This is a genomic window from Nocardia sp. NPDC055053, assembly GCF_053608285.1.
Genome location: NZ_JBSGVD010000004.1, coordinates 1 through 230,686, shown reverse-complemented (window position 1 = coordinate 230,686; position 230,686 = coordinate 1). Strand labels below are relative to the sequence as shown.

At 68.1% G+C, this 230,686-nt stretch carries 193 protein-coding genes and 3 pseudogenes (1 of these 196 cut by a window edge); 88 read left to right on the top strand and 108 right to left on the bottom strand.

Translation table 11 applies throughout. The features are described 5' to 3' along the window. The 4 genes in view from ACWF82_RS06285 to ACWF82_RS06270 are tightly spaced (at most 34 nt apart) and all read left to right on the top strand, a layout consistent with a single transcriptional unit that may run on beyond the window. Positions 1–619 carry the 3' portion of a hypothetical protein gene (locus ACWF82_RS06285; protein WP_452498536.1) on the top strand. The gene continues 482 nt to the left of window position 1, outside the view, so only the last 619 of its 1,101 coding nucleotides appear in the window; its start codon lies beyond the left edge, outside the window; it ends in the stop codon at positions 617–619. Positions 620–634: 15 nt separating this feature from the next. After that, the gene (locus ACWF82_RS06280) at positions 635–1,195 is read left to right on the top strand and encodes an ester cyclase (RefSeq protein WP_452498534.1); all 561 of its coding nucleotides are present in this window, start codon (positions 635–637) and stop codon (positions 1,193–1,195) included. A 34-nt stretch (positions 1,196–1,229) separates the two neighbouring features. Next, complete coding sequence (locus ACWF82_RS06275) at positions 1,230–2,822, top strand: zinc-binding dehydrogenase (protein WP_452498533.1); 1,593 nt, start codon at positions 1,230–1,232, stop codon at positions 2,820–2,822. After that, the gene (locus tag ACWF82_RS06270) at positions 2,819–3,613 is read left to right on the top strand and encodes an MBL fold metallo-hydrolase (RefSeq protein ID WP_452498531.1); all 795 of its coding nucleotides are present in this window, start codon (positions 2,819–2,821) and stop codon (positions 3,611–3,613) included. The genes ACWF82_RS06275 and ACWF82_RS06270 overlap by 4 nt, the downstream gene beginning before the upstream one ends. A gap of 36 nt (positions 3,614–3,649) precedes the next feature. Here the strand turns inward: ACWF82_RS06270 and ACWF82_RS06265 are convergent, their stop codons facing one another. Further along, complete coding sequence (locus ACWF82_RS06265; RefSeq protein WP_452498529.1) at positions 3,650–3,883, bottom strand: hypothetical protein; 234 nt, start codon at positions 3,881–3,883, stop codon at positions 3,650–3,652. Positions 3,884–4,241: 358 nt separating this feature from the next. Beyond that, positions 4,242–5,075, bottom strand: a complete 834-nt coding sequence (locus ACWF82_RS06260; protein WP_452498527.1) for a WD40 repeat domain-containing protein — start codon at positions 5,073–5,075, stop codon at positions 4,242–4,244. Positions 5,076–5,128: 53 nt separating this feature from the next. Between ACWF82_RS06260 and ACWF82_RS06255 the strand changes: the two genes are divergently transcribed. Beyond that, positions 5,129–5,833: a PAS and ANTAR domain-containing protein gene (locus tag ACWF82_RS06255; protein WP_452498525.1), complete on the top strand. Its 705-nt coding sequence runs from the start codon at positions 5,129–5,131 to the stop codon at positions 5,831–5,833. 172 nt (positions 5,834–6,005) lie between these two features. On the opposite strand, the gene ACWF82_RS06250 is transcribed toward ACWF82_RS06255, so the two are convergent. The 3 genes from ACWF82_RS06250 to ACWF82_RS06240 all read right to left on the bottom strand — a co-directional run bounded on the left by ACWF82_RS06250 (position 6,006) and on the right by ACWF82_RS06240 (position 7,204). Beyond that, positions 6,006–6,341, bottom strand: coding sequence for a DUF3618 domain-containing protein (locus tag ACWF82_RS06250; protein ID WP_452498523.1), 336 nt, complete (start codon positions 6,339–6,341; stop codon positions 6,006–6,008). Then, positions 6,274–6,756, bottom strand: coding sequence for a phage holin family protein (locus tag ACWF82_RS06245; protein WP_452498521.1), 483 nt, complete (start codon positions 6,754–6,756; stop codon positions 6,274–6,276). Before ACWF82_RS06245 ends, ACWF82_RS06250 begins: the two co-directional genes overlap by 68 nt. Positions 6,757–6,871: 115 nt before the next feature. Then, positions 6,872–7,204 carry a hypothetical protein gene (locus ACWF82_RS06240; protein ID WP_452498519.1) on the bottom strand — a complete coding sequence of 111 codons (333 nt, stop codon included), beginning with the start codon at positions 7,202–7,204 and terminating at the stop codon, positions 6,872–6,874. Positions 7,205–7,694: 490 nt separating this feature from the next. Here ACWF82_RS06240 and ACWF82_RS06235 point away from each other — a divergent pair, with 490 nt between their 5' ends. Both ACWF82_RS06235 and katG read left to right on the top strand, forming a co-directional pair. After that, a complete protein-coding gene (locus ACWF82_RS06235; RefSeq protein ID WP_452498517.1) occupies positions 7,695–8,066 on the top strand; it encodes a Fur family transcriptional regulator in 372 nt (123 codons plus the stop codon). A gap of 31 nt (positions 8,067–8,097) precedes the next feature. Beyond that, the gene (gene katG, locus ACWF82_RS06230) at positions 8,098–10,353 is read left to right on the top strand and encodes a catalase/peroxidase HPI (RefSeq protein ID WP_452498515.1); all 2,256 of its coding nucleotides are present in this window, start codon (positions 8,098–8,100) and stop codon (positions 10,351–10,353) included. Between the two features lie 248 nt (positions 10,354–10,601). On the opposite strand, the gene ACWF82_RS06225 is transcribed toward katG, so the two are convergent. Beyond that, a complete protein-coding gene (locus ACWF82_RS06225; protein WP_452498513.1) occupies positions 10,602–10,823 on the bottom strand; it encodes a hypothetical protein in 222 nt (73 codons plus the stop codon). After that, a complete protein-coding gene (locus ACWF82_RS06220; RefSeq protein ID WP_452498511.1) occupies positions 10,820–11,041 on the bottom strand; it encodes a hypothetical protein in 222 nt (73 codons plus the stop codon). Before ACWF82_RS06220 ends, ACWF82_RS06225 begins: the two co-directional genes overlap by 4 nt. A 175-nt stretch (positions 11,042–11,216) precedes the next feature. Here ACWF82_RS06220 and ACWF82_RS06215 point away from each other — a divergent pair, with 175 nt between their 5' ends. Then, positions 11,217–11,534: a plasmid stabilization protein gene (locus tag ACWF82_RS06215; protein ID WP_452498509.1), complete on the top strand. Its 318-nt coding sequence runs from the start codon at positions 11,217–11,219 to the stop codon at positions 11,532–11,534. Between the two features lie 316 nt (positions 11,535–11,850). On the opposite strand, the pseudogene ACWF82_RS06210 reads toward ACWF82_RS06215, so the two are convergent. Next, positions 11,851–12,303: pseudogene (locus tag ACWF82_RS06210) on the bottom strand (SDR family oxidoreductase); the annotation flags it as partial. A gap of 430 nt (positions 12,304–12,733) precedes the next feature. Between ACWF82_RS06210 and ACWF82_RS06205 the strand changes: the two are divergent. Together ACWF82_RS06205 and ligD are read left to right on the top strand one after the other, a co-directional pair. Continuing rightward, a complete protein-coding gene (locus tag ACWF82_RS06205) occupies positions 12,734–13,204 on the top strand; it encodes an STAS domain-containing protein (protein ID WP_452498508.1) in 471 nt (156 codons plus the stop codon). A 321-nt stretch (positions 13,205–13,525) separates the two neighbouring features. Further along, a complete protein-coding gene (gene ligD, locus ACWF82_RS06200; protein WP_452498648.1) occupies positions 13,526–14,476 on the top strand; it encodes a non-homologous end-joining DNA ligase in 951 nt (316 codons plus the stop codon). Positions 14,477–15,704: 1,228 nt separating this feature from the next. Here ligD and ACWF82_RS06195 read toward each other — a convergent pair. Continuing rightward, positions 15,705–17,228 (bottom strand): FAD-binding oxidoreductase, encoded by a 1,524-nt coding sequence (locus ACWF82_RS06195; protein ID WP_452498506.1) that lies wholly within the window; start codon positions 17,226–17,228, stop codon positions 15,705–15,707. A gap of 184 nt (positions 17,229–17,412) precedes the next feature. Beyond that, on the bottom strand, positions 17,413–19,875 hold the full coding sequence (locus ACWF82_RS06190) for an FHA domain-containing protein (protein ID WP_452498504.1): 2,463 nt from the start codon (positions 19,873–19,875) through the stop codon (positions 17,413–17,415). A gap of 619 nt (positions 19,876–20,494) precedes the next feature. Between ACWF82_RS06190 and ACWF82_RS06185 the strand changes: the two genes are divergently transcribed. From ACWF82_RS06185 to ACWF82_RS06175, 3 genes are all read left to right on the top strand, one after another. After that, positions 20,495–21,211 (top strand): histidine phosphatase family protein, encoded by a 717-nt coding sequence (locus ACWF82_RS06185; RefSeq protein WP_452498646.1) that lies wholly within the window; start codon positions 20,495–20,497, stop codon positions 21,209–21,211. A 222-nt stretch (positions 21,212–21,433) separates the two neighbouring features. Continuing rightward, positions 21,434–22,693, top strand: a complete 1,260-nt coding sequence (locus tag ACWF82_RS06180; RefSeq protein ID WP_452498502.1) for a sensor histidine kinase — start codon at positions 21,434–21,436, stop codon at positions 22,691–22,693. After that, positions 22,681–23,325, top strand: a complete 645-nt coding sequence (locus ACWF82_RS06175) for a response regulator (protein WP_452498500.1) — start codon at positions 22,681–22,683, stop codon at positions 23,323–23,325. The genes ACWF82_RS06180 and ACWF82_RS06175 overlap by 13 nt, the downstream gene beginning before the upstream one ends. 41 nt (positions 23,326–23,366) lie before the next feature. On the opposite strand, the gene ACWF82_RS06170 is transcribed toward ACWF82_RS06175, so the two are convergent. From ACWF82_RS06170 to ACWF82_RS06155, 4 genes are all read right to left on the bottom strand, one after another. Next, on the bottom strand, positions 23,367–24,878 hold the full coding sequence (locus ACWF82_RS06170) for an alpha/beta fold hydrolase (protein WP_452498499.1): 1,512 nt from the start codon (positions 24,876–24,878) through the stop codon (positions 23,367–23,369). Between the two features lie 67 nt (positions 24,879–24,945). Next, positions 24,946–26,133 carry a serine hydrolase domain-containing protein gene (locus tag ACWF82_RS06165; protein WP_452498497.1) on the bottom strand — a complete coding sequence of 396 codons (1,188 nt, stop codon included), beginning with the start codon at positions 26,131–26,133 and terminating at the stop codon, positions 24,946–24,948. A gap of 146 nt (positions 26,134–26,279) precedes the next feature. Further along, the gene (locus ACWF82_RS06160) at positions 26,280–26,507 is read right to left on the bottom strand and encodes a hypothetical protein (protein WP_452498495.1); all 228 of its coding nucleotides are present in this window, start codon (positions 26,505–26,507) and stop codon (positions 26,280–26,282) included. Between the two features lie 826 nt (positions 26,508–27,333). Next, on the bottom strand, positions 27,334–27,774 hold the full coding sequence (locus tag ACWF82_RS06155) for a DUF4265 domain-containing protein (protein ID WP_452498494.1): 441 nt from the start codon (positions 27,772–27,774) through the stop codon (positions 27,334–27,336). A gap of 485 nt (positions 27,775–28,259) precedes the next feature. Here ACWF82_RS06155 and ACWF82_RS06150 point away from each other — a divergent pair, with 485 nt between their 5' ends. Beyond that, positions 28,260–28,382, top strand: a complete 123-nt coding sequence (locus ACWF82_RS06150) for a hypothetical protein (RefSeq protein ID WP_452498492.1) — start codon at positions 28,260–28,262, stop codon at positions 28,380–28,382. 655 nt (positions 28,383–29,037) lie between these two features. Here ACWF82_RS06150 and ACWF82_RS06145 read toward each other — a convergent pair. Continuing rightward, positions 29,038–29,553, bottom strand: coding sequence for a hypothetical protein (locus ACWF82_RS06145; RefSeq protein WP_452498490.1), 516 nt, complete (start codon positions 29,551–29,553; stop codon positions 29,038–29,040). Between the two features lie 279 nt (positions 29,554–29,832). On the opposite strand from ACWF82_RS06145, the gene ACWF82_RS06140 reads away from it, so the two are divergent. Further along, positions 29,833–30,342, top strand: a complete 510-nt coding sequence (locus ACWF82_RS06140) for a hypothetical protein (RefSeq protein WP_452498488.1) — start codon at positions 29,833–29,835, stop codon at positions 30,340–30,342. A 171-nt stretch (positions 30,343–30,513) separates the two neighbouring features. Here ACWF82_RS06140 and ACWF82_RS06135 read toward each other — a convergent pair whose 3' ends face one another. After that, on the bottom strand, positions 30,514–31,515 hold the full coding sequence (locus tag ACWF82_RS06135; protein WP_452498486.1) for a helix-turn-helix transcriptional regulator: 1,002 nt from the start codon (positions 31,513–31,515) through the stop codon (positions 30,514–30,516). A gap of 109 nt (positions 31,516–31,624) precedes the next feature. Here ACWF82_RS06135 and ACWF82_RS06130 point away from each other — a divergent pair, with 109 nt between their 5' ends. Further along, positions 31,625–32,092, top strand: a complete 468-nt coding sequence (locus ACWF82_RS06130) for a VOC family protein (RefSeq protein ID WP_452498484.1) — start codon at positions 31,625–31,627, stop codon at positions 32,090–32,092. A 253-nt stretch (positions 32,093–32,345) separates the two neighbouring features. On the opposite strand, the gene ACWF82_RS06125 is transcribed toward ACWF82_RS06130, so the two are convergent. Together ACWF82_RS06125 and ACWF82_RS06120 are read right to left on the bottom strand one after the other, a co-directional pair. Beyond that, on the bottom strand, positions 32,346–33,416 hold the full coding sequence (locus ACWF82_RS06125; protein WP_452498482.1) for a hypothetical protein: 1,071 nt from the start codon (positions 33,414–33,416) through the stop codon (positions 32,346–32,348). A 314-nt stretch (positions 33,417–33,730) separates the two neighbouring features. After that, positions 33,731–34,240: a MarR family winged helix-turn-helix transcriptional regulator gene (locus ACWF82_RS06120; RefSeq protein WP_452498480.1), complete on the bottom strand. Its 510-nt coding sequence runs from the start codon at positions 34,238–34,240 to the stop codon at positions 33,731–33,733. Positions 34,241–34,332: 92 nt separating this feature from the next. On the opposite strand from ACWF82_RS06120, the gene ACWF82_RS06115 reads away from it, so the two are divergent. Beyond that, positions 34,333–36,429: an MMPL family transporter gene (locus ACWF82_RS06115; RefSeq protein WP_452498644.1), complete on the top strand. Its 2,097-nt coding sequence runs from the start codon at positions 34,333–34,335 to the stop codon at positions 36,427–36,429. Positions 36,430–36,520: 91 nt separating this feature from the next. Here ACWF82_RS06115 and ACWF82_RS06110 read toward each other — a convergent pair whose 3' ends face one another. Continuing rightward, positions 36,521–38,248, bottom strand: a complete 1,728-nt coding sequence (locus tag ACWF82_RS06110) for a GMC oxidoreductase (protein WP_452498479.1) — start codon at positions 38,246–38,248, stop codon at positions 36,521–36,523. Between the two features lie 99 nt (positions 38,249–38,347). On the opposite strand from ACWF82_RS06110, the gene ACWF82_RS06105 reads away from it, so the two are divergent. The 3 genes from ACWF82_RS06105 (at position 38,348) to ACWF82_RS06095 (ending at position 40,539) form a co-directional block, all read left to right on the top strand. After that, complete coding sequence (locus tag ACWF82_RS06105) at positions 38,348–39,079, top strand: MerR family transcriptional regulator (protein WP_452498477.1); 732 nt, start codon at positions 38,348–38,350, stop codon at positions 39,077–39,079. A gap of 7 nt (positions 39,080–39,086) precedes the next feature. Beyond that, positions 39,087–39,806: a TetR/AcrR family transcriptional regulator gene (locus tag ACWF82_RS06100; protein ID WP_452498475.1), complete on the top strand. Its 720-nt coding sequence runs from the start codon at positions 39,087–39,089 to the stop codon at positions 39,804–39,806. Positions 39,807–39,945: 139 nt separating this feature from the next. After that, positions 39,946–40,539, top strand: a complete 594-nt coding sequence (locus ACWF82_RS06095; RefSeq protein WP_452498472.1) for a hypothetical protein — start codon at positions 39,946–39,948, stop codon at positions 40,537–40,539. 89 nt (positions 40,540–40,628) lie between these two features. Here the strand turns inward: ACWF82_RS06095 and ACWF82_RS06090 are convergent, their stop codons facing one another. After that, entirely contained in the window at positions 40,629–40,796 is a 168-nt protein-coding gene (locus ACWF82_RS06090; protein WP_452498471.1) for a hypothetical protein, read from the bottom strand. 188 nt (positions 40,797–40,984) lie between these two features. Between ACWF82_RS06090 and ACWF82_RS06085 the strand changes: the two genes are divergently transcribed. Further along, a complete protein-coding gene (locus ACWF82_RS06085) occupies positions 40,985–41,983 on the top strand; it encodes an AurF N-oxygenase family protein (protein WP_452498469.1) in 999 nt (332 codons plus the stop codon). Positions 41,984–42,004: 21 nt separating this feature from the next. Here the strand turns inward: ACWF82_RS06085 and ACWF82_RS06080 are convergent, their stop codons facing one another. Both ACWF82_RS06080 and ACWF82_RS06075 read right to left on the bottom strand, forming a co-directional pair. Then, entirely contained in the window at positions 42,005–42,733 is a 729-nt protein-coding gene (locus tag ACWF82_RS06080) for a TetR/AcrR family transcriptional regulator (protein ID WP_452498467.1), read from the bottom strand. 38 nt (positions 42,734–42,771) lie between these two features. After that, a complete protein-coding gene (locus ACWF82_RS06075; RefSeq protein WP_452498465.1) occupies positions 42,772–44,094 on the bottom strand; it encodes a family 1 glycosylhydrolase in 1,323 nt (440 codons plus the stop codon). A 343-nt stretch (positions 44,095–44,437) separates the two neighbouring features. Between ACWF82_RS06075 and ACWF82_RS06070 the strand changes: the two genes are divergently transcribed. Next, positions 44,438–44,920 carry a nitroreductase family deazaflavin-dependent oxidoreductase gene (locus ACWF82_RS06070; RefSeq protein ID WP_452498463.1) on the top strand — a complete coding sequence of 161 codons (483 nt, stop codon included), beginning with the start codon at positions 44,438–44,440 and terminating at the stop codon, positions 44,918–44,920. Positions 44,921–44,923: 3 nt separating this feature from the next. Here the strand turns inward: ACWF82_RS06070 and ACWF82_RS06065 are convergent, their stop codons facing one another. The 3 genes from ACWF82_RS06065 to ACWF82_RS06055 all read right to left on the bottom strand — a co-directional run bounded on the left by ACWF82_RS06065 (position 44,924) and on the right by ACWF82_RS06055 (position 47,513). Beyond that, positions 44,924–46,132, bottom strand: coding sequence for a site-specific integrase (locus tag ACWF82_RS06065; protein WP_452498461.1), 1,209 nt, complete (start codon positions 46,130–46,132; stop codon positions 44,924–44,926). Between the two features lie 72 nt (positions 46,133–46,204). Further along, on the bottom strand, positions 46,205–46,408 hold the full coding sequence (locus ACWF82_RS06060; RefSeq protein ID WP_452498459.1) for a hypothetical protein: 204 nt from the start codon (positions 46,406–46,408) through the stop codon (positions 46,205–46,207). Positions 46,409–46,811: 403 nt separating this feature from the next. Then, on the bottom strand, positions 46,812–47,513 hold the full coding sequence (locus ACWF82_RS06055) for a winged helix-turn-helix transcriptional regulator (RefSeq protein ID WP_452498457.1): 702 nt from the start codon (positions 47,511–47,513) through the stop codon (positions 46,812–46,814). Between the two features lie 90 nt (positions 47,514–47,603). On the opposite strand from ACWF82_RS06055, the gene ACWF82_RS06050 reads away from it, so the two are divergent. The 3 genes from ACWF82_RS06050 (at position 47,604) to ACWF82_RS06040 (ending at position 50,322) form a co-directional block, all read left to right on the top strand. After that, positions 47,604–48,734 (top strand): acyl-CoA dehydrogenase family protein, encoded by a 1,131-nt coding sequence (locus tag ACWF82_RS06050; RefSeq protein WP_452498455.1) that lies wholly within the window; start codon positions 47,604–47,606, stop codon positions 48,732–48,734. Positions 48,735–48,918: 184 nt separating this feature from the next. Next, positions 48,919–49,614 carry a class I SAM-dependent methyltransferase gene (locus ACWF82_RS06045; RefSeq protein ID WP_452498453.1) on the top strand — a complete coding sequence of 232 codons (696 nt, stop codon included), beginning with the start codon at positions 48,919–48,921 and terminating at the stop codon, positions 49,612–49,614. A gap of 312 nt (positions 49,615–49,926) precedes the next feature. Further along, positions 49,927–50,322, top strand: coding sequence for a RidA family protein (locus ACWF82_RS06040; RefSeq protein ID WP_452498451.1), 396 nt, complete (start codon positions 49,927–49,929; stop codon positions 50,320–50,322). A 48-nt stretch (positions 50,323–50,370) separates the two neighbouring features. Here ACWF82_RS06040 and ACWF82_RS06035 read toward each other — a convergent pair whose 3' ends face one another. Together ACWF82_RS06035 and ACWF82_RS06030 are read right to left on the bottom strand one after the other, a co-directional pair. Next, entirely contained in the window at positions 50,371–51,498 is a 1,128-nt protein-coding gene (locus ACWF82_RS06035) for an acyl-CoA dehydrogenase family protein (RefSeq protein ID WP_452498449.1), read from the bottom strand. Positions 51,499–51,507: 9 nt separating this feature from the next. Continuing rightward, on the bottom strand, positions 51,508–52,671 hold the full coding sequence (locus ACWF82_RS06030) for an acyl-CoA dehydrogenase family protein (protein ID WP_379305842.1): 1,164 nt from the start codon (positions 52,669–52,671) through the stop codon (positions 51,508–51,510). Between the two features lie 71 nt (positions 52,672–52,742). Here ACWF82_RS06030 and ACWF82_RS06025 point away from each other — a divergent pair, with 71 nt between their 5' ends. Continuing rightward, on the top strand, positions 52,743–53,327 hold the full coding sequence (locus tag ACWF82_RS06025; protein ID WP_452498447.1) for a QsdR family transcriptional regulator: 585 nt from the start codon (positions 52,743–52,745) through the stop codon (positions 53,325–53,327). 107 nt (positions 53,328–53,434) lie between these two features. Next, entirely contained in the window at positions 53,435–54,274 is an 840-nt protein-coding gene (locus tag ACWF82_RS06020) for an alpha/beta fold hydrolase (protein WP_452498445.1), read from the top strand. An 87-nt stretch (positions 54,275–54,361) separates the two neighbouring features. Here ACWF82_RS06020 and ACWF82_RS06015 read toward each other — a convergent pair whose 3' ends face one another. The 4 genes and pseudogenes from ACWF82_RS06015 to ACWF82_RS06000 form a co-directional block, all read right to left on the bottom strand. Then, a complete protein-coding gene (locus tag ACWF82_RS06015) occupies positions 54,362–55,345 on the bottom strand; it encodes a TauD/TfdA family dioxygenase (protein ID WP_452498443.1) in 984 nt (327 codons plus the stop codon). Positions 55,346–55,422: 77 nt separating this feature from the next. Next, positions 55,423–56,538 carry a hypothetical protein gene (locus tag ACWF82_RS06010; RefSeq protein WP_452498441.1) on the bottom strand — a complete coding sequence of 372 codons (1,116 nt, stop codon included), beginning with the start codon at positions 56,536–56,538 and terminating at the stop codon, positions 55,423–55,425. A 127-nt stretch (positions 56,539–56,665) separates the two neighbouring features. Further along, positions 56,666–56,779, bottom strand: a pseudogene (locus ACWF82_RS06005) (VOC family protein); the annotation flags it as partial. 87 nt (positions 56,780–56,866) lie between these two features. Further along, on the bottom strand, positions 56,867–57,310 hold the full coding sequence (locus ACWF82_RS06000; protein WP_452498439.1) for a winged helix-turn-helix transcriptional regulator: 444 nt from the start codon (positions 57,308–57,310) through the stop codon (positions 56,867–56,869). A 130-nt stretch (positions 57,311–57,440) separates the two neighbouring features. Between ACWF82_RS06000 and ACWF82_RS05995 the strand changes: the two genes are divergently transcribed. The 3 genes from ACWF82_RS05995 to ACWF82_RS05985 all read left to right on the top strand — a co-directional run bounded on the left by ACWF82_RS05995 (position 57,441) and on the right by ACWF82_RS05985 (position 60,009). After that, complete coding sequence (locus ACWF82_RS05995; RefSeq protein ID WP_452498437.1) at positions 57,441–58,313, top strand: aldo/keto reductase family oxidoreductase; 873 nt, start codon at positions 57,441–57,443, stop codon at positions 58,311–58,313. A 418-nt stretch (positions 58,314–58,731) separates the two neighbouring features. Then, positions 58,732–59,565, top strand: coding sequence for a LysR family transcriptional regulator (locus tag ACWF82_RS05990; protein ID WP_452498435.1), 834 nt, complete (start codon positions 58,732–58,734; stop codon positions 59,563–59,565). Positions 59,566–59,706: 141 nt separating this feature from the next. Continuing rightward, positions 59,707–60,009 (top strand): DUF6506 family protein, encoded by a 303-nt coding sequence (locus ACWF82_RS05985; RefSeq protein ID WP_452498433.1) that lies wholly within the window; start codon positions 59,707–59,709, stop codon positions 60,007–60,009. A gap of 168 nt (positions 60,010–60,177) precedes the next feature. Here the strand turns inward: ACWF82_RS05985 and ACWF82_RS05980 are convergent, their stop codons facing one another. Next, the gene (locus ACWF82_RS05980; protein ID WP_452498431.1) at positions 60,178–60,717 is read right to left on the bottom strand and encodes a TerD family protein; all 540 of its coding nucleotides are present in this window, start codon (positions 60,715–60,717) and stop codon (positions 60,178–60,180) included. Positions 60,718–60,855: 138 nt separating this feature from the next. Then, positions 60,856–61,644: a CPBP family glutamic-type intramembrane protease gene (locus ACWF82_RS05975; RefSeq protein WP_452498429.1), complete on the bottom strand. Its 789-nt coding sequence runs from the start codon at positions 61,642–61,644 to the stop codon at positions 60,856–60,858. Between the two features lie 98 nt (positions 61,645–61,742). Here ACWF82_RS05975 and ACWF82_RS05970 point away from each other — a divergent pair, with 98 nt between their 5' ends. Both ACWF82_RS05970 and ACWF82_RS05965 read left to right on the top strand, forming a co-directional pair. Then, a complete protein-coding gene (locus ACWF82_RS05970; RefSeq protein ID WP_452498427.1) occupies positions 61,743–62,600 on the top strand; it encodes a helix-turn-helix domain-containing protein in 858 nt (285 codons plus the stop codon). Continuing rightward, entirely contained in the window at positions 62,597–63,415 is an 819-nt protein-coding gene (locus tag ACWF82_RS05965) for a DUF998 domain-containing protein (RefSeq protein WP_452498425.1), read from the top strand. Before ACWF82_RS05970 ends, ACWF82_RS05965 begins: the two co-directional genes overlap by 4 nt. A 315-nt stretch (positions 63,416–63,730) precedes the next feature. Here ACWF82_RS05965 and ACWF82_RS05960 read toward each other — a convergent pair whose 3' ends face one another. After that, positions 63,731–64,348: a hypothetical protein gene (locus tag ACWF82_RS05960; RefSeq protein WP_452498423.1), complete on the bottom strand. Its 618-nt coding sequence runs from the start codon at positions 64,346–64,348 to the stop codon at positions 63,731–63,733. A gap of 725 nt (positions 64,349–65,073) precedes the next feature. Between ACWF82_RS05960 and ACWF82_RS05955 the strand changes: the two genes are divergently transcribed. The 4 genes from ACWF82_RS05955 (at position 65,074) to ACWF82_RS05940 (ending at position 69,448) form a co-directional block, all read left to right on the top strand. Next, positions 65,074–66,024 carry a hypothetical protein gene (locus ACWF82_RS05955; protein WP_452498421.1) on the top strand — a complete coding sequence of 317 codons (951 nt, stop codon included), beginning with the start codon at positions 65,074–65,076 and terminating at the stop codon, positions 66,022–66,024. Positions 66,025–66,120: 96 nt separating this feature from the next. Further along, positions 66,121–67,563, top strand: coding sequence for a S8 family peptidase (locus ACWF82_RS05950; RefSeq protein ID WP_452498419.1), 1,443 nt, complete (start codon positions 66,121–66,123; stop codon positions 67,561–67,563). Positions 67,564–67,570: 7 nt separating this feature from the next. Beyond that, positions 67,571–68,194, top strand: coding sequence for a maltokinase N-terminal cap-like domain-containing protein (locus ACWF82_RS05945; RefSeq protein ID WP_452498417.1), 624 nt, complete (start codon positions 67,571–67,573; stop codon positions 68,192–68,194). A 48-nt stretch (positions 68,195–68,242) separates the two neighbouring features. After that, positions 68,243–69,448, top strand: a complete 1,206-nt coding sequence (locus ACWF82_RS05940; RefSeq protein ID WP_452498415.1) for a GNAT family N-acetyltransferase — start codon at positions 68,243–68,245, stop codon at positions 69,446–69,448. 30 nt (positions 69,449–69,478) lie between these two features. On the opposite strand, the gene ACWF82_RS05935 is transcribed toward ACWF82_RS05940, so the two are convergent. Continuing rightward, positions 69,479–69,937, bottom strand: coding sequence for a MarR family winged helix-turn-helix transcriptional regulator (locus tag ACWF82_RS05935; RefSeq protein WP_452498413.1), 459 nt, complete (start codon positions 69,935–69,937; stop codon positions 69,479–69,481). Between the two features lie 44 nt (positions 69,938–69,981). Here ACWF82_RS05935 and ACWF82_RS05930 point away from each other — a divergent pair, with 44 nt between their 5' ends. The 6 genes from ACWF82_RS05930 to ACWF82_RS05905 all read left to right on the top strand — a co-directional run bounded on the left by ACWF82_RS05930 (position 69,982) and on the right by ACWF82_RS05905 (position 78,166). Beyond that, the gene (locus ACWF82_RS05930; RefSeq protein ID WP_452498411.1) at positions 69,982–71,490 is read left to right on the top strand and encodes an FAD-dependent monooxygenase; all 1,509 of its coding nucleotides are present in this window, start codon (positions 69,982–69,984) and stop codon (positions 71,488–71,490) included. A gap of 117 nt (positions 71,491–71,607) precedes the next feature. Next, positions 71,608–72,213 carry an HdeD family acid-resistance protein gene (locus ACWF82_RS05925; protein WP_452498410.1) on the top strand — a complete coding sequence of 202 codons (606 nt, stop codon included), beginning with the start codon at positions 71,608–71,610 and terminating at the stop codon, positions 72,211–72,213. Between the two features lie 223 nt (positions 72,214–72,436). Further along, positions 72,437–73,864, top strand: coding sequence for a three-helix bundle dimerization domain-containing protein (locus ACWF82_RS05920; RefSeq protein ID WP_452498408.1), 1,428 nt, complete (start codon positions 72,437–72,439; stop codon positions 73,862–73,864). 280 nt (positions 73,865–74,144) lie between these two features. Further along, the gene (locus tag ACWF82_RS05915; protein ID WP_452498406.1) at positions 74,145–75,776 is read left to right on the top strand and encodes a TlrC/CarA/OleB/SrmB family ABC-F type ribosomal protection protein; all 1,632 of its coding nucleotides are present in this window, start codon (positions 74,145–74,147) and stop codon (positions 75,774–75,776) included. Between the two features lie 90 nt (positions 75,777–75,866). After that, positions 75,867–77,231, top strand: a complete 1,365-nt coding sequence (locus ACWF82_RS05910) for an MFS transporter (protein WP_452498404.1) — start codon at positions 75,867–75,869, stop codon at positions 77,229–77,231. Between the two features lie 107 nt (positions 77,232–77,338). Next, entirely contained in the window at positions 77,339–78,166 is an 828-nt protein-coding gene (locus ACWF82_RS05905; protein ID WP_452498402.1) for an alpha/beta fold hydrolase, read from the top strand. A gap of 28 nt (positions 78,167–78,194) precedes the next feature. Here ACWF82_RS05905 and ACWF82_RS05900 read toward each other — a convergent pair whose 3' ends face one another. Continuing rightward, complete coding sequence (locus ACWF82_RS05900; protein WP_452498400.1) at positions 78,195–79,160, bottom strand: helix-turn-helix transcriptional regulator; 966 nt, start codon at positions 79,158–79,160, stop codon at positions 78,195–78,197. A gap of 62 nt (positions 79,161–79,222) precedes the next feature. On the opposite strand from ACWF82_RS05900, the gene ACWF82_RS05895 reads away from it, so the two are divergent. Further along, on the top strand, positions 79,223–80,359 hold the full coding sequence (locus ACWF82_RS05895; RefSeq protein ID WP_452498398.1) for an epoxide hydrolase family protein: 1,137 nt from the start codon (positions 79,223–79,225) through the stop codon (positions 80,357–80,359). A gap of 6 nt (positions 80,360–80,365) precedes the next feature. Here ACWF82_RS05895 and ACWF82_RS05890 read toward each other — a convergent pair whose 3' ends face one another. After that, positions 80,366–80,485 carry a multicopper oxidase domain-containing protein gene (locus ACWF82_RS05890; RefSeq protein ID WP_452498396.1) on the bottom strand — a complete coding sequence of 40 codons (120 nt, stop codon included), beginning with the start codon at positions 80,483–80,485 and terminating at the stop codon, positions 80,366–80,368. Between the two features lie 45 nt (positions 80,486–80,530). Further along, positions 80,531–81,535: a saccharopine dehydrogenase gene (locus ACWF82_RS05885; protein ID WP_452498394.1), complete on the bottom strand. Its 1,005-nt coding sequence runs from the start codon at positions 81,533–81,535 to the stop codon at positions 80,531–80,533. 66 nt (positions 81,536–81,601) lie between these two features. On the opposite strand from ACWF82_RS05885, the gene ACWF82_RS05880 reads away from it, so the two are divergent. Together ACWF82_RS05880 and ACWF82_RS05875 are read left to right on the top strand one after the other, a co-directional pair. Next, complete coding sequence (locus ACWF82_RS05880) at positions 81,602–82,210, top strand: TetR/AcrR family transcriptional regulator (RefSeq protein ID WP_452498393.1); 609 nt, start codon at positions 81,602–81,604, stop codon at positions 82,208–82,210. Positions 82,211–82,240: 30 nt separating this feature from the next. After that, entirely contained in the window at positions 82,241–82,570 is a 330-nt protein-coding gene (locus ACWF82_RS05875) for a hypothetical protein (RefSeq protein ID WP_452498391.1), read from the top strand. Between the two features lie 22 nt (positions 82,571–82,592). On the opposite strand, the gene ACWF82_RS05870 is transcribed toward ACWF82_RS05875, so the two are convergent. Next, entirely contained in the window at positions 82,593–82,982 is a 390-nt protein-coding gene (locus tag ACWF82_RS05870) for an SRPBCC family protein (protein ID WP_452498389.1), read from the bottom strand. Positions 82,983–83,139: 157 nt separating this feature from the next. Here ACWF82_RS05870 and ACWF82_RS05865 point away from each other — a divergent pair, with 157 nt between their 5' ends. Next, positions 83,140–83,832, top strand: coding sequence for a CGNR zinc finger domain-containing protein (locus tag ACWF82_RS05865; RefSeq protein ID WP_452498387.1), 693 nt, complete (start codon positions 83,140–83,142; stop codon positions 83,830–83,832). A gap of 14 nt (positions 83,833–83,846) precedes the next feature. Here the strand turns inward: ACWF82_RS05865 and ACWF82_RS05860 are convergent, their stop codons facing one another. From ACWF82_RS05860 to ACWF82_RS05785, 16 genes are all read right to left on the bottom strand, one after another. Continuing rightward, complete coding sequence (locus ACWF82_RS05860; RefSeq protein WP_452498385.1) at positions 83,847–84,485, bottom strand: class I SAM-dependent methyltransferase; 639 nt, start codon at positions 84,483–84,485, stop codon at positions 83,847–83,849. 2 nt (positions 84,486–84,487) lie between these two features. After that, the gene (nuoN, locus tag ACWF82_RS05855; RefSeq protein WP_452498383.1) at positions 84,488–86,110 is read right to left on the bottom strand and encodes an NADH-quinone oxidoreductase subunit NuoN; all 1,623 of its coding nucleotides are present in this window, start codon (positions 86,108–86,110) and stop codon (positions 84,488–84,490) included. Further along, on the bottom strand, positions 86,107–87,729 hold the full coding sequence (locus ACWF82_RS05850; RefSeq protein WP_452498381.1) for an NADH-quinone oxidoreductase subunit M: 1,623 nt from the start codon (positions 87,727–87,729) through the stop codon (positions 86,107–86,109). Before ACWF82_RS05850 ends, nuoN begins: the two co-directional genes overlap by 4 nt. Continuing rightward, positions 87,726–89,612 (bottom strand): NADH-quinone oxidoreductase subunit L, encoded by a 1,887-nt coding sequence (gene nuoL, locus ACWF82_RS05845; protein ID WP_452498379.1) that lies wholly within the window; start codon positions 89,610–89,612, stop codon positions 87,726–87,728. Before nuoL ends, ACWF82_RS05850 begins: the two co-directional genes overlap by 4 nt. 1 nt (position 89,613) lies before the next feature. Then, the gene (gene nuoK / locus ACWF82_RS05840) at positions 89,614–89,913 is read right to left on the bottom strand and encodes an NADH-quinone oxidoreductase subunit NuoK (protein WP_189028720.1); all 300 of its coding nucleotides are present in this window, start codon (positions 89,911–89,913) and stop codon (positions 89,614–89,616) included. Then, the gene (locus tag ACWF82_RS05835; RefSeq protein ID WP_452498377.1) at positions 89,910–90,731 is read right to left on the bottom strand and encodes an NADH-quinone oxidoreductase subunit J; all 822 of its coding nucleotides are present in this window, start codon (positions 90,729–90,731) and stop codon (positions 89,910–89,912) included. The genes nuoK and ACWF82_RS05835 overlap by 4 nt, the downstream gene beginning before the upstream one ends. Next, entirely contained in the window at positions 90,728–92,512 is a 1,785-nt protein-coding gene (gene nuoH / locus ACWF82_RS05830) for an NADH-quinone oxidoreductase subunit NuoH (RefSeq protein ID WP_452498375.1), read from the bottom strand. The genes ACWF82_RS05835 and nuoH overlap by 4 nt, the downstream gene beginning before the upstream one ends. Beyond that, positions 92,505–94,964 (bottom strand): NADH-quinone oxidoreductase subunit G, encoded by a 2,460-nt coding sequence (locus ACWF82_RS05825; protein ID WP_452498373.1) that lies wholly within the window; start codon positions 94,962–94,964, stop codon positions 92,505–92,507. The genes nuoH and ACWF82_RS05825 overlap by 8 nt, the downstream gene beginning before the upstream one ends. Further along, on the bottom strand, positions 94,961–96,283 hold the full coding sequence (gene nuoF, locus ACWF82_RS05820; protein WP_452498371.1) for an NADH-quinone oxidoreductase subunit NuoF: 1,323 nt from the start codon (positions 96,281–96,283) through the stop codon (positions 94,961–94,963). The genes ACWF82_RS05825 and nuoF overlap by 4 nt, the downstream gene beginning before the upstream one ends. Before the next feature lies 1 nt (position 96,284). Next, the gene (gene nuoE, locus ACWF82_RS05815) at positions 96,285–96,986 is read right to left on the bottom strand and encodes an NADH-quinone oxidoreductase subunit NuoE (RefSeq protein ID WP_452498369.1); all 702 of its coding nucleotides are present in this window, start codon (positions 96,984–96,986) and stop codon (positions 96,285–96,287) included. Beyond that, a complete protein-coding gene (gene nuoD / locus ACWF82_RS05810; RefSeq protein WP_452498367.1) occupies positions 96,983–98,296 on the bottom strand; it encodes an NADH dehydrogenase (quinone) subunit D in 1,314 nt (437 codons plus the stop codon). The genes nuoE and nuoD overlap by 4 nt, the downstream gene beginning before the upstream one ends. Then, positions 98,296–99,051 (bottom strand): NADH-quinone oxidoreductase subunit C, encoded by a 756-nt coding sequence (locus ACWF82_RS05805; protein ID WP_452498365.1) that lies wholly within the window; start codon positions 99,049–99,051, stop codon positions 98,296–98,298. The genes nuoD and ACWF82_RS05805 overlap by 1 nt, the downstream gene beginning before the upstream one ends. Then, entirely contained in the window at positions 99,048–99,602 is a 555-nt protein-coding gene (locus tag ACWF82_RS05800; protein WP_019047013.1) for a NuoB/complex I 20 kDa subunit family protein, read from the bottom strand. The genes ACWF82_RS05805 and ACWF82_RS05800 overlap by 4 nt, the downstream gene beginning before the upstream one ends. Before the next feature lie 10 nt (positions 99,603–99,612). After that, positions 99,613–99,993 (bottom strand): NADH-quinone oxidoreductase subunit A, encoded by a 381-nt coding sequence (locus ACWF82_RS05795; protein WP_189028737.1) that lies wholly within the window; start codon positions 99,991–99,993, stop codon positions 99,613–99,615. A gap of 370 nt (positions 99,994–100,363) precedes the next feature. Beyond that, positions 100,364–100,765, bottom strand: a complete 402-nt coding sequence (locus tag ACWF82_RS05790; protein WP_378856823.1) for an Rv3143 family two-component system response regulator — start codon at positions 100,763–100,765, stop codon at positions 100,364–100,366. A 99-nt stretch (positions 100,766–100,864) separates the two neighbouring features. After that, positions 100,865–101,941 carry a hypothetical protein gene (locus tag ACWF82_RS05785; protein ID WP_452498364.1) on the bottom strand — a complete coding sequence of 359 codons (1,077 nt, stop codon included), beginning with the start codon at positions 101,939–101,941 and terminating at the stop codon, positions 100,865–100,867. A 120-nt stretch (positions 101,942–102,061) separates the two neighbouring features. Here ACWF82_RS05785 and ACWF82_RS05780 point away from each other — a divergent pair, with 120 nt between their 5' ends. Beyond that, entirely contained in the window at positions 102,062–103,084 is a 1,023-nt protein-coding gene (locus ACWF82_RS05780; protein WP_452498362.1) for a TIGR02452 family protein, read from the top strand. A 17-nt stretch (positions 103,085–103,101) separates the two neighbouring features. Here ACWF82_RS05780 and ACWF82_RS05775 read toward each other — a convergent pair whose 3' ends face one another. Continuing rightward, a complete protein-coding gene (locus ACWF82_RS05775; RefSeq protein WP_379305959.1) occupies positions 103,102–103,983 on the bottom strand; it encodes a LysR family transcriptional regulator in 882 nt (293 codons plus the stop codon). Positions 103,984–104,107: 124 nt separating this feature from the next. Here ACWF82_RS05775 and ACWF82_RS05770 point away from each other — a divergent pair, with 124 nt between their 5' ends. Genes ACWF82_RS05770 through ACWF82_RS05750 form a run of 5 tightly spaced genes read left to right on the top strand, consistent with a single transcriptional unit; the run spans position 104,108 to position 108,951 of the window. After that, the gene (locus tag ACWF82_RS05770) at positions 104,108–105,550 is read left to right on the top strand and encodes a form I ribulose bisphosphate carboxylase large subunit (RefSeq protein ID WP_452498360.1); all 1,443 of its coding nucleotides are present in this window, start codon (positions 104,108–104,110) and stop codon (positions 105,548–105,550) included. Between the two features lie 8 nt (positions 105,551–105,558). Beyond that, positions 105,559–105,981 carry a ribulose bisphosphate carboxylase small subunit gene (locus tag ACWF82_RS05765; protein ID WP_379305963.1) on the top strand — a complete coding sequence of 141 codons (423 nt, stop codon included), beginning with the start codon at positions 105,559–105,561 and terminating at the stop codon, positions 105,979–105,981. Next, positions 105,971–106,990: an AAA family ATPase gene (locus tag ACWF82_RS05760; protein ID WP_452498358.1), complete on the top strand. Its 1,020-nt coding sequence runs from the start codon at positions 105,971–105,973 to the stop codon at positions 106,988–106,990. Before ACWF82_RS05765 ends, ACWF82_RS05760 begins: the two co-directional genes overlap by 11 nt. Beyond that, entirely contained in the window at positions 106,975–108,063 is a 1,089-nt protein-coding gene (locus tag ACWF82_RS05755; RefSeq protein WP_452498356.1) for a class 1 fructose-bisphosphatase, read from the top strand. Before ACWF82_RS05760 ends, ACWF82_RS05755 begins: the two co-directional genes overlap by 16 nt. 9 nt (positions 108,064–108,072) lie before the next feature. Next, the gene (locus tag ACWF82_RS05750; RefSeq protein WP_452498354.1) at positions 108,073–108,951 is read left to right on the top strand and encodes a phosphoribulokinase; all 879 of its coding nucleotides are present in this window, start codon (positions 108,073–108,075) and stop codon (positions 108,949–108,951) included. Here the strand turns inward: ACWF82_RS05750 and ACWF82_RS05745 are convergent, their stop codons facing one another. The 5 genes from ACWF82_RS05745 to ACWF82_RS05725 all read right to left on the bottom strand — a co-directional run bounded on the left by ACWF82_RS05745 (position 108,952) and on the right by ACWF82_RS05725 (position 112,450). After that, positions 108,952–109,305: a PLD nuclease N-terminal domain-containing protein gene (locus ACWF82_RS05745; protein WP_379305971.1), complete on the bottom strand. Its 354-nt coding sequence runs from the start codon at positions 109,303–109,305 to the stop codon at positions 108,952–108,954. It lies immediately after the preceding gene. A 7-nt stretch (positions 109,306–109,312) separates the two neighbouring features. Then, a complete protein-coding gene (locus tag ACWF82_RS05740; protein WP_452498353.1) occupies positions 109,313–109,543 on the bottom strand; it encodes a hypothetical protein in 231 nt (76 codons plus the stop codon). Positions 109,544–109,716: 173 nt separating this feature from the next. Further along, positions 109,717–110,952: a DNA polymerase IV gene (gene dinB, locus ACWF82_RS05735; RefSeq protein WP_452498352.1), complete on the bottom strand. Its 1,236-nt coding sequence runs from the start codon at positions 110,950–110,952 to the stop codon at positions 109,717–109,719. Between the two features lie 33 nt (positions 110,953–110,985). After that, a complete protein-coding gene (locus tag ACWF82_RS05730) occupies positions 110,986–111,459 on the bottom strand; it encodes a flavodoxin family protein (protein ID WP_452498350.1) in 474 nt (157 codons plus the stop codon). Positions 111,460–111,562: 103 nt separating this feature from the next. Further along, positions 111,563–112,450 carry an RNA polymerase sigma-70 factor gene (locus tag ACWF82_RS05725; RefSeq protein ID WP_452498348.1) on the bottom strand — a complete coding sequence of 296 codons (888 nt, stop codon included), beginning with the start codon at positions 112,448–112,450 and terminating at the stop codon, positions 111,563–111,565. 178 nt (positions 112,451–112,628) lie between these two features. Between ACWF82_RS05725 and ACWF82_RS05720 the strand changes: the two genes are divergently transcribed. From ACWF82_RS05720 to ACWF82_RS05695, 6 genes are read left to right on the top strand one after another with little or no spacing between them, the layout of a single operon-like run. Then, a complete protein-coding gene (locus ACWF82_RS05720) occupies positions 112,629–113,006 on the top strand; it encodes a BlaI/MecI/CopY family transcriptional regulator (RefSeq protein ID WP_379035168.1) in 378 nt (125 codons plus the stop codon). Positions 113,007–113,016: 10 nt separating this feature from the next. After that, complete coding sequence (locus ACWF82_RS05715; RefSeq protein WP_452498346.1) at positions 113,017–114,129, top strand: winged helix DNA-binding domain-containing protein; 1,113 nt, start codon at positions 113,017–113,019, stop codon at positions 114,127–114,129. 60 nt (positions 114,130–114,189) lie between these two features. Further along, a complete protein-coding gene (locus tag ACWF82_RS05710) occupies positions 114,190–115,269 on the top strand; it encodes an NAD(P)H-dependent amine dehydrogenase family protein (RefSeq protein ID WP_452498345.1) in 1,080 nt (359 codons plus the stop codon). Further along, positions 115,266–115,745, top strand: a complete 480-nt coding sequence (locus ACWF82_RS05705; RefSeq protein WP_452498343.1) for a carboxymuconolactone decarboxylase family protein — start codon at positions 115,266–115,268, stop codon at positions 115,743–115,745. Before ACWF82_RS05710 ends, ACWF82_RS05705 begins: the two co-directional genes overlap by 4 nt. Before the next feature lie 19 nt (positions 115,746–115,764). Next, on the top strand, positions 115,765–116,178 hold the full coding sequence (locus ACWF82_RS05700) for an NUDIX hydrolase (RefSeq protein WP_452498341.1): 414 nt from the start codon (positions 115,765–115,767) through the stop codon (positions 116,176–116,178). Next, positions 116,175–116,387 carry a hypothetical protein gene (locus ACWF82_RS05695; protein WP_452498339.1) on the top strand — a complete coding sequence of 71 codons (213 nt, stop codon included), beginning with the start codon at positions 116,175–116,177 and terminating at the stop codon, positions 116,385–116,387. The genes ACWF82_RS05700 and ACWF82_RS05695 overlap by 4 nt, the downstream gene beginning before the upstream one ends. An 85-nt stretch (positions 116,388–116,472) precedes the next feature. Here the strand turns inward: ACWF82_RS05695 and ACWF82_RS05690 are convergent, their stop codons facing one another. Together ACWF82_RS05690 and ACWF82_RS05685 are read right to left on the bottom strand one after the other, a co-directional pair. Continuing rightward, positions 116,473–117,921, bottom strand: a complete 1,449-nt coding sequence (locus ACWF82_RS05690; RefSeq protein ID WP_452498337.1) for an MFS transporter — start codon at positions 117,919–117,921, stop codon at positions 116,473–116,475. A gap of 15 nt (positions 117,922–117,936) precedes the next feature. Beyond that, complete coding sequence (locus ACWF82_RS05685) at positions 117,937–118,740, bottom strand: thioesterase family protein (protein WP_452498336.1); 804 nt, start codon at positions 118,738–118,740, stop codon at positions 117,937–117,939. 53 nt (positions 118,741–118,793) lie between these two features. Here ACWF82_RS05685 and ACWF82_RS05680 point away from each other — a divergent pair, with 53 nt between their 5' ends. Next, positions 118,794–119,267: a winged helix-turn-helix transcriptional regulator gene (locus ACWF82_RS05680; RefSeq protein WP_452498334.1), complete on the top strand. Its 474-nt coding sequence runs from the start codon at positions 118,794–118,796 to the stop codon at positions 119,265–119,267. A gap of 146 nt (positions 119,268–119,413) precedes the next feature. Further along, positions 119,414–120,445 carry a fused (3R)-hydroxyacyl-ACP dehydratase subunits HadA/HadB gene (locus ACWF82_RS05675; RefSeq protein ID WP_452498332.1) on the top strand — a complete coding sequence of 344 codons (1,032 nt, stop codon included), beginning with the start codon at positions 119,414–119,416 and terminating at the stop codon, positions 120,443–120,445. Positions 120,446–120,466: 21 nt separating this feature from the next. On the opposite strand, the gene ACWF82_RS05670 is transcribed toward ACWF82_RS05675, so the two are convergent. Further along, positions 120,467–122,614, bottom strand: coding sequence for a molybdopterin oxidoreductase family protein (locus tag ACWF82_RS05670; RefSeq protein ID WP_452498330.1), 2,148 nt, complete (start codon positions 122,612–122,614; stop codon positions 120,467–120,469). Between the two features lie 207 nt (positions 122,615–122,821). On the opposite strand from ACWF82_RS05670, the gene fdxA reads away from it, so the two are divergent. Continuing rightward, entirely contained in the window at positions 122,822–123,157 is a 336-nt protein-coding gene (fdxA, locus tag ACWF82_RS05665; RefSeq protein WP_452498328.1) for a ferredoxin, read from the top strand. Between the two features lie 22 nt (positions 123,158–123,179). Here fdxA and ACWF82_RS05660 read toward each other — a convergent pair whose 3' ends face one another. Beyond that, the gene (locus ACWF82_RS05660) at positions 123,180–139,445 is read right to left on the bottom strand and encodes an amino acid adenylation domain-containing protein (RefSeq protein WP_452498326.1); all 16,266 of its coding nucleotides are present in this window, start codon (positions 139,443–139,445) and stop codon (positions 123,180–123,182) included. A gap of 270 nt (positions 139,446–139,715) precedes the next feature. On the opposite strand from ACWF82_RS05660, the gene ACWF82_RS05655 reads away from it, so the two are divergent. After that, on the top strand, positions 139,716–140,945 hold the full coding sequence (locus ACWF82_RS05655; RefSeq protein ID WP_452498325.1) for a PucR family transcriptional regulator: 1,230 nt from the start codon (positions 139,716–139,718) through the stop codon (positions 140,943–140,945). A 30-nt stretch (positions 140,946–140,975) separates the two neighbouring features. Here the strand turns inward: ACWF82_RS05655 and ACWF82_RS05650 are convergent, their stop codons facing one another. The 4 genes from ACWF82_RS05650 to ACWF82_RS05635 form a co-directional block, all read right to left on the bottom strand. Beyond that, positions 140,976–142,124, bottom strand: coding sequence for an LLM class flavin-dependent oxidoreductase (locus ACWF82_RS05650; protein ID WP_452498323.1), 1,149 nt, complete (start codon positions 142,122–142,124; stop codon positions 140,976–140,978). Positions 142,125–142,569: 445 nt separating this feature from the next. Then, positions 142,570–143,037, bottom strand: a complete 468-nt coding sequence (locus ACWF82_RS05645) for an NUDIX hydrolase (RefSeq protein WP_452498321.1) — start codon at positions 143,035–143,037, stop codon at positions 142,570–142,572. 149 nt (positions 143,038–143,186) lie between these two features. Next, on the bottom strand, positions 143,187–144,497 hold the full coding sequence (locus ACWF82_RS05640) for a salicylate synthase (protein WP_452498319.1): 1,311 nt from the start codon (positions 144,495–144,497) through the stop codon (positions 143,187–143,189). Beyond that, entirely contained in the window at positions 144,494–145,804 is a 1,311-nt protein-coding gene (locus ACWF82_RS05635; RefSeq protein ID WP_452498317.1) for a lysine N(6)-hydroxylase/L-ornithine N(5)-oxygenase family protein, read from the bottom strand. Before ACWF82_RS05635 ends, ACWF82_RS05640 begins: the two co-directional genes overlap by 4 nt. A gap of 106 nt (positions 145,805–145,910) precedes the next feature. On the opposite strand from ACWF82_RS05635, the gene ACWF82_RS05630 reads away from it, so the two are divergent. After that, on the top strand, positions 145,911–146,849 hold the full coding sequence (locus ACWF82_RS05630; RefSeq protein WP_452498315.1) for a methionyl-tRNA formyltransferase: 939 nt from the start codon (positions 145,911–145,913) through the stop codon (positions 146,847–146,849). 3 nt (positions 146,850–146,852) lie between these two features. On the opposite strand, the gene ACWF82_RS05625 is transcribed toward ACWF82_RS05630, so the two are convergent. Continuing rightward, positions 146,853–147,800 carry a TauD/TfdA family dioxygenase gene (locus tag ACWF82_RS05625; RefSeq protein ID WP_452498313.1) on the bottom strand — a complete coding sequence of 316 codons (948 nt, stop codon included), beginning with the start codon at positions 147,798–147,800 and terminating at the stop codon, positions 146,853–146,855. 145 nt (positions 147,801–147,945) lie between these two features. On the opposite strand from ACWF82_RS05625, the gene ACWF82_RS05620 reads away from it, so the two are divergent. After that, positions 147,946–148,977, top strand: a complete 1,032-nt coding sequence (locus tag ACWF82_RS05620) for an ABC transporter substrate-binding protein (protein ID WP_452498311.1) — start codon at positions 147,946–147,948, stop codon at positions 148,975–148,977. 59 nt (positions 148,978–149,036) lie between these two features. Here the strand turns inward: ACWF82_RS05620 and ACWF82_RS05615 are convergent, their stop codons facing one another. The 4 genes from ACWF82_RS05615 to entS form a co-directional block, all read right to left on the bottom strand. Further along, positions 149,037–156,182, bottom strand: coding sequence for an amino acid adenylation domain-containing protein (locus tag ACWF82_RS05615; protein ID WP_452498309.1), 7,146 nt, complete (start codon positions 156,180–156,182; stop codon positions 149,037–149,039). Continuing rightward, on the bottom strand, positions 156,179–160,918 hold the full coding sequence (locus ACWF82_RS05610; RefSeq protein WP_452498307.1) for an amino acid adenylation domain-containing protein: 4,740 nt from the start codon (positions 160,916–160,918) through the stop codon (positions 156,179–156,181). Before ACWF82_RS05610 ends, ACWF82_RS05615 begins: the two co-directional genes overlap by 4 nt. Before the next feature lie 100 nt (positions 160,919–161,018). Further along, positions 161,019–161,144, bottom strand: a complete 126-nt coding sequence (locus tag ACWF82_RS05605) for a hypothetical protein (protein ID WP_452498305.1) — start codon at positions 161,142–161,144, stop codon at positions 161,019–161,021. Between the two features lie 141 nt (positions 161,145–161,285). Then, entirely contained in the window at positions 161,286–162,578 is a 1,293-nt protein-coding gene (gene entS, locus ACWF82_RS05600) for an enterobactin transporter EntS (RefSeq protein WP_452498303.1), read from the bottom strand. 170 nt (positions 162,579–162,748) lie between these two features. On the opposite strand from entS, the gene ACWF82_RS05595 reads away from it, so the two are divergent. Together ACWF82_RS05595 and ACWF82_RS05590 are read left to right on the top strand one after the other, a co-directional pair. Beyond that, positions 162,749–163,813, top strand: coding sequence for a FecCD family ABC transporter permease (locus tag ACWF82_RS05595; protein ID WP_452498301.1), 1,065 nt, complete (start codon positions 162,749–162,751; stop codon positions 163,811–163,813). After that, positions 163,810–164,904: a FecCD family ABC transporter permease gene (locus ACWF82_RS05590; protein WP_452498299.1), complete on the top strand. Its 1,095-nt coding sequence runs from the start codon at positions 163,810–163,812 to the stop codon at positions 164,902–164,904. The genes ACWF82_RS05595 and ACWF82_RS05590 overlap by 4 nt, the downstream gene beginning before the upstream one ends. Positions 164,905–164,943: 39 nt before the next feature. On the opposite strand, the gene ACWF82_RS05585 is transcribed toward ACWF82_RS05590, so the two are convergent. Then, entirely contained in the window at positions 164,944–165,588 is a 645-nt protein-coding gene (locus ACWF82_RS05585; RefSeq protein WP_452498297.1) for a hypothetical protein, read from the bottom strand. A 508-nt stretch (positions 165,589–166,096) separates the two neighbouring features. On the opposite strand from ACWF82_RS05585, the gene ACWF82_RS05580 reads away from it, so the two are divergent. Further along, positions 166,097–166,564, top strand: coding sequence for a hypothetical protein (locus ACWF82_RS05580; protein ID WP_452498295.1), 468 nt, complete (start codon positions 166,097–166,099; stop codon positions 166,562–166,564). Positions 166,565–166,612: 48 nt separating this feature from the next. Beyond that, positions 166,613–168,043: an MFS transporter gene (locus ACWF82_RS05575; RefSeq protein WP_452498293.1), complete on the top strand. Its 1,431-nt coding sequence runs from the start codon at positions 166,613–166,615 to the stop codon at positions 168,041–168,043. 297 nt (positions 168,044–168,340) lie between these two features. Here the strand turns inward: ACWF82_RS05575 and ACWF82_RS05570 are convergent, their stop codons facing one another. Together ACWF82_RS05570 and ACWF82_RS05565 are read right to left on the bottom strand one after the other, a co-directional pair. Beyond that, the gene (locus ACWF82_RS05570; protein WP_452498292.1) at positions 168,341–170,134 is read right to left on the bottom strand and encodes an AMP-dependent synthetase/ligase; all 1,794 of its coding nucleotides are present in this window, start codon (positions 170,132–170,134) and stop codon (positions 168,341–168,343) included. Between the two features lie 36 nt (positions 170,135–170,170). Next, a complete protein-coding gene (locus ACWF82_RS05565; RefSeq protein ID WP_452498290.1) occupies positions 170,171–171,478 on the bottom strand; it encodes a DUF3533 domain-containing protein in 1,308 nt (435 codons plus the stop codon). Positions 171,479–171,555: 77 nt separating this feature from the next. Here ACWF82_RS05565 and ACWF82_RS05560 point away from each other — a divergent pair, with 77 nt between their 5' ends. Further along, entirely contained in the window at positions 171,556–172,149 is a 594-nt protein-coding gene (locus tag ACWF82_RS05560) for a TetR/AcrR family transcriptional regulator (RefSeq protein WP_452498288.1), read from the top strand. Positions 172,150–172,157: 8 nt separating this feature from the next. Here ACWF82_RS05560 and ACWF82_RS05555 read toward each other — a convergent pair whose 3' ends face one another. From ACWF82_RS05555 to ACWF82_RS05520, 8 genes are all read right to left on the bottom strand, one after another. Continuing rightward, positions 172,158–173,741, bottom strand: a complete 1,584-nt coding sequence (locus ACWF82_RS05555; RefSeq protein ID WP_452498286.1) for an ABC transporter permease — start codon at positions 173,739–173,741, stop codon at positions 172,158–172,160. Continuing rightward, positions 173,738–174,649 (bottom strand): ABC transporter ATP-binding protein, encoded by a 912-nt coding sequence (locus ACWF82_RS05550; RefSeq protein ID WP_452498284.1) that lies wholly within the window; start codon positions 174,647–174,649, stop codon positions 173,738–173,740. The genes ACWF82_RS05555 and ACWF82_RS05550 overlap by 4 nt, the downstream gene beginning before the upstream one ends. Positions 174,650–174,763: 114 nt before the next feature. Further along, positions 174,764–175,048, bottom strand: coding sequence for a GlsB/YeaQ/YmgE family stress response membrane protein (locus ACWF82_RS05545; protein ID WP_452498283.1), 285 nt, complete (start codon positions 175,046–175,048; stop codon positions 174,764–174,766). Between the two features lie 143 nt (positions 175,049–175,191). After that, positions 175,192–175,992: a carbonic anhydrase gene (locus ACWF82_RS05540; protein ID WP_452498281.1), complete on the bottom strand. Its 801-nt coding sequence runs from the start codon at positions 175,990–175,992 to the stop codon at positions 175,192–175,194. Between the two features lie 245 nt (positions 175,993–176,237). Then, on the bottom strand, positions 176,238–189,530 hold the full coding sequence (locus ACWF82_RS05535) for an amino acid adenylation domain-containing protein (protein ID WP_452498279.1): 13,293 nt from the start codon (positions 189,528–189,530) through the stop codon (positions 176,238–176,240). Between the two features lie 414 nt (positions 189,531–189,944). Beyond that, complete coding sequence (locus ACWF82_RS05530; RefSeq protein WP_452498277.1) at positions 189,945–192,329, bottom strand: ATP-binding cassette domain-containing protein; 2,385 nt, start codon at positions 192,327–192,329, stop codon at positions 189,945–189,947. Positions 192,330–192,384: 55 nt separating this feature from the next. Further along, positions 192,385–192,795 (bottom strand): VOC family protein, encoded by a 411-nt coding sequence (locus ACWF82_RS05525; protein ID WP_452498276.1) that lies wholly within the window; start codon positions 192,793–192,795, stop codon positions 192,385–192,387. 10 nt (positions 192,796–192,805) lie between these two features. After that, a complete protein-coding gene (locus tag ACWF82_RS05520; RefSeq protein ID WP_452498274.1) occupies positions 192,806–193,249 on the bottom strand; it encodes a helix-turn-helix transcriptional regulator in 444 nt (147 codons plus the stop codon). A gap of 94 nt (positions 193,250–193,343) precedes the next feature. Between ACWF82_RS05520 and ACWF82_RS05515 the strand changes: the two are divergent. After that, positions 193,344–193,619: pseudogene (locus ACWF82_RS05515) on the top strand (mycothiol transferase); the annotation flags it as partial. A 46-nt stretch (positions 193,620–193,665) separates the two neighbouring features. Here ACWF82_RS05515 and ACWF82_RS05510 read toward each other — a convergent pair. The 4 genes from ACWF82_RS05510 to ACWF82_RS05495 are packed head-to-tail and all read right to left on the bottom strand — an operon-like array spanning position 193,666 to position 195,996. Continuing rightward, the gene (locus ACWF82_RS05510) at positions 193,666–194,061 is read right to left on the bottom strand and encodes a MerR family transcriptional regulator (RefSeq protein WP_452498273.1); all 396 of its coding nucleotides are present in this window, start codon (positions 194,059–194,061) and stop codon (positions 193,666–193,668) included. A gap of 9 nt (positions 194,062–194,070) precedes the next feature. Further along, positions 194,071–194,616 (bottom strand): class I SAM-dependent methyltransferase, encoded by a 546-nt coding sequence (locus ACWF82_RS05505; RefSeq protein WP_452498271.1) that lies wholly within the window; start codon positions 194,614–194,616, stop codon positions 194,071–194,073. Positions 194,617–194,633: 17 nt separating this feature from the next. Continuing rightward, entirely contained in the window at positions 194,634–195,191 is a 558-nt protein-coding gene (locus ACWF82_RS05500; protein WP_452498269.1) for an isochorismatase family protein, read from the bottom strand. A 19-nt stretch (positions 195,192–195,210) separates the two neighbouring features. After that, complete coding sequence (locus ACWF82_RS05495) at positions 195,211–195,996, bottom strand: N-acetylmuramoyl-L-alanine amidase-like domain-containing protein (protein ID WP_452498267.1); 786 nt, start codon at positions 195,994–195,996, stop codon at positions 195,211–195,213. 248 nt (positions 195,997–196,244) lie between these two features. On the opposite strand from ACWF82_RS05495, the gene ACWF82_RS05490 reads away from it, so the two are divergent. After that, positions 196,245–197,294 (top strand): glucose 1-dehydrogenase, encoded by a 1,050-nt coding sequence (locus ACWF82_RS05490; RefSeq protein ID WP_452498265.1) that lies wholly within the window; start codon positions 196,245–196,247, stop codon positions 197,292–197,294. Between the two features lie 4 nt (positions 197,295–197,298). Here ACWF82_RS05490 and ACWF82_RS05485 read toward each other — a convergent pair whose 3' ends face one another. Next, positions 197,299–198,012 (bottom strand): DsbA family oxidoreductase, encoded by a 714-nt coding sequence (locus ACWF82_RS05485; RefSeq protein ID WP_452498263.1) that lies wholly within the window; start codon positions 198,010–198,012, stop codon positions 197,299–197,301. Between the two features lie 150 nt (positions 198,013–198,162). Between ACWF82_RS05485 and ACWF82_RS05480 the strand changes: the two genes are divergently transcribed. After that, positions 198,163–198,918, top strand: coding sequence for a histidine phosphatase family protein (locus ACWF82_RS05480; protein ID WP_452498261.1), 756 nt, complete (start codon positions 198,163–198,165; stop codon positions 198,916–198,918). A 56-nt stretch (positions 198,919–198,974) separates the two neighbouring features. After that, the gene (locus ACWF82_RS05475) at positions 198,975–200,840 is read left to right on the top strand and encodes a Na+/H+ antiporter (RefSeq protein ID WP_452498259.1); all 1,866 of its coding nucleotides are present in this window, start codon (positions 198,975–198,977) and stop codon (positions 200,838–200,840) included. Here ACWF82_RS05475 and ACWF82_RS05470 read toward each other — a convergent pair. Beyond that, on the bottom strand, positions 200,837–201,382 hold the full coding sequence (locus ACWF82_RS05470) for a TetR/AcrR family transcriptional regulator (RefSeq protein ID WP_189028826.1): 546 nt from the start codon (positions 201,380–201,382) through the stop codon (positions 200,837–200,839). The genes ACWF82_RS05475 and ACWF82_RS05470 overlap by 4 nt on opposite strands. Before the next feature lie 214 nt (positions 201,383–201,596). On the opposite strand from ACWF82_RS05470, the gene ACWF82_RS05465 reads away from it, so the two are divergent. Together ACWF82_RS05465 and ACWF82_RS05460 are read left to right on the top strand one after the other, a co-directional pair. Continuing rightward, a complete protein-coding gene (locus ACWF82_RS05465; RefSeq protein WP_452498258.1) occupies positions 201,597–202,205 on the top strand; it encodes a TetR family transcriptional regulator in 609 nt (202 codons plus the stop codon). A gap of 12 nt (positions 202,206–202,217) precedes the next feature. Continuing rightward, positions 202,218–202,874 carry an enoyl-CoA hydratase-related protein gene (locus ACWF82_RS05460; RefSeq protein WP_452498256.1) on the top strand — a complete coding sequence of 219 codons (657 nt, stop codon included), beginning with the start codon at positions 202,218–202,220 and terminating at the stop codon, positions 202,872–202,874. Positions 202,875–202,880: 6 nt separating this feature from the next. Here the strand turns inward: ACWF82_RS05460 and ACWF82_RS05455 are convergent, their stop codons facing one another. From ACWF82_RS05455 to ACWF82_RS05435, 5 genes are all read right to left on the bottom strand, one after another. Beyond that, positions 202,881–203,723, bottom strand: coding sequence for an Abi-alpha family protein (locus ACWF82_RS05455; protein ID WP_452498254.1), 843 nt, complete (start codon positions 203,721–203,723; stop codon positions 202,881–202,883). Between the two features lie 2 nt (positions 203,724–203,725). After that, complete coding sequence (locus ACWF82_RS05450) at positions 203,726–205,144, bottom strand: hypothetical protein (protein ID WP_452498252.1); 1,419 nt, start codon at positions 205,142–205,144, stop codon at positions 203,726–203,728. 173 nt (positions 205,145–205,317) lie between these two features. Beyond that, complete coding sequence (locus ACWF82_RS05445; protein ID WP_452498250.1) at positions 205,318–206,103, bottom strand: universal stress protein; 786 nt, start codon at positions 206,101–206,103, stop codon at positions 205,318–205,320. A gap of 84 nt (positions 206,104–206,187) precedes the next feature. Next, complete coding sequence (locus ACWF82_RS05440) at positions 206,188–206,886, bottom strand: dienelactone hydrolase family protein (RefSeq protein ID WP_452498249.1); 699 nt, start codon at positions 206,884–206,886, stop codon at positions 206,188–206,190. Positions 206,887–206,895: 9 nt separating this feature from the next. Beyond that, on the bottom strand, positions 206,896–207,555 hold the full coding sequence (locus ACWF82_RS05435) for a TetR/AcrR family transcriptional regulator (protein ID WP_452498247.1): 660 nt from the start codon (positions 207,553–207,555) through the stop codon (positions 206,896–206,898). Positions 207,556–207,620: 65 nt separating this feature from the next. Here ACWF82_RS05435 and ACWF82_RS05430 point away from each other — a divergent pair, with 65 nt between their 5' ends. Beyond that, complete coding sequence (locus tag ACWF82_RS05430) at positions 207,621–208,955, top strand: flavin monoamine oxidase family protein (protein WP_452498245.1); 1,335 nt, start codon at positions 207,621–207,623, stop codon at positions 208,953–208,955. Here the strand turns inward: ACWF82_RS05430 and mshC are convergent. Further along, positions 208,945–210,183: a cysteine--1-D-myo-inosityl 2-amino-2-deoxy-alpha-D-glucopyranoside ligase gene (gene mshC / locus ACWF82_RS05425; protein WP_452498243.1), complete on the bottom strand. Its 1,239-nt coding sequence runs from the start codon at positions 210,181–210,183 to the stop codon at positions 208,945–208,947. The genes ACWF82_RS05430 and mshC overlap by 11 nt on opposite strands. A gap of 297 nt (positions 210,184–210,480) precedes the next feature. Between mshC and ACWF82_RS05420 the strand changes: the two genes are divergently transcribed. Beyond that, entirely contained in the window at positions 210,481–210,909 is a 429-nt protein-coding gene (locus ACWF82_RS05420) for a helix-turn-helix domain-containing protein (protein WP_452498241.1), read from the top strand. Continuing rightward, the gene (locus ACWF82_RS05415) at positions 210,906–211,769 is read left to right on the top strand and encodes an alpha/beta fold hydrolase (protein WP_452498239.1); all 864 of its coding nucleotides are present in this window, start codon (positions 210,906–210,908) and stop codon (positions 211,767–211,769) included. The genes ACWF82_RS05420 and ACWF82_RS05415 overlap by 4 nt, the downstream gene beginning before the upstream one ends. Before the next feature lie 53 nt (positions 211,770–211,822). Here ACWF82_RS05415 and ACWF82_RS05410 read toward each other — a convergent pair whose 3' ends face one another. The 5 genes from ACWF82_RS05410 to ACWF82_RS05390 form a co-directional block, all read right to left on the bottom strand. Continuing rightward, the gene (locus tag ACWF82_RS05410) at positions 211,823–212,095 is read right to left on the bottom strand and encodes a hypothetical protein (protein WP_452498237.1); all 273 of its coding nucleotides are present in this window, start codon (positions 212,093–212,095) and stop codon (positions 211,823–211,825) included. Between the two features lie 122 nt (positions 212,096–212,217). Further along, a complete protein-coding gene (locus tag ACWF82_RS05405) occupies positions 212,218–213,018 on the bottom strand; it encodes an SCO1664 family protein (RefSeq protein ID WP_452498235.1) in 801 nt (266 codons plus the stop codon). A 4-nt stretch (positions 213,019–213,022) separates the two neighbouring features. Continuing rightward, positions 213,023–213,610 (bottom strand): DUF3090 domain-containing protein, encoded by a 588-nt coding sequence (locus ACWF82_RS05400; protein ID WP_379081430.1) that lies wholly within the window; start codon positions 213,608–213,610, stop codon positions 213,023–213,025. A gap of 50 nt (positions 213,611–213,660) precedes the next feature. Beyond that, the gene (locus ACWF82_RS05395) at positions 213,661–214,371 is read right to left on the bottom strand and encodes a histidine phosphatase family protein (protein ID WP_452498233.1); all 711 of its coding nucleotides are present in this window, start codon (positions 214,369–214,371) and stop codon (positions 213,661–213,663) included. Between the two features lie 31 nt (positions 214,372–214,402). Beyond that, a complete protein-coding gene (locus ACWF82_RS05390; protein ID WP_452498642.1) occupies positions 214,403–215,332 on the bottom strand; it encodes an undecaprenyl-diphosphate phosphatase in 930 nt (309 codons plus the stop codon). A gap of 240 nt (positions 215,333–215,572) precedes the next feature. Between ACWF82_RS05390 and ACWF82_RS05385 the strand changes: the two genes are divergently transcribed. The 4 genes from ACWF82_RS05385 to ACWF82_RS05370 are packed head-to-tail and all read left to right on the top strand — an operon-like array spanning position 215,573 to position 219,586. Then, a complete protein-coding gene (locus tag ACWF82_RS05385) occupies positions 215,573–216,550 on the top strand; it encodes an aldo/keto reductase (protein ID WP_452498231.1) in 978 nt (325 codons plus the stop codon). Between the two features lie 17 nt (positions 216,551–216,567). Further along, positions 216,568–217,581, top strand: a complete 1,014-nt coding sequence (locus ACWF82_RS05380; protein ID WP_452498229.1) for a heme/hemin ABC transporter substrate-binding protein — start codon at positions 216,568–216,570, stop codon at positions 217,579–217,581. Beyond that, positions 217,578–218,699 (top strand): FecCD family ABC transporter permease, encoded by a 1,122-nt coding sequence (locus tag ACWF82_RS05375; RefSeq protein WP_452498227.1) that lies wholly within the window; start codon positions 217,578–217,580, stop codon positions 218,697–218,699. The genes ACWF82_RS05380 and ACWF82_RS05375 overlap by 4 nt, the downstream gene beginning before the upstream one ends. Beyond that, positions 218,696–219,586, top strand: a complete 891-nt coding sequence (locus tag ACWF82_RS05370) for a heme ABC transporter ATP-binding protein (RefSeq protein ID WP_452498225.1) — start codon at positions 218,696–218,698, stop codon at positions 219,584–219,586. The genes ACWF82_RS05375 and ACWF82_RS05370 overlap by 4 nt, the downstream gene beginning before the upstream one ends. Before the next feature lie 91 nt (positions 219,587–219,677). Here ACWF82_RS05370 and ACWF82_RS05365 read toward each other — a convergent pair whose 3' ends face one another. From ACWF82_RS05365 to ACWF82_RS05345, 5 genes are all read right to left on the bottom strand, one after another. Continuing rightward, the gene (locus tag ACWF82_RS05365) at positions 219,678–219,854 is read right to left on the bottom strand and encodes a hypothetical protein (protein ID WP_452498223.1); all 177 of its coding nucleotides are present in this window, start codon (positions 219,852–219,854) and stop codon (positions 219,678–219,680) included. Between the two features lie 33 nt (positions 219,855–219,887). Next, the gene (locus ACWF82_RS05360; RefSeq protein WP_452498221.1) at positions 219,888–220,112 is read right to left on the bottom strand and encodes a hypothetical protein; all 225 of its coding nucleotides are present in this window, start codon (positions 220,110–220,112) and stop codon (positions 219,888–219,890) included. Positions 220,113–220,287: 175 nt separating this feature from the next. After that, positions 220,288–222,384, bottom strand: a complete 2,097-nt coding sequence (locus ACWF82_RS05355; protein WP_452498219.1) for an MMPL family transporter — start codon at positions 222,382–222,384, stop codon at positions 220,288–220,290. 2 nt (positions 222,385–222,386) lie between these two features. Continuing rightward, the gene (locus tag ACWF82_RS05350; protein ID WP_452498217.1) at positions 222,387–222,920 is read right to left on the bottom strand and encodes a hypothetical protein; all 534 of its coding nucleotides are present in this window, start codon (positions 222,918–222,920) and stop codon (positions 222,387–222,389) included. A 6-nt stretch (positions 222,921–222,926) separates the two neighbouring features. Then, positions 222,927–223,283, bottom strand: a complete 357-nt coding sequence (locus tag ACWF82_RS05345; protein WP_452498215.1) for a hypothetical protein — start codon at positions 223,281–223,283, stop codon at positions 222,927–222,929. Between the two features lie 160 nt (positions 223,284–223,443). Between ACWF82_RS05345 and ACWF82_RS05340 the strand changes: the two genes are divergently transcribed. From ACWF82_RS05340 to ACWF82_RS05330, 3 genes are read left to right on the top strand one after another with little or no spacing between them, the layout of a single operon-like run. Then, complete coding sequence (locus ACWF82_RS05340; protein WP_452498213.1) at positions 223,444–224,451, top strand: YncE family protein; 1,008 nt, start codon at positions 223,444–223,446, stop codon at positions 224,449–224,451. After that, positions 224,451–224,705 carry a DUF5703 family protein gene (locus tag ACWF82_RS05335; RefSeq protein WP_379310714.1) on the top strand — a complete coding sequence of 85 codons (255 nt, stop codon included), beginning with the start codon at positions 224,451–224,453 and terminating at the stop codon, positions 224,703–224,705. The genes ACWF82_RS05340 and ACWF82_RS05335 overlap by 1 nt, the downstream gene beginning before the upstream one ends. Positions 224,706–224,713: 8 nt before the next feature. Further along, positions 224,714–225,793, top strand: a complete 1,080-nt coding sequence (locus ACWF82_RS05330) for a quinone-dependent dihydroorotate dehydrogenase (RefSeq protein ID WP_452498211.1) — start codon at positions 224,714–224,716, stop codon at positions 225,791–225,793. A gap of 4 nt (positions 225,794–225,797) precedes the next feature. Here ACWF82_RS05330 and ACWF82_RS05325 read toward each other — a convergent pair whose 3' ends face one another. Then, positions 225,798–226,181: a hypothetical protein gene (locus tag ACWF82_RS05325; RefSeq protein ID WP_452498209.1), complete on the bottom strand. Its 384-nt coding sequence runs from the start codon at positions 226,179–226,181 to the stop codon at positions 225,798–225,800. A gap of 170 nt (positions 226,182–226,351) precedes the next feature. On the opposite strand from ACWF82_RS05325, the gene ACWF82_RS05320 reads away from it, so the two are divergent. The 3 genes from ACWF82_RS05320 (at position 226,352) to ACWF82_RS05310 (ending at position 230,654) form a co-directional block, all read left to right on the top strand. Further along, the gene (locus tag ACWF82_RS05320; RefSeq protein WP_452498640.1) at positions 226,352–227,851 is read left to right on the top strand and encodes a PfkB family carbohydrate kinase; all 1,500 of its coding nucleotides are present in this window, start codon (positions 226,352–226,354) and stop codon (positions 227,849–227,851) included. 101 nt (positions 227,852–227,952) lie between these two features. Then, the gene (locus tag ACWF82_RS05315) at positions 227,953–228,693 is read left to right on the top strand and encodes a GTP cyclohydrolase II (RefSeq protein WP_452498207.1); all 741 of its coding nucleotides are present in this window, start codon (positions 227,953–227,955) and stop codon (positions 228,691–228,693) included. A 134-nt stretch (positions 228,694–228,827) separates the two neighbouring features. Further along, the gene (locus tag ACWF82_RS05310; RefSeq protein ID WP_452498205.1) at positions 228,828–230,654 is read left to right on the top strand and encodes an AMP-dependent synthetase/ligase; all 1,827 of its coding nucleotides are present in this window, start codon (positions 228,828–228,830) and stop codon (positions 230,652–230,654) included. Positions 230,655–230,686: the final 32 nt, after the last annotated feature.

The following is a 230,686-nucleotide window of genomic DNA, read 5'->3' as shown; positions in this document are numbered from 1 at the left end:
CTACCTGATGTTCGACCATCTGCACACCCAGGACCTGCGCCGCTGGATCGGCGCGACAGCGCCCCAGCCCGATCTCGGTGAGCAGCCGAAGCCGCTGTTCCCGCGGGCGAAGGTCATCGTGCAACGCGATGAACTCGCCGCGATGGCCGACCTACATCCGTTGCAGCGGCCGTGGTACCAGCCCGGCACCTACCGCGACGTGCCCCCGGAAGCGTTCCTGCCCATCGATGGATCGGTCGTCCTCGGCCCGGGCGTCGCGGTGGTGAAGACGCCGGGACACGTCTTCGGTAATCAGAGCCTGGTCCTCAACACCGCCACCGGCGTGTGGGTGAGCAGCGAGAACGTCATCGCCGCCGAATGCCTGACACCGGAGCATTCCCGGATGCCGGGACTGGCTCGCTGGGCGCGCGAGTGGGACCAGGAGGTTGTGCTCAACGCCAACACCATCGAAACCACTGTCGACCAGTACAACTCGATCGTGCTGGAGAAGACGCTGGCCGACCGAAGCCAGCGCGATTCCCGCTTCCTGCAGTTCTTCCCGTCGAGCGAGCTCACCGCGTCGTGGACCAATCCCGGTACGTCGCCGACGTTCACCCACGACGCCATCACCCATCACTGATCCCTAGGAGACCTCATGACCGATCGATTCGCCGTACCGCCCGTCGAGGTGCTGCGGTCCAGGGAGAAGCTGGTCCTGGATCACTTCCACGACGAGGTGGCGCAAGAGTGGGATGCGGTGCTGTCCACGTTTCCGCACCCGCACTACGAGATCATCCCTACCCTCACGGTGCACGATGGTGATTCCGAGGTGCGTGGCTATTACCACGACACCCGGGTCGCCTTCCCCGATCAGGATCACGAGATCATCGCCCTGCGGCACAGTGCCGACGCCGTGATCGTCGAATTCTGGCTTCTCGGAACCCATCTGGGGCCGTTCGGCGGGGTGCCGCCCACCGGCGCACGGCACCGCACGCGGGTGACGGCCTACTTCGTCTTCGACGAGGACGAGAACCTGGTCATCGAGCGGATCTACTTCGACACGCTGTCGATGCTCAAGCAACTCATCGGCGGAGTGAATCTGCGCGACCCCCGCAACTGGCCGCTGGCCGTCCGCGCCGTGCGCGGGCTGCTCGCGCTGTCGAGTCATCCGAACTCGCTGCTGGTCGATACCCCGCGCGCCGACCTGTCGGCGTGACTCCACACATCGTGCTGTGAAAGGAAATTTACCCATGCGTGCACTCATCGGCGGCACCGGTCGGTACTGGCAGCTGCGGGACATCGAAGCCCCGCATCAACTGGGTGCGATCCGCCTCCAGGTCATGGCCGCCGGGCTGAACCGCGCCGACCTCTACGCCCTCGACGGCAGCTACACCGCCAACTCCCAGCAGGCCGGCGAGTTCACCGCGGGTATGGAGGTGGCGGGCGTCGTGGAAACGTCCAGTCCGCTGGCACCTCACCTCACGGCCGGGACACGGGTCATGGGCATCACGGTCGGTGGTTTCGCCGACTACGCGCTGTGTGACCCACGGTTGCTCGTGCCCATCCCGGACGGTCTGAGCTTCGAGGAGGCCGCGACCCTGCCGGTCGGGTTGATCACCGAACACGATGCCCTGGTCAGCCAGGCGGGTTTCGTCGCGGGCAACAGCGTGCTGATCGTCGGCGGCACCAGCTCGATCGGCCTGGTGGGCATCCAGCTCGCCAAGGCACTCGGTGCAAGCGTTGTCATCGCCACGACCACCAGTGACGACAAGCGGGACGCACTCACCGTCGCGGGTGCCGACGTCACCGTCGACACCACCACCCAGGACATCGCGGAGGCGGTGGCGGCGGCCACGAACGGCAGCGGTGTCGACATCGCCCTCGACCATGTCGGTGGAGAACTCTTCGCGCAGTTGCCGGCGGCGACGGCGATAGGCGGCACCATCGTCAGCATCGGCCGACTCGCCGGTGCCGCGACCACCCTCGACCTCGACACCATCGCCTTCCGCCGCCAGCGTCTGCTCGGCACCACATTCAGTATTCGCACCCGTGCCGAGCTGGCCGAAGTGGTTGCCGCGCTGACCCCGCAGGCCCTTCCCGCCGTCGCCGTGGGCAGGATCAGTCCGCGCGTGGACAGCGTTTTCTCGCCCGAACAAGCCGAACACGCGGCCGAGCGGCTCCGCGGGAATGGGGCGGTCGGCAAGATCGTGTTGTCCTTCGCCGACGCACACAGCGGGCCCGCTCCGTCACCGTCGCCGCGCGCCAACATGTTCGGCACCATCCGCCAGATCGGTTACGTCGTGCGCGATATCGAGTCCTCCATGCGCGGATTCATCGATAGCGGCATCGGTCCCTGGTTCTACCTGACGGGACTGAAGCCAGGGAATTTCATCTATCGCGGCGAGCCGTCGGGCATGGTGATGGACGTCGCTGTCGCCAACAGCGGCGATATCCAGATCGAGCTCATTCAGCCCGTGAACGAGGAACCGTCGATGTACAAGGACTTCCTCGACGCAGGCCACGAGGGCATGCAGCACATCGCCTACTGGGCCGAGAACTATCAGGATCTCTACGACGGGGCACTGGCTGCCGGGTTCACCGTCGGACAGGAAGGCGAAATCGGCGGCCCGACTGGACGATTCGCCTACCTCGAAACCGAACACCACCCCGGTACCGTCATCGAGATCTCCGACCTGAGCGGGACGAAGAAGTTCGTCTTCGACCTCATCAGGCTCGCGGCAGCGAACTGGGACGGTACCCACCCGATCCAGGTCGTCGACCCGGCCCTGCTCAGCGGCGATCCCGCGGCGATGGACGAGATGAAGGCAGCGCTGGGCGGATGAAGGTCCATCATCTCAACTGCGGCACCATGCACCCGATCGCCACACCCGGCGGGCTGGTCTGCCACGTTCTGCTGGTGGAAACACCACGCGGACTCGTCCTCGTCGACGCGGGCTTGGGTCTGCGTGATTCCCGTTCTCCTGGAGAAAGATTCGGGCCCGCCCGCTTCTATGTCCGGCCGGTATTCGATCCCGCCGAGGCCGCAATCACGCAGATCCAGCGGCTCGGCTTCGATCCCCGCGACGTGCGCCATATCGTGCTCACCCACTTCGACGCCGACCATGCCGGTGGCCTGGCCGACTTCCCCTGGGCTCAGGTGCACCTCACGGCGGCGGAGTCCTTCGCCACCCGGCATCCCCGCACGCTGGTCGAACGCGGGCGTTACCTACCTGCGCAGCGATCCCACAACCCGATCCTCGTCGAACACACGCCGGACGCGGGGGAGGCCTGGCGCGGGTTCGCCGGCGCCGAAGAGCTCACCGACATCTCGACCGGCATCGTGCTGATCACTCTGCCCGGCCACAGCCGCGGCCACGCGGCGGTGGCGGTCGATGCCGGTGACCGGTGGATTCTGCACGTCGGCGACTCCTTTTACCACCACGGTCAGCTCGACGGAACCCGCTCAGCGCCACGGGCGATCACGGCGATGGAACGAGTCATCGCCTATGACTGGAAACGGGTCGTGGCCAATCATGAACGCCTTTCCGAGCTGTGGAACGCCGCCGACCCCGACCTGCTGCTGGTCAATGCGCACGACCCATATCTGCTCCACAAGGCGCTCGGACCGGCTTGACCCCGTAGGCAGTCAGAAGCCGCACAGGCGTCGGTGTCAGTTCGTGGATGCCGCGCGGTCAGGGCTGACGGCGACTCCGGGGGCGGGCCCGCTGAGCACTTGCGCGAGCAGATGTTCCTTCAGTTTCAGCCAGGGGGGAGTGAAGGGTGTGTCCGCGCCGGGGATCGCGGCGATGATCACCGTCCCGCGGACGGTGGCCACGATGATGTCGAGGGTGTCGTCGAAATCCGGCCTCGGCGTCATCGAGGATGGTGCGTGCGAGATCGACATCCAAACCTGCCCGAGGAACTTGCCCGGTCCCTGTTCGAGGCATTGTGTCTAAAGATCCGCTACAACAAGGCCAACCACCGGGCGACCTACCGGATAGCACTCGTCGGCCACACCCTAGCGGCCACCCGCGACGCAGCACGCCGGGAAACACCGACGGCTCCGTCAACGCGCGCCAGCCGCCCAGCTGGACGGACGGAATCGGCGCGTCAATGGCAACCGCGCCGGTTCCGTTCCCCTCTTCGCTGTGTCCCCGGCAGGACACGCAAACATGGGCAACCGGGGGAACGCCTGGTCATCGTGGGAACGTACCTGGTCTGAGTGGCATTCGGGCGTAGCGGAGAACAGGGCTGTCAGCGGATCAGTCGGGCACGTCCAGCATGGGGCAGGGGGCTCGGTAGTCGATGGTCGGGGACACCCACTCGTCCCATTCGGCTCGGGTCATGTTGGCGATGAGTTCGTCGCAGAGTTCCTCGCTGCACTTGTTGGGGCCGGGCCACAGCATCCATCCGTCGTCCGCTCCGCGGGACACTATGTGGCTGCCGTGGGCGGTGAAAGCCAGACCTAGTACGGCACCTGTGTGGCCGGTCATTGGGTTACCGACCGGCCGACCGGTCTGAACTTCGCGCAGCTGCAGTTCCGATGTCTTGATGTTGGCGGCAACGGCGTAGGTGCCGTCGGGACTGAACGCGACGGCACCGCCATGGCTACCGCCCTCGGTGTCGATCCACGGTTCGTCGATCGGCTGCCCGGTGGCCGCATCGTGGAGGCGCAGCGCCTTGGCCGTGCTGACCGGTATGCGTTGGCCGTCCGGGCTGATCGCGGCGCCGGCGATCGGGGCTTCGTCGTCTTTTTCCACGAGGTCGGCGAGAAGGCCACCCCGGCTGATGATGGGTGGTCCGGCAGGCTCCCCGGTGTCTGTGTTCCAAAGGCGGACAGCGGAGGGCGTCATTTCAAGTGGGTTGGCGAAGACATTGCCGGTCTCCTCCACCCTGTTGGTGTCGCCGGAGGCGAAATGCGTTGGCGCCACGGTGATCAGCCGGTGCCCGTCGGCGCTGAATCCGACGGTGGAGACGAAGTCTTCATCGCCCCCCAGCGCGGTTCCCCGGGCCGGGCTCGTCGAGATATCCCAGAGCCAGGGGTAGGAGTCGAGGAAGAGGGAAGCGATACGACGTCCGTCCGGGCTGAAGGACAATCCTAGGACGTCTTGGTAGGGCCGGTGAGGCGTCGAAGTGAAATGATGGAGTCGTGACCGGACCTGATGTCGAGGGCGCCCGCCCTGACGATGACGACGGGCGATTCGCTCGCGCGTACCGGCCCGCTCTGGTCGGGACGTTCACGTTCTGGTTCACCACGCGCCGGTGGGAGTGGTCGCCGGAAGTGTACCGGATGCATGGTTACGCCCCCGGCGAGGTCGAGCCGACCACCGAGCTTCTGCTGTCGCACAAACATCCCGACGACCGTGACGTCGTCGCCGAACTGATCACCCGAACCATTACCAAAGGCGAGCCGTTCTCGAGCCGCCACAGGTTCATCGACACTTCCGGGTGTGTGCACGCGGTCATGGTGGTCGCCGACCGCGTCCGCAACGATGACGGCGAAACGGTCGGCACCACCGGCTACTACCTGGATCTGACCGACACCGTCGATGCGGCCGCGGCCGCCGGCGGCGTGGCTGCGGTAACCGAGGTGGTCGGTGGTGTCGTCGCCGCCCGCGCGGTGATCGAGCAGGCCAAGGGCGTGCTGATGCGCATGTACGGCATCGACGACCAGCAGGCGTTCAAGGTGCTGGTGTGGCGGTCGCAGGAAGCCAACCTCAAGCTCCGTGCCGTCGCCGCCCAGGTGATCGCCGACCTGGCGCTGCTCCCGCCGCCTCCGCCAGACACGATCACCGTGTTCGACCACCTGCTGCTGACCAGCCACGAGCGGATAGACCCCGCTGACGGCACCTGAGCCGCCGAAGGCGGTGCCAGGTCGGTGGGCCGAGATAGGCTGTGAGCTCGCACGGATTCCGAAGCGACACTGCACCGACCCACCGGCGACGAGCACCGGCGTGAGCCGGGTGTATCGGTCAGCGATCCGGTACCGACGAAGACGCCGGCTGACGACACAGCTGTGCAGCGATTCAGGATCGCCGCCGCCGCGTGATCAGCCAGACCGCGACCGCGGCGAGCACCGCCGCCGCCACCGACAGCGCCGGTTTCGGTGCTATACCGGCGGCCTGCCTGGTCTTGTGGAGCGCCTGTTCTGCCGTGTCCCGTGCGAGGTCCGCGGTGTGCAGGGTTTGGTACTTCGCGTCGGTGATCCGATGTTTGGCTGCTTCGGCAGTGTGGTGCACCTTGTCCTTCGTACGTGCGGGCACATCGAGTTTGTCGGTCAACTCGGCGACCGTGTCACTGAGTTCGCGACGTGCCTGGTCGCGGTCCAGGCGCACTGCGTCCGGGTCGTTGGGCTCGCTCATCGTGGGCTCCTTCCTTGATGGTCTGGAGGTCGTCTTTGACGCTGTGTGCGGTGTCGCGCGGGACAAGTGGCGCGGCGTCGGTGGCCTTCCTCTTTCCGACAAGCCCAAGGGCACCACCGACCAGCAGCAATACCGCGCCGACGATGAGCGCGGCGGCCCAGTCCGGAAGGGGAATCGCGAGTGCGAAGATCGCGGCGGCCATGAACGCGATGCCACCGTAGAACGCGAGTAGCCCACCGGCGCCCGCGATGCCGACTCCGAGCGCGAGTCCTTTTGTGCGGTCGTGCATCTCGATCCGGGCGAGTTGCATCTCATCGCGCACCAGTCGGGTGATCTGCTGAGATGCGTCGTCGACCAGTTCGGTCACAGATCGGGTGTGCTGGGTGCTGGGCGGTCCGGTCTGTATTTCCGCCATGGCGTCACCTCCCTGTCGGGTATCCGGTGGCCGGTTCGTCCCGTCTACGAGCCCAACTTGCGGGGCCATTGCACGTCGAGCGAGGTCCAAACGTCGGAAAGTCTGGTGGCGGGTGTCAGTGTCCGCGTGGATCGGTGAGCTTCAGTCCTTCCCTGGTCTTGACGCGCCGGTGCTCGACCAGCAGCCAGGTGACTCCCGCACCGGCGAGCAGCACGGTCGCGACGGCGCCGATGGATGCCCAGCCGCCGAATCCGTAGCCGGTGGCAGTCAGGCACAGGCCGAGCGCGATGACGCCCAACGCGCACAGGATGATTCCGGGAAAGTTGTAACCGTCTTCGAGGCCCTCGCCTGCGTGACTGCGGGTCGTGCGGGCATGGTCGGGGAATTCACCGTCGAGTCGGTCGGCTCGCTCCGGCACGGAACCGTGACGCGGATTCGGGTAGGCCATGGATAGCTCCCTCCAGGTAGACAGGTATGAAGGGCCGATACCCGCTGGGTTGCGGATCAATCAACCGGCCTGTCCCTGATGACGTCGATGAAGGTCCAACGGGCCGTCGCACAAGCCCACATCAGCCCGCTCGGGCTCCGCCCGGCTAGGCCCTGCTGACGCGAATGCCAGGAACGTGATTGAAACCGAGGACAGCGTGTAGGGCGTGGATAGCCGACGAGCCGAAAGACAAAAGGCCTGGTCCGGCCGACCACGGTGGTGATGGCGGAATGGCAACACGCGAAGTGGCCCCGGAGATTGCAGAGGCAGAGCATGCCCAGGAACCACCGGACTGAAGTCTGGCTGGCCGTCGGCGATCGCCGGTCACGCCACAGGCCCGCAGGTCAGGGGTGTCGGCCGGATGCTTGACTGGTTCCAGAAAGCGGAGAACACTGCGTGAGTGCCCTCGGACAGGGAATTCCAGCAGTCGCTGCGGGGAGTTTCACTCCGCGTGACGGCGCCGCGTATCGCTGTTCTCAGCGCGGTGCACGGTAGTCCGCACGCCGACACGGATTCGATCATCCGTGCCGTGCGGACTCGTTTGTCGGTGGTGTCGCATCAGGCGGTCTACGACTCGCTGCGCACCCTCACCGGCGCCGGGCTGCTCCGATGCATCCAGCCACGCGGGCTGGTCGCTCGGTACGAGGCGCGGGTCGGTGACAACCATCATCACGTCATCTGCCGGACGTGCGGGTTGATCGCCGACGTCGACTGCCGGGTCGGCGCCGCACCCTGCCTGACCGCTTCCGACGACCACGGCTTCGCGGTCGACGAGGCTGAGGTCATCTATTGGGGGCTGTGTCCCGACTGCGTGAACTCATAACCCGCCGACCACGACTCTGCTCGCAGCCCGCATGTCCCGTCCAGGAAGGAATATCGTGACCTCCGATACCCGCCCGCCCAGCCCTGACAACGACACTCACAGCACCAGCGAGAGCGAGAACCCGGCGATTCCGTCGCCGACCCCGCAGGCCGACCGTCGCCCGAGTTCCAACACGGACTGGTGGCCGGAGCAGATCGATGTCTCGGTGTTGCACGCGCACTCGTCCAAATCCAATCCGCTGGGCGAAAACTTCGACTACGCGGCGGAATTCGCGAAACTCGACGTCGATGCGCTCAAAGCCGATGTCGCCGCGGTGCTGACCGACTCGCAGGACTGGTGGCCCGCCGATTACGGCAACTACGGTGGTCTGTTCATCCGGATGAGCTGGCACGCGGCGGGGACCTACCGGATCGCTGACGGACGCGGCGGCGGCGGTCAGGGTGCACAGCGATTCGCGCCGCTCAACAGCTGGCCCGACAACGCCAATCTCGACAAGGCACGCCGGCTGCTGTGGCCGGTCAAGCAGAAGCACGGCAACGCGATCTCCTGGGCCGATCTGCTGGTGTTCGCCGGTAATGTCGCCCTGGAGTCGATGGGATTCCGGACTTTCGGTTTCGGCTTCGGCCGGCCGGATATCTGGGAGCCCGAGGAGATCTTCTGGGGGCCGGAGGATACCTGGCTCGGCGACGAACGCTATAGCGGTGACCGCGAGCTGGCGGGCCCGCTGGGAGCGGTCCAGATGGGCCTGATCTATGTCAACCCGGAAGGGCCCAACGGCACGCCCGATCCGGTGGCCGCAGCGCGGGACATCCGCGAGACGTTCAGGCGCATGGCGATGAACGACGAGGAGACAGCCGCCTTGATCGTCGGTGGTCACAGCTTCGGCAAGACCCACGGCGCCGGCGACGCGGATTCGGTCGGCGCCGAGCCCGAAGCCGCCCCGATCCAGCAGCAAGGCCTGGGCTGGAAGAGCACTTTCGGCACCGGCAAGGGCAAGGACACCATCACCAGCGGCCTGGAGGTCGTCTGGACCGCCACTCCCACTCAGTGGAGCAACGGGTTTTTGCAGAACCTGTACGGCTTCGAGTGGGAGCTCACCAAGAGCCCCGCCGGCGCGTGGCAGTGGAAGCCGAAAGACGGTGCGGGCGAAGGCCTCATCCCGGACCCGTTCGGGGGACCAGGCCGGACACCGACGATGCTGACCACCGATCTCTCGCTGCGTGAAGACCCGATCTATCGCGAGATCACCCGGCGCTGGCTCGACCACCCAGAAGAACTGGCCGAAGCGTTCGCCAAGGCCTGGTACAAGCTGCTGCACCGCGATATGGGACCGGTGAGCCGCTACCTCGGCCCCTGGATACCCGAGCCTCAGCTGTGGCAGGACCCCGTTCCCGCCGTCGACCACCCCCTGATCGACGAGTACGACATCGCGGCGCTGAAGGCCACAGTCCTGGATTCCGGATTGCCTGTCGCTCAGCTGGTCAAGACCGCGTGGGCGTCGGCGGCCAGCTTCCGCAGCACCGACAAGCGCGGTGGTGCCAACGGTGCCCGCCTTCGGCTCGAGCCACAGCGCAACTGGGACATCAACGAACCGGGCGAACTGGCGCAGGTGCTGCCCGTCCTCGAGCGGATTCAGCAGGACTTCAATGCCTCGGCCACCGGCAGCAAGAAGGTATCGCTGGCCGATCTGATCATCCTGGCCGGCTCCGCCGCGATCGAGAAGGCGGCCGCGGACGCCGGTTACGACGTCACCGTACCGTTCGCGCCGGGCCGAACCGACGCCTCACAAGACAACACCGATGTGGAGTCCTTCGCCGTGCTCGAACCACGCGCCGACGGCTTCCGAAACTACGTCCGTCCCGGTGAGAAGGCTCCGCTCGAGCGGCTGCTGCTCGACCGCGCCTACCTGCTCGACCTGACAGCGCCGCAGCTGACGGTGCTGGTCGGTGGGTTGCGCGTCCTAGGCGCCAATCATGGTGGCAGCTCACACGGTGTCTTCACCGATCGGCCGGGCGTGCTGACCAACGACTTCTTCGTCAATCTCCTCGATCAGCGCACGGAGTGGAAGCCGTCGGAGACACAGGAGAACGTCTTCGACGGCATCGACCGGCGCTCTGGTGCGAAGCGGTGGACCGCCACGCCCAATGACCTCGTCTTCGGCTCACATTCGGTGCTACGCGCGGTCGCCGAGGTCTATGGCCAGAAGGACGCGGGTACGAAGTTCGTGGACGACTTCCTGGCCGCATGGGTCAAAGTGGTCGACAACGATCGTTTCGATCTGCGCTGAACCGCGACCGAGCCCCGGCCTACCACCGTGTCGGCCGGGACTCGCTGCGCCGCAACTCATCCCACGTAGATCGGCTTCGGCGACGTTGTCGCGGCAGTGACGTGTTCGGTCGGGCTGTATCAGCTGGACCCTCGGCAGCGGTGTGCCGGAGAGTCGACCGGAATTGCGCACAGTGAGGTGGTGAGTGCCATGGTCGATGATGTCGAGAAGCGTTGGCCGAATGGCGGCGTCGGCAGACAGGCAGTGTTCTACGTGATCGCGGTGATCGCGGTGATCGCGGTGATCGCGGTGATCGCGGTGATCGCGGTGATCGGGGTCGCGGGAGTGGTGTGCGCGGTCACCGCGGTGTGGGCGAGTCGCAGATCGGCGTGCGCCGCGGCGACCACCACGCTCTGCGACTCACCGGCCAGACTGGCCGTGCTGATCGGGCCGAGCGCGATTCTGTTGTCGGGCGGGATCGGCGCCTTCATCTGGACGTATCGGCAGTGGCGGCGCGGCCGGGCAGCACCAATTCGACCGGTCCCGAACCGAATTCGTCACGGAGCGCGTGTAATCGCGCGGTGGTCCGTGCGTCGGCTCCTGTGCGTTCGAGCAGACCCATCGTGCGGCACCGACGCGCGATCACGCCCGCGGCGAAGCCTGCGAGTCCCAGATCCGCGAGGGTTGCCGCCGCGCGAAGTCCGGTCAATCGGGATGCGACATTTGACCTCCCGAGTTTTCGATCCTTCGGCTGGGCAATTCCACCGATCGATCCTCAAATGCCTGTGACGATCTCACCCAGCAACCGGAGCAGCGGTTTCCGAGGCAGATCTCCGGGTATGGCGGTAACAGAACGTTGTCCCTCACCCCAGGAGGTGTGTGCCATGCCCCAGCAAACGTGGAGTGCGAAACGCGAACGGCAGTATAAAGACATTAAGAAGTCCGAGCGTGAACGCGGTCGCAGTGAAAAGCGCGCCGAGCAGATCGCCGCTGCCACGGTCAATAAGACGCGGTCCCGGCACGGGGAAACGAAGGGATCGGGCGGCGGGTCCTCGGGTTCATCGCAGAAGCGCGGTGGGCAGCGGGCCCAGGGGAGCGGCAAGACCCGCGATCAACTCTATGAGGAAGCCCGCCGCCGCAATATCGACGGCCGCTCGAAGATGAACAAGCAGGAGCTGGCTCACGCACTCGGTCGCGCCTGACCCGCTGCGAAAAGATTCGCCATGCAGATCGGTTTCAAATTTCGGTCGCACACCCACATCAGTCAACCGCGCGATCCGGACGAGCACTCGACCACTTCCGCGGGGCGGGGTGGTGAAGCCGATGTCGTCGAGGGCTTGGGAGGTGTCCGCGGCGATCTTGCGCGCGCCGTCTTCGTTGCCGTCTCGTGCACGGTGGTTGTCAGGGGCTGCGGTGCGAGCCGAGCGCACCGGCCGCGACGACGCCGTTGGCGTCGCGAATGCTGCGCGTCGGCTCGCGCGCGCGGCCTGTCGGTGTCGACAACGTACCGAAGACGTGGGCCGTCAGGACGTAGGCCGGGGCGAGTTCGGCCGGCTGGCCCGCCCGGCCGAGCGGCACATCGTCACCGAATTCGGCCACCTTCTCCGGTGGCATCGTCGATGGGATGAGCGGCGTCCAGATCGGGCCCGGCGCCACACTGTTCACGCGAATCCCCTTCTCACCCAGCAACTGAGCCAGGCTCGCCGAGAGGTTCGCGATCGCGGCCTTCGTCGCGGCATAGGGCACGAGCGTGGGATTGGGCATATCGGAATTGACCGAGGAACTGCCGATGATCGACGACCCGGGTCGCATATGCGGCACCGAGGCCTGGACGAGATGGAAGAACGCGCCGACATTCACCGCGAAGGTATAGGCGAATTCCTCGTCGCTGATCTCCGACACATCCGTGTGGGTCATCTGGTAAGCAGCGTTGCTCACCAGCACATCGATCGTGCCGAATTCCGCCACCGCGGCACCTTCTGTTGCTGTTCGGGAAATCCCATGATCGAGCCCTCCGTTCGACAGCCACCTTTCCGGGTGGCTACCGCGTAAACCGACCGGCAAACAGCGATTGGCCGCGGACTACGCCTCGGGTGGCCACCGGGCGCGCCTTCGGGACGGGGCGAACGCGCTCGACGACGACGGCAACGTAATCCTTGATTTCTGAGGTCTGAGCAGCGGGTACCGTCGAGGTCGCAGGCGGGGGTGGGCTTATCGTTCTGCTCGAGGGGCAGGTCCGGCCGCTCTGGCGGGCGTTCGGCAAAGGCCTCAACAGCGTCACGACGGTGGCGGACACCGCGGTCTCGTGGTGAGATGGACTATCGGCTGGTTTTGAGAACCGTCAGGATCGGCTGTGCAGTGTCGAAGCGTGCTGATGCTTCGAGGATGCCGAGGGCCTCCGATGAAGCCTCCCAGTCACCGCGGTGACCTGTTCCCTCCGGTCGCTGGTGAACCCGTAGATCTCCACGAGCGATTACGCGCCGACCTCGAGCTGCGCGCCGATGCCGCGATACTGCACGTCTATGGCGAAGCCGACGCCTACACCCAGCCCCGATGGCGACGTATCCTCGACACCGCCATCACCGAAGCCGCTGGTAGCGGCCGCCTCGTCGTCGACCTGAGCTCCATCCAGTTCATCGGCTGCCGACCGATCCTGGACCTGGTCGACCGCGCCCCGCAGGCCCTTGCCCGCAGCGTGCAGGTCGGCGTGTTCAATCCGGACCCCAACAACGTGGTCGACCGCGTCGTCGCGATCGCGGGGATGAGCGCGTGGCTGCCCGTGCACACCACGCTGGTCGAATCCCTGACCGCCACCCGCCCGCGGGCCGCCCTACCCGTCCGGGTGGTCGTGCCGGTGCCCGGATCCCGATAACGACCTCGAACGTGCTGCTAAATCCTGTAGGAGATAACGCATTCGAGGTATCGGCCCATGTATCACGATCTCGACCCCCGTCTCACCGAACCCAGAGAAATAGACACATCACCGGTGTGCTGGCCCGATCCCAGCCCGCTGCAAGCCTGGTGGAACGACATCATGGCCGGCGCACACCCTAACCGGACGGCGTGAACCTCCGGGTCAGCAAGCCCCAGGTCTGCGCACGGCCTGAACACGCCTATCAAAACGGTGGCGGGACCGAAACCGCAGGTGGGCCGGGGTTAGCCTGATCTTGTGGGTCTGGCGGTGCCAGCACCGATGCTGGCCAAACCCGGACGGCCCCCGCGGCCGCCAGGCGGCTGGTGCGCGGAAATGAAATGGGACGGCGTCCGCGCGATCACCCGCTGCGGGCCCGACGGTGTCAGCTTGTGGAGCCGGAATCTGCGCGAGATGACCGACTCCTACCCCGAGATCGTCACCGCGCTGGCCGAGGTCACCGAGGGCCGGTCGATCCTGCTCGACGGCGAACTCGTCGCCCCCGACGACCGCGGCGCCCCCTCGTTCTCCCGGCTGCAGCGGCGCATGCACGTAGGACATCCGTCGCCCACGCTGATCGCCGAGGTCCGCGTCGACTACATCGTGTTCGACCTGCTCGGCCTCGACGACGAGATGCTCGTCGCCGACCCGTACTGGTCGCGGCGCGCAACGCTGACCGAGCTGGGCCTCGATGACGGTGCGCGGGTGCGGGTTCCACCGGCCTGGTCGCTGGCCGAGGTCGACGCCGACCAGCTGCTGCACCTGGCCGCCGACTCCGGGCTGGAAGGGATCGTCTGTAAGCGCAGCGACTCGATCTACGAGCCGGGCAAACGGTCCTCGGCCTGGATCAAGACGGTCCTGCGGGCCACGACCGAGGCGGTCATCGTCGGCGCGGTCCCTGGCACCGGCCCCAACGCCGCCACCTTCGGCGGCCTGGTCCTGGCCGGACACACTCCCGAGGGCCGCCTGCACTGCATCGGCGGGGTCGGCACCGGGTTCACCACCGAGGCCCGGCGCAGCATCCGCGCCGCCCTCGAGGAAGTCCGCCGCGACACCACCCCGCTCGACGACCCGCCGCCGCCGGCGGTGACGCGGGCGGCGTGGTGGGTCGAGCCGGTGTTCGTCGCCGACATCGAATTCCGCGAGGTCAGTGGCGACGGTCTGTTGCGGCATCCCAGCTTCCGCGGGATCCGCACCGACAAGGCCCCTGACGAGGTCGGACTACCTTCCTGATCCACGGGCAATCCAATTGATGGAGTCAGTCGGGGCTATCGTGAAGCCGCGCGGTACGCATGATGCCGTAGCAGACGAGCAGATCGCTGATCCGCTGCTGGACGGCCCAGACCCGCGGGTCGTCCGGGTCCAGGCCAGCGTCGAGCAGCGTAATGCCGATGTGGAGTCGCCCGGCTCGGCCCCGGACAACCAGCCCCGAGCCCGGCCGCCGGGGCTGGATGGCGGCCTTGCGTGCCGATGGCGTGGCACGCTATCGGCACGTGGTTTCCCGCCTCCCGCTAGTTCGGATCGACAGCCAGTCGAGCCATCAAGTGCCCTCCGTCGTCGTACGCGGTGTCACTGCGACCTGGATTCGCGCGGCTGGTCCTCGGCTCTGCGTACGCCGCTGTGATGGCCCTCCTCCACGCCCTCGTCCGTAGCTTCGGTTTCCGAGGCCTGCGATGCGGGTTGCTCGTCAGCTGGGGAGCTGGTGGCGCCCCCGGGGGTGCTATCAGGGGCAGGTGCTTTGAACTTCGAGTCGGTCACCGGGTGTACAGCGCCTGCGGTATCGGCGCCGGTCCCTTCGCCCGCAGTGGTGCTCGTAATTCTTCCTTCGGCGCTTGTTCGGCGGCCTTCATAGGGAGGTATGGCCGGTTCCGCGTCTTCCGGAGGGCGCGTCCCGGTCGTGCCGATGTTCTCTTCCGCCGGGTTGTGGTCGCGAGTCGAGGTGACTTCTTCTTGGTCGAATGTGCCGGCCGGGCGATCGGCCGTCCCTCCGCCGGGCGTATCCGACCCGGTGTCTCGTGAACCTTTGGCTCCTCGTTCCGATTGAGGCTCTTCAGATAGATTCTTGCTGGACATAGCTCCATCGTCTCCTCTATAGAGCGCTGGATTATCCACTCTGCATTTCAAGGGTGATGCCCGATTCAACCGCAGTCAAGCCATCGCGATGACGACCGCGACTGAATCTGCATCCCGCCAGAAGCTCGCCACCGCGCGATATCGACGCCTGCACTGACGGTTGTCGCAGGATCGCGCCCCCGGCAGGACACGCAAAACATGTGCAACTGATAACGCCTGGTCATCGTAGGTACGTATCCCGTCTGAGGGATCGCGATGTCCTGCGGGCGTTGGTCGATCGGTGACAACTTTATGGTGCCCGGGGTGAGGCATGTCGAACATGAGAACGGGGACGACCTGCGGTTGTCGGGTGGGCGGTTGGTGATCGACGCCGATTATCAGTGGTCGATCAGTGTGACGCGGGCGGGATACTCTGCTCGTACTGGAAGACGTTGTTGGGGTCGTACTTCGCCTTGATTTTGCGCAGCCGCTCGAAGCGCTGGCTTCCCCAGTAGGCGGTCTCCCACTCTTGCATTCCGATGTTCGGCACGTTGACGTAGGCGCCGTCCGCGTAGGGCCGCAGCGCCTGGCTGAACTCAGCGGTCCAGGCCTGGGCCTGGGAGGTCAGCGGGTCGCCGACGCCTGGTTGTGTCGAACGAGTCCCCCAGGCTGCGCCGATCTCGCCGTAGAAAAGCGCGTCACGATGCGCGAACGCCGTGCCGCCGGGGGGCTCCCTCTTGATCGCCCCACCGAAGGCATCGACGAAGTAGTTGCTCTCCTCTGTGGGAGCGTTTCGCATGAAGTCGCCGATGAGGTCGATCGCCTTCTTCGGGAACCGCTCTTTGACGAACTCCGAGAAGAACTTCCAGTTCGCGGGCTCTTGCGCGAGCGGAAGCTGGGCTCGCGCGAAGATGTCGCCCCAGTTACCGACCTGCACCGTGACATCGGGCGTGCCGACCGACAGGATCGGAGCCAGCATCTCTCTGGCCTGTGCCGCTGCCCCGTCCACAAGCCACGCGGTCAGCAGGATCTGGGACTTGTGGATCTCGAGCTCGGATCCCAGACGGCTGTCGGCGGACGGCGCCGCACGCTGCCACGCCTCGAAGACCCCGTAAAGGTCCCCAAGTCCATCCCATGTCGCCTGCACAGAGGCGAGCTGCTCGAGCGGATACACCGTATAGGTGAGTTGTGTGACGATCCCGAAGTTGCCGTTTCCCGCCCCGCGGAGCGCCCAGAGCAGGTCCGAGTGGTGCTCCAAGTCCGCGTTGATCACCTTGGCGCAGTCGTGACCCGACGGGACGACGACCTCGGCCGCCACCAGACTGTCACAGGCCATGCCGAGCCAGCGGTTGAGTGGCCCGAGGCCACCGCCGAGCGTCGCACCACACAGGCTCACGCTGCCCTCGCTTCCGGTTGTGACCGCAAGGTTCTGCTTCGCGAGCGTCGTCACCCCTTCCAGTTGGTTCAGCCCGGCGCCGACCGTCGCGATACGAGCGCCAGGGTCGATCTGGACCGATTTCAGCTGGCTGACGTCGATGACGATGCCGTTGTCGACGTTCGACCAGCCTTCGAGGGCGTGGCGGCCACTCCGCACCCGCAACGCGATGTCGTGCTGCCGCGCCCACGTCAGGGCGTTCACCACGTCCTGGGTTTCCTGCGCGAAGACGATGACCAGCGGATAGTGAGAAAAGAGCTGGTCCCAGCCGAGTCGCGCCTCCGTGTACGACGTGTCACCCGGGTGGACGATGTGGCCGGTCAGCGTCGCGGGCGGGCTTCCCGGGCTTTTACTCGGGTGGTCCGCGGCCACAATTCCCGGGGTGCTCGAGCCTGCAATATCCGGCGTGTCTGCGGCCGCAAGGCCCGAGGCGACGACTGCTCCGACGCCGGCGGCCGCCGACGTCCTGAGCAGGTCACGGCGAGAAAGATCGCTCAAGGTTCAGATCCTCTCAATCGGTCTACGCCACGATCGGCCGGGCTCGGCGCGTCCTCGGCGACGACGTCGGATATCCCGATTTGCCCCGCCCGCCTTGGCGTACTCGACCCGAACTGCTGCCGCTGACCTACGCCCGTCATCGGTGCCTAAATCCTGGTACACAGGCTGCTCTGTGCTTGTCGTGTCAAATCCGCGCAGGGCGGGCACCGCGCCGCCGTGGCCGCATCTGGTACAGGCGATACCAGGCCAGTGTGAGGAAGACGGCCGCTAGAGCGGCGACGACTCCCATGTCGAGCAGCCACGTGCCGAGGGTGTGTTTCCACAGCGGGTCGGGTCCACCATCGTGCGGTGAGAGGGTGTCCAGGTCGAGACTGGCCGCTCCAGCGCCGTAGCCCCAGCGGGACGGCGACAGGTAGGACAGCTGTTGCAGAACGGGCGTGCCGGGCAGTCGCACCAGACCGCCGGTGAGCACGAGTTGTGCCATCGACAGCACGATCAGCAGCGGCAGTGTTTTCTCCGAGGTGTTCACCGAGACCGACACCAGCAAGCCCATCGACAGCGACGCGATGCCCAGCATCGCCATCGCCAAGATCAATTCCACCTCGACCGAGGTAAATATCCCTTTCGGCGGGAAACTCTCACCGATAGTGCCGATCAAGAACAACACCACCGCCTGAAGGATGGTGATCACACCCAAGACCAGAAGTTTCGACATCAAATAGACTCCGGCCGACAGGCCTGCGGCGCGTTCTCTGCGGTAGATCGTCTGTTCCTTGACGATCTCGCGGATCGAGTTGCCGGTGCCGACGAAGCAGGCACCGAATATCAAGATCATGAGCTTGGTCGGGGCGTCGGTATTGGTTCCCGGTGCCCCGGTGAACCCCTCGCCCGACGGGATCGCAGCGATCAAACCGCCCAGCAGCAGCGGCATTACGCCGAGCAACACCAAATAGCTACGGTCCGAGGCGATCACCGCCAAGTAGCGCCTGCACAGTGTGCTGAGCTGGCTGAGCTTGGACTGCGGCGCGGGCGGTGGTGCCGGTGGGCGCTGCACTTCCGCCTGTCCGACGTCGTCGATCGGCCCGACATCGACGTAGTTCTCGTAGCGCGGGGAGTCCCGGAATTCACTGGCCCAGTCGCGGTCCTCCTCCCGATCGAATGCTTGGAACACCTCGGCCCAGGTGCGCTGCCCGAATTCCTGCAACCCCTCTGCGGGCGGACCGTAATAGGCCAGCCTGCCGCCGGGCACCAGGACCAGCAGGCGGTCACACGAATCGAGATTCGCCACGCTGTGGGTGACGACGATGACGGTGCGCCCGTCGTGGGCGAGTTCGGACAGCATTTCCATGACCGTCTTGTCCAGGCCTGGGTCCAGGCCGGAGGTCGGCTCGTCGAGGAACAACAGGGACGGTTTGGTCAGCAACTCGAGTGCGACACTCACCCGTTTGCGTTGCCCGCCGGAGAGTCGATCGATGCGAGTGTCGGCGTGCCGCGTCAAACCGAGCTCGTCGAGGACCTCGTCGACCCGCTGTTCGCGCTCCTCACTGCGTGTGTCACCGGGGAAGCGGAGTTCGGCCGCGTAGAGCAGGGCGCGTCGGGTCGGGAGCTGGTTGTGCAGGATGTCCTCCTGCGGAACGAGCCCGATCCGGTGCCGGAGTTCGTCGTAATGGGTGTACAGGTCGCGCCCGTCGTAGCGGACGGTCCCCTCGGTCGCGGGCCGCAGCCCGGTGACCGCGCCCAACAAGGTCGACTTGCCCGCTCCGCTGGGTCCGATGACCCCGACGAGCGAGTGCTGCGGGATAGGAAAGGTCACATCGTCGAGGAGAACTTTGCCTTCCGGTGTCCGCACGATGAGGTTTTGCACGCAGACCGAGATGTCACCGGTGTCGACGGACTCGTGCAGTTCGTTGCCGACGAGTCGGTAGGTGGTGTGTCCCATGCCGATCAGATCGGATTCGGAGAGGTCCGCGGCGTCGACCTGGTGTCCGTTGACGTAGGTGCCGTTGTGGCTGTCGAGGTCGACGACTTGATACCCGCCTTCGGCGATCACCCGCAGTTCGGCGTGATGGCGAGAGACCATGAGGTCGGGCACGACGATGTCGTTGTCGGCGGCGCGCCCGATCCGCAGCGTGTCCGAGGTGATCTGTACTACCGCGCCGGGATGGGCGGCCGGAGGCGAGGACCGCGACACTCGCCGGGGCAGGCCCGGCTCGAACTTGGTGATCGTGGCGTCATCGTCGAGGTCATAGCCGGGATCCGGGACGATCATCGTGTCCCCACCTCTATCGCCATCGGTCTCGGGCTCGAGGCCGGGCGATGTTTCCAGCGAGCAGCACAACTGCGCACCGTCTTTGGCATGACCGAGCTGGAAGGTCTCGTCGTGGTCGATCACCATCCGCTCGACGCGGTGACCGTCGAAAAAGGTGCCGTTGAGGCTGTGCGCGTCCTCGATCTCCCAACCGTGCGACCCCTGCTCCAGCACCGCGTGCAAGGTCGAGACGCGCGGATCGGTGACAACAATGTCGGCGTCCGGATCGCGGCCGACGTTGTATGTACCCCCGGCGCGTAGTCGATAGACGCGTTCTCGCGTCTGCACCACAAGAACCGGCGATTCGGAGAATTCTGTGGAGGACTGCCCATCCGCCATAACAGGAGTATACGACCGTGCCGAACTGTCGTGGTGATAATAGGCCGCAACCATCCCTCGTAGTGTCCGCTCTGTCCATTTCCGCGCCATGAGCCGTACCTGACTGACCAGCGCAAACCCGTCCCGGAGAGCGCAGAGGTAATCACACTCGATAGCGCGGAATCCGCCGCGAAGCCGCTCAACGGCCGAGTCGGAGAAAGGCGCTGGTGGAATTCGCGATATGAATCCGATGGAACCGGATGCAAGATCGAAGCCGAATATTTCCAAATTTGTTTCATGCATCGAATTTTGTTACGTCGCATATTTCATGCCGACCAAACGATCTGATGAACACAACCGATGATGTCCCGCTATGCTCGCTCGTCAACGTCGTCGGGACGGCGAGCGGACTTCGGCTGTTACCCGGCAGGGTGCATGCCGAGCCACCAGACGTCGTGTGTAGTCCGAGCGGACTGTGCCCAGACGTCCGCCCGCACCGCGGCGCGGGCGGATAAGAACGTGGCCGAAGGCTCCCGTCCACCGGGAGACGTTCTTGGGGGCCTGTCGAGTCGAACTTAGTGTGACTCCCGCCACTGGAACGTTTCAGTGTGGCCTGCACCATATTTATGAGGGAGTCTCTATGAATCTGATGAAGTCTCGCCTGTTCGCGATGATCGCAGCGATCATCGCGGCGGTGGCGCTCATGGCAGTCGGAGCTGGTGGCTCGGCCGCAGCGCCGCAAACCGGTGAAATGTTCCTCACCTTTGTCCGCCATGGCGAATCGGCAGGCAATACTTCCGGTCTGATCGACACTTCCGTCCCCGGACCCGGCCTGACCGAGAAGGGGCGGGTGCAGGCCGCTGCGGTAGCCGAACTGCTCGGCGACTGCAAGTTCGACGGCATCTACGCGTCGACGATGGTTCGGACCCAACAGACGGCAGAGCCGACCTCGAAGCTGTGTGGTCATTCGACCGTCGTCGAACCGGGACTGCACGAGATCGAGGCAGGCATCTACGAGGGCACGCCGGAGAAGGAGGCGCGTGAGGGCTACTTGGCCGCACCGATCCAGTGGCTGCAGGGCAACCTCGATGCCCGGATCCCCGGCTCGATGAACGGCCACGAGTTCAAGAAGCGCATGGACGACTCCATCCAGGACATCCAGGACCGCGGCAGCAAGCGTGCGGTGATCTTCTCCCATGGCGGTGCCATCATGTTCTGGGCGCTCATGTCCGTCTCCGATCCTGACATGAGCAAGCTGCAGTCCGATCCGCTGCACAACACCGGCCGGGTGGTCGTGAAGGGCTCCCCGGCGAAGGGCTGGAAGCTCGTCTCGTGGGACGGCCATTCCGCCGGCTGAACCGCCATCTCGTCGTCCAGGGCATGGGCCGCTGCCAGCAGTGCTGGGCGGCCCATGTCGTGGCGATGACAGCGTGCGCCCTGCGGCACCCGAAAGCTCATCCGTGGCGTGGCGGTCAAATGACCGGACCGAAGATCGGCGTGAGCGAAGCTGTGCCCGGGCGACGCGGGCCTCGGGCATGGAGGGCACCGGCCGGGCGTGGTCGCGTCCTGTTCTGACAGCATGACGAGCGTGATCAAGGCCCTGCGCTCCGCACGAGACAAAGCACGGCGGCTGCCGGGCGCTGTCTGGTACCTGGCGGTCGGCGGTGTCACCGCGCTGTTCGCGCTGGTCGCGGTGGTCGGCCTGCTGATCGTCTGCGCTTTCTGCCTGATCGGCGTGGGGATACCGGCGCTGCCCGAGGTGATTCGGCTGACCCGGCCGTTGGTGTCGTTCGATCGGCGCAGGGCGGCACGGTATCTCGGTGAACAGGCGGTGCAGGCCTATCAGCCGTTCACCGGCGGCTTGCGGCAGCGGGTCGCGACGGTGTTCACCGATCCGGCGAACCGCCGGGACTTCGGCTGGCTGGTCGCACACGCGCTGACCGGCATCTATCTCGCGGTGTTCGCCATCGTGCTGCCGCTCAGCACCTTCGTTCAGCTGGTGATCCCGGGATTCTGGCAGTTGATGCCGGCGGGGGAGGAGTTCGCCAGTTTCGGTTTCGTGGTCGACTCGTGGCCGAAGGCGATACTGAGCTTCTTCCTCGCATTCCCGGTGGCCCTGGTGACTCTGCAGCTTCCGGTGGCCGCGCGCTGGCAGGCAATGGCCACCCGTGCCCTGCTGAAACCGACCGAGGGCGCCCTGCTGGCCGATCGGGTCGCGGCCCTCACCGCGACCCGGGCCGCCGCGCTGGACGCGCACGGTGCCGAGCTGCGCCGGATCGAGCGTGACCTGCACGACGGCGCGCAGGCCCGGCTCGCGGCGGTGATCATGCAGCTCGGGCTGGCCGACCAACTGCGCGACAAGGATCCGGAAACAGCGCAGGGTCTCGTGCGCAAGGCGCAGGACACCGCGACGGCCGCGCTGGCCGAGCTGCGTGATGTGGTGCGCAACGTCTACCCGCCGGTGCTCACTGATCGGGGCCTGGCGAGTGCCATCTCGGCGGTGGCCGCCCGCAACCCGATCCCCTGCGTGCTCGATCTCCGCGAGGTCGGCAGGCGTCCCGCCGCGGTGGAGGCGGCGGCGTACTTCGTCATCACCGAGGCGCTCACCAATGCCACCAAGCACTCCGGCGCCGCGGCCATTTCCCTGGTGCTCGGCGGTGCGTCCGAGCTGTTGACGATCGAGATCCACGACGACGGGGTGGGCGGCGCCGTGGAGACCTACGACGGCGGGCTGGCCGGTATTCGGCGCAGGGCCGAGGCGCTCGACGGCCGGATGACGCTGACCAGTCCACCCGGTGGCCCTACTATATTGCGGGTGGAGTTGCCGTGCGGGTCATGATCGCCGAGGACAATGCCTTGCTGCGGGAGGGCCTGGTGCTGCTGCTGAGCACGGCGGGCATCGAGGTGGTGGCCGCCGTGGACAACGCGGACGACTTCCTCGCGGCGGTGGCCGCGGATCGGCCGGACGCGGTCGTCGTCGATGTGCGCCTGCCGCCGACGTTCACCGACGACGGTTTACGCGCGGCCGTCAGCGCGCGCAAGCTGCACCCCGGCCTGCCGGTGCTGGTGCTGTCGTCCTGGGTGGAGGACAGCTACGCCGCGGAACTGCTCGGTGACGGCATGGGCGGTGTCGGCTATCTGCTCAAGGAGCGGGTCGGCAAGGTGGATCGCTTCCTCGATTCGCTGCGCCGGGTCGCGGCGGGCGGCACCGCGATGGACCCTGAGGTGATCTCGCAACTGCTGGTGCGGCGCAAGGCCGATGACCCGATGGCCACGCTGACCGCCCGCGAGCGCGAGGTGCTCGCGCTGATGGCCGAGGGCCACAACAACGCGACCATCGCCGAGCGGCTGGTGGTCAGCGAAGGCGCTGTGCACAAACACATTCGGAGCATTTTCGCGAAGCTCGGACTCTCCGCCGAGGATGTCGGCCATCGCCGGGTACTTGCTGTCTTGACCTACCTGAACGCGTGAAGCCCTGAACCCGTTGGGGTTCAGGGCCGCACCGGTTCCGGTCAGTCTGCTCGACAGGTCATATCGCCGACGGGCAGCGTGCCGTCCCGGAAGTAGGTGTTCACCGCCGAATACACGCAGGAGTTCTGGTAGCGCCCGAAGATCCAGTGGACCGGCACATCCTGGAGGGTGACCATGCGGGACGCTCTCAAAGCGTTGTGCAGGGCGACCGCTCCGTCGTACGCGGTCCTGGTGTCACCGGTGGATTGCACGATCATGGCGGGCACCGCGTTGCGCACCACCGTGGTCGGTTCGGTGGGCGGGGCCCAGAACGCGCACGGTGTGATGTTGTTGGTGAATCCGGCGAACACCGGTTCGGTGGCGCGGGCAGCCTCGATGTTGCGCCGATAGAATTCCGGATCCCGCGGTGCGGCAACGTCACCGCACATGATGGCCATCTGTGCCGAATTATCGTTCGGCCGTGCCTTCAACGCGAATCCGAGTGTGGCATTCAACGTTTCGTCGGGCTGGGCGGGCTTGCCCGCGGCAGCATCGGCGATGGTGCGGATCTGACCGGCGAGCATCCCGTACTGGTCCGGGCTGTCCAGCCCGACGAACAGCACCACCGGCAGCCAGTGTTCGTCGATCTCGTATTCGCCCATCCGGATCGGCGTGTCCGCAGCCTGTTTGATCAGGTCCTGGACAGCACCGCGAACCTGGGCCCGGCTGGTACCGAAGTGGTATTCACCGTCGCGTGTCGCGACCCAATCCGCCCACAGGTCGAGTGCGGCCTCGTTGGCCGGACCCATGGCCTGCATCATGCCGACCGTCCCGTAGGCGTCCGGGTCGGCCGCGCTGTCCAGCACCATCCGGTCGCTGCGTTCGGGGAACATCTGCATGTACACCGCACCGAGGTAGGTGCCGTACGAGGTGCCGAAGTAGCTGATCTTCTCCGCGCCGAGAATGCCGCGGATGACGTCCATGTCCCGCGCGGTGTTGCGGGTGGTGATGTGGGGAAGTCGAGCCGCTTCGGTAGCGGCGCAGCGGGTGGCCAGGTCCCCTTGTATCGCAACGGATTCCGCGAAGCCTGCCGCGTCGAGGCCCGCCGAATGCAGCCCGAAGCCGATCGGCCACCGGCAGTCGACGGCGGACGAGCGCCCGACGCCACGCGGATCCATGCCGATCAGGTCGTAGCGTGCCCGCACCTCGGGCGTCATCGCCTTGCCGACATCGACCATGAAGTCCAGGCCTTCGCCGCCGGGACCGCCGGAGTTGGACAGCATGACGCCGCGCTGCGGTGCGGGATCGGTGCCGGCGATCCGGGAGATCGCCACCGTGAGCGTAGGCCCCTGTGGGTCGGCGTAATTCACCGGCACAGTGACGTCGGCGCACTGTGCCCCGGCCTCATCCAATTTCGGAACCCCGCAGTCTTTCCAATCCAACTGCTGACTGGCGAGCCGGTCCTGCACCGCGGTGTGCGGCTTCGCCTCGGCCCCGGGACCGGCACAGCCGATCAGTCCGGCACAGGCCACCAGACCGGTCAAGGCGACCGTCAGCCCTTTCGTGCGTTGCATTGTCTCTCCTCGGAAGTTGTTCGGCCGCAGACAATATGGGGGCCGTGGTTGCAGGTGGGTGGGGCGATCACGAGGCGCACAGGGCGGCGTCAAGTACACCGTTGACCGCATCGGCCTCCTCCTCGGTGGCCGGCAGCTGGTTGACCGTGACGGTCACCGCGGTGCCTTCGGCCGTCACGCCGTTGCGTGTCTCGAAGCCGGGAATGCTGCCGCCGTGCCCCCAGACCTCTTTGCCGCACGGCGCGGTCCGGTGGATCAGGGCGAGGCCGTAATCCGCGCCCGGCATGCGGTCGAACGGCACGGTGCGTTTCATCTCGGCCAATTGCGCAGGGGGCAACAGCTGTCCGGCGAGCAGTGCGGCGAAGAACCGGTTCATGTCGGTCGCGGTGGCGACCATGTCACCCGCGGTGGCGGCCCAGGACGGGTCGAAGTCGGTGAAATCGACTGGCTTACCATCGATCCGGTGATACCCGCGGGCGTGCGGGCCATGGATGATGGTGTCGCGGGCAGCCGGCACATAGGTATCGCGCAGGCCGATCGGCTCGAGGATCCGGCGCCCGATCTCGTCGGCGGCCGGATTGCCGGTCACCCGCTCGATCAGCAGACCGGCCAGCAGGTAATTGGTGTTCGTGTAGACGGATTTCGCGCCCGGTTCGAACTGCGGTGGCGCCGTCAGTGCTCGGCGGACCAGCTCGGTCATCCCGAAGTGCTGCCACCGCAGCGTTTCCTCGTCCGGGTCGATCTGTTCGGAATTCTGGGCTGTGATGCCGTCGCCGGAGCCACGACCGAGGTAATCCGGCACTCCGCTGGTGTGCTGCAACACTTGCCGCACCGTGATCCGGTTGCCGTCATTGCCGTTGCCCTGCACCAGACCGGGCAGGTAGCGCTCGATCGACGCGTCCAGGTCGACCTTGCCCTCGGCGACCAGCTGCATGATCACCGTCGCCACATAGGTCTTCGTGTTGCTGCCGATCCGGACGCGCGCGTCGTCCGGGAACGGTGCGCGAGTGTTCAGGTCGCCGACCCCCGCGGTGAACGTCCGATGTCCGGCGGGTCCGTCGATCACCACCTGCACACCGGGAAATCCATGGCGCACCAGCTTTTCCATTGCGGTGGCCACCGCAGGCGGTGGCGTCTTCGCCGCCTCTTCCGGTGCGCCCACCGATGCCTCACCGCACGCGGCAGCGGCGAGCACCGCGCCCACCACTACGACCGAAAGGGCCGCTTTACCGGAGTTGCGCCGAAATGGGTTCATGAGCTTCCTCCTGTTCGAGCCGGAAGGCATGGGTGCGTCCCCGACGATTCGAGCCTAGGAATCGGGAGTCCTCGCGCCCATGCCGCGCGCACCCGAATGCTGGGTACTGTCTGCAGGCGTGACGTGGTAGTGCTGGCACCACCACGTCAGTTGGTCGTCACGAAAATGGCGGAATGCAATACGGGCTCACGATTGCCGGAACACTGGAGCGCCACCGTGGCCGACGGACTGTCCATCAGGACACCTGCCAGCCGCGTACTGCCGACGGCGTCCCTCTGCTCGCGGCACTGGCCGTCGATGACCGGGTGCCACCGCACCAGCGTTTCCGGGCGGTCGGCCTGCTGTTCAGCATCGCCACTGTCGCGGACCGCCACCTGGCCGACTGCTGGCCCGACACACCGCGGTATGCAGATCCCGGGAGCGAGGACCGAGCCCGCGAGGCGGTCCGGTCTTGCCCACCGGACCTACTCGCCCGGTGGGCATCTGAATGTCCGGCAGTCCGGCTGGCACTCGCGGGCCTCGCCGTGGTGTTCCCTACCGCCCGCACGCTGCCCGCGCTGACCCCGCGACTCCAGGGTTTTGTCGAGCAGCACCCACCGGGCAGCGACATCGGCGACTACGTGCGTTTCATTCTGGTACTCGCCGCCGGGATCGACGACCAGACCCTCGCAACCGTCGATTCGCTTACTGCCGCGGCCTGGAGGGGCACCTCCCGCGTAGCGCCGACACCAGCCCGAAGTCTCCATTTGCTCAGCCAGATGTTGAACCAGGTAGGAATGGGTCTCACGCGATCACACGGTGGCTGCTCAACCTGAGACTGGCGCCGTGACCGCGCTCTGAGTCGGGGTGTATGCGCGGTTGAGGCTGGCATGAAGGTTCACTCAATCATCAGATGGGGCAGGGGAGGCGGTGAATCCGGTGTCGTGCGTGAAACGCGCAGGACCGCGTTTCGCGGTCGCGGTCATGGAGGGCTTCGGTGAGGTGCGTTGACATCAGCGGCATCCACCACCCTCATGCCGGTTCCGGTGCCTCACCTCGATCGGCTTCCTAAGCGATGCAGCCGGTGGTGAGTGAGCCGGGCTGAGACACTAGCGAGAGACGGCTCCGCCGTGAGGCGGGGCCGTCCAATCTTCAGGCATCTGTGCCGCTGGTCAGCGCGCAGTTATTCCGTCAGTGGGGGCGAACCACGCCGTGGACGGGCTACTTCGCATCGCCGGGCTGGAACTGCTCGACGTCGCCCCACTCCCACGCGATTCCCCCGTCAGCGGCAGCGTCTTTGACTAGCGACCACACCAGATGGATGTCGCGGTCGGGAGGCAGGTCGATCGCGATGTGGCGATCCCCGCTCCACTCTGATTTCAGGTGGCTCTGCGTCACGGCGTCGTCGATGGCGTCGTGCAGGTGTGTGGCCTTGCTGCCTGACAGCACTGGCAGCAGGAGGATACGAAACACGCGATGCTCAGACTTCTTGAGCAGTTCGGTCACCTGGTGACCGGTCGGATCCAACCTCACTTGATCACCGAGCGCGAGGCCGTAAACGCGGAAGGGAACGCATGAAACCTTGAAGGTGTCCTCACCCTGTGGCTCGAGCCAGAGCTGTTCGAGTGTGTCTGGAAAGCCGTACGGTTCGAGGTCGGCCATGGCTATGCAATTGGAACTACCACGGTCTACCGGTGATTCATGAGCGATGTAGTACGGTCCGGGCATTCGGGAGACTCTCGATCGGGTGGGACTTCATGGTGTTCAGACACCTCGAAGGCGGTGGTGTATCGCGCACGATGATGCCGCATTGAGCAAGATCGCCAACGTCGGATGTCGAGCATGATCGCGACGTCGGGTTTCGCCGATGCAGGATTCTGGTCGTTCAGGCCGCCAGGGTTCATCGGTGAACGACGTCGCCGTTCACCGATGTAGTAGCCAGTGTCAGGGGCCGGTCGTTCGCAGCGTTGGTGTTCTGAGGGCGGCAGCGCGGTCGCACAGTCTCATCCAAAGCAGGCCGCGCGGCAAAGCCCCCGAACGGCCTGGCGGTGGCGCGCGGCTGATGCCGTACGTGGCCAACGATGGGCGTTTCGACGCCTGCTGCGCGGGTGTGGAGTCCTTTGATGATGGACACCGAATGAGTACCCGTGACCGAGGTACGCCTCGGGGACGTGATCGCCGATCCCGCTGGCGGTACGGCCTGGCGGCGGGTGCGGGAGATCGCCTACGACGTCGCGCCGACAACGGGCGATATCGGTGACCGGCTCTAGGTGTACGCCTTCATTGGCTCGCTGGTGGAGTTGGTCGACGGCACGACCTCATCCGGAGGTGGAGATGAACTTCCCGGCCGTACGCCAGGCACGCGAACGTCTTACGGAGTGGGGCGTGCGCTTCGTTCGGATTACCGAAGACGCCGATACCGGCTCCCTTCCATGGTCGTCGGCTCTGAGCGCGCTACGAGAACCACTGATCGCTGCGGGACACCCACCACCGTCTGCAAGAATCGGTGAAACTGGTTGAGACGCTGGCGGCGTGTTCCGATTCTTGATCCGCGAGTATCTGTGTTGTTGCTGCGCGCCCTGGCGGCGCCTACGCTGCCCTGATCGAGTCGGACACCAGACTTTCGTGATCAAGCTCAATCCAGTGGTGGCAATCCGGTGTTGGTAGCCGCTCAATCCTGCGTTTGTCGGTTACCGGGCGATGCTCTGAGCGATTCGAGTGTTGAACCGGGTGAGGCGGGTGCGGTGTCAGTAGACGACTGGTGTGCCAATGTGGTGCCGATCAAATCGAGCTGAACGGTCGGCACGACCGTGTCGATGTCGGTGGGATCCGGCGGCGGGGTGATCGCGGCGCACACCGTGGCGTGGATGTCGCCGCCGTGGTTGAGGGCTTCGACGGCGGCACGCCCGAGGGAGAAGGGCCGTCTCAATACAGTGACGGCAGCGCCTTCGCCACATGACGTTGGAACTCCGCCTGGAGCGGAACCAGGCGAGTGTGATTGTTCTTTGAGGATTCGAAGCTGTCGGCCCACACCGAGTCGTATGCCGCACGACGTACCTCAGTCGCCAAAGTCTGCAACTGGTCATCGAACACGCGAGCATTCGCCTGCTCGAATCGGAGGACGGCGTCGGACCAGCCCACCGCGGTGGGTGTTTCCCACTGGCGTGATGGCCACTGGCCCGACTCCTCGAAGATCGTCAGGACGCGGTCGAGTTCGACGTCAGCGGCGTTGATCAAGTCCGCGAGTGCAACCTGAAGTGCGAGAATGCTCTCGCGCTGAAAGGTGTTGCGCGCCAACAGGCGCTCACGTTCGAACTGAACATCTCGCGCAGCGGTCTCGCGACGACTCGTGAATCGCTCCTTGTAGATCGTGAGTACCGACGTCGACATCGAACCGAGCGCCACACCAACGAAGCCGAAAATCGCTTCTGTCGCCACCACCCCATGACTCCTATCGCGGCAGTCGACCTCGACCGTCCCGAACACTCAATGGTCTTGGTGCTGAAGGTGAATCGGTCAACGAGGCATCCGGGTTCGATCATCTCAGACTGTGTGCCACGATCGCCATACTCGAGTTCCGGAGATGCGGTCCCTATTCTCGTCTAGCTACGATGATCGGACAGTGATCCCTGGAGGCGCTGGCGGCTTCGCTGGAGGTCGGCAGGTACCCCCACAGGATCTCCTCATGGAGAGGTAATGGGTACCGTGTACTGCCCTGTTGTGGAGCTCAACCTGTTGAAGGACCTGCAGGACAGGATCGGCTTCGAGAACTACGCCAACGGATTCGGGTTGCTCGAGTACGGGAGTACCTCCGAGCTCGAGGCTTGGTCGGAGAACCCGGAGTTCACCGCCCGGTTGGTCCCCTTCGCGCAGGCCAATGGTTCTGGTTCGTTCTATGCGCTCTGGCGGTACGACGACCAGGCGGAACTCACCGCCTTGCCTGTTGTGGTTTTCGGGGACGAGGGTGGACTGCACGTGGTCGCGCGCAATGTGCGGGAGCTCTTCCAGCTCATCGGCTTCGATTCGGAGATCATGGTGGACTGGGACGAAGTCTCATTCTGGCGCGATTCGGACGAACCGCACAGCACGGGCCACGTCGAGTACACGGCCTGGCTCGCGCAGCACTTCGGCCTGCCGGTGGCGGAAAATCCGGAGGCGGTTGTCGCTACGGCACAGGCGGAATTCGGGCAGCAGTTCGCCGACTGGGCTCGTCGCTTCTTGCCCAACTAGGGGCACCGTTAGCGAACGGTGAGCCAAACGACAAGTAGCTATCGATTCGGTGCGTGACCTCATCGCGACTCCTCATAGCCGCCACAACCTACCTCACCATTGCTGCAGGCCGGTCTTGGTTGACTCCTGATCTGTGAGGATTCGTCCTCGCTGCATGTGTTTCGAACGTGCTCATGACCTCGGGCGTGCGGCCCGTGCGGCTCGCCGGGACAACGCGGCGAAAGCGTCACGCAGTGAGTCCGGGCCGATCACTTCGATCTCGGTGTCGAATCGTGCCAGCGTCGCGGCGAGCGCGGGCCAGGACCAGGAGCCGGTCAGGAGTCTGGTTCGTGCGGGGCCGAGTTCCTCGACGGTTCCGTCGCCGGCGAACGGTGCCACCTGTGCGACGGGGAGATCGAGGATCACCTCGCCGCGACAGGGCCAGCTGTCGGCGCTGTCGGAGCCTTTGAATCGGGCGGACAGGAACGCGGCGACGTCGCCACCTGGTACTTGGCGCGGGGTGAAGCGTGGCCCGTTGGGGACGCGCAGTGCCATCCGATCGGCACGGTGTATCCGCCAATCGTGCCGCTGGGGATCCCATCCGATCAGGTACCAGCGACCACCCCGAGCCACGAGGTGGTGCGGATGTACCCGCCGTGCCGGTGGCAACCCCGGATGCGGTGAATCTGCCACTGACCGGTAGTCGAACCGCACCTCCTCCGCGGACCGGACGGCGGCGCTCAGCGCGAGCAGAACGGCGGTGTCGACCTGGGGATCTGCCCTGCGCCCGCCCGGTTCGACCGCGATCACCTCGAGGGCGTCGACCCGTTGGCGCAGGCGGGACGGCATGACCTGCCGCACGGTCGTCAAGGCGCGTGCGGCTGCCTCCTCGATACCCGCTCCCGTTCCGACAGCGATCCGTAACGCCACCGCGAGCGCGACCGCCTGCTCATCGTCGAACAGGAGCGGGGGCAGCTCGCTGCCCGCGTCGAGCCGGTAACCACCCTCGGGTCCCTTCACCGCGTGAATCGGGTAGCCGAGTTCGCGCAGCCGCTCGACGTCGCGGCGAACCGTGCGTTCGCTCACGGCCAGCCGTTCGGCGAGCAGCATTCCAGGCCAGTCACGGCGGACCTGCAGCAACGACAACAGCGAGAGCAGGCGGCGGGAGGTCGCTGTCGAAGAGGCGATCGGCATGTGCCCAGGCTGCCACAAATAGCGGACGTTCCCTGACCGGTACTGCTGACAGGGTGGAATTTGCCGCCGGAGCCCTCCGGTGGCGAAACACTCCGAAGGGATCTGTCAGATGTCGGTACACGCTGTCGCTCACTTGAACTTCCACGGTCAGGCTCGCGCGGCTCTGGAGTTCTACCAGTCGGTGTTCGGTGGCCGGATCACCGTCGCGACCTACGGTGACTTCGGGATGCCCGCCGCGCTGCCCGACGCCGCCAAGGTCGTGTTCGGTCAGGTCGTCGCCGACGACGGGTTCCGGGTCATGGCCTATGACGTGCCCGGTGCGGACGCGCCGGTCGTCCAGGACCCGGCGACCACCCGCCGCGAGAACGGCGCCACCCTCACCACGGAACCATTCTTCCTCTCGGTCCGTGGTGACACCGTCGAGGAGGTGGGCGCGCTGTGGGAACGACTCGCGGACGGGGCGACCGTCATCGAGGAGTTCGGCCCGGCGCAGTGGGCACCCGGGTTCGGGATGCTGCGCGATCGCTTCGGTATCACCTGGATCCTTGACGTCGCAGCCGAATACGCCCAGGCCTGAGGCAATTTCACCGGGGTGCGGCGACTGGTCGCACCCCGGTGAGTTCCTTCTACTTCGTCAGCGGGAGTCAGCGCGCGGTCGGGCCGAGGGTGTGTCTCGAAATGACCACCGCAGGGTGTGAGACTGGTTGACGGGCTGTGTTTTTGACAGTGGCGAGGTTTCCGGTAGTTGGTTGATCGACGAAGATTCAACTGCATACCGGAGACCTCGTGACCGCCCTGGCGGTGACGGGCCACCGGGATTCTCTACCTGATCAAACGGGTAGCGCGCCGCGGTGTCCGCCGCCTTGCCGCCCACGCTCGGTCAGCGCGACTACCCCGTGGCCCGCCATCCGGGTCTGCGAACCCAGGGTGAGCGGACCCACAGACGCCCGTTCAGCGATACGCAGGGGGGTCATCGCATCCGGAATTCCGGTCCGATGCTGGAACTCCACCCACTGCGAGTCCCGAATTTCGGTGAAATCCGCACCGCCAGAACGATCTCCGATCCGGCCGAACATGATGTCGGAGACGATGTCGTCCCAGGCGTCGGGTGCGAAGCCGTGGTCGCGCAACCACTCCGACACCGGCTCGGCACGCAGACCCAGCTCGGACGGGTGGGGGTCGCCAGACAACGCCGGCTCCTCGTGAACGCGATCATCGAGGCTGGCCCTTCGTATCATTTCGCCGTTTTCGGCGATACCCCAACCACCCCATTCGTAGTCGCCAGCTTCCTTGTACCAGTGTGCTGCGCCGAATCGACCGCTCAGCTCGCAACAACGTTCATTCCTGGACGGGCGCGACATGCTGGCGAGCCATGCCTGTTTGACGTCATCGGATTCGTTCTGCATGAACGTCTCCCAGACGTAGGATTCCTGCGCCTCCTGGATCCGCCCGTCGTCACGGGGGTAGTGCGAAGCCGGATCCCCGAATACGAGCGTCCAGCCATCGAGAACGGGGCTGACGTAGACCCGTTCACACTCCTCGATCGGATGTCGTCGGTTTTCCAGGGCCACAACGGTGCCCATCGCGACGGTTGCCGGGACCGGATCCGACAGCCCGAACGCGTCGAGTACCGCGGCTTGGTCATCGGTGGGCAGCGCCCACCACAAGCAATCCTCCGCTGCTCGCAGGGGTTGGGGCCGCTCGCGTGCCAGCTTGGCCATGATGAACCGATGCAGCAGCGCGAGGTCGGCGGGTTCGATAGTGTGCCAGCCGATTTCGGCGAGGGCGGCGAGTGCGGCGCGCCGTTCGGACAGGTGCGACCGTCTGACCTGCTGTAGCAGTGGAACCAGCTGCGCGCGGTCGGTGGCGCCGAACCGAGCGAGGTAGTGATCGATGGTCATCGGTGACAAGAACCCTCCGCATGAGCAAGTGCCTGGTTGGCGAGCAGTCAGTCGTGCACAGTGCCAGAACCCTCCGACAGCTCGGCGCACTCACTGCCGCCGAGAATCAGTCATGAACCGCGACGATGCCCCCGCCCTCCTGCGCGACGCTTCGTCGTTGAAATCGGCATTTCGGCAAGCGTGGCTGGACGTGACATTCGCCGATAGTCGTGTCGGAGCTTCTCCGTAGGAAGTTCGCCGCTACATCGACACAACCCAGTCACCGATCGCCGCACAGCGGCGATCGGCAACCATCTACCACTGCGAAACACTGCCTAGCCGGCGGCTGCTCCCGGTAGCTCCCCGTAGAAATCGCGCAGGGCGGCGGTGATCCCGACGAAGACCCGGTGGGCGGCGGCCAGGTCGGCGTCGGGTAGATCGGCCAGTGCCGCCCGGGTGCGCGCGCTGAGGGGGCCGAAGAACCCGGCCGCCACGGACATCCCGTGGTCGGTGTAGCCGAGGTGGACGCGCCGCCGGTCCGTGGGGTCGGGGGCGCGCTCGAGATGTCCGGATTCGATCATGCGCTCGACCAAGTAGGTGACAGCGGGTGCCGAGACGCCCATGAGCTTGCTCAGCTGGCCCGCGGTGAGTGGTGCGCCTTCGGCGTCCGCGGTCGCGACGTGCATGAGGGCACGGAAGTCGTTCGGGCGCAGGTCGTTCGACCGCGCGAAGACGTGCCCGATCTGTTCGGAGATCGCGGTCAGCGCGCGCAGATCCCGGGCGATCTCGGTTTCCAGCCCAGTCCGGTCGAGGGCCGGATCGGTGTTCGCGGTGTCCTCGTCCACGCGGTGTCTCCTTTCGGTCCGGCTGCGAGCTTATCCGCTCCGCGGGGTCGGCATTGCCAGGTAGTTAAGTTTCTGAAATAGTTTCCCGCGTGATGCGAGCGAGTAGTGGACAGGGATGGGACCGGTTCGCCCGGCTGGTCACCGGACGGCGATCGTGGGCGGTGCTCCTGGTGGTGTTGGCGGCCGCGATGGCCGTCATGGCGTTGGCGGGCGGTAACGACAGTGCGGGGCAGGCCCCGGTGTCGCTACCGTCGTCGGCGGAATCGGCCAGGGCCGCCGCGGCGGCCGCGGACTTCCCTGACGCGGGGCAGGCCGCCGCGATCATGGTGGCGACTCGCACCGACGACGGCGTACTGACAGCCCCCGACCTGGCGGCGCTGGACGACGCGCTCGTCCGGGCCGAGGTGCCCTCGACCGGCGGTCCCCGCCTCGTACCGGCGCCCGACGGCCGCGCCGCCATCGCCCAGATCCCGGTGTCCGCTGACCTCAACGGTTTCGCGCTCACCGACCGGATCGACGCGCTGCGTACCACCGTCACCACCGGCTTGCCCGAACCGCTGCGGGTGCAGGTGACCGGTGGGCCTGCCTTCGGGGCCGATATCGCCGACTCGTTCTCCGGGGCGAACACACTGCTGCTGATCGTGACGGCGCTGGTGGTGATGACGCTGCTGATCGTCACCTATCGCTCACCGATCTTGTGGCTGGTTCCGTTGACGGTCGTCGGCCTGGCCGACCGCGTAGCCACCAGCGTTGGCACCGCGCTGGCCCAGCTCACCGGCTTGACCTTCGACGGTTCGACCTCCGGCATCACCAGCGTCCTGGTCTTCGGCGCAGGCACGAACTACGCGTTGCTGCTGGTCTCGCGGTACCGCGACGAACTGCATCGGCATCGCGACCATCGCGACGCCCTGCGCGCGGCGGTGCGCCATGCCGCGCCTGCCATCGTCGCCAGCAACATCACCGTCGTGCTGGCCCTGCTGACGTTGCTGCTGGCCGCACTGCCCAACACGCGCAGTCTGGGTGCGTTCGCCGCGGCCGGACTCCTCGTCGCGGTGATCTTCGTGCTCTTCGCCCTGCCACCCGCCCTGGCGTTGTGCGGGCGAGGCGTCTTCTGGCCGTTCGTGCCCAGCGCAGACGGTCGTGATCCGGCCGAGCACGGCCTTTGGGCCGCCGTGGCGATGCGGGTGGTTCGCCGCCCTGCCGTCGTCGCGGGCGCCGCGTCAGCGGTCCTGGTCGTCTTCGCGACCGGGCTCGCGACCACCGACATCGGGCTGTCCCGCACCGAGCAGTTCCGGGTCGAGGCCGAATCCGTCGACGGGCTGCAAACCATGGCCGCGCACTTCCCCTCCGGCTCCGCCGATCCCGCCGTAGTGATCGCGCGCACCACCGCCGCAGACGCTGTGCAGTCGGAACTCGAAGGAGTGCAGGGTGTTTCGCGTGCCACGCGAATCGGCACCTCCGGTAGCGGCACCACGCGCTGGTCTGTCGTCCTGGACGCCCCACCTGGCTCGGCGGACGCGTTCAGCACGGTCGAGGCGATCAGGACCGCGGTCGGTGACGTACCCGATGCCGACGCGCTGGTCGGTGGTTCCGATGCCGAGGCGCTCGACATCCGCGATGCCGCCCGCCGCGATCAGGCGATGGTCATCCCGCTGATCCTCGCCGTCGTTCTGCTGGTCCTGCTGGCGCTGTTGCGGGCGGTCCCCGCGGCGGTTCTGCTGGTCGGCGTGACGGTGCTCAGCGCGCTCGCGGCGCTCGGCGCGGGTAGCTGGATCAGCGACACGGTGTTCGGGTTCCCGGCGCTGGACACCAACGTTCCGCTGTTCGGTTTCCTGTTCCTGGTCGCCCTCGGCGTCGACTACACGATCTTCCTGGTGACCAGAGCGCGGGAGGAGGCGGCCGCGCACGGCACTACCCAGGGGATGGTCCGCGCCGTCGCCTCGACCGGAGCGGTGATCACCAGCGCCGGCGCGGTCCTCGCCGCGGTGTTCTGTGTGCTGGGTGTGCTGCCGTTGATCACGCTCACCCAGCTGGGCATCGTCGTCGGCGTCGGCATCCTGCTCGATACCTTCGTGGTGCGGACGCTGGTGGTTCCGGCGTTGTTCGAGCTACTGGGTGACAAGGTCTGGTGGCCGGCGACGCCCGCGAAAACCGCAGGTGCGCAACCGGAGACCGTCGCTGCTGCGTAGTACTCAGGCCGAATGGAGACCGCGTGGCGAAAACCGAGAAGCCCCGGACACCTCGGTGCGAAACCGAGTGTCCGGGGCCTCTTCTGGGATCTCAGCCCGCGGTCTGTTCCTTGCTGCGGATCTCCACGATCGGCAGCACCAGCGCGGCGGGCGCGCCCGCGGGCACGGCGGGCTGCTGCGGGGCCACCGGTTCGATCCGGGTGTAGCCGACGCTCTGCTCGGGGCGGGTGTCGACCTCGCCTTTGTTCGGCCAGTAGGCGGCGGCCCGCTCGGCCTGGGCGGTGATGGTCAGCGACGGGTTCACGCCCAGGTTCGCCGAGACGGCGGCGCCGTCGACGACACTCAGTGTGGGGTAACCGAATACGCGGTGGTAGGCGTCGATCACGCCGTGCTCACGGTCGGCACCGATGGCGGCACCGCCGAGGAAGTGCGCGGTCAGTGGAACGTTGAACACCTCACCCCAGGTTCCGCCCGCGACGCCGCCGATCTTCTCCGCGACCCGGCGGGTGACATCGTTGCCCGCCGGAATCCAGGTCGGATTCGGTTCGCCGTGGCCCTGCTTGGAGGTGAGCTTGCGCCCGCCGAACAGGCCGCGCTTGGTGTAGGTGGTGATCGAGTTATCCAGGTGCTGCATCACCAGCGAGATGATGGTGCGCTCGCTCCAGTTCTTGACGCTCAGGAAGCGCACCAGCAGCAGCGGATGCATCAGCGCGACGCCGAGGAAGCGCAGCCAGCGCGGGACCTTGCCGCCACCGTCGACCATCAGGGTCTGTAGCAGACCCATCGAGTTGGAGCCCTTGCCGTAGCGCACCGGCTCGATGTGGGTGTCGGGGGTCGGGTGGATCGAGGAGGTGATCGCGACACCCTTGGTGAAGTCCTGACCGGGCGCCAGCGTCTTGGTCGCCGCGCCGACGATGGACTCGGAATTGGTGCGGGTCAGCAGGCCCAGCTTGTCCGAGAGGTTCGGCAGCACACCCTGATCGCGCATCGAGTGCAGCAGCTTCTGGGTGCCGAGGGTGCCCGCGGCGAGAACGACCTGCTTGGCCGTGAAGGTCTTGGGATCTTTGCGGACCCAGGCGCCGGTGCGCTCGGTCGCGACATCCCAGGTGCCATCCGGCAGCGGGCGCAACGCGTTGACCGTCGTCATCGGAATGATCTGTGCCCCGGCCTTTTCCGCGAGGTACAGGTAGTTCTTGACCAGGGTGTTCTTGGCGCCGAACTTGCAGCCGACCATGCAGTCACCGCACTCCACGCACCCGGTGCGCTCGGGGCCGACGCCACCGAAGTACGGGTCGGCCACGGTCTTGCCCGGCTCGCCGAAGAACACGCCGACGGGGGTCTGCACGAAGGTGTCGCCGACGCCCATGTCCTCGGCGACGGCCTTGAAGATCTCGTCGGCGGGAGTCATGTGCGGGTTCTGCACCACGCCGAGCATCTTCTTGGCCCGCTCGTAGTACGGGGTGAGCTCGGCGCGCCAGTCGGTGATGTCGCGCCACTGGGCGTCCTGGAAGAACGGCTCCGGCGGTACGTAGAGGGTGTTGGCGTAGTTCAGCGAACCACCGCCGACACCGGCGCCGCCGAGGATCAGCACGTCGCGCAGGGGATGGATGCGCTGGATGCCGAAGCAGCCGAGCTTGGGTGCCCATAGGAATTTGCGCAGGTCCCAGCTGGTTTTTGGTAGCTCTTCGTCGGTGAATCGGCGGCCGGCCTCGAGAATGCCGACCTTGTATCCCTTCTCCACCAGGCGCAGTGCGGTAACACTGCCGCCGAAGCCGGAGCCGACGATCAAGACGTCGAAGTCGGTGGTGCGATCGGACATACGAGGGCTCCTCGAAGGGTGTCGACAGTGACGTCGGTAACGCTAACGTCGACAGCCAGAGCTGTCAAAGTTCGCCGGGATCGGCCCTATGCTGGTCGGGTGCCTCGATACACCCGTGCGGAACTCGCCGACATCAGCGGCGTGGCGGCGCGCACGATCCGCTACTACCACTCGCTCGGCGTGCTGCCGAAACCCGGCCGCGCGGGCAAGGAGGTCGTGTACTCCGACGCGCACCTGGACCGGCTGCGCGACATCGTCGCCATGCAGGCCCGTGGGCTGCGCCTGGACGCCATTCGTGAGGTGTTCGACGCCGAACCGTCGCCCGGCGCCGGTGACTGGCGGACGCTGTTCGATCCGCGCGCCGCGCAGGCGGGGGAGCGCGCGGTCTTGGTCGACGACGCCGAACTGACCGGACTGCTCGGTGACCGCGGCACCGACGTCCTCGCCGAACTGATCGCGGCGGGCTACCTCGAGCGCCGCGGCGACAGCTGGTTCGTACCAGACCGCCCCATGCTCAAGGGCGCGCTCGTGCTCTACGACGTCGGCACCGACATCACCCTCAGCGGTGTGCTGCGCACGCTGATCCGGGAACGGATCGCCGACCTCGCCGACGATGTCGTGCGCACGGTCCGCGCCGCGGCGGGCACCGGGTACGGCGGGGAGGACGTCGGCGTCGACCTCAGCCGCTTCCGCGACCAGTTCCTCGCCATGGCCTGGGAGGTCGGCGGCGCGACCTTCGCCGCGGAGATCGAACGCGCGGCGGGCTCGGTGGACCCGGTCGAGGACACGGCCGAACGTCGCCGTCTGCATGGCGCCGCCGGTGCGCGATGATCGGTCGATGAGTACCGACCGACCAGGACCGCGGGCACTGGCTCGCGCCCAGACGATCGCCGACATCAAACGGATCGGCCGGGAGCATCTCGCGTCGCAGGGCGCCGCGGCGCTGTCGTTGCGCGCGGTCGCCCGTGATCTGGGCGTCGTCTCCTCGGCGGTGTACCGGTACGTGCGCAGCCGCGACGAACTGCTGACCATGCTCGTGGTCGACGGCTACAACGCGCTCGGCAACGCGGTCGACGCCGCGCTGGCCGGCGCACCCGACGACCCGGCGACCCGCTTCCGGACGGTGGCGCGGACGGTCCGGGCATGGGCGCTGGCCGAGCCCGCCTGGTACGGCCTGCTCTTCGGCACCCCCGTGCCCGGCTATGCCGCGCCCGCCGAGGACACCGAAGCGCCCGGCGTGCGGGTGATCGCGACACTGCTCGGCATCGTCGACAGCGCCTACCGCGCCGGGCAGCTGAGTGCCCCCGCCACGGAACCGGTGATCTCCGCATCCACCACAGGCGATTTCTCCGCTATTCGTGAGCAATTCGGCCTGGCCGCCCCGGACTGGCTGATCGCCGTCGCCCTCACCGCCTGGACGACCCTGTTCGGCGCCGTGAACTTCGACGTTTTCGACATGTACGGCCGCGATACCTTCGCCGATCGGGCCGAAGTGTTCGACTTGCAGGTCGACCAGTTGCTGCGAATGCTCGGCTTCACGCGGGTTGCCACGAACTAGCCATTGGGTTCGGAGCGTCGGACCGCCTACCGTAGACCGGTCGGTACGGTAGCGAACGAGGTGATTCCCGCGGTATGTGGGGTGAGAGATGTGTGAACGGCGATGTCCACCGGTGTCGCCAACGAACGGGAGTGCCCGAGTGAATTCTCGCGAGGAGATCTTGCGCCGAGTCCGTGACGGGCTGCTCGACCTACCCGACGACGAGCGTCGGGTGCCGATGCGCCGTACGTCGGGCCACGGTGACGCCGTCGATCCGGCCGAACGGGCGGCCGTACTCACCCGATTCGCCGAGCGGTTGCGCGAACACGGTTCCCTCGTGCGGACCGTCGACCTCGTCGGCCTGCCCGCCGCGGTCGCGGATGTGCTCTACGGCATGAGCGCGACCTCGGTCCTGGCGGCTGTCGAACCGGGCCCGGCCTGGCTCGATCACTGGGCGAGCGCACCGGGTCATCAGGTCGTGCACGGCGGCTCGGGCACCACCGAAACCGGTGACGCCGTGGTCCGCGACGCCGTCGCGGGCGACGCATCGACCGGTTCGCTGGCCCTGGACGTCGATGGTGGTCCCGCCGTCTCCGAGGTGATCCCCCAGGTCTGCGTAGTCCGCGCCGACCGGGTCTTCGGCTCCCTCCCCGACGCCCTCGACCGCCTCGACCCCCGCCGCCCCCTGGTCTGGCTGGGTGGTCCCGCCGACGCCGAACTGGCCCGTCAACTGGTCGTCATCCTCGTCGAGTAGCCGGTCACGCTCGTCGGACCCGGCGGTCGACGAGCGGGCCCGCGCACCCTCCGGCAGGCGCACCTGTTTCGATGCGCCCGCGGGCAGGCTCAGGTGAGCGCGTGCACGATCGCCGATACGAGGCGGCCGAACATGCGGACCACGAATGGACCCGCCTCGACGATCACGTCGGCCACGACTCCGCCGTCCTCCACCCCGTCGGCGTCTGACTTCTTGCGGCGTTTGGACTTTCGACGTCTGCGGTTGAACATCTCCATGCCTTGTCATACGTACGAGCGGCGCCAGGGGTTCCCCCATTCCGTCACTTGATTCAGCGGGCTCCGCGTACGACGGTCACAAGTCGGCGTGGTGGGTTGTGTGGGACTGGGAGTCTCAGTTATTCTCGGCGTAACCGGTGTGATGGCGCTTACAGTGCCCGCGCCGGACGCGAACCGAGGAGGCACCGATGACGCTGACCGAATCGAGCCGTGGCGGACTCATCACCGAGGAGTACCGAGATGCGCTGGCGACCCTTTCGCAGGGGTCCGTCGACCGGCATTTCGATCCCTACCTCGATATCGACTGGGATTCGCCGGAGCTCGCCCTTGACCCGAACGATGTGCGCTGGGTGCTCTCGCCCGAGGTCGATCCGCTGGGCGCGACCCAGTGGTACCGCGACCAGCCGCTCGACAAGCAGATCGCGATCGGCAAGTGGCGCACCGCCAATGTCATCAAGGTCGGCGCTGCCTTCGAGAGCATCCTGATCCGCGGAATGATGCAGTACATCATGAAGCTGCCCAACGGCTCGCCCGAGTTCCGGTACTGCTTGCACGAGATGACCGAAGAGTGCAACCACATCCAGATGTTCCAGGAACTGGTGAATCGCATCGGCATCGACGTGCCGGGCATGCGGCCGCTGTTCAAGGCGCTCTCCCCGCTGATCGGTGTCGCGGGCGGCTACGCCCACACGATCCTGTTCATCGGCATCCTCGGCGGCGAGGAACCGATCGACCACTACCAGAAGGCCGTCATCCGCGAGGGCTCGTCGATGCCGCCGATGGTGTTGCGCACCATGGAGATCCACATCGCCGAGGAAGCGCGCCACATCTCCTTCGCCGGCGAATTCCTCGCCGCGCACATCGGGCGGATGGGCAAGTTCAACCGTGGCGCGTGTTCGGTGGCGTTCCCGATCGCCATGCGCTGGCTGGCCGGGGAGATCATGGCGCCGCCGCGGTCGTTCGAGCGTGAATTCGATATTCCGCACGAGGTGATCGAGCAGGCGTTCTGGAAGTCCGAGCACTCCCAGAAGATCCTGTCCGGCTACTTCGGCGACATGCGCAAGCTGGCCGACGACCTGGGCCTGATGAACCCGACCGCGCGCCGGATGTGGCGGGCACTCGGCGTCGACGGCCCGGCCTCGCGGTATCGCAGCGAGCCCGAGCGCGGTACGCGCCGGATCGCGTGAATGTCGGTCGGTGGCGGTGGCTCAGCCGCCGTCACCGGCGGCCAGCTGGGAAATGATCTCGACGAGCTGCTGATCGGGATCGAGGGTGAGACCGTGCCTGCGGGCGACGCCGTCGACGACGTGCCAGGCGTAGGAGGAGACCTCCTCGATCAGCTGCTCCCTGGTCAGGACCGGATTCGGCTCGTTGGCCCAGCGCGTGACAGTGGCTTCGGTCATCGACACGATGGCGAAGGTCATGGTGTCGGCCGAGCTGTCGTCGGTCACGCCGACGACACCGGCGAGACCGGTGACCAGCGCTCTGGTGGAGGCAGCGATGGTCCCGATCAGCGCGCTCATCGCGTCGACATCGGGATCGGTCTCCGACGGGCCGGTGCGCAGGAACTCGTGCAGCCGCGGATGTTCCTCGATCCAGGTGACCACACCGCCGACCGTGCGCACGAGGATTTCGTGGATGGACCCGTCGCCGATATCGAGGGCGTCTTCGATGTCGGCGACGAACCGGTCGGCGATCTCGCTCCTGATCCGGCGATCCAGCTCGTCACGACCGGCGAACTGCCGGTAGACGACGGATTTCGCGAGGCCGGCGTTCTCGGCGATCTGCACGATCGGGACCTCGACGCCTGCGGGCGCCTGCTCGATCAACTCGACCGCCGACAGCACGATCCGCTCCCGGCGGCTGTCGTTGTGCGGCTGCCATCGGGCTTGTCTGCCGCTCACGGCGCTGGAGGGGCGTGACGTTGCGCTCGACACCCGCCCGAGTGTAGAGCACCCGGAGGGTCCCGAAACCGCTACCGCGGGACCGACACGGGATCGGTGCAGCTCGTCAGCGCGTCGACCAGGGAGCACGGCACGGGCCCGCGGGTGGGTCGATAGTCGGCGGGGACACCGCCCAGCGCGGTGATCGCTCGGTAGGCCGCCACGGCGTCGGTCGGCTTGCGGGTGAGGGTGGGATCGGTCAGCACGTCTACGGTGTAGAGGCCGAAACGTGGTGTGTAGGAACCCCATTCGTAGTTGTCGGTGAGGCTCCAGTAGTTGTAACCCATCAGCGGGATGCCGTCGGCGACGGCGCGCTGCAACCAGTAGACGGTGTCGCGCAGCGAATCGGCGCGGGTGTAGCCGTCCGTGCGTGGCAGCCCGTTCTCGGTGGGGATGCCGTTCTCGACGATGTAGAGGGGCTTGCCGGGAAAGCGTCGCGCGTAGTGGTCGAGTGCGTAGTAGATGCCTTCGGCTTGCAGTGGAATCGTCCAGAGCCGGTCGAAATCGGGGACGGCGAGCTGGGTGGGGGACAGGCCGTAGTAGTAGTCGATGCCGATGTAGTCCAGGCGGGCCGAGATCCGGTCGAGCAGTGGGCCGCTGACCGCGTCGTCGGCGGCGGGGATGTAGGCGACATTGCTGGTGACCTGGGCGCCGGGCTGCACGGCATGGATGTGGTCGTAGATGCTGTTGTGCGCCTGTGTGATTCGCTCGCCCATGGTGAGCGCGTCGGTCGCGCCGATACCGCCCCGGCGCAGTTCGTTGACCAGGTAGAACGTCGGCTCGTTGAAGGTCACCCACAGCGGGTCGACGCCGGCGAAGCGGTCGACAACGCGCTGGGCATTGGCCAGCCAGTTCGTCACGATCTCGGGATCGCGCCAGCCGCCCCGGTCCGCGGCCCAGCCCGGGTACACCCAGTGGTCGAGGGTCAGCATCGGTCGCATGCCCGCGTCGGTGATCGCCCGCACGACATCGTCGTAGAAGGCGAGTGCGCTCTCGTCCCAGACGCCGGGTTGCGGTTGCACGCGGGCCCACTCGATGCCGATGCGGTACACGCGCACACCGAGATCCGCGGCGAGGGCGATGTCGGATCGGTAGCGCGTGCGGAAGTCGACCGAATTCAGGTACGGGTCGTTGGTGGCGCCGGACTCGGCGTACCGGCGCCAATTGCTGTCCGGCGCATCGCCTTCGGCTTGGAAGCCGGAAGCTGCCACACCCCAGAGGAATTCGGGTCCAAGGGGTGCCAGCTGAGCGGGTGCGGGAGGTCGAGCGAGGGCGGGGGAGAGGCTGGCCGGGAGCAGCGCCGCGGCGGCCAAGGCGACCGCGACAAGGAATCGGCGACCACTGGGGGAGGGCATGACACTCACTCCTGGCATGAAAGGGGAGGGGAGTGTTTCAGTGTGCGGCATCGGGCAGGGTGATGCCGGGAATCAGGTCGGTGCGGCGGTGAACGAACTCGAAAGTCAATCGTAAACATGTCCATACGTAGATATGCGCATCTACTTATGTGAAACCCTCGCCATTCCACCTACATCCGCCACCGGTAAAAGCGGTCTCATCGCTTTCCGACGACTCACCAGCACAGACGAGGGAGAGGCGGTCTCCGCATGTCGCGACGGCACTCCGGGAAGTCGAGTGAGTTGCCTCTCAGGGGACCGTCCTGAGTCGATGGATCCGTTTCCCTCGAGCCAGGATTCGAAGATGGCGTGGAATCCCTTACCTGCCCTCGCACGCGAGTTCGCCACACAGCCCTGGGTGATGCGTGGCTCTGGCGCCGTCTTGCCGGTCGAACGACTGCTGCGCAGGCTCAGCGGCGGCCGGTGGGGAGTTCTCGACCTGGCCGGCCTCCCGTCGATCGAGGTCACCGTGGTCGGTCGCAAGTCGGGTCAGCCGCGGACCACGTCACTGCTGTGTGTCCCGGACGGCGACGGCTTCTATCTCGTCGGCTCGAACTGGGGCAAGCCGCAACATCCGGCGTGGTCGGCGAACCTGCGCGCGGCGCGCACCGCCTCGGTTCGCTATAACAGCAGTTCGTCGTTCCCGGTGACGGTCACGGAGATCACCGGTGTCGAGCGAAAGCGCGTCTGGGATCAGGTCGTGGAGTTCTGGCCCGGCTACGAGATGGAGTTCGAACTCTCCGGCGGCCGCGAGTTCCGCATCTTCCGGCTGGACCGGATCAGCTGATCGTCACAAGCCGAGCTTGGTGACGGCATTGTCCTCGAGCGGGTTCGCGGTGCGGATGTAACCGTGCACCGTGCGCGGGTTCGCCCAGCGGCCCTGGCGCATGATCTCGCGGTCGCTGGCGCCACCGAGTGCGGCTTGGGTGGCGAAGCCGGCCCGCAGCGAGTGGCCGGAGAACAAGTCGGGGTCGAGGCCTGCCCGAGCCGCATAGCGTTTGACCAGCTCGGCGACCGCTCGCCCGGACAGCGGGGCTGCGCCGATGGAACCGTGCCGGTTGATGGTGGGGAACAGCGGGCGCTCGGTGTCCGTGCTGAGCGGCGTGCCGGTGAAGCCGTGGCAGCGATGGATCGTCGTGTCGGGCACGGGGTGTTCGGCCGCCCACGACCGTGTGCCGGGATCGCCGGCGTCGGCGTGGACCTCCAGTAGCCGGACCCAATCGGCGAACGCGCAGATCGGGCAGGTCCGGGGGTGTTTGCCGCGGGGCAGGGCGATGCGCTGTTCTGCGACGCCGGTGGGGTCGGTCTTGGTGGTCGGCAGATGTACGACGAGCAGTGGCTCGCCGGTGGTGTGGTCGGTGCGTACGTGGACGTCGCTGATCCGCAGGCCCGCGAGCTCGCTGCGCCGCAGCGCGCCGGCGAATCCGACCAGGAGTGCGAGAGCATCGCGACGACGGGCTGGTTCGGTGGGCCAGCCGGGTTCGGGAAGTTCGGCGAGCAGTTGATCGAGGGTGTGCAGCAGGACCGGCCGCTTGCGGGTCGGCGGGGTGCGCCGGGTGCGCCGGATGCCGCGCAGTGTGAGCCGGACGACATCGGAACGCGTCGGCGAGGGGAGTCCATTGGCGGCGTGGACTGCGGCGATGGCGGCGGACTTGCGGTCCAGTGTCGCGGGGCTGAATGCCCAGGCGCCGCTGTCGCGGCGGGCATCGGCGGCCGCGGCGAGATACACGGCGACGTCGAGTGGGTCAGCGGGCAGCGCCTGGCGTTGCTCGGCCGCGCACCAGCCCGCCCAGGCTATCCAGTCGGTGCGGTAGGCCCGCAGGGTGTTCGCCGACTGGGAGGCTTCAAGGTAGCGGCGCAGGGAAACGGCCTGGAAGTCGTCGAATCGTTCGCGGACCAGGCGCAGGGCGGCGGTGTCGACGAGGACGCTGCGCACGCCGCGACGCAGTTCGGTCCGTACCTGTTCGGGAAGGACGACCGCTGCGTCGCTGCCGCTCACGTCGCCACTCCTCGCGCGAATCAGTCTGTCGCCGATGCTCCTGGCGTTCGAGCCTAGGTCATCGGCTCGTGATCACGGCATTTCCGCCAGCTCGGCGAGCTTGGTGTGGATGTACGCGGCGAGCCGGTGCCGGGCCGCGGTGGTGAGGAAACTGGTGTCACCGAGTCGCGGAAAATGGTCATCGACTTGGCCTGACGGCGTTTCGGCGACGTTGCTGGACTCGCCGACGAGTTCGAGATGTGCCGGATGTTGCTGGGGGAGAGGAACATTCGGCACGTCCGTGTCGGTGTGCGCTGCTCCGTGACGTACCATGACGAAACCCTAACGTTTTGATTACGGCCGTTGCCAACATGGCAGGCCCGGTAGTGATAACTGCCACGTTTTCTGATTTGGTGGATCATCGGGCCGTGTCATGTGTCTCTTGACCGCCATCATGGACCGATGGACGCCGTCTTCGCCGACACGGAGATCCGTTTCGCGAGCTATGAGTTCCCCGGCGCGACGGTCTACCCGAGTGGGGCGATCGGTCTCGCGGAGATCCGTGATGTCGATCCGCGTGCGACGCCGCCGGAGGTGCGTACCGTGCGCGGCGAGACACTGTTCGTCCTCGCCGCACAGCGCTCCGAGCTCGATGGCTTTGCCACCTGTCACGGTATTCCGGTGCGGCGAAGGCCTGATGTCAGGACGCACGGGCGGTCGTGTCCTCGGCCATGGCCGATTCGCGGACGTATCCGGCGACGGGGCTCAGTCGCAGGACGGTGGACATCCTGCGGGTGAGCGCGGGTGGGCCGGTGAACACCACCCGGCCGGTGCGCTGGGCGTGGCTCAGTGGCATCCGGCCCAACCACACTTCGTAGAGCGTTGCCACGTCCGCGACGATGGTGACGTCGACCGGGTAGCCGGGATCGGTTTCGCACACCGAGGGCGTTGCGCCTTCGACGACGATCCAGAACCGCCGCACGTCGTCGGTGAACCGGACCTGCAGGACGTTCCGTCTGCCGGGAAGGCTCGCGGTGTCGACGCGGGTATGCATCCACCAGACGAGCAGCGCCGCGTCGAGCTCTTCGTCGCGGGGTTCGCCGAAGGTCCAGCGTGCGCCCCATTCGCCGAGTCCGAACAGGATCGGTTGGAGTTGGGTGCCCGCGTCGGTGAGCAGGTGTTCGGTACCGATCTTCTCGATCAGCCCGGCCCGTTCGAACTGGCGCAGCCGTTTGGCGAGCAGGCTGCGCGAGAGGCCGGGCAGGCCGCGGGCGAGGTCGTTGAAGCGGGTGGTGCCGAGGTAGAGGTCGCGCAGGATCAGCAGCGACCAGCGTTCGCCGAGCACGTCGAGCGCGCGGGAGATGGGGCAGTACTGGCCGTAGCCTGCGGTCGTAGTCGTCATGGTCACCTCACCGACGGGGTCCACTTTCAGGACCGGGGGAGTCCACTTTCTGGACTATCTGGTTATCGCGGCGGTTCCTACCTTCGAAACATGACTTCCACATTTACCGACACCACGTCCACCACCGACCGCGTCGCCCTGGCCCGCGAGATCGGTGAATCCCTGCGCCCCGAGGTGCCCGAGCGGGACCGCACCGGCGAGATCTCCGTCGTCGCATTCGACCGGTTGCGGGCCAGCGGCCTGTCCGCCGCGCTCGTGCCCACCGAGTTCGGTGGCGGCGGCGCGAGCCACCAGGAGATGGGAGAGATCCTGCGCGAACTCGGCAGGCACGACCCGTCTACCGCTGTCGCGTTCGCGATGCACTCCCATCTCGTCGCCGCCCAGGTGTGGCGGCACAACCACGGCGTGGACGCCTCGGCGGTGTTCGCGAAGGTGGCGGCAGGCGCGATCCTGGTGAGCACCGGCGCTTCGGACTGGGTGGACTCCAACGGTGCGGCCGTGCGCGTGGACGGCGGGTATCGGGTGAGTGCCCGCAAAGCGCCTGCCAGCGGTTGCGAGGTGGGCGATGTGCTCGTCACCAGCGTCCGTTTCGAGGGCGAGAGCGAGCAAGTGCTGCACTGCGCGATCCCGATGACCGCGCCCGGGGTGAGCATCGACAAGACCTGGGACACGTTGGGCCTGCGGGCCAGCGGCTCACACACCGTGGTCCTCGACGACGTGTTCGTCCCCGACGCGGCGGTGTCGTTGATCCGTCCCGCCGGCGTGTGGCCGCCGGTGCTGAATGTGGTGATCGGCGCGGCACTGCCACTGGTGCTCGCCGCCTACCTCGGTGTCGCCGACTCCGCTGTCGAGCTCACCGCACGGCTGCTGGCGGGCCGCGCCGAACCGCACACGCTGCAGTCGGCTGGCGAGATGCTCAACGCCTACACCACCGCCGCCGACCTCGTCGCCGCCATGTTCACCGATTCCGACAACCTCGGTTTCGCCAACACCGACGAGTACGCAGGCCGGACCCTGAGCCGCAAGACCGTCGCCGCCGACGCCCTCATCACCACGGTGCGTCTGGCGATCGAGACCACCGGAGGTGCGGGCTACTCGCGCTCGTGTGAGCTCGAACGTCTCTACCGCGATATCCACGGCTGCCAGTTCCACCCGCTGCCGAGGGCCAAGCAGACTCGTTTCAGTGGCCGGGTTCTGTTGGGCCACAGCCCACTCGGCTGAAAATGCATGCTGTAGAGGTGACTTCGGTGTGGTCTAATCGCCGGGTGATGATGTTTGCGCAGCAGTGGTGGCCGCTCTCCTAGCGGCCCACCGTGTTGTGCGCGGCCGCCTGGGTGGGCGGCCGGGTCCTTGATGACGACTTCTGTTCCGGCCCGTGCAGGCGGTCCTGACTGGAAGGACGATCATGAACGACAGCGGTACCGGTTTCGGCGAGATTCTCGTCAGTTCTCGTTCCCTCGACGAGTATCGGGCGATGTTCGCGCTCACCGACGCCGATCTGCGGCGCCGAATCCTTGATTGCCCGGGTGGCGCGGCGGGGTTCACCGCGGAGGTGTGTGATCTCGGCGGTGACGTGACCGCTTGTGACATAGCCTATTTCGACGATGGTGTCGCGCGGGTGGCGGCGACGGCGGTGGCCGAGGCGGACCGGGGCAACAGGTATGTGCGCGACCACGCCGATGTCTACCGGTGGACCTTCTTCGCCGACCCTGACGCACATCACCGTGCCCGGCGCGGATCGGCGCAGCGTTTCGCCGCCCACACCGCTCTCGCCCCGGACCGCTATGTCGCCGCTCGGCTGCCCGTACTTCCGTTCGCGGACAACAGTTTCGATCTCGTACTGAGTTCACACCTGCTGTTCAGCTACGCCGACGATCTGGACTTCGACTTCCACCGGCGGGCGTTGACGGAACTGGCGCGCGTGGCCACCACCGAGATCCGGGTGTTCCCGTTGGTCGCCATCGGCTCCTCGGTCCGGTATCCGCGGCTCGATGAGCTGATCGGCGAGCTGTCGGTGGCCGGTGTCGAGAGCGCGATCGTGGATGTGGACTACGAGTTCCAGGCGGGCGCGAACCAGATGCTGGTGTGTACGGTGCGCTGAGTTGTCAGTCGAACAGCTCGCTCGCGGAGGGTCGGGGTCGGATCGGTGTCGAACGGCAGGGCGACCGAAGACCCTTTTCCGCTGTGTTGGCGAATCGGCAGATCGTCTGTGCGCTGCAGCGTAAGTGGGCGGAGGGGATGGCGTGCCCAATGCGTTGAGGTGGTCCTCCGCACATCGGTTCGAGTTCCGTCACGGTGACGCCACGAAAGAGGTGGTGACACTACCGATACACGCGTGACGGCTGTGTTGTCACACTTGCGATGCCTGCGTCGTCACCTCAATGCGAACCGTTCGCGACGACAGGAGAGACACGTGTCTGTGGAGATCATCAATCCGGCCGAGCTGCACGATCCGACGGGATTCGGGTACAGCCACGTCGCGCGGGTGACCGGGGAGCTCGTGCTGATCGCGGGTCAGTACGACTCCGACGGTGACGGGCACACGACGACCACGGATTTCGCGGGGCAGGTCGATCGGGCGTTCGGCAATCTCGGGATCGCGTTGCGGTCGGCCGGGCTCGACTACGGCGATGTCGCGCAGCTGCGGACGTTCATCGTCGCTCACGACCTCGACAAGCTGACGATCCTCGGGAAGAAGATCGCCGAGATCTGGGGTGAGCGGCCGCCGGTGCAAACCCTGCTTGGCGTTGCGGCGCTGGCGCTTCCGGGGATGCTGTTCGAGGTGGACGCGGTCGCCGTCCGGGGTTGATCGGGAACTGCTCGACATCGCCGTGGTGGCGATGTCGAGCAGTGTCCTTTAGATTTCGGCCAGCTGGTGGTCGGCGACGTGCCCGGCCAGGTAGCGCAGGTGATCGCTCGAATCACCGAGGGTGTGCTCGATGGCGGTCAGGCGTGCGGTGTAGTGCCCGACGGGGTATTCGGCGGTCATGCCGATGCCGCCGTGCATCTGGATGGCCTCCTGCCCGATGTGCCTGCCCGAGCGCCCGATTCGCAGTTTCGCGCGGGACGCGACCATGGGATCGGCGACACCGTCGGCCAGTGACATCGACGCGTACAGGCTCATGCTGCGTGCCAGCTCCAGCGAGACGTACATGTCGGCGGCACGCTGGGTGAGGGTCTGGAAACTGCGCAGCGCGACCCCGAACTGCTTGCGGGTGCCGAGGTAATCGGTGGTGAGCCGCAGCGCTTCGGCCATCGCCCCGACCGCTTCGGCGCCCAGTGCCGCCTGCGCGGTGATCATCGCGTCGGCGATGAGATCGGCGGCGTCGTTCGGTGTGCCGAGCAGTTCTGCTGCCGCGCCGTCGAATTCGATGTCGGCGCCGTGCCTGCCGTCATGGGTGCGGAACCCGGTCCTGGTCACGCCCGGTGCGGTGGGGTCGACGAGAAACAGTGCGGTGCCGCCGCCGGGCAGCGCCGCGCTGACGATGAGCCGGTCGGCGCTGTCACCGTAGGCGACAGGGTGTTTGCGCCCGGCCAGCTGCCAGCCGTCACCGTGCGGCACCGCCTGTGTGCCGATGCGGGTGGAGGGCCACCGCGTACCGGGCTCGGCGTGGGCGAAGACCGGTCGCAACTCGCCGTCGGCGATCTTGGGCAGGAGTTCTTTGCGCTGGGTCTCGGTACCGGCCCGGCCGATGATCACGGCGGGCAGGAGTGCGCAGTCCAGGACAGGTTCCGGTGCCAGGGCGCGGCCGAGTTCCTCGAGCACGAGCATCGTCTCGATCGGGCCAGCGCCCATGCCGCCGTCCTCGGCCGAGATGGTCAGGCCGAGCAAGCCGATCTCGGCGAAGGTCGACCACACCTGCGGATCCCAGCCGAGCTCACCGCCGATGACCTCGCGGCGGCGTTCGGGGGTGTAGTGGCGGGTCAGGACGCTGCGCACCGTGTCGCGCAGCATGGTCTGTTCGGTGCTGAGTTCGAAATCCATGGCGGTGCCTCACAGTCCGAGGATCGTCGAAGCGATGATGCTGCGCTGCACCTCGTTGGATCCTCCGTAGATCGATGTCTTGCGGTAGTTCAGGTAGGTGGCGGTGCTGCGGCGTGCCCAGTCCGGGGTGTCGGCTTCGGCGGCGAGGGATTCCGGGCCCGCGATGTCGACGAACAGTTCGGTGACGGCCTGCTGCAATTCTGTGCCGCGGAGTTTGAGAATCGAGGACACCGGATTCGGGGCGCCGTCGGCCGAGCCCGCGACAACCCGCATCTGGACGAGTTCCAGTGCCAGCAGCTCGTTTTCGAGGTCGGCGATGCGGGCGGCGAAGACCGGGTCGTCGAGCAGGGTGCCGGTGTCGAGCCGGGTCTGCTTGGCGTATTCCTTGGCCAGCCACAGCCGCACCTTCGTCTGCCCGACGGCGGCGATGCCGGTGCGCTCGTTGCCGAGCAGGAACTTGGCGTAGGTCCAGCCCTGGTTCTCCACGCCGACGAGCTGGTCGGCGGGCACCCGCACGTTCTCCAGGAACACCTCGTTGACTTCGAATCCGCCGTCGATCAGCTCGATCGGCCGGACGGTGACACCGGGGGAGTCCAGGGGGAACAGCAGCATCGAGATGCCTGCCTGTTTCTTGGGTGCGTCCGGGTCGGTGCGGGCCAGGCAGAACATCCAGTCCGCGCTCTGGGCGGCGGTGGTCCAGGTCTTCTGGCCGTTGATCACGTACTCGTCGCCGTCGCGCACGGCGACGGTGCGCAGCGAGGCCAGGTCGGAACCGGCGTCGGGCTCGGAGAAGCCCTGGCACCACCAGATGTCGAGGTTCGCGGTGGCGGGCAGGAAGCGCTGCTTCATCTCCTGCGAGCCGAACTGCGCGATCACCGGCCCGATCATGTTGGTGTTGAACGTGAGCGGCTCCGGGACCGACGCGAGCTGCATTTCGTCGTGCCAGATGTGGCGCTGGATCGGGGTCCAGTCGCGGCCACCCCATTCGACCGGCCAATGCGGCACAGCCAGCCCGTGCGCATGCAGGATGCGCTGGGTCGTGACGATGTCGTCCTTGCTGAGTTCGGCCATGTGCCTGGCTCGATTACGGATGTCGGCGGGGATTTCGTCCCGGAAGAAGGCACGTAGCTCGTCGCGGAAGGCGAGCTCGTCCTCGGTGAGTGCCAGTTGCATGGTCGAGTATGTTACACAGAGATACGTATGTATCAAATGGTAGCCGCGAAGGAGCACTTATGCTGTGCGATGTGACGCGAGCCGAGGGGACGAGAGCGCCGGGACGCCCGGCCGCGGCCAGCCGTGACGACGTGCTGCGAGCCGCGGTCGAGGTCTTCCTGTCCGGCAATCGCGTCGACGTGAACGCCATCGCCGCCCAGCTCGGCCTCGGCCGCACCAGCATCTACCGGTGGTTCGGTTCCCGCGACGGGCTGCTCGGCGCGGCGATCGCCCGCCAGCTCGAGCGGATGGCCGCCTACGCCGAACGCACCAGTGACGCCACCGGCGCCGAACGCCTCAACGCGGTCCTCGATCGCTGCATCCACTGGCTGGTCGAGGACGATTCGCTGCGCACCTATTTCGACAACGAGTCGACCGGGGCGCTGCGCCTGATCACCCGCAGCGACGGGCCCGTCCACCAAGCCGCGGTCGCCGTCGTGGAGGGCCTCATCGAGCGCGCCGAGGAACAGGGCTACCGCCCGCCGATCGAACGCGCCACCTTGGCCTACGCACTGGTCAGGCTCTGGGAAGCGTTCCTGTACAACGACGCCGTTGCCGGCTTCCGCGGTGACGTCGACCGCCTGCGCCAGGTCCAAGCCGCACTGCTGCGCGCCTGAGCCCTGAGTCCGGTTCTCTGGTCCGACACAATTTCGGCTGCACCGATGACTTTCGGGTGTTTTCGTCGTCGATACCTCTGGAGATACCGGCAGACAGGAGTCCAGGTATGACCTCGGTACGGGCGAACGGTATGGATCTCGGTATCGAGAGCTTCGGCGGTGAGGGCGATCCGCTGGTCCTGCTGGTTGGCGGCACGACGATGTTGTCCTGGCCCGACGCGCTGTGCGAGCGGCTCGCGTCGGGTGGGCGGCGCGTGGTCCGCTACGACCTGCGTGACTCCGGCGCGTCGACGACCCTCGACCCGGAGAATCCGGCCTACGACCTGCGGGATCTCGTCGCAGACGCGGCTGCGCTGGTCGGGGTGCTGGGTGCCGGGACCGCACATCTCGGTGGGGTCGGCGTCGGTGGGATGGTCGCTCAGGTCGCCGCGCTGGAACATCCGGACGCGTTCTCCGTACTGACCCTCGTCGGCACCAGGCCGGTGGCGCCGGGCCCGATCGACGAGGACCTGCCGGACCACGACGCGGCGATCATGGCCGCGCTGTTCTCTCGGCCGCGGCCGGACTGGACCGACCGGGATGCCGTCGCGGCGTTCGCCGCCGAGGGTGCCGAGGCGATGGGCAACGATCCGGAGGAGGCGAAGGCGAGGGCGGCCCGAATCTGGGACCGGACGCCGTCGAGCAATCCCACGGTGCACCAAGCGAACCAGCTAGGGACGGTGTTCTCCCGGATCGATTGCACCCCCCGATGGCGGGAGCGGCTCGGTGAGCTCGACGTCCCCACGCTCGTGGTGCACGGTCGTGCCGACCCGTTCTTCCCGGTCGGCAACGGCGAGGTCCTCGCCGCCGAGATCCCCGCGGCGCGACTGCTCGTCCTCGACGACATGGGCACCGCCCTGCGGACTGCCGCGGCCGACCAGGTCGCTGCCGCCATGCTCGCCCTCTGACCGCTCACCTGGACGCGCTGGGATGCGAATGGTCAGCCGGTCGGCAGCTCGGTCGGTACTGCTCGGTCGGTACTGCTCGGGCGCGGATCAGCGGGTGAGGATGTATCCATCGTGTGGGCGATGGTCGCGGGAGCGGCGCAGGTCGGCGATGGCGAACGTGCGTTGCACCCAGCGGTCGGCGCCGTCGTAGCGAGGTTGGAAGGCGGTGCGGCCGTGGACAGTGACCCGATTGTCGATAATGGCCAGGTCGCCGGGTGTGAGTACCGTGGTGCGGGCGACAGAGTTGCAGGCTCGGCCGAATTCGGTCAGTGCTGCCTCGGCGCGCGGTGTCAGCGCGGTCGTCGCGATCGTGGCCATCCGGATGTCGGGGTCGTCGATGGCGCCGGAAAGCAGCGGCTGGGGTGAGCGCGCGGTGTTGTCCGAGGGGAAGGAGGGCGGCGGTGCGGTGATGAATTCTGGTGCGAACAGCGTTTCCCGGGTCGCTACGCTGAGCAAGGGCAGTACCTGCCGAATGCAGGCGGTACGCAGACCGGCAATCCGGTCGTGGTCGGCGCGCAGGCACAGCAGCAGCACATAGTCGGGTTCGTGCAGGTGGAAGGCATTCTCGTTGTGGAAGGTCAGCAACACCGAACCGGCGTTTCCCGAGAAGGATTCCTTGCCACGCACCGGTACGACATCCTGCACGAGGGCACCGGACTTCTCGGCCAGATACGCGGCTGGGTCACCGAGCCCGCAGGCGACCATAGTGAGTACGGCAGCGGAGACGATCGCCGCACGCTGCACCGAATCCGATGTCGAGGGTGTGGCGGGCAGCATCGTCTCGTCGACCGGCAGGCCATGGATCACCAGTGACCCCAGCGGTCCCGAGTGCCGGCGGAACTGCCGAACGCCGCGACGCAGCCTCAGCGGCAACGCATCCCAGGAATGACGTGCGCGCGCGACCCACGCAGGGTCGTCCACCCGGTCCTGGTCTCCCGTGCACAGGGTCCGAGCGAGTCGGTCGATCTCGGCTGTATCAGCAGGAGTCAGCTCCAGGTCCGCGAAGTCGACGGTGTCAGCGATTTCGTGCATCGACGCTCTCTCCTGGTTCAGCACATCAGCGGCAGGGCAACTGTTCTCAGATCGAGGTGGCGCAGCGCACAGGACTGTTATCCGTGCCGGAGGGCTGACACGGCGTCGGCGATGTAGTGGTCTCCGAATCGGATCAACGGTGCGTACTGGGCTGCCCGCCGGTGCCGCATCAGCCGGAGTTCGCCGACTGCGTTGTCCGGGCCGGTCGGCAGCTGCGCGATGGAGCGGCGTAGCCGGACCATCGAATACGCAAGGGTGACATGGCGTTCGCTGTCGATGAGGTCGGCCTCGAGCAGCGCGTCCCGGGCGTCGGCGAGTTCCGGATCGCGCGCAACCAACTGCTCGTAGGTGTCGGGTACAGCTTTGAGCAGGTCTCTCATCGCGGCGCGGAACGTTTTGTAGCCGCGGTGCTGTCGGCCACTCAGCGGGGTCGCAACCTCTGGCGGCTGCATGGTGGGGCGGACAGCCGCCAGATAGTAGTCCACCGGAATCGTGCTGGCATGGATCATCGCAGCGGGAAACCCACGCACGTAGGTGGTCGCGTGTGCGAGCCGTGTCAGTGCGGCCTCGCCCGCCCCGTGGCGCAGATGATGCGCGGCGTCGGTCACCGCGACCGCTGCGCAGATGTTGAACAGAACGTGGACCTGGTGCCCGACGAGCCAACGGGCTGTCCACTCGTCCTCCAGCGAAATTCCGTCAGAAATCTCGGGAGTGGTCGAGATGTCAAGGGGCAGTCCGTCATCCCCTGCGGCGCCGGTGAGGTCGAGTACGGCCTGTCGCATACCCGCGATCTCTACCGCCAGATCGGCACCCGAGAGCGGGGCTCTGCTCAGGTCCCGCGCACCGCGATGGATGACGAGAGCACCGTGCAGAGCTGCCTGCTGATCGGACAAGTCCACTTCACGGACTCGGAAAAACGACTGACTCACCGACTCGGCAGGCAAATCCTCGCCAACCACCATCTCGGTCTCCGCCGCTATGGCCTCGACCAGCCCGCCTGCCGCAGCAGCTGCCCGCTGTAGCGCTGTGGTGCGCTCGACCGGACCGGCATGGGTTGGGACCTCGTCCAATGCCATCGCAGTCCGTTGTGCCTCAGCCTGTATGCGAACGTTCAGATTCGGGATGGTTCCCCCAGCCCTCGGTTCGCGGAAAACAGCCACCGGTGGGTGCGGGACCGCCGCCGAGGTGCTCATACCGCCAGAATATCCCGAGGTAAGACCCTCAGGCGGGTGTTCGACTTCACCCACGGATACGAATTCCATTGTCCGGTCACCGATCTCGATGTCGGTATAAGCATCCTGAGATGCCGATGAGCGGATTTCAACCGGCGAACTTCGCGACGGCCTGCGCGGTGACCGGGGTGAAGAGGTTGATCAGGTTGCCGTCGGGATCGCGAAACAGCAACGACCGGTTCCCGCAACCGCTGGTAATCGGTATCGACGCGGCACCATAGCGGCTTATCGCAATCGATGGTGTGCCGCGTGACAGCGTCGCGGTGTCGGGACGGTTGGTTGTGTCGGGTCAGGAAGTGCGAGCGTCGTGCTTCTCTCGGTTGGCAAGGACCTGGTCCATGTGGATCTGTGCCCAGTGCCTGAGGTCGCGTGTCAGGTGGTGGAGTGAGAGGCCGAGGTCGGTCAGCTCGTAGGTGACGGTGACGGGGACGGTTGGCGTCACGGTGCGGGTGAGTAGGCCGTCGCGTTCGAGTGCTCGTAGGGTCTGGGTCAGCATCTTCTGGCTGGCTCCCGCCAGCAGGCGGGAGATCTCGGAGTAGCGCATCGCTCGTGCGGCATCCGATGCACCGGGCTGGTCGGATTTGTCTGCTGTGTCGCCGCCAAGGGCGCACAGGATCAGCACGACCCACTTGTCCGAGATCCGGTCGAGGAGCTGGCGGCTGGGGCATGCCGACAGAAACGCGTTGTACTCCGTCTTGGCCTGGGCCCTCTGGGCGGCCTTCGTTGGCTTCACTGATCTCAACTTTCACCTGTGGGGGAGTTACGCACTTCAGAGTGCCTACTTCCCAACAGGAAGTAGCTCTCCAATACTCGCCAAGGGAGACCGAAGACGCCACCCACGGCGAAACGCGAAAGGCACAACGATGAACGCGCCCACCACATCACTTCCCGGCGGCACCTGGAGGCTGGGCAACTCGACCATCACCCGGTTCGGTTACGGCGCGATGCAACTCGCCGGCCCATGGGTCATGGGGCCTCCCGCCGACCACGACGGCGCCCTGGCAGTATTGCGCGAGGCGGTCGCGGCCGGTATCACCCACGTCGACACCAGCGACGCGTACGGACCGCGCGTCACCAACGAGCTGATCCGTGAGGCGCTGCATCCCTACCCGGAGTCGCTGTTCCTCGCCACCAAGGTGGGGGCGAACCGCGACGCGCAAGGCGGCTGGCCCACGGCCCGGCGACCCGAAGATCTGCGCAAGCAGGTCCACGAGAACCTCCAGTCCCTCGGGGTCGAGACCCTCGATCTGGTCAACATGCGTATGGGCGATGCCGAAGGCCCCAAGCCTGGTTCGCTCGCCGAGGCGTTCGAGACGCTCGTCGAGCTCCAGCGCGAGGGACTGATCCGTCACCTCGGGGTCAGCAATGTCACCACCGAGCAGGTCGCCGAGGCGCGCGGTATCGCCCCCATCGTGTGCGTGCAGAACATGTACAACCTCGCCCACCGCCACGACGACGACCTCGTTGACAGGCTCGCCACCGACGGCATTGCCTACGTGCCGTTCTTCCCGCTGGGGGGCTTCACGCCGCTACAGTCCGATGCGCTCTCGAGGGTCGCGGTCCGGCTTGGGGCGACGCCGATGTCGGTCGCGTTGGCCTGGCTGTTGCAGCGCTCACCGAACATCCTGCTCATCCCCGGCACATCATCGACAGCCCATCTGCGTGAGAACATCGTCGGCGCTGGGCTCTCCCTCTCCGATGAGGACGTGGCTGACCTGGAGAGTATCGGCCACTGAACGACATGCAGGCCGTGCCCGGGTCCAGCGACAGGCACGTCGCCAGACCCGGCGCAGGTTCCGCTTGCGCTGATCTGACCACTTGGTGGTGACGCGCATCAGACGATGAACGCACAGGTACGCGAGTAACTCGACGACGCACGCTACGCCAAGTCCGTTTCCGCGCGACCGGTCCGGCCCCCAACTCTGGGAGCTGGTCCTCCGTGCGGCTCGCGGCCAGCGTCGCTGTCGAGAAGCGATCGTTCGAAGGCCTGAGGGTCGGCACTGATCAGGAAGACGTGCGATGAGGAGTTCTGCCGCCTGGTCGGCCGGCCCGCCGATCCCGGCGTCGCCCTCGCGGCCGTGGTCGCCGAGCTGGAGACCGTGCTGGGCGAGGGTGAGGGCCCGGTCGACCGCTGAAGTGCGTTAGCGTCGTCGGGTGGAGTTGCGACAGTTGCGGTATTTCCTCGCGGTGGCCGAGGAGCGCAATCTCACCAGGGCCGCCGACCTGGTCGGGATCCGGCCAACCTCGCTGAGCCAGCAGATCATCGCGCTGGAACGCGAGCTCGGTGCGGCACTGTTCGTGCGCACCGCGGCGGGAATGTCGGTGACACCAGCCGGTCTGCGACTGGTGCCGCACGCGCGGGCAGCGGTGGACGCTACGCGCCGGGCACAGCGTGCGGTGCGGGAGAGCCATGCTCTTCATGTCGCTGTGACGCCCGGAGCGCCGCCCCAGTTCGCGGCGGCGATCTGGCAGGCCGCGGGTGATCCGGTCGCCGAGATCACCGATATGCAGACCGCGGAACAGCTTTCGGCGCTGCGGGCGGGAACCCTCGACGCCGGGGTGCTCCTGCTGCCCGCCGACCTGGCTGGACTGGAGCATGCGGTCGTCGCCGATGTCGAGCTCGGTGTAGTGGTAGCGGACGGGCATCGGCTGGCACAGCAGCAGGCACTGCGATGGACCGACCTCGATGGCAGCGCACTGCTGTGGTTCGCGCGTTCGGCGGCGCCGGGCTACCACGACGCCGTCCGCGAATCCTGGACGCGCGCGGGCTGGCAGCCCGCGGCGATTCGCGAGAGTTCGCCGCGCCGAGCGTTGTTCACCGCCGAACTCGGTTTCGGAGGCAATGTCCTCGCTCTCCGCCCGGCCTGGGATGTCCGCCCCGGCGACGGGTTGTCGTGGATTCCGTTTGCCGCCGAGGCCGCCCGCATCCGCTACGCCCTCGTCTGGAACACCGCGGATTCCGCCGCTGCCCGCTTTACCGCGAGATAGCGGCTGACCTGGCGTGTGCGGTTCCGCCACAGGCTCATCCGGTGCCGCCTCGTGGACAGGACGCCCGGCGATCGGCTCAGCTGGAGAGCGATCGGGTCGCGCACTAGCGCGCGACCCAACCACACTTCGAGAGGTACCGAGATGGCGCTCACCGCATGGGGATTCATCTACACCGCGTCCGGCAGTGATCCGGCTCGGGAAACGGTCGTCGAAACTCCCGGCTGCCGCTCGGTATTCGTCGGAGTGAACGATCCGAGCCAGGTGGTCGATGTAGCGCGGCGACTGGTCGCCGGCGGCGCGCAGTTGATCGAGCTGTGCGGTGGTTTCGGCCCCGTCTGGACCGCCCGGGTGATCGAGGCGGTCCAGGGAGCGGTTCCGGTGGGCGCCGTGGCCTACGGCACCGAAGCCGTCGACCAGGTGCACGCGCTGTTCGCCGACCACTGACTGGTCAGCCATTTATCCTGGCCTTGCCCCGCCCACGGTCCGTGTATGGGCCCGAGCCCCCCGATTGCCAAATCACACAATGATCATCGGTCGGGTCGGCGGTGCCACTGCTAGACGCTTGCGGGCGACCCACGCCGCGCGACGGCCTGCGACGAGAACCGTCGCGGTTCAGTTCAGGTAGGCGGTGAGGTGGGGGACGGCGTCGACGACGTGTTCTGCCGAGATGGGCTCGGCGATGAGGGTGAACTGCCAATCATTGTGGGGGCGGTGCAGTTTGCCGAGGACGAGGCCGGTGTGGGAGCGGGCGGCGGCCAGGTCGATCCGTGCCAGTTCGGTGCCGGTGACACTGTCGCTGACACGGGTGAAGGCGTTCTCGATCTGCTCGAATCGTTGTCCGGTGTAGCAGGTGATGAGGAGCACGACGGTAGTGACGTCCGGGGCCAGCCGGGTCAGGTCGAGCACCATGATCTCGTCGTCTCCGTCGCCGACGCCGTCCAGGCTGTCACCGAGGTGGCGGATGGCGCCGTCTCGCGAGGTCAGTTGTTCGTGAAAGGCGATGTCGGCGAAGCGTGTTCCGATGAACGACAGCGCGGCCACGTTGAGGTCGATGTCTTTCGCGCGGCGCCGGAACTTGGCTGCGCGCACGGGATCCCAGCCCAGACCCACAGTGATGTGGGTGAGTGCGGTGTGGGGGACTGCTCCGGGCATGTGACGCTCCTGGTCGAGTTGCTTCGGCCGGTTGCCGTCCGGATCCCCCGGCGGGCCTACCCGCAAACATGCCGGACGGACCCGGCCTCCGCAAACCGAGTGGCGGTTCGGGGGAACAGGTTTCGTCGGCTTTGTTGGTCAGGAAGCCGTGGACGGTTCGATGCTGTGGCGCTTGACGAGCAGCACGATCGCCAGCAGCGGGTAGACCAGAATCGGCAGCAGGGTGCCCGGATACATGGTCTGATCGGCGAGGATGACCGTTCCGGTGAGCAGGGTGAAGTCGAACAGGCCGTGCAGCACGGAGTTGACCGTGTTGCCGCGGCTGACCCGGCGAGTCAGATAGAAGAAATACCCGGCCAGGCTGACGATGATCGCCTGCGGCAGCGCGCTGACACCGTGGGTCACCCCGTTGGCCAGGTGCACCGCGCCGAACACGATGCTCGACCACAACGCGACCCGGCTCTCGGTGAGCCCGTGATCGCGCAACACCAGCACGCCGATGCCACGGAACATGCCTTCCTCACCCCAGCCGACGAACTGGGTGGCGATCAGCAGCACCAGCACATACAGCAGTCCCTTGTCGGCCAGTGCGCTGTAGTTGATGCCGAAGACGACCGCGACGACGAAGGTGATCGGCACGATCCGCACCCACGACCGGGTCGGTCGGTCGTCGTGCAAGACCGGCCGTACCCAGCCCAGGTAGGCGATCACGCCGTAGGTGAAGGCCAGTGCCACACCCAGCGGGATGATCATGCCGAAGAACACCGCGCGCGTGGAGAGGAAGTCGTCCGCACCGGTGAGTTCCGTCATCAGCAGGCCACCGAGCTGGATGATCGCGAGATAGACGATCACGACCAGCGCGAACATCGGGTAGGTCAGGCGACGACGGGTTCCCGTGGCGGACACCACGGTTTCTGGCGTGCTCATGTGGGCAACATAGCTGTTCGCAGTCGGTCTCGGGCTGATGGTGCTGGTCATCGTGTCGGCGCTGCGCAGGGCTTTCACGTTTCCGTAGCCTGGACCGGGTGGGAGTTGCGGATATCGGCTGTGGGCCCGGTGTTGGTTGGGACTTCGCGGGTCCGTCCCCTGCCGCGCCGTCGGGTGCCGCGATCATCGGATACCGCGATGTGGGTGGCGCCGGGTTGGACTTGCGGGTTGCCGCGACGACGGCGGTCGCCGTGGTGATCGAGTTCGGGGGTCGCGACCTGATTGTCGACGACGCTGGTGGGCGACAGGCACTGGGCGGTTTCGCCGTGGGACTTCCCATGGCGGCCATGCGCATTCGGAGCAGGCAGGCCGAGTGTGTGGAGGTTCGCATGTCGCCGATCCGGGCGCACTCCCTGCTGGGTATCGCCGCAAACGATCTGGGCCGTGGCGTTGTCCCGTTGGAGGACCTGTGGGGATCGCAGGTTCGGCGACTGCGCGAGCGACTCGCGGACGCCGGGACGTGGGAGGAACGGTTCGCACTGACGACATCGTTTCTGGCGCAGTGCGACAGGCCGATGCGGACGCCGGATCCCGAGGTGGTCGCCGCCTGGCATCGCGTCCTCGCCTCCGGTGGCCAGGTGAAGGTCGGCGAGCTCGCCGAATCCCTCGGATGGAGCCGTAAACGGCTGTGGGCGAGGTTCGAATCTCAGATCGGTCTGACACCCAAGCGGGCGTCGATGCTGGTCCGATTCCGGTGCGCGGTCGTCGGTTTGCTGGCCGGGCGGCCCGCTGCCGACGTCGCTGCGGTGTGTGGTTACACCGATCAGGCTCATCTGTGCCGGGATGTGGCGATCTTCGCGGACCGCACACCGGGGGCGCTGCACGCGGACAGCCTGCCTGTCATCGCCCTGGATCGGTACCGGGCCTGGGGAACATTTTTCCAATCTCCGGGGTGACCGATCGGTCGATAGTGGTGATCACCTCGGGTGCGGTCGGCGAGCCGAACGCAACTCGAACCTTCACCCCGATCGACGACGAGAGGACACGTGTCGTGACCGACACCCTTCGCCCTGCGAAGCCACAGACAGCCCAAACCTCAGCACGTATCGGAGAAGAGTCGGCGGTGACGAGACTGCTGCTGGCTTGCGGTGTCGTCGCTCCGCTGTTCAACATAGTTGTCGTTCTCGTCCTCGGGGCTATACGCCCTGACTACAACCCCTGGGTGGTCCCTGACAGCAACCTCGAACTGGGGCCGGGTGGGTGGATGCAAATAACCAACTACATCGTCACCGGAACGCTCCTGCTCGCTTTTGCCATCGGGATGAGGCAGGTTCTGCGTTCAGGACGTGGTTCCACCTGGGGGCCCATCCTGCTCGGCATCTATGGCTTCACCTTCTTCGCCATCGGGCCTATCCTTCCCGACCCGTCGCTAGGCTATCCAGCAGGAGCGTCCGAAGCGCTGACCATCCACGGCGCCGTTCATATTCTCCTAGGTCTGGTGCAGTTCACGTCGCTGACTGCGGCTTGCTTCGTTCTGGCACGGCGCGATGCGGCGTTCGACAGTCGCGGCTGGTACCGGTATTCGGTTGCCACCGGCCTGCTGGTCGCCACCTCCTATGTCGTCTTCGTCCTCATCGCCAAATTGGTCGACGGGGGACCAGCAGGGCTCATCGAACGAATCGGGATCTTTGCCGGCGGCATCTGGGTTGCCTTGCTGGCGATCCGCCTGAGCAGATCAGTCCCGCGCGTGCATCTTGCGCCAACTCGGTGAACCTCGGGTAAGCCTGGACGCGCAGCCGGCGGACTGAGATATGGTTCGGGCTGCATTGGAGGACCGCCATCTTCAACGGAATCGCGTGGACGAGGAGAAGGCACGAGAGCTCGCTGCTCTGGCCACGCCACGCAGGCACGGCGCCAACCCGCACCTGCCCTACGACGACCGTCGCGCTTGGCTCGGGAGTTGGTCGCCACCTACCCCGGCACAGGGACTGGCGCCACGGGGAGGGGACATGTCGGGGCAGCTATTGGCTCTCGACGGTGGATGGTTCTGGTGTGTGGGCCTGAACTGGTTGCACGGCGATCAGAGTCAGCGGCCGGTGAGGGGTGCCTTCAGTCTGACTCCGGGCGTGGCCCAGGCGACGCACTGGACGGAGTTGGACTTGCGGAAGGATGCCTCGTCGGCCGGTGCGTAGGACATGATTTCGAGGACCGAAGAGGCCTCGATGGCTTCGATGATCGGGGCCGTGTGGGTGAGGCAGAGGGTTTTTCCCGCTTCGCGGGCGGCGGTCTCGTTCGTCCACTCGGTGAGGTGGCCGACGTAGAGTACCTCGCCGTCGTGTGGTTGATCGCACGATCGTGTCGTCAGGCTGTAGACGGTGCCGGTCGTCGACGGTTGGTCGACGCACCGGCCGACCGTCAGATCGGCGATCTCACTGCGGCCGTGCGGGTCGGTGACGCCGCGATACACCATCGCGCCGATCACCGCCGCGCCGAGAACGCCCACGCCGATCACCGCGCCGATGATCAAGCCCTTGTTGCGTTTAGGCGGCCGGGGCTGCGAATATCCCGCGATTCCCGGTGCCGGGTACGGCGGCCGCGGGTACCCCGGTCCCGGCTGCGGGGGCAGCTGGTTGCCCTGATAGCCGCGACCCGGGTATGGCGGTTGCTGAGCGTGTGGATGTGCTGGTCCCCCTGGATAATTCACCCGGCCACAGTACCCTCAGCGCGGTCGTGCCCCCAGTGTCACCCGGCATCAGCGGCTGTGCATTGAGCGCACCCGTGCGTCTCGATGGACATCGGTCCAGAGTCGGAGTAGATCGCCGTGGTAACCGAGCGCGTCGGCGAACGTCTTGGGCTGGCCGAGTCGGGATAGACCTTGATCGTCGGTCGGCCGGGGATCCGGGCTGTGCAGGCGCGGTAGTGGTCGCCGATATGAGTGCTTTGGATGAGAACTCGCAGTGCTTTCGCCAGATTGGTCGAGAATCCGCCACTTCAGGTGAGGCCTCACACTGTTGTGGACGCCCGTACCACCGAGCACAGTTTTCGCTATGTTCCGTTGTAGATACGTAGCGTTGGTGCCAACCAAACGGAAACGGAAATAATCCGAGGTGTTCGGCAACAACCTAGATGTCTGACCGCCGATAATGTTCACTTATCGGCGGTCAGCTGGACACCCTGGCGATTCGAGTTCCCAAGGGCCGACACGGTTTTCGTTTCGTCTAATTCGTAGGGAAATGACGAAACAAACGTTACGATTCTCCGGTGTCGAGCGTCTGCAACTATCCGGGCTGTGCCCGTCCCATTACCCGCGGCGGTGGCCCGGGTCGTCCGTCCGAGTACTGCGATCATCCGGACCACACGCGATGGCGCGCCTGGCGTGAACGGCAACGGTTACAACAGGAGTCGGAGAGTGCGGGGGATTCCGTCACTGTGACGACTCAGGGGCCGGTGACGGTGGCGCGGTTGCGGGCTGACGAGCTGCTCGGTCAGTTCCGTGGACTCGCCGAACAATTGGGGACCACGCTCACTGCGGCGGTCGCGGAGCTGCAGGCACTGGGCGACCCGTCGGTGGCGGAAGCGCAGGTCCAGGCGGTGCAGGCGGATGCCGCGCGGCGGATCGCCGAGGCCGAGATGGCTACCGTCACTGCCGAACAGGCGCGCCGGGACGCCGAGGAAGGGCGGGCACTGGCCGAATCGGTGGCGCAGGAGGCGGCGATCGCCGCCGAGGAAGCCGAACAGGCGGTGACGGAAGCGCTTGCCGTCAGGGATGAAGTGCTGGCCTCGGTGGAGCAACTCAGCAAACAGGCGGCCGACGACGTCTTCGCCGCGCGCAGCGAGGCCGAGGCCGAAGTGCGTGCCGCGCAACGGAAGGCGGCCGACGAGGTCGATGCCGCACAGCAGGACGCGGCCGACAGCATTGCACGCGCCCAGCAGCAGGCCGATGCCGAGGTCGCGCACCAACGCCGGGATGCCGAAGCGCGGATCGCCGCCGCGAACGCCGAACGGGATCTGGCGATCCAGCGTGCCGCCGACGCAGACCGCGCCACCGAACGCGCCGAACAAGCCACCGCCGAACGGGTGGAAGCCGCCGCCGAAGCGCGCGAGGAGTGGCGCCGGGCTCGGACCGAACTCGACACCACCCGAACCGAACTCGATCGCACCCGTGCCGAGCTCGCCGAGCTTCGCCGCACCACCGCGGCGGAGGCCGAACAACGACGCGTCGAATCGGCCGCCGCCCTCGACCAGCTGCGGACCGAGACCGCGCAACGATTGGCCGCGCTGGACGACGCCCGTCAACAGACCCTCGCGCGCGCCGAACGTGCCGAGCGTCAACTCGACGAACTCCTGGCGAGCCGGACACTACAACCTGCGGGCGAGTGATCGCCGATCGGCTTCGGCCGACGGGTCCGGCGTGTCGCGAATCCGGTTGTGGCGCAATGGTGGCGGCTCGGCGCGGCGCACTGTTCACTGGTAGCCATGGCTTCCACCGCTCGACCCAGCAGGCAGCGGCGACCAGGGGTGCCCGGCCCCGCGGTCTCGCCGGCCGAACTGGTCGTCGTCACCACGCCGACCGCCACCGCGATCACGCCGATAGCGCTGCGTGAGAACCGTTCCGTGCGCACCCACGTCGACGAACTGCTCCCCGCCGACGCGCACCTGGTTCCGATCTTCGGGCCGGACAACCGGCTGGCGGCGCGACTGGCCGACACCCCGCAGGCCGCGGTCGCCGGGGAGTACCTCAGCTACTACTCGGTGCGCGGTGCGGTGAGCGATCTCGCGGCACTCGCGGATCGGCTGCGCCACGACGACACCGTCGCCGCCGCCTACGTGAAGCCCGCGGCCGAACCGCCCCTCGCGCCACTGGCCGAGAACACCGTCGCGCCGGACGCACCTGCCCTGACACCCGATTACCGCAGCAGGCAGGGCTATCTGGATGCCGCGCCGACCGGGATCGACGCGGCGTGGGCGCATACCCGGCCCGGCGGGCTCGGCACCGGGGTCCGGGTGATCGATGTGGAGGGTGCCTGGCGATTCACCCACGAAGACCTGCGGCAGAACCAAGGCGGCGTGATCGGCGGAACCTCCTCGGCCGATATCGGCTGGCGCAACCACGGCACCGCCGTCGCGGGGGAGATCAGCGGCGATCACAACGGCTTCGGTGTCACCGGGATCGCGCCCGAAGCTCATATCAGGGCGATCTCGATCTTCGGGATCGGCTCGGCCACCGCGATTCGCTCGGCGGCCGATGCTCTCGATCCCGGTGATGTCCTGCTCATCGAACTGCACCGTCCCGGGCCCCGATTCGACTACCGGAGTCAACCCGACCAGCGCGGCTACATCGCCGTCGAATGGTGGCCCGATGATTTCGCCGCCATCCGATACGCCGTCGGCCGCGGCATCGTCGTCGTCGAGGCCGCGGGCAACGGGAACGAGAATCTCGACGATCCCGTCTATGACGCGCGCCCCGGCGATTTCCCAGCGACCTGGCACAACCCGTTCCGCGGCGGCGACACCGACTCCGGCGCCGTCCTCGTCGGCGCGGGCGCCCCACCACCGGGCCTGCACGGCCGCGACCACGGCCCCGCCCGCTCCCGCCTCCCGTTCTCCAACTACGGTGCCCGCCTGGATGCCCAGGGCTGGGGCCGTGAGGTCACCACCACCGGCTACGGCGACCTCCAAGGCGGCGCCGACGAAGACCTTTGGTACACCGACGAATTCAGCGGAACCTCGAGCGCGTCCCCGATCGTCGTCGGCGCCATCGCCGCCTATCAGGGCATGCGAGCATCCCGCGCTACACCGGAACAGATCAGGTCCCTTCTGCGCGCCACCGGCTCACCACAAACCGCGGCCCCCGGCCGCCCCACCACCCAGCGCATCGGCACCCTCCCAGACCTGCGCGCCATGCTCGGACGGACATAGCGCACCCATGGCAGTCATCCACCAGACGACCCTCACCCCGAGCAAGCTAGAGCTCATCGCCGCGTGGCTGCCCGGCCGGAAGTGGTACCTGGGCACGACACCCCAGCTCGGCAAGGTCGGCGGATTCCGGCTCGACGACGCCGATGGAGAAGTGGGAATCGAGTTCCTGTTGCTGAGGGACGAGTCGGAAACCGGCTCGATGTTGTACAGCGTTCCGCTCGCCTATCGCGGTGTCCCGATACCCGGTGGCGACGGTGCGCTGCTCGGGACAGCCGAGCACGGCGTCCTCGGGCGTCGCTGGATCTACGACGGCGCGAGTGATCCTGTTGCGGTCGGTGCGGTCCTCGACCTCGTGGCGGGGCGAGTGTCGGCGCAAGCGCAGCATCACAGCGACAGCGTCGACACGGCGGTGATGATCAGGCGGGCGGAGCTGCCGTCAACCGGTGGCGAGATGCTCGGCAGCGTCGACGATGGGACCGGCACCGACGTCAGTGTCGGCGGAATCGTGTTGCGCTTCAGCCGTAGGCCGGTCGTACCGGCACCCGGTGTGGTGGGTTCGGTTGCCGCGCCGGTCGCGTCGGTTGACCAGGGACAGAGGCTGGTCGAGGTGGTACGGGTGGTTGCCGGTTAGCCGGAAAATGGGATGTGCGGGGGTGGGTGGGCGTGGGATGGTACGGGGATGGCATCGGCGAAGAGCTTCACTGTGCGGTCGGCTACCGGCGAGGATCGGGCCGCGATCATCGGGTTGCAGGAAGCCGGGTTCGGGGTTCGGCTCGGGGAGGACGAACGTCGGCACCACGGGGAGTTGTTTCCGGTCGAGCGGTCGCTGGTCGCGGTCGACGATGGTCGGATCGTGGGGCACACGGTCGATCTGACGATGACGGTGACCGTGCCGGGGGAGCGCACCGTGCAGGCGTGCGGTGTGTCCGGAGTGGCGGTCGCGCCGACGCATCGGCGGCGCGGGATCCTGCGGGAACTGTATGCCGCGCAGCACGAGCGGACCGAGGCCGACGGGCTGCCGCTGACGATCTTCACCGCCAGCGAGGGCACGATCTACGGGCGGTTCGGATACGACACCGCGATCCTCGCCACCAGGATCTCCATCGATCGGCGGCGGGCCGAATTCCGTTCGACCACACCCGATCCCGGTGGTGTCTCGTTGGTGACCCTCGCCGAGGCCGCACCGCATATCCGGGAGGTGTACGAGCGCTGGCGGCGGACGGTGCCCGGCGCGCAGGTGCGGCCCGAACCCAAGTGGGACCTGTTCTTCGCCGATGTGGAACGCCAGCGCGGCGGCGCCACCTCGCTGTTCGCGCTGATCCACCCCGACGGCTACGCCCTGTACCGGCGGCGCTACCACGATCAGCGCTCCGTCGCGATCGTGTGGGAGTACCGGGCCCTCACCCCCGACGCCCACGCCGCGTTGTGGCGGGTGCTGCTCGGCATGGACCTGATCGACGCGGTGGAAGTCGAGATCGCCGACGACGATCCGCTGCCGTACCTGCTCACCGACCCACGTGCTGTTCGGGTGACCGACCGCGGGGACGCACTGTGGGCGCGGCTCATGGACATTCCCGCAGCCCTGACCGCGCGCACCTACCGCCACGACGTCGACACGGTGCTGTCGGTCCACGACCCGTTCCGGTCGGCGGGCGGCACCTTCACGCTGCGGATTCGCGACGGCATCGCCGAATGCGAACCCACCACGCGGCCCGCCGAGCTCGGCTTCGACATCACCGTGCTCGGCGCCCTGTACTTCGGCGCGCACCGTGCCAAAAACCTCGCCGCCGCGCATCGGATCCGAGTCGATGCGCCCGCCGCGCTGCGGGACTTCGACGAAGCGTTCACCACCGATCGCGCGCCCGAACTCGGCTGGTTCTTCTGACGCGCCCTCGAAGGCGCAACGAGTACGGCACTACTGCGCAGGGTTGGTGGCTGCGTCCTTCTTCCGGTCGAGATTGTCTCCGACACGAGCCAGCAGGTGCTTCAGCGTGGCGACCTCCTCAGGGGTGAATCCTGCTACGGCGCGGGCGTTGAGGGCGGTCAAGCTTTCGCCCGCCTCGGCCAGCTGCGCGTCGGTTCCGGGGGCCAACGCGATGGCCTGACTTCGTGCGTCGCGCGGGTGGGGTGTGCGGCGGATGAGCCCGTCGCGGTCCATGCGGGTGAGCAACTGCGCCATGGAGGGCTGTTCGATCCCGGTGGCCTCGGCCAGTTCTTTCTGGGTCAGCTCCGGGCCCTCGTGCAGCAGCGCGAGCACGGGCACTTGCGCGTAGCGCAGGCCAAGGGGCTTGAGCGCGTTGTCCGCATCGCGAGCGAAGGCACGGGCGGCGCGATTGATCAGCTGAGCGAGGCTGGGTGTGGTGAGCGGCGTCATAACTCCCTTTACATAGGATCCTATCTAGCGTTACATAGGACCCTATGAACTCTAATGCTTCGACAGCCCAAGTGGTCATCGCGGGCGCCGGTCCGACCGGACTCATGCTGGCCGCCGAGCTGCGCCTGGGCGGCGTGGACGTGGTCGTGGTGGAGCGCCGCGCGTCCGGCACCGTCGGCGAGTCCCGCGCCCCCGGCATCAACGCCCGCAGCGTCGAGATCCTCGCCCAGCGCGGACTTGCCGAGGAATTCCAGCGCCTCGGCAAGACCTTGCCGGGCGTGCTGTTCTCCGGAATCCCCATGGCCCCACAGGTTCTCGATCCCGGCTGGCCCTCGGCGATGATCCTTCCGCAACACCAGACCGAACGAATCCTCACCGCCCGCGCTCGCGAACTGGGCGCCCGATTCGAATGGTCCACCACTGTGGTGGACCTACACCAGGACGAGCACGCGGTCGAGGTGTCCGTGGAAGGTCCTGCCGGGCCCGCCACGATCCGCGCGGACTACCTCGTCGGTGCCGACGGCGGTCACAGCGCGGTGCGACGTCTCTGCCAGGTCCCGTTCCCCGGCGATGAACCCGTGTCCTGGTGGGTGGTCGGGGATGTGCGGCTCGATTCCCCGCCCGACGGGCGCGGTGTCTTCGGGCGCAACGAACGCATCGGCACCTACCAGATCTCGCGGGCCGAACCGGGCTGGTTCCGCCTGAGCATGATGCGCACCACCTCGCCGGTCGACCGCGCCGCGCCGGTCACCCTCGATGAGCTTCGTGCGGTCATGCGCGACGGACTCGGCACCGACTACGGCCTGAGCGAGGCTCGATGGATGTCGCGGTTCTCCGACGGATTCCGTCAGATCACCGACTACCGGCACGGACGAGTGTTCCTGGCCGGCGATGCCGGGCACACCCATTCGCCGATCGGTGGCCAGGGCCTGAACCTGGGGGTCCAGGACGCGGTGAACCTGGGCTGGAAACTAGCCGCCGTGCTCAACGGCAACGCACCCGATACCCTGCTGGCCACCTATAACCAGGAACGGCACCCGATCGCGGCCACCGTCCTGCAACTGACCAAGGCACAAACGGCGCTGATCAAACCCGGCACCCAGAACGACGCCCTGCGCGCGGTGGTAACCGACATGCTCGCGGTCCCCGAAACCTGCTTGCACCTGAGTGGGATCCTGAGCGGACTGAACCTGCGTTACCCACTCGGCGATACCCACCCACTCCTGGGCCGGCGCATGCCCAACCTGACTCTCTCCAGGAAAGCGAGCACCACAACGGTTTTCGACCTCCTGCGCCCAGCGCGACCGCTACTGATCAACCTCGGAGCCGACAGCCTGGCCGGTGTCCCCACCCCATGGGCGGATCGCGTGGACTACATCGAGGCGGAAGTCCCGCGGCGCAGCTGGAACATGCCCGTCTTCGGCGAGGTCCCCGCCTGTGACGCGGTATTCGTTCGACCCGACGGTTACGTCGCCTGGGTCAACCCCACCAGCACATCCCTGTCCCACGACGCGCTGGCCGCTGCCCTGGAGCAATGGCTGGGCGCACCCTGAACCCGGACCGTGCCAGGGTCACCCGCTGAGCGCCGGCCGCCGGCTCGTGAGCACCTGCCGGGCGGCACGCCAGGGCAAATCTACGGCTATCCGATGTCGCGGGCATAGTGTGGGGCCATGCCCGTGTACGACGGGGAGGGGAAACCGGCGCGTGACCGAACCCGGCAGGCGATGCTGATCGCCGGCGGGTGCTCGCTCGTTCTCGGCGTCGTGACACTGCTGTGGCCCGGCCGCAGCCAATCGACGCTGGCCATGCTGTTCGGCATCTCGCTGCTGCTCAGTGCCGCAGTGCAGGCGTATCTGGCGCTGCGGGCGCGGATCGCGTTGCCGCTGCGGGGACTGGTTCTGCTCAGCGCCGCGCTCACCGTCATCCTGGCGATGCTGGGCTTCGAGGGCGGCAACATCGAACTGCTCGCACTGTGGATCGGGATCGGCTGGGCGGTCCGCGGCATCGTGCAGGCACTGGTCGCGGCCTGGGACGCTGATGTCACCGACGGCTGGTTGCACGAAATCTGCGGACTCGGCACGGCGGCGATCGGGATCATGATGATCGCCATGAAGTTCCAGACCGTCACCGGGCTGGCGACGGTTGCCGGGAGCGCGCTGCTGGTGATCGGCGTGCTGGAACTGCTCGCCGGTGGGATGCTGAACGCGGCACAGCGTGCCGCACGGCAGGCGCCGACCGAAACCGCGGTCATCCACCGATCGGCCGCCACCGAATAGAAGTAGTGAATCCCACACTGGCAGTGCGGGATTCGGTGTTTACGCGAACTCCCGGACAACGTCACGTTGCGGGCAGCGGAGCGGGTGCTGAACTCTGTGTGCCGGGTCGTTCACAGCTGGGGCAACTGTGCTGCGCGCCGGTAGCGTGGCCCGCGGCGTGCGCACGGGAGGGCCCGGTCTGCGCGCCGCGTCCGCAGCCCGATGTGAGCCCAGGAGAAATGTGGTGTCGCGCGTAACCCCCGGCGAAGCCGCCGATACCGTCCAGCGTGAAGAGCTGGCCATGCGGCGCATGACCGAGAGTCTGGTCGAAGACCTGTCCGATAACGTCCCCGCCGACCAGGTGACCTCGGCGGTGGGCGCCGCGCATCATCGGTTCGCGGGCAAGCCGATCCGGGAGTTCGTACCGATCCTGGTCGAGCGGATCGTGCGCACCGAGCTCGCCGATCCCGAACCGACCGTCCGGGTGCCCGCACCCGCGACCGCCGTCCGCGCCACCACCCCGGACCCGGCACCGGCCACCGCGCCCGAAACCGACGGGGAGCGCGGGAGCTTGGTGAGCAGGCGTGGCGTGCTACCGCTGTCGATCGGTGCGGTCACCGTCGTCGCCGCGGTCGCGGCCGGGGTGATCCTGCTGCCGGGCGGTGCGGACGCCCCCGCCGAGACGCCCGTCGCGGCCGCGATCACCGTGCGCGGAGTCGTCGGTTCGGAGAAGATGGCGTTCTTCCAGGACGAGCGCGTGGTGAAACTGCTCGCCGACAACGGAGTGAAGGTGGAGGTCGAGCCGGCCGGGTCGCGCCAGATCGCGACGACCGTCGACCTCGGTCGATACGATTTCGCGTTCCCGTCGAGCAGCCCCGCCGCCGAACGGATCCAGCGGCAGCGCAACATCACCGCCAAGTACACGCCGTTCTCCTCGCCGATCGCGATCGCCACCTATCGGCCGATCGCGGACCTGCTGACCGCGTCCGGGGTGATCAAGCCCGGCCCGGTCGCTACCTTCGACATGAACCGGTACCTGGAACTCGCAGGCACCGGCGTGCAGTGGGACGACCTGCCCGACAACACCATCTACCCGGTCGCCAAGAACATCCTGGTCTCGACCACCGACCCGCGCAGCTCCAACTCCGCCGCCATGTACCTGTCGATCGCGAGCTACGTCGCCAACGACCACACCATCGTGCGCGGTGCCACCGCCGAACAGCATGTGCTGCCCGCCCTGTCGAAACTGTTCCTCGCCCAGGGCTACACCGACAACAGCAGCGACGGCCCGTTCACTCAGTACCTCACCAACGGAATGGGCCCGACGCCGCTGGTCTGCATCTACGAAGCTCAGTTCGTCGAGGCCGCGGGCGAAGGGCGGATCAAGCCGGACATGGTGCTGACCTACCCGACCCCGACGGTGCTGTCGAGCCACACCCTTGTCCCGCTGACCGGCACCGGTGACACGATCGGCAAGCTGCTCACCGAGAACCCCGAGCTGCGGCGTCTGGCCGCCGAGCACGGCTTCCGCACCGGCGACAACGCCCAGTTCACGGCCATCGCCGCCGAACGGAATGTGCCGGTCCCGGCCGACCTGATCGACGTGGTCGACGCGCCCGCCTACGACACACTCGAGCACCTGCTCGACGGAGTCGCGAACTCCTACAACTGACCGACTGCTCACCCCGGTGCCGCGCAGCCCCACGGCTGCGCGGCACTCGCGTTTCCAGGCCCGAAAAATAGGGATGGCGAACCGAGCGGACTGTCGTTATGGTCGGAGACCTCATGGGTATCGGTTTCCTGTTCTTGTGATCGCGCCGAACGCGTCGAGCTGAGCTCCGCGTTCCGCTACACGCACGCCACCGCGCCAGGTCCGCGTGCGTTCTCCCTCGATCCAGCCCCGGCACGGGGCCTTTCGTGCGGCCTCGCGCGGGCCGAGAACAGGAGCTGACATGACCAGCACCGCCCAACTCACCCTCCACGACGTCACCAAGCGCTACGACGCCACCACTGTCCTCGACAGCGTGTCGCTGTCGGTCGCACCCGGCGAAACGGTCGGCGTGATCGGCGAGAACGGTTCAGGGAAGTCGACCCTGCTGCGGCTGCTCGCCGGTGCCGAACAGCCCGACAACGGCAGCGTGATCGTCTCGGCACCCGGTGGCATCGGCTATCTCCCCCAGGTACTCGACCTGCCCGGCACCGCGACCGTCGCCGCGGCCATCGACCACGCACTGGCCGACCTGCGAACACTCGAGGCACAACTGCGCAGCACCGAACAGCAACTGGCAGAAGGGGATCCGGCGCTGCTGGACGTCTACGCGGTATTGCTCGCCCGGTTCGAAGCACGCGACGGCTATCTGGCCGACGCACGCGTCGACATCGCCCTGGCCGCGCTGGGCCTGCCCGGGCTCGACCGGGACCGCCCGCTCTCGACCCTGTCCGGCGGGGAGAAGGCCCGGCTCGCGCTGGCGGCGACGCTGGCCTCAGGGCCGGAACTGCTGTTGCTCGACGAACCGACCAACGACCTCGACGACGCCGCGGTCGCCTGGCTCGAACAGCAGTTGCGCGAACATCGGGGCACGGTCGTCGCGGTGACCCACGACCGGGTGTTCCTGGAACGGATCACCAGCACCATCCTCGAAGTCGATGCCGGGCAGGTCGCCCGCTTCGGCGATGGATACGCCGGCTACCTGGCGGCGAAAGCGGCCCAACGGCGCAGGGCCGCACTGGAATACGCGGACTGGCGGGCGGAACTGGCACGGAGCAGGCGACTGGCCGAATCGAATGTGATCCGGCTCGAAGCGATTCCACGGAAACTGCCGCTGGCTGTGTTCGCCGCCGGACCGTTCCGGGCGCGTGGTCGCGGGCACGGTGCGATGTCACGCATCCGCAACGCCAAAGAGCGGGTCGCGCGGCTCCATGCCGATCCGGTGGCGGCGCCGATCGATCCGCTGCGATTCCATGCGGCGGTGCCCACCACGGTCGAGGACGCGCAGGCGGGCCCGGTCGCCGAGCTGACCGGCGTCCGCGTCGACGATCGCCTCACGCTGCCCGCGCTGCGCGTCGAATCTGGCGCGCGGTTGCTCGTGACCGGGCCGAACGGCGCGGGCAAGACCACGCTGTTGCGAGTACTCGCCGGCGACTTGCGCCCTGATACCGGGACCGCGCGGATCACCGGCCGGGTGGGCTGGCTACGGCAGGAACCACCCCGCTACCCGGCGTCGGCGACCGTGCTCACCGCGTTCGCCACCGGCCGACCGGGCCACCCCGACGACCACGCGGACATCCTGCTCGACCTCGGCCTGTTCCGTCCCACCGAACTCGCGCTGCGGGTCGGTGAGCTGTCCTACGGGCAGCGCAGGCGCATCGAGATCGCCCGCCTGGTCACCGAACCCGCCGACCTGCTGCTGCTCGACGAACCGACCAACCACCTCGCCCCTGCCCTTGTCGAGGAGCTCGAGCAGGCACTCGACGACTTTCCGGGCGCCTTGGTGATCGTCACCCACGATCGCCAGTTGCGGCGCAGGTTCACCGGGGACCGGATGGCACTGCGGGCTGGGGAGGTGGCTGAGGCAGCCGCGTAGGCTCGGCCGAATTTGCTGTTCCGGCAACGATTCTGGTCAACCCGCATGGGCGGTGGCGATACTCGGGCCCTCATCCGAGGAGGACCACCCATGCTGGACACCCACACGCGCGCGGCCGGCGCCGTCCACCCCTGGAGGGTGCTGGCCGTGTGCTCGCTGAGCCTGTTCGTCGTCGGGCTCGACGCGACCATCGTCACCGTCGCTCTGCCCGCGATCGCCGACGGCGTGCGCGTCGGCACCCAGGGGCTGGAATGGATCGTCGACGCCTACACCCTGGCGCTGGCGAGCTTCCTCATCACCTCCGGCGCGCTCGCCGACCGGTTCGGCAGGCGCCGCGTATTCCGGCTCGGACTGGTGGTTTTCGGTGTCGCGTCGGCGGCGTGCGCGATCGCGCCGACCGTCGAGGTGCTGATCGCGGCCAGGATCGCCCAGGGCATCGGTGGCTCGATGCTGAGCCCGGTGGCGCTGGCGATCGTGGTGGCCACGATCACCGATCCGCGGCAGCGTGCCAGGGCGATCGGGGTGTGGGCGGCGGTGTTCGGGCTGAGCATGGCGGTCGGGCCGACGCTCGGTGGCGCACTGGTGGACTGGTTCGGCTGGCGGTCGGTGTTCTGGATCGCGGTGCCCGTCGTGGTCGTCGCCCTTGTCCTGACGGTGCTCGTGGTGCCGGAATCCCGGGGACAGCGTCCGCGGCGGATCGACGGTGTGGGGCAGGTGCTGCTTGTCGTGGTCGTCGGCGCGGGGATCGCGGTGCTCATCGAAGGCCCGCGGATCGGCTGGACGTCGACCGCGGCGATGCTGGGCTACCTCGGCATCGGTGTGGCGGCAGGGGGATTCGTGTGGGTCGAGGGCAGGGTGACCGAACCGTTGATGGATCTGCGGTTGTTCCGGCGGCCGCCGTTCACCGCAGCGGTGGCCGCAGCGGTCGTCGTGTTCGTCGCGCTGACGACGACCTTGCTGTTGAGCACCTGGCATCTGCAGCATGAGCGGGGCATGAGCGCGGTCGCTGCGGGTGCGATCACGCTGCCGTTGGCGGTGGCCGCAACAGTCTGTGCACCGCTGTCGGGAGTGCTCGTCGGTCGCGTCGGTGCCCGGCCGCCCCTGCTGCTGGCGGGTGGATTCCTCACCGCCGGTGGACTGTTGCCTGCCGCGGCAGGGACGGACACGGCGGTACTTCTGGTGGCCCTCGGTCTCGTCGGCACCGGGTTCGGATTCGCCAACGCGCCGATCACCAACACCGCGGTGAGCGGGCTGCCCGTCGATCGGGCCGGAGTCGCGGGCGGTATCACCTCCACCGCACGGCAGGTGGGCGCGGCGGTCGGTATCGCGGTGGCGGGCGGGCTGATCGCCGCAGCAGGCCCGGGCGACGGCGTACGGGTCGGGTGTGCTGTGGTGGCGGCATGTGGTCTGCTGGTGCTACCCCTCGCTCGACTTGCCCCGGCGAAATCATCCTGACCTGCGGAATCGGATGTCGCGAAGAAGTTTTCGCGGCGAGCGACGAGTTCCCGGACCGGCCACCGTCTCAATGAGTGCTACCTGTAGCCGAGATCCGGGGGAGTCTTATGACCGCCAGCTCCGCCGTCACCACCGGCACCCTCGTGGTGCCCGATGCCCGCCTGTACTACGAGGTCCGCGGGACGGGACCGCTGTTCGTGCTCGTCGGCGCGCCGATGAACGCCGCCGCGTTCGCGCCGCTGGCCGAACAGCTCGCCGTCACCAACACCGTGTTGACCACCGACCCGCGCGGACATTTCGCCAGCCCCCTCGACGACCCGCAGCAGGATTCGACGGTGCTCGCCCGCGCCGACGACCTCGCCCGGCTGATCACCCACCTCGACGCCGGTCCGGCGGTGGTGTTCGGTTCCAGCGGCGGCGCCGTCAGCGCGCTGGCACTCGCCCAGACCACTCCCGACCTGGTCACCACCGTCGTCGCCCACGAACCACCGCTGCGCGAGCTGCTGCCCGACGCGGCGGACCAGCGCGCCGTCACCGAGGACATCATCGCCACCTACGACTCCGGCGGCGTGCTCGGCGCGTGGCGGAAATTCTTCGCCCAGACCGGTTTCGCGATCCCGGACGCGCAGGTGCGGCGGATGTTCGGCGGTGACCGCGACCCACGGCAGGTCGCCAGCGAACGCCACTGGTTCGACCGTGAATTGCGCGCCACCACCAGCTGGGCGCCCGACCCGCCGCTGCTGCGCTCCGTGGCCACCCGCGTGATCGTCGGCATCGGCGCGGGCTCGGCCGGGCAGTTCTGTGACCGCACGTCGCGAGAGCTGGCCGCGGCATTGGGTAACGAGCCGGTGCTGTTCCCCGGTGACCACAACGGATTCATCGGTGGCCCGATCGCGTTCGCCGCCCGCCTTCAGGAAGTCCTGGACCAGCCGTGAGAGGTGCGTCATCGGCGGGCAGTCGGTGCTAGCCGGCATCCGGTGCATCGACTGCGGCACGGCAGCGGTCACTCAATCCGCGCAGTGCCGTGACGAGTTCGGGTGGGCCGGTGACGGTGAAATCGGTGTCCAGCGCGGTGATCATCCAGGCCAGCGAGGCAGGGGAGTCCGCGCCGAGATACAGCAGACAGGACCTGTCGTCGACCGGTTCGAGAACACCGGTGCCGGGCCACAGACGTTCGGCTATCTCGGTGGCAGGCCGATGCAGGGTGACGACGGTGCGCCACGGCCACGACGCGCTCGAGAGCCTGCGCGACATATACCCGGCCGCGTCACCGTCGGGCAGTGGGCGCGGGGTGAAGCGCGGGCCGGTCGGGATTCGCGGACGCAGCCGGTCGACGCGGAACGATCGCCAGTCCGCCCGGTCGACGTCCCAGGCGACCAGATACCAGTGCCTGCTGACATTGACCAGCGAGTCGGGTTCGGTGTCGCGCACGGAGCTACGGCCCGTGTGATCGGTGTAGTCGAACCGCAGGCGTTCCTGGCGCCGGCACGCGTCCGCGATCGCCAGCAGCGTCTCCGACGGCACGCGCGGCGCCTCGGCGGCGACGCGCACCATCGACTGCTGCAGCGTGCTCAACCGGTGACGCAGCCGCGAAGGCAGCACCTGTTCCAGCTTGGCCAGCGCCCGCAGCGAGGCGTCCTCGATGCCGGTGACGGTGCCACCCGAGGTGGTCCGCAGACCGACCGCGACGGCCACCGCCTCCTCGTCGTCGAGCAGCAACGGTGGCATCGACGCACCGGCGCCGAGCCGATAGCCCGCCGTTCCCTGCAAGGCCTGCACCGGATAGCCGAGACCGCGCAGCCGCTCGATATCGCGGCGTACGGTGCGCGCGGTGACGTCCAGCTTGGTGGCGAGCTCGGCGCCTGACCATGCGCGGTGGGTCTGCAACAGCGACAACAGACGAAGCAACCGGGCCGACGTTTCGGACATGCCTCCAGAATGCCCGCAACTTAGGACCGATTCCGGCCTAAGTGGTTCGTAGCGTGGTCGGCATGAACGACATCCACCCCTTCCGGATCGACATTCCGCAGTCCGATCTCGACGATCTGCACGACCGCCTCGCCCGCACCCGCTGGGCCGAGGACCTGCCCGAAACCGGCTGGGCCTACGGCCTGCCCACCGGCTATCTGCGTGGTCTCGCCGACTACTGGCGCACCGGTTTCGACTGGCGTGCCGCCGAAGCCGCCCGCAATGCCCGGCCCCAGTTCGTCACCGACATCGATGGTCAGCGCATCCATTTCACCCACGTCCGCTCACCCGAATCCGGCGCGCTGCCGCTGGTCCTCGTGCACGGGTGGCCGTTCACCGATTTCGCCGCGACGATCGGGCCACTGACCGACCCCCGCGCCCACGGCGGAGACCCGCGCGACGCTTTCGACGTGGTGATCCCGACCCTGCCCGGCTTCGGCTTCTCCGGTCCAACCCGGCAGCCGGGACAGGCCGCCACCGAACGATCAGCGGTCCTGATCGCGCAGCTCATGAGCCGACTCGGCTACTTCCGCTACGGTGCGCAGGGCAGTGATGCCGGGTCGTTCATCGCCCCGCACCTGGGCCGCATCGACACCGAACATGTCGCCGGGGTCCATCTCAATGCCGCGATCACCATTCCCGCCTGGAACGACGACGGCGCGGGCTACTCCGCGCAGGATCAGGAAAAGCTTGCCGCACTCCAGGATTGGAGCAGCAACGAGACATCCGCGTACGCCGGCGTGCACAGCACCCGCCCACAGACCCTCGCCCACGCGGTGACCGACTCACCCGCCGGGCTGCTCGGCTGGGTCGTCGACGTCGTCAACACCTACAAGGATCCCGCCGCCGCCCTGCCCGAGGACTCCCTCGATCGCGACGCGCTGCTCGCCGAGATCGCGATCCTCTGGTTCACCGGCACGGCGGGTTCCTCGATGCGCCTGTACAAGGAATCCCAGCAGTGGGGCGCCGACCTGCCCAGCTCCGGCGTGCCAACCGGCATCGCGGTCTTCCCCGGTGACAGCACGATTCGCGGTATCGCGGAGAAACAGAACAACCTGGTGCGCTGGACCGAATTCGGCCGCGGCGGGCATTTCGCGGCGATGGAGGCGCCCGATGTGTTCGTCGACGATGTGCGGGAGTTCTTCCGGCCATTGCGCTGACCGCTCTCACCGCACCTGGAAGCCGGCCGTCATCGCCATGTCCTCGTGTTCGAGATTGTGGCAGTGCAGCATGAACGGCCCCGGTGCACCGTTGACGAGGATCACGTCACCCACCACGCCGTTCATGTACCGGTCGGTGGCCCCGGGTCATGACCCAGGCGGTTTTCCAGCTCAGCCTGCATCGACGAGGACGGCTCCCACCTCGGCCATCCGCTGCGCGGCATAGCCGGGATCGATCAACGCCTCCGGCGTGTAGGTACCGGGGCCGACCTCGTCACCGCGCAGCCCGAGCAGTCGTTCGACACCGAGAGCGACCCCGAGCGCGGTCAACGGCCGCTGCCCGGCCGGATGGACGAGGTAGCGGCTCCGGCGCTGCGGCGCTCCCGCCGCGTCGGTTCCGTGCAGGTCGATGCGGATTTCGATCGAGGCGGGTTCCCCCCTGCGCCTGCTCGGGGATTCCCCGACCGCCAGGTCGACCCGAACATCCGGCGCCCCGGTCGCCATCGCCAGACTCGGCACGTCGAGGATCGGGATGCTCTGTCCCGTCAGACTGGCGCCGTCGACAGTGCGCACCTCCACCTGGGCGTCCTCGGCAGCGAGCCAGGTGAAGATCCCGTCGCGGCGCACCAGGCCCGCCGAGGTGACGGCGTACCAGCGTTCGAGATCGGCGACACCGGCGGGCCCGCCCGTGTCCGTCTCATCGAGCACGGCGGCGAGCCGGACGCTGTCGACCCGGTCGAACTCCCGCGCCTCGTGCAGTGCCGCCAGCACCGCGAGGCCGGCGAGGAAGTGGCTCGCCACCAGAATCGGTGCGGTGCTTGCCTGTCCGGCGCCCGTGACGACTTCCGGTCCGATATCGAATAGGCCACTCGAGATGCTGAGGTACGGCAACCCGTGGTCCTGGGCATAGCCCAGTCCGTTGAGCCGGTCGTCCCACAGCGTGGCGACCACTGCCGAGTAAGCCGCCTCGGCAGGCAGACCGAGATCGCGCCGCCGCAGATCGACAGTCACGGCGTCCGCGGTGCCGAGTGAGTCGGCGACCCGTTGCGCGCGGTCCAGATCGCGGCCCGCGATCGTGAGCGGCAGCGTCGGGTGCCAGCGCCGCAGCAGGGCCGCCGTGTCGGAACCGGCTTGTCCGGAACCGCCCAGCATCAGGACGGAGGGTGAATGCGCCATGGTGATTTCCTCTCCCAGCCACTAAGCTACATTTTGTAACCTACTCTTTGTAGCTAAACTGGTGGCATGACGCAAGGGAGGGCGATGCCCGCACGATCACCCCGGTTGTCCAAGGCGGCCCGGCGCGAACAACTGCTCGACACCGCGCTGACGATGGTGCGCGAGCACGGCACCGACGGACTGACGCTCGTCACCCTCGCCGAGGCCGCAGGTGTGAGCAGGCCGATCGTCTACGACCACTTCGGCACCCGCCCCGAACTGCTGCTCGCCCTCTACCGCAGGCTCGACGAACGCCACCGCCTCGCCGCGGAACAAGCCGTGCGTGACGCCGAATCCACCGTCGATGAGATCGCGCGGGTGATGAGCGACGCCTACTTCGCCTGCGCCACCGACATGCCCGAGTTCGACGCGATCTCCGCCGCCCTGAAAGGCAACCCGGACGTCCAGGCGATCCAGCACGACATGCTCGACAGCTACCGCGACTGGATGGCCACCGCCCTGCTGCCCTTCTCTGGCCTGGACGCCGCCGCGCTCCGGCTGCGCTGCGTCGCGGTCCTCGGCGCCGCCGAAACCCTTGGCGCCGAGCTGAACCGACGGGCGACAACCGCAGACGAAGCGGTCGCCGCCCTCACCGACCTGATCATCGGCAGCATCGGCGTCGCGCAGCGCCGATGACATACTCTCGCTCCTCGGTAGGATTCGGCGGTGCCAGATACTTCCGAGATAGCTCGACTCTTCGATCGGCGACTGCGGCAGTGGGGTGCGCCCGGCGATCCGGTGGCGTGGGATGTGTTGCGCGACAGGATCTGCGCGCTGCCCGCACCGGAGACCGCGACCGAGTTCGCGGCGTTGCTGCGGGAGGAGTTCGCCCTCCTGGTGGGTGTCGACATCGACGATGACGCTGCCGAACGTGAGTTCATGGCCGGTGGCCGGTCGGAAACAGCGCATCTGCCGACGTGGCGCACCATCATACTGCCGCTGCTGACCACCCGCGCGCGGCAGTTATACGGGGAGCTGCCGACAGAACGGCCATGACGCCGAGGTCAGGCGGGGCAGGTCACTCCAAGGTCTTCTTGAACAGTTCCAGCACGTGTGCCATAGCGGGGCCCCACTCGGTGGCCAGTTCGGCAGGTAGCACGTCGTGTGTCCATGTGATCGTGCAGTGCCCGTTGTCGTGCGCGGAAACCTGAATTGTCGCGTTGTCGTGTACCGGTCGCGCGGCGCCACCCACGACGGAGAAGACCAACCGCTTGCCGGGGTTGTCGAGGGTAATCAGTCGCTCCCGCAGCGCCGTTCCGCCGGCGAATGTCACGACCCGCACGTCGGGTCCGTCCATCGTGCTGTCGAGGACGAACCCGGGAGCCATCCTTACCGGCCCGTCGGCGAAGTCGGCGAGGATCTGCCACGCCGCGTCCGAATCCGCCACGATCGCAATCTCTTTGGTCACTGAAGCCATGATGGTCGCCTACTCCTTCTTCTACTGAGCTACTGCACGGAACTGGTTGCCGATGGTGATGCTCACAAGAACCTCCATGATCTAACTGGCGTATAAAGTACGGTAGTTACATACCCATCCAACGTCAATAGGTGGTTATGATGGCGTCATGGTGGAACCGCGCCCAGACAACGACCAAGCCGGAACGGCGCCCGGCCAGTTGCGCTGGATCGAAGAGTTCATCAACACCCGCCGCGCCGACCGCGACGACATCGCCTCCCCTGAGCAGCTCGCCGCCTGGCTACAGGAGCGGAATCTGGTCACCGCAACAGCGAACGCCACACCGCAGCACCGGGACCGAGCCGAACAGATTCGAGAAGGACTTCGCGCGCTGATCGCCGGCAACAACGCCGAGCCGGTCGACAGTCCGCGCCCCGACGGTCTGAACCCCACCGCCTGCACCATTTTCGCCCAGCTCGCACCCACCCTGCCGATGACACTCGACGTCACCGCCCAGCCCCCGCGGCTGATCCCTGCCACCGGCGACCCGATCGATGCCGCCTTGACCCGGCTGCTCATCGCCGTCGCCGAGGCCGTTGCCACCAGCACCTGGCAACGGCTCAAAGCCTGCAGGGAACCGAGCTGCCGCTGGGCGTACTACGACCACTCCCGTAACCGCCGTCGCACCTGGTGCTCCATGGACCTCTGCGGCAATCGCGCCAAAGCCCGCAACCACCACCGCCGTTCCAGTGCGCCAGAACCGGCACCGAGATCTCGAGGTGGCGTGCCCGAACATCAGCGACACGTCCCGGACGAACATCACCACGGTGTCGCAGACCGCGGGCCCCGCGGCCGTCGGTAGCGGGGCTCCGGCCCTTACCGGCGACGGACGGTCGCGAGCCAGGCGGGCGTCGCATCGCTGAATCGTGTTCGGAGACTGTCCGATTCGATGGAGTCGACGCGCCAGTCTTCGTCGCCATCGAAGGGCGCCGACAGTGACTCCCTGCTGACGGGATGGGGTCCGGGGTCGGAACCGGTGTCGCTGAAGCAAAGAACGTAGAGGGTCCCACCGTGGTCGAGAACCGAGGCCAGGCTCGCCGCGTAGTCGTGTCGTTCGGTGTCGTCGAAGGTGTGGAAGAGCCCGCAGTCCAGGACCGTTCGGAAACGGCGAGGCAGACGTTCGAGATGGAGTGCGTCGGCCACCGCGAAGGTGGCGGCTATGCCGCGGTCGTCTGCGTTCTGCCGTGCCATGGCGACAGCCGACTCGGCCACGTCGACACCGAATACCGTCAGGCCGAGTGATGCGAGGTAGAGCGCGTTCTCGCCGGTGCCGCACCCCGCGTCGAGTATCTCGCCGGAGAATCCGCCCGCCTCGGCCAGCCGCACCACCGCCGGTTGCGGACCGCCGATGTCCCACGGTGCGGGGCCGTCGCGGTAGGTCGCGTCCCACGGCCGTCCCGACTGCCGTTCGTGGCTGGTCGGGGGTCGGCCGCGGAGCGGGTCGTCGGAGGGCATGGTCAGCGGATGAGCGTGGCGGACTCTTCGGCCAGGTCGAGCAGCGGCTGCGGGAAGACACCCAACAGCAGCGTGGCGCCCGCGCTGAACGCGACCACCAGGGTCGTCGCGAACGGGGCCGTCACGGTCGGGGCGTCGGCGGGGGGATCGGTGAAGAACATCAGGACGATCACCCGGACATAGAAGAACGCCGCGATCGCGCTGCACACCACGCCGATGATGACCAGCGAGGTGTAGCCCGCCCCAGAGGCCGCCGCGAACACCGCGAATTTGCTGACGAAACCGCTCGTCAGCGGCAAGCCGGCGAACGAGAGCAGCAGCAGCGCGAAAACCGAAGCCAGCCAGGGGGATCGGCGACCCAGACCCGCCCACTGCGACAACGCGGTCGCTTCGTCACCGGAGGAGTCGCGCACCAGGGTGACGACCGCGAAGGCGCCGACCGTGCCGAGTCCGTAGGCCAGCAGGTAGAACAGGATCGCCGCGACACCCGCGCTGTCGGCGGCGACGAGGCCGACGAGTAAGAAGCCCGCATGCGCGATCGAGGAATATGCGAGCATCCGCTTCACATCGGTCTGCGTGATCGCCATGACCGCGCCGACGGCCATCGTCGCCACCGCGACCGCCGCGAGCACCGGGCGCCAATCATCGCGCAGCGCATCGGCCGCCACCATCAGCACCCGCAGGGTCGCACCGACCGCGGCGATCTTGGTGGCGGCGGCCATGAACGCGGTGATCGGCGTCGGCGCACCTTGGTAGACGTCGGGCACCCAGGCCTGGAACGGGACCGCACCGATCTTGAACAGCAACCCGACGGCGAGCATCGCGATACCGAGCAGCGCCAGCGTCGCGTTCTCGGACTGGCTGTCCAGTGCCGCACCGATGCCGGGCAGCGAGACGGTGCCGGTCTGCCCGTACAGCAGGGCGACGCCGTACAGGAAGAACGCGGAGGAGAACGCGCCGAGCAGGAAGTACTTGAGCGCCGCCTCCTGCGACAGCAACCTTCTGCGCCGGGCCAGCCCGCACAGCAGATACAGCGGCAGCGAGAGCACTTCGAGCGCGACGAACATCGTCAGCAGATCGTTCGAGGCGGGGAACAACAGCAGGCCGCCGAGCGCGAGCATGGTCAGCGGGAACACCTCGGTGGTGGACACTCCGGCCCGCACAGCGGCCAGCTCGTGCGCGCTGCCGGGCACCGCCGACGCCTGCGGGGTGAACGCGTCGACACCCCGTTCGAGGACAGCGGCTGCCCGGCTCCAGGTGCCCGGCCCGCTGCGGGCCCGCGGTACCGCACCGCGCTCGGCGATCAACAGCAGGCCGAGCAGCGCGACAACCAGGATCGTGCCCTGCAAGAACAATGTCACGCCGTCGACCGCGACGGCACCCACCACGGCGGTGCCCTCGGTTCCCGCGAGCAGGATGACCGCAACCAATGCGCCGATCACACCGGCCAATCCGAGGACAACGTGCGTGAGATAGCGGGAAGGCCGTGGCACGAACGCCTCGACCAGCACACCGACCACGCCGACCGCGAACACGATCAGCATCGGTGCGAGCAGGTGGTATTCGATGCTCGGTGCGGGCAGGGTGGCCGCGAGCTCGTTGATGGTCACGGAGTCCGTCCTCATTTGTGTCCGCCTGCGGGCGGGGCGGCCGCACCTGCTTCGGGAGCGGGGACCGTCGGAGCGGGATCGTGCTTACCGATCGTCGAGAGGGTGTGCCCCACCGCGGGATCCACCAGGTCGAGGACCGGTTTCGGATAGAAGCCGAGCGCGAGCAGGGCGACAAGCAGCGGCACGACGACGGCGAGTTCGCGTGGCACCAGGTCACGCAGGTGCTCGTTGCCCTTCTTCACCGGGCCCGTCATCATCCGCTGGTACATCCACAGCACGTAGATCGCGGCCAGCACCAGCGCGCCGGTCGCGACGACCGCCGCCACCTTGTACTTGGCGAAGGTGCCGATGAGGACCAGGAATTCGCTGACGAACGGTGCGAGACCCGGCAGCGACAGGGTGGCCAGACCGGCGATCAAGAAGGTGCCGGCCAGCACCGGCGCGACCTTCTGCACACCACCGAACTCGGCGATCATCCTGGTCCCGCGCCGCGAGACGAGGAATCCGGCGATGAGGAACAGTGCGGCCGTGGACAGTCCGTGGTTGACCATGTAGAGCGCAGCGCCCGACTGCGCCTGGGTGGTCATCGCGAAGATGCCGAGGATGATGAACCCGAAGTGCGAGATCGAGGTGTAGGCGATCAGGCGCATCACATCGGTCTGCCCGATCGCGAGCAGCGCACCGTAGACGATGCCGATCACCGCGAGGGTGATCACCAACGGCGCGAACGTGTCCGAGGCGAGCGGGAACAGCAGCAGGCAGTACCGGAGCATGCCGAACGTGCCGACCTTGTCGACCACGGCCATCATCAGCACCGCGCTCGACGGGGTGGCCGAGACGGCGGCGTCGGGCAGCCAGGTGTGCAGCGGCCACAGCGGCGCCTTCACCGCGAACGCGAACATGAACCCGAGGAACAGCGCGTTCACCACCGCGGTGCTGCCACCGAGCTGACCGTTGTTGGCCGCGGCGACGACGGTCCGCAGATCGAAGGTGCCCGCCGAGCCTTCGCCGAGCCCTGCCTGCGCGGTCAGCACGTACAACCCGATGATCGCGGCGAGCATGATCAGTCCGCCGAACAGGTTGTACAGCAGGAACTTCACCGCGGCTCGTGAGCGTTGCGCGCGGATGGCGGCGTCGCTGGTGCGTGCTCCGAAGCCGCCGATGAGGAAGTACATCGGGATGAGCATCGCTTCGAAGAAGATGTAGAACAGCAGGATGTCGAGGGCGAGGAAGGAGATCAGCACCATCGACTCGACCAGCAGCATCAATGCCATGTAGATGTGGGCGGACCTGCGCCCGCCGCCTGCCGCGGTGTCGTCGTGCCAGCCTGCCAGGATCAGCAACGGCATCAGCACCGCCGTCAGCAGCACGAGGACGGTGGCGATGCCGTCGAGGCCGAGGGTGTAGCCGACGCCGAACGCCGGAATCCATTCGTGCGATTCGACGAACTGGTATTGGTCGCCGCCAGGCTGGAACCGGACCGTCACCGTGACGGCGGCCGCGAGCACACCGATCGACACCGCGAAAGCCAGTGCGCGGGCAACGTTCCGGTGCGCGGCGGGCACTGCGAGCACCAGCGCAGCGCCGACCGCGGGGGCGAGCCAGAGTGTCGTCAGCCAGGGAAACGAGTTCACCAGAACCTCACCGCCAGCAGGGCAGCGGCAACCAGGGCCGCGCCGGTGAACATGGACAGGGCGTAGGAACGCACGAAACCGGTCTGGATCCGCCGGGTTCGCGCCGACAGTCCGCCGATCCCGGCGGCTGTGCCGTTGACGATGCCGTCGACACCGCGCGCGTCGAGGAACACCAGCGCGCGGGTGAGATGGCGACCAGGACGCTCGAACGCCGCCTCGTTGACCGCGTCGCCGTAGAGATCCTTGCGCGCGGCCGTCGTGAACACCGTGACCTTCTCGGGAGCGATCTCCGGGACCGGGCTCTCGGCGTACTTGCGGTAGGCGACCGCGACACCGATGGCGACGGCGGTCAGCGCCAGCGCGGTGACAACGCCCGCAGGCACGACGGGTTCCGCGTGATGCGAGCCGACGACCGGTTCGAGCCAGTGCTGCAGCGAGGAACCCCAGACGAATATTCCGCCCGCGAAGACGGAACCGAACGCGAGCAGGATCATCGGGCCGGTCATCACCGCTGGTGCTTCGTGCGGGTGGGTGTCGGGCTTCCAGCGGCGCTCGCCGAAGAACGTCATCAGCATGACGCGCGTCATGTAGAAGGCGGTGAGCGCGGCGCCGACGAGGGTGACCGTGCCGAGCAGAATGCCGGTCGCGCCACCGTGATCGAAGGCGACCTCGATGATCTTGTCCTTGGAGAAGAACCCGGAGAACGGCGGCACCCCGATGATGGCCAGGTACCCGAGACCGAACGTGACGTAGGTGATCGGCAGCAGCGTGCGCAGCCCGCCGTAGCGCCGCATGTCGGTCTCGTCGTTCATCGCGTGCATCACCGAACCGGCACCGAGGAACAGGCCCGCCTTGAAGAAGCCGTGGGTGAGCAGGTGCATGATCGCGAACGCGTAGCCGGCCGGGCCGAGACCGACCGCCAGGATCATGTACCCGATCTGGCTCATCGTCGAGGCTGCCAGTGCCTTCTTGATGTCGTCCTTGGCGCAGCCGACGATCGCACCGAACAGCAGCGTCACCGCGCCGACAGCGATGACCGCCGTGCGCGCGTCGGGTGCGAGGTTGTAGATCGGGTTGGAGCGGGCGATGAGGTACACGCCCGCGGTGACCATGGTGGCCGCGTGGATGAGCGCCGAGACCGGCGTCGGGCCTTCCATGGCGTCACCGAGCCAGGACTGCAGCGGCACCTGCGCGGACTTGCCGCAGGCGGCCAGCAACAGCAGCAACCCGATCGCGGTGAGCGTGCCTTCGCTCGCACCGGGCGTCGCCGCGAAGACGGTGCGGAAATCGAACGAGCCGAACACCGCGAACATCGTCATCATGGCGATCGCCAGGCCCATGTCACCGACCCGGTTCACCACGAAGGCCTTCTTGGCTGCCGTTGCGGCCGAGGGCTTTTCGTACCAGAACCCGATCAGCAGGTAGGACGCCAGACCGACGCCTTCCCAGCCGAGGTAGAGCACCAGATAGTTGTCGGCCAGGACCAGCACGAGCATGGCGGCCAGGAACAGGTTGAGATAGCCGAAGAACCGGCGCCGGCCCGGATCGTGGCTCATGTAGCCGATCGAGTAGAGGTGGATCAGCGATCCGACGCCGGTGATGAGCAGGGCGAAGCAGATCGAGAGCTGATCGAGTTGCAGCCCGAACCCGACCTGGAGGTCACCGACGGGCACCCACTCGAACAGTTCCTGGTGGATCGCGCGCTCGGCATCGGCGCGACCGAGCATGTCGACGAAGGCGACGGCGGCCACCACGAACGAGGCCAGCGCGGCGGCGGTGCCGAGGTAGGCGCCCCAGCGGTCGGCGAAGCGTCCGAGCACGAGCAGCACGATCGCGCCCGCCAGCGGGAGGGCGGGCAGCAGCCACAACGTTGCGGTGCCCATGTCAGAACTTCAGCAGGTTGGCGTCGTCGACCGAGGTCGACCGGCGGGCACGGAAGATCGTCATGATGATGGCAAGGCCGACGACCACTTCGGCGGCCGCGACGACCATGGTGAAGAACGCGATCACCTGCCCGTCGAGGTTGCTGTGCAGGCGGGCGAAGGTGACGAACGCCAGGTTCACCGCGTTGAGCATCAGCTCGATGCACATGAACACCACGATGGCGTTGCGGCGCAACAGCACTCCCGCGGCGCCGATGGTGAACAGCAGCGCAGACAGGAACAGGTAGTTCTGGGGGTTCACCGGGTGCCTTCCTCGTCGGCCGTCGGGGTGACGTCGCTGCCCTTGCCGACCGAGAGCGCGGCGGCCTCGGTGTGCGCGCGGGTGCGGCGGTGACGCAGGATCGTGCTCACCGACAGTTCGGCGAAGGTGCCGTCGGGGAGTTGGGCGGGGCTGTCGACGGCGTTGTGCCTGGCGTAGACGCCCGGGGTGGGTTGCGGGGTGACGCGCTCGCCCGCGGTGCGGAACCGGTCGCGCGACATCTCGCGCTGACCGCGCCGCGGCGTGAAGTGGTCACGGTGTGCGAGCACCATCGCGCCGATGGTCGCGGTGATCAGGAGCGCGCCGGTGAGTTCGAACGCCCACACGTAGCGCAGGAAGATCAGTTCGGCCAGTTCGGCGATGACGTCGCGACCGCCGAAACCGCGTCCGGGGTAGCTGGTCGCACTGTCGCGCAGTGCGGCGCCGATGCCGCCGATGAGCAGCAGCCCGAATCCGAGACCGACGATCGCGGCGGCGATCCGCTGCCCGCGCAACGTCTCCCGCAGTGATTCGGCCGAGTCGACGCCGACGAGCATCAGCACGAACAGGAACAGCATCATCACCGCGCCGGTGTAGACCACGATCTGCACGACGCCGAGGAACAGCGCGCCCTGGGCGATGTAGAACACGGCGAGCGCGATCATGGTGGCGGCCAGGCAGATCGCCGAGTGCACGGCCTTGGCTGCGGTCACCATGCCGAGGGCGCCGAGCACGGCGATCGGGGCGAGCACCCAGAACAGCACCGCCTCACCGGTGGAGGTGGACGCGATCTCGGCGGCCAGCACGTGTGCGGTGGTCATCGCAGCACCTCTTCCGACGTGGTGGGGCTGACCCGGCCCAGGTAGTAGTCGGCCTCGTCGGTGCCGGGCGCCATCGCGTGCGGCGGCGCGGTCATGCCCTCGCGCAGCGGGGCGAGGAGGCGGTCCTTCTCGTAGATCAGGTCGGCGCGGTTGTCGTCGGTGAGCTCGTATTCGTTGGTCATCGTGAGCGCCCGGGTGGGGCAGGCCTCGATGCACAGACCGCAGCCGATGCAACGCAGGTAGTTGATCTGGTAGACGCGGCCGTACCGTTCACCCGGGGAGAAGCGTTCGTCTTCGGTGTTGTCGGCGCCTTCGACGAAGATGGCGTCGGCGGGGCAGGCCCACGCGCACAGTTCGCAGCCGATGCATTTCTCCAGGCCGTCGTCGTACCGGTTGAGCTGGTGGCGGCCGTGATAGCGCGGCGCGGTCGGCACCTTCTGCTCGGGGTAGGACTCGGTGTTGGGCTTCTTGAACATCGTGGCCGCGGTGACCGCGAAACCGGCGAGCGGGTCGAAAAGGCCGATCTCGGGCTGTTCGCCTGCCGGGCGCGGCGGCATCGGCGGGACCGGGAAGCCGAGGAACACGGGGGATTTCGCGGGTTCCCCCGGCAGCGGTGGCAGGCCTTCGGCGCGGCCGGCGCGCAGGAACATCGCGATCATCGCGGCGGTGATGAGGATGCCGACGGTCACCAGGATCGCGGTCTGGCCGGGAATGCCCTCGATGTCGAGGACCCGGGCGGTGGCCACGATCATCACCCACACCAGCGAGGTCGGGATGAGCAGCTTCCAGCCGAGGTTCATGAACTGGTCGTAGCGCAGGCGGGGCAGGGTGCCGCGCAGCCAGACGAACACGAACAGGAACGTCCACACCTTGGCGGTGAACCACAGCAGCGGCCACCAGCCGGAGTTGGCGCCCTCCCACAGGCTGATCGGGAACGGCGCCCGCCAGCCGCCGAGGAACAGGGTGGTCGCCAGCGCGGACACCGTGGCCATGTTGACGTATTCGGCGAGCATGAACATCGCGAACTTGAGCGAGGAGTACTCGGTGTGGAAGCCACCGACCAGCTCGCCTTCGGCTTCGGGCAGGTCGAACGGCGCCCGGTTGGTCTCGCCGACCATCGCCACGCAGTAGATCAGGAACGAGGGCAGCAGCAGGAAGACGTACCAGGTGCCTTCCTGGGCGGTCACGATGCCGGAGGTCGCCATGGTGCCGGACAGCAGGAACACCGTCGCGAACGTCAGTGCCATCGCGATCTCGTAGGAGATCACCTGCGCGGTGGATCGCAGACCACCCAGCAGCGGGTAGGTCGAACCCGACGACCAGCCGGCCAGCACGATGCCGTACACGCCGATGGAGGTGATGGCGAGGATGTAGAGGACGCCGACGGGCATGTCGGTCAGTTGCAGCGGGGTGCGCTCGCCCAGGATCGACACCTCGGGGCCGAACGGGATGACCGCGAACGCCATGAACGCCGGGATCACCGAGATGATCGGGGCGAGCACGAAGATCGGCTTGTCCACGATCGCCGGAATGATGTCTTCCTTGAGCGCCATCTTCACGCCGTCGGCGATGGACTGGAACATGCCCTTCGGTCCGACCCGGTTGGGGCCGAGGCGCATCTGCATCCTGGCGACGACTTTGCGTTCGGCGTATACCGCGATCAGCGGCACCAGCATCAGGTACACGAAAACGCCGAGTGCCTTGAGTACCACCAGCCAGAGCGGGTCGGTGCCGAAGACAGGTGCCGAATCGGCCGCGAGGTGCAGCACGGGATCACTCATGACGGTGTTCCTTCATCCTGTCGTCGGCGCGGCGCAGGCGCACCAGGGCGCCGGGCGTCACGCCGAGGGCGGCGGTGACCGTCGAACCGGGCGAGTGCAGCGGCAGCCACACCACCCGGTCGGGCAGGTCCGTGATCATCAGCGGCAGCGTGATCTCGCCGCGGTCGGTGTAGACGATGATGTGATCGGCGTCGTCGGCTTCGATCTCGGCGGCGGTCGCGGCGGACAGTCGCGCCACCGGCGGCCGGGCGATGCCGGCGAGGTTGGGTTCGCCGTCCTGCATGCGGCCCGCGTCGAGCAGCATTCGCCAGCCGGCGAGTACCGCGGTGCCGGGCCCCGGCAAGGGACCGGTCTGGCTGGTCGTTTCCGGTGCGGAGATCGGCGTACCGGTCCACGCGCCGAGGGCGTCGAGTTCGGTGCGGGCGGTCGCCGGGTCCGGCAGGTTGATCGGCGTCCCCATTTCGGCGGCGAGGGAATGCAGTACCCGCAGGTCTGACAGCGGTGCGGCGACTCGGCGTGTGGTGTCCAGTGGTGCGGCGGCGAACGGGCGTGGCCTGCCCTCCCAGGTGCGGAAGGTCCCGGATTTCTCCATCACGGACGCGACCGGGAAGACGACGTCGGCGCGTTCGGTGACAGCGCTGTGGCGCAGCTCCAGGCTGACGACGAAGCGGGCGTCGTCGATGGCGGCCAGTGCCGCGGCCGGGTCCGGCAGGTCGACCGGATCGACGCCGCCGATGACCAGCGCGCCGAGTTGTGCGGCGCTCGCCACAATGCCCGCGGTGTCGCGGCCGAGGGTGACGGGCAGTTCCTCGGCCTGCCAACGGTGCCGAACCTGTTGACGTGCGGCGGGATCGACAACCGGCCTGCCGCCGGGAAGCAGCCCGGGCAGCGCGCCCGCCTCCAGCGCACCGCGCTCACCCGCACGACGCGGCACCCACGCGAGTCCGGCACCGGTGGTGTCGGCCAGGCGGACCACCGCCGACAGCGCGCCGGGGCTGCCCGCGAGTCGCTCGCCGGCCATGATGACCGCTCCCGACGTGCGCAGCAGCGCCATGAGATCGGCTGCGTCCGCTGAAGTTTCGGCACCGATGGCGTCGAGGACAGCGGCTTCGCCGCAGGGCGGGGTCTGGACGAGCGCACCCGACATGCGTTCGAGCCCACGTGAAGCGAACGGCGCCAGCGACACCACGCGCGTGCCGCGAGTCCGGGCGGCCTTGCGCAGCCGCAGGTAGACGATGGGTGATTCCTCTTCCGGCTCGAAACCGGCCAGCAGCACGACGGGGGCAGTCGAGAGCGCCGTGTAGTCGACCTGGACGCCGCGTCCGGCGACGCGGGCCGCGAGGAACCGTTCCTCTTCCTCGGAGTGCATCCGGCTGCGGAAGTCGATGTCGTTGGTGGCGAGCACCATTCGCGCGAACTTGCTGTAGGCGTAGGCCTCTTCTTCGGTGACCCGGCCGCCGACGAGCACGCCCGCGTTGCCGATCGCGGCGCGCAGTCCGGTCGCGGCGGCCGCCAGTGCTTCGGGCCAGGAGGCCGGTGCGAGCACGCCGTCCCAGCCGCGCACCAGTGGTGTGGTGAGACGGTCGCGTTCGGTGGCGTAGGTGAAGGCCCAGCGGCCTTTGTCGCAGTTCCACTCCTCGTTGACCTGCGGGTCGTCACCGGCCAGGCGGCGCAGGACCTTTCCCCGCCGATGATCGGTGCGCTGGGCACAGCCGGAGGCGCAGTGCTCGCAGACACTCGGGGTGGACACCAGGTCGAACGGGCGCGCCCGGAATCGGTAGGAGGTGCCGGTGAGCGCGCCCACCGGGCAGATCTGCACGGTGTTGCCGGAGAAATAGGAGTCCAGTGGTTCGGCCTGGGCGATGCCGACCTGTTGCAGCGCACCGCGATCCATCAGCTCGATGAACGGGTCGCCCGCGACCTGCTGGGAGAACCGGGTGCACCGCGCGCACAGCACGCACCGTTCCCGGTCCAGCAGCACCGCCGAGGACAGCGGGATCGGCTTCGGGTAGGTGCGCTTTTCGCCGTCGAACCGCGAGTCGGCGCTGCCGGTCGACATCGCCTGGTTCTGCAGCGGGCACTCCCCGCCCTTGTCGCAGACCGGACAGTCCAGCGGATGATTGATCAGCAGCAGTTCCATCACGCCGCGCTGGGCCTTCTCGGCGACCGGTGAACTGATCTGGGTGCGCACGATCATCCCGTCGGTGACCGGAATCGTGCAGGAGGCGACCGGCTTTCGCTGTCCTTCCACCTCGACGATGCACTGCCTGCAGGCACCGACCGGATCGAGCAGGGGATGGTCGCAGAAGCGAGGGATCTGCACGCCGATCAGCTCGGCGGCGCGTATCACCAAGGTGCCGACGGGCACCTGGATGGTGGTGTCGTCGATGGTGACGCTCACCAGGTCGGCGGGAACCACCTCGCTGCTGTTTCCTGGGGCGATCGCTGTCATCGGTTCCCTTCCCCTGATGCCCACACCGTGGCGCGTGCCGGATCGAACGGGCAGCCGCCGCGGCGCTGATGCTCGACGTACTCGTCGCGGAAGTACTTCAGCGAGGAGAAGATCGGGCTGGCCGCGCCGTCACCGAGCGCGCAGAACGATTTGCCGTTGATGTTGTCGGCGATGTCGGCGAGCTTGTCGAGGTCGGCCTCGGTGCCCTGGCCTGCTTCGAGTCTGCGCAGCAGCTGCACGAGCCAGTAGGTGCCCTCGCGGCACGGTGTGCACTTGCCGCAAGACTCGTGGGCGTAGAACTCCGTCCAGCGCAGGACCGCGCGCACGACGCAGGTGGTGTCGTCGAAGATCTGCAAGGCTTTGGTTCCCAGCATGGATCCGGCGGCGGCGACACCTTCGTAGTCGAGAGCCACATCGAGGTGGTAGGCGGTGAACAGCGGTGTCGACGAACCGCCCGGCGTCCAGAACTTGAGCGTGTGTCCCGCGCGGACGCCACCGGCGTAGGCGAGCAGTTCGCGCAGGGTGATGCCGAGCGGCGCCTCGTACTGGCCGGGCCGCGCGACGTGCCCTGACAGCGAGTACAGCGTGAACCCGGGCGATTTCTCGCTGCCCATCGACCGGAACCATTCGGTGCCCTTGCGCAGGATCGCCGGGACGCTGGCAATGGATTCCACATTGTTGACGACCGTCGGGCATGCGTAGAGCCCGGCGACAGCGGGAAACGGCGGCCGCAACCTGGGCTGGCCACGCCTGCCTTCGAGCGAATCGAGCAGCGCGGTCTCTTCGCCGCAGATGTAGGCGCCCGCACCCGCGTGCACGATCAGTTCCAGGTCGAAGCCGGAGCCCAGGATGTTCCGGCCGAGGTAGCCCGCCTCGTAGGCGTCGGCGACGGCGGCCTGCAACCTGCGCAGCACCGGCACCACTTCGCCGCGCACATAGATGAACGCGGTGGCCGCGCGGATCGCGTAGGCGGCGATCACCACACCTTCGATGAGGGTGTGCGGGGTGGCCAGCATCAGCGGAATGTCTTTGCAGGTACCGGGTTCGGATTCGTCGGCGTTGACGACCAGGTAGTGCGGTTTCGTCGTGCCGTCGGGGCCTGGGCCCTGCGGGATGAACGACCACTTCATGCCGGTCGGGAAGCCTGCGCCGCCGCGTCCGCGCAGGCCGGCGTCCTTCACCGTCTGGATCACGTCGTCGGGGGCCATGCGCAGGGCGGCGCGCAGGCCCTCGTAGCCGCCGGTGGCGCGGTAGCTGTCGATGGTCCAGGACTCTGGGCGGTCCCAGTGCTCGCTGAGAACGGGAGTGAGTGTGGTCATCTCATGCCCCCTGTCCGGCGGAGTCATCTTCTGCCGCAACGTCTTCCGCGACATGTAGCCCAGCAAGGGTGGCCTCGCCCGGGGCTCCGTCGAGCGCGCCGGGCCGTTCGTCGGGGAAGCCGGCGAGGATGCGCGCGGTTTCGCGGAAGGTGCACAGGGGAGCGCCCCGAGTGGGCCGTACCTGATGGCCCGCGCGCAGGGCATCGGTGATCTCCCGCGCCGATTCCGGGGTCTGGTTGTCGAAGAATTCCCAGTTCACCATCATCACCGGCGCGTAATCGCAGGCGGCATTGCACTCGACGTGTTCGAGGGTGATGGCGCCGTCGGCGGTGGTCTCGCCGTGCCCGATACCCAGATGCTGTTGCAGCGCTTCGTAGATGGCGTCGCCGCCGAGGACCGCGCAGAGGGTATTGGTGCACACGCCGACGTGGTAGTCGCCGGTGGGGGTGCGCCGGTACATCGAGTAGAAGGTGGCGACGGCGGTCACCTCGGCGCCGGTGAGACCGAGTTGGTCGGCGCAGAAGTCGATCCCGGTGCCGGTGACATACCCTTCCTCGGCCTGCACCAGGTGCAGCAGGGGCAGCAGCGCCGACCGGGGGTGCGGGTAGCGGGCGATGATCTCCTTGGCGTCTACTTCGAGCCGCTGCCGCATATGCGGCGGGTACGGCTCCGGCCTGCTGGTCAGCTTGAGCTCTATCTTCATCGGTCCACTCCGCCCATGACGGGGTCGATGCTGGCGACCGAGGCGATGACGTCGGCGACCATGCCGCCCTCGCACATCGCGGCCACCGCCTGCAGATTGGTGAACGAGGGATCGCGGTAGTGCACCCGGTACGGCCGGGTGCTGCCGTCGCTGACCATGTGCACGCCCAGCTCGCCGCGCGGTGACTCCACCGCCGTATACACCTGTCCCGCGGGCACACGCATGCCCTCGGTGACGAGCTTGAAGTGGTGGATCAGCGATTCCATCGAGGTGCCCATGATCTTGCCGATGTATTTCGGCGAGTTGCCCAGGCCGTCGGGGCCGAGCTGCAGGTCGGCGGGCCAGGCGATCTTCTTGTCGTCGACCATGACCGGACCGGGACGCAGCCGGTCGAGACACTGCTCGACGATCTTGAGCGATTCGGTCATCTCGGCGACCCGGATCAGGTAGCGGCCGTAGCAGTCGCAGCCGGTGGTCGTCGGGATGTCGAATTCGTAGTTCTCATAACCGCAGTAGGGCGCCGACTTGCGCAGATCGTGGGGCAGGCCGGTGGCACGCAGAACCGGGCCGGTGATGCCGAGCGCCATGCAGCCGGTGAGGTCGAGATAGCCGATGTCCTGGGTTCGCTTCTTCCAGATCGGGTTGGCGCTGAGCAGATGTTCCATGTCGCGCAGTCGGCCCGGCATGATCTCGAGGAGTTCGCGCACCTTGGTGACGCCGTCGTCGGGCAGGTCCTGGGCGAGGCCACCGGGACGGATGAACGCGTGGTTCATCCGCAGGCCGGTGATGGTCTCGAACACGTCGAGGATGAGCTCGCGTTCCCGGAACCCGAACAGCATCGGGGTGAGCGCGCCCAGTTCCATGCCGCCGGTCGCCAGCGCGACCAGGTGCGAGGAAATGCGATTGAGCTCCATCAGCATGACCCGCACCACCGTGGCGCGCTCCGGGATCTGCTCGGTGATGTCGAGCAGTTTCTCCACGCCGAGGCAGTAGGCGGTTTCGTTGAAGAAGGGGGACAGGTAGTCCATCCGGGTCACGAAGGTGACGCCCTGGATCCAGGGGCGGAATTCCAGGTTCTTCTCGATGCCGGTGTGCAGGTAGCCGATGCCACAGCGGGCTTCGGTGACGGTCTCGCCTTCGATCTCGAGGATCAGGCGCAGCACTCCGTGCGTCGACGGGTGCTGCGGGCCCATGTTGACGACGATGCGTTCTTCGCCCCCACCCTCGATCACCTCGCTGACCTGGTCCCAGTCCTGGCCTGCGACGGTGACGACCTGCGGTTCGTCGCGGCGGAAATCGGTGTCGGTCATCAGCTGTAGGTCCTCCGCTCGTCGGGCGGCGGTATCCGCGCGCCCTTGTACTCCACCGGGATCCCGCCGAGCGGGTAGTCCTTGCGCTGCGGATGGCCGCGCCAGTCGTCGGGCATGGTGATGCGGGTCAGCGAGGGATGCCCGTCGAAGCGGATGCCGAAGAAGTCGTAGGTCTCGCGTTCGTGCCAGTCGGTCGTCGGATACACCGCGAACAGCGAGGGAATGTGCGGATCGGCATCGGGGGCAGACACTTCCAGCCGCACTCGCCGGTTGTGTGTGATCGACATCAGGTGATAGACCGCGTGCAGTTCGCGGCCTTCGTCGTCGGGATAGTGGACGCCGTTGACGCCGAGGCACAGTTCGAAGCGCAGCGAGGTGTCGTCGCGCAGCGCGCTCGCGACGGCGACCAGATGCTCGCGCCGCACGTGCAGGGTGATCTCGTCGCGGAAGACGACGATCTTCTCGATCACGGTGTCGAAGGCGATCACCTGGTTGGTCAGCGCGGCGCGCAGGGTGCCGACGAACGCGTCGAACCAGCCGCCGTAGGGCGGTGGGGTGCCCGCGGGCAGGGCGACGGGGGTGACCAGGCCGCCGTAGCCGGAGGTGTCACCGGTGCCGGTGACACCGAACATGCCGCGGCGGGTGCCGATCACCTCGTCCTCGGGTGCCGCGGGCGGCGTCGGCGCGGTGGGAGTTTCCTCCGGAATGTCTTGTCCCGCATTGCTGTCGGCGTTGTCGGGAGCGTCGAACGTCATCGCAGCAGGCCCTCCATCCGGATGGTCGGCGTGCTGGCCAGCGCTGCCTGTTCGGCGGCGCGGATCGCTTCCTCGCGGTTGACGCCCATCGGCATCTCGGCGATCTTGGCGTGCAGCGCGAGGATCGCGTTGAGCAGCATCTCCGGGCGCGGCGGGCAGCCGGGCAGGTAGATGTCGACCGGTACGATGTGGTCGACACCCTGCACGATCGCGTAGTTGTTGAACATGCCGCCCGAGGACGCGCAGACGCCCATGGCCAGTACCCATTTGGGTTCGGTCATCTGGTCGTAGACCTGGCGCAGCACCGGTGCCATCTTCTGGCTGACCCGGCCCGCGACAATCATCAGATCGGCCTGGCGCGGGGAGGCACGGAACGCCTCCATGCCGAAGCGGGCGATGTCGAATCGCCCCGCGCCGGTGGCCATCATCTCGATCGCGCAGCAGGCCAACCCGAACGTCGCGGGCCAGACCGAGCCCTTACGCAGGTAGCCGGCGAAATCTTCGACGGTGCTCAGCAGGAACCCGCTGGGCAGTTTCTCTTCGAGACCCATTATTTCCCACTCATTCCCAGCTGAGGCCGCCGCGCCGCCACTCGTAGGCGTAGGCGACCGACACATTGACGATGAACAACGCCATCGCGGCGAGCCCGAAGAGCCCGAGCGCATCGAAATGCACGGCCCACGGGTAGAGGAACACGATCTCGATGTCGAAGATGATGAACAACATCGCGGTGAGGTAGTACTTCACCGGAAAGCGCTGTCCCGTGGCGTTTCCCGGGCCGCCCGCGATGGCGTGCGGTGTCGGCTCGATGCCGCATTCGTAGGGTTCCAGCTTGGCCCTGTTGTAGCGCTTCGGGCCGATCAGCGCCGCCATGATGACGGAGAACACCGCGAACGCGGCAGCGATGGCGCCGAGTACGAGCGCGGGCACCTCGATATTCACGACTGCTTTCCCCTCCTCGCTGGAGCAGGTCGAGCCGTGTGGCCCGGCCGCGGACGGCAGCTTTGGCGAGACGGGGCCGACAACGTTGTCCGCCGATACGGGGCTCGCGCAAGGCTGTGCAGCGATGGCGGAGCGTTATACAAGAGCCCGTGCTCGTGTGAGCTAGAGCACAGACTACCGCCGTTTCGGTGGTCCGCCGCGCGTTTCCGGGGCGGGATTTGATCGATTTCGGTACCGCGATTCATGAGCGATCCGGGGGTAATCCCGGACGGGCGCACGACGAGCAACCACTGGTGTTACCAGTGGTGATAGACAGAACTGTGCGACTCGGACTATCCGAGGGATCGGGACGATGCCCGGTTGCCGCCGATCAGCGGGCGAGCAGGATGGTGGTCACCGCGCGGGTCAGCTGCATGGGGTCGATCGGATGCGACACCGCCGCCTCGGCGCGCGACCAGTTCGCCAGCCAGGCGTCGTCGGGCCTGCCGGTCAGCACGACCACCGGCGGGCACTCCTCGATCTCGTCCTTGAGCTGTTTGGCGATGCCGAGGCCACCCGCGGGCGCGGATTCCCCGTCGAGGATCGCGAGATCGATCCCGCCGGCGTCCATCTGCTCGATGACCACCGGCGCGGTGGCGACCTCGAAGAAGTCGAGTTCCGGTAGATCAGCGCGCGGCTTACGACCCAGCGCCAGGATCACCTGTTGCCTGGTGTCGGCATCGTTGCTGTAGACCAGTACGCGCAGCGGGGTGGAACCATTCGATTCGGCCACGCTCGGATCGTACGTCCGCGCGGGCCGGCCGCGTGGCAGGTTCGCCGGATCAGCCGGTTGGCCTGCGGGGCAAGATAGTCCACCGTAGGTCCTGGCGGGTTACCAGTCGCCGTCCTGGACTTTCTTGTCGCCCAGGGGGATCACCGGAAGTGGCTGTTCGATGGGCGGATTCGGGTGTTCATCGGCGAGCCAGTCGCCGGTGGGTTTCACATCGGCGAGTTCGGTCGACGGCGGTAGGTCGTCGGCGTCGGCGGCGTAGTAGTCGAACCAGGGCAGGTTGTGCTGGGCGTAGGCCTGGGCGGTGATCGGGGTCGGCGGTGCCGGTTCGCCGGTGATCTGCTGCCATTCGGCGGCGGAGGCGAGGTGGACGAAGACGCGGCCGTCGGCGTCGGGGTGGTAGTCCTCGATCGGGCGCTTGTCGGCGAAGATCTCCTGGCGCATGGTTCCACCCGCGCCGAGACCCATCTTCCTGGCGGCAGGGCTCGCTCCCCGAGCACGCGACGAACCGGCGGGCGCGGCGCCGGGAGCGGCACAGGCGACCGGAGCGCCGTAGTGCGGTGCGGCCGGTGGCGCGCCGTAGACCATTTCCTCGGCGAGCCACGGTGCGGTGGGCGCGGCGGGCATGCGTTGCCGCCTGGCGCGCTCGGCGGCGTTCCAGGCCTCCAGCGCGGCATCGGTGAGCCCGTGGACGGCGAGCTGCACGCCACCCCATTGCTCGGTGCCCGTCACCTGGCCTTCGACGGTCGCACCGAGTCCGAGCGGCACCGCGACGAACTGACGGACCGTGCCGTCACCGGAGTTGATGCCGTCCATCCACGGCTGTTCGGGTAGCGCGAGGTAATTCTGCGGATCCTTACCGATGGTGTCGCTCCAGGGCTTGCCGGACACCGCGCAGACCTTGCCGACGCCGACCTTCAGCGCAGCGGGGGTGGTGGCGGAGAATCGCAGCCACATGGCCTCGCGCTGGTAGACCGGCAGCATGACGCCACCGCGCCTGCGCCATTCGGCGGGCACCGTGTCGGGGTAGTCGGCGACCCGGCGCAGCGGGAACGTACCCAGACCGGGCGGCAGCGGATAGGTGCCCGTCTCGGGCAGTCGCAGGGTGCGGATGAAGGTCACCCGCACGCCGCCCGGCAGTTCGAGCGCATCCCCGGACAATTTCACTTCGGTCGACATATCCCACCCCTTCGTTCGATTGCGTACAGACGAATCCGTCCCCCTGGCGACGACCGTACCCCCGGCACGGGTCAGCGTCCACGGTGTCGCGATCAGCGACGCGACGTCAGCCCGAACTCGGTGCGGACGCCGCTGAACAGCACCTCTACCAGCTCGCCGAAGATGATCGCGGCTTCGTCGAGCGTCGGCAGTGCTCAGCATCATGGCACGACGCACCGACAGCAATCGATCGGCTGCCCGCACCACGACAGACACGTTGTTGTGTTAGTGACAAAAACCTGTGGCGGCGTGGGGGACTCACCGTTTACGGTCACCACGATGAGCAAGCAATGGCACCACGTGGCCGTGGTGAACGAAGAGATCGCCGAGCGCGGAAACTACCGAACCGCCGGCGGCGCACACATCGAGATCGGTGCGGAACTGGCGGCGGCACGGGCAGGGACGGTGTCGTACACACCGGCCCAGCTAGATGCGATCGTGAATACCGGTGCACCCGGAGCCGGACCCACCATGGTCGAGGTGACCGACGAAGGCAGTGTGCAAGCAGCTCGACGGCTGTACGCAGCCGGCGGGAGCGGAAGAATCGGAGTGCTCAATTTCGCGTCGGCACGCAATCCCGGTGGCGGTTACCTGCGTGGAGCGCGAGCGCAGGAGGAAGATCTGTGCCGGAGCGCCCTGCTGTACACGTGCCTGCTCGAGGCCCCGGATTATTATGCGGCGCATCGCGCGTCGACGGATCTCAGCTACAGCCACCGGGTGATCGTCTCGCCGGACGTGCCGGTGATCCGGGACGACCAGGGCGAGCTGGCCGAGCCGATCCCGGTGACCTTCCTGACCTCTCCTGCGCCGAACGCGGGTGAACTGGCCCGCCGTTCGGCGACGGTAGATGTACGCGAGGTGCTGACACACAGGGCCGAGCGCGTGGTCGCTGCCGCGGCCGGCCACGAGGTGCGCACGCTGGTGCTCGGTGCGTGGGGCTGTGGGGTGTTCCGCAACGACCCCGCCCAGGTCGCCGATGCGTTCGGTGCCGCGCTGGGCGCGTGGGGCGCGGCGTTCGATCGCGTGGTGTTCGCCGTCTGGGACCGTGCGGCCGATTCGGTCAATCGCGCGGCCTTCCAGTCGCGTTTCGGCGCGAGCGGATAGCTGGCACCGGAGCCTCGCTATGGCCCGATGGTGGCGTGGAAAGCGTCTGTTCCGGTTTCGAGTGGATCGATGAGGTGGGCCAGAAACAGTCGGGTCGCGGGGGTGGGGGTCGGCGTGGTGACCGCATGCCAGGCCCGGTCGAGGGGGGTGCCTGGTACGTCGATCGTGTGCAGCGCACCGGATTCCAGGTGCTCGCCGACGGCATCGGAGTGGATGAGGGTGATACCGAGCCCCTCCCGCGCGGCAGCGATGACCGCGCCGTGTGAACCCAGAGTCAGCGTCGGTGGGTCGATTTGGAGGCGGTCGATCAGCGCGAGCGTCGCTTCGCGGGTGCCCGAACCGTTGCCGCGCAGTAGCCAGGTGGTGTGGCGTGGATCGTGGGTGTCGCCTGCGCCGACGACGACGAGGGTGCTCGGGCGCCGCGCCTGGATGACCAGGTTCGCCGCGTGCGGGGGCCTGCCCGCGATGACGAGATCGGTCTCATGGTGTTGCAGTTCGAGAAACAGCACGTCACGGGGCTGGATGGACAGGCTCAGTTCCACATCGGGGTAGCGGTGACGAAACGAGGCCAGCGGCCGCAGCACCACCGATTCGCCCGCGGTCGCGACGACGCCGATCCGTAGCCGGCCCGCCTCGGCCTGCCGGACCGCGGCGTGCGCTTCCTTCATGAGGCCGAGGATCCCGCGGCAGTACTCGGCGTAGACCCGGCCCGCCTCGGTCAGTGCTATCCCGCGCCCGGATCGGGTGATCAGTTTGGCGCCGAGCTGCTTCTCGACATGGGCGACCGCCGCCGACACCGCCGCCTCGGTGACATGCAGCTGGGCGGCTGCGCGGCGAATGCTGCCCAGCCGGGCCACCGCGAGGAAGGTTTCCATCCGCCCCGCACTCACCCTGCCCATTACCCGACGGTAGCAAACTCAACGTTTCGGTTGAGCGTTCCGAGAAACATTCACATTGTTTGTGACGGTCGCGGGCCCCATCCTGGAATTCGACAGGCGCACACCGGATTCCACAGGAGGAACCATGGCGGAAGAAACCGAACGGGATCGTTGGGATCCGGGTGTTCAGTCGTACGCGTCGATGGGATATTACGCACCCGACTACGTGCCCTCGGATACCGATGTGCTCGCGGTGTTCCGGGTGACCCCGCAGCGCGGTGTCGATCCGATCGAGGCCGCGGCGGCGGTGGCGGGCGAATCATCCACTGCCACTTGGACTGTCGTGTGGACCGACCGCCTCACCGCGCACTCGAAGTATCAGGCGAAGTGTTACCGGATCGACGAGGTGCCGGGCAGGCCGGGCGAGTACTTCGCCTACATCGCCTACGATCTGGATCTTTTCGAGGAAGGGTCGATCACCAACCTCACCTCCTCGGTCATCGGTAATGTCTTCGGATTCAAGCCGCTGCTCGCGTTGCGGCTCGAGGACATGCGTATTCCGGTGGCCTATGTCAAGACCTTCCAGGGCCCGCCGCACGGCACGGTGATGGAACGTGAATATCTGAACAAATACGGCAGGCCACTGCTCGGTGCGACGGTGAAACCGAAACTCGGTTTGTCGGCACGCAATTACGGCCGGGTGGTATACGAGGCCTGCAAGGGCGGCCTGGATTTCACCAAGGACGACGAGAACATCAACTCGCAGCCGTTCATGCGCTGGCGCGACCGGTACCTGTTCGCGATGGAGGGCGTGAACCGGGCGATGGCCGAGACCGGCGAGATCAAAGGCCACTACCTCAATGTCACCGCCGCCACCATGGAGGACATGTACGAGCGGGCCGAGTTCGCCAAGGAACTGGGCTCGGTGGTCATCATGATGGACCTCACCGTCGGCTACACCGCGATGCAGTCGATGTCGAAGTGGGCGCGGCGCAACGGGGTGCTGCTGCACCTGCACCGGGCGGGCCATTCGACGTTCACCCGGCAGAAGACGCACGGTGTGAGCTTCCGGGTGCTGGCGAAATGGTGCAGGCTGATCGGTGTCGACCATGTGCACGCGGGAACCGTGGTGGGCAAATTGGAAGGCGATCCGGCGACCACCCGCGGTTTCTACGACACCCTGCGCGAGAACCACATTCCCACCGACCTGGGCAACGGCATCTTCTTCGACCAGGACTGGGCGAGCCTGCCCGGGGTGATGCCGGTGGCCTCGGGCGGTATCCACGCAGGCCAGATGCACCAGCTGCTCGATCTGTTCGGCGACGACGTGATCCTGCAGTTCGGTGGCGGCACCATCGGCCATCCGCTCGGGATCGCGGCCGGCGCCGAGGCCAACCGGGTGGCGCTGGAAGCGGTGGTCAAGGCACGCAACGAGGGTCGCGACCTGATCAAGGAGGGACCCGATGTGCTGCGCACGGCCGCCTCGACGTGTCGTCCGCTCGAGGTCGCGCTGTCGACCTGGGGTGATGTCACCTTCGAATACACGTCCACCGACGCACCCGACGCGGTGCCGACGCCGAGCCTGTAGGGAGCACCATGTATCTGCGACACGGGACGTTCTCGTATCTGCCCGAGTTCACCGACGAAGAGATCGCGGCACAGGTGCGCTACGCACTGCTCAACAACTGGCCGGTCTCGATCGAGTACACCGACGATCCGCATCCGCGCAACACCTACTGGGAGATGTGGGGGTTGCCGCTGTTCGACCTCGACGAACCCGACGGGGTGATGGCCGAGATCAACGCCTGCCGGGCGACGTTTCCTCGCCACTACGTGCGGGTCACCGCCTATAACGCGACCTACACGAAACAGACGACGGCGCTGAGCTTCCTGGTGCAGCGCCCTGCCGAGGAGCCCGGTTTCGAGCTGGCGCGGGCCGAGGGCTCGGATCGCCGCCAGATCTACAGCCTGCGCTCCTACGCCACCGATCGTCCACAGGGACAGCGGTATGGCGGCTGACGGATCCGCGGGCGGATTCCGGTCGCCGCGGCCGGGCGTCACCGACGCCCGGCCGTCGCGCCCGCCCGCCGAGGGCGCCACCGCGACCGAGGAACTGCTGAGCGAGGACGCGCTGTTGGATCTTTCTCTCGACCTGGCAGGCCACGACGTGGCCGAAACGCTGGCCGCGCTCGACGCGGAGCTGATCGGCCTGGCGAATGTGAAGGAACGGGTGCGCGAGATCGCGGCGCTGCTGATGATCGACCGGGCGCGGCGGCGCTTCGGGCTGGAATCGTCGCGCCCGACGATGCACATGAGCTTCACCGGCGGACCCGGCACCGGGAAAACGACGGTGGCGTTGCGGATGGCGCAGATGCTGCACGCGCTGGGCTACATCCGGAAACCGAAGGTGCACACGGTGACCCGTGACGACCTGGTCGGCCAGTTCATCGGCCACACCGCGCCCAAGACCAAGGAGGCGATCGCCAAGGCCGCGGGCGGTGTGCTGTTCATTGACGAGGCCTACTACCTGTTCCGGCCGGAGAACGAGCGGGATTACGGGCAGGAGGTGATCGAGATCCTGCTGCAGGAGATGGAGAGCGAGCGGGCGAATCTGGTTGTCATCTTCGCCGGTTACCCGGATCGGATGGACCGCTTCTTCTCGGCCAATCCCGGGCTGTCGTCGCGGGTGGCCCATCACCTGGAGTTCGCCGACTACACCCACGAAGAACTCCTCGGCATCGCCGAATTGATGGTGACAGGGGAGAACTTCCGCTTCGACGCGGCCGCGCACGTCGCGTTCGCGGAGTACCTGACGGTGCGGATGACCCGGCCTCGGTTCTCGAATGCGCGCAGCGTGCGCAATGCGATCGATCGGTGCCGGTTGCGTCAGGCCAAACGGCTCGTCGAGGCGGCGCGGCCGCTGTCGAAGACCGACCTGATCACCCTGTGCGACCGGGATGTCTACGGCAGCAGCGTATTCGACGACGCGGGGCAGGAGGTGGTCGCGACGCCATGCCGGACGGATTGAAGACCCTCACCCGCTACACGATCGAGGAGGAACACCGCCATCCCGGTTCGTCGGGTGAGTTCTCGGCGCTGGTCAACGTGGTGGCCACGGCGACGAAGATCATCGCCAATCAGGTGACGCGCGGTGCGATCATCGGATCGGGCCGCGACGACGAGCCGATGTCGGTGAGCAGGCGCCTCGACGCGCTGACCGACGAGATCATGGTGGCCCAGACCCAGTGGACCGGGCATCTGTCGGGGTTGCTGTCCGAGCAGCGCGCCACCGCGCTGCCGGTGCCGGCGACCCAGCGGCGCGGCAAATATCTGCTGGCCTACGACGCGCTGGACGGGTCGAGCAATATCGACGTGAATCTACCTGTCGGCTCGATCTTCAGCATTCTGCGCGCACCGCAGGAGGTGCTGGCCGGCACCGCGGAGCCGGGCGACGCCGACTTTCTGCAGCCCGGTGTGGCGCAGGTGTGTGCCGGGTTCACCCTCTACGGCCCCGCGACGATGCTGGTGCTCACCACCGGCAGCGGGGTCGACGGGTTCACTCTCGATCGGGAGATCGGCGCGTTCGTGCTGACCCATCCGCACATGCGGATCCCCGACGACACGTCGGGTTTCGCGATCAACGCGGCCAACGAACGATTCTGGGAACGCCCGGTGCGCCGCTACGTGCAGGAGTGTCTGGAGGGGGTGGACGGGCCGCGGGGACGTGACTTCAACATGCGCTGGGTCGCCTCGCTGGTGGCCGACACCTTCCACATCCTGACCAGGGGCGGGATGTACCTGTATCCCCGCGATACCCGCAATCCGGCACGGCCGGGGCGGGTTTCGCTGTTGTACGGGGCGAATCCGATCGCGTTCATCGTCGAACAGGCCGGTGGTGCGGCGACCACGGGGCATGACCGGGTGATGTTGGTGTCGCCGGCCGAGGTGCATCAGCGGGTGCCGTTCATCTTCGGTTCCCGCAACGAGGTGCTGCGCGTCGAGCGCTACCACTCCGAGCCGGACGCCGGCCCGAGTTTCGACAGCTCGCTGTTCGGCTCGCGGTCGCTGTTCCGTCCGGCCAAGCACGATCAGCGCACGTAGGAGTCGCCCATGTCGGTCAAGCATCCCGTTGTCGCGATCACCGGTTCGTCCGGTGCGGGGACGACCAGTGTCACGCGCACTTTCGAGGAGATCTTCCGGCGGGAGGGGATCAGCGCGGTGGTGGTGGAAGGCGATTCGTTCCACCGTTACGACCGCTCGGAGATGAAGATCGCGATGGCCGAGGCCGAGCAGCAACGCAATACGACGTTCTCGCATTTCGGTGAGGACGCGAATCTGCTGCCCGAATTGGAGGCGCTGTTCCGGGATTACGGTGAGTCGGGTGTCGGGCAGGTACGCAAATACCTGCACGACGACGAAGAGGCCAAACCGTACGGGCAGCCCGCGGGCACGTTCACCCCGTGGGAGGATCTGGCGCCTGGCAGTGACCTGCTGTTCTATGAGGGGTTGCACGGTGCGGCGGTGACCGATGCGGTCAATGTCGCCCGATACACCGATCTGCTGGTCGGTGTGGTGCCGATCATCAATCTCGAGTGGATCCAGAAGGTGTACCGGGACAAGACCCATCGCGGATATTCCAGCGAGGCGGTGATCGATACGATCCTGCGCCGGATGCCGGATTACGTGAAATACATCTGTCCGCAGTTCTCGCGGACGTATGTGAATTTCCAGCGGGTGCCGACCGTGGACACGTCGAATCCGTTCATCGCGCGCAGCATTCCCACGGCCGACGAGAGTTTCGTGGTGATCCGGTTCGCCGATCCGAAGGTGATCGACTTCCCGTATCTGCTGTCGATGCTGCATGATTCGTTCATGTCGCGGCCGAACTGCATCGTGGTGCCGGGCGGGAAGATGGAGCTGGCAATGCAGTTGATCTTCACGCCGCTCATTCTGCGGTTGATGGACAAGCGGCCCAAGCGATTCGTGTGATCAGGCCTGATCCCCGTCGCGCTCGGCCTGCTGCCTGCGGGCTTCGCGACGCTGTTGTTCGGCGCGTTCGCGCAGCGAGCGCAGGAACGCTTCGTCGTCGTCTGGGTTGGTCGCCACAGCGCGGCCGGGCCGGTCGTACTCGCTGAAGCGGGTGGTCGACGCGGGTCGCGACGGGGTGATCGGCCTGCCGGCGAACAGCCACAGCAGGGCACCGATCGTCGGGACGAGGACGACCACGAGCACCCATCCCATCTTCGGCAGATGGCGGATCCCGTCGTCGGGACTGGTGACGATGTCGACCAGGCAATACACCCACAGGGCGAGGGTCAGGAAGCCGAGTACGGCGTAAGGCATGCGCCGACTATCCCATGGCGCCCTTCGCACTTCGGTGGTGGGCCGCCACGGCGACGAACACGACCTCGGCTCCCTGACGCCGGAGCCGTTCTGCGCGGACGGTCTCGGAGTCGAAGTGCGGTCGGGACGATTCGCCGTCGCGGAGGAAGCCGGTGTCGTAGCTGATGCCCTTGGCGCGCATGGTGCTGCCCTTCTCTCTGGAGGACGCGATCCCGCGCGCCGCGGCCGAGGAACTCACCGCGAGTGGCTACGCCGGGCTGATCATGGACAAGGTCGCCCAGCGTGCGGGCACCAACAAGAACGCCATTCGTTTTGCGTGGCGTGCCGACCGCGCCGGACGAAGTTCTCGTGGAGATCACCGACGAGGTGTTTCTGCCGCTGGTTCGGCAGCGCGGCCTCGACTGATCACGATCAGTCCGGAAGCAGCGGAACCGACAGTCCCTCACCGCTCTTCAGCAGTGCCGCGCGGGTGACGGCGGCGGAACCGAACCGGCGGCGCAGATCGTCGAGCGTCGCGTCGAGGGTGTTGTCGGCACGGGGCTCCAGCGGCAGGGTCAGTTGCATGGTGTCGGCGTCGTCGAGATTGGTCAGCGACAAGCCGATCAGGGTGATCCCGCGTTCAGCGATGAGCGGCTGGGCGGTGTCGAGCAGCAGCCGGGCGGCGTGCCGGATAACCGCGGTGGCGTCGGTCGCTTCCGTCAGGGTGTGCGAGCGGGTCGCGCGGGTGAAGTCGTCGAATCGCAGGCGCAGGATGACGGTGCGGCACACCCGGTCCGCGGCCCGTAGGCGGCGGCCGAGGCGGTCGGTGAGGCCGTCGAGGTAGGCGGCGATCTCCTCGGGTTCGCGGTGGCGACGACCGAGGGCGCGCTGGGCTCCGATCGATCGCCTGCGCTTCCCGGTCTCGACGCGCCGGGGATCGCGTGCCCAGGACAGGGCGAACAGATGCCGGGCCGCGCCGGCTCCGAGGATGGCGCGCAGATGAGGTTCGCCGAGCTCGGCCAGCTGCCCGACCCGGGTGATGCCGTTGGCGTGCAAAGTCGCGGCGGTGACCGCGCCGACACCCCATAATCGCTCGACCGGCAACGGGTGCAGGAACTCCAGTTCCCGCCCCGGCTCCACCAGGCGCAATCCGTCGGGTTTGGCGACCGCCGAGGCCACCTTGGCGAGGAACTTGTTGCGCGCGATACCGACCGAGATCGGGAGCCCGACCTTGCTACCGACCTCCGCCCGCAGGGCGCGGGCGATCTCGATCGGCTCGCCCCTGATCCGCCGCAAGCCGCCCACGTCCAGGAACGCCTCGTCGATCGAGATCCCCTCCACGATCGGGGTGGTGTCATGGAATACCGCGAACACCGCCTTGCTCGCCTCGGCGTAGGCCGACATCCGCGGCGGGACGACCACCGCGTGCGGACACAAGCGCAACGCCTGACCCGCGTTCATCGGAGTCCGGATCCCGAACGCTTTCGCCTCGTAGCTCGCGGCCAGCACCACCCCGCCGCCCACGATCACCGGCTTGCCGCGCAACCACGGCTGATCACGCTGCTCGACCGAGGCGTAGAAGGAATCCAGGTCGGCGTGCAGGATCGACGCCTCGGCGCGGGACTGGATGCGCGGGCGGCGTGGCACAGCGGAATCGGACACGAACATATGTTCGCATCGGGGTATGACGAAAACGGGTCGTCAGGGCGTGACGGTGGTCCTGGCCCGCAATTTCTCGGCGAACGCGCGGGCCGCGGCGATGTCGGTGGCGTCGGGGTGGCCTTTGCGGATGCCGCCGACGAGGCGCAGGGGCAGCCAGGTGTCGAAGCCGCGGCAGCCGAAGACGTCGACCACCTCGAAGCCCTTCTTCTCGATGCTGCGGGTCAGGATCCGGGTGTAGCGGCGGAACGGTGGTTCCGGGAATCCGCTGGTGCGGAACACGAACGCGGTGCCGCGGTGTCCGACCGGCAGGGCGGCGATGAACCGGCGCAGCTCCGGGTGGAAATTCATGTTGTAGATGCCCGATCCGAAGCCGACGAGGTCGTAGTCGGCGAGTTCGGCCGGGTCGATGTCGCCGGGGGCGACGACGCGGGCGCCGAGCACCTGGGCCATGGTCTCGGCGACGCGCTGGGTGTTGCCGTGGGACACCGATGTGCACACGATGACGACCTTCATGCGGGTGGTCCTTTCGTTCCGCTGTTTTGCTGGACACCCTCGGAGACACCACCCGAAGCCTGAGCGTGACAACGCGATGCCGTGTTCCCGGTCACAGGCGGGGTCAGTGCAGGTCGGCGGCGATCTCGAGGGGGCGCGGCACGTCGACGGACTGCAGTTTGTCGGGGTTGCGGATCGCGTACAGACCGGTGATGCGGTCGCCGGTCAGTTCGACCACCAGCACGGTGTCGAGTTCACCGTCCCCGGTGCGGGCCAACACCGCGGGCATCGCGTTGAAACTGCCGAATTCGACTGCCGCGCCTGCCATCGAGTTCTGTGCCAGCCCGATGAGGAACCGTGCGACCGGCTCGGCTCCGACGATCGGGCGGCGCGCGGCGCTGACGCGGCCACCACCGTCGGAGATCTGGACGACATCGGGAGCGAGCACCTCCATCAGTGCGCCGACGTCACCGGTGCCGGCGGCCAGCAGGAAGCGGCCGATCACCGCACGGCTGGTATCGGAGTCGGGTTCGAACCGACGGCGGCGGGCCGCGACGTGCGCGCGGGCCCGATGCGCGATCTGCCGGACAGCGGTATCGGTCTTGTCGATCATGTCCGCGATCTCGCCGTGGCTGTGCCCGAACACCTCCGACAGCACGAACACCGCCCGCTCGGTGGGGCCGAGGGTTTCCAGCACGAGCAGCATGGCCATCGACACCGACTCCGCCAGCAGCACGTCGTGCCCGGCGTCGGGGGTGGTGCGGATCGGTTCGGGCAGCCAGGTGCCCACGTAGTCCTCGCGGCGGCGGCGCACCGTCCGCAGATGGTTGATCGCCTGACGGGTGACGATCTGCACCAGGTAGGCGCGCGGATGCGTCACCTCGGTCGCGTCGCGCCAGCGAAGGTAGCTGTCCTGCAACACATCCTCGGCGTCGACGGCACTGCCCAGGATCTCGTAGGCGATCGTGAACAGCAGCGGCCGGAAGGTGTCGAACGGGTCGGGTTCGGTCATCGGGCCACCCCTGTACAGCTCATCCGCCGATGATTCCGCGAGACGACGAGCCGGTGCAACCACCTCAACCTCGCACGTCATGCCGCGAGCGGTTGCCCAGCGGTAACCCTCACCTGGACCTTGCCGGTACTGTGAAGCCGGTTTCAGCGGTCGGCGGTGATGAGGGAGTCGGTAGGCGGTGCGTGGTTTCGGGGATCTCGAAGCGGTGCTGATGGACCGTCTCTGGGATCGCGATGTGGATTCGACGACGGTGCGCGAGTTGTTCGACGAGCTCGCCGCCGAGCGCGATATCGCCTACACCACGGTCATGTCGACCATGGACAACCTGCACCGCAAGGGCTGGCTGGCCAGGGAGCGCGACGGCCGCGCGTACCGCTACTGGCCGACGATGACGCGCGAGGAACACAGCGCCCAGCTCATGCACGAGGCGCTGGGCATCGGCGGCCGATCCGATCTGGTGCTCAGCCATTTCGTCGACCGGATCAGCGACGACGAATTCGCGGGCTTGCGGGCGGCGCTGCGGCGGGTTGCCACGCGGCGCAGCGTGGAGAACTAGGGGAGTTGGCGTGCTCGAAGTCGGGTGGGACCAGGTTTTCGCGTGGCGGCTGGCCAGGCAGTTCGTCACCGAGCCGACAGCGGACGGAGCCGAGGCCGTCGCGCGTAGGCTCGCCGGTGTGCAGGCGCAGGTCGCCTCGGCGGCGGAGACCGCGGTCGCACTGCGCGGCGGCGTCGCCGGGCAGGACGCGGTGGCCGGCGCGCTCGCGGCAGGCTCGCTGGTCAAGACGTGGGCGATGCGCGGCACCCTGCACGCGATGGTGCCCGAGCAGGCCGCGGCGGCGCTGTCGCTGATCGGGTCGGCGCGGACATGGGAGAAGCCGTCCTGGCAGAAGACCTTCGGCGCGACGCCGGATCAGGTGACGGCCTTGGTCGTGGCGGTGTCGAAGATTCTCGCCGATCAGGTCCTGACCCGCGATGAGCTCGTCGACGCCGTTCTGGCCGAGCCCGGTCTCGCCCACCTCGGCGAGCAGTTGCGCTCCGGCTGGGGTGCGGTGCTCAAGCCGCTGGCCTGGCAGGGCGCGCTGTGCCATGGCCCGGCGCGCGGCACCAAGATCACCTTCACCAGTCCGGCGCACCTGATTCCCGGCTGGACCGGCGTACCGGAACCGGACGCCGCCGCGCAAACACTGATCAGCGCCTATCTCGGCGCCTACGGTCCGGGGACGCCGGAAGCGTTCGACGCCTGGCTCAGCCGCAACAGCCTGCGCAAGACCGTCGTTCGTGGCTGGTTCGCGGCGATGGGTGATGCGCTGACCCCGGTGAGCGTCGAAGGCAGGACCGGCTGGCTTCCCACCGAGTTCGTCGACGAGCTCGCCACCGCCGGCCTCGACGGCACGATCCACCTGCTCGGCCCGTTCGACCAGTACATCCTGGGCCCGGGTACCTCCGACACCGCCGTACTGCCCGCCGAGCATCGCGCGAAGGTGAGCAGAACGGCGGGCTGGATCTCCCCGCTGGTGCTGGTGGACGGCCGGGTCGCGGGGACCTGGGACCGGGTCGACGACGAGGTGGTCGTCTCGATGTTCGGCACCGGCCGATTCCCGAAACGGGCGCTGTCCGCGGCGGCGGATCGCCTCGCGGAGGCGCTCGGCGACACCGCGCTGACAGTGCGCGAAGGCTGAGGCCGAACCGGGATTCCAGATATCCCGGACACCGAACCAAGCGCTTGCTACGCTCGCGCGATGATCCCCACGATCGTCTGGGGCACCGGCAATGTCGGCCGAGCGGCCATCCGTGCCGTGGCTGCCCATCCGGCGCTGGAACTCACGGGGGTGCTGGTGCACAACCCCGACAAGGTCGGCCGTGACGCCGGTGCACTCGCCGGACTCGACTACGGGATAGGGGTGGCCGCCTCCGCCGACATCGATGCCCTCCTCGCTTCGGGTCCGCGCGCGGTCGTCTACGCGGCCTCCGGCGACATCCGCCCCGATGACGCGCTCGCCGACATCGTGCGCGCGATCCGCGCGGGCGCCGTCGTCGTCACCCCGGCCCTCTACGCTCTTTACGACCCGGTCAACGCCCCCACCGAGATCCGCGACCCGGTACTGGAAGCCATTGCCGCCGGCGGTGGTTCGCTGTTCGTCTCCGGAGTCGATCCCGGCTGGGGCAACGATGTGCTGCCGCTGTTGATCAGCGGACTCGGCACCACCGTGGATGTGGTGCGCTGCCAGGAGATCTTCGACTACTCCACCTACGACCAACCCGACTCGGTGCGATATCTGGTCGGGATGGGTCAGCCGATGGACTATCAGCCGCCGATGCTGCTGCCCTCGGTCCCGACGATGGTGTGGGGCGGGCAGATTCGGCTGATGGCCAGGGCGCTCGGCGTGGAACTCGACGAGATCCGCGAGACCCTGGATCGGCGTGCACTCGATGCGACCGTGCAGACGGTGCAGATGGGTGAGTTCGAGGCGGGCACGCAGGGCGCGGTGCGGTTCGAGGTGCAGGGCATCGTCGAGGGTGAACCGCGCATCGTGATCGAGCATGTCACCCGCATCCATCCGAGTTGCGCGCCGGACTGGCCGACGCCTCCGGACGGCGACGGCGCGCACCGGGTGATCATCGAGGGCACGCCTCGCATCGAGGTCAGCGTCGAGGCCACCGACGAAGGCGGGAATCGTTCGGCCGGCGGAAACGCCACGGCGGTGGGCCGATTGGTCAATGCCATCGACTGGCTCGTCGACGCCGAACCGGGACTCTACGACGCACTCGATGTGCCGCTGCGGGCCGCGGTCGGCAAACTCGGAAGGAAATCGCCATGATCATCGACATTCCCGAGGGCAAGGACCCGATCGGTTACGTCTGGGGCGAGATGGTGCCCGGCATCGGCGTCGCCGCCGCCGCGTTCTCGCTGTCGGTCTACGAGCACTCGACCCTCGGGCTGCGTGAGTTCGAGGCGGCGCGGCTGCGCATCGCCCAGATCAACGGGTGCCTGTTCTGTCAGGACTGGCGCACCGAACGCGACGGGCAGAAGGTCGAACCCGAGTTCGCCGACGCCGTGACGAACTGGCGCACCACCGATCGGTTCGACGAGCGGGCCCGGCTCGCCGCCGAATACGCCGAGCGCTATGCCACCGATCATCACGGCCTGGACGAGGAGTTCTGGGCCAGGATGTTCGAGCACTACACCCAGGCCGAGCTGGTGGAACTGAGCATGAGCATCGGGTCCTGGCTCGCCTTCGGCCGCCTCAACCGGGTCCTCGGCCTGGATACCGTCTGCGTCCTGCCAGGTCACTGACCGCGATAGGCTGCGGGCCGTGGTGGACTCTCCGGTACAGCAGCTGATCGATACGGTGGCCTGGGTACTGATCGAGGACGGGCGCATCCTGTGCGCCCGCCCCCGGGGCAAGGACGTGTTCTTCATTCCCGGTGGTAAACGGGAAGGCGCCGAAACCGACCTGCAGACTCTGGTCCGCGAGGTCGCCGAGGAGCTGACCGTGGACCTGGCCGCCGACAGCGCCGTTCACGTGGGCACCTACGAGGCCGCGATCGCCGACGGCCACGCCACCGTCGTCCGGATGGCGTGCTACACCGCCGAGTACCGCGGTGTGCTCACCGCGAGCAGCGAGATCGACGCCTTGGCCTGGTTCGGCTACCAGGACCGTGATCTGGTGCCGCCGGTCGACCAGCTCCTCTTCGACGACCTCGCCGCGGCGGGTTCCCTACGGTGACCGGCAGGCGCGGCGGTATCCGGCCGACCATCGGGTACGGCCTGCTCACCCTGCCGTTGGCCCTGACTCCGGTCCGCACCCGATTGCGCGTTCCCCGGCGGCTGCTGCACGAACCGGTCTCCGCGCAGGGGGACTCGGCGATGCGTTGCGTGTTGCACTCTGTGCTGTCTGCCGGGGTCGGGATCGTCGCCTGGGTCCGGCAGATCTGATCCCCGCGCGGGCGGCGAAGGTGTGCCGCGGCAGCGGTACCGTCCTCGATCGTCCTGTCCGTTGCCGCCGCGTTCGACAACAAGGTCATGCTCGCTCAACACCGGTAGTTGCCGGGTCAGGTTGTGGTAGCTGGCCCGACTGATCGACCGGTTTCAGGGCCGATGTCGTAGGGCGGATACCGAGGCCGATGAGGCCCGCCAGGATGGCGACGGCGGCGGTGACGTACCAGGCGCGCTGGAAGGCCTCGAGCGTGGCCGCCGGGGTGGTGGGTGAACCGAGCAGGGCGACGAGGATCGCCACACCGACGGCGAGGCCGAGCTGGCGGGCCATGCTCAGCACCGCGGTGCCGGTCGCGAAGCGGTGCGGGGGAAGGGTTCCCGCACCGGCCGCGAACGCGGTGGGCAGCGTCAGGCCGACGCCGAGGCCGGTGAGCAGCATGCCGCCGAGCATGCCGGACAGGTAGTCCGGTGCGAGTTCGGCTGCGCGCGCCCACCACAGCAGGCCGCCGCCGAAGGCCAGCCCGCCCGCGGCGATCACGGGACCGCTGCCGATGCGGTTGATGAGTTTGCCCGCGGCGACGGCGACGAACGGCACGACCAGTGGTCCTGGCGCGATCGCCGCGCCGGTCTGCAGCGCCGACCATCCCCACACGTTCTGCGCCCACAGCGTGACCGACAGCAACATCCCCGCGAACGCGATCTGGAACACGAGCGAATTCGCCGCTGCCAGACTGAAATTCGGTGCACGCAACAACGCGGGATCCACCACCGGGCTGTGGTGGCGGGCTGAGGACACGGCGAACACCACACCGAGGCCGGCGGCGACCACGAACGCAGCCAAGACACCGGGCGATGTCCAGCCCCACTCGGGTCCCTGGACCACGGCCAGGATGGACGACCCGACCGCACCGATCAACGCCCCCGCACCCAGCAGATCGGGCAGCGGACCATGCTCGGCGGGTGGACGCGGCAGTGTGCGCACGCCGATGACCAAGGCCACCAACCCGATCGGCACATTCACCAGAAACACCCAGCGCCAATCGAGCTCGACGAGCAGACCGCCGATCACCGGCCCGAGCGCGGCGCCGAGACCACCGAACGCGACCCACAACCGGACCGCGCCCGCCCGCCGCTCCGGTGGCGTCGCGGCCAGCACCAAGGCCAGCGAGGACGGCGTCAGCAACGCACACCCGACGGCCTGCACGATGCGGAAACCGACGAGCGATTCCACATTCCAGGCGACCGAGCACAGTGCCGAACCGAGCACGAATACCGCGAGCCCCGCCAGGAAGGTCACGCGATTGCCGTTGCGGTCGCCGAGGCGACCGGCGGGAACCAGCAGGGCGGCGAACACGATCGCATACAGGTTCAGCACCCAGGACAACGCGGTGAGCCCGGCGCCCAGGTCGGTGGCCATGGCGGGCATGGCGACATTGACGATGAACAGGTCGAGACTCGACAGCAGGACGCCGGTCGAGACCACGGCGAGCACCACCCGGGGATCGGTGGCACGCTCGGCGGCAACGGAATTCATGCGACAGCCTCCCGATCAGCCGAGGACACGGCGGGTTTGGCGGGCGGTGGCGAGCAGCACGCCGTCGCGGTCCCAGATGTCGGTGTCGTCGACAGACCAGCCGTCCCCGGTGCTGACATTCGCGGCGCGCACCAGCACCGGCGCGGCGCCGATACCGGCGAGGTCGGCGTGCAGCTGCAACGACAAGGTGACGGTTGGCACCGCGACCGGAACGGTGAGCAGCGGGAACAGGCCGGGCGGTAGCGCGTCGGCGAGAACGGCCAGGCTCGGTGCGTCGACTGTCAGCGCCGGGTCGAGGGCGATCCAGGCGCACATCGTCGCCTCGTCCGCGCCGCTGAGCGGCAGCGGGCCCGCGGCGGGCCGGATCGCGAAGTGCGCCCCGACCGGGACGATCTCGGGCGGGAGCTGGAACGGGGCGCAGTCCTGTGGTGCGGCGACAGCCGGTGCGGGGCGGGCGGTGTGCGCGCCGATCCCGGTGGCGGCGGTGACGCCGAGGGTGACGGTGGCCGCGGCGACCGGTGCGCCGTTCTGTTCGGCGAGGACGTCGAGGATCGTCGTACTGCGCCCGACGGTGTGCTCGGTGGCGCTCAGGGTGAACGAGCCGGTGGCGGGGCGGCCGAGAAATCGCACGTCGGCGGCGCGCACCGGGTAGTCGCGGGTGCTCACGCGTTGCGCGGTCTCGATCAGCAGGCCTGCGAGCGTGCCGCCGTGTGGGCCGGTCCAGCCGCGCCAGGAATCGTCGACCTCGGCGTGCCAACGCCCCGATCCGGCGGCGGTGAGGCTGAATTCGGCGCCGAGCCGCCCAGTGAGTTTCATCATGCAACTCAAGGTAGCCGGGTGAGTTCTTTCATGCAACCGACTATGCTCGGGGTATGCGACGCACCAGCTTCGAGGACATGAACTGCTCCCTGGCCCAATGCCTGGAAGTGGTCGGCGAATGGTGGACGCTGCTGATCGTGCGCGACGCGCTGTTCGGGGTGACCCGCTTCGACGAGTTCCGCGAACGCCTCGGCATCGCCCGCAACGTCCTCACCCAGCGCCTGGACGGGCTCGTCGAGCACGGGATCATGACCAAGGAGCCCTACCAGGACAACCCGGTCCGCTACGACTACCGGCTCACAACCAAGGGCCGTTCGCTGTGGCAGGTGGTGACGGCGATGCGGCAGTGGGGCGATGAATGGGCCGCACCGAACGGAGCGCCGGTGGTGGCCGTGCACCGCGGCTGCGGGCACGTCGCCACCGTCGAACCGGTGTGCTCGCACTGCGGGGAACGCGTCCACGGCCGGGATCTGACCCCGGTCGACGGTCCCGGTGCGGGCGAGATCTCGCTGCTCCCGTCCCGCTGACGAGCCGCTCGCCCGATTCGGCCGGGCCGCGTATCGGGCGAGGACCGCGCGAGACGCGGCTGTGAAGTGTGCCAAGGTGTGCGCGGTGCGGCCGTGATTCCGATAGCCTGCCGGGTGTCCGTTCCCCGAACGAAGGTGATCCAAAAGTGACTTCCGTGGTCGATGCCCCTGATATCGCGTCGAAGGTAGGGCACTACTACCGGGTCGATGACGTCTACGAGGTCGGCCGCGAGAAAATCCGCGAATACGCCCGCGCGGTGCAGGACTTCCACCCCGCGCACTGGGAGGACGACGCGGCGTTCGCGCTCGGCTATCCGGGCCTGGTCGCCCCGCTGACGTTCGTCTCCATCCCGGCGATGGCCGCCAACCGCCTGCTGTTCGAGTCGGTGGTCGTCGGCTACGACATGTTCGTGCAGACCGAGCAGGTCTTCGAGCAGCACAAGCCGATCGTGGCGGGCGACCGGCTCGTCGTCGACGTCGAGCTGTCCTCGGTGCGCCGGATCGCGGGCAAGGACCTCATCACCGTCACCAACACCTTCGCCGACGAATCCGGCGAGACCGTGCACATCATGCACACCACGGTCGTCGGCATCACCGGCGAGGGCGTCGATCCCGAGATCACGCGCGCCGTGGAGAACGTGATGGTGCACGGCGTCAAGGTGTTCGGCAACGGCGACGCTCAGCACGAGGGCGAGACGCCGCTGCGCCCGGAAGGTGAGATCCGGCTCTCGGCCGAAGGCGTCGCGCGCGTGCCGAGCACGACCCTGTCCTTCGACGAGCTGACCGTCGGTGCCGAGATCCCGATCCGCGACGCGCGCCTGTCGCGCGGCGACCTCGTCAACTACGCGGGCGTCTCCGGTGACAACAACCCGATCCACTGGGACGAGAGCATCGCCCGACTGGCCGGCCTGCCGGACGTGATCGCGCACGGCATGCTCACCATGGGACTCGGCGCCGGTTTCGTCTCCACCTGGTCCGGAGACCCGGGTGCGGTCACCCGCTACGGCGTGCGCCTGTCGAACTACACGATCGTCGACAGCCAAGGTGGCGAGATCGAGTACACCGGCCGGGTGAAGTCGCTCGACCCCGAGACCAGGACCGCGGTGATCGCGATCGTCGCCAAGTCCGGCGGCCGCAAGATCTTCGGCCTGGCGACCACCACCCTGCGTTTCCGCTGAGTTCGCGACGGTGAGCCCGGTTCACCCCGCGACCGGGCTCACCCGCACCCAGGTGTTGTTGACCGCCGCCGCGCCGGAGAACGGGTCGGTGCGGCCGGGGTCGTGCAGCAGGTTGACATTGGCGCCCGGCTGGGCGGCGGCCACGGTCCAGCCGACACCGGGTTCGTGATGACCCCAGCCGTGCGGGATCGCGACCACGCCGGCGCGGATGTCGTCGCTGATCTCCACCGGCACGACGATCGAACCGACCGTGGACTCGACGGTCACCTGCTCACCGTCGCTGAGGCCGCGTTCGGTGGCGTCGCCGGGGTGCATGAGCACGGTGCAGCGGTCGCGCCCCTTCATCATCGACGGGATGTTGTGCAGCCACGAGTTGTTGCTGCGCAGGTGGCGGCGGCCGATGAGTTGCAGGTCGTAGCCGGGGGCCATGGCTGTGTCGGCGCCGTCGATGACCTCGCGCACGGCGGCCAGGAAGTCCGGTGGCGCGAGCTGCACCAAGCGATCCTTGGTCCCGATCAGCGCACGCAACCGCGGCACCAGCGGACCCAGGTCGACACCGCCCACGCTGGCCCGAATCCTGTTGGCTGTCAGGCCTTTCCGTCCGCGTCGCAGCACGCCGTAAGGTCCTGTCGCGATGGCTGCGGCGGTCAACCGCATCGGGCTGAACAGTTCGAACACGCCGGTGAGCGCGCGACCGGTGAACCGCCGCGCGGGCAGCGGCACCAGCTCGGTCACCAGGCGGGCCAGGATCTGCCAGTCCTCGAGTCCGTCGGCGGGTGGTTCGAAGACGGCGGCGTCGTATCGGGCGTTGTTGCGCACGCTGAACACCGGGAACAGCAAGTTGATCTCCTCGCGCTCCAACGGTGAGGTCGGCGGCAGGATGATGTCGGCGTGCCGGGTGGTCTCGGTGATGTACATGTCGACGGCGACGTAGAAGTCGAGGGATTCCAGTGCGGATTCGAGGCGCCCGCCCTGCGGTGTGGACAGCACCGGGTTGCCCGCGTAGGTGATCATCGCCCTGATCCGGTCCGGTCCTTCGGCGAGGATGTCCTGGGCCAGCACCGTCACCGGCAACTCGCTGCGGAAGGACTTGTGGGTGCCGGACCGGTCGGTCCAGGCCCCGTAGCCCATCGGCAGGTATTTGCCGTAGCGGGGGGCGTCGACCGGCGGGGTCGCGAACATCTGGCCGCCCGCGCGGTCGAGGTTGCCGGTGACGGCGTTGATCGTGTTCACCAGCCAGTGTGTGAGCGTGCCCGTGACCTGCAGGCATACCCCGATCCGCGCGTAGAGCACCGCCGACGGCGCCGCCGCGTGGTCGCGGGCCAGGCGCCGGATGGTGTCGGCGTCGATGCCGGCGTGGGCCGCCATCCGCTCCGGTGATGTCGTCGCGACCAGCTCGGCCAGCTGATCCCAGCCGGTGCATTGCGCGCGCACCGCCCGCTCGTCGCACAGTCCCTCGGTGACCAGCACGTGCAGCATCGCCAGCAGCAGGTAGAGGTCGCCGCCGGGCCGCACCGCCACGTGCTCGTCGGCCAATCGGGCGGTTTCGGTGCGCCGCGGGTCGATCACAACGACGGTGCCGCCGCGTTTCCTGACCTCCTTGATGCGCAGCTTCGCCCCCGGCATGGTGGTGATCGACCCGTTGGACACGGCCGGGTTGGCGCCGAGCACCACGAGCCGATCGGTGCGGTCGATATCGGTCACCGGCATGAGCACGTTGGCGCCGAACATCCGCCACGCGACGAATTCCTGCGGGAACTGGTCGATCGAGGAGGCGGAGAAGAAGTTGCGCGTCAGCAGCGCTACCCGCAGCAGGGCGCCGTAGATCACCGACGAACTGTGCGCGGCGGGGTTGCCCATGTACATCCCGATCGCGCTGGGCCCGTGCGCCGACCGCACCGCACGCAACCGGTGCCCGATCTCGCGGAACGCCTCGTCCCAGCCGATCGGTTCGAACGTGTCACCGACCCGGCGGACGGGAGTGCGCAACCGGTCGGGGTCGTGGTGCAGCCCACCCATCGCGGTGGCTTTCGGGCAGATGTACCCCTTCGACAACACGTCGTCGGGATTGCCTTCGATGCGCGCGACCTGGTCGCCCTCCACCGTCACCAGAATCCCGCAGTGTGCCTCGCACAGTGTGCACTGCCGCGCAATCGTTCTGCTGTCCACCGTTTCCCCGCCTTTCGCCGAACCGCTCGCCCCACGCTATCCCGGTTGGCCCGCCCGCAGATCCGTCTACGGTCGGAGATTCCGGCCACGGGGCATAACGGGAAGTTATGGGGGTGGTGGGTGATTGCCCACTACCGGCAGTCGCGAACACCCACCAGGCTCGGTGACATCGCGTGCAGCGGGCAGGCGATGGTGGAGGAGAACAGCGTGACGTTCGTGATCGGTGCCGACTGCGTCGATGTCCTGGATCGGGCCTGCATCGAGGAATGCCCGATCGACTGCATCTTCGTCGGCAATCGAATGGCCTACATCCAGCCCGACGAGTGCATCGATTGTGGTGCGTGCGAACCGGCGTGCCCGGTCGAGGCGATCCACTACGCGGACGACATTCCCGAAGGTCAGGAACAGTTCGCCATCGAGAACGTCCGCTTCTTCGCCGACCCGCTGCCCGGCAGGGCGACAGCGCTCGGCCAGCCGGGCGGCGCGACGGGCGTCGGCCCGCTCGGCGTCGACACGCCGTATGTGCAGGCGTTCCAGCCGTGAACGCCCGCACCTACCAGCGTGTCTATCGCCGAGCGAACATCTCCCGCAGGGCGTCGGCGATGGTGCGCAGGGCCTGATCGTCGGTCATTCGCCAGTGGGTCGCGTCGACGGGGTGATTGTCGACCGATCCCGTGACGGCTGTGGTCCAGGACGAGGCGCCGGTGGTTCCCGTCGGATCGTCCTGGGCCGCGGTGAAATAGGTGATGTCGCCGTCGAACGGGCGGGGCCGGTAGGCGGCGTCGAGGGCGACCGAGTCGATCGCCGCGTCCACGATCCGTTCGAGCCGCGCCGGGTCCAGGGAGACCTGCGGTGCGGACTGCTCGCACAGCTCCCTGGCGAACTGGCGCAGATCGAGCGAGGCGTCGATGTCCTGGTCGGCGGCGCGGTCGCCGGCGAAACCGCCGAGCAGATCGGCCGCGGTGACCGTGGTCGCGACACCGGTCGACGCGACGGTCAGCCTGCTGTCCAGCATGGCCAGCACGGCGACCTGTTCGCCCTCGTCCTGCAGTTGCACCGCCATGGCGTGGGCGAGCACCCCGCCGAGGGACCAGCCGAGCAGGTGATACGGCCCCTCGGCCTGGACTTCGCGGATCTGCTTGACGTAGAGCTTGGCCCATTCCTCGATCGAATCCGGCAGCGGCTCTGCCGAACTCAATGCCGGTGACTGCAGACCGTAGAGCGGGCGGTCCGGCTCGAGATGGGCGGCGAGCCCGCTGAACGACCACGCGACACCGCCGATGGGGTGGACGCAGAACAGCGGTTCGCGGGTCCCGGCGGTGCGCAACGGCAGCAGCACGTCGAACGCCGCGTCGGTGCCCGCGCTGTCGGCACCGCCCGCGCGCAGCGCCGCGACGATGCCGGCGGGTGTCGGCGTGGTGAAGATCCAGGTGACCGGGATCGGCGCGGCGACCGCCTCGCTCAACTGTGCGGCCAGGCGGGTGGCGCTGAGGGAGGTGCCGCCGAGTTCGAAGAAGTGGTCGGCCAAGCCGACACGATCCAGGTGCAGGACATCGGCGAACATGTCGCACACGGTCCGCTCGATCGCGGTCTCGGGCTCGCGGAAGGTGCGGGTGGCGAGTTCGGGCGCGGGCAGGGCGGCGCGGTCGAGTTTGCCGACATGGGTGAGCGGGACCTGGTCGAGGACCATGATCGTGGCAGGCACCATGTGCGAGGGCAAGGCCTGAGCCACCCGGTCGACGAGCTCGTCGACGACGATCTCCCGGCCCGGAGCGGCGACCACATAGGACACCAGCACCGTGGCGCCCGCCTGGTTCTCCCTGCCCACGGTGACGGCGAAACCGACATCGTGGTGTCCGGCGAGGACCGCGTCGATCTCCCCGAGTTCGATCCGGAAGCCACGGATCTTCAGCTGGAAGTCGGTGCGCCCGCGGTACTCGAGTTCCCCGTCGGCATTCCACGCCGCCAGGTCACCCGTGCGATACAGGCGTGCACCGGAGCGGAAGGGATTGGCCACGAAGCGTTCTGCCGTGAGGTCGGGGCGGCCGAGGTACCCGGAGGCCAGCTGGGTGCCTGCGAGGTACAGCTCGCCCGGCACACCGGCGGGCACCGGCCGCAACCGCGAATCCAGCACGTAGACCTGACTGTTCCAGACCGGTTTGCCGATCGGGATCTCGCCGGCGTCCGCGGCGCGGACCCGATGGCTGGTGATCGAGACGGCGGCCTCGGTCGGCCCGTACACGTTGAACAGCGCGGTGCCCGGCGCCGCGGCCTCGAACCGGCGGGCCAGCGCCACCGGCAGTGTTTCGCCGATGGCCAGCACGCGGCGCAGCGAGGTCGGCAGCGCCACGGTCAGCAGGGCGTCGAGCATCGAAGGCACGGCGTGCAGGGTGGTCACGTTTTCTCGCCGCATCAGCTCGGCGAGGTAGGCCGGATCGCGATGGCCCTCGGGCGCGGCGATCACCAGGCGTCCACCGCACACCGCCGTCGACCAGAATTCCCACACCGACAGGTCGAAGGTCGCGGCCGTCTTCAGCAGCACGGCATCGGACGCGGTGAGCCCGAATTCCTTGGTCTTCCAGCGCAACTGGTTCACGATCGCGCTGTGGGACACCGCCACACCCTTCGGGCGGCCGGTCGATCCCGAGGTGAAGATGACGTAGGCCGTATTCGCGGGGCGCAGCGGCGCGAGGCGGTCGAGGTCGGTGAGCGGGGCGGCGCTGTGGTGTGACAGTTCGAGCTGCTCGACGGACAGGACCGGGGTTGCGGCTGCCGTGAACCCGGTGTCGGCGTTGGTGAGTACGAGCACGGGCGCCGCGGTGTCGAGGATGTACTGCGAGCGCGCCGCCGGTTGGGCGGGGTCGATCGGTACGTAGGCGCCGCCCGCGGTGCTGACCGCGTACATCGCGACGACCAGATCCACCGATCGCCGCATGGCCAGCGCCACCCGGGACTCCGGTCCCACACCCGCCGTGACGAGGTACCGCGCCAGACGGTTCACGCGGGCATCGAGTTCGGCGTAGGTCCAGCGCGCACCGTCGGCCACGAGCGCGACCGCATCCGGCGTGGCAGCCACGGTGGTGGACAGCAGCGAGGCGAGGGTCGCGTCCGGATTCGTCTGTCGCGCAGTGCGATTCCAAGTGTCGAGGATCCGGGCTCGCTCGGCCGGGGCGAGCAGACCGATCGTGTGGACGGGGGCGCCGGGGGCGGCCAGGATTGCGTCGGCGAACCTGGTGAGCCGGTCGAGGAAGCCGCGGACGGTGGAAGCGTCGAACAGGTCGGTGGCGAAGGTGCAGTAGCCGCTGATCCCGGCCGGGGAGCCGTCGGTGTCGTAGCGGTCGGCCAGGATCAGGTGCAGATCGAACTGCGACAGCTCACGGTCCAGTTCCACCGACGAGACGCTGATGCCGGGCAGGTCCATCCGCACCTCGGCCAGATTCTGGAACGACAGGCCGACTTGGAACAGGGGGTGCCTGGCGGTGGAGCGGGCGGGGTTGAGCACCTCCACCAGGCGCTCGAACGGGACGTCGGCGTTGGCGAATGCCTGTAGGTCGATTTCGCGCTGGCGGGTCAGCAGCTCGGCGAAGCTCGCGTCGCCGTCGACCTGGGTGCGGAAGACCAGCGTGTTGACGAACATGCCGATCAGATCATCGAGTTCGGCCTCACCACGTCCGGCGACGGGCGTGCCGATGGCGATGTCGGTGGTGCCCGACAGTCCGGCCAGGACGACCGCCAGCGCGGTGTGCACGGCCATGAACAGGGTCGCCCCGTGCACCCGGGCCAGCTCGACGAGGGCGGCGTGGGTGGCGGCGTCGATGGTCAGCGGCACCCGGCCGCCGGCGTAGGACTGGATCGGCGGTCGCGGCCGGTCCCTGGGGAGCTCGAGCTGATCGGGCAGACCGGCCAGTGCCTGCTGCCAGTAGGCGATCTGGCTCGCGGACATCGAGGCGGGATCGGCTTCGTCACCGAGTAGTGCTTGCTGCCAGACGGCGTAGTCGGCGTACTGCAGGGCCAGCGGTTCCCAGGCGGGTGCCGTGCCCTGTACGCGGGCGCTGTAGGCCGTCACGAGGTCGCGGGTGAGCGGGCCGCCGGAGAAACCGTCACCGGCGATGTGGTGGACCGTCATGGCCAGGACGAAGTCCTGCGGTGCGAGCTCGAACAGGGTGGCCCGCAACGGCACCTCGCCGGTGACATCGAAGACCGTCGAAACCAGGTGCGCGACGGCTGTTTCCACGTCGTCGGCCGTGCCTGCTTGCAACCGGGGCACGTCGGGGTGGTCCGGCGGCAGGACGACCTGCACCGGTGTGTGGTCGACGACCGGATACACCGTGCGCAGGATCTCGTGTCGCGTGACGACATCGGTGAACGCTTGTCGCAGCGCGGCAGTGTCGAGCGCACCGGTCAGCCGCAGCACGACGGGAATGTTGTAGGCGGCGGTGCGGGTGTCGAACCGGTTCAGGAACCACATGCGCTGCTGCGCGGGCGAGAGCGGGAGCCGATCCGGTCGCGACGGCGCCCGCAGGGCGGGGCGGCGGGCTGTGCGGGTCAGCCGGACGATTTCCCTGGCGCACTCGGCGACGGTGGGTGCCGCGAACAACACGCGCACCGGCACCCTGAGGTCGACGGCGGCGCCGAGCCGCGCGGTCAACCGGGTGGCGAGCAGCGAATTGCCGCCGCGGTCGAAGAAGTTGTCGTCGGCGCCGACACGTTCGGTGCCGAGCACCTCGGCGAAGACCTCGGCGACCGTCCGTTCCAGCTCGGTCGACGGCTCCCGGTAGGGGCGGGCAGCGAAGATCGGTGCGGGGAGGGCTTTGCGGTCGAGTTTGCCTGCCGAGGACAGTGGGATCCGGTCCAGCACGACCACTGCCGCCGGGACCATGTGCGCGGGCAGCATCGACGACGACCACCGTGTCACCGCACCGGGATCGATATCGCGGCCGGTCACATACGACACCAGCACGGTGTCACCGGCCGGGTTCTGCGCACCGACGGTGACCGCGAAACCGACCTGCGGGTGCCGCGAGAGAACAGCGTCGATTTCGCCCGGCTCGATCCGGAAACCCCGGATCTTGACCTGGAAATCGGTCCGCCCCAGGTACTCCAGCTCGTAGGAGCCTGCCGCGGCGGCACGGACCCACCGGACCTGATCGCCGGTGCGGTACATGCGCTCGCCCGGTGCACCCCAGGGGTCGGCGACGAACCGGTCGGCGGTCGCGGCGCTGCGCCCGCGATACCCGCGCGCGAGGGCGGGACCCGCCAGATACAGCTCGCCGGTGGTGCCGACGGGCACCGGATGCAACCGGCCGTCCAGGACGACGGCCCGCATCCCCGGCACGGGGCGGCCGATCGAAATACGTTGTCCGGCACGCAAAGTCGCGTAGGTCGCGCCGATGGTCGCCTCGGTCGGGCCGTAGCCGTTGAGGAAGTAGCGGCCGGGCTGCCAGGTGGCCAGGAGCTCGGCGGTGGTGGCCTCGCCGCCCGCGGAGACGCACACCAGGTCCGGCAGGCCGGCCGGGTCGAGGGTGCCAAGCAGCGCGGGGGTGATGATCGTGTGGGTCACCCGTTCGGTGCGCAGCAGGTCGTCCAGTTCGGCGCCGCCGACGGTGTCGGGCGGGGCGATGACCAGGGTGGCGCCGCGGTGGAAGGCGGTGCCGATCTCCTCGATCGATTGGTCGAAGCTGGGCGAGCACACGTGCAGCATCCGGTGGTCGTGCCGCAGCCCCATCAGGTTCGCCGAGTGCGCGATCAGCGCGCCGAGTCCGGCGTGGGTGACCGAGACACCCTTGGGCACACCGGTGGAACCGGAGGTGTAGATCACGTATGCCGCATGGTCGCGGCGCAACGAGGCCCGGCGGTCCCGGTTGCGCACCGGGGTCGACGCCCGGGTGTCGATGCGCGAACGAACGGCCGGGTCGTCGAGGACCAGCCAGCGCACCGATCCGGCGAGGCCGTGCTCGCGAGCGGCCACGGTGATGCCGATCGTCGCACCGGAGTCGTCGAGCATGTGCCGGACCCGGTCGGCGGGATAGTTCGGGTCGACCGGCAGGTACACCCCGCCCGCTTTCGCGACTGCCCAGAACGCGAGGATCGACTCGTAGCTGCGGGGAATCGCCGAAGCGACCACGGTTTCCGGGCCGACACCGTCGGCGATCAGGACCCGCGCCACACGGGAAGACGCCTCGTCGAGCTCGCCATAGCTGACGGTTCTTCCGTTGTCGCGGACCGCGATGCGGTGCTGTCCGTAGCCGGTACCGCGGACCAGGAGCTCGGGCAGTGTCCCGGTCGCCGGCGGCGCCGCGCCGTCACCGATCCGGGTCAGGAACGCCGATTCTGTCTGGTTCGACAGCGGCAGATCACCGACCGGTGTCTCGGGTCGCCGTGCGACCGCGCTGAGCAGGCGGACGAGACGCTGACCGAAGGTGACGGCCGCGTGATCGTCGAAGAGTGTTCGCGCGAAGGATATCTCGACGGTCATGCCTGCGTCGCCGTCGAGCACCGCCACGGTGAGGTCGGCGCCGTCGGTCGGCAGGTCGCCGACGACGAGGGACACCTGTCCCAGCGACCCCTGCTCGGCACCGAGCAGGATGGCCAGGTCGGCGAGGGGGATACCGGCGTGGGCCAGGCCCTCGGACTCGGCGCGGTGAGCCGGTGCGAGCAGGTCGACGAACCGGGTGGACGGGTCCACCTGGGTACGCAGTACCAAGTCGGTGCCGCGGGGCGTCGTCCCGCCGATCACGATGTCGCCGGTGCCGGTCAGCCGCGCGAGCAGCACGGCCAGCGTGGTGCGCACCAGCGCCGACCAGGTCACGCCGGAGGATTCGGTGAGCAGTCGCAGGTCACGGTGCACCGCCGACGGGATCGGCAGCTGGGCGCTGCCGCGCTCGTCCGGCTGCTTGTCCTCGTGATGGCGATCTATGGGGAGCGCGAGCCTGCCGGGCAGGTCGGCCAGTGTCCGACGCCAGTAACTCGATTGGGTGATCGGGTCGGTCGCGGCACAGCGGAGCTGGTGCGCGACGGCCGTCGCGGTGGTGTCCGGGGTGGCGATCAGGGCATCGAGGACCGTGCGGAGCCGGTCGGTGACGGCCTGCGCGGTCGCATCGGCGACAAGATCGCGGCGGTACTTGATCTGCACCTGGGTGCGGGCGCCGAGGAACACCAGGATCGTGATCGGGTAGTGGGTGTGGTCGGCGCCGCGCAGGTCGTCGACGCTCAGGTCGTCGAGTGCGGCGCCCGCCTGCCGGAGACCGTCCACGTCGACGGGGAAGGACTCGAAAGCGAGCATGGTGTCGAACAATTCACCGAGCCCCGCGACCCGCTGGATCGCACCCAACCCGAGATGGTGGTGATCCAGCAGCGACGCCTGCTCGGCCTGCACCGCACGGATCAGCGCACCGACCGTGCCGGTGGCATCGACGCGAACCCGCACCGGGACCGCGTCCACGAACAGGCCGATCATGTCGCCGACACCGTCGAGATGCGGTGGCCGGCCGGACACGGTGGCGCCGAACACGACATCGTCGCTGCCGGTACTCGCGGCGACGACCAGACCCCACGCCGTCTGGAACACGGTATTCGGCGTCACCTCGGCAGCGGCGGCGAACGCGGTCAGCTCGCCGGTGCGGTCGGCGTCGAGCTCGAACTCGCACAGACCGAAACCGTCACCGGAGGCGAGCGGCCACGTCAATTCCGGTGCGAGCACGGTCGGGCGCACCCCGTCCAGCACCTCGGACCACGCACGCTCCGCGGCCGCACGGTCCTGGCGGGTCAGCCATGCGAGGTAGTCGCGGTAGGGCCGCACCGGCGGCAACACCGCCGCGTCACCGTCGGTGGCGTACAGGACGAGCAGTTCCTTCATCAACAACGGCATGGACCAGCCGTCGAGCAGGATGTGATGCCCGGTCAGGACGAGATGGCTACGCCCGGACCCGGTGGCGTACACCGTGAATCGCAGCAGGGGCGCGATCGCCGGATCGAAACCCGCCTGCTGATCGGCGGCCAGCAGGGCGGGCAGATCGGTGCCGGCGACATCGCCGACGATCCGCAACGGCGCCTCGATCGAGTCCGCCACCAGCTGCACCGGTGTCCCGTCGGGCGCGGTGACGAACGCGGAGCGCAGGTTGGCGTGCCGGGCCAGGACAGTCCTGGCCGCGCGGCGCAGCCGGTCGATGTCCAGCTCGCCGGTCAGGTCGGCGACGAGCTGGATGACGTAGGCGTGCACCGACTCGTCGAGCAGTTCGCCCAGGGCCAGCAGGGAGTGCTGCAGCGGAGACAGCGGCAGCACGTCCGCCAGTCCGGGGTAGCCGCGGCGCCAGGTGTCGAGGTCGGTCTGCGACACCCGCACCAGCGGAACATCGGAGGGGGTGAGCCCGCCCGCATCCGGGTGCCGGGTGTGCTCGGCGAGTGCCGCGAGGTGGTGCGTCCACTCGCCGGCCAGCTCCCGTACCGCGGCCTCGTCGAGAATGCCGGTGGCGTAGCGGAAGCTCGCCTGGAGTCGCAGACCGGACTCGGTGTTGACGGCGATGGCATTGATGTCGAGGACGGCGTTCGCGGGCAGGGCGGGGTCGTAGTCGACGTCGATGTCGCCGAGCTCGGCGGTGGGCAGCCAGGCGGCGTCACCCGAGGGTTGGGATGCCGTGGTCGCGCGGCCCAGGTAGTTGAAGCCGATCTGACCGATGTCGCCGGTCAGCTGGCTCTCGGTGGCCGGATTGTGGCGTAGGAGGCCGAAACCGATGCCGTTGTCGGGCACCGCCAGCAACTGTTCCTTGACCGTCCGCACTGTCGCGGCGAGCCCGTCGCCATCGATGCCGGTGGCGACGATGCCGGACAGGTCGAGGACAACAGGGTAGACGCTGGTGAACCAGCCGACCGTCCGCGTCAGATCGGCGCCGGGGACGGCGTCTTCCGCGCGCCCGTGCCCTTCGAGCCGGATGCGGAGGGTGGCGGCGTCGACGCCGCGCCGGGAACGCCAGTCGCGCACGGCCAGGGCCAGGGCGGCGAGCAGGGCGTGGTCGGCGCCCGCCCGGTACTGGGCGGGCAGGGTCGTGAGCAGCGACTCGGTGACCTCCACCGGTACCTGCACGGTGATCGACCGCATGGTCGACTCGGTATCGAGCGCGCCGTCCACCGCGCGTTCGCCGAGCAGCGGATCCGGAGTGGACAAGACCTGCCGCCAGTAGCCGAGTTCGGCGGTGCGGTCCGCCGCCACCAGACCGTGCGCCCAGCGACGGAACGAGGTGCCGACAGGCGGCAGCGAGATCTCTTGTCCCGCAGCGTATTGCGCCCAGGCGACAACCAGGTCGGGGAGCAGGATCCGCCAGGACACACCGTCGATGACGTAGTGGTGGGCGGCCACCGCGAGCACATCGCGTGCGCCGTGCCTGCGCACCCAGGTGAACGCGATCATCCGCGTGTCCGCGGGATCGAGCGCCGACAGCGCGGAATCCATGGCGGCGCTACCGATCCGGGTCAGCTCGGTACCGTCCGCGTCGGCCGCGTCGAGTTCGGACACCAGCGAATTCGCGTCGACGGCGTCGGCAGGCAACACCTCGAGCCGCCACCGGTCACCATCGTGTCGCAGGCGGGAACGCAGCATGTCGTGGTGACGCAGCACCGCGGCGACAATGGCGACCAGACCGGCCCGATCGATGTCCTCGGGCAGCGCCAGGACCATCGTCTGAGCGAACCGGTCGCTGGATCCGCCGGTCAGGACCTCGGCCAGCACCGGCGTCAGCGCCACCTCACCGACGCCACCGCCCGGCAACTCCGCCAGCATCGGCGCGGAAGGACTGTCGAGCGCGGCGATCCCGGCCAGCTTCGCCACGGTGCGGTGCTCGAACACCTCGCGCGTCGTGAAGACGATGCCCGCCGCCCTGGCGAGCGAGACCAGCTGGATCGACAGAATACTGTCGCCACCGATCGCGAAGAACGAATCGTGTACGCCGACCGACGGCACGCCGAGTACGCGGGCGAACAGGTCGGCCAGGCGCGTCTCCAGTTCCCCCCTCGGTTCACTGGCCGCCGCGGTCACGGCGACGGGTTCCGGTAGCGCCTTGCGGTCGAGCTTGCCGTTGGAGGTCAGCGGCATCGCGTCGAGTACCACGATCGCCGAGGGCACCAGGTGGGCGGGCAGGCATTGCGTGGCGTATTCGGTGAGCGTGACCGGATCGGCCGTACGGTCCTGTGCGGCAACGACATAGGACACGAGGGTCGTCGACCCGGATGCCGTCGTCCGGCCCACCGTCACCGCGGATTCGACGTCCGCGTGGCCGGCGAGCACGGCATCGACTTCACCGGGCTCGATGCGGAACCCGCGTACTTTGAGCTGGGTGTCGGCGCGACCCACATAGTCGAGCTCGCCATTGCGCAGGCGCACCAGGTCACCCGTGCGATACATCCGCGCCCCGGAAACACCCCAGGGATCGGCGACGAATCGGGACGCGGTCATACCAGGCTGGTTTCGGTAGCCGCGGGCCAGCGCGTTCCCGGCCAGATACAGCTCCCCGGTGACACCCGGCGCGACCGGGTTCAACCGGGCGTCCAGCACCATCGCCGACGTCGACTGCACCGGAGCGCCGATCGTGACGCGATGTCCCGCAACGAGTTCGGCGTAGGAAGAGATGATCGTGGTCTCGGTGGGGCCGTAGCCGTTGAGGTAGCGGCGGCCCGGCTGCCATTTCGCCAGCAGCTCGGGCGTGGTCACATCACCGCCGACCGACACGAGCTCGAGCTGGTCCAGTCCGGCCGGATCCAGCGTGCCGAGCACGGCGGGCGTGATGATCGCGTGCGTGACGGACTCGCCGGCCAGGATCTCGGCGAGCTCGACGCCACCGACGATCTCGGCGGGCACGACAACCAGCGTCGCCCCGGTGGCGAACGCGCACAGCCACTCGAGCACCGACGGGTCGAAGCAGGGCGAGCAGATGTGCAGGAAACGGTGATCCGACGTGAGCCGGTAGCGGCGGACCGCCTCCTCCACGAGATCGCCCAAACCTGAGTGGGTCACCGCGACACCCTTGGGCAGACCCGTGGAGCCCGAGGTGTAGATGACATAGGCGGGGTGCTGCACCCGCAGCGGCGCGAGACGATCCGCATCGGTGACGGGTGTGGCGGCGTGCGTGGCACAGGCCGCCGCGACTGCCGGGTCGTCGAGCGTCAGCCAATCCACGCCATCGGGCAGACGGTCCACATGCTCGATCGCGGTGATACCGACCGCGGCTCCCGAATCAGCGACCAGATGCCCGAGACGCTGCGCGGGATAGCCGGGGTCCATCGGCACATGGATGCCACCGGCCTTCGCGACCGCCAGCGCGGCGACAACCATGTCCGAAGATCTCGGTAAGGCAACGGCGACAGCGACTTCCGGGCCGACACCACGGGCGATCAGCTCGCGTGCCAGCCGCGACGTCCGCGCGTCCAGTTCGCCATAGGTGATCGAGCGGCCGCGGTGCCGGATCGCGATCCGATCCCGGCCCAACCCGACACCACGCGACACCAGGTCAGGGAACAACGCGGCAGGTTCAGGGCAGGCGGGCCGCGCGGTCAGAGCCGCCAACTCACCGGCACTGAGCATCGTGAGCTCACCGACCACCGCGTGTGGCTGTGCCGTCACGGCCATCAGCAGCCGCAGTAGCCGGTCGGCGAAAATCGAGACCGTGTTCCGGTCTAACAGCGCACCGGCGAAGGCGAACTCGGCGTCGAGGCCGCCCTCCGCGTTCGTGTGCCAGCTCAGCACGAGATCGGACTGCGCAGGCACCGGCCGCGCCTCGGGCACCAGCATGACCCGCACGTCCGGTGCGCTCAGGGCCGTCAGTTCCGCCGACGACAACCCCGGTCGAGCGAAGGTTTGCCGGGCGACCTCGGTGGCGTCGGCGAGTAATTCGTCGAAGCGCGCGCCGCCCGGCACCGGTAGTCGGAGCACCAGGGTCCGCGTATCCGGCGCCTGCGGGCACGGGGTGCCGATCGCGATGTCCTGGCTGCCGGACAGCCGCGCGAGCAGGACCGCGAAGGCCGCATGGACGACGGAGAACACCGCGGTGTCGTGCGCATCGGCGACCTCACCCAGCCGCCGGTGCAGCGCGGCCGACATCGCGAAGCCGACACGCTCGTCGGCCGTCACCGGCAAGATGGGACGCGGACGGTCAGCCGGAAGGTTCAATTCCGCGGGCAGATCCGCGAGCACGGCACGCCAGTACGCGGTCCGCGCGAGCGGGTCATCGCGCTGGGCCAGGGTGTCGAGGAGCTCTGCGACAGCGCGGTCCGGCGTCTCGACGATCGCATCGAGGATCACGCGTAATCGCTGGGCCAACGCTCGCGCGATATCGTCGCCGATCGTGTCGAGGCGATACTGCACGCCGACCCGGATACCGTCGCCCACCTCGACCCCGACCGCCACCGGATAGTGCGTGGCGTTGGCGGCCTGGACGTCGACGATCTCCAATCCGTCGATCGCCCCGTGCGCACGCCGCATCCCCTCGGTGTCGACCGGGTACGACTCATACGCCATCAGCGTGTCGAACAGCTCACCCGCACCCGCGGCCCGCTGGATATCGGTCAGCCCCAGATGGTGACCGTCGAGCAGCGCGACCTGCTCGGACTGCAATCGCGACAGCAGCGCGCGCAGCGACGCGCCGCCGTCGAACCGGACTCGCACCGGGACGGTGTTCGCGAAAAGACCGACCATCCCGTCGATGCCGTCGAGCTGCGGCGGCCGCCCCGACACCACAGCGCCGAACAGCACGTCATCGCGACCGACCGCCCCGGCCAGTACAAGCCCCCACGCCGCCTGGAACAGCGTGTTGACCGTGACATCGCAGACCGCCGCGCACGTCGTCAGAACCTCGGTCTCGGCCGATGACAGCTCCAGGGTGGACATCCCGTAACCGGTCGCGTGCTCGGCAGGGGGCGCGACCGCGGCCGTCAACACAGTGGGCTCGTGCCCGGACAAGGCCTCGCACCAACCCGCCAACGCGGCGGAACGATCCTGACCGTCCAGCCACGCGAGATAGTCACGGTAAGGCCGGACCCGCGGCAGCATCGCCGGCCCGCCGTCGGTCGCGTAGCAGATCAGCAGTTCCCGCATCAGCAACGGCATCGACCAGCCGTCCACCAGCAGATGGTGGGCGGTCAGCACCAGATGCATGCCGTCGTCAGCGCGGCGATACACGGTGAACCGGAGCAGCGGCGCCGTCGACAGGTCGAAACCGATCCGCGCCTCCGCCGCCAGGAATGCCTCGGCATCGGCCTCGGTGGTGTCGACGATCCGCCACGGCACCGTCACACCCTCGGCGACGAAACCGACCGGCGTACCCGTCGCCGCGGAACCGAACGACGTGCGCAGGATCGCGTGCCGGTCGAGAACGGCCTGCGCCGCCCGCCGCAAGCGATCGATATCCACCGCGCCCGCCAGCTCGACAGCCAACTGGACCAGATACGGATCCGCGGGCGAGACCTGCGCGAGGAACAACAAGCCGAGCTGCAACGGCGCCAACGGCAGCACATCACTCAACCCGGGCCGCTCACGCTGCCACAGGTCCAGTTCCGCCTGGGTGACCCGCACCAGCGGAACATCGGCGGGGGACAGGCCACCGGCCGCCGGATCACGCAGATGATCAGCCAGAACCGTCAGCGCCGCCGTCCAGCAGTCGGCCAGCTCCCGCACCGACGCCTCGTCGATGATCCCCGACGCGTAGGAGAACGACGCCCGCAACTCCACACCCGCGTCGGTGCCGGTGGCCAGTGCGTTGATATCCACCACGGCGGCCGCGGGCAGCGCGGAATCCTGCGCCGCCGCGGGCTCACCCCAGTCGGCGGTCGGCAGCCACCCGGCATCGGCGAACGTCTCCGCCACCTCACCCGCCGACACCCGACCCAGGTAATTGAAGCCGACCTGGCCGAGCGCACCACCCAGCGCTGCCGCGGACTCGCTGTCCAGATGCCGCAGCATGCCGAAACCGACGCCCTTGTGCGGCACCGCCAGCAGCTGCTCCTTGATCGCCTTGACCACCGCGGCGGTAGCCTCGCCACCGCGCCACGCGGCCTCGGCATCGATACCGCTCAGATCGAGAGCCACCGGATACATGCTGGTGAACCAGCCGACCGTCCGCGTCAGATCCGCGCCGTCGACCACCGACGTCTCACGGCCATGACCCTCCAGACGCACCCGCGTCGCCGGCGCATCGACCCCACGGCGGTCCCGCCACAGACGCACCGCCAGCGCCAGCGCGGCCAGCAACCCGTCCTCGGCGCCCGCGCGATACAACGTCGGCAACTCCGTCAGCACCGCCTGCGTGACATCGGCAGGCACCGTGACACTGACAGTCCGCACCGTGGGCGCGGTATCGACGGCAGCATCGAGCGGCCGGTCGCCGAGCAGCGGATCGGGGACAGCCAGCGTGCGCTGCCAGTGGTCGAGCTCCTCCCGGCGACCCGCCGCCGCCTCGGACAGCGCGTGCGACCACCGGCGGAACGAGGTCCCCACCGCAGGCAACACGATCGGCTGCCCCGCCGAGTACTGCGCCCACGCGGCAACCAAGTCCGACAACAGGATTCGCCAGGAAACACCGTCGATCACCGCGTGATTCGCCGTGACGACCAACCCGTCCTGACCGTCCTCCCGCGACAACCACCCGAAGGCGATCATCCGGGAGCCCTGCGGGTCCAGCGCGGCGAGCGCGGAATCCATCACAGCCTCGGCGATCTCGGCCAGCTCGCTGTCGCTCCGGCCCGCAGAGACATCAACGCGGATGAGTAGCCCGTTCACGTCCACAGCGCCCGGCGGCGACGTCTCCAGCAGCCACCGCCCGTCGACCTCCCGCAGACGAGCACGCAGCATGTCGTGATGATCGACCACCGCGGCAAGGGTGCTCAGCACCCCGTCACGGTCGATGCCGACGGGCAAGGCCAGCACCATCTGCTGACTGAACCGGCCGAAAACCCGCCCGCCCGCCAGCGAGGCAGCCAGCACCGGGGTCAGCGGAATCTCACCCACACCACCACCCGGCAACTCCGGCAGCGCAGGCGCCTGCTCGCCACCCAGCACCGCCACCCGCGCCAGCCCGGCGACGGTCCGCTGCGCGAACACATCCTGCGGAGTGAACGAGATGCCCGCCGCACGCGCCCGCGTCACCAGCTGAATGGACAGAATGCTGTCCCCGCCCGACGCGAAGAACGAATCCTCGGCACCGATCTGCTCCACACCAAGCACCTGGGCGAACAACTCCGCGATCCGGGTCTCGACCGGCCCTTCCGGGGCCCGCGACCCGACCGCACCGAACACCGGTGCGGGCAACGCAGCGCGATCGAGCTTTCCGTTGGGCGTCAGCGGGATCTCATCCAGCACCACGATGACGGTCGGCACCATATGACCGGGCAGAGACGTCCCGACGAAGCGAGCCACCTCCTCGGTATCGACCGAAACACCCTGGCGAGGCAGCACATACGACACCAGCACAGTCGCGCCGGAGTCCGCTGTCACTCCCATGGTGACGGCGTACTCCAGGTCCGGATGCGCGGTGAGCGCCGTATCGATCTCGCCGAGCTCGATACGGAACCCGCGGATCTTCACCTGGAAATCGGAACGACCGAGATACTCGAGCTCACCGCCCGACGTGCGGCGAACCAGGTCACCGGTCCGATACATCCGCGACCCCGCCGCACCGGCGAACGGCGCCGCCACGAACCGATCCGCGGTGAGCCCCGGCCTGCCCAGGTAACTCTGCGCGAGCGCGGGACCCGACAGATACAACTCACCCGCGACGCCCGCGGGGACCGGCCGCAACCGCGAATCCAGCACCATCGCACCGACTCCGGCAAAGGCCGAACCGATCGTGATGGGCTGTCCCGGCAGCAACTCGGCGCTGCCGGTCGCCAGGATGGTGGCCTCGGTCGGTCCGTACCCGTTGAAGAAGGCCCGGCCACCGACCGCCCACCGATCGACGAGGGCAGGGCCGAACGCGTCACCCGCGACGACGACAACCCGCAACGCGTCCAGCCCGTGCGCATCGACAGATTCCAGCGCCGCAGGGGTGATGAGCACGTGGGTCACCCGCTCGCGGCGCAACAGCACGGCCAGATCGGAACCGCCGAAGACCGTCGGGGGAGAGACCACCAGCGTGGCGCCGGAATTGAACGTCAGCAGCAGCTCGAGCACCGAGACATCGAAATTCGGCGAGCACACGTGCAGCACCCTGGCGTCCGCGTCGACCGAATAGCGCTCCCGCGCCGCCGCGACCAGGGCACCCAAACCGGTGTGGGTGACGACCACGCCCTTGGGGCGACCGGTCGACCCCGACGTGTAGATGACATAGGCCGGATGCTGATCGGTCAACGGACGCACCCGATCGACATACGAGATCGGGTGAGCGGGACGTCCCGCGATCCGATCCCGGTGCGGCGCGGCATCGATCTCGACCCACTCGATCCCGTCGCCCAGCGCCTGCCGGTGCGCCGAGCAGGTGAGGCCGAGCACCGCGCCGGAGTCGGCGACCAGGTAGGCGATCCGGTCCGCGGGCAGCGCCGGGTCGACCGGAACATAGGCGGCGCCGGTCTTGGCCACCGCCCACACCGCCAGCACCGACTCGATCGAACGGGTGAAACCCAGCGCGACGACATCGCCCGGACCGACCCCCCGGTCCAGCAGATCCCTGGCCAGCCGCGACGAGGACTCGTCGAGCTCGGTGTAGGTGAGCTCGCGCCGCTCTCCGCCGTCGGGGGAGAAAGTGATCGCGATGGCGTCGGCCGCGGTGTCGACGGCAGCGGTCAGCAGCTGCGAGAAGAGGGGAGTACTCGACTTGCGGTTGCCTCGACCTCGCGATGCACGACGCACTTCAACCATCCGAGTACAACATCCTTCACACGTCCGGCCCACATCTCTGCGATGACCCACGAACCCTGTCGGATTCTGGGCCTACCGGGTGGTGGACCAGTGTCGAACAAGCAAGAAGGAGTCGATATCGGGGCGTTCGGCGACCATGACACCACACGTCACGCTGTCACGACCACACAATCGGCGCCCGCACCGACGTCGAGTGCACTCTGGCGACAAAATTTGTGCGCATGGCACAATATCGCCGACGGTTTTTGTTCAACGGACGGAGCGCCACCCGTGGCGGCATACGGATCACTGGTGTGGGTCGGTCAGGCGCTGGGTCCACTGACCGTCTCGATCACCGACGACCTCATCCGGGTGACCGAGCAGATGATCCCGGTCACCGACATCGCCTTCGACCTCGCCGAGATGCGCGCCGCCAGCATCGCCGAGAACATCGCCCTCGTGCAGTACGTCCTGGCCAACAATATCGATCCGGCCACCGTCGCCCCACCCGCGGGCGCCGCGGCCTACGCCCAGCGCCTCGCCCGGCGCGGCGTCCCGCTGACCGTGCTCCTGCGCGCCTACGGGCTGGGGCAATACCGGCTGCTGGACGCGGCCATCGGCCTGGTCCTCGCCGTGCCGAGCACCGATCAGGCCGCCCGGATCGCGGAGCTGCTCAAATTCGCGGGCACCTACCTGGACCGCCTCAACTCCTCGATGGGCCGGATCTACGAGGCCGAACGCGATCGCTGGCTCAGCAGCCGCCAAGCAGCCCGCCAGCAGTGGATCACCCGGCTCCTCGACGGCGACGACGTCGACCTCCCCGCAGCCGAAGCAGCGCTGGGCTACCGCCTCGACCGACAGCACCTGGCGGCCGAGGTATGGACGCCGGCAGGCGCCGCAGGCGCGGACACCGTGCGCGTGCTCGAGCAGACACGCCAGCTGATCGCCGCGACCCTCCCCGGCGGCGGCACCGACATGGTCGCGACCACCGGCGACCGCGACATGCGGGTGTGGGTCCCCGCCGAAGTCTTCTCGCTCGACCGGCTCACCGACCAGATCAAGGCCTCCGGCCTGCCCGTGCGCGTCGCCTTCGGATCCGTCGGCGGGGGAGTACCGGGATTCCGGCGCACGGCCCGCAGCGCGGCGCGAGCGAAGGCACTGGCCGTGGCCGCCGGGCAGGCCGCGCCCGCCGTCATCGATTTCGACGCGGTCGCCCCCTTCGCGCTCCTGGCCGACGAGCCGGAGGAACTCGCCGATCTCGTCCACCGCGTCCTCGGACCGCTGGCGGTCGACAACGCGAAGACCGAACTACTGCGTCACACCCTGGAAGTGTTCCTCGCCGAAAGCGGCAGTTACTCGCGCACCGCCCGGGTACTCCAAGTCCATCGCAACACCGTCCAATACCGGATCCAGCAACTCACCGGCCGGTACGGAATCGCTGTGGACACAGACAACTTCGAGCTCCGCTTCGCCCTCGGGGTGTGCCGCTGGTACCGGCACGTGCTCACCCCGCCGATCTGAGTCCGCGCGGTTTGTGCCCACCGCACAGACTCACAGTCGACGAAGCCCGCGCAGGACCTGCAGGAAGGGAACCGACGCACCCAGACCTGTCCGCAAGCTCGGATGCATCGGACTCAAATTCATGGCCACCGCGTAGCGCACACCGTGATCACGGCGCTCGGCCATCTGCTCCAGAATCTCGGCGGGCGTGCCGACGACGAAGATCTCGCGTACCAGCGACGGCGGCACCAGCTTTGCGTAGGCGAGCGCGGTTTCCTCGTCGATGGTCTGGGGGAGTATGTCCTGGAGACCACTGAACGTCGGACCGAGCGGATGCTCGACGCCATGCCGCCTCCACATACCGGCCGACGCGGCCAGCGACATCGCTCGCGGCGCCACAGATCCGATCAACTCGTCGACTTCGGCCTGACTTCGGCCGACCAGCATCCAGAAGTAGGCAGCCGGAACGATCGCCGCCGGGTCACGTCCGGCATCCGACGCGGCGCTCCGCACGAGATCGAGCTTTTCCGCGTACTCCTTCGGCAGGTGCGGAAAGGCGGGGCACCAGGCATCGCCATACCGCCCGGTGGCCCGCAACATCCGAGGCCCGTGCGCACCGATCCAGATCTCGGGCCGCGTCCCCTTGTACGGCGGAACGTCGAAGACGGCATCGTGCAGAGGGAAGTACTCCGACTCCCGGCTGACCGGTTCTCCGCCGGAATCCCACAGCAACCGGATCGTGGCCACCGCTTCCACGAACCGGGCCACCGGCTTCGACCACTCCACCCCGTACGGCTCGTTTCCCTCGCGCTCACCCGGACCGATCCCGAGAATCGCGCGCCCACGGCTCAGCAAGTGCAGTGATGCCGCCGCCTGCGCGGTCACCGCCGGATTCCGGCGGCCTGCGTCGGTGACCGCGACACCGAGCCGCTTACGGGCGACACGATTCCGAGCAGCGAGGTAGCCGAGCGCCGTCCACGGCTCATAAAAGGCGTTCGCCTTGTCCGCGAGCCGTGCACCGCCGACATACTTCGACTGCCAGATCGAAGCGGGAAAGGCCGCGATCAGATGATCCGGCATCCACAGCGAGTCGCAACCCGCGGCAATCGCGAGCATCTGACTATTCCGCAGCAAGAAGTCGGGGAGGAAGCGCGGCACCATTCCAGGGTCCGCCAAACCTGTACGAAACCCATGAGTCATACATTCATTGTGCGACGAAGTCGACCTGCTGGGGTAGATGCGCTGCGCACTCGGCCGTTACTTGACATAGTGTGCATTATCGGCGTTTGAACGCGGACGGTCGGGGTGAGGTTTTCGGAGATTGTTGCAGTGTGTGCCGAGTTGCAGTGCATGCCAATCGCTGTCGCGTCGGCGCCGTGACCGTGTTGCGTGCGCGACCATTCGTTGTTCACTGTCGATCGTCGGCGCTTCGGCGATGTTGCTGACGAATTCAGCGATCCTCGGCTCCGCGTCATAATTGATGACCATTCATGATGAATGTCCGTATTCGCCGGTTCCTGGGCCCGGAATGTGCACGAATTATCGGGCTCGAAGAATCGGAAGCGTGAGTTCGGCACTCCCCCTCCACTTCCCCAGCCCCGCTATTACGTCACTGTGACGTAATAGCGGGGCTGGGGGAAGCCGTTCAGTGCTGGATCAAACCGCCGACCGGAGTGGTCGTGATGTGACCGGTTGCCGGAAGGATCTGGGCCAGGGCCAGGCCATGATCGACAAGCGAGGCTCGGCGCAGAGAAGCCACCTCGTCGAGCGGAGTCCAGGTCGGCTCGACAGTCGCCCCGTTCAGTTCGGCTCGAAGCCGTCCGCCGGTGATGCGTAGGCGATAGAAGATTCCAACATTCTGATGCTCGACTCCCGCATGAGCCACGGCCGCGGGGATCACCCTCGAATCCACGCCGAGCAAGCGTTCGACCACCCCGTCGTAGCCGGTCTCTTCAGAGAGCTCCCGGGTCACCGCATCGTAGGGATCTTCCGTATGCTCGACACCACCGCCTGGCAGTGTCCATGTGCTCTTGCCGCATGCGGCCACATGACGGACGAGCAGCACCCGGTTCTGTTCGAGGCAGACGGCGTAGGCCGCGATTCTGAAACTCACCCACTGAACCTTAACCCCGCCGCCCGGGTTGCTCGGCGAGGCGGAATGTTGTCCGCATCAAGACACAACCAGGCAAGTTCGCCCTCGCTGGGGAAGGTCTCGATGCCGGGCGTGTGTCGGGTCAGCGGCGAAATCTGAGCGTCGAGGCGTCAGGCTCGGACGATATAGGGCGCGATCGAGCCGAGTTTTTCGCAGGTTTCCTCGAATTCACGCTCGGGGAGGGAGTCTGCGACGATGCCTGCACCCGCGCGCAGCCACGCTCCGCCGCCTTCCTGGTACACCGCGCGCAAGACTAGCGCGGCGTCGAGGGAGCCATCACCCGATATCCGCAGGACCGCACCGGAGTACAGCCCGCGCGGTTCGTCCATCCGCGAGATCGCGTCGAGTGATTCACGCTTGGGGATGCCGGAGGCGGTGACGGCGGGGAAGAGCGCTTCCAGTGCGTCCCAGCCGGTTCGGTCGTCCGCGAGTACGCCTCGAACGAGCGAGGCGAGATGTTGAACGCTCCCCCGTTCCCGGATTCCCATGAAGTCCTCGACGCAGACGGAATCGGGCGCGCAGATCGGGCGCATCTCCGCCACGGCGGTCCGCACCGATACTGCGTGTTCGTAGATCTCCTTCGGATCGGTTTGCAGTTCGGTGCGGGCGGCGGCATCGGCTCCCGCGCCGCGGCCGAATGCGCGTGTTCCGGCCAGTGGCTGTGTCGCGACCTTGCGGTGCTCGTCGACGGTGAGGATCACTTCGGGGCTGAAGCCGGCCGCCGAAGCACCGTCGAGCCGGAGCAGGAACGAGCGGGCAGGGGTATTCCCTCGGCGGCCGAGCTCGTAGGTGGCGGGCAGATCGACCGGGAAGGGTAGCGGCACCGATCTGGACAGGATCACCTTCTGATACTGGCCCTGTCGAATCTCCTTGACGGCCTGCGCGACCCGGCTCTGGTAGTCCGATGCCTCGGCACGGATGTCGATCTTGCAGGCCGAGTGATCACCCGGTAGTGCCGGGGTGGTGAGCAGTGTGCGGATCCGCTCTCTGTCGCCGGCCTCCACGCTGCGGATCGACACGCGTCGACCGTCCAGCCGGACCTCGGTGCGGGGGACGATGAGCCGTACCAGCGTGCCGCTGGGTGTTGCGGTGCCACGCTGCCGCAGGTGCGGGATGAGTTCCGCGAAGCCGAAATTGACCTGGCCGTAGGCGTGCCAGTCGCGAATCGGCATCTCGGCCAGAGCGGTGTGCAGCGCCTGTCCCGGTGATCCGGTCCACTCGTGGACGGACTCCTCGTCGCCCCATCGGCAGTAGATCCGCTGTGCGTCCATGGTGACGGTGGCCAGCCCGCCTGTGGCGAAACACCATTCTCCAGCGCTCTCGTACAGCACGTAGTCGTCGAGATCTGCGCGGGCAAGGCGAACCGCCGACGCGATGGGGTCGTGCCGGAACGCGAAGGATTCGAAGTCGTACTCGATCATCTGTGTGCCTCACTCCACAATTCGTCCGCGACGCCCTCCGTCGGCAGATCCGCGCCTGAGCCGCGACGGTCGAGGATCGATCGCAGAATCTCGCCTGCTCGTATCGCGGTGGCGGACAACAATGACGCGGTGATGCCGTGCGTGTGCTCGGTGCCGCCCTGCAGATACAGGCCGCCGATCGGATCGGGAAGCGCCAGCCGGTAGTCACGTTCGATCTGCCAGCGGCCTTGATCGTCCTTGCGGCATTGCTGCACCAACTCCCCCAGCAGCGGTCCCGGGTCGGCAGGCAGGTAGCCGGTCGAATACACGACGACGTCGGTTTCCAGAACGGTCTTCTCGCCGGTGGTCAAGGATTCGACGACCACTCGCGCTCCGTCGCCGGTGTCGACCACTTCGGTGATCCGCGATGCGTTGAAGATCCGCAGCCGGTGCTCTCCTTCGACCTTCTCCCGGTAGCAGCGGCGGTAGAGATCCTCGATCAGGTCGAGATCCACGACCGAGTAGTTGGTGTTCGCGTGATAGCCCATCAGTTGCCGCTTGATGTCCTCGGGCGCGCCGTAGAAGGCGTCGACGCCGTCGGGGTCGAAGATCCGGTTGGCGAACGGGCTGTCGTCCGACGGGCTGTAGCCGTAGCGCGCGAAGACCGAGCAGATGGTGGCGGCGGGGAACCGGTCGTGCAGGAAGGCGGTCACCTCGGCGGCGCTCTGCCCTGACCCGACGACCACGCACATGGCTGGGTCGGTCATTTCCTCGACGCGGTTCAGCAGTTGGTGGTTGTGCCAGATGTGGTCGGTGGGCGCGATCCCCTCGGGCAGGCGTGGCCGCAGGCCGGTGGCGAGTACGACATTGCGCGCGAGCAGTACCAGGCCGTCGGTGGTACGTACTTCGAACAGGTCGTCGACCGGTGTCACCGCGACGACCTCGCTGCTGTAGGAGACGAGGTGGTCGACGCCGGCGGCTGCCCACTCCAGGTAGTCGTGGAACTCGACCCGGAGGGGAAACAGGCGCTTGTGGTTGATGAAGTCGACCAGCCGTCCCCGCTCGTGCAGGTAGGCAAGAAAGCTGTACCTGCTCACCGGATTTCGCATGGTGACCAGGTCTTTCAGAAACGACACCTGCATCGTCGCATCCTCGATCAGCATCCCGCGATGCCACCCGAATCGGGGCTGGCGCTCGAGGAAGTGTGCCGAGACCGGCGCGTCGGATTCGGCGTTGTGCTCGGTGATCGCCAGGGCCAGCGCGAGATTCGAGGGGCCGAAGCCGACCCCTATCAGGTCATGGACCGGAGCATCGTGACATACCGGCATTTTTGTCCCATCCACTCGATGAAAACGCAAAGCCAGCCTAACCTAAGTTAGGTCAGGATTGGCTTATTACGTTGTCGGACATAGTGATCCGACATGAGGAGGACACATGCGAGTCGCGATGTTCGGGTACCAGACCTGGGGTCACCGCACCCTGAGAGCGCTGCTGGACGGAGGCCACGAGGTGGTACTCGTGGTGACACATCCCAAGAGCGAGCATGTCTACGAACGGATCTGGGCCGACTCGGTGGCGGATCTCGCGGTGGAGAACGGCCTTCCGGTCATCATCGCCAACCGGCCCGACGACGACATGGCGAGGGCGGTCAAGGAGGCGGAGCCCGACATCGTCGTCGCCAACAACTGGCGCACCTGGCTGCCCCCGGAGATCTTCACAGTGCCGCGATACGGGACCCTCAATGTGCACGACTCCCTCCTGCCCGCCTACGCGGGCTTCTCGCCGGTGATCTGGGCACTCATCAACGGGGAGGAGGAAGTCGGCGTCACCGCGCACATGATGAACGAGGATCTCGACGCGGGCGCCATCGTGCTGCGGCGCGCGGTGCCCGTCGGTCCACACGACACCGGCGCCGACCTGTTCCACAAGACCGTGGATCTCATCGAGCCGGTCGTGACCGAAGCCCTGGCGTTGATCGCCGCCGGCGAGGTCGAACCGACCGCGCAGGACCCCGATCAGGCCAGCTTCTTCCACAAGCGGTCGCTCGAGGACAGCCGGATCGACTGGACCTGGCCCGCCGAAGATATCGAGCGATTGGTGCGTGCCCAATCCGACCCCTACCCCAATGCCTTCACCCTGCACGAAGGCCGCCCGCTGCGAATCATCCGAGCCTCGGTCTCTCAGCGCGCCTACGGCGGAACACCCGGCCGCATCTTCATTCCGGAAGGCGAGGGCGTGGTGATCGTCGCCGGCGCGGACGCGCGACGTGGACGCAGCCGCGGGCTGGTCATCGAGCGCGTCCGCACCGAGGACGGCACCGAAATGGCCGCCCGTGAACACTTCCGCACGATGGGCGGCTACCTCGGCAGGTAGGCGTCAGCCCCCGGTCGACGGCTCGGACATGGCGACGGCGATCTGACGCGGTCCGGTGAACGGCTCACGTCCGTGCGCCGTCGCCATGTTGTCGATGATGAGCAGATCGTCACGCCGATAGTCGAATCGCGTCGACGCCTTGTGGTAGCAGTCCCGCAGGTGGCTGACGACCTCGTCGGGAATCGGTGCGCCGTCGCCGTAGTAGGTGTTGTTCGGCAGGCCGTCCCACCCGTAGATGTCGAGCAGCCCTTCGCGCACCGACGGGTCGAGGCTGCTCTCGTGGAAGAGCACGATGTGGTTGAACCACAACAGTTTCCCCGTGACCGGATGCGGGTGAACGACTTCCCGAACGGCCTTGGTGCGCAAGGAATTGTCCGCACGCCACTCGGGTTCGACGCTCCCCGCCCGGCACATCCGCTCCACCTCGCGGCGATCCTCGGTGCCGAACGCCGTCCACCAGCGCAGGCCGATGTCCTCACCGTAGTTGCGTACGACCATCCAGCGGCGGCGCTCGAACTCCTCCCGGACGGCCGGATCGATCAGGTCGTACACCAGCCTCGTCGAGGCCAGCGGCGTCGCCCCCTGGGTGTGCGGCGGCTCGACGCAGTGGAAGTACAGCGCCAGTGGCCAGACCGCCTGATAGGACATCTCGTTGTGGAGTGGAATCTCCGCGTGCTGTGGGTATTCGGTAGAGGTGTAGACGTTGCCCTTGATGCGTGTCCGCGGCGTGGACTGCTCGACGTAGGTCAGCAACTCCCCCGACAGGGTGCGCACACAGCGTTCGAACCCCTCGGTTCCGCCGATCTCGAATCCGCGCATCAGGACCGCCCCGTGCTGGGTGAGCCGGTCTCGGATCGCCACGCGTTCGGTCCGCAGCCGTTCGACCGCGGGACCCGCACCGTCGATGACGAAGGGTATTGCCGGTGATGCCGATGGCGTATCGATGGTCATCCATCCTCCAGAACCCTAAACATTTAGGTTAGCCTATGCTATTTTAACGCTCGGTTTGCGACCATTTCGACGAAAACCGTTGAATCCCTTACTGTCTGCCGCCGCGCCACCCCGCTGGGGACGCCCTTCGAAGGAGCACTCACCGATGATGAATCAGCAACCGGTATCGAAGCGGACCTGGAGCCGTCGCCAGTTCTTCGGGTTCGGCGCGGCGACCGTCGGGTCCGCGGCCCTGCTCGCGGCATGCGGCACCAGTGACGGCGCGGCCGGGAACAGTGCACTGCGGCCTGATGCGGCAGACTCCTTTCCGGTGACCGTCACCGACAAGTTCGGCCCCGTCACCATCGGCAAGGCCCCCGCGACCATCGCGTCCATCGGCCGTACCGACCACGATGTGCTCCTCGCCCTCGGCATCACCCCGGCCACGGTGTACCGGTTCGTCCCGACCATGACGCGCGGGGTGGGCGTCTGGGCCGAATCGAAACTCGGTTCGGCGAATCCGGCGATCCTGACCAACCCGATCAATCTCGAGCAGGTACTGGCCGCGCGGCCCGACCTCGTCCTCAACGTGCAGTCCGCCGGCGACGAGACCGAGTACCGCGCGCTGACCAAGATCGCGCCGACCGTCGGGCTGCCGCCCGGCACCGCGCCGAACACGGTGACCTGGCAGGACGCCACGCGCATCATCTCCACCGCGGTGGGACGAAAAGCGGACGGCGAGAAGCTGGTCGCCGACACCCAAGCCGGGCTCGACCAGGCGAAGGCCGCGAATCCGGCCTTCCATGGCAAGACCGTGTCGATCCTGCTCGGGAGTGCGCGGCAGCTGGGCGTGTACACCGTCAACGACACCAGGATGAAGATCGCCACCGCGCTGGGGCTGGTGCCCGCCCCCTATGTGGCCGGGCTGGACGCCTCGAAGTTCTTCATCGAGTTGTCCGCGGAACTGGTCAACCAGGCCGACGCCGATGTCGTTCTGGTGCTGACCCGCGAGGGTCTCAGTCGCGCCGACACGCTGGCGCAGTACCCGGCGCTGGCCGCGTCGCGGGCCGCGCAGGAGAATCGTCTTGTCGTCGTCGAGGACTTCAACATCTCGTTGGCGCTCGCCGCCGGTTCGGTGCTGAGTCTCCCCTATGCCGTGAACGGTCTGGTGCCGCTGCTCGCGAAGCGCTTCGCCTGATCGACTCTCGCCGCTCCCCCGCCCGGCCGCGCTTCGTCTCGCGGCCGGGCTCTGCACTGTCATCGGTCGCGGAGATGGTCGGCGACGATCGGACCGATCCGCTGGAGCGAATGCGGAGCCATCAGATCGTCGTGCTCGAAATCCACCGGATAGCTGGTGATCCGTCCGGTCAGATATGGACGCCACCCGGCCAGCGCCGCGCCGTCACCGTCCTCGGCCGCGAAGAACACCACTTCTCCGCTGAATCTCGACGGCGCGGCCGTGCGATCGATGCGGGTGATCGCGAGCAAACTGTCGACCAGCTCACCGATCTCGTCCTCGGCCAGGCCACCGAACACGCCGCCGAACTCGGCGGCGTAGCCACGCACGGTCGCCGCGGTGACCGTGACCGGATCCAGACCACTCACGTCATAGCCCGCTCGTTCGAGCCATCGGTAGTACAGGGTCGACAGGTCCGGCGGTGGATCGCCCACCGCCCCGGGCGGATCCACGTCGGCGTAGGCATCGAGCAGGACCAGCAGCGGGACCTCGTGCCCCCAGCTCTCCAGCACGGTTCCGACCATCTGCGCGATCCGTCCGCCCAGCGACCAGCCGAGCAGGTGATACGGGCCCTGCGGCTGGAGCGCGACGATCCGTTCGGCGTAGCTGCGAGCCAGGTACGGGATGCCGGGCGCCGCCAGATGGTCGGCGTCGATGGCCGTGGCCTGGAGTCCGTAGACCGGCTGGTCCCGGTCGAGGTGCGGAAGCAGACCCGAATACATCCAGGCCAGGCCGAGTTTGGGGTGCACGCAGAACAGTGCGGGTTTGTCCCCGGTCTTGCGGATCGGCAACAGCGGTGCGAACGCTCCTTCCTCCCGTGTTCCGGTCGGTAGTGCGGCCACGTCGCCGATGTCGACGATGCGCGCCAGCGCGGCGACGGTGGGTGCGTCGAAGACGGTCCGCAACGCCACCTCGACGCCGAGTTCGGCCTGTACCCGGGCCACCAGCCGGGTCGCCAGCAGCGAGTAGCCACCGAGTTCGAAGAAGGAGTCGTCCGCGCCGACCCGTTCGACGCCGAGGATCTCGGTGAACAGGGCGCAGAGCGTTTCCTCGGTGGAGGTCGCCGGCGCGCGGTGCGGCGCCGACGCGCCGAGCTCGGGCATCGGCAGTGCCCGGCGGTCCACCTTTCCCGATGGGCGCAGCGGCAGTTCGGGAAGGCACACGACCGCGGCGGGAATCATGTGCTCGGGCAGGCGTCCGCGCAGGAAACCGCGTAGCTCCTCGCCGGTGATCGCCGCGGTCTCGCCGGTGGTGCAGTAGCCGACGAGCACTGTCACCTTGGTCGTGGACCTGGTGGCGACGACGACGGCATTGCGGACCGCTCGGTGTTCGGCCAGCACGGATTCGATCTCCTGCAATTCGACCCGCATCCCGCGGATCTTGACCTGGTCGTCGGCGCGGCCACGAAACTCCAGCGTCCCCTCCGCGGTCCAGTAGCCGAGGTCACCGGTGCGGTACATCCGCTCACCCGGCGGGCCGAACGGATCGGTGACGAACCGCGACGCCGTCGCCGACGGCGCGTTGACATATCCGCGCCCCAGCGGCAGACCGGCCACATACAACTCGCCCTGAACGCCGACCGGGACCGGTTGGAGCAGTTCGTCGAGCACGTAGATGCGGGTGTTCGGATTCGGACGGCCGATGCTCACCGAGCCACGTTCGGCTCCGGGCTCATAGATCAGGTGGCTGACCCCGATGGTCGCCTCCGCCGGACCGTATCCGTGATACATGATCGCGTCACCCAACCGCTCGCGGAAGCGGGTGAACAGGTCGGGGGTGAGCGCCTCGCCACCGCACCACACATGCTTCAGCGTGGCCGACACGTCCTGGATGCCCGGCAGTCCGAGCATCACGTCCAGGACCGAGGCCACCAGATAGGCGAAGCTCACCCGGTGTTCACGAACGAGTTCGAGCAGCCTGGCGGAATCTCGTTCGGCACCGGGTTCGGCGATCACCAGGCGTGCTCCGGTGACCAGCGGCAGGAAGATCTCGTTGACGGAGATGTCGAAACCGAGCGGCGCTTTGAACAGGGTGGCGTCGGCGGGTCCGAAATCGAGTAGCTGTGCCTGCCAGAGCAGGCGGAAACAGATGGGCCGGTGCCGGATCATCGCTCCCTTCGGGCGGCCGGTCGTGCCCGAGGTGTAGATGACATAGGCGAGGCTGTCCCCGGTGAGCCGCGGCGGTGCCGTCGCCGGAACCGCCGCCGGGAGTGGAGTGGTGACGGGATCGACCTCCAGCACGTCGACAGCCAGATCCGGGAGATCGGCGCGGTTCGCCGTGGTGGTCAGCACGAGCCGGGCGGCGGAGCTCTCGCAGATCTCGGCGATCCGGGCGGCGGGCAGCGACGGTTCGGCGGGCGCGAACGCCGCGCCGCAGCGCAGCACGGCCAGCAGTGCGACGATGAGCTCGGCGCTGCGGTCGAGATGAATCAGCACGATCTGCTCGGGCCCGACCCCGCACGCGGCGATCCTGGCGGCCAATGCGGCTGCCCGGCAGTCGAGTTCGGCATAGGTGAGCCGAACGCCGGCGCCGACCACCGCGATGGCCTCCGGTGCCCGCCGAACCTGCGTGGCGAACAGCTCGGGCAGCGTGACCTCCGGTTCGGGCGCGGCGGTGTCGTTGAACTCGACCAGCAGCCGACGGCGTTCGGCGGCGTCGAGGACATCCAGCTCGGCCAGCCGCGTTTCCGGCGCGGCGGCCATGACATCGAGCACCCGCAGCAGCTTGTCCAGCATCGACGTTGCCGTAGCGGCGTCGAACAAGTCTGTGCTGTAACCGATTTCGATGTCGAGGCCGGTGTGTCCCGGTCGGGCCGTGAAACGGAACGACAGGTCGAACTTCGCGACCGGTAGTTCCGGGACGACCAGCCGGGCCCGCACACCGTCGAGGTCGACCGGCCCCGGTGCGTCGTCGTAGGTCACCATCGCTTGGAAGAGCGGATGCCGGGCGGGTGAGCGTTCCGGGTTCAGCGCTTCCACCAGTCGCTCGAACGGCACGTCCTGGTGTTCGAGTCCGCCCAGGACAGCGTCTCGGCTGCGGGCGGCGACCGCGCGCAGCGTCGGGTTGCCGGCGACGTCGTTGCGCACCACGAGCGTGTTGACGAAGAATCCGACGAGACCGGTCAGCGCGTCGTCGGTGCGGCCGGCGATCGGGGTGCCGAGCGGAATGTCTGTTCCCGCACCGAGTTTGGCCAATGTCACCGCCACCGCGGCCTGGACGATCATGAACTCGCTCGCGCCGAGGTCGTGCGCGAGTTCCCGCAGCCCGGCCGCCGTCGATGCGCCAACAGACGCGCGAACGGCGCGTCCCCGGTACGACGGCTGCCGGAGGCGCGGACGGTCGGTGGGAAGGGCGAGTTCGTCGCCGATGCCGTCGAGGGTGTCCTGCCAGTAGCGGATCTGGGTGGCGGCCAGGCTCGCGGGATCGTCGTCGGCGCCGAGCAGTTCCCGCTGCCACATCGTGTAGTCGGCGTAGTGCACCGGCAGCGGCGCCAACGCCGGTGCCCGGCCCGCGCGGTGGGCGCGGTAGGCGATGGCGATGTCGTCGAGCAGGACACCGGTCGACCAGCCGTCACCCGCGATATGGTGCAGCACCACCGACAGCGCGTACTCGCCGTCGGAATCGCACCGCCACAACCGGAATCGAATGGGTAGTTCGCGGTCCAGTTCGAACGGGTGCCCGGCGGCATCGCCGAGCGCGACATCCAGCCGATCCGCGGCGATGTCATGGACCTCGAGCTTCGGGCGGCACTCGTCCGGATCCAGAATCCGCTGCAGTGGCCCTTGGGCGTCGGTCCCGATCACGGTGCGCAGACTGTCGTGCCGCGCGAGCACGTCCGCCAGGGACGCGCGCAACGCCGCCACGTCGAGCGGCCCGGAGATGCGGAGGACGAAGGGAATGTTGTAGTGCGGTGTCGGTCCTTCGAAGCAGTGCAGGAACCACAGCCGCTGCTGGGCGAACGACAGCGGGATACGGGTCAGCCCCGCTTGTCTCGGCTGTGGTGACGGCCGCGTGCCGGTAGCGGTGTCGTCGATCGTCGCGGCCAGAGCCGCGACGGTCGGGTGGTCGAAGATCGATCGCGCGCTGATCTCACGCCCCAGCCGGTTGCGGACCCGTGAGACGAGCCGGGTGGCCAGCAGGGAGTGGCCGCCCAGGGTGAAGAACGAGTCGTCGGCGCCGATGCGGGCCGTGTCGTGGCCGAGCACCTCGGCGAACAGCTCGGCGAGCACCCGCTCGGTCTCGGTGCCCGGCATTCGGCCGCCGGTCCCGTCGCCGAAGTCGGGAGCGGGCAATGCGCGGCGGTCGAGCTTGCCGTTGCCGGTCAGTGGGAGCCGGTCCAGGGCGACGAAGGCCGCCGGAATCATGTACTCGGGCAGTAGTTCTCGCAGGTGGGAGCGCAGCGCTGCCGGATCTGGGGAGTGCCCGACGACATATCCGGCGAGGTAGGTTCCGCCGGGGCGGTCGTCGCGAGCCACCACCGCGCACTGTGCGATGTCGGGGTGAGCGGTGAGCGCCGCGGCGATTTCGCCGGGTTCGACGCGGAAGCCGCGGATCTTCACCTGGTCGTCGGCGCGGCCGGTGTACTCGAGCAGGCCGTCCGGTGTCCGCCGGGCCAGGTCGCCGGAGCGGTACAGGCGTTGTCCCGGCGCGCCGAACGGGTCGGCCACGAATCTGGCCGCGGTGAGTCCTGGTCGTCCCAGATAGCCTCGCGCGAGTTGCGTTCCACCGACATAGATCTCGCCTTCGACACCATCCGGTACCGGCCGCAGCGCGGTGTCGAGTACGTACACATCGAGCCCGGGCAGCCCCCGGCCGATGGTGCTCGCCGTCCCGGTGGTGTCCGTGGCATCGAGCCGCAGATGTGTGACGTGCACCGTGGTTTCGGTGATGCCGTACATATTGACCAGACGGGGTGAGTCGTCCGCGTGCCGCCGGTACCACCCGGCCAGGCGGGCAGGCTCCAGCGCCTCGCCGCCGAAGATGATGCGGCGCAGGGCAAGCGGGGTGCCGCCGCGGTCGGCATCGGCTCGGGCGAGTTCCGCGAAGGCCGACGGCGTCTGGTTGAGCACCGTGACCTGATGCTCGGCCAGCAGGTCCAGGAACTCACCGGGGGAACGGGTCACCTCCCGGGGAACGACGATCAGGCGCCCACCGTGCAGCAGCGGACCCCACAGTTCCCACACGGAGAAATCGAACGCGGCGGAATGGAACAGCGTCCATACGTCGTCGGGGCCGAAATCCAGCAGTGGCCGCGCGGCGGCGAACAGGGCCGCCACACTGCGATGGGAGACAACGACGCCCTTCGGCGTGCCGGTGGAACCGGAGGTGTAGATGATGTAGGCGGCGTGATCCGGGTCCGGCCTCGCGATCGGCTCGAGCTGATCGTCCGGACCGTACTCCGGCTCCTCGGCGACGGTGAAGCACCGGAGCCCGGGGTTCACCCGGCCCGCGTACTCCGCACCGGTGATCACGGCCGCGGGCGCGGAGTCCCCGAGGACGAACTGGATGCGGTCGGCCGGGTAGTCGGGGTCGATCGGCACGTAGGCCGCACCGGATCGGAGGACTCCGAGTATGGCCACGACGAGGTCGGGTGAGCGGTCGAGCAGGATCGCCACCCGGTCCTCCGGGCCGATGCCGGCCCGAATCAGCCTGCGCGCCAGCCGCTGTGTCCTGACTGCGAGTTCTGCGTAGGTCAGCTCGACCGATCCGCACACGACCGCGACCGCGTCCGGTGTGCGGCGCGCGTGTCCGAGGAAGAGCTCCGGCAGGGTCACGGCGGGGACGGGTGTCCGCGTACCGTGCCCGGCGCGCAGGAAGCCGGCGCGCTCGGCCTCGGTGAACGGGTCGATCGCGGCCACGGGCAGTTCCGGCTTCGCGACGATGGCGGCGAGTGTCGTGACGAGCCGGTCGAGCAGTGTCCGCGCCGCGGCGGCATCGAACGCCTCCGGCCGGTACTGGAGGGCGAGTTCGAGGGAACCCGGTGCCGGCATCGCCATGAGCGTCAGCGGATAGTGCGTGGCGATGGGGCGATCGACCGCGGTGCACCGCAGCCCGCCGTCACGCTGCACCCGGCTGATCGCGTCGGCGTCGAACGGGAACGACTCGAAGACGACCAGGGAGTCGAACAGCTCCCCCACACCGGTGCCGAGCGCCTGCTGGATATCCGCGAGCCCGACATGGTGGTGGTCGAGCAACGCCACCTGTTCGGCCTGGATCCGGGTCAGCAGGTCGGCGAGACCCTCACTCGCGGGGAGCCGTACCCGGACCGGCACAGTGTTGATGAACAACCCGATCATCGATTCGACGCCGGGCAGGTCGGCGGGCCGACCCGAGACGGTGGCACCGAAGACCACATCGTCACGTCCGGTCAGCCGCCCCGCGAGCAGGCCCCACGCGGTTTGGAGCACGGTGTTGACGGTGACGCCGAGGCGCTGAGCCAACCGGTTGATCCCGTCGGCCAACTCCGGCTCCAGCGCCCGGCCGATCTTGTCCGGCAGCGACGGCGATGTTCCACGCACGTGCGGCGCGAGCAGGGTCGGTTCCCCGATCCCGTCCAGGGCCGCGCTCCAGGCCGTCGTCGACGCGGCACTGTCGCGTTGCCGCAGCCAGGTGAGATAGTCCCGGTAGGGCCGCGGTGGGGCACCGTTGCCCGCGGCACCGGCCGTGGCGTAGAGGGTGAACAGGTCGCGCATCAGCAACGGCGTCGACCAACCGTCGCTGATGATGTGGTGGTTGGCCAGCACCAGGCGGTGCGACCGGTCACCGAGGCGGATCACCAGCAGCCGCAACAGCGGCGGCAGTTCCAGGTCGAACCGGGTGCGCCGGTCCTGCTCGACGAGCCGCCGGGACTCGGCCTCGGCGTCGGGGTGATCGGACAGGTCCACGCGGGTCAAGGGGACCTCGACGGAGCGCAGCACCACCTGCATCGGTTCGTCGAAATCCCGGACGATCGCCGCGCGCAGCACAGTGTGCCGTGCGGCCAGCGCCCCCAGGGCCGACCGCAGCCGGTCGTGATCGAGCGGCCCTTCCAGGTCCAGGACGAGTTGGGCGATGTAGACGTCGATCGCCGCTGGATCGTGTTCGTCCCAGGTCGCGTGGAACAGCAGGCCCTGTTGCAGCGGGGACAGCGGCAGGATGTCCTCGATTCCTGATCCGGCCGTGGTCACGACTTTCTCCATTTCGCTTCGAGGGCGTCGAGCTGGGACTGGTTCAGCGAGACGAGGGAAAGATCCGATGGCGTGTGGCCGCCCGCACCGGGTCCGGCGGCGTGCCGGATGAGTGCCTCGAGCGCGGCCCGCCATCGTTCGGTCAGGGCATGGACGTCGGCGTCGGCGAGAATCCCGCCCGCGTACATCCAGTGCGCGGTCATCTGTGCGCCCGCCGGACCGACTTCGGTGACCGCGTTGACCACCAGGGCGGTCGGCACCGGCATATCGGGGTCGTAGGCTGCGCCGAGCCCGCTTCGGCTGATCGACCACTCGCCCGCACCGGCATCCACCCGGCCCAGATAGTTGAAACCCAGTTGCGGACCGGCGAATTCATGAAGACGCGCCGCCGCGTCGGTGTCCAGCTGGCGCAGCATCCCGTAGCCGATACCGTGGTCGGGTGTCGCGCGAAGCTGCTCTTTGACGCGCTTGACGGCGGCCCCGGCCGCCGCCGCGGCCCCGAACGCGTCCGCGAGGTCGATTCCCGCCAGATCCAGCCGCACCGGATACTGCGTGGTGAACCAGCCGACTGTGCGCGACAGATCCGCGCCGGGAACCGCCGGCTCCTCGCGCCCGTGCCCTTCCATGAGCACCAGGACCGACTCCGCGTCGGAGCCTCGGTCGCGGCGCCAGGCGGTGACGGCGAGGCCGAATGCGGCCAGCAACGCGTCCTCGACGGTGCCGAAGAATGCCTGCGGCACCGTGGTGTGGAGGGCTTCGGTCGTCGCGACATCCAGTTCAACGGTGACCGATTCGACGGTCGACCAGGTGTCGCGAGCGGGGTCAGGTCGGCGCGATCCCAGCAGATCGTCGGGTCCGCTCAGCACCTCACACCAGTAGTCGAGCTCACCCGCCCGGGACGCGGCCTGCTGCACCAGCCCCCGCGACCACGTCCGCACCGAGGTACCGACAGCCGGCAGCGCCGGGTCCGCGCCGCTGTCGGCCGCGCGCCATGCGCCCGCCAGGTCCTCGACAAGGATGCGCAGCGATACTCCGTCGGCCACCAGATGGTGGAGGACCAGCAGCAGTTGGCCCGGGGAACGGCCCGCGTCGAACCACACCACCTGTGCCATCACCCCGTTCGCGGGGTCGAGGCGGTCCGCGGCGGACTCGAGTTCGGCGGCGACGATGTCAGCGGTCGCCGCGCCGGAGACCCGGCGCACGAGTGAGTCCGCGCGAATCGCTCCGCGCGGCGCGACATCCAGCTGCGGCTGATTCGCTCGAACAAGCCGGGCCCGCAAGACATCGTGTGTGTCGAGCACGGCATCCAGCGCTGGTACGAGCGTGGTGAGATCCAGGGGCGGAACGTCGACGAGTACCCACATGCGGTGTCTGTCACCGAGCAGCCCGCGCTCGGCGAACGAGCGCATGATCGGAGACGCCTCGACCGGGCCGACGGGGTCGTCGGGTGCCGTCGGCGGCTCCGGTTCGTCGTGACGGGTCGCGAAGGCGGCGAGGGCTTCGATCGTGCGATGTTCGAACACGTCCTTGGGCAGGATCTTCAGGCCCGCTTTCCTGGCACGGCTGACGAGCCCGATCGCGAGGATGCTGTCACCGCCGATTTCGAGGAACGAGTCGGTCACACCGACGGTGTCGCGGTGCAGAACCTCGGCGAAGAGCCGGGCCAGCGTTTCCTCGGCGGCTCCGGACGGCGGCCGGGACGTGTCCGCGCCGCTCGTGAACTCCGGTGCGGGCAGTGCGCGCCGATCGGTTTTGCCCGAGGGCGACAGCGGCAGCTCGTCCAGCACGACCACGGCGGCCGGGACCATGTGTTCGGGCAGCTCGCGCACCAGGTATTCGCGAAGGGCGGCGCCGTCGGCGGGACCGATTCCCGCGTGGTCGGCGGGAATCGCGTAGGCCGCGAGGTACATTCCGCCTGGTCCGTCGGAGCGGCCGACCACCACCGCGCGGGCCACGGCGGGATGGCGCTCCAGCACCGCCTCGATCTCCCCCGGCTCCACCCGGAAACCACGGATTTTCACCTGGTCGTCGACCCTGCCGACGAACTCGAGCGCACCGCTGGGGCTCCAGCGCACCTGATCTCCGGTGCGGTAGAGCCGTCCGCCTGTCTCGGAATCGGCTGGGGTGAACGGGTCGGCGATGAACCGCCCCGCCGTCAGCCCCGGCCGCCGCAGATACCCGCGGGCGAGCTGAACCCCGCCGACGTAGAGCTCGCCGGTGGCGCCGACCGGAACCGGACGCAACGATCGGTCCAGCACATAGCACCGGGTGTTGGCGACCGGGTGGCCGATCGGGATCGAGCCCGCCGGTCGCGCCCCGTCGGCCGCGACGATGTCGTACAGCGTGCAGCCCACTGTGGTCTCGGTGGGTCCGTACTCGTTGATCACGTCGACCGTGCCGGTCGCCGGGGGCCGCCATCCGGCCAGCGCTTCACCGCGCAGTGCTTCGCCGGCGATCACGAGTGTGCGCGGGCCGTCGGCGGTGAAGGTCACCGACGGCAGCAGCGGAAGGTGGCTCGGGGTGACCTTGAGAAAGGAGACGGGCCCGGTGGCCGTCGCGATCGCGTCCGGGCTGTCTTCGCACAGCTCGAGCACGCCCCCGCAGAGCAGCGTCCCGAACAGGGGGGTCACGGAGAAGTCGAAGGAGATCGACGAGTGCAGCAGCGTGCGTCCGGCCAGACCGGTGAATCGGCGGATGGCCCAGTCCAGGTGGTTGGCCACCGCTCGGTGCGAGACGACTACGCCCTTGGGTAGGCCGGTAGAGCCGGAGGTGTAGATGACGTAGGCGGGATGGTCCGGGTGCAGCGGGGTGGTCCGCTCCCGGTCGGACAGGGCCGCGTCCGACAGGCGCTCCAGCCGCGCCGCGACCTCCGGATCGTCCAGCACCAGTCGCCGCGCGCCCGTGTCGAGGAGGTCCGCGGCCGCCGAGCGCGTCGTGATCACCAGATCGGCGCGCGAGTCGTCGAGCATCAGACGCACCCGGTCGGCCGGATACGACGGATCCACCGGGACGTAGGCCGCGCCGGCCGCGAGTGTCCCCAGCGCCGCCACCAGCATGGCGGCGGACCTCGGAACCGCCAGCGCGACGATGCTCTCGGGGCCGATGCCCTGCCCGATCAGATACCGGGCGAGCCTGCCTGCTCGCGCGTGCAGCTCGCCGTAGGTGAGTGCAGCGGTGGCCGAACCACTTCCGGGTTCGATGACCGCCGTCGCATGCGGCGTCCTGGCGACCTGATCGGCGAAGCGGTCGGGCAGCAGGCCGGTGCCGGCCGGGGCGGCGGTGTCGTTCCATTCGCGCACGACCCGCTCGCGCTCGGCGGCTGTGAGCAGGTCCAGCCCGCCGATGGGCGCGGTGGGATCGGCCAGCACGGCGTCGAGCAGCCGATCGAGCTGAGCCAGCAGGCTCCCGACCTGCTCGTCGGTCCCCTGGCCCGCCGGATAGTTGGCCTCGACCGACATCTCGTCTCCGTCGGTTTCGACCGCGAGGGTCAGGTCGAACCGGGCATCACTGCCGGGCACGTGGCGCCGGGTCACCCGCAGACCCGCGGCGCGGAACGGTTCCAGCATCGGTGAGCGCAGCGACAGTACGACGTTGAACAGGCGCCCGTCGCCGCGTGGCCGTTGCGCGTCGGCGGTCTTGGCTATGTCGTCGAGCTCGATGTGCTGATGGATGTAGCTGTCCAGGCAGGTGGCCCGGCACCGGGCCAGCAGCGTCGCGAAATCATCGGCCGGATCGACCTCGGCGCGCAGCGGGATCGTGTTGCCCAGATAGCCGATGACCGACTCGGCGCCGGCGAAGTCGCGGTTGACAACCGGTGTGCCGACGAGGAATTCGCGTGCACCGGTGTAGCGGTGGACCAGTGCGGAGACCGCGGCGAACAGCACCATGAAGGTCGATGACCCTTCGCGCCTGGCGAGTTCCCTGACGCGCCGTCCGGTGCCCGGTTGCATGGCCTGGGACCGCTCCTGTCCCGGTCCTCCCGCCCCACCGGAGATACCGGGCAGATCCAGCACCGCGGGCAGGGATGCGAGCTTGCCCCGCCAATACGCGAGCCCGGCTTCGTCGGGGCCATCACCGCCCAGCGCGATATCGGCGAACTGCCGGTCCGCTCGATCGTGCCGCAGCGCCCGGCCGTCGAGCAGCGATCGGTAGCCGTCCATCAGCTCGCCGAAGAACACCGCGGTAGAGGCGTCATCCCACACGATGTGGTGGGCGACGACGACCAACGTGCTGGTCGCGTCGCCGGTGCGGATCAGCCGGACCCGCACCGGCGAATCCTTCGACAGGTCGAAAGGGTGCCCGGCGACCGCGCGGGCGAGTTCGGCGACGCGCGCGGCGCGTTCCGCGTCGGACAGCGCGCTGATGTCGAACTGCTCGTAGCCGGCGGGCAGATCGTCGGCCACCACTTGCACCGGCCGGTCGTCGTCCATGAGGTAGGTCGTGCGCAAGATGTCGTGGCGCGCGACCACAGCCTGCACGGCGTGCCCGAGCAGGTCCGCGTCCAGCGGGCCGACGACATCCACCGAAATCGTCACGTTGTAGCCGACTGTGCCCGGATCGAGCTGCTGTATCGACCACATGCGCTGCTGCCCCGGCGACAGCGGACGTGGGACACCGGAGGGGACCGGCTCGTTCGGCCGAGCTGCGGGAGCAGTGAGGAGATTCGCCTCGGCCAAGCGGCGTTTCAGCAGTTCACGTCGACGTTCGGCCAGGTTCGCAGGTCCGTCCGCACTCATGCGGGACCGCCTTTCGCTTCTGGGGCAACCGAATTCGGCTGTGCGAACAGCTCCCCCGAGATGTCATCGGACTTCAGGCACGTGCGTGAGAGTTACGGCGTCAGCGCATCCGCTCGACCAGGCTCGCCGGACGCATATCCGTCCAGACGGTCTCGACGTAGTCGAGGCACGCCTGTCGCAGGATGTAGAACTCGCTGCTGTCATCGTCGAATGGATTGTGGGACATGGAATCTCCTCGATCGGACGAATACCAGCCACAGAAGTAAAGCAAGCCTAGCCTAATCATGGCAAGGGTTTGCTGACCGAAAGAAACTATCCACCCGCGCAGCAAATACGTTCGCCGCCAAAGCAATCCAGCGTCACCGGGTCACTCGACGGCCGGCGTCGTGGCGTCGACAGATCGCGTTTCGACCGGATCGGACAGGCTCGCCCGGCGCAATCCCGGCATTCGCAGTGCCACCGCCGCGACCACGCCGACGCAGAGCACACCACCGATCACGGGCACGACGGGCGCGGGCAGCACACGCGACAGCAATCCCGCCGCCATATTGCCCACATTGGGCGCGACCGTTCCCTGCGCCAGCCACAGGCCGGCGACCCGTCCCTGTAATCGATCCGGGGTGCGCTGCTGGATCAGCGCTCTCCGGAGAATTTCCGAGGTGGTGTCGGCCAGTCCCGCGAAGACCAAGGCCACCAGGGCAACCCACAGCGACGCCGCGAGGCCGACACACATGATCGCCACGCCCCAGACGATCACGGCAGCGCAGAGCACCGCCCCCGTCTTGCGAACCCGCCCGGCCCACCCTCCGGCGAACGCCGCCAGCAGCGCACCGGCGGCAGGCGCGGAGTACAGCAGCCCCACCGTCTGCGGCCCGCCACCGAAGTGTTCGCTCGCCAACTCCGGAAACAAGGCGTACGGCATCGCCAGCACCATCGCCACGGTATCGATGAGCAGAACGCCGCCGACGACCCGATCGCGCCGTACGAACGAAATCCCTTCGGCGATCGAGCGGATCGGATGGGTATCACCCGTGGCCTCCGATCGTGGCACAGGGGCGAGGAGGCACAGCAACACCGCGCTGATCGCGAAGCAGATGGCGTCGATGGCGAAACACACCGCCAATCCCGGTCCCGCGACGATCACGCCGGCCAGCGCAGGCCCGATCACCGCACCGAACTGGATCGCGAGAGCGGTCAGCGCGGCCGCGGCGGCCAGCCGCGCCGGGCCGACCAGGGTGGGAACGAGAGCCATGAGCGCCGGACCGCCCAGACCGTTGATGCCACCCGCCAGTACGGCGGCGACGTACACGACCCAGAGGTGCGGAGCGGGCAGCGTCGCGTTGACGGCGAGCCCCGCGAACACGAGCACGACGGCCGCGCGTGTCGCTACCGCGATCGCGCGCCGGTCCACCCGGTCGGCGAGGACACCGCCGCTCAGCATGCCGATGAGCAGCGCCGCACCGAAGACCAGCCCCACCGCGCCGACCTGCAACGAGGAGCCGGTGAGCTGGTAGACCTGCAGGTTCACAGCCACTACGGTGAAGTGCGTGCCCAGCATCGAAATCGCCTGCGCGGCAAGGACGAACCGGAAACCGGGCACTGCTCGCAGCGGTCCGATATCGACGACAACGTCTCCCAACCGCACAAGCCCCTCCAGCACCCGCGATACGATGTGGTGAGCCTAACCTAAATTCAGAATCCGTTCGAGGGTTCTCGACTCGACGGCACCGATATCGTTGGGCAGAACGGGATTCGAGTCCGGCGGAACCCGGATGCGTACGGAGCGAGAGGAAGACACCGATGCGGCGCAGAGGGTCGAGCGCCCCAGTCATGCCTCCCGAGCCCGGCACCGCACCGGCGGAGGACACGCGCACGTCGGCCACCGAGCGCAGCGCCACCCGCTACCACACCCGAACGCTGTCCGTCATCGCGCTGCTGGGCCTCCTGATGGTGAGCTGCACGCTGAGCCTCTGCATCGGCGCCAAACCGATTCCGCTCGACGCGGTGTGGCACGCGCTCGCCATGCCGACCGGCATCGAGGACGACATGATCGTCCGGGAACTGCGTGTTCCCCGCACGGTGATCGGCGCACTGGTCGGCGCAGCCCTCGGCCTCGCGGGAGCGCTCACGCAGGGCCATACCCGCAACCCGATCGCCGATCCCGGAATCCTGGGGATCACCCACGGCGCGGGCTTGGCCATCGTGCTGGCGACCTACGCACTCGGAATCACCAGCCTGCACAGCTTCATCTGGTTCGGCTTCGCGGGAGCCGCGCTGGGGGCGGTCACCGTGTTCGCCGTCGGTTCGGCGGGCAGGGGCGGACCGACACCCCTCACCCTGGTTCTGGCGGGCGCCGCGATCAGCGCACTGCTCCAGGCGATCACCTTCGCTCTCGTCCTCCTGGATCAGCGCAGCCTGGACGCGTTCCGGTTCTGGAAGGTGGGGTCGATCGCGGTCGCCGGGTTGCCCCTGGTGATGCAGGTACTGCCGTTTCTCGTGGTCGGGTTGGCGCTGGGTCTGGCCGGTGCGTCCGGATTGAACGCGGTGGCTCTCGGCGACGACGTCGCCCGGTCCCTCGGCCACCGCGTGGAGACGGTGCGGGTCCTCGGCATCGTCGCCATCACGATCCTGGTCGGTGCGAGTGTCGCCGTGTGCGGGCCGATCGGGTTCGTCGGCTTGATCGTCCCCCATGTGGTCCGCTTGTTCACCGGGCCGGACCACCGCTGGCTGCTGCCGTTCTCGGCACTGGCCGGCGCCAACCTGGTCCTGCTGACCGACACCGTCGGCCGCGTCGTCGCGCGCCCGGGCGAGATCGAGGTGGGTGTCATGCTGGCGCTGATCGGCGCACCGTTCTTCATCGTGCTGGTGCGCAGGCGAAAGCTGGTGCGACTGTGAACCCGACGACACGCAGTGGTGTCACCACACCGTCGCGGCCCTCCCTCCAGCGCCCCACACTGCGAATCGGCGCACTCTCCCTGGCTTTTCGGCTGCGGCCGCTCCTGCTGGTGATCCTCGCGACGCTCGTATCGGCTGTCCTGTTCGTGCTCAACCTCGGCCTCGGCGCCTTCGCCCTGTCACCGGCCGAGGTCGTGCAGGTTCTGCTCGGCGGCGGTCATCCGGCCGATCGGCTCGCCGTGCTCGAACTGCGCATGCCGCGTGCCGTCGCGGCCTTGCTGGTCGGCGCGGCGCTCGGCCTGTCCGGCGCGATCGTGCAAACGGTCGCACGGAATCCACTGGCCAGCCCGGATGTCCTCGGTGTCACGTGGGGAGCGGGCGCTGCTGTCACCGCGGCCATCGTCTTCGGCGCTTCCGCAGGGGGCATCCTCGGCACGACCGGGATTCCCGCGGTGGCGCTGGCGGGCGGACTGCTCGCCGGGCTGATCGTGTTCGGGCTCACCTACCGTGACGGACTCGATTCGCTGCGGCTGCTGCTGGTCGGCGTCGGCGTCATGGCCATCGCCTCGAGCGCCACCGTGTGGCTACTCAGCGCCGGCGAGGTCGAGGACGCCAGCCGAGCCCTGATCTGGCTGACCGGAAGCCTCAACGGCCGCGGCTGGGATGACGCCCTCCCCCTGGCGATCGCGCTCGCGATACTCGTCCCGCCGACCTTGATCGGGTCCCGCACACTCGGCGCACTGCAATTCAGCGACGACACCGTCCGGTCCATCGGCGTGCGCTTGACGCCGGCCCGAGGCGTGCTGCTGCTGGCCGCCGTGGTCTTCGCCGCGATCGCGACAGCGGTGTCCGGACCGATCCAGTTCGTCGCCCTGTGCGCGCCGCAGGTCTCGCTGCGCCTGGCACGACTGCCGCGTCCACCGCTGATCCTGTCGATGCTGCTCGGCGCCATTCTCGTCCTGGCCGCCGACCTGATCTCCCGAACCGCCTTCGGTAGCGCGGAGCTACCGGTCGGCATCGTCACCGCGGTGCTCGGCGCCCCGTATCTCATCCACCTGATCATTCGACGGCATCGGGTCGGCATCGCCTGAACCCGCCGCAAGACCGCTGACCGCGATGCCGGCGCCACATCACACAGGCTCCGCATCGATCAGCGCGTCGCCGAACATGTGCGTGACCGACACAAGGTCGTCGGCGATGCCTCGAAGGGTCTTCGCCGCCACACCGGTGCTGAGGATGCTCGCGCGCAACAGCCGCCCGTCGGGCGCGGAATCGGCGAGGATGTCACGTATCGCGGCCAGCCCGGCGATGTCGGCGGAGCAGCCGCTGCCGTTGGTGGTGTGACACAGCGCGGTGAAGGACCGTAGGTGCTCGGTCAACAGCATCGCGCCGACCGCGCCTGCCCATCGGTTGTGGTGACCGTCCGCCGCCGGAGCCGGCCTCTCGGCGGCGGAGTCTTCGGTGACAGCACTGCGCGAGGCCGACGGTGCGAGATCGTCGCCCCTTTCCTGCTCGACGGTGGGCGTCGGCATTCGCGCACATCGCTCGAGCTCGGCGACTACTCGTCTGCCGACGGTTTCGACCGAGGCGATCGATGCACCCGCGGCCACCAGGTAGTGGTCGAACTCGGCACGTGCTGTCGGATCCTTGTCGATCACGCCCTCGACCAAGGCGTCGAGACAACGCATCGACGCGGTCAATCGGTCGGCGACAGTGACGCACTGGCTGACCACTCCAAGTGCGTGCTGGTGCACGCGGTAGGGACGATTTTGCATTCGAGCATTGAATCATGTTGCCGCACAAACGATTACGAAACGGGCGAGTAGAGCTCTGCCGATCGCGGTTGGTATGGGCTATCGCGTCGTCGTCTCGCCGCCTGCGCGCCGGTCGGCGGGGCCGCTGGTCGGGATCGGCCCGCTTCATCGCCGCCATGCCCGTCGCGTTACATGAGAGTTTGCTGAGACTTCGCGGAGGGGTGGTGTGCTTCGTCACATGACTGCTACCTTGTTACTCGCGAGTACCGCATACCCGGATGGCTGGGCAAGCGCCCAGTATCCCTGATCACGCGGGGTCTCGCGGAAGGACAGCGGTGTCCGTCCCAACCTAGGAGAAAGCTAATTCTTCACAGGCGTGTGGTTCACCTTCGACGTGCCTGTTTCAGGAGATCATGGTGTATGTCGATAGAAGTGCGCCTCTCGCACCACGAACATCGAGGGTGGCTCGGGTAACGCCGAACCAGCTCGCCAGGTGACTCGGACGATGGTGGAGAGTCCCAGTTTGCGTGTGCCTCCGCAGTATGGTCCGTTTCTGTCACCGCAGGATCTGCTGCGCGCGGTCAGCGGATCCACCGACAGTGATTGCCCGCTGGCGCAGTGGGCGGGAACGCTCGGCTCGTTGTATCGAGCATGGGTCGGTGACCCGTCGGCGGAGACGATTCGCCGGCAAGTCGCTGGGGTCGTCCACGAGATCGATGCCTGGATCGCCGCGCAGCTTCCCCGGCCGCGGGCCGGGACGCCGCGGGGCACCGATTCGGTGGGTGGGGTGATCGCGCGGGTCGCCGAAGCCTCGGCGTGCGCGCATTGGGCCCTGCATCATATGGAGGATGCCGTCCAGCGGCACCGCGCCTGGGATCATCTCGCGGAAATGCGTGAGGGCTATGAGGATCTGGTGCTGCTGGCCATGGGCGGCTTGATCAAATTGCCCAAGTCCTGGCCCGGAATCAGCTGGTTGCCCGGCGTCACGGGGAAGTAGCGCGCGACTGTTGACCTCGAGCAAAGTTGCGGTCGTAGCATCACCGACATGACGGGTACGGCGACGGCTGTCAACGGCACCTGGCGGGAACTACTCGGCCCGAAGTACCTCGCGGCCTCCACGGTGCTCGCCGGTGGCGTCTGCCTGTACGCCACCAACGAATTTCTGACGATCAGCCTGCTGCCGAGCACCGTGGCCGAAATCGGCGGCCAGCGCCTCTACGCCTGGGTGACCACCGTCTACCTGGTCGCCTCCGTCATCGCCGCCACCACGGTGAGCGCGACGCTGGCCCGGCTGGGGGCGCGATGGTCATATCTGGTCGGGCTGACCGTGTTCGGTCTCGGCACCTCGATGTGTGCGATGGCACCGACGATGGAGTTCCTGCTGGCGGGACGGACCGTCCAGGGCGCGGCAGGCGGCATGATCGCGGGCCTTGGCTATTCGGTGATCAACTCGGCTCTTCCGCAGAGCTTGTGGACGAAAGCCTCAGCGCTCGTCTCGGCGATGTGGGGAGTCGGCACGCTGCTGGGCCCGGCGGCCGGCGGTCTGTTCGCCCAATCCAGTTCGTGGCGTTGGGCTTTCGGGGCGCTGCTGATCCTGACCGGACTCATCGCGGCGCTGGTGCCGTTCGCTCTGCCGGCGCGCACGGCCGAGCTACCGCGAAAACCGGACCGGATCCCGGTGTGGTCGCTACTGCTGCTCGCCTCAGCCGCGTTGGCGATCAGCGTTGCGGCAATCCCCCGCGATGTCGGCTGGACGGCTGCGCTGCTCGTCGTCGGGGCGGGTTTTGTCGGCGCGTTCATCGCCGTCGATCGCCGGACGACGGCAGCGGTGTTGCCATCTACCGCATTTCGGCCCGGCCCACTGAAATGGGTCTATCTGACGCTCGGCATGCTCATGGCCGCCACCATGGTCGACATGTACGTGCCCTACTTCGGTCAGCGGCTCGCGCATCTCGCGCCGGTGGCGGCGGGCTTCCTCGGAGTGGCACTGGCTGTCGGGTGGACGATGAGTGAGATCGTCAGCGCATCGGTGACGGGCCGGCGCGCGATCGTTCGGATCGTCGCCGTGGCACCACTGGTCATGGCGGTCGGCTTGATGTCGGCGGCGGTCGGCCAGGTCGACAACGCCTCGGCGGGGGTCGTCGCAGGCTGGGTGCTGGCACTGCTGCTCACCGGTGCCGGTATCGGTATGGCGTGGCCGCACCTTTCGGCGTGGGCGATGAGCGGTGTCGACGACCCCGGCGAAGGTGGCCGCGCCGCCGCGGCCATCAATACCGTTCAGCTGGTCTGTGGCGCCTTCGGCGCGGGCCTGGCCGGGGTGGTGGTGAACGCGACCGATGCGGGCGGAGCGACCCCGGCACGCTGGCTGTTCGCGACGTTCGCGGTTCTCGCCGCGCTCGGCATGGTGGCGTCCATCAGGAGTGGCCGTCGAACAGGTCGATCGGTCCCGTCGGCCGAGCTCGCTATCGGAGGGTGATCGACTGCAAGTCCTTGCCGATGATGGCCTCGCCGGAGTATCCCTGTTGAGCCCAGCGGGTCCATTGCGCCGGGTCGACCGTCGCGATGGACCGAAGTCGGCGATGTGTGAGAGCACGAGTGTGGGGACGTCGGCGCCGGCGGCGATGGTGCCGACCTGCTGCACCGTCGTGTGTGACTCGCCCCGGATATCGGTGGAGCCGCCGAGCATGAAGAAGTTGGTGTAGTCGGTCACATGGTCGGCGTGCGGGTGAGTGATGAAGATGTTCTTCAACAGACCCACCAGCTCCCGTGGGGCTCAGGCGTAGATCTTGTCCACGTCGGCGGCGTGCCTTTTCATGACCGCCGCCCGCTTGAGTGACATCTTCGGGGTCAGTTCACCGGTCGCCTCGGACCAGTCCGCGGACAGGATGCGGATCTTCTTGATGGCCTCGGCGTGGGAGACCAGTGTGTTGGTGCCGGCGACCACGGCGTCGATCTCCGCGACGAGGTCGGGGTTCTCGACGAGGTGCTCGATCGGGATGTCCGCGGGCAGGTTGTGGCGTTGCTTCCATCCGGGAAGGGCTTCCGGATCGAGGGTGATCAGGGCGCCGATGAAGGGGCGGCCGTCGCCGACCACCATCGCCTGGCCGATCAGTGGGTGCGCGCGCAGCGAGTCCTCCAGCAGGCCGGGCGAGACGTTCTTGCCGCCCGCGGTGACGAGGATTTCCTTCTTGCGGCCGGTGATGGTGACGTAGCCGTCGCGGTCGATGGCGCCGAGGTCGCCGGTGCGGAACCAGCCGTCGGTGAAGGCGTCCGCGGTGGCGTCGGGGTTTCCCCAGTACTCGTGGAAAACGACCGGGCCACGCAGCAGGAGCTCGCCGTCGTCGGCGATCTTGATGCCGTGGCCCTCGGTCGGGCGTCCCACAGTGCCGACCCGAGTGCTCTTCGGGGTGTTCACGGTGATCGCGGCGGTGGTCTCGGTGAGTCCGTAGCCCTCGTAGATGGGGATTCCGACGCCGCGGAAGAAATGGCCGAGGCGTGCGCCGAGCGGTCCGCCACCGGACACCGCCGCTTCGCACTGTCCGCCCAGGGCCAGGCGCAGCTGACGGTAGACGAGCTTGTCGAACAGGGCGTGTTCGAGTGTGCGCAGGAGTCCGGGGCCACCGTGGTCGATGGACTCGCTCCAGGCGATGGCCGTCTCGGTGGCCCGGTCGAAGATCCTGCCCTTGCCTGCGGCGTGTGCCTTCTGCTTCGCGCCGTTGAAGACCTTCTCGAAAACGCGCGGCACGGCGAGGATGAAGTTCGGGCGGAAGGCGCCGAACTGGTCGACGAGCGTGGACCAGTCGGAGCTGAACGCGACGACCACCTTGGCATCGAGTGCGGCCAGCGTGACGGCACGGGCGAAGACATGCGCCAGCGGCAGGAACATCAGGGTCTTGTTGCCCTCGGTGACGAACTCCTCCAGGGCGATGCGGTCGGACTTCGACTCGGCGTAGAGGTTCGCGTGCGAGAGCAGCACGCCCTTGGGCCGGCCGGTGGTGCCGGAGGTGTAGATCAGGGTCGCGGGTGCGTCGGCGCCGACCTGTGCGCGACGTGTGTGGACGGCGTGGTCGTCCAGATCGGCGCCGCGCGCGGTGAGCTCGGCGATGACGCCCTTGTCGATCTGCAGGATTTCGCGCAGCTCGGGTAGTGCGCCGGTGTCGATCTCGTCGATGACCCCGCGGTGCTTGTCGCTGTCGACGACCAGCAGCTGTGTGCCGGAGTCCTGCAAGATCCACTTGGCTTGCTCGGCGGCGGAGCTGTCGTAGATGGCGACGGTGCAGCCGCCTGCCGCCCAGATGGCGTGGTCGAGCACGACCCACTCGTAGCGGGTGGGAGCCATGATGGCGATGCGATCGCCGAGTTCGATACCCGAGGCGATGAGGCCTTTCGCCACGGCGGTGACGGTCCGCGCGAACTCGGCGGCGGTGACTTCGGCCAGGTTGCCGCCGCCGGTCGCGACGTGGAACAGCACCGTGCCCGGCGAGTGCTCCGCGTGCCGGAACACGCTGTCGGAATTGTTCGCGTGCTCCGGAACGGAATAGGAAGCGGGGGCTTCGAACTCTCGCATGAGTGCCCTTCCTTGGGTGATCGGTCGGTGGTGCCGCTACTGCGCGGTGGCCGGTTCCCGGCTGTGGTCGAGGCCGAGGCGATGCAGGCCGCGCAGGTCGTAGGTGTGGGTGGCGACAGCGCCGAGGACCAGTCCGATCGCCAGGCCGATGAGCGTCATCCAGAGTCCCTGGCTCATGCCCGCTTCGAGGTGGCCGTCGAAGAACAGGATGGCGCGCACGGCGAGATAGATCTGGTGCATGGGTTCGAAGGTGGCCAGATCGGCGATCCAGCGGGGCGTGGCCTCGAGCGGGATGGTGCCCGAGGACGACGGGATGCCGAGGACGACGAACACGATGAGGTTGATCATCAGGCCCGCGGTGCCGAAGGCGGCCATGACCGACAGTCCGGTGATGGCGATGGCGGTGATGGCCAGGGTGCCGTAGAGGAACAGCAGCAGCGGACGCTCGATCGTCATGTCGAGCAGGGCGCCGACGCCGAGGAACACGCCGGAGGCCAAGGGCGCGCTGATCGCGGCGATCCCCCACTTGATGAGCAGGGTGTGCCAGCGGCTGATCCGGGCCGGGGTGGTCGCCTTGTGCCATGGCCCGTATTCGGCGGGGATGAAGCCGAGGGAGCCGTCGACGAGGGAGTTGATCATCATCGCGCCGCTGAAGCCGACGATCAGCAGGACGAGGGTGTAGAAGAAGGCGGCCAGGCCCTGGCCGGTGCCTTCGGGCAGCGGGTGGTACGGGGTGACGACGACGTCGATGGGCTTGGTGAGCTGCAGTTGCGCCGCCCCGCTGAGTGGGGTGGCGCCGATCGCGCCGTGTACCTGCTGGGCGAGCTGGGTGCCGACGGTGGTGTTGACCTGGGTCATGGCCTGGTCGGCGATGGTGTGCATGATCTGGGCGGCGAGGGTGCCTGCGCGGGGGTTGGTCAGCACGGAGATGATCGGCTGTTCGACCTCGCCGGGGACGATCGACGAGGCGCCGAGGATGGCGACGCGTTTGGTGAAGTCGCCGGGGATGACGATGGCACCGTAGACCTCGCCGTTCTGCAGCTGGCGCTGGGCTTCGTTGATGCCGACGGTGCGCAGATCGATCTTGTCGGCGGGGATGTTCTCGCTCAGCGCGGTGGCGATCTGCTCGCCGAGGTTGGCGGGTTTGCCTGCGAGGGTGTCGCCGACGTCCTGGTTGACGACGGCGATCGGGAAGTCGTGCAGGTGCTTCTCGGGGTCGGCGGTGTAGCCGAGGTACATGGTTCCCAGGAGCGCGGCCAGCACGGTGACCAGCGTGATCGGCGCCAACCACTCGCGGATCGGCATGCTGCTCTGCGGGCGCGTCGGCGCGGTGTTGTCAGTCATGGCACCGTCAATGTAGTCAGCGACTACAAAGTAGTCAATGCAAACATTCGTGGCGTGTCGGATATCCTGCTAGCACCATGTCCCTGCATTCGCGCTATCACCACGGAGACCTCCGCGCCGCGTTGCTGCAGCACGCCGAGTCGGCGCTGCGCACCGTCGGCGCGGACGGCCTGTCGCTGCGTCAGCTCGCCCGCGACACCGGTGTCAGCCACGCGGCGCCGAGCAGGCACTTCCGCGACAAGCAGGCACTGCTGGACGCGCTGGCCGTGACCGGACTGGAACGGCTCGGCGCGTGCTTCGAGCAGGCTGCCGTGACAGACGGGCCGATCACGGAACGCCTGCAGACATTCGCCCGTGCCTACCTGCGCTTCGCGGTCGACAATCCCGAGCTGCTCCCCCTGATGTTCGCGCGCAGGCACAGCTCGAGCTCCGCGGAGATCCAGGACGCCGCCGACCGTGCCTTCGCCGTGCCGATCGCGCTGATCGCCGAAGGTCAGGCCGCCGGTGAGATCGTCCCCGGCGACCCGAAACGTCTCGGCGTGACCGCTTTGGCGGCCCTGCAAGGCTTGGCGACGTTCGTCGGTTCGGGATACACCACCGACTACGACTCCGAGGACCTGCTCGACGATCTGGTCAGGCACCTGACCCTGGGACTACTCCCCCGCCCCTGAGCGCCCTGTCAGTTGGTCACCACATCCCTGCGCCGGAATCCGTACGCGCCCGCGACGCACAGTGCGAGCGCTACCAGGGTGGTGACCAGCACCGGCGTCGGCGCGAATGCCACCGCGGGGACCAGGGGGATGTTGTCGAACGGTGAGATGCTCATCAGCCAGCTCGGGAACTTCAGCGTCGCGCCGAACATCAGCACCACGAAACAGAAACCGAGGGCGAGCCACGCACCCGAGGTGGCCGCGGGCAGGAATCCGAAGAGCGCCACCGTGATTCCGCCGAGCACCCACACCGCGGGCAGATAGGTCACCGATGCCCCGACCAAGGGCAGCAGCTCGGACATGTCACCGGTGATCACGCCGTACATCAGTCCCATGCCGAATCCGCCCAGCGCGAGCACCACCGCCGAACCCGCGAGCATGATGACGGTGTGCCCGGCCAGCCAGCGCAGCCGGGGCAGGCTCGTCGACAGCAGTGGTTCGGTACGCCCGGCAGCTTCTTCCGCGCGCGGACGCAGGCCCGCTGAGATCGTGTACCCGGAACCGATCAATGCCAGCAAGCCCGCCGACATGGCGTAGAAGGCATCGACCAGGCTGCCCATCTCCTGGCCGAGCAGATCGCCCAGATCGACGTCACCGAGCAGATCGCCCACATCGTTGCCGATCGAGCCGAATGCCAGACCCGCGAGCAGCATGCCGATCGACCAGCCGATCAGGGAACCGCGCTGCAGGCGCCAGGCCAGCCCGAACGCGCTGTGCATGGCGCTGCCCGCGCGGGCGGGGCCGGGTCGTGGCGGTAGCACACCGGCACCGAAGTCGCGGTGATCGAGCACTTGCCGCGCTGCCGCGGTCACCGCGACAGCGACAGCCAGCGACAGCAGTACCGGCCACCAGCTCTCCCCGTCGTAGGGTCGCATCGCCTGGCCCCAGCCCAGCGGCGACAGCCACGACAGCACCCCGTTGCCCACATCGCCGACCGCGCGCAGGACATAGGAGACCGCGATCGCCGCACCGGTGATGCCGTAGACAGCACGGGTGCTTTCGGTGAGCTGGGCGGCCAGCAGCGCGATCGCCATGAACACCAGGCCCGCGCAGATGGCGCCGACGCCGAGGGCGATGGATCCGGCGGTGGGCAGTCCGTAGGAGATCAGGCTCAGTGCGATCGCGGCCCCGTAGATCAGGTTGGCCGCGACGGTGAGAACGGCCGCGGCGGTGAAGGGGGCGTGCCTGCCGACGACGCCGGACCGAATGAGTTCGTCGCGGCCGGTTTCCTCGTTGGAGCGGGTGTGGCGGCCGATGAGGAACATGCTCATCAGTCCGGCCACGATCATGCCGAAGGCCGCGGACTGGAAGGCGACTTGGCCGCCGATGGTGTCGAGTACCCGCGGCGGGCCCGCCATGGCCACTATGGCGGCATTGCCCGCCATGCTGGCGGCGACCCGATCGAGGTCGGCCTGGGTCGGGTAGGCGATGTCGACGCCGACGGCTTGGGAGTAGTAGAGGAAGGTACCGCCGAGGACCCAGCAGATCAGCGCGATCCGTTCGCGGCGCAGGAAGAAGCGAATCAGGGTGGTGGTGCCGGTCAGCGTTGTCATGATTCCGGTACCCCGGAGGCGGCGAGTTCGTCGCCGTAGTGCCGCAGGAACAGTTCCTCGAGGGTCGGTGGTCTGCTGGTCAGGGTTCGGATGCCGAAGCCGGTGAGATGGCTGATGGCCGGGTCGAGGTCGACGGTGTCGACCTGGAATCTGGCCCGGTTGCCTTCGACGACGAGGTCGTGCACGCCCGGCAGTGCGTCGAGGCCGGCCGGTGGGCGGGTCGTCTCGCAGGTGATCGAGGTCCGGGTGAGGTGGCGCAGGTCGGCGAGGGTGCCGGATTCGATCGCTTTTCCGTGGCGGATGATGGTCACCCGGTCGCACAGTGCCTCGACCTGGGCCAGGATGTGGCTCGACAGCAGGACCGTGCGGCCTTGCTCCTTGACCTCGTCGATGCATTCCTGGAAGACCGCTTCCATCAGCGGGTCGAGACCGGAGGTCGGTTCGTCGAGCAGGAGCAGTTCGACATCGGAGGACAGTGCCGCTACCAGCGCCACCTTCTGCCGGTTGCCCTTGGAGTAGGCGCGGCCCTTCTTCGTCGGGTCCAGGTCGAATCGTTCGAGCAGTTCGGCGCGGCGCTTCTCGTCGAGGCCGCCGCGCAGGGTCCCCAGCAGGTCGATGACCTCGCCGCCGCTCAGGTTCGGCCACAGGTTCACATCACCGGGGACGTAGGCCAGGCGCCGGTGCAGCTCGGCGGTCTGCGCCCACGGGTCGCCCCCGAGCAGGGTGGCGGTGCCGCTGTCGGCGCGCAGTAGTCCGAGCAGTACCCGGATGGTGGTCGATTTGCCTGCTCCGTTGGGGCCGAGGAAGCCGTGTACCTCGCCGGTGGTGACCTGGAGGTCGAGCCCGTCCAGTGCGCGCGTTCGTCCGAACGTCTTGACCAGGTTCGAGATTTCGATTGCCGCAGCCATCCTGCCAGGGTAGTTCTCGCGAAGTCGGGGCAGCGGCGGATCGCGGTGCGTGCCTTGGCCTGCGGACGAAGCGCACCCCCGGATCCCGGGGGTGCGCCGTTGCGTCGGGGTGGTTCAGGCTGTCGGCCCGTGTTTGCTGGCGCCGACCGATTCGGCCGCGAACAGCAGCACGACCGCGGCGACGACCGCGATCAGGAAGCCCCAGAAGTTGAGTTCGGTGATCGAACCGACGCCGATGAGGCTGGCGATCACCCCGGCGATGAGCGCGGCGGCCATGCCGATCACCAACGTCATGCCCATGCTGATGCTCTCTTTGCCCGGCTTGAGCAGACGTGCCAACACACCGACCACCGCACCGATGATCAAGAACCCACAGATCTGAACAATCGCGTTGAACATCGCTGGAACCTCCTGTGCTGGCGAACCCGATGTGATCGATCATTTCCCTCTGTCGGGTGTCGGTGCCAGCCCGGGCGGCGTCGTGTGGCCCAACCGTGTCCGCACCGACGCCACATCACAACATCGCGCGCGGGCCGTGTCCGCTAGTTGGTTCCGGCGAGGATGACCGGGCGGCCGTAGCGGGGTTGTGTCGGTCTGTTGCTGTGCGGGAACAGCGCGCGATACCGGTCGACGTCGGCGATCGCGACGGGACTCGGAGTGCGCAGCACGATCCATTCCACGCCTTCGGTACACGGCGGTGTGGTCAGTGACCCCTGGTACCGGAACTGCGCGAGGTTGTCGGGCAGGAATGTGCGCGGGTCGATATTGCTCACTGTGCGGGAGGCGCCGACGCGGTCCGGGGATGCGGTGAGGACCTGGCTCAGCGGGGCTGACGCGTCCTGGGCACGAAGCTGGACCGCGAGGACGGCCAGTCTGCCGGTCTGGTCGGTGTGCACGAGATGCAGTTCCATGGCGGTCTCGGCGCCGTCGACGGTGTGTTCGCTGGGCAGGTGGAAGTGGTACTGGGCCAAGGAGAACGGGGTGCCGTCGACAATGATCCGGTTGCCGGAGTCGGCGGGCATGGTGGCCTGGATGGTGTGGCCGTTGTTGGTCAGGGTGGCCGCGGGGATCGGCCGGTAGGCGATCTCGATGTTTCCGGCGGGGTGTGACTCGGTGGCGTCGGAAAGATCGATCGGCGACTGGGCGTGGCCATTTCGGCAGGTCGCGTAGTGCTTGTCGAGATCAGCCCAGTGATCGGGGCCGTCGGCGTCGTAGTCCCAGTGCGGAGTGATCGTGTCGGAGCCGCCGCAGCCGGCGACCGCGAGTAGTGCGAGGGCAGCGAGTGCGCCGCGACGGGTCATGACGGATCGAACGGGACTGGGGGCATTGTGACGAACCGACACCGGTGCAGCTCCTTGCCAGGATTCTGCCGTCGGCCCGGATGGCTGACGTCGCCCGGGACGGCAGTGCGCGCACGTCGAAACCAGCCAATCGCCAACGGTGACTGGACATGTCCGATTTGCACCGAATATCCTTCTAGTGCAGTCTATTTCGGGTGCGCGTAGGGTATCAGGCTATGCCTGTGATCGCAGCGGATACCAGAGCCGATCGCCGCGAGATAGGTCACATCCGCGCCGGCGATTTCTCTTCATCCTCGGGCTTCCAGATGTTCGTCGAGCACGCGCGCGATGTAGGGCAGCACGTGTGGCGCGGTCAGTTCGTAGTGGGTGCCCTCGATGTCGTGGTTGATGATTTCGCCGGTCACATACGGCCGCCAGCCGTCCGGGCCGAAGATGTCGGAGGTGTCGGAGATCGCGCGGAAATACACGATGTCGCCATCGAACACCGGGCGCCGGTATCCGGTTCTGGTTCGCGCCGATGCGTTGTACGACTCGGCAATCCGTTCGATGGCGTCCGCGTCGATCAGCGATACGCCGCCGAGCCGCTCACGGATCAGGTCGGCGGCCTCGTGCGCGGTCGCGTCGGCGGGCACATCCTGGATGCCGACGACCGGGCCGAACGTGTTGACGAAGGCGCCCGCGGTGAGCCGCTCGATGCTGTCACCGTCGATGTCGGCGGTATCGGCGTCCAGTAGCGCGACGATACCCACCGTGTCGCCGGCCTTCTGCAACTTGGTCGCGATGGCGTGCGCGATGAGCCCGCCGAATGACCAGCCGAGCAGGTGGTACGGACCCTCCGGCTGGATGGCGCGGATCTCGCGTATATATCGGTCGGCGAACTCCTCGACCGAGCGCACGGGTGGTTCGTGGCCGCCCAGATCCGGAGCCTGCAGGCCGTAGATCGGTCGGCCCGGCCGCAATGCCTCCGCGAATCCGAGGTAGGTCCAGGATATTCCGGACGCCGGATGGACGCAGAACAGCGCGGGCTCGGTGCCGCCGACCCGGATCGGCAGCAGCACATCGAGACCAAGGCCGCCCGGGATGGGCGCGGTCACGGCCGCCGCGTGTGCTGCGGCTTCCTCGGCAGCGGCCGTCTGCGCCGCGGGAGTCTCGGCGAAATGCGCGGCCGCGCCGAGCGCATCCATCCACAGGTCGGCCAGCTCGGCCACCGTGTCCGTGTCGAGCAGCGTCGCAGGGAACCCGAAGCTCACCTGTAGCCCGTCGCCGATGACCACAACGTTCACATCGAGAGCGGATTGCAGTGGCACGTCCGGATGTTCGGCGGCGTGCAGGTCGCCGAGTTCCTCGGCCGGCAGCCAGCCGAGGCGTTCCAGCCCGGCGGGGACGTCGCCCGTCGAGTAGCGGCCCAGGTAGTTGAAGCTGATCCGGCCGGGCAGACGTGCCGGAAGGCGTTCCGCCGTCGCGGGATTCAGGTAGCGCAGCAGGCCGAACCCGATGCCGTTGTCCGGCACCGCGGACAGCTGATTGCGCACCGCGCGGATCGCCGCGCCCATGGCAGGGCCGCCGGTCAGCGCGTCGTCGACATCGATGCCGGTGAGGTCGAGCCGCACCGGGTAGAGGCTGGTGAACCACCCGATCGTGCGGGACAGGTCGGCGCCGGGGATGACGTGCTCCTGTCTGCCGTGGCCTTCGAGCCGCACCAGCACAGTGTCGTCGGCACCGCCACGCCAGCGCACCACAGCCAGCGCCAGGGTGGCGAGCAGGGCGTCGTTGGCGCCGCAGTGGAAGAGGGCGGGCAGCGTGGTGAGCAGCGCGCTGGTGACTTCGGCGGCTGACGCGCGTTCGACCGTGCGCAGGGTGTGCGTCTGATCGACGGCGGCGTCGAGCTCGCGGGAGCCGATCAGCGGGTCCGGGCCGCCCTCGATGACGCGCTGCCAGTAGCCGAGTTCGGAAACTCTCCTGTCCGAGTGTGATTCGTCGGCCAGTGCGTGCGACCAGCGCCGCATCGAGGTGCCGGTCTCGGCCAGAACCGGGATGTCGCCGACCGACACCTGCGCCCACACGGCGACCAGATCCGGGATCAGAATACGCCAGGAGACGCTGTCTATGACGAGGTGATGCGCTACCACAATGAGCCGGCCGGCCCTGGTCCGTGCGCCCGCGCCGCCCACCGGGTCGAGCCAGACGAACTGCAGCACAATACCGTTTGCCGGATCGAGCCGGTTCATCGCGGAATCGAGCTCGGTCACCGTGTCTTCGCGTAGCCGGGCGGAATCGGCGGCGTCGATCTCGACGCGATGGACGAGTGCGCCCACGTCGATCGAGCCGGGTTCGCCGACCAGCAGCCGCGGCGCGCCGTCCTCGGCTGCGCTCAACCGTGCGCGGAGCATGTCGTGCCGGTCGACCGCGGCTGTGACAGTCGCGACGATCTGGGCGCGTTCGATGCCGACCGGCAGCTCCAGTACCGCGGACTGTGCGAAGCGGTTGAAGTTACCGCCGCGCTCGAGCATGTAGTGCACGATCGGCGGAACGGGCATATCGCCGACACCTCCGCCGGGCAGCTCGTCGAGCGTCACAACCGCGCCCGCGACATCGGCGGCGGTGGCCAGCGCGGCCACCGTTGGGTGCTCGAAGACCTGTAGCGGCGTGCAATGGATGCCCTGTTGCCTGGCCAGCGACACCAGCTGGATGGCGAGGATGCTGTCGCCGCCCAGCGCGAAGAACGAGTCGTCGGCGCCCACCTCGTCGAGACCGAGCAACGCGCAGAAAATCGCGGCGACAGCCTTTTCGGTGGGTGTCGACGGTGCGCGGTATTCGGTACGGTCGGCTGTGAATTCCGGTGCGGGCAGCGCCTTCCGGTCGAGTTTGCCGACGACAGTGAGCGGGATCCTGTCCAGCACGGCGAAGGCGGACGGCACCATATACGCGGGCAAGGTGTTCGCCGCGGCGGCGCGCACCCTCGCGACGTCGAGCTCGACCCCCGGCGTCGGCACCAGGTAGGCCGCCAGCGCCGTCGCGCCGGTGGGACCGGGGACGCCGAGCGTCATCGCGAAGTCGACGCCCGCGGTGCGCCCGAGGACGGCATCGATCTCGCCGAGCTCGATGCGCTGACCGCGCACCTTGACCTGGAAGTCGGTACGGCCGATGTACTCCAGGTCGACATGCGACGCGGAGCGCGTCCAGCGCACCAGATCACCGGTGCGGTACATCCGCGACCCCGCCGCACCGAAGGGATCGGCCATGAAGCGAGCGGCGGTCAGGCCGGGCCTGGCGTGGTATCCGCGGGCCAGACCAGGTCCCGCGAGGTACAGCTCACCCGGGACGCCGACCGGAACCGGGCGCAGCCGATCGTCGAGAACCAGGGCGGCTGCGCCTCGGACCGGCCTACCGATGGAGACCGGCTCGCCGACGACGAGAGGGTCGGAAGCCGTTGCCAGGATGGTGGTTTCGGTCAGGCCGTACAGATCGACCATCGTGCGGCCCGCCGCCCAGCGTTCGACGAGTTCGGCACCGACGGCCTCACCGGCTACCGCGAGCACCCGCACGCTCGGCACCTCGGCGGGATCGATGGTGGCCAGTGCCGACGGCGTGATCACCATGTGGGTCACCTGTTCGGCCTCGATGAGCTCGCTGAGCGCACTGCCGCCGAACACCTCCGGCGGCGCCACCACCGAGGCGCCGCCTGCGCCGAACGCCATGATGGCCTCGAACACCGACGCGTCGAAACTCGGTGAGGCCACCTGCAGGACTCGGGAGTGCTCGTCCAAGCCCAGCAGATCACGCTGTGCCGCGACCATGTCGGCGAGCCCTCGATGGGACACCGAGACGCCCTTGGGTGTTCCGGTCGAGCCCGAGGTGTAGATCAGCCACGCCGGGTTGTCCGGCCGGATCGGGGTGGGCAGCTCGCTCTCGCGTACGGCGGTGCCGCGTGCACGGAACCAGCGTTCGACGAGCTCGGGGTCGTCGAGCACGAGCCAGTTCGTATTGTTCGGCAGCATCGACCGGTAGGCGGCGACGGTGAGACCGACCCGGGTGCCGGAATCGGCCAGCATGTGCTCGATCCGCTCCCGCGGGTGCTTCGGGTCGATCGGCAAGAAGGCCGCCCCGATCTTCGCGGCCGCCCACAAGCCGGTGAGCAGTTCGGCGGAACGGGGCAGGCCGAGCGCCACCACGGTTTCGGGCCCGGCGCCTGCTTCCAGCAACAGCCTCGCCAGCCGGTCGGCGTGCGCGTCGATCTCCCGATAGGTCGTTGTGTGTCCGGCGACGGCCAGGGCGGCGCGCTCCGGGTAGTGCGCGACGGAGGCCGCCAGCAGCTGAGAAAGCGTTGTCGTCCTATCACTTTCGGGGCCCCGCACCGGCACCAGGGCGCTGCGCTCCGCGTCGTCCAGGATGTCGATATCGGCGAGGCGCACCTCCGGCTGGGTGAGGACGGTGGTGAGCACACGCTGCCACCGGGTGGCCAGCGCGACGACCGTCGCCTCGTCGAAGAGGTCGGTCGCGTAGGTCAGCACGCCATCCAGGCCGGCCGGTTCCGTCCCGGCGAAGCGCTCGCGCAGGTCGAGTATCAGGTCGAACTGCGAGGAACGTCGGTCGAAATCCTCCGCTTCGAACCGCAGGCCGGGCAGTTCGAGGACCGGCTCGACGAAGTTCTGCAGGGTCAGCAACACCTGGAACAACGGGTGGTGCGCGGTCGACCGGCTCGGGTTCAGCACCTGGACCAGCTGCTCGAACGGCACATCGGCGTTGCCGAACGCGTCCAGATCGGCCGACCGGAGCGCGGTGAGGAACTCGGTGAATCCGGCGCTCTGGTCGACTCGGGAACGCAGCGCCAGCGTGTTGACGAACATGCCGACGAGCTCGTCCAGCGCCTGCTCGCCGCGACCGGCGACCGGGGTGCCGATCACCACGTCATCGGTGGCGCCGAGCCGGGCCAGCAGGACCGCCAGCGTGGCGTGCACGACCATGAACGGGCTGACGTGGTGCGCGGTCGCGAATCGCACCAGGGCGCTGTGCAGTTCGAGGTCGACGGTGAATGTGTAGTCGGCGCTGCGCATCGAGTTCACCGCGTGGCGCGGGCGGTCGGCGGGAAGCTCGAGCAGCTCCGGCACACCGGAGAGCGTGCGGGTCCAGTATCGGATCTGTTCGGCGGCAGTCGATTCCGGATCGGATTCGCTACCGAGCAGCTCGCGATGCCAGAGTGCGAAGTCGGCGTACTGAACGGCAAGCGGTGCCCGAGCGGTGTCGGCCCCGGCCGACCGCGCCGAGTAGGCGGCGACCAGATCGGTGGCGAGGGGCGCCATCGACGCGCCGTCAGCGCTGATGTGATGCACCACCAGGACGACCACGTGGACCGGTGCGGAACTCGCGGGCACCGCGGAGTCCTCGGCGCCGCTCATGGAGTGACCGGGGGAAACCTGTGTGGCGCCTGCCGCGTGTTCGGCGGAGGTCGCAGCGGTGCCCGGTGGGTGAGCCGTAGGTGAGGTGACGCGGAAGACACCCACGCGCAGAGGTGGTTCCTCGGTGACATCGAATCCGGTGCCTGCCACTGTGTTGATCCGATCGCGCAGCGGTGCGCCATCTTCGGTGTCGAGCAGGGTGATGGCCGGTGCGGCCATCTCGGCATCGATGACTACCTGCCGCGGTCCCGCCTCGTCGGCGGGGTAGATGGTGCGCAGACTCTCGTGCCTGCCGACGACATCGGCGAGCGCTTGCCGCATGGCATCGACATCCAGTTCGCCGGTGACCCGGAGCGCGACCGCGATGTTGTAGGCGGGTGAGGTCGGATCCATGCGGTTGAGCACCCACATGCGCTGTTGCGCCGGAGACAGCGGGATCCGGTCCGGCCGGATCTGCGGGGCGAGGGCGCAGCGGCCGGGCTTGCCGTCGGTGGCGGGGACGACCCGCGCCGACAGCTGGCTGACGGTGGGCGCGTCGAACAGATCACGCAGCGTGATCCTCGACCCGAGCGCCGAATTCACCCGGGCGACCACCTTGATCGCACTCAGCGAGTTGCCCCCGGATTCGAAGAACGTCTGGTCGACGCTCACCCGGTCGGCGCCGAGCACCTCGGCGAATACTCCGGCGACGGCTTCTTCCACCGGGGTGCGCGGCGCCAGATACGGACGGTGGGTACCCGAGAAGTCGGGCACCGGAAGGGCTGTGCGGTCCAGCTTGCCGACCGGGGTGAGCGGAATCGAATCCAGCACGACGACGTAGCCGGGCACCATGTACCAGGGCAGTTCCGCGGCCAGCCGCACCCGCAGCCGCTCGGTATCCAACTTCGCCCCCTCGGCGGGCAGCACATAGGACACCAGTGCGGTCTCCCCCGCCGGGTCCGTGCGCCCGATCGTCACCGCGTACCCGACCTGCTCGTCGCGGGACAATGCCGCGTCGATCTCGCCCAGTTCGATCCGCAGGCCGCGGATCTTGACCTGGAAGTCGCTGCGGCCCAGGTATTCCAGTTCGAGGGCGCCGTTGTCCCCGGTGCTCCAGCGCACGATGTCGCCGGTCCGGTACATTCGCTCGCCCGGCTCACCGCACGGGTCGGCGACGAAGCGCCCCGCCGTCATCGCGAACCGGTTGAAGTACCCGCGGGCGAGTGCCGGACCGGCCAGGTACAGCTCCCCCGCGACGCCCATCGGCACCGGGCGCAGCCAGGTGTCGAGCACCATCGTGGCCGCACCCAGGATCGGCCCGCCGATCGTGATCGGCTCGCCCGCGACGAGTTCCGCCGACCCGGTCGCCGTGATGCTGAACTCGGAGGGGCCGTACAGGTTCACCATTCGCCGGCCCACCGACCACCGCTCGATCAGCTCCGGTGTCACGGCCTCACCGGCGACCGCCAGCCCGCGCAGGTGGTCCAAATCGCTGGGGTCCATCGTGGCCAGCACCGACGGCGTGACGACCGCATGGGTCACCCGCTCGGTGCGCAGCAGTCGTTCGAGCTCGGCGCCGCCGTAGACATCCGGCGGCGACACCACGAGCCGCCCGCCCACGCCGTGCGTCGTCACCAGCTCGGCCACCGCGGCGTCGAAGCTGGGCGAGGCCACATGCAGTGCGCTCGCGGTCGCGTCCAGTTCGAGCGACGTCTGGTAGGCGGCCACGAAATTCGCGATGCCGCGGTGGCTGAGTAGCACAGCCTTCGGCGTGCCGGTGGAGCCCGAGGTGTAGATCAGGTAGGCCGCCTGATCGATCTCGATGGAGCCGCCGCGTTCCTCGTCGGTGACCGCGGCGTCGGAGACCGTCATCGCTGTCCGGATCGTGCCGGGGTCGTCGAGGAGCACCCAGTCGACGGTGCCCGGCAGCCTCTCGCGGATCGCGGTCACCGTCACACCGATCGGGGCCTTCGAGTCGGTGAGCATCTGCTCGATCCGTTCCACCGGATAGTGCGGATCCAGTGGCACGAAGGCCGCGCCCGTCTTGGCCAGCGCCCACACCGCGACCACCGATTCCAGCGATCGGGTGAGGGCGAGCGCGACGAACACCTCTCGGCCGGCACCCCTGCGCAGCAGCACCCGGGCGAGGCGGTTGGATTGGGCGTCGAGTTCACCGTAGGACATGGTGAGCTTGTCCACGCTGACCGCGATGGCTCCGCTGTCGATGCGCGCGCCGTCGGCGAGGATCTCGGGCAGGGTCCGCAACGGTACCGACTCCGGCCCGCGGACCGGCAGCAGTGCGGCGCGTTCCGCGTCGTCACAGTGCTGCAGCTGCGAGACCAGGGCGCGTGGGTGCTCGGCGAGCTGGGTCAGCAGCCGGACGAAACGATCCAGCAGTGTCCGCGCCGCCGGGTGATCGAGCTTGTCGGCCATGAACTTCAGGGTGATGTGCAGCGTGTCGGTCCCCTCGCCGCCGCGTAGCGGGGTGACCAGGAGGTTCAACGGGTACGCCGCCGTGTCGGTGACTTCGACATCGAGCACCTGTATCCCCGCGCCGCCGAGCATCTGCGAGAGCATTTCCCGGTCGATCGGATAGGACTCGTAAACGACCATCGTGTCGAACAGTTCGGCAAGACCGACCGCCTGGTGGATGGCCACGAGCCCGACCTGCTGGTAGTCCATCAACCGGGCCTGCTCGGCCTGCAGCCGGGCCAGCAGCTCGACCACCCGTTCCGCGGGGTCGAGTCGCACGCGCACCGGCAGCGTATTGATGAACAGGCCGACCATCTCTTCGACGCCCGCCAGTTCCGGTGGTCTGCCGGAGACCGTCCCGCCGAACACGACGTCGGTCCGGCCGGTCAGCATGGCCAGCACCATCGCCCAGCCGGCCTGCACCAGGGTATTCACCGTGGCGCCGGATTCGCGGGCGACCGTCTCCAACCGGGCGACCGTGCCGTGGGGCAGGTCGGTGGAGATCGTCCCGGTCTCGGTGGACTCGATGCCTGCCACGGTCGGGACCGCGCGGGTCGGGGTATCCACGCCCGCCAGCGATCGCGCCCACGCGGCGACGGATGCCGCGTCGTCCTGGGTGCGCAGCCAGGTCAGGAACTCGCGGTAGGGGTGGGCGGGCGGCAGCGCGGAGGCATCACCCGAGGTGACATACAGCGTCAGCAACTCGCGCACCACCAGTGGCCCCGACCAACCGTCCAGCACGAGGTGATGGTTGGTCAGCACGAATCGGTATCTGTCGGCGGCGGTCCGGATGAGCATGAAGCGCAACGGTGGTGGTCGGGTGAGGTCGAATCGGGTACGCGCGTCCATCGCGATCACCCGATCCAGTTCCCGTTGCCGCAGGTCGGCGTCCGGAATGCTGGTGAGATCCACCTCCTGCCAGTGGACTTCCGCATCACCGAGAACGAGCTGGCGTGGTCCGTCGCCGGTTTCCATGAAGGCGACCCGCAGGTTGTCGTGCCGCGCCACCAGTGCCTGCGCGGCGGCGCGCAAGCGGGGCGCGTCCACCGTGCCGGCCAGGGTGAGAATCGACTGCACGGTGTAGCTGTCGGCGGTGTCGGAATCGTAGAGAGCATGGAACAGCAGACCGAACTGCAGCGGCGAGAGCGGCCACACATCCGCGACGTTCGGATAGGTCTGGTCCCACTCGTCGACCTGCGGCTGAGTCACCGATACGAGGTCGAAGTCGGACGGCGTGTGACCACCCGCGCCCGCGGTCTCGGCATGGGCGGCGAGCGCCCGCAGGGCATCGGTCCATAGTTCGGCGAGTTCGTCGACGTCGGCGGCGTCGAGCAACCGGGAGGCGTAGGACCAGGTCACTTCCAGGCCGCTGCCGGTCCGGACGGCGCTGATGTCGACAACGGCGGCCAACGGCGCCCGGTCGTCCTGCGTTGCCACGAAGCGTTGCGGGAGAAAGGCTTCGGGTGTGCCGTCGATCGTTGTCCGGTCGAGGTAGTCGAAGCGGATCTGCGGGGTTGGCACGCCCGCGAGCGCGTCGGCGGTGCCGGTGTTCAGGTAGCGCAGGATGCCGAAGCCGATGCCGTGGTCGGGCAGGGCTCGCAGCTGCTCCTTGATGGCCTTGATCGCGGCGCCCGCCGCCGCGCCGCCCGCGAACGCGTCGGCCAGGTCGATACCGGTCAGGTCGAGGGCCACCGGGTACATGCTGGTGAAACAGCCCACTGTGCGCGCGAGATCCGCGCCGGGCAGGAGGGCAGCCACGCGGTCGTGGCCCACCAGCGTGCACAGCGCGGCGGCCCGGTCGCGGCGGCGACCCAGTGCCATCGTGAGTGCGGTGAGCAGTACATCGTCCGGGCTGCAATGGAATCGGTCGGGCGCGTCGGTGAGCACGATGTTCGCGACATCCGGTGCGATAGTCGTGTGCCGATGCGCGATCGTGGCGACCAGATCGACAGTGGGATCGAGGGTGTCGGAGCCGAGGGCCGGATCGGGTGTCGCCAGAACGCGCTGCCAGATCGGAAGTTCGCCGACGCGCTCGCCCGCGTGCGCGAGCTGAGCGTGCGCCCAGCGCCGGAACGAGATGCCGCCCGGGGCCAGGACGCCGCCCCGTGCCGCTGTGGCCAGATCCGCCGCCAGGATTCGCCCGGAGAGCTCGTCGGTGACGAGCTGGTGCATGACCAGCCAGCACAGAGGTTCGGCGTCGGCCCGCTCGAGCAGGACAAACCGCGCGACGACACCGGACTCGGGGTCGAGCAGGTCGGCGGCGCGCTGCACTGCGCGTTCGCAGGCCTGCTCGTGGTCCGGACCCGCCGCCACGACCTCCACCAGCGTCTCGGCAGCGACCGAACCGCGTTCGGCGACAACCCATTCCCAGCCTTCGTCGGTGTGCCGCAACAAGGAACGCAGCAGGTCGTGGTGGTCGACCAGCGCCTGCGCGGCCGCGCCGAGTCGCGCTCGCTCGATACCCGCGGGCAAGCCGATCACGACCGCCTGGCTGAACCGGCGCCACGTATCCCCCTGGTCCAGCATCGCGTGCACGATCGGTGTGAGCTCGACAGTGCCGACGCCGCCACCGGGCAATTCGTGCACCACCTGTGCCGGTACCTCGGTGGCCACAACAGCCAGCGCGGCGACAGTCTTGCGCTCGAAGACATCCCGGGCACTGAACGCGAGCCCGGCTGCCTTCGCCCGGGACACCAGCTGGATCGAGACGATGCTGTCCCCGCCGAGCGCGAAGAAGCTCTCGTCGACACCTACCGCCTCGAGCCCCAGCACCTCGGCGAACAGCGCGGCCAGTGCTCGCTCGCGCGCAGTCGACGGCGCGCGGCTGACCGTCGCGCGGCGGCCCGCATCCGGTGCGGGCAATGCGGCGCGGTCTACCGTGCCGAGCAGGGTGAGCGGGATGCGGTCGAGCAGCACGACGACCGCGGGCACCATGTAGGCCGGAAGCGATTCACCGGCAGCCGCTTTCAGTGCCTCCGGATGGATCTCGGCTCCCGGCCCGGGTAGCACGTAGGACACCAGCTCAGTGGCGCCGGAGTCGGCCTGGACGCCGAGGGTGATCGCGAAATCCACGTCCGGGTGCCGTCGTAGTGCCGCGTCGATTTCGCCCAGCTCGATGCGGAACCCACGCACCTTCACCTGGAAGTCGCTGCGGCCCTGGTATTCCAGTTCGGGCTTGCCCTCGCGGGTGCTCCAGCGCACCAGGTCGCCGGTCCGGTACATCCGCGCGCCGGGCTCGTACGGGTTGGCGACGAATCGTCCAGCCGTGAGTCCGCTGCGCTCGTGGTAGCCGCGCGCCACTCCGGGGCCTGCGAGGTACAGCTCACCTGTCGTATTCGGGGGAACAGGTCGCAGCCATGGGTCGAGCACGACGCCGGAGACCCCGCGCACGAGGCTGCCGATGGTGATCGGCGTGGCGGGCGTGAGGGCTTCGCTCACGGTCACCGTCACGGTGGTTTCCGTCGGACCGTAGGCGTTCAGCAGCGACCGCCCGGACCACTTCGCCACCAACTCGGGCGGGCAGGCGTCACCACCGACAACCACCGTGCCCAGTTCGGGCAGCGTCATCGGATCCAACGACCCCACCACCGCAGGCGTGACATCGAGATGGGTGACATGGTGCGCGCGCAGCACCTCCGCCAGCTCCTCGCCCGCCGCGGCCGACGGCGGCACGACGACCAGCGTGGCACCCGCGGCAAGGGTCACCAGGATCTCCTCGATCGAGATATCGAAACTAGGCGAGACAGCGTGCGCCACCACGGAATCGGCATCCACACAGAACTCGGCGCCGGAGCTCGCGACCAGATCGGCCAAGCCGCGGTGCGCGACCGTCACCCCCTTGGGCGATCCGGTCGATCCGGAGGTATAGATGATGTACGCGGCCTGGTCCAGGTGCACGGGGGCGTGGCGCTCGCCGTCGGTGATCGCCGCAGCGTCCTGCTCGGCCACGTCGAGCTGGGTCGCCTCGTCGTCGAGGACCAGCCAGTCGACCCGGTCCGGCAGCGACGGTCGGACGGCCGCGACGGTCACGCCCGCCATGACACCGCTGTCGACGACCATGTATTCGATCCGGTCGGTGGGATAGGTCGGATCGAGCGGCACGAACGCCGCGCCCGTCTTCGCCACCGCGATCATCGCCGACACCGACTCCGCCGAACGCGGAATCGAGATCGCCACGGTGGTTTCCGGTCCGGCACCGGCCGCGATCAGCAGCCGGGCCAGCTGATTCGTATACTCGTCGACCCGGCGGTAGGTCAGCGTGGTCTCGCCGCCGCGGATCGCATCCCCGTCAGGATCGAGTGCCGCACCGGCGGCGAGGATGTCGGGCAGTGAACGGGGTGCGACACCTTCCGGCCCGCGTACGGGGGCGAGCTCGGTCCGTTCGTCGTCGGACACGACCGGCACGGTCCAGAGCGCCGCGTCCGGGCCCGCGGCGAGGAACCGGTGCAGGAACAGCAGGAACCTGCGGTGGTGCGCCGCCAATTCGACGTCGCTGTAGAGGTTTCTGTTGCCCTGGAAGTCGATGTGGGTGCTCTCACCACCCACCCCGGGATACAGGTTGACGAAGAGATCGTCGATCAGCCCGGAGGTCAGCACATGCACCCGTCCGGTGACCGCGCCGAGCTGAATCCGGGTGTCCACCATCATCAGGTTCACCGACGGCCCGAACGATGCGGGTTCGTCCATCGGCCAGCCGAGATCACGAAAGATGTCCTCCTGGCGGTAACGCTGTCGTCGTAACGCGCCGGTGAGCTCACCTTGCGCAGCGCGGATCACGTCGCCGACAGTGGTGGTCGGCGACAGCGTGAGCCGCAGCGGGACGACATTGGCGACCATGCCACCGGAACGCCGTAGGCTCGCCGTGGTGCGCGCCGAGACAGGAAGGCTCAGCACGACTTCTCCGGCTCCGGTCATGGCGGCGAGGTACGCGCCGAACGCGGCGACGACGGTCGGCGCGACGGCCGCGGAGGCAGCCTTCGCGGCAGCGTCGAGCAGCGCGGCCATGTCGCTGGTCAGCGTGCCGGTGACGCGCCTCGGGTGCGCGTCGACATCGGCGATGCGCCCGGCAAGGCTCACCGGGTCGGCCATCGCGCTGAGGTGCTCGCGCCAATACTCCCGGTCGGCCGCGAACCGGTCCGAGTTGCGATAGGCCACATCGGCGTCGACGATCGTGCGGAGGTGTTCGGCCGTGGCCGCAGGTGGTTCCTTGCCCTCGATCGCCGCGTTGTAGAGCTCACTGGTGCGCTGCACCAGAGCCACCGCGCCCATACCGTCCAGCACGATGTGGTGAATCCGCGTGTAGCAGAACCAGCGGTTGTCGGCGACCCGCAGCATGGCGCCACAGACCAGGCGATCGACGGTCAGGTTCAGCGGTGCCGCGTACTCCGCACACATCCACGTGTGCGCGGCCGCCACCGGATCGGGTTCGTCACGGAAATCCAGGACGACCGAGCTTTCGTCCAGCGTGGTGTCGACCAGCTGGTAGGGGTACCCCCCGACCTCGATCAGCCGCAGATACCCGGTACCGAACTCGCGACCGGCCTGGCGCGCAGCCTGCGCCAGCACCTCGAGGTCGATCGTCCCTTCCATGTCGATGTACTGCGCGATGGAAAAGGGGGTGTCGCCCGCGAGTTGCTGGGCGAACCAGATGCCGTGCTGAGCCGCCGACAGCTCGAATGCGCCCTCGGGTAAACCGGGGCCGGTCTCGATAGACGATAGGGAAGGCTGTTGCATGATGACGAGTCCTAGCGCCGCGTAGCAGGCGACAAGTCAATTCTGGACCTGTCCGGCGCATGCCGGAAGTGCCTTGCCGACGCTGCGCGAGATCGCCCAGTTGGATCGCCCAGCCGGTCCGGGCCTGGTCAGGCGGCCTTGTGCTGCCGGACTGACAGTCGTCGGTCCGGCAGATGCACCACGCGCAGCGGGGCGCGCTCTCGCCGACGTGCCGGCGAGAGCGCGGGCTGAAGACCCGGTGTGGTCGGGCGGACATCGATTCCATCGGCAGTCGACCGATCCAGGCATCGACACCGTCGACATCCTCGACACTACGCTGCCCGTTTGCTGCGAGGTCAAGACTGCGCTCTGGGGTCGTCGATATCGAGCCTCCTCCCCCGGGTTCCTGTGGCCCGAGGGAGGAGGCGAGCGGGGTCAGGCGCCTACATAGTCGGCGAGGTGTTCGCCGGTGAGGGTGGAGCGGGCGGCGACGAGGTCGGCGGGGGTGCCTTCGAAGACGATCTGGCCGCCGTCGTGGCCTGCGCCGGGGCCGAGGTCGATGATCCAGTCGGCGTGGGCCATCACTGCCTGGTGGTGTTCGACGACGATGACGGACTTGCCCGCGTCGACGAGGCGGTCCAGGAGGCCGAGCAGTTGTTCGACGTCGGCCAGGTGCAGGCCGGTAGTCGGTTCGTCGAGGATGTAGACGCCGCCCTTGTCGGACATGTGGGTGGCCAGCTTCAGGCGCTGGCGTTCACCGCCGGACAGGGTGGTCAGCGGCTGGCCGATGGTGAGGTAGCCGAGGCCGACCTCGGTGAGGTGGGTAAGGATCTTGTGGGCGGCGGGAGTGCGGGCTTCACCTTCGCCGAAGAACTCGCGCGCCTCGTCGACGGGCATCGACAGCACTTCGTTGATGTTCTTGCCCGCGAAGGTGTATTCGAGCACCTCGGCCATGAACCGCTTGCCCTCGCACACCTCACACACGGTGGACACGCCCGCCATCATCGCCAGGTCGGTGTAGACGACGCCCGCGCCGTTGCAGTTCGGGCACGCACCTTCGGAATTGGCGCTGAACAGGGCCGGCTTCGCGCCGGTGGCCTTGGCGAAGGCCTTGCGGATGTGGTCGAGCAGACCGGTGTAGGTGGCGGGGTTGCTGCGGCGCGAGCCCTTGATGGGGGCCTGGTCGATGGAGATGACACCCTCGTCGATCGGGATCGAGCCGTGCACGAGCGAGCTCTTGCCCGACCCCGCGACACCGGTGACCGCGACCAGCACACCGAGCGGGATGTCGACGTCGACATCGCGCAGATTGTTGGCCTTGGCGCCGCGAATTTTCAACGCGCTGCCGGACTTCCGCACCGTGTCCTTGACGGCGGCGCGATCGTCGAAGTGGCGGCCGGTGACGGTGCCGCTGCCACGCAGACCGTCGACGGAGCCTTCGAAGCAGATGGTGCCGCCCTTGGAACCGGCGGCGGGGCCGAGGTCGACGATGTGATCGGCGATGACGATGGTCTCGGGCTTGTGCTCGACGACCAGAACGGTGTTGCCCTTGTCGCGCAGGCGCAGCAGCAGGTCGTTCATGCGCTGGATGTCGTGCGGGTGCAGGCCTGCGGTCGGCTCGTCGAAGACATAGGTGACGTCGGTGAGCGAGGAGCCGAGGTGACGGATCATCTTGACGCGCTGGGCTTCACCGCCGGACAGGGTGCCCGAGGGCCGAGACAGCGACAGGTAGCCGAGGCCGATCTCGACGAACGAGTCCAGGGTCTGGCGCAGCGATTCCAGCAGCGGCGCGACCGAGGGGTCTTCGACGCCCTTGACCCATTCGGCGAGGTCGGTGATCTGCATGGCGCAGGCGTCGGCGATGCTGATGCCGTCGATCTTGGACGAGCGGGCTTCGGCGCTGAGCCGGGTGCCGTCGCAGTCCGGGCAGGTGCCGAAGGTGACGGCGCGTTCGACGAAGGCACGCACGTGCGGCTGCAGCGCCTCGACGTCCTTGGACAGCATCGACTTACGGATCTTGGGGATCAGGCCCTCATAGGTGAGGTTGATGCCGTCGACCTTGATCTTGGTCGGTTCCTTGTAGAGCAGGTCGGCGAGCTGCTTCTTGGTGTACTTCTTGATCGGCTTGGCCGGGTCGAAGAAGCCGCTGCCCTTGTAGATTCGGCCCATCCAGCCGTCCATGCTGTAGCCGGGGATGGTGAACGGGCCCTCGTCGAGAGACTTGTTCTCGTCGTAGAGCTGGGTGAGATCGATGTCGTTGATGTTGCCCTTGCCCTCGCAGGTCGGACACATACCGCCGGTGATGGTGAAGCTGCGGCGCTCCTTGACGGTGACGCCGTGCTTCTCGACAGCGACCGCGCCGGAGCCGCTGATCGAGGCGACGTTGAAGGAGAAGGCCTGCGAGGAGCCGATGTGCGGGTCGCCGAGACGGCTGAACAGGATGCGCAGCATCGCGTTGGCGTCGGTGACGGTGCCGACGGTGGAGCGCGGGTCGGCGCCGAGGCGGGACTGGTCGACCAGGATGGCGGTGGTGAGACCTTCGAGGACGTCGACGTCGGGGCGTGACTGGCTGGGCATGAAGCCCTGCACGAACGCGCTGTAGGTCTCGTTGATGAGGCGCTGTGATTCGGCGGCGATGGTGCCGAAGACCAGTGAGCTCTTGCCGGACCCGGAGACGCCGGTGAAGACGGTGAGCCTGCGCTTGGGAAGCTCGACGCTGACGTCGCGCAGGTTGTTGACGCGCGCGCCGTGCACGCGGATCAGGTCGTGGCTGTCGGCCGGCTCCACTGTCGCGGTGCTGGACTTCTTGGCCGTGCTCATGGGTCTCCCTCGGTCAGTCGGCGTCGCCGGACATCGAATCTACCGGCGGTGGGGCTTACTTCGCCTGCTGGATTCGGACCATGTTGCCCGCCGGGTCGCGGAAGGCACAGTCACGGACGCCGTAGGGCTGATCGGTGGGTTCCTGGACCACCTCGATCTCGCCTGCCTGGAGCTTCTCGAACAGGCCGTCGAGGTCGTCGGTGGCGAGGTTGATCCCGGCGTAGGTGCCTTTGGCCATCATCTCCGTGATGACGCGGCGTTCCTCGTCGGTGATGCCGGGGTCGGCGGCGGGCGGGGTCAGCACGAGGGAGGTGTCGGGCTGGCCTGCGGGGCCGACGACGATCCAGCGCAGACCGCCGTAGCCGACGTCGCTGCGGACCTCGAAGCCGAGGGCGTCGCGGTAGAAGGCGAGCGCGGCGTCGGGGTCGTCCTGCGGGAGGTAGCTCTGGTGAATGGTGATGTTCATGGCGACCACGCTAATGACCCGCCGACGCCTGCGCTTCTTGATTCCTGATCGGTCTGGTCACCCGCTTGACCACGCACGATGGCATGCCCTGGGTCGCTCCGGCGTGTTCCTGGCGGTAGACGCTGGGCGGTACGCCGACGAGTTCGGTGAAGCGGGTGCTGAAGGTGCCCAGCGAGGAGGAGCCGACAGCGAAGCAGACTTCGGTGACGCTCAGGTCCCCGCGCCGCAGCAGCGCCATCGCGCGCTCGATACGGCGGGTCATCAGGTAGGAATACGGCGATTCGCCGTAGGCGAGGCGGAACTGGCGGCTGAGGTGCCCGGCGGACATGTGCACGCCGCGCGCGAGCGCTTCGACGTCGAGCGGCTGGGCGTATTCGCGATCGATACGATCGCGGACGCGGCGCAGCAGTGCGAGATCCCTGAGATGCTGGGGCCGCTCCGGGGTGCTGGTCACATGCGCGATCGTCTCACGTCCGGGCGGGGTTTCCCAGCACCGTGGGTGTCGGACCCTGCTGGCACCATCGCTGTTCGTGACGACGAATGAACGGCCGATACCGCCGCTGGATGCCGACACCGCCGGGCACGACGGCGGGTTCGAGGTGTTCGACCATTCGACCTACGCCACCGCCCTGGCCGTCTGGAACGACGAGATCGACCAGGCCCGCCGCAATTGCGCCGCGCGCCAGTTGGACGACACGAGTCCGTTCATGGACGGCCAGGTGAGTCTGCGCTGGATCTACACGCACATGATCGCCGAGTACGCCCGCCACTGCGGCCATGCCGATCTCATCCGCGAACGCATCGATGGAGCCACGGGCGTCTGACCTGTCCCTCGCCGATCACGTGACGAACGCATCCCCGTGTTCGAAGTCAGGTGCGTACGGCGGCGATCTGGTCGAGGAAGTGCGGGCAGGTGCGGAAGTCCTCTGCGTCGCAATCGAGGACATGGGTGACCGCGTCGAGGGCGGCTCGGGTGCGGGCGAGCTGGTCGGTCAGCCGGGTGCGGTGGGCTTGCAGGACCTGTTGGCGGGTGGCGCGGTCGGGGGCACGGGTGAACAGGATGCCGAGGTCGTCCAGGGACAGGCCTGCCTTCTTGCCGAGGACGATCATCGCGATGGTGTCCAGATCGGTGTCGCGGTATCGGCGGCGGCCCGCGGAGTCACGCTCGGGAGTGAGCAGCCCGCAGTCTTCCCAGTGCCGCAGGACGTGGGTGGGGAGACCGAAGTGTGCCGCCGCCGCGCCGATCGTCGTGTGTTCACCTGCCATCTGCAGACCCTATGCCGTGGCGCGGTAGCGGGTGACGACCGCGACGGGATGCCATGGGAGCCGGACGGTTTCGGTGTCGACGGTGCCGAAGTGCGCGCGCAGCGCCTGCTGGATCGCCGTGGTGCGGGCGAACCGGAAGTCGTAGATCGCGAGGGTGCCGCCGGGTCGCAGGATCCGGTGCAGTTCGCGGGTGGCGGCGGTGAGGTCGGGCCATTCGTGCATGCTCAGGCTGGAGACGGCGAGGTCGATGCTCGCGTCGGGGTGTGGAAGGCTGCCGACGTCGGCGACGGTGAGTTCGGCGCGGTGGCCGTCGAGGTTGCGGTGGGCGATCTCGATCATGTGCGGGGACAGGTCGATGCCGTGCAGGCGAAGGTCTGGGCGTCGGGTTGCCAAGGTGGACAACAGTTTTCCGGGTCCGGTGCCGATGTCGACGACGGTGGCGGCCTGGGTGGTCGCTGTGTCGATGTCGGCGGTGATGCGCCGGTACAGGCCGGTGAGCAGACGGGTGGCTCGGCGGTCGTAGCCGGCGCTCTGGGCGGAGTCGAAGGTGGTCATGGGACCACCGTGCCTGTTCAGGTCGACATGAAGTCAAGCTCGGCGGTCGGGCGGACGGCGGCGGTGCGGCCCGGTGCCTGCTGGTACTGCCAGTAGAGGTTGGTGTGGGCGATGACGTCGTCGGGTTTCGGTGCGCCCCAGGGGGTTTTGTCGAAGGTGGTGTGGGCGTCGGCGACGAGGGTGACGTCATAGCCGCGGACGAAACCGCCGTGGATGGTGGAGCGGATGCACGCGTCGGTTTCGGCGCCGGTGACCACGAGGTGGCCCGCGCCCGCCGCGGCCAGCAAGTCCTCGAGCGGTGTGTCTTCGAAAGAGTCGCCGTAGCGCTTGTGCACCAGCGGTTCGTCGTCGGTGCGGGTGAGTTCGGGAACGTACTGCCAGGCCTCGGTGCCGGTGACGAGGTCGGCGGCGGAGTGCTGGATCCAGATCACCGGCACGCGGGCGGCGCGGGCGCGGTCGACGAGTGCGGCGATATTGGCGACCACCTCGTCACGGTGAATCGCTTCGCCGACGACACCGTTCTGGACGTCGACGACGAGCAGCGCGGTATTGGGACGGTCGGGCAGTGTGGTCACGGCGAAAACCTCGCGAGGATCAGAGCGGACGGAGGACGACGATGCCGGGTGTGGTGCGGACATAGTCGGCCAGTGGGGTATCGACGACCTGGTATTCGGCCAGGGAGGAGGCGTTGCGGAACACCGGGCCGGTGGGCGTTTGGACGACGATGCCGACGTGAGTGACGTCGAGGCCGGCTTCGGGGGTGTAGGCGCCGAGGAAGTCACCGGTGCGCAAGCCCGCGACGACTCCCCCGTCGACCGCGGCCGCCGGGATGTGGGTGATGGCGCGGTCGACGACGGGCAGACCGGGCAGGTAGGTGCCGCCGTCGGCTTTCGCGTTGAGGTGCTTGGTAGTAGTGACCGCGGCGGGGCTCAGGCTGGCGGTGATGTCGGTGGCTGCGATGCGGCCGGTGGTGGCCCAGTCGGTGAAGAAGTGCTTGCGCTGGGTGAATTCGACACGGCTGTCGATATAGCGGGTGGCGATCAGGTTGGTGACGAACTGGTCGCGGTCGGTCGAGCGGGAGGCGGCGTCGAGGTAGTCGAGGAAGGTGAAGCAGTCGACGCGGCGCAGGTCGACGACGAGTTGTTCGGGCTCGGTGGCGGATCCGACGAGCATGTTCGCGCCGTAGGGCGTGCCGAGCAGGCGGGCGGAGAGCCGGGCCAGCAGTTCGCCCCGGTCCACGGCGCCCGCTTCGGCGCGCACGGCGAGCAGGTCGTCGATCTTGCGGCCGGTGGCGTCGTCGACGGCCGGTGCGCCGAGGACGGGTGCGGTGGCGCAGACGAGCGCGGCGAGCACGAGCAGGATCCGGACGATGATGCGCAACAGGCCTCCAGCAGGCAACGGTCGATCGGTGCGAGCGGTTTCCACCGTAGCCGACGGGCCGGGCGCGACCTCAGCTGTTGACAACGATGATCGGGTGTTCGCCGAGAGCCGCAAGCGATTCGCGATCGTGCCGATGCCGCGCGATCACGTACCGTTGTCGCAGGTGGTCCGTGTTCGTGGCGAGTTCGCGAACACGTCGCTCGTGCAGGTTCCGACAGCATCGCCGTTGCGGCGGAAGGGAAACCGACATGCGTGCTTTGACCGTTGTGCCGAACCAGCCCGGATCGTTGAGCATCGAGGACGTGCCGGATCCGGTGCCGGGGCCGAACGAGCTGCTCGTCGACGGGATCGCGCTCGGCATCTGCGGTACCGACCGGGAGATCGCCTCGGGCGAATACGGCTGGGCGCCCCCGGGACGGGACCGGCTGATCCTCGGGCACGAGTCGCTGGGCCGGGTACGGACCGCGCCGGACGGAAGTGCTTTCGCCGCAGGCGATCTCGTCGTCGGGATCGTGCGCCGACCCGATCCGGTGCCGTGTGGGGCGTGCGCGCGTGGCGAGTTCGACATGTGCCGCAACGGGGACTATGTGGAGCGCGGGATCAAGCAGATCGACGGGTTCGGGTCGAGCGAGTGGGTGGTGCCGGTCGATTACGCGGTGCGGCTCGACCCGTCGCTGGCTCAGGTCGGGGTGCTGATGGAGCCGACGACGGTGGTGGCCAAGGCGTGGGATCAGATCGAGAAGATCAACGGACGGGCGTGGTTCGATCCGAAGACGGTGCTGATCACCGGTGCGGGGCCGATCGGCCTGCTGGCGGCGATGCTCGGTGCCCAGCGGGGGTTGGACGTGCATGTCCTCGACCGGTCGACGGAGGGGCCGAAGCCGGGGCTGGTGGCCGATCTCGGCGGGACCTTCCACACCGGTTCGGCCGCGGAGGTGGCCGAGAAGGTCGACCCGGATGTCGTGATCGAGGCGACCGGAGCACCAGCGGTGGCGTTGCAGGCCGCGAAGATCCACAATCCGGGCATGATCGTCTGCCTGACGGGGGTGTCTGCCCCCGGTAATGACGCCTCGGTCGACGTGGGCGAGCTCAATCGCAATATCGTGCTCGACAATGCGGTGGTGTTCGGATCGGTCAACGCCAACCGGCACCACTACGAACTGGCCGCGGAAGCGCTGGCGAAGGCCGACCCGGAGTGGCTGGGCCGGTTGATCACCCGGCGGCTGCCGTTGGAGCGGGCGCTCGAGGCGTTCGAGCCGGGTGACCACAGCGTGATCAAGGTCGTCATCGACCTGTGAGCGGTCAGACCTTGCAGCCGTCCGGGCCGCAGGTCTCGCCGTCGGACCCGGCGGTAATCACCAGCGGTGCCGGGCGGTCGTTCCACGCGGTGGTGAGCGCGTGGGTGAACACCTCGGTCGGCTGGGCGCCGGAGACGGCGTACTTGTTGTCGAAGACGAAGAACGGCACGCCGGTCGCGCCGAGTTGCGTGGCTTCGCGTTCGTCCTGGCGGACGGCGTCGGCGTAGGCGTCCGGGTCGGCGAGCACGGCGCGCACCGCGGCGTCGTCCAGGCCCGCCCGCACCGCGAGCGCGACAAGGCGTTCGGTGTCGGCGAAGACCGGTTCGGGTTCGGCGAAGTTGCCCGCGTAGAGGGCGTCGAGCATGGCGTCCTGCTTGCCCTGTTCGAGGGCGAAGTGCAGCAGCCGGTGCATGTCGAAGCTGTTGCCGTAGTCGCGACCGGTGCTCTGGTAGGGCAGCCCCAGCTCCGCGGCCTGCGCGCCGATGGAGCGTTCGTTGGCGGCGGCCTGCTCGACGCTGATGCCGTATTTGGCGGCGATGCGCGGGATGACCGGGCCGGTCTCGTCGGCGGGCAGGGCGGGGTCGAGCTCGAAGGACCGGTGCACGACTTCGATGTCGTCGCGATGGTCGAAACCTGCCAGCGCTTCCTCGAAGCGGGCCTTGCCGAGGTAGCAGAACGGGCAGTTGATGTCGGTCCAGATCTCTACTCTGGTGGTCAAGCGGGCCTCCTCCGGCACACGAAAATCCGGCGGCGATCCGCCGGGACATATCTGGACAGGCGTTCAAATTCTTGGGGTGTAACGCCGGCAACGAAGCCCGCTATTCCCTGGCGCGTCCGGGCACGACGGGACGAGCACGAAGGAAGACCGATGGCGTTCGATCGACAGAGGGGGTGGGTGCAGGTGCCCGAAGGACTGGCGGTGCCCCGCGCACTGGGTGGATTGTGGGCGGTGCGGCATGCCCAGAGCGAGGCCAATGCCTGGTACGCGGACCCGGCGACCGAACTGCGGCCGATGCGCGGCACCGACGCCGGGATGGACCTGACCGAGTACGGGCAGTGGCAGGCCCGGCGTCTGGGCGACTGGCTGGCTGGGCTGTCCGGAACGCAGCGACCCGAGCTGGTGGTCTGCTCCCCCTACCTGCGCACCCGGCTGACCTGGGCGTTGATGGCAGAGGCCGCGGCCACCCGCAACCGGCACCTGCGACCGATCCGGACCCTCGTCGACGAACGGCTGCGCGACCGCGAGATGGGCGTGTTCGAACTGCACCCCTACAAGGCGATCCGCCGCCGCGCGCCCGAGGAGGCGGCCCGCAGGCAACGGGTCGGCAACTGGGTGTATCGCCCGCCCGGTGGCGAGTCGCTGGCCGACGTGGCGCTGCGGGTGCGCAGTTTCCTCGACGAACTGGACGTGGTCGCCGCGGGCGAGCAGGTCCTGGTGGTGACGCACGACGCGGTCGTGATGTCGATGCGCTACATCCTGGAAGGAATGGGCGCGCCGGTACCGGATCACCTCGAGCCCGTCCCGAACGCGTCGGTGTCGCAGTGGCGGCGCGAAGGTCCGCGGCTGGAGCTGCGGGTGTGGGGCGAGGTCGGTCATCTCGCCGGCACCGAGCAGGTCGGCTGAGCTCGAATGCCCGCATGACGCCTCGGCCCTGATGCCGGCGTAGTGCCGATGGAAGAATGCTGGTCGTGCATATGGCGATCGGCTTGGTGGTTCTTATCGGCTCGGCGACCGCGCTCGCGGCGCTGGCCCGGCGATTCGGGGTGTCGGAACCGCTCGTCCTGACCCTGGCCGGCGTCGCCGCGTCCTATGTGCCGATGGTGCCGCAGGTGCATCTCGAGCCCGAGGTGGTGCTGCTGGGCTTGTTGCCGCCGCTGCTCTATACGGCGGCGCTGCGCACCTCGCTGGTCGACTTCAAGGACAACCTGCGCACGATCGCGTCGCTGTCGGTCGGATTGGTGCTGTTCAGCACCTTCGCGGTGGCGCTGGTGGTGTGGTGGTTGCTGCCGGTGCCGTTCGCGGCGGCGGTGGCGCTGGGCGCGGTGGTCGCTCCCCCGGACGCGGTCGCGGCGACGGCGATCGCGCGGCGCACCGGGATGCCGCGCAGCATCGTGACCGTGCTCGAGGACGAGTCGCTGTTCAACGACGCGACGGCACTGGTGTCGCTGCGTGGAGCGATCGCGGCGATCGGCGGCACGGTGACGGTGTGGCAGATCGGCAGCGATTTCCTGCTCGCCGCGGTCGGTGGCGCGGTGATCGGCGGGGTGGTCGCGGCGGGACTGGTGTTGCTGCGCAAGCGGATCAACGATCCGGTGCTCGATACCACGGTGTCGCTGCTCGCCCCGTTCGTCGCCTATCTGCCCGCCGAGCACGTGCACGCCTCCGGCGTGATCGCGGTCGTCACCTGCGGAATGATCCTCGGCCACGGCGCGCAACGCTGGCAGGGCGCCGCGTCGCGGGTCGCGGAGACGACGAACTGGCGCACCATCCAGTTCATTCTGGAGAGCGCGGTCTTCCTGATCATCGGCCTGCAGGTGCGCTGGATCGTCGACGGCGCCTGGCACAGCGGCCTCGACCATCGCACCCTGCTGGTGGCGGCGGGGGCGGTGCTCGCCGCGGTGATGCTGGCCCGGCCCGTCTGGGTGTTCACCCCGGTCCTGGTCGCCCGGCTTTTCGGGCGCACGACCGAGCCGTTGAGCCACGCCGCGGTGGTGTCGTGGGCGGGGATGCGTGGCGTGGTGACCCTGGCCGCGGTGCTGTTGCTGCCCGCCACGACACCGCAGTTGCCGGTGCTGGAGTTGCTCGCGCTGGTGGTGGTCGGCGGCACGCTGCTGGTGCAGGGCACCTCGCTGCCGTGGCTGGTGCGGCTGCTGCGCCTGCGCGGGCCGAGCCGCGCGGAGGACGCACTGGCGAAAGCCGATCTGCTGCAACAGGCTACGAGCGCGGGCCTGGCCGAACTCGACAAACAGATCGGCCCCGACACGCCGGAGCCGGTGATCGAGTCGCTGCGGCAACGGCTGGTCTGGCGCACCAACGCGGCCTGGGAACGGCTGGGACGCCCCGAAGCCGAACAGATGACCCCGACCGCGGAGTACCGGCGCCTGCGGCTGGCGATGCTCGGCGCCGAACGCGATGCGGTGCTGCGGGTCCGCGATGCCGGGACGGTGGATTACGAGGTGCTCCAGCATGTGCTGGCGCGGCTCGATCTCGAGGAGTCGATGATCGATCGGTTCGACGAGGCCGACGAGGAACCGGGCGTCGAACCGCTCGCCGGTGCCGGGGCCGCCGACGGTTGCGCGCATCTCGAACACGCGCCGCTGCTGCGGGAGCCGGTCGGTGAGCTGGTGTGCCGCCGGTGCGTCGAGGAGGGCTTGCCCTGGGTGCATCTGCGGATGTGCACCGGTTGCGGAAATATCGGCTGCTGCGAGTCCTCGCTGGGCAACCATGCCAGTGCCCACTTCGCGGCGACGGCGCATCCGGTGATGCGCAGTGTGGAGCCCGGGGAAGTCTGGCGCTGGTGCTACGTGGACGAACTGCTCGGTTAGCGGCGGTGCGAGTAGATCAGGCGCGCGTATTCGGCGAGCAGGCGGTCCAGTTCGGTGGGTTCGCCGGTCGCGGCGAGCTGCTGGTAGCCGATCAGCATGGCCATGCCGAACTCGGTGACGACCGAGGCGGTCGCCTCGTCGCCGACGACGCTGTCGATGACGCGGTGCACGGTCCGCCTGCGTGACTCGTCGACCCGCTTGACCGTCACGTGCACCGACTCGTCGTTGGCCGCCCAGGCGCGCAGCGCGGCTTCGGCGCCGTGTTCGAGACCGCTGGCCAGCGCCGACATGGCGCGCACGTCGGCATCGGGATCGCCGTGGCCGACATCCAGCGCGCGTAGCTCGACCATCTGCCGGTTCTCCCAGTGCTCCAACAGCGTGTCGACGAAGCCCTGCCACGAGCCGAAGTGGTGGTAGAACGAGCCGCTGGTGACACCGAGGCGACGGCACAGCACACCGATGTTGAGACCTTTGAAGCCGAACTCGGCGAGCACCGCCACAGCGGTGTCGTAGTACTGCTCCTTGGTGACCACTCGGGACATCGCGATGCCGATCTGTTCGTGCGGACAGGGCCGAAGAATGCGAACAGTACCCGATCGTAACGAGGACTCGCGCGAGCACAACGAAGTCCATGCTGTGGCCGAATCTCCGGCTGTGAGATCGAAATATCAAGTGCTGGAACGAAATCGGCGCCCAACCTGGCGACATGCCCATCCGGATGGAATTACAGAGCAGATGCTCTGTAAACTTTTGTTCATGCCGAGACCGCGCACCCACGACCCGGAGACCGTGCTGGACGCCGCCGAGAACATCGCCGCCCGTTCCGGTCCCGCCGCGGTGACCGTGCGCGCCGTCGCCACCGCGACCGGAGTCTCCAACGGCGCGCTGTACCACACCTTCGCCTCCCGTCAGGAAGTGCTGGCACGCACCTGGTTACGCGCGGCCCGCCGCTTCCTGGCCCTGCAAGCCGCCGACATCGACCGCGCCGTCGACGCCACCGACCGCAGCGCCAGGATCGACGCGGTCGTCGATGCCGCCGAGACCCCGGCGCGCCTGGCCGACACCCACCCCGACTCGGCCCGCCTGCTGATGCTCGTCGACCGCGCGGACCTGCTCGCCGGCGACCTGCCCGCCGACCTCGCGCACGAGATCGCCGCCACCGAGAAGGCGCTGCTGACCGCGCTGAAACGGCTCGCGCGCGCCCTGTGGGGTCGCGCCGACCGGCGCGGCGTCGCCACCGTCACCACCTGCCTGGTCGACCTGCCGACCGCGTTGCTGCTGCGCCGCGACCGGCTCACCGACCCCCTGGCCCGCGAACACCTGCGTGCCGCCGTCCGTGCCGTGCTCGAACTCGGCCCCCGCTGAAAGGAACCATCCATGCCCACCCTGCGCCACCACGACGCGATCGCGATCCTCGACCTCGGCGACGGGGAGAACCGCTTCTCCCCCGACTTCATGACCGAGGTGCACACCCATCTCGACGCCGCCGTCGCCGCGGGCGCCGCCGCCCTGGTGACCACCGCGACCGGCAAGATCTACTCCAACGGCCTGGACCTGGACTGGCTGTCCGCCAACGGCGACCACGCCGCCGACTACGTCGAAGCCGTGCACACCCTGTTCGGCCGGATGCTGACCCTGCCGATGCCGACCGTCGCCGCGATCGGCGGCCACGCCTTCGGCGCAGGCGCCATGCTGGCGATCGCGCACGACTACCGGGTGATGCGCGCCGACCGCGGCTTCTTCTGTTTCCCCGAGGCCGACATCCGCATCCCGTTCACCAACGGCATGGCCGCGCTGATCCAGGCCAAGGTGCCCCCGAAGACGGCGGTCGCCGCGATGACCACGGCCCGTCGCTACGGTGGCACCGACGCGCTCGCGGCCGACCTCGTCGACGCCGCGGTCGCCGAGTCCGAGGTCCTCGATACCGCGCTGGCGATGGTCGCGCCGCTGGGCGGCAAGGACCAGCCGACGATGACCGCGATCAAGTCGGTGATGTTCGCCGACGTCCTTGACGCGTTGCGCGGCAAGGACTGACGGCGATCACGGCAGCCGGGGGCCCTTGCCCAGATAGACGTCACCACGATCGTCACTGGCCCAGCCGCCCCCGGTGTAGTCGCCGAGCACGAAACACGCGTCGCAGAACTGCTTGCCGAACACCGACAGGTAGATGCTGCGATAGGAGCTGATCGCCCGCATCTTCACCGACTTGTAGGCCGCCTGGGCGCTGGGCTGTGCCTCCAGGAACGCGTACCGACGGAAATCGGCGACCGGTTCGGTGGAGAAGCGGACCAGCCCGAGCCTGCTGAGATTGCCCAGATAGTGGTGATCACGTTCGGGCAGTGCGCATCCGGCCATGTAGGCGATCATGTTGATGCCATCGGCCAGGCGCTGCGAACCGATCCCGAACGGCGCCTTGGTGCGGATGTCGATCGCCGGTTGCGGACCGGCGACGGCGAGGAAACGCAGGATGCGGGCCTCGTCGGGCGTGAGGTCGTGCAGGATCGGCACGAACGAAGGGTGCAGGTCGCGGGGCTGCTGCGCCGAATCCCAGCCCTCGGTGATCATCGCGTCGCCCATCGCCTTGAGATCCTCGGCGTCGACACCGGAGTCGACAGTGCCGTACACGCCGGCGGCGGTGCTGGTCAGGCCGAGCGCGCTGAGCGCGATCCGGCGCAGCGATTCGACCCTCTGGTCGATGATGTGCGATATCGGTTCGCCCGCGCGGATGTCGTCGGCGAGGTCGGTGGCGGTGCGCAGCGCGCCCTTGGTGACCGCACCGACGATGTGGCGCAACGACAGTCCGGCGATGCGCGCCAATCCGGCCAGGTCGGTGGGGATCACGGGCCCGGGAACGGGTTCGGGGAGGTTCTCGCGCTCGTCCATGCTCACACTCCGAAGACCAGCAGGTGCAGTGAGCCGACGAGGACACCGAGCGCGCCACCGTGCGCGTACAGCAGCCAGGCGTCCTGTTCGATGGCGGTGTACAGCATTTCGACGAACTCGTCGGGCGGCAGCTCGCGCAGTTTCTCGGTGGCCAGCTGATCGACGCTGGCCGCGGTGGTCTGGGAGAACTCGACGTCCTCGATCAGCCACGGCTTCATCTCCGTCGCCAGGCTCGCACCCGCCGTCGCCTGGATCGCGTCGAATTGGCGTGGCCCGACCGCAAGCCGGGTCACCGACCGCAGCGGCCCGAGTACCCGGTCGATCTCGGCCTTGAGGAAGTGCGCGATGACGGCGCGAGTCTTGTCGCCGCTCGGCCCGTCGAGGAGTTGTTCGGTGACGACATCGAGCGTGACGATCTGGTACCCGATCGCGTGCCCGAGATCGGCCGCCGCCTGATGCTGGCGTTTGGCGAATTTCGCTACGCCCCACGGGTATTTGTAGCGCGGCTGCGGTGTCGCCGGCTCGAACACCACCTTGATGGCGATGATGTTGACCAGCATGCCGACGACCGCGCCACCGAGGAGCACCCACATCCACGCCGGCAGGAAATGCAGAATGGTGTAGAGCCAGCCGGGCAGCGAGATCAGGGCGGGCGTGTCCCCGTGCGGGGTGCTGTAGTGCAGCAGCGACAACCACAGCGCCACGATCACGCCGAAGGGCAGACCGAGCACCCCGCTGCGGATCATGAACCGCAATTCCGGCGCACCCAACCCGTAGATGACGTCCTTGAGGAGTTCGGGGCGCCGCCGCAGATAGCCGACGACCATCAGCTTCACATCGAGCAACTGGTTGATATTGGCGCCGATGAAATCGAAGGCGCGGTCGGTGATCGCAGGCAGTTCCGCCTCGACCGTCGAGTACACGACCTCGCGGGCGCGCGGCGGCATGTCGGCCCACAGCTGCGGATGCTCGGTGACCATGATCGAGTCGACCATCGACCGCACGTTCGGCAACGCCACCTGCGCGACCTGTGCGGAGATCTTGCGCGGATCCATCTGGTCGAAGAAGTCTTTCGCGGTCCCGATCTTGGCGACGGCGTTGTCGACCATCAGGCTCGCCATCTTCTCCGCGCGCGCCGGGATGAAGCCCTGGAAGCCGAGGATGCCGCCGGGCGCGAAGGTCGGCAGGATCTGCACCTTGCGCGGCAGCAGCGGGAAGATCGTCTTGAGGCCGGGCACATAGAAACCGGTGAACCGCACCGGCGCGAACAACATGATCACGCCGGTCCAGTTGGTGATCAGACCGGCCATGGCGCTGAAGATCGGAATGCTGATCATGTCGACCCAGAACTTGCTCAGGCCGGTCGTCTTCTCCCAGTCGAGCAGGCCGAAGAAGCCCGCCGCTTCGATCCCAGCATTCATCCAGCGTCCACTCCGTCGTATTCCGAACCTCGCGCGTCCGGTCATCATAAGTGACCGAACAGTAGGTTTCGGGCAAGTTCGACGGTTACCCGTTAAACCGGAGCAAACCTGAAATCAGCCCTACACCATGGAGTTCATCGCGTAGGGTGCCGACGGATTCGCCGGCCCGCCGTTCACGCGTTGGTGGTGTTCACCAGCAGCAGGTTGGTGTCGATATCGTGGGTGACCTTGTTGGCGACCGAACCCAACAGCCGTGCGGGACCACTCATTCCGCGATTGCCGATGACCACCAGGTCGTATTTCCAGGCCGCGTTGCAGATAGCCTCCGCCGCGGGGACCCCGGTCAGCACGTCGCGACCGAACAGCCCCGGATCCTCGACCGCTGCCGCGGCTTCGACCTCGATGAGCGTCGCGGCGCCGTCGTCGTCGGTTTTGGCCGAGGTCACCAGGAACGGGCGCGCGCCGAGGCCGACCGCGACGTCGTAACCGCGGCGCACCGCGGTGATCGAGCTGGCCGATCCGTCGGTGGTGAGCCCGACCGTGGTCCAGCGCTTCGGGATCTTGTGCGTGAACACGACATCGGACTCGCTGTGGTGGGACACATGATTGGCGGTCGAACCGAGCAGTCGCGCCTTCGAACTGCCCAGGCTGCCGCCGCCGATGACGAGCAGGGTGCCGGGTTCACCGGCGGCGGCGTCCAGCAGGACCGCACCCGCGGCGCCGGGAAGCTCGAGACACCGCACGTCGGTCAGGCCCGCGTCGAGCAGCGCTTCGGCGGCGGCCGCGGTGACCGCTTCGGCCCACGCGGCATCGGTGCCCGCCTTGAGCGTCGCTTCCTTCCAAACGCTGACCACCGTGACCTCGAGAGCGAGCTTGAGCGCGAGTTCACCGGCGACCGCAACGGCCGTCCGCGCGGATTCCGAACCATTGGACCCCACCACGATGCGCTGGTATCCCATGTGACGCTCTCCGATCGACGGCAGGTCAGCTGCGCTTGGCCACAGTATAAACGCCGCACACTCCGGGCAACCTGCTCGCGCGGCTCACTCGCCGGCGCGCAGGTGCCGGTCGAAGAAGGCGAAGATCCGCTGCCAGGCGTCCTCGGTGGCGGCCTCGTCGTAGCCGAGTCCGATGCGTTGCAGCACCGCGTTTCCCGGCAGGACGTTGGCGAAGCTGTGGGTGGCGTTCGGGTAGGTCTTGATGTCGTGCTCGACGCCGTTGGCGGTCAGCGCGGCGTCGAGCTTGCCCGCCGCGCCGGGCAGTGACGGATCGAGCCTGCCGTAGCTGGCAACTACCGGGCACGCGCCGTCGAGCAGGGATTTGTAGTCGCCGTAGAGGCCGCCGTAGAACGGGGCAGAGGCGTGGAAACCCTGCGGTGCGGTGAGCAGCGCGAAACCACCGCCGAGGCAGAAGCCGAGGACAGCGATGCGGCCGGTGCAGGCGGGGTCGGTGGCGAGCCGGTCGCGGGCGGCGAGGATCTCCCCCACCGCGGGTCCATCGCCGGTGAACGCCAGCGCACGGAACGCCTGCTGGATGCAGCGGGCGCGGCCACGGGTGAACAGGTTCGGTGCGATCGCCAGATAGCCGTGACCGGCGACGATGTCGAGTTGACGGCGGAGATCGGCGTTCACGCCGAGGCCGTCGTGCAGGACGACGACACCCGGCCACGGGCCCGTCCCCTGCGGGCGGGCGATCAGCGCTTCGAGCCGTCCGGAGGGACTATCGATCTCGATCGATTCCATCGCTCGAATCTAGAGTCCGCGCCCACGATCCGTGGCCGATCCGTCGGCGCGTCGCTGATCAGGAGGTTCGGACCGAGCACCGCTCCGGAACGCTGACGATTCGAGGGTCGCCCAGAGCGCGGTCAGCGCGCGTTCCCGACGCGCGGTCGACCACGGGCGACCCTCGTCGAAGCCGGTGACCACCAGCCCGTCGACCACCACATCGAGGACGTCGCACACGGCTTCGATATCGGTCTCGGCAATGCCCGCGTCGGCCAGTAGACGCCGCACACGGCCGTCCCACCAGTCGTTGAACAGATCGAGTTCGGCGCGCAGAACGGGTTCGGCATGACTCCCGAGCACGAGCGTCAGCCACACCCGGTGCGTCCGCTCATCGGGAGTCAGCACCGCCCATTCGATCAGTGCGCGCAGGGCCGCCGCACCCGTCGTACCTTGCCCGTCGAGCACCGCCTCGCCCTCGACGCGGCGCAGGTCGATCTGACGACGAATCGCGGTGCGCAGCATAGTGTCCCGGCCGCCCACATAGTGGGTCACGACCGAGGTGGACGCGCCGATGCGATCGGCCACCGCGCGGATTGTCACCGCGCCGAACCCCTCGTCGACCGCGAGGGACAGTACGGCATCACCGATGGCGGCGAGTCGGGCCGCGGTATCGACCTGTCGAGGCATAGCCACAGCCTACCCGGTTATGCAACACTTGTTCTACAACAAGCGTTGCATAACCGGGAGTAGCCATGGAAGAGGCAACAGTCGTCATCGTCGGGGCAGGATTCGCCGGACTGACCGCGGCACGGGCCCTGCGATCGCGTGGGGTGGACGTTCTCGTGCTCGAGGCGGCGGATCGGGTGGGTGGGCGCGCGTTCACCGTGCGATCCGGCGCGGACACGCCGGTCGATCTGGGTGGCCAGTGGATCGGTCACGATCACACGCGAATTGCCGAGCTCGCAACGGAATTCGGGATGCACCTGTTCCCCACCCCCTCGCAGGGAACACCACTGCTGGTCGACGGTGGCCGCACGATCGGGTCCGCGCCGCTGACCACGCTCTCGGCGGGTCTGGCCCTGCTGCGGCTGGAGGTGTTGTCCCGCTTGCCTTTCCGCGCGATGTCCGATCGGGTCACCGTGGCCGACTGGATCGCACGGATTCCCGGTCGTCGGACGCGGCGGCTGCTCGATGTCATCCTGTCCGAAGCGCTGGCGTGTGACCTCGACAGAGTGTCGGTGGGGGCGCTCGGGACCGGGATCCGGTCGGCGGGTGGGCTACGGGTCATGCTCGGCACCGCCGGTGGCGCACAGGAATCGCTGTTATCCGGCGGGGTCGGGAATCTCGCCGACGCGCTGGCGACCGAACTCGGGCCCGTGGTGCACCTGAGTCGCCCGGTCACGGCCATGACACGGACGGCCGACGGTGTCCGGGTGGATACCCCGTCGGGACCGGTCCGTGCCATCCGGGCGATCGTCACCGCCCCGCCGCCGATCGCCGCCGCGATCAAGCACGAGCCGCCGTTGCCCGCGGAACGTCGGCTGGCTCAGACCAGTACCGCGATGGGCACGATCTACAAGGCGGTCGCTGTCTACGACACTCCGTTCTGGCGCGAGAACGGGCGCAGCGGAGAAGTTCTCGACCTGAGCGGCCCGGTTCCCGCCGCATTCGACGCCTCACCGGACGACGGTCCGGGCCATCTGTGCGTACTGGTTCCCGGCCGCTCCGCGCGCGCCCTGGATCGACTCTCGGCAGACGACCGCCGGAACACCGTGCTGGGCTCGCTGGCTGAGCATTTCGGTTCGCGGACGATGAATCCCCTGAGTTGGCATGAGAAGTCGTGGCACCACGATCCGCATGTGGGTGGCGGCTATAGCGCGCTGCCGATACCAGGGGCGCTGCGGGCCCTGACGCATCCGGCCAGTCCGACCGGTCCGATCCATTGGGCAGGAACCGAAACCGCACCGCGGTGGACCGGGTATCTCGAAGGTGCGGTGCGGTCGGGAGAGCGCGCGGCCGGGGAGGTTGCGGCCGCCCTCCGAGCGGAGCCTGAAGTCGCGGGTGGCCCGCGACCTCTCAGAGGGTGACGCCAAGCAGCGCGTCCACCGCGTCCCGCACCAGCGCGGGCGCCGCGGGATCGGCGCCACCGTAGGTCAGCGCCTGCGTCGCCCAGTTGTCGATCGCGTCGAGCGCCTTGGGGGTGTCCAGGTCGTCGGCCAGGTGCTGACGTAGCCGGGCGACGGTGTCGGCCGCCGACGGGCCACCGGTCAAGGCGACGGCGTCACGCCAGCGGGACAGGCGGGTCTGCGCGTCGGTGAGCACCTCGTCGGTCCACATGCGGTCCTGGCGGTAGTGCCCGGCGAGCAGGCCCAGCCGGATCGCGGCCGGGTCGACACCAGAGCGGCGCAGCTTCGACACCAGCACCAGGTTGCCCTTGGACTTCGACATCTTCTCGCCGTCGAGACCGATCAGCCCGGCGTGCACGTAGTGGCGGGCGAAGCGGCGGGTGCCGGTGATCGCCTCGGCGTGCGCGGCGGAGTACTCGTGGTGCGGATAGATCAGGTCCGAGCCGCCGCCCTGGACGTCGAACTCGGTGCCGATCCGGTTGAGCGCGATCGCCGCACACTCGATATGCCAGCCGGGACGGCCCGCACCGAACGGCGCCTGCCAGGACGGTTCATCCGGGCGCTCGGCACGCCACAGCAGCGCGTCGATGACGTCGCGCTTGCCGGCGCGGTCGGGGTCGCCGCCGCGTTCGGCGAACAGCTGCTCCATGGTGGCGCGGTCGTAGCCGGACTCGTAGCCGAACTGCTCGGTGGCGTCGGTGCGGAAATAGATGTCGGGGTATTCGGCGTCGTCGACCTGGTAGGCGGCGCCGGCGGCGAGCAGCTTCTGCACCAGTTCCACCACCTCCTCGACCGACTCGATGGCGCCGATGTAGTCGTGCGGCGGGAGCACCTGCAGGGCGGTCATGTCCTCGCGGAACAGCTCGATCTCGGAGGTGCCGAGGTCACGCCAGTCGACGCCGTCGCGGGCGGCGCGTTCGAACAGCGGGTCGTCGACGTCGGTGACGTTCTGCACGTAGTGCACGTCGTGGCCCGCGTCGCGCCACAGCCGGTTGACCAGGTCGAATGTCAGGTAGGTGGCGGCGTGACCGAGGTGGGTGGCGTCGTAGGGAGTGATGCCGCAGACGTACATCTTCGCGGTCGCGCCGGGGGTGACCGGGCGGACCTGGCGATCGGCGGTGTCGTACAACCGCAACGGCGGCCCTGCTCCGGGGACGGTCGGTAGGGCGATATCGGACCAGGACTGCATGATTCGAGGGTAGAGCCCCCGTCCAGGCGACCGGTCCGCGGCCCGGTCAGGCGGTTGCTCGCGGTGTCGCTCATGCGGCCCGCTACCTGCACACAAACGTGTTCCGGTGTTCCCGTCAAGGGTTGCACTCAGGCAGATCCGCAGGTCACGGACCTGGCGGAGCGGATCGTCGGCATCGGCACCAACGACCTGGGCTGATAGTTGCCGAGACGACGGGCATCGCGAGCATTGTCACACGCCACAATGCCCTAACCTTCCCTATTGCTCCCTATAGGTACATTCGTTTAGGGTAGTTTCATGACAGATCGTCTCTATTCGGTGGAACAGGTCGCCGAATTACTCGGACTGCATGTCCGCACCGTGCGCAGCTACGTCCGCGACGGCAAACTGCCCGCAGCCCGCATCGGCAAGCAGTACCGGATCGCCCACGACGACCTCGAGGCGTTCGCCGGCCTGCCGATCACCGCCCCGCAGACACCGGACGCGACCGGCAGGCACGCCGAGGCCTCCTGCATCGTCGAGATCGACGCCGTCGACCGCACCACCGCGGACCGGATCACCACGCTGCTCACCGCCACGGCAGCCACCCGCGGCCCCGGCGGCACGCCACTGCGCGTGGAAACCAGCTACGACCCGGGGCGATCACGCCTCAAGGTCATCCTGCTCGGCGGTCTCACCGACACCGCCCGGCTGCTCGACTACATGGACGGAGTCCTCACCTCATGACCGGCATCTACAAGTCCGCCGAAGGCCGACGGGTCGTCGAACAGCGCTACCGCGAGCACCTCGACGCCTGGCCGGTACCGCGCGAGGAACTGCGCATCGACACCGGCGTCGGTGAGACGTTCGTCGTCGCCTCCGGTCCCGTGGACGGGCCGCCGCTGGTGCTGCTGCACGGCTCGGGCGCCAACACCACGGCCTGGCGCGGTGACATCGCCGACTGGGCGACCCGCTACCGCGTGTATGCCGTCGACCTGCCCGGCGAGCCCGGCTTCAGCGCGCCGACCCGGCTGCCGCTGGACAGCGACGCGACCGCGAGCTGGCTCGACGAGGTCATGGACGGCCTCGGACTCGACACGGTCGCGCTGGCGGGCATGTCACTCGGCGGCTGGACGGCACTCGACTATGTGCTGCGCAGGCCGGGGCGCGTCACCACGCTGGTCCTGCTGTGCCCCGGCGGGCTGGGCGGTCAACGATTCGGGTGGCTGGTGAAGGGCATGCTGCTCGGACTGGTCGGTCGTGGCAGTGTGCGCGATTCCGCACGGACTGTCCTCGGCCTCGACGACGAGACGGCCGGACCGATCCTCGACGATGTCGAGCTGATCTTCGCCCACTTCAAGCCGCGCACCGGGCGGCTGCCCCGCTTCGACGACGAGCGATTGCGCACGGTGGACATTCCGGTGCTGGTGATCGTCGGCGATCGCGACGTGCTGTTCGATTCGGCGCGCACCGCCGAACGTGCCCGCGGCGGATTCACGCGGGGCGAGGTGCGCCTGCTGCCCGATGTCGGTCACGGGGTGTTCGGCCAGACCGCGACGATCAGGGAGTTCCTCGGCGCGCACTCCGGTCGGCCGGAGCGACGGTGATGCGTTCGGTGTCGCCGCGCGTCGGGTGCGGCGACACCGAACTCACCGGATGATCACGCCTGGGCGTAGCACTGCACGTTCAGGGTGTCGGCCTCCGGGCCGAACTGCGGCAGCGCGTAGTAGGCGGCGCCGACCTGGTCGGGGGCCTGCACGGTGACCTCGGGCAGCGGCGCACCGGTGTTGCGGTCCGTGGCGGTGCAGACGAAGGTCTTCTCGGACCACCAGCCGCTGGGGAACGCCTGCGCGGGCGCGGCAACGGCGGCGACAGCACCGGTGAGCAGCAGCGCGGCGGCGGAGCTGGTGACGATCGAGCGGGTCGACGACATAGATTTCCTCTGATCTTGTATGACGAAAGTGCTTGGAGCACACTAGCACCGGCCCCGACCCGGAAAAGCAGCCTCACAGTACCCGACGTCAGCGCATCGGTGGGCTGGAATCGTCGTCGGAATCAGAACGCGGGCCAGGGAATCGGGCGCGCGGAATTCGGGACCGGCATCACCGGATGATCGAGCAGCGCCTTCGTGCGTTCGGCCAGCGCGGTGATCTCCGCGTCGGTGATGTGCTCGGCCAGCGAATCGGCCACGGTGCCGGGCAGTTGCGCGGCGAACGCGGTGATGTCGGCGATCAGTGATGCGTGGACGGGCCGCCCGGCCCAACCCCACAGCACCGTGCGCAGTTTCGGTTCGCTGTGCAGGCAGATGCCGTGGTCGACGCCGTACACCTGCCCGTCGACGCCTTCCAGCGCGTGCCCGCCCTTGCGGTCGGCGTTGTTGAGCAGCAGATCGAGGACCGCCATCCGTTGCAGGCGTGGATCGTCGGCGTGGACGAGCGAGACCTCGTTGCCCGCACCGTCGAGGGCGCGCAGCACCTCGCAGAAACCGTCGGGCACGGTGCCCGGTTTGCACAAGTCGACCAGGTCGAGGCGCTGACTGCTCGACGCGCTGTGGTGGTCGACCGAGGTCACCCAGCGCTGCACCATGCCGGACCCGAACGGCCCGTCCCGCAACACCGTCTCCGGGATGACACCCCAGCCGAGATGTTCGGAGATCAGATACGACGCCACCTCACGACCGGCGAGGGTGCCGTCGGGGAAGTCCCACAGCGGCCGCTCACCGCGTACCGGCTTGTACACCACCCGCAGCGGGGACCCGTCGGGTTCGGGTGCGGCGATCTCACACACCAGCGTCAGATTGCTGGCGACGCCGATCCGGCCGACGATGTCCAGTTCGCCTTCGGTGAGTGCCGACACCGGATCACTCCTCGTCGAGCTCGGCCGTGCCGAAGATCTCGCCGCGCTTGTAACCGTTGGTGCGCACGCACATGTGCCCGCGCGAGGACAGCGGTTCGCCGCACAGCGGGCACGGCGGACGGCCCGCGGCGATGACCCGCGCCGAGCGCAGGGCGAACTCGCGGGCCTGGATGGGGGTGAGGAACACCCGCACGGCGTCGGGGCCTTCGTCGGTGTCGTCGAGCACCACCGATTCGTCGACCTCGGTCTCGGTGATCGCCAGCAGCTCCACCACGACAGCACCCGCGTCGGCGTCCCAGCCCAGACCCATGGTGCCGACCCGGAATTCGGTGTCGATGGGCGTCACCAGCGGCGCGACATCGCGGACGTCCTCGCCCTCGGGCGGCACCTCGGCGCCGAAACGGCGCGCCACCTCGTCGAGCAGCAGGCCCATCCGGTCGGCGAGCACCTTCACCTGCTGCTTCTCCAGCAGCACGCTGACCACGCGCGGTTCCTGTACGGCCTGCAGATAGAACGAACGATCGCCTGGTTCACCGACGGTCCCGGCGACGAAACGATCGGGGGTGCGGAATACATGGATTGCGCGTGACACATGCACCTCCTGATACGTGACCCTGATCGACACTCACGAACACATTTCCCTCAAGGAGAATCGCGGTGTCCCGCATTCCCATTATCCGCGCCGGTGGCTGTCGGCACCTCTCCACCGGGAGCGGGTGCCGCCGCGCCGGCGAGCGCGGACAGGTCGGCGCCGGTGTCGTTGAACTTCCACACCGACGGCCCGGTCGGGCTGTAGCGCACGACGCTGATCGAGGCGGGTTCGACCGCGATCCGCTGGAAACTGTCCAGATGCAGGCCGAGCGCGTCGGCCAGGATCGACTTGATGATGTCGCCGTGCGCGCACGCCACCCACAGCACGTCACGGCCCGCCTGCTCGGACAGCCTGCGTTCGGTGTCGCGGATCGCGGCGACCGCGCGCTGCTGGACCTGGGCCAGGCCTTCCCCGGCGGGGAACACCGCGCCGGAGGCGTGCCGCTGCACGACCTTCCACAGCGGTTCGGTGACCAGTTCGGACAGGGGACGGCCGGTCCAGTCGCCGTAGTCGACCTCGATGAGCCGTTCGTCGTGCTCGGGTTCGAGGCCGAGCTTCTCGGCCAGCGGTGCGACAGTGCGCTGGCAGCGCAGCAGTGGCGAGCTGGCGATGTGTTCGATCGGCAGGGTCGCGAGCCGGTCGGCGACCGCGGCGGCCTGCTCGGTACCGCGCTCGGTGAGCTCGACACCGGGGGTGCGCCCGGCCAGGGTGTAACCGATGTTGGAGGTGGACACTCCGTGCCGGAGCAGGATCACCGTCATGGGACCAGCCTAACCATCGCCTGTCGCGTGCTCAGGTCGCCGAGACGACGCCGGTGGCCAGCAAGCCCATCACCAGCAGGCCGACGATGATGCGATAGCCGACGAACCAGTACAGCGAATGCTTGCTGACGAACTTCAGCAGCCAGGCGACCGAGGCATAGCCGACGACGAACGCCAGGATGGTGGCGACCAGCAACTGCGGGCCGCTGGCGTTGAGGCCCTCACCGGCCGGTTCGAAGGCATCGGGAAGGCTGAACAGCCCGGAGGCGGTCACAGCGGGGATGGCCAGCAGGAACGAGAAACGCACCGCCGCCTCCCGCTCCAGACCGAGGAACAGGCCGGCGGTCGAGGTCGCGCCGGAGCGGGACACGCCCGGGACCAGGGCCAGGCACTGCGCGAGACCCATGACGAGGCCGTCGCGGGTAGTGAGCTGCTCGATCGAGCGCGTCTTCTTGCCGAAGTGCTCACCGGCGGCGATCACCAGTGCGAAGGCGACCAGCATGAAGGAGACGAGCCACAGGTTGCGGGCGCCGGTGCGGATCTCGTCCTTGAACAGGAAGCCGAGTACGCCGATCGGAATGGTGGCGATGATCACGTACCAGCCGATGCGGTAGTCGAGCTCGCGCTGGGTGTCGCGTTCGTGGGCCTCGCGGGCGCTGCGGTCCATCACCGGCAGCTTGGTGGTGACCCGGTCACCGACGGCGACCGACTGCTGCGAGCGTTCCCGCCAGCGCATCCCCAGCGTGGTGAACCACGCCACGACGATGCGCTGGATGTCCTTGGCGAAATACACCAGCACCGCGGCCTCGGTGCCGAGCTGGGTGACGGCGGTGAACGACGCGCCGGCGTCGCTACCGAAGAACACCTCCGACACGATGCGCAGATGCCCCGAGGAGGAGATCGGCAGGAACTCCGTCAGTCCCTGTACGAGCCCGAGTATCAATGCCTGAAACCAGGTCATCGACTCGCCCACCGTGCCTCCTGCTACCTCGCGCCCGAAAGACCGCATCCTCCTGGGCTTTTGCTACATCGAGCGGCTTGGAAGGGCCGCGACCTCGCAGCGACCCTACCTGTCGCGGTGCGGTGACGTCGCCCGCCCACCGGGCGATCGGTTCGCGCGACCCCCTCCGCGGGTCGTCGGCGAGGGACCACACGGTGCGCCCATTAGGCTGGGCGCCGTGACGAAAACGCGGGCGCGGTGATGGAACAGCGAACGGTGGGACGCAGCGGCCTTCGGGTGTCGCGGATCGGCCTGGCGACCCATACCTGGGGCACCCATACCGACGCCGACGAGGCATCGGTGCAGTTGGCGGCGTTCACCGAGGCCGGTGGCACGCTCGTCGACACCTCCCCCGTCTACGGCGACGGCGCGGCCCAGCGGATCCTCGCCGATCTGCTCGGCGACCTGGTCTCCCGTGACGATCTGGTGCTCAGTGGCAGCGCGGGTGTGGTCCTGCACGCGCCCGGCGCCGGGGTCGGTGGCAGCGTGCCCGCCCCCGCGGCGACCGGCCCGGTGGTCGACGCGTCGCGGCGCACGCTGCTCGCGCAACTGGACCGCACGCTGCTCGAACTCGGCACCGATCATCTCGACATCTGGAGCATCGCCGCCTGGGACCCCTACACCCCGCTCGACGAGGTCGCGGCGACCTTGGAGACCGCGGTCCGCACCGGTCGCACCCGGTACGCGGGTGTGCGCGGGTTCGCGGCCTGGCAGCTGGCCAGCCTCGCCGCGATCGCGCCGATCACGGCAGCGCAGACCCCGTACTCGCTGCTCGCGCGCGGCACCGAGAACGATGTGATCCCGGCCGCCCGCCACCATGGGGTCGGCATCGTCGCCTCGGCGCCGCTGGCCGGCGGCATCCTCACCGGCAAGTATCGCGACGGTGTGCCCGCGGATTCGCGCGGCGCCGACGAGGCCACGGCCGCCGAGATCCGGCGCAGGCTCGACGACGAACGCGCCACCCGCGTGGTGGACGCGCTGGTCACCGCGGCAGACGGGCTCGGCACCTCGCCGCTGGCGGTGGCGCTGGCCTGGATCAGGGACCGGCCCGGCATCGCCAGCATGATCGTGGGCGCCCGTGACATCGGCCAGCTCACCGGAGTGCTGGCCGCCGAAACCCTCGAGTTGCCGCGCGCGATCGCGGCAGCTCTGGACGATGTGAGCGCTCGTTCCGAATGATGGCTAGCCTTACCTGCATGAAACTGCGTGGTCTGCTGACGGCGATGCTGGCGGCGACGGTGCTGACGGGCGCTGTCGCGTGCACCGCAAGCAATCCTGCATCGACTGCCATTTCGGGCGGGCCCGCGACGGCGCAACTGGCCGACCTGGACCCGGTCCCGATCGGCCCGCCGCCGACACCGCGCCTGCCCGCGACCGCACGCTCCTTCGACGGCACCGAGGTGACCGTCACCGACGCGTCACGGATCATCGCCGTCGACCGCTACGGCACTCTCGCCCAGACCGTGTACGCCCTCGGCCTCGGCGCGAACCTCGTCGGCCGCAGCACCTCCGCCTCCTTCCCCGCCGTCGCCGACGTGCCGAATGTGGCGGGCGGCAACAGCGCCCTCAGCGTCGAAGCCGTCCTCGCCCTGCGCCCGTCGGTGTTCCTGACCGACACCACCAGCGCCGCCCCCGCGGTCCGCGATCAGCTGCGAGCGGCGGGCGTCAACGTCGTCTACTTCGATCCGGACCGCACCATGGACGGTGTGGTGCCGCAGATCGAGGCCGTCGCCACCGCGCTCGGTGTCCCGGAGGCAGGCGCGCAGCTCGGGCAGCGCACCCGCGACGAGATCGCCACCGCCACCGCCCGCGTGCCGGAGCAGGATCCGCAGCCGAAGATCGCGTTCCTGTACCTGCGCAGCACCGCGATCACCATGATCGCCGGCCCGGGTTCGGGCGCGGATTCGCTGATCACCGCGATCGGCGGCGTCGACGCGGGCACCGCCGCCGGGGTGAGCGAACCTTTCACCGCGATCACCAGCGAGGCGATGATCGCCGCCGCGCCCGATGTACTGCTGGTGATGTCGGACGGGCTGAAGTCGGTCGGCGGGATCGACGGGCTCGTGAAGATCCCCGGTATCGCCCAGACCCCGGCCGGCCGCAATCACCGGGTCGTCGACATGTCCGACGCGGTGCTGCTGAGCTTCGGCCCCAACACCGGCCGGGTCATCACCGCGCTGTCCGACGCCGTCTACGGCAAGCCGGCATGAGCGATGCCCCCGATCTGACGAAATCCGCGGACGCGCCGCGGATCAACGACGCGACCCCCGACCCGCTGCCGCACCCCCGTCGTCGGACGACCAGGGTCACCGTCGTGTTCGCCGTCGCGCTGATCGCCCTCGTGGTGCTGGCGCTGGTGTCGGCGGTGCTCGGCCAGGTGCCGACGACCGCGGCCGAGGTGCTTGGCAGTGTGGCCCACCGGATCGGGCTCGATATCGGGCCGATGCCCGCGCATCCGGCGGGCGAGGTGACGTTGTGGGAGGTGCGGTTCCCGCGCGTCGCGCTCGCCGTCCTGGTCGGGGCTTCGCTGGCGACAGCGGGTGCGTTGTTGCAGGGCGTGTTCGCCAATCCGCTCGCCGAACCCGGCGTGATCGGTGTGTCGGCGGGTGCGGCGGTCGGGGCTGGCACCGTCATCGTGGTCGGTGGCGCGTTCGTCGCCTCCTGGTCGGTGGCGGCGGCCGCGTTCGCCGCGGGACTGCTCACCACCGCGCTGGTCTATGTGCTGTCGCGCTCGGGTGGGCGCACCGAAGTCGTGACATTGATCCTCACCGGCATCGCCATCAACGCCTTCGCCGGCGGCCTGATCGCGCTGCTGCTGTTCGTCGCCACGCCCGCGGCCCGGGATCAGATCGTGTTCTGGCAGCTCGGCAGCCTCAACGGCGCCACCTGGCAGTCGGTGGCGGTGGTCGCCGTGCTGGCCTCGGTCGGTGTGCTGGCCGCCGTTCTCATCGCGCCGCGGCTGGATCTGCTCGCACTCGGTGACTCCGCTGCCCGGCATCTCGGTGTCGACGTGGAACGGCTGCGCAGGCAGGTGATCGTGGTGGTGGCCGTGCTGACCGCGGCCGGGGTGGCGTTCAGCGGCATCATCTTGTTCGTGGGGCTGATCGTGCCGCACGTGGTGCGCATGCTCGTCGGTCCCGGGCATCGGGTGCTGGTCCCGTTGAGCGCGATCGTCGGTTCGGTGGTGTTGCTCGGCGCCGACGTCGTGGCGCGCACGCTGGTCGACAACGCCGACCTGCCGCTGGGCATGCTGACCTCGCTGATCGGCGGCCCGTTCTTCTTCTGGCTGCTGCGCCGCACCAGGGCGCGGGCGGGAGGCTGGGGATGACCGACATCCATCCTGCCGTCGACACACCAGCGACTTCCCCGCGGCGCAGCCGCTCCTTGCGGACCCTGTTCGCCCGGACCCCCGATGTCCCGGCACGGCCCGCACCGGGCACTGTCACCCTGCGCGCGACGGATCTCACCGTGCGGCGCGGTACCCGGACCGTTCTCGAAGACGTCGACTTCCAGGTGGCGGCCGGCGAGATCGTCGCCCTGGTCGGCCCGAACGGCGCGGGCAAGTCGAGCCTGCTCGCCGCCCTCGCCGGCGAACTCGCGCCGAGCACCGGCACGGTGCAGCTCGAAGGTCGCGCCCTCTCGCACTGGACTCACGCCGACATGGCCCGCCGCCGCGCGGTGCTGCCGCAATCGCACGCGGTCGGATTCCCGTTCACCGCCCGCGAGGTCGTGGCCATGGGCCGCGCGCCCTGGCTGCACACCCCCGCCGCCGAGCGCGACGACGACCTCGTCGCCGCCGCCTTGGCCGCCACCGACGTCACCCATCTCGCCGGCCGGGTGTTCCCGTCGCTGTCCGGCGGTGAACGCGCCCGCGTCGCGCTGGCCCGTGTCCTGGCCCAGGACACCGCTACCCTGCTGCTCGACGAACCCACTGCCGCCCTCGATATCGGCCACCAGGAGGCCGTTCTCCGTCTGGCGGCGAACCGCGCCGCCGAGGGTGCCGCGGTCGTCGTCGTCGTCCACGATCTCGGCGTCGCCGCCGCCTACGCCGACCGCGTCACCGTCCTGGACGCGGGTCGCGTCGCCGTCGACGGACCGCCCCGCCAGGTCCTCACCCGCGAGCTCCTCACCGGCGTCTACCGCCACCCTGTCGATGTGTTCGACCACCCGGTCACCGGCGCGCAGCTGGTGTTGCCGGAGCGTCCACGGGCGTGATCCTGGAACGAGAGGTCAGCCCCGGATCTCACGGTCCGGGGCTGACCGATATCGCCGGCTGATCGAACGGATCTGGTTCGATCGCCCGGGGTCACCGTTCGAACAGGGAAGACAAGTCGGCGTCCAGCGCTTCGTCCTCGACCTCGATCGTCTCGAGGGTCTGCCCGTCGCCGGCTATGGGTGTCGCTTGCAGCCTGTCGCCGGATTCGACGATTTCCGCCGCGGCGACCGTGCGGCCGTCGGTGTCTCGCAGGACCTGGATTCTCATGATGTTCGCTCCTCCTTGGTCGTGGATCGGATGTCAGACGACGTAGCCGCCGAGCCGGAAGGTGGCCGCCGCACCGCCGACGACCTCGACATTGACGTGATGCCTGTTTTCGGGGAGCGAGTTGTGGCGACGCACACCGACAGGGGATCCGCCCTCGAACATCGCGGTCCAGATGACACGCGGGCTCGACCCGATCGACCATGTGACTGTGGTATTGCCGTTCTGCGCAAGGAGCCCGCTCTGGACGCTGCCTGGCATGATGTCCTCCTCCTGGTGTGATGCAGCTCTCGAGAAGAGCTGTCACGGTCCAGCTTGACTCGGCGAGGGCGCTGCTGCCTGAGTAGTCGAGTACTCCAATTCGGGGCCGACGCGCCGCAACTCGCGCACGTAGCCGCGGGATGTGCCGCTGCCAGGCAGGCGAGGAGGAGGCCCGCTACCGCCAGATGATCTTGAGCAGTGCCGGCGTGAGCACCATGCGGATGATCGTGGCGTCGATGATCAGAGCGACGATCATGCCGTAGGCGATGTATTTCATCAGCACCAGATCCGAGAAGCCGAACGCGCCGGTCACCACGATGAGAATGGCCGCCGCCGAGGTGATCACGCCGCCGGTGTGGGCGACGCCGTAGCGGATGGATTCGGTGGCATCGGCGCCAGAGGCTCGTTTCTCCGCGATCCGCGACAGCAGGAACACCTCGTAGTCGGTGGACAACCCGAAGATCACCGTGACGATCAAGGCCACCACCGCGAACATCAGCGGTCCCGGCGTGAAATCGAAGGCATCGGAACCGTGTCCCTGCACGAAGATCCACGTCAGCACGCCCAGCGTCGAGACGAGACTGAGCGCGCTCATCGCGACGGCCTTCACCGCCAGGATCACCGACCGGAACGCGATCACCATCATCGCCAACGCCGCGGCCATCAGGATCACCAACAGCAACGGGAGACCGTCGATCAGGCCGTTGATGCTGTCGCGTTCCAGTGCGGGAATACCGGCGACCATGATCTCGACGCCCGGTGGTTCGGGCAGGTCACGCACAGTATCGATCACCCGGTCGGCGTCGCGTTTGTCACCGAGCCCGGCCGAAAGGACGTTGACCCCGTCCTTCGTCGGCGCGGCAGGCTCGAACCGGCCGGTCAGGCCCGGAATCTGATTGGCCTCGAACCGGATGTCGCTGAGCTGCTGGGGTGAGGCGCCGACCACGACCAGCTTCAGCGGTTCGGTGCGGAAGCCGGGGAAGAGCCGGTCGAAATCCTCCTGCGCCACGCGCGCCGGATTGTCCGCCGCCAGATACTTCTCGCTGATCCCGCCGAACTCGATGTGGCGCAACGGAATACTCAAGGCCAGCAGGCCGAGCACGATCGGGATCACGACCGCCCAGGGCCGCCGCATCGCCCACTGCGCCAGCCGGGAGAAGAATCCCGCGTCGATCTCCGCCTCGGTCTTGCTGCGCGAGAATCGCTTCCAGCCCAGCCAGTCGATGCGATGCCCGGCGATGCTCAAGGCCGCGGGCAGCGCGGTCACCGACAGCAGCGCCGCCAGCATCACCGCGGAGATGCCGCCGTAGGGCACCGAGCGCAGCACGCCGTTGGGGAAGATGAACAGCGCACCGAGGCTGATCGCGATGATCGCCGCCGAGAACAACACGGTGCGGCCCGCCGTCGCGACGGTGCGGGCCGTCGCGTCCTCCACACTGCGGCCCGCCGCGAGTTCCTCCCGGAATCGGGTCACCGTGAACAGTCCGTAGTCGATCGCCAAACCGAGGCTGACCAGTGTCATCACCGCGCTGGCGAACACATTGACCTCGATGTGCGCGGTGAGGAACCGCAGGATGCCGGAGGTGCCGAGGACCGTGAGCCCGCCGATCATCACCGGCAGCAACGCACCGATGACGCCACCGAACACGAAGTACAGCAGGATCGCCACGATCGGCAACGCGATGAGCTCCGCGCGCCGGATGTCGTGCTGCATCCCGATGTTGATGCCCTCGACCACCGGCTGCAATCCCGCCAGCTGCACGGTGGTGCCGCCGGGCCCGCCACCGGGCACACCGGCGTTGAGGTGCGGTTTCAGGGCGAGATAGTTGTTGACCGTGGCCGTTCCGCCACCGCCGGCCAGTCCGATACTGGCGAACGCGTGCTGCTTGCTGGGATCGGAGGCGTCCGCGGAGAACGGGCTGTCCCAGTAGCTGTCGATCTTGTGGATGTGCTTGCCGTACTGCTCGCGCAGGTCCGCGAGCGCGGCCACCACCGGGCCGCGCACCGCGGGATCGTCGACGGTGGCGCCCGCGGGGGCGGTGTAGATGACGATCAGGTCGCCGTCGGTGTCGCGGCCGAAGGTGTCATCGGCCAGCTTCGACGCAGCCACCGATTGGCTGGACTCGTCGAACCAGCCCTCCTGGGTGTAGCGGCCCGCCAGATCCCGGCCGAACCAGCCCGAGATCAGCACCGTCAGGATGAAGATCCCGAGCACCAGGTAGCGGTGGCGGTGGACGAACCGGCCCCACCGCATCGCGCGCGATTCCCGCATCGTCAGCCGCAGGCGGCGGTGCGATAGTCGGCCGAACGCAGGATGCCGCACAGATCGGTGCGCGAGATCTTCCACTTCCCGTCGAGCAGCACGAAATGCACGATGGTGGTGCGGACATTGGTGCCCGAACCGTCCTTGTCCAGGCGCATCGTGGCGGTCAGCGTGCCGTCACGGTTGTCGAAGACCGGGTCGACGACGCCGTAGACGGCGTGCGGGTTGTCGCGCAGCGCCTTGTACATGTCGGGGATCGCGTCCTTGAACGCGGCGCCGTCCTCGATCAGGTCGGTGCGTTCGACATCGGGCAGGTTGGGGTCGAGCGCACGCTTGATCTGCGCGTCGAGTTCCGCGGCGCTCGGCAGCGGCACATTGGCCTTGCTCGACGAGACCGCGATGGAGGAGGACAGGGAGGCTTGGGCCGATGACCGTGCGGCGTCGACCGAGGCCTCGTCGGTGCCACCACCGCAGGCGGTGAGGGCGACGAGGGCCGTGAGGCAGGCGGTGGCCGCAGCGGCCCTGGCGAAAAGTGTGGAAGACATCACCATCTACATACCATCAATCACGGCACTGATCCGGCCCAGGATGCTCCGGACCGTCATGGCGTCCCTCGGCGTGGCGGCCGGGACGGGGATCGCGTGGTGGAGCAGATCGCGCACGAACGCGGTGACGCTGCGCTCGTCACCGAGGTCGATATCGGTGACCTGTGCCTGCGCGGTGGCGACCACATCGTCGGCGCCGGGCACGGTCTCACCCAGGTCGGCGCGGTAGATCTGCACGGTGAGGGTGGCCCGGTGGGTGCGGAAGGTGAACGCGCGGCCGTCGTCGGTGGTGCCGAAACCGTGCGCGAAGGGACCGACGGAGATGTCATCGATGCCGAAACCCGCGGTTGTCCGGTCGGTCATCGGTGATCCCCTCCCGCTTCCTGGCAAACAATTGTCGACACGTCAACAGTAACCTCCGTCACCGACAGGCCCGACGCGCGCCACCCGGTCGGAGCTACCGGTGAGTCATCATGGTCAGATGGTGATCAGCGGTCACCTCGTGAGATTAGGAGTTCGGTGCATGCGCCCTCGCGGCTCGGTCGCCTCAGCGCTGTTCGGCGCGGCGGCACTGGTGGTGCTGACGGGATGTGCCGGTGCGGACGGCCCCGACGTGCCGACCAGGGATCCGGCCACCGCGGCCGTCTCCCCCGCCACCGCGACATCGCCCGCGGGCCAGGTCATTCCCGCCGCCGCGACGAAAGCGCTGCTGGCCGAACGGGAAACCGCTCGCCTCGCCGCCCTCGACACCGCGGGCACCTCGCTGACCTTGCTCGACCCCGCCGCGCCTACCACCGCGCGGACGGTCACCCTGCCCGCCGCCGGTGCGGCGTTGGCCCAGGGCACGCCGGGTGAAGTGCTCGTCGCCGCCCCGGATCGGGTGCTGCGGGTCGACGTGACCGCGGGCACCGTGACCGAGATTCCCGTCGACGGCGACGTGCACAGTGTGCAAACACGCACGGACGGCACGCTGGTCGTCGGCACCGCCGACGGCACGGTGCGTGAACTGCGCCCCGACGGCAGCGTCGCCCGCACGGTCACCGGCCTCGTCTCGGCCGACGTGATCGCCCTGACCGGTGCCGACATCACCGTCCTCGACCGCAAGCAGACCGCCGTCGTCAGCGTCCGCGACGACGCGCTCGGCCTGATGCTGCGCGCCGGTGACGGCGCAGCAAACGCCATCGCCGACCCGGAAGGTCGGATCATCGTCACCGACACCGCCGGCGGTGAACTGCTGGTCTACTCGGCCGGTCCGCTCGTGCTACGCCAGCGTTTCCCGGTATCATCGTCGCCTTACGCGCTCGCCTACGATCCGCGCTCGAACACGGTCTGGGTGACCTGCACGGAGAGCAACGAGGTCGTCGGCTACGACCTGTCGACCGGGATCGGTATCGAGGTGGGACGGTTCCCGACCCTGCGCCAGCCCGACGCGGTGACCGTCGACGAACGGACCGGCGACCTGTTCGTGGCCTCGGCCACGGGTGAGGGTCTGCAGCGGATCGGTGCGGACGAGCGGAAGAGAGGGCAGTGATGGCGGCCAAGCCACGCGGTTCTCGCTCGGCGGTTCCGCCGAGCTGGGAAACCAGCAACGACGACTACGAATACGTGCCCCTGCGGCTGCCACCCGAGGTCACCCGGGTCACCGCCTCGATGCGGCTTGCCATCCAGGCCGAATTCGGTGGCTGGGAATTGTCGCGGGTACGCGCCTACACCGACGGCAGCCGCCGGGTGTTGTTGCGCCGCCGCAAGAATGCCGTCCTGCCTGTGCCCGAACCCGGATTGTGAGCCGACCCATGTACGCCCTGCTACTACGCCTGATGTTCCTGATCCCGCCGGAGCGGGTGCATCACCTGGTTTTCGCCGCCCTGCGGTTCGCCACCTGGTTCCCGCCGACCCGCTGGCTGGCGCGCAAGCTGACCGTCGCCGCCGACCCGATCCTGGCCACCACCGCCTTCGGTGTCGACTTCCCCGCGCCGCTCGGCTTGGCCGCCGGTTTCGACAAGAACGCCGACGGCGTGAACACCTGGGGCTCGCTCGGTTTCGGTTTCGCCGAGATCGGCACCGTCACCGCGCACGCCCAGCCGGGTAACCCGGCGCCGCGCCTGTTCCGGCTGCCCGCCGACCACGGCCTGATCAACCGGATGGGTTTCAACAACCACGGCGCCGCCGCGGCCGCCGCCCGCCTGCACAACGCGCACCCGACCGTCCCGATCGGCGCGAACATCGGCAAGACCAAGGTCACCGAACCCGAGGACGCCGCGGGCGATTACGCCACCAGCGCCCGACTACTCGGCCCCCTCGCCGATTTCGTCGTCGTGAACGTGTCCTCCCCCAACACCCCCGGTCTGCGTGACCTGCAGGCCGTCGAGTCGCTGCGCCCGATCCTGCAGGCCGTGCTCGACAGCGTCACCGTTCCGGTCCTGGTCAAGATCGCCCCTGACCTGTCCGACGAGGACATCGACGCCGCCGCCGACCTCGCCGTCGAACTGGGCCTGGCGGGCATCGTCGCCACCAACACCACGATCCGCCGCGATGGTCTGGCGACCCCGGCCGCCGAGGTCGAAGCGATGGGCGCGGGCGGACTGTCCGGTCCACCCGTCGCCGAGCGCTCCCTGGAAGTCCTGCGCCGCCTCTATGCCCGCGTCGGCGACAAACTGGTCCTGATCTCGGTCGGCGGCATCGAGAACGCCGACCAGGCATGGGCCCGCATCCTGGCAGGCGCGACCCTCCTGCAGGGCTACACCGGCTTCATCTACGGCGGCCCCTTCTGGACCACCCGCATCCACCGCGGCATCGCCGCCAACCTGCGCGCCGGCGGTTTCCGCTCGCTGTCCGACGCGGTCGGCGCCGAGCACCGCACGCCGTCGGCCTGAGGGTCTATCCGTAGTTGACCTGCCGCGTTCCGCCGTGCCCGAACAGGTACGTCGTGCGCGGCCTGGTCAGCGTCGGCCGGGGCCCGGCCTCGTCGGGGTCGTCGAAGCGAGCGAGTATCCGCTTGTAGAGCCGGATGATCGCCTGTTCCCAGACGATTCCGACGGTGTCGGCCAGCACGTTGATCTGCGCGTGCGCGAGGCGGTCGTCGGCGGCGGTGAGGTCGCTGATCAATTCGTCGAGTTCCATGCCCGCGTAGGCCTGGTCCCGGCTCAGCCGGCGTTCCGGCAACCAGCTCAACCGCCAGACCTCGGGGTCCGACCCGACACGCTGCGCGTATTCGGGGCTGTGGGTGCTGCGCATGTCGTCCGGTGTGATGTGAATGGTCATCGGAGACTCCGATTCCACGAAGGGGAGCGGTTCGGTGCTCCCGGTTCCTGGGAATTCCAGTGTGGCATTTGCCCTTCAGTGCGGTCAATTGCCGTTGTAGATTGGTAATTGCCCGACGAGATCCTGCTCAAACACCGCCGCCACGACCATGGAGGGCCGATCGCGTGCCGATGCTCCCGCAGGACGCACGAACAGACCTGGTACGCGGCATTCTCGCGCGACTGGGCAAGTTCTCCGGTCTCAGCGCAGAACGCCTGCGGCACACCGAGATCGGAGCAGCACCGATTCTCGATCTCGCGGTGGTGACCGAGTACGCGCAGCGCGAAGGCGTCTCCCGCGAGGAGGCGGTCCTGCCGGTGCTCCGCGAGACGACCCGGCAATTGCCCCCCGCCGAGCGTCTCATCGCCGACGCGACCCTCGCGCTCGGTCTGCTGCGTGAATCGCCCAACGGCGACATCGATCCCGACCAGCTGTACGCGGCCAACCTCGGCGCCCGCCGTGAGTATCTGGCGCAGCAGTGGATACCCCTGCACACCGCCGTCGGCGCCACCACCACCCCGTCGGCGCCGACGGTGAAACGCCTGCGCACCACGGCCGAACGCGCCGCACTCACCGCGCTCGCCGGTCTGCTCACCGCCGATCCGTCGACAGCCGCCGCTCCTCCGTCCGGCGTGACCCCCACCTCGCTGCCGACGGGCCGGACGGTCACCGTGATCGGCGATGCCGTGATCGACCACCTCTACCGGGTCGACACTTTCCCGGCCAGGCAAGCCCCCGTGAACGGCACCTTCGCCGGTCTGCCGGGCGGCAAGGGACTCAACCGAGCCGTCGCCACCGCCCTGCTCGGGCTCGACGTGCAGTTGATCGCGGCCGTCGGCGACGACGCCAACGGAGCGCGCATCCTGAACCTGCTCGCGGACTACGACGTCGGCCACTCACTGGTGAAAGTGGTGCCGTCCGCGGCGACCCTGGTCACGGCCGTCGTCATGAACCACAGCGGCGAGGTCCGTCTCATCGCCTGCCGCGACTCGCGCGTGCAGCTGCTCGACGACGACATCGACCGACCCGAGGTCCGGGCCGCGCTGGCGGGATCGGCGGTGGTCGTGCTCACCTTCGAGCAGCCCGCGCCGATCATCGAACAGGTCCTCGCGTTCGTCCGGGATCTCCCGGAGCGCCCCCAGGTGATCGTCTGTGCCGCACCGAGTATCGCCGTGCCGCAAGGCTTGTACCGGTACCTCGACGTCGTCGACTACCTCGTCGGCAGCACCGTCGAACTCGACGCGCTGCTCCCTGACGTCGACACCGACTCCGCCGCCGACACCGCGCGCCGCCTGCGCGGGCTCGGCGTGTCGGCGGTGTGCGCCGTCGACGGCTTCGGCTGCACCGTCTACTCCGACGACGACGATATCGTCGTCGACCACTTCCCCCAGGTCCTCAAGGCGGCCGTCGGTGCCGCCGCGGCCTTCGCGGCCGCCCTCGCCTACCGGGTGGTGCAGTCCGAAGACGCCCTCACCGCAGCGGACTTCGTGTGGGCAACGGCGGCGATGCTGCCGACGCAGAAGCTGGGCGCGGTGTCGGCCGGCTTCCCCCAGGTCGCCGAGGTCGACCGGATCATGCAGCTGTACGCGCGTGACGGCGTCACCCGTAACACCGGTGTGACCCCCGGTTGATGTGCCTGGCAGCACAGCCGGAGTAGAGTCGCGCCGTTGCCTTGCCCCTACACCGTCCACGCAGCGGATTTCCCGGTGCCGACACCGTCTCGGAGGAGCGCTTGACGATCATCGAGCCCGTCCAGGTCCCGCCGGGTGAGGCGACCGGACGAGACGTCGACGACCTGCGACCGGAACACCAGTTCAGCCGCAACGGCACCCGGCTGCGGGTGCAGGTACACACGATCGATGACCCGGACGACGGCGGCTACGTGCTGGTGTTCGGCGACCCCGGCGAGAAGCCACTGGTCCGAGTCCATTCGCGGTGCCTGTACGGCGATGCGCTCGGTTCCGACGACTGCGACTGCGGCCCCGAGCTCGCCCTGTCGATGGACATGATCCAAGCCGAAGGCGCCGGTGTGCTGGTGTACCTCGAACAGGAGGGCCGTGGCGCGGGCCTGATCTGGAAGGCCATCGGCTATCGCACCAGCGAGCGCTACGACATCGACACCTTCGAGAGTTACGCCCGGCTCGGTCTCGAACCCGACACCCGCCGATACGAACTCGTCGCCAAGGCACTGCTCGGCCTCGGTCTGCATCAGGTGCGCCTGCTGACCAACAATCCCGACAAACTGCGGGCGCTGACCGAGGCGGGGATCGCGGTCGAGGTGATTCCGCTGGCCGTGCGGCTCGAGACCGACCGTGGCAGACGCTATCTCGATGCCAAAGTGCGGTGGCGCAAGCACATGATCCCCCGCGACTTCGCGCCATGGGCGCCGCACCCTGGCCCTGTCGCCGCACCACAACCGCCGGCTGGGCAGACCCCGCGCGGATGGCGCAGGCTCTTCGCGCGTCGTCGGTAACCACCGCCACAATCCCGTATGTCCGGTTACGATAAGTGAGCCGCGCCACTGCTGACGCCCATCGCTCGAGACGATGAGACAGATTCACTCGCATTGGCTCGGCGTCCGGCACGGCCTATATCGGGAACAGGGATATGACAGACATCGGTTTCGCGCACGCTTCCGGCGTCACGGTGCACACCGTGCCCGCCGCCTTCCAGCAGACCGCCGCGTTGCGGCCCGACCAGATCGCCTTGCGAACGGTGGGCGGCACCCAGCAGATCACCTGGGCGGAGTACGCGACGCGGGTGCGGGCACTGGCGGCGGGCCTGGCGAAGCTCGGCGTCGGCCACGGCGACGCGGTCGGCATCATGCTCACCAACCGCCCCGAGTTCAACCTGATCGACACCGCGGCCCTGCACCTGGGCGCGACCCCGTTCTCGGTGTACAACACCAGCTCCCCGGAGCAGATCGCGCACGTGTTCGCCAACGCGGGCAACAAGGTCGTGATCACCGAGCAGGCATTCCTCGACGTCATCCGCGAAGCGGGCGCCGAGGTCGAACACACCGTCCTGGTCGACGGCACCGCCGAGGGCACCATCGGCCTGGCCCAGCTCGAGTCGGATCCGCTGCCCGACTTCGACTTCGACGCCGCGTGGCAGGCTGTGCAGCCGGGCGATCTGGCCACCCTGATCTACACCTCCGGCACCACCGGCCCGTCCAAGGGTGTCGAGCTCACCCAGAGCAATGTGATCGCCCAGGTCGTCGGCCTGGTCTCCGGTCCGCTGCCGGTCGGTTTCGACGACCGCGCCGTGTCGTACCTGCCCGCCGCGCATGTCGCCGACCGCATCTCCGCGCACGCGATGAGCCTGCTCACCGGCATCCAGATCACCACGGTCACCGACCCGCGCGAGATCGCCGCCGCCCTGCCCGATGCCCGTCCCACCGTGTTCTTCGGTGTGCCGCGGGTGTGGCAGAAGATCAAGGCCGGCATCGAGAACAAGCTGGCGGTCGAGCCGAGCCCGGTGAAGAAGGCCCTGGCCAACTGGGCGATCGGTGTCGGTGTGGCGCAGGCCAAGGCGAAGCTGTCCGGTGAGGGCGGTTCGCTACTGCTCGGTGTGCAGCACAAGGCCGCCGACGCCCTGGTGCTGTCGAAGCTGCGTGAGGCGCTCGGTTTCGGTGATCTGAAGGTCGCCGCGTCCGGCGCCGCCCCGGTGCCCGCGGAGACCCTGGAGTACTTCCTCGGCCTCGGGTTCGCGGTCAGCGAGGTGTGGGGCATGTCCGAGACCACCGGCGTCGGCACGTTCACCGAACTCGACAAGCCGCGCCCCGGCTCGGTCGGCCGCGTCATGGACGGTGTCGAACTGCGTCTGGACGCCGACGGTGAGGTACTCATCCGCGGCCCGATCGTCACCCCCGGCTACCGCAACATGCCCGACAAGACCGCCGAGGCCATCGACGACGCGGGCTGGCTGCACACCGGTGACATCGGCACCCTCGACGCCGACGGCTACCTGCGCATCGTCGACCGCAAGAAGGAACTGATCATCAGCGAGGCGGGCAAGAACATCGCCCCCTCCAATATCGAGAACGCCATGAAGGCGGCGTCGTCGATGATCGGTCAGGCCGTCGCCATCGGTGACGCCCGCCCCTACATCACCGCGCTGATCATGCTCGATCCCGATGTCGCGGCGTTGCGCGCCAAGGAGTTCGGCGCCACCGACGCCACCCACGCCGAGCTCGCGCGCCGCGCCGAGATCGTCGAGGAGGTCAAGGCCGCGGTGACCGCGGGCAACCGCAAGCTCTCGCGGGTGGAGCAGATCAAGCGCTTCGTCGTCGTGGAGACGCTGTGGGAGCCGGGCGGCGACGAGCTGACCCCGAAGATGTCGCTCAAGCGGACCCCGATCGCGAAGAAGTACGCCGCCGACATCGAGGCGCTCTACGCCGCGACCCCGGCAGAGCATGTCGTCAATGTGAAGTAGGTCCGAGAACGGCGGTGGCCCCGGGAGATTCG

What these genes read in the sequence shown, in the direction of transcription:
- ACWF82_RS05460 (WP_452498256.1), top strand. Translation starts at nt 202,218, where the DNA reads ATGCCCACCCTGCGCCACCACGACGCGATCGCGATCCTCGACCTCGGC.
- ACWF82_RS06020 (WP_452498445.1), top strand. Translation starts at nt 53,435, where the DNA reads ATGACCTCGGTACGGGCGAACGGTATGGATCTCGGTATCGAGAGCTTC.
- ACWF82_RS06100 (WP_452498475.1), top strand. Translation starts at nt 39,087, where the DNA reads ATGAGTACCGACCGACCAGGACCGCGGGCACTGGCTCGCGCCCAGACG.
- ACWF82_RS05940 (WP_452498415.1), top strand. Translation starts at nt 68,243, where the DNA reads ATGGCATCGGCGAAGAGCTTCACTGTGCGGTCGGCTACCGGCGAGGAT.
- ACWF82_RS05625 (WP_452498313.1), bottom strand. Translation starts at nt 147,800, where the DNA reads ATGACCATCGATACGCCATCGGCATCACCGGCAATACCCTTCGTCATC.
- ACWF82_RS05705 (WP_452498343.1), top strand. Translation starts at nt 115,266, where the DNA reads ATGATCATCGACATTCCCGAGGGCAAGGACCCGATCGGTTACGTCTGG.
- ACWF82_RS06130 (WP_452498484.1), top strand. Translation starts at nt 31,625, where the DNA reads ATGTCGGTACACGCTGTCGCTCACTTGAACTTCCACGGTCAGGCTCGC.
- ACWF82_RS06045 (WP_452498453.1), top strand. Translation starts at nt 48,919, where the DNA reads ATGAACGACAGCGGTACCGGTTTCGGCGAGATTCTCGTCAGTTCTCGT.
- ACWF82_RS05550 (WP_452498284.1), bottom strand. Translation starts at nt 174,649, where the DNA reads ATGGCTGCGGCAATCGAAATCTCGAACCTGGTCAAGACGTTCGGACGA.
- nuoF (WP_452498371.1), bottom strand. Translation starts at nt 96,283, where the DNA reads ATGACCACACTCACTCCCGTTCTCAGCGAGCACTGGGACCGCCCAGAG.
- ACWF82_RS05750 (WP_452498354.1), top strand. Translation starts at nt 108,073, where the DNA reads ATGTCGGTCAAGCATCCCGTTGTCGCGATCACCGGTTCGTCCGGTGCG.
- ACWF82_RS05610 (WP_452498307.1), bottom strand. Translation starts at nt 160,918, where the DNA reads ATGAGTGCGGACGGACCTGCGAACCTGGCCGAACGTCGACGTGAACTG.
- ACWF82_RS06180 (WP_452498502.1), top strand. Translation starts at nt 21,434, where the DNA reads ATGACGAGCGTGATCAAGGCCCTGCGCTCCGCACGAGACAAAGCACGG.
- ACWF82_RS05555 (WP_452498286.1), bottom strand. Translation starts at nt 173,741, where the DNA reads ATGACAACGCTGACCGGCACCACCACCCTGATTCGCTTCTTCCTGCGC.
- ACWF82_RS06270 (WP_452498531.1), top strand. Translation starts at nt 2,819, where the DNA reads ATGAAGGTCCATCATCTCAACTGCGGCACCATGCACCCGATCGCCACA.
- nuoH (WP_452498375.1), bottom strand. Translation starts at nt 92,512, where the DNA reads ATGAGTGATCCCGTGCTGCACCTCGCGGCCGATTCGGCACCTGTCTTC.
- ACWF82_RS06215 (WP_452498509.1), top strand. Translation starts at nt 11,217, where the DNA reads ATGCCCCAGCAAACGTGGAGTGCGAAACGCGAACGGCAGTATAAAGAC.
- ACWF82_RS06165 (WP_452498497.1), bottom strand. Translation starts at nt 26,133, where the DNA reads ATGAACCCATTTCGGCGCAACTCCGGTAAAGCGGCCCTTTCGGTCGTA.
- ACWF82_RS06090 (WP_452498471.1), bottom strand. Translation starts at nt 40,796, where the DNA reads ATGGAGATGTTCAACCGCAGACGTCGAAAGTCCAAACGCCGCAAGAAG.
- ACWF82_RS06135 (WP_452498486.1), bottom strand. Translation starts at nt 31,515, where the DNA reads ATGCCGATCGCCTCTTCGACAGCGACCTCCCGCCGCCTGCTCTCGCTG.
- ACWF82_RS05630 (WP_452498315.1), top strand. Translation starts at nt 145,911, where the DNA reads ATGCGAGTCGCGATGTTCGGGTACCAGACCTGGGGTCACCGCACCCTG.
- nuoN (WP_452498383.1), bottom strand. Translation starts at nt 86,110, where the DNA reads ATGAGGACGGACTCCGTGACCATCAACGAGCTCGCGGCCACCCTGCCC.
- ACWF82_RS05480 (WP_452498261.1), top strand. Translation starts at nt 198,163, where the DNA reads ATGGCGTTCGATCGACAGAGGGGGTGGGTGCAGGTGCCCGAAGGACTG.
- ACWF82_RS05930 (WP_452498411.1), top strand. Translation starts at nt 69,982, where the DNA reads ATGAACTCTAATGCTTCGACAGCCCAAGTGGTCATCGCGGGCGCCGGT.
- ACWF82_RS05525 (WP_452498276.1), bottom strand. Translation starts at nt 192,795, where the DNA reads ATGAACATCACCATTCACCAGAGCTACCTCCCGCAGGACGACCCCGAC.
- ACWF82_RS06185 (WP_452498646.1), top strand. Translation starts at nt 20,495, where the DNA reads ATGAATCTGATGAAGTCTCGCCTGTTCGCGATGATCGCAGCGATCATC.
- ACWF82_RS06190 (WP_452498504.1), bottom strand. Translation starts at nt 19,875, where the DNA reads ATGGCGGATGGGCAGTCCTCCACAGAATTCTCCGAATCGCCGGTTCTT.
- ACWF82_RS05450 (WP_452498252.1), bottom strand. Translation starts at nt 205,144, where the DNA reads ATGAATGCTGGGATCGAAGCGGCGGGCTTCTTCGGCCTGCTCGACTGG.
- ACWF82_RS05505 (WP_452498271.1), bottom strand. Translation starts at nt 194,616, where the DNA reads ATGACCACCTTCGACTCCGCCCAGAGCGCCGGCTACGACCGCCGAGCC.
- ACWF82_RS05430 (WP_452498245.1), top strand. Translation starts at nt 207,621, where the DNA reads ATGGAAGAGGCAACAGTCGTCATCGTCGGGGCAGGATTCGCCGGACTG.
- ACWF82_RS05370 (WP_452498225.1), top strand. Translation starts at nt 218,696, where the DNA reads ATGACCGACATCCATCCTGCCGTCGACACACCAGCGACTTCCCCGCGG.
- ACWF82_RS05945 (WP_452498417.1), top strand. Translation starts at nt 67,571, where the DNA reads ATGGCAGTCATCCACCAGACGACCCTCACCCCGAGCAAGCTAGAGCTC.
- ACWF82_RS06075 (WP_452498465.1), bottom strand. Translation starts at nt 44,094, where the DNA reads ATGCCCTCCCCCAGTGGTCGCCGATTCCTTGTCGCGGTCGCCTTGGCC.
- ACWF82_RS05755 (WP_452498356.1), top strand. Translation starts at nt 106,975, where the DNA reads ATGCCGGACGGATTGAAGACCCTCACCCGCTACACGATCGAGGAGGAA.
- ACWF82_RS05585 (WP_452498297.1), bottom strand. Translation starts at nt 165,588, where the DNA reads ATGCAAAATCGTCCCTACCGCGTGCACCAGCACGCACTTGGAGTGGTC.
- ACWF82_RS05985 (WP_452498433.1), top strand. Translation starts at nt 59,707, where the DNA reads ATGGCGCTCACCGCATGGGGATTCATCTACACCGCGTCCGGCAGTGAT.
- ACWF82_RS05640 (WP_452498319.1), bottom strand. Translation starts at nt 144,497, where the DNA reads ATGATCGAGTACGACTTCGAATCCTTCGCGTTCCGGCACGACCCCATC.
- ACWF82_RS06055 (WP_452498457.1), bottom strand. Translation starts at nt 47,513, where the DNA reads ATGACGACTACGACCGCAGGCTACGGCCAGTACTGCCCCATCTCCCGC.
- ACWF82_RS05975 (WP_452498429.1), bottom strand. Translation starts at nt 61,644, where the DNA reads ATGAGCACGCCAGAAACCGTGGTGTCCGCCACGGGAACCCGTCGTCGC.
- ACWF82_RS05395 (WP_452498233.1), bottom strand. Translation starts at nt 214,371, where the DNA reads ATGACGGTGATCCTGCTCCGGCACGGAGTGTCCACCTCCAACATCGGT.
- ACWF82_RS05570 (WP_452498292.1), bottom strand. Translation starts at nt 170,134, where the DNA reads ATGCGAGAGTTCGAAGCCCCCGCTTCCTATTCCGTTCCGGAGCACGCG.
- ACWF82_RS05535 (WP_452498279.1), bottom strand. Translation starts at nt 189,530, where the DNA reads ATGCAACAGCCTTCCCTATCGTCTATCGAGACCGGCCCCGGTTTACCC.
- ACWF82_RS06125 (WP_452498482.1), bottom strand. Translation starts at nt 33,416, where the DNA reads ATGACCATCGATCACTACCTCGCTCGGTTCGGCGCCACCGACCGCGCG.
- ligD (WP_452498648.1), top strand. Translation starts at nt 13,526, where the DNA reads ATGCTGGCCAAACCCGGACGGCCCCCGCGGCCGCCAGGCGGCTGGTGC.
- ACWF82_RS05620 (WP_452498311.1), top strand. Translation starts at nt 147,946, where the DNA reads ATGATGAATCAGCAACCGGTATCGAAGCGGACCTGGAGCCGTCGCCAG.
- ACWF82_RS05925 (WP_452498410.1), top strand. Translation starts at nt 71,608, where the DNA reads ATGCCCGTGTACGACGGGGAGGGGAAACCGGCGCGTGACCGAACCCGG.
- ACWF82_RS05530 (WP_452498277.1), bottom strand. Translation starts at nt 192,329, where the DNA reads ATGAGCACGGCCAAGAAGTCCAGCACCGCGACAGTGGAGCCGGCCGAC.
- ACWF82_RS05635 (WP_452498317.1), bottom strand. Translation starts at nt 145,804, where the DNA reads ATGCCGGTATGTCACGATGCTCCGGTCCATGACCTGATAGGGGTCGGC.
- ACWF82_RS05350 (WP_452498217.1), bottom strand. Translation starts at nt 222,920, where the DNA reads ATGTCTTCCACACTTTTCGCCAGGGCCGCTGCGGCCACCGCCTGCCTC.
- ACWF82_RS06070 (WP_452498463.1), top strand. Translation starts at nt 44,438, where the DNA reads ATGGCGTGGAATCCCTTACCTGCCCTCGCACGCGAGTTCGCCACACAG.
- ACWF82_RS05660 (WP_452498326.1), bottom strand. Translation starts at nt 139,445, where the DNA reads ATGGTTGAAGTGCGTCGTGCATCGCGAGGTCGAGGCAACCGCAAGTCG.
- ACWF82_RS05710 (WP_452498345.1), top strand. Translation starts at nt 114,190, where the DNA reads ATGATCCCCACGATCGTCTGGGGCACCGGCAATGTCGGCCGAGCGGCC.
- ACWF82_RS06245 (WP_452498521.1), bottom strand. Translation starts at nt 6,756, where the DNA reads ATGGCGGAAATACAGACCGGACCGCCCAGCACCCAGCACACCCGATCT.
- ACWF82_RS05380 (WP_452498229.1), top strand. Translation starts at nt 216,568, where the DNA reads ATGAAACTGCGTGGTCTGCTGACGGCGATGCTGGCGGCGACGGTGCTG.
- ACWF82_RS05915 (WP_452498406.1), top strand. Translation starts at nt 74,145, where the DNA reads ATGACCAGCACCGCCCAACTCACCCTCCACGACGTCACCAAGCGCTAC.
- ACWF82_RS06010 (WP_452498441.1), bottom strand. Translation starts at nt 56,538, where the DNA reads ATGAGCACCTCGGCGGCGGTCCCGCACCCACCGGTGGCTGTTTTCCGC.
- ACWF82_RS05685 (WP_452498336.1), bottom strand. Translation starts at nt 118,740, where the DNA reads ATGATGAAACTCACTGGGCGGCTCGGCGCCGAATTCAGCCTCACCGCC.
- ACWF82_RS05680 (WP_452498334.1), top strand. Translation starts at nt 118,794, where the DNA reads ATGCGACGCACCAGCTTCGAGGACATGAACTGCTCCCTGGCCCAATGC.
- ACWF82_RS05885 (WP_452498394.1), bottom strand. Translation starts at nt 81,535, where the DNA reads ATGGCGCATTCACCCTCCGTCCTGATGCTGGGCGGTTCCGGACAAGCC.
- ACWF82_RS05375 (WP_452498227.1), top strand. Translation starts at nt 217,578, where the DNA reads ATGAGCGATGCCCCCGATCTGACGAAATCCGCGGACGCGCCGCGGATC.
- dinB (WP_452498352.1), bottom strand. Translation starts at nt 110,952, where the DNA reads ATGTTCGTGTCCGATTCCGCTGTGCCACGCCGCCCGCGCATCCAGTCC.
- mshC (WP_452498243.1), bottom strand. Translation starts at nt 210,183, where the DNA reads ATGCAGTCCTGGTCCGATATCGCCCTACCGACCGTCCCCGGAGCAGGG.
- ACWF82_RS05415 (WP_452498239.1), top strand. Translation starts at nt 210,906, where the DNA reads ATGACCGGCATCTACAAGTCCGCCGAAGGCCGACGGGTCGTCGAACAG.
- ACWF82_RS05455 (WP_452498254.1), bottom strand. Translation starts at nt 203,723, where the DNA reads ATGGACGAGCGCGAGAACCTCCCCGAACCCGTTCCCGGGCCCGTGATC.
- ACWF82_RS05805 (WP_452498365.1), bottom strand. Translation starts at nt 99,051, where the DNA reads ATGACGTTCGACGCTCCCGACAACGCCGACAGCAATGCGGGACAAGAC.
- ACWF82_RS06030 (WP_379305842.1), bottom strand. Translation starts at nt 52,671, where the DNA reads ATGCAACTGGCACTCACCGAGGACGAGCTCGCCTTCCGCGACGAGCTA.
- ACWF82_RS06205 (WP_452498508.1), top strand. Translation starts at nt 12,734, where the DNA reads ATGAAGCCTCCCAGTCACCGCGGTGACCTGTTCCCTCCGGTCGCTGGT.
- ACWF82_RS05420 (WP_452498241.1), top strand. Translation starts at nt 210,481, where the DNA reads ATGACAGATCGTCTCTATTCGGTGGAACAGGTCGCCGAATTACTCGGA.
- ACWF82_RS06240 (WP_452498519.1), bottom strand. Translation starts at nt 7,204, where the DNA reads ATGGCCTACCCGAATCCGCGTCACGGTTCCGTGCCGGAGCGAGCCGAC.
- ACWF82_RS05775 (WP_379305959.1), bottom strand. Translation starts at nt 103,983, where the DNA reads ATGGGCAGGGTGAGTGCGGGGCGGATGGAAACCTTCCTCGCGGTGGCC.
- ACWF82_RS05340 (WP_452498213.1), top strand. Translation starts at nt 223,444, where the DNA reads ATGCGCCCTCGCGGCTCGGTCGCCTCAGCGCTGTTCGGCGCGGCGGCA.
- ACWF82_RS06250 (WP_452498523.1), bottom strand. Translation starts at nt 6,341, where the DNA reads ATGAGCGAGCCCAACGACCCGGACGCAGTGCGCCTGGACCGCGACCAG.
- ACWF82_RS05355 (WP_452498219.1), bottom strand. Translation starts at nt 222,384, where the DNA reads ATGCGGGAATCGCGCGCGATGCGGTGGGGCCGGTTCGTCCACCGCCAC.
- ACWF82_RS05470 (WP_189028826.1), bottom strand. Translation starts at nt 201,382, where the DNA reads ATGTCCCGAGTGGTCACCAAGGAGCAGTACTACGACACCGCTGTGGCG.
- ACWF82_RS05770 (WP_452498360.1), top strand. Translation starts at nt 104,108, where the DNA reads ATGGCGGAAGAAACCGAACGGGATCGTTGGGATCCGGGTGTTCAGTCG.
- ACWF82_RS05565 (WP_452498290.1), bottom strand. Translation starts at nt 171,478, where the DNA reads ATGACTGACAACACCGCGCCGACGCGCCCGCAGAGCAGCATGCCGATC.
- ACWF82_RS05800 (WP_019047013.1), bottom strand. Translation starts at nt 99,602, where the DNA reads ATGGGTCTCGAAGAGAAACTGCCCAGCGGGTTCCTGCTGAGCACCGTC.
- ACWF82_RS06280 (WP_452498534.1), top strand. Translation starts at nt 635, where the DNA reads ATGACCGATCGATTCGCCGTACCGCCCGTCGAGGTGCTGCGGTCCAGG.
- ACWF82_RS05980 (WP_452498431.1), bottom strand. Translation starts at nt 60,717, where the DNA reads ATGCCCGGAGCAGTCCCCCACACCGCACTCACCCACATCACTGTGGGT.
- ACWF82_RS05445 (WP_452498250.1), bottom strand. Translation starts at nt 206,103, where the DNA reads ATGGGATACCAGCGCATCGTGGTGGGGTCCAATGGTTCGGAATCCGCG.
- ACWF82_RS05390 (WP_452498642.1), bottom strand. Translation starts at nt 215,332, where the DNA reads ATGACCTGGTTTCAGGCATTGATACTCGGGCTCGTACAGGGACTGACG.
- ACWF82_RS05935 (WP_452498413.1), bottom strand. Translation starts at nt 69,937, where the DNA reads ATGACGCCGCTCACCACACCCAGCCTCGCTCAGCTGATCAATCGCGCC.
- ACWF82_RS06110 (WP_452498479.1), bottom strand. Translation starts at nt 38,248, where the DNA reads ATGTCCGATCGCACCACCGACTTCGACGTCTTGATCGTCGGCTCCGGC.
- ACWF82_RS05900 (WP_452498400.1), bottom strand. Translation starts at nt 79,160, where the DNA reads ATGTCCGAAACGTCGGCCCGGTTGCTTCGTCTGTTGTCGCTGTTGCAG.
- nuoL (WP_452498379.1), bottom strand. Translation starts at nt 89,612, where the DNA reads ATGGGCACCGCAACGTTGTGGCTGCTGCCCGCCCTCCCGCTGGCGGGC.
- ACWF82_RS05860 (WP_452498385.1), bottom strand. Translation starts at nt 84,485, where the DNA reads ATGCCCTCCGACGACCCGCTCCGCGGCCGACCCCCGACCAGCCACGAA.
- ACWF82_RS05365 (WP_452498223.1), bottom strand. Translation starts at nt 219,854, where the DNA reads ATGAGAATCCAGGTCCTGCGAGACACCGACGGCCGCACGGTCGCCGCG.
- ACWF82_RS06035 (WP_452498449.1), bottom strand. Translation starts at nt 51,498, where the DNA reads ATGGATTTCGAACTCAGCACCGAACAGACCATGCTGCGCGACACGGTG.
- ACWF82_RS05895 (WP_452498398.1), top strand. Translation starts at nt 79,223, where the DNA reads ATGAACGACATCCACCCCTTCCGGATCGACATTCCGCAGTCCGATCTC.
- ACWF82_RS05650 (WP_452498323.1), bottom strand. Translation starts at nt 142,124, where the DNA reads ATGACTCATGGGTTTCGTACAGGTTTGGCGGACCCTGGAATGGTGCCG.
- ACWF82_RS06225 (WP_452498513.1), bottom strand. Translation starts at nt 10,823, where the DNA reads ATGAAGGCGCCGATCCCGCCCGACAACAGAATCGCGCTCGGCCCGATC.
- ACWF82_RS05595 (WP_452498301.1), top strand. Translation starts at nt 162,749, where the DNA reads ATGCCTCCCGAGCCCGGCACCGCACCGGCGGAGGACACGCGCACGTCG.
- ACWF82_RS06115 (WP_452498644.1), top strand. Translation starts at nt 34,333, where the DNA reads ATGCGAGCGAGTAGTGGACAGGGATGGGACCGGTTCGCCCGGCTGGTC.
- ACWF82_RS05490 (WP_452498265.1), top strand. Translation starts at nt 196,245, where the DNA reads ATGCGTGCTTTGACCGTTGTGCCGAACCAGCCCGGATCGTTGAGCATC.
- ACWF82_RS05765 (WP_379305963.1), top strand. Translation starts at nt 105,559, where the DNA reads ATGTATCTGCGACACGGGACGTTCTCGTATCTGCCCGAGTTCACCGAC.
- ACWF82_RS06275 (WP_452498533.1), top strand. Translation starts at nt 1,230, where the DNA reads ATGCGTGCACTCATCGGCGGCACCGGTCGGTACTGGCAGCTGCGGGAC.
- ACWF82_RS05880 (WP_452498393.1), top strand. Translation starts at nt 81,602, where the DNA reads ATGACGCAAGGGAGGGCGATGCCCGCACGATCACCCCGGTTGTCCAAG.
- ACWF82_RS06170 (WP_452498499.1), bottom strand. Translation starts at nt 24,878, where the DNA reads ATGCAACGCACGAAAGGGCTGACGGTCGCCTTGACCGGTCTGGTGGCC.
- ACWF82_RS05890 (WP_452498396.1), bottom strand. Translation starts at nt 80,485, where the DNA reads ATGAACGGCGTGGTGGGTGACGTGATCCTCGTCAACGGTGCACCGGGG.
- ACWF82_RS05605 (WP_452498305.1), bottom strand. Translation starts at nt 161,144, where the DNA reads ATGTCCCACAATCCATTCGACGATGACAGCAGCGAGTTCTACATCCTG.
- ACWF82_RS05335 (WP_379310714.1), top strand. Translation starts at nt 224,451, where the DNA reads ATGGCGGCCAAGCCACGCGGTTCTCGCTCGGCGGTTCCGCCGAGCTGG.
- ACWF82_RS05690 (WP_452498337.1), bottom strand. Translation starts at nt 117,921, where the DNA reads ATGAATTCCGTTGCCGCCGAGCGTGCCACCGATCCCCGGGTGGTGCTC.
- ACWF82_RS05730 (WP_452498350.1), bottom strand. Translation starts at nt 111,459, where the DNA reads ATGAAGGTCGTCATCGTGTGCACATCGGTGTCCCACGGCAACACCCAG.
- nuoD (WP_452498367.1), bottom strand. Translation starts at nt 98,296, where the DNA reads ATGACCGACACCGATTTCCGCCGCGACGAACCGCAGGTCGTCACCGTC.
- ACWF82_RS05330 (WP_452498211.1), top strand. Translation starts at nt 224,714, where the DNA reads ATGTACGCCCTGCTACTACGCCTGATGTTCCTGATCCCGCCGGAGCGG.
- ACWF82_RS06015 (WP_452498443.1), bottom strand. Translation starts at nt 55,345, where the DNA reads ATGCACGAAATCGCTGACACCGTCGACTTCGCGGACCTGGAGCTGACT.
- ACWF82_RS05865 (WP_452498387.1), top strand. Translation starts at nt 83,140, where the DNA reads ATGGTGGAACCGCGCCCAGACAACGACCAAGCCGGAACGGCGCCCGGC.
- ACWF82_RS05910 (WP_452498404.1), top strand. Translation starts at nt 75,867, where the DNA reads ATGCTGGACACCCACACGCGCGCGGCCGGCGCCGTCCACCCCTGGAGG.
- ACWF82_RS05320 (WP_452498640.1), top strand. Translation starts at nt 226,352, where the DNA reads ATGCTCCCGCAGGACGCACGAACAGACCTGGTACGCGGCATTCTCGCG.
- ACWF82_RS05950 (WP_452498419.1), top strand. Translation starts at nt 66,121, where the DNA reads ATGGCTTCCACCGCTCGACCCAGCAGGCAGCGGCGACCAGGGGTGCCC.
- ACWF82_RS05760 (WP_452498358.1), top strand. Translation starts at nt 105,971, where the DNA reads ATGGCGGCTGACGGATCCGCGGGCGGATTCCGGTCGCCGCGGCCGGGC.
- ACWF82_RS06085 (WP_452498469.1), top strand. Translation starts at nt 40,985, where the DNA reads ATGACGCTGACCGAATCGAGCCGTGGCGGACTCATCACCGAGGAGTAC.
- ACWF82_RS05360 (WP_452498221.1), bottom strand. Translation starts at nt 220,112, where the DNA reads ATGCCAGGCAGCGTCCAGAGCGGGCTCCTTGCGCAGAACGGCAATACC.
- ACWF82_RS05510 (WP_452498273.1), bottom strand. Translation starts at nt 194,061, where the DNA reads ATGGCAGGTGAACACACGACGATCGGCGCGGCGGCGGCACACTTCGGT.
- ACWF82_RS05905 (WP_452498402.1), top strand. Translation starts at nt 77,339, where the DNA reads ATGACCGCCAGCTCCGCCGTCACCACCGGCACCCTCGTGGTGCCCGAT.
- ACWF82_RS05785 (WP_452498364.1), bottom strand. Translation starts at nt 101,941, where the DNA reads ATGTCGACCGAAGTGAAATTGTCCGGGGATGCGCTCGAACTGCCGGGC.
- ACWF82_RS06265 (WP_452498529.1), bottom strand. Translation starts at nt 3,883, where the DNA reads ATGTCGATCTCGCACGCACCATCCTCGATGACGCCGAGGCCGGATTTC.
- ACWF82_RS05440 (WP_452498249.1), bottom strand. Translation starts at nt 206,886, where the DNA reads ATGGAATCGATCGAGATCGATAGTCCCTCCGGACGGCTCGAAGCGCTG.
- ACWF82_RS05465 (WP_452498258.1), top strand. Translation starts at nt 201,597, where the DNA reads ATGCCGAGACCGCGCACCCACGACCCGGAGACCGTGCTGGACGCCGCC.
- ACWF82_RS05575 (WP_452498293.1), top strand. Translation starts at nt 166,613, where the DNA reads ATGACGGGTACGGCGACGGCTGTCAACGGCACCTGGCGGGAACTACTC.
- ACWF82_RS05745 (WP_379305971.1), bottom strand. Translation starts at nt 109,305, where the DNA reads ATGCCTTACGCCGTACTCGGCTTCCTGACCCTCGCCCTGTGGGTGTAT.
- ACWF82_RS05435 (WP_452498247.1), bottom strand. Translation starts at nt 207,555, where the DNA reads ATGCCTCGACAGGTCGATACCGCGGCCCGACTCGCCGCCATCGGTGAT.
- ACWF82_RS05825 (WP_452498373.1), bottom strand. Translation starts at nt 94,964, where the DNA reads ATGACAGCGATCGCCCCAGGAAACAGCAGCGAGGTGGTTCCCGCCGAC.
- ACWF82_RS05560 (WP_452498288.1), top strand. Translation starts at nt 171,556, where the DNA reads ATGTCCCTGCATTCGCGCTATCACCACGGAGACCTCCGCGCCGCGTTG.
- ACWF82_RS05725 (WP_452498348.1), bottom strand. Translation starts at nt 112,450, where the DNA reads ATGACCGAACCCGACCCGTTCGACACCTTCCGGCCGCTGCTGTTCACG.
- ACWF82_RS06050 (WP_452498455.1), top strand. Translation starts at nt 47,604, where the DNA reads ATGACTTCCACATTTACCGACACCACGTCCACCACCGACCGCGTCGCC.
- ACWF82_RS05410 (WP_452498237.1), bottom strand. Translation starts at nt 212,095, where the DNA reads ATGTCGTCGACCCGCTCGATCGTCACCAGCTCCGCCGCCGCGCTGCTG.
- ACWF82_RS05475 (WP_452498259.1), top strand. Translation starts at nt 198,975, where the DNA reads ATGCTGGTCGTGCATATGGCGATCGGCTTGGTGGTTCTTATCGGCTCG.
- katG (WP_452498515.1), top strand. Translation starts at nt 8,098, where the DNA reads ATGTCCCGTCCAGGAAGGAATATCGTGACCTCCGATACCCGCCCGCCC.
- ACWF82_RS06155 (WP_452498494.1), bottom strand. Translation starts at nt 27,774, where the DNA reads ATGGCCGACCTCGAACCGTACGGCTTTCCAGACACACTCGAACAGCTC.
- ACWF82_RS05345 (WP_452498215.1), bottom strand. Translation starts at nt 223,283, where the DNA reads ATGACCGACCGGACAACCGCGGGTTTCGGCATCGATGACATCTCCGTC.
- ACWF82_RS05835 (WP_452498377.1), bottom strand. Translation starts at nt 90,731, where the DNA reads ATGACCACCGCACACGTGCTGGCCGCCGAGATCGCGTCCACCTCCACC.
- nuoE (WP_452498369.1), bottom strand. Translation starts at nt 96,986, where the DNA reads ATGAAGATAGAGCTCAAGCTGACCAGCAGGCCGGAGCCGTACCCGCCG.
- ACWF82_RS05545 (WP_452498283.1), bottom strand. Translation starts at nt 175,048, where the DNA reads ATGTTCAACGCGATTGTTCAGATCTGTGGGTTCTTGATCATCGGTGCG.
- ACWF82_RS05995 (WP_452498437.1), top strand. Translation starts at nt 57,441, where the DNA reads ATGAACGCGCCCACCACATCACTTCCCGGCGGCACCTGGAGGCTGGGC.
- ACWF82_RS05310 (WP_452498205.1), top strand. Translation starts at nt 228,828, where the DNA reads ATGACAGACATCGGTTTCGCGCACGCTTCCGGCGTCACGGTGCACACC.
- ACWF82_RS05325 (WP_452498209.1), bottom strand. Translation starts at nt 226,181, where the DNA reads ATGACCATTCACATCACACCGGACGACATGCGCAGCACCCACAGCCCC.
- ACWF82_RS05385 (WP_452498231.1), top strand. Translation starts at nt 215,573, where the DNA reads ATGGAACAGCGAACGGTGGGACGCAGCGGCCTTCGGGTGTCGCGGATC.